The sequence below is a fragment of the Streptomyces sp. R-07 genome (assembly GCF_049913175.1).
Taxonomy (GTDB): domain Bacteria; phylum Actinomycetota; class Actinomycetes; order Streptomycetales; family Streptomycetaceae; genus Streptomyces.
The window spans coordinates 2,496,033-2,726,718 of the sequence record NZ_CP183978.1 but is presented as its reverse complement, the minus strand read 5'-3'; the positions used below and the strand labels follow the sequence as shown (position 1 = coordinate 2,726,718).

Sequence of the window (230,686 nt, the reverse complement as noted above, 5' to 3'; positions counted from 1 at the left end):
GCGTCCGCGCGCCGGCCGTCCGTGTACCGCGCCCGCTGTACGCGGACCGTACCGCGTACGACTCCAGGAGGTGCGGCAGTTCCGCCTCCGGGCAGCCGTGCCGCACAGCCTCGGGCCCCTAGGCTCGACCCATGCGACTCCGACTTCCCCGGTGGGCCGCGGTCACCGCCACGCTCGCCGTCCTCGCGGGTGCCGGCACGTGGACCGCCGTCGCCCAGGACGATCCACCGCCCGTGCACCGCGCGGACCGGATGCTCGACGTCGACGGGGTACGGCTCGACACCTCGTACTTCACGGGGGCGGGCGACGGCCGGCGGCCCGCCGTCCTCCTCGGCCACGGCTTCGGCGGCTCCAAGGACGACGTCCGCGCCCAGGCCGAGGGCCTCGCCCGCGACGGCTACGCGGTGCTCACCTGGTCCGCCCGCGGCTTCGGCGCCTCCACCGGCGAGATCGGCCTCAACGACCCCGGCCACGAGGTCAAGGACGTGCGGAAGCTGATCGACTGGCTCGCCGCCCGCCCCGAGGTCCTCCTCGACAAGCCCGGCGACCCGCGCGTCGGCGTCACCGGCGCCTCGTACGGCGGCGCGATCTCCCTGCTCGCCGCCGGCCACGACCCGCGCGTCGACGCGATCGCCCCCCAGATCACCTACTGGAACCTCGCCGACGCCCTCTTCCCGAACGGGGTCTTCAAGAAGCTCTGGGCCGGGATCTTCTTCTCGGCCGGCTCGCCGGCAACGGGCGGCTCCCCGGCCACGGGCGCCTCCCCGGCCACGGGTGACTCCTGCGGCCGGTTCACCGCCGAACTCTGCTCCCTCTACCAGCGCGTCGCCGTCGCCGGGAAGCCCGACGCCGCCGCCCGCGAGCTCCTCGAAGCCCGCAGCCCCTCCGCCGTCGGCGCCCGCGTCAAGGTGCCCGCGCTCCTCGTCCAGGGCCAGTCCGACTCGCTCTTCACCCTCGCCCAGTCCGACGCGATGGCCCGCACCCTCACGGCCAACGGCGCCCCCGTCGCCGTCGACTGGATCGCCGGCGGCCACGACGGCGGCGACCGCGAGACCGAGCGCGTCGAACGCCGCATCACCACCTGGTTCGACCGCTGGCTGAAGCGCGACACCTCCGTCGACACCGGTCCCGCCTTCCGCGTCAGCCGCACCGGCGGCGTCGACTCCACCGACGGGCAGGCCACCCTGCGCGCCGCGACCGCCGGCCGCTACCCGGGGCTCACCTCCGGCACCACGCGCATCGCCCTCGGCGGGGCGCCGCAGACCTTCACCAACCCCCCGGGCGCCGCACCGCCCGCCGTCTCGGCCGTCCCCGGCCTCGGCGGCGGACTCTCCGGACTCTCCTCCCTCGGCGTCGGCCTCTCCCTCGACTTCCCCGGCCAGCACGCCCGCTTCGACGCGAAGCCGCAGCCCGAGGCCCTGCGGATCACCGGCACGCCCACCGTCCGCGTCAAGGTCACCTCCACCGCCGCCGACGGCTCCGCCGTCCTCTTCGCCAAGGTGTACGACGTGGGGCCCGACGGACGGCAGCAGGTGCTGCCCGCCCAGCTCGTCACCCCCGTCCGCGTCGACGGCGCCAAGGCCGGGAAGAGCGTCACGCTGACCCTGCCCGCGATCGACCACGAGGTGGAGGCCGGGCACCGGCTGCGGCTCGTCGTCGCCGCCACCGACCTCGGCTACGCCTCCCCGGTGGTCCCCGCCGGCTACACCGTCGCCGTCGAGGGCCCGCTCACCGTCCCGACCGCGCCCGGACTCGCCACCCAGGCCGCCGCCCTGCCCTGGTGGGTGTGGGGCCTGCCGCTCCTCGGCCTCGCCGGCGCCGCCGCCCTGCTGCTCACCGCCCGCCGCAAGGTGACCGCCCCCGCGCCGGACCCGGAACTCGCCTCCGTACCCCTCCAGATCACCGGCCTGTCGAAGAAGTACAGGGGCGGCGACAGGTACAGCGTCCGGGACCTCTCCTTCCGCGTCGAACAGGGCCAGGTCCTCGGCCTCCTCGGGCCCAACGGCGCCGGCAAGACCACCACCCTGCGCATGCTGATGGGCCTCATCACCCCCGACGAGGGCGAGATCCGGGTCTTCGGCCAGGCCATCCGGCCCGGCGCCCCGGTGCTCTCCCGCGTCGGCGCCTTCGTCGAGGGCGCCGGCTTCCTGCCCCACCTGTCGGGCCGGGAGAACCTGGACCTGTACTGGAAGGCCACCGGCCGTCCCGCCGAGGACGCGCACGTCGACGAGGCCCTGCGGATCGCGAACCTGGGCGGCGCCCTCGAACGCGCCGTCCGCACCTACTCCCAGGGCATGCGGCAGCGCCTCGCCCTGGCCCAGGCCATGCTCGGCCTGCCCGACCTCCTCATCCTCGACGAACCCACCAACGGGCTCGACCCGCCGCAGATCCGCGAGATGCGCGAGGTGATGATCCGGTACGCGGCCGGGGGCCGGACCGTCATCGTCTCCAGCCACCTCCTCGCCGAGGTCGAACAGTCCTGCACCCATCTGGTCGTCATGGACCGGGGGCAGCTCGTGCAGGCCGGACCGGTCGCCGAGATCACCGGCTCCGGCGACACCCTGCTGGTGAGCCTGGCCGGGGACATCGACGACGCCCTCGTCGCGAAGATCGACGCCCTGTCCGGCATCGGCGCGGCGACCCGCGCCGACGGAGGGCTCCTGGTCCGCCTCGACGGCATCGACCCGACCGCCCTCATCGGCGAACTCGTCCGCCTGGACGTGCCCTTGACCGGCGTCGGCCCCCACCGGCGTCTGGAAGACGCGTTCCTGACCCTGATCGGAGGAGCCGCGTGACCACCACGGCCACCACGCCCACGAGCGCCCCCGGCTACCGGCCCGGACGCACCCTGCCCCTGCGCGTCGAGGCCCTCCGCCAGTGGAAGCGCCGCCGCACCCTGGTCATGGGCGGCATCCTCGTCGCCCTGCCCTTCGTCCTGATCGCGGCCTTCGCGATCGGCGGTTCCGGTGACGGCGGCCGCAACGGCCGCATCACCCTGATGGACACGGCGACGGCCTCCGGCGCCAACTTCGCGGCGACCTGCCTCTTCGTCTCGGCCGGCTTCCTCCTCGTCATCCCGGTGGCGCTGTTCTGCGGGGACACGGTCGCCTCCGAGGCGAGCTGGTCCTCGCTGCGCTACCTGCTCGCCGCGCCGGTCCCGCGCTCCCGGCTCCTCGCCTCCAAGCTGGCGGTGGCGCTCGGCTACAGCGCCGCCGCGATGGTCCTCCTCCCGCTCGTGGCCCTGGCGGCGGGCACGGTCGCCTACGGCTGGGGGCCGCTCCAGCTGCCCACCGGCGGCTCGGTGCCCGCCGGGGACGCCCTGCTCAGGATCGGGATCGCCGTCGCCTTCGTCTTCGCCTCCCAACTGGTCACCGCCGGACTCGCCTTCTGGCTGTCCACCCGCACCGACGCCCCGCTCGGCGCGGTGGGCGGCGCCGTCGGCCTGACCATCGTCGGCAACGTCCTGGACGCGGTCACGGCGCTCGGCGACTGGCGCGACTTCCTGCCGGCGCACTGGCAGTTCGCCTGGATCGACGCGCTCCAGCCCCAGCTGGAGTGGGGCGGCATGGTGAAGGGCACGGCGATCTCCCTGACGTACGCCCTGATCCTCTTCGCGCTCGCCTTCCGCGGCTTCGCCCGCAAGGACATCGTCTCGTAACAGGCCCTACAACCACCCCCTCCGAGCCGCTTCCGCGCCCGCGCGGAAGCGGCTCGTCGTGCCGAGGGCCGCCATCAGCTCGCCCACCCTGCGGCTGTACGTCCGCGCGGACATGCCGAGCCGGGCGGCCGCCGTCTCGTCCGTGACCCCCGACAGGAGGGCGTCGAGCACCGGGCGCAGCTGGGGCGGCAGATCGCGCGGCGGCGGTGGGGCCGGTGCCGCGTACGTCAGCTCCTCGGCCGCCGCCCAGCAGGCGTGATGGGCCCGGACGAGGGCCTGCACCACGACGGGGTCGCGGATCAGCAACAGGCCGTTGTACAGCAGCTCCAGGTCGAGCGGGACCGCGGCGACCATCCGGTCGACGATGATCATCTTGAACGGGATGGCGTCCGCGAGGCGGGCCCGGCCGGGGATCCGGAGCCCCCCTTCGAGCCGGGGCAGGGCGTGCCGCGGGACGATCCGTCTGACCTCCTCGGCCCGCTCCGCCGCGGCCCGCATGCACGCTCCCGCCAGCTCCAGGAACGGCTCGGGGATCGCGCAGCCCGCGGACGCGACCGGGTCGTCGAAGGTCAGCAGCTCGTGCCGGGTGGAGGCGGCCAGCCCGGCGAGTGCGGCACTGATCCGCCGCGCACCCCGGACCGGCCGCCCGGCGGGCCGCTGTCCCTCGGTCGCGGCCCGGTTCATCGCCGAACGGGCGACTATCACGGAGCCCGCGCTCTCTGCCACCGCTGACCACCCCGCCCGATCGATGTCCACTCCATGTACGCATGCGACTGCACACGGTGACAACCCCTGTTGAGAAGGATGGCGAATGCATGCCACCCCGCTTCACTCGTGTCGCCGTTGCCGCATCGAGATCCATCCGCAACTCCTTCGACTGCTCCCCGCGGGCCTCTCGTTCGTCACATTCACAAGTGCCCGACAAAGAGGGGGAGATGAGATGGAACGACAGGACAGCCCGCCGGCCCGGCTCCGCGGGGCCCGGTTCCCGGCCGTGGTCGCGGCCCTGCTCGCGGCCGGCCTTGCCGTCGGCGGCTGCGGCGCGGGCGGAAGCAACACCGACAGAACCAGCGCCCGGGACCTCAAGGGCGGCAGCGCGGCACCCGACGGCGGGCGCACCGCGACCGCCGCGCCCCAGGAGGGCGAGCAGCGCTCCCCGTCGCCCGCCCCCGACTACCTGTCCACCTTCGCGCTCGACGTGGACACCGCCTCGTACGGCTACGCCCGCCGCGCCCTCGCCGAGGGGAGGCTGCCCGACCCGGGGACCGTGCGCCCCGAGGAGTTCGTGAACAGCTTCCGACCCGACTACCCGCGCCCGAAGGACAACGGCTTCAGCGTGACCCTCGACGGGGCCCGCACCGGCGCCGACGGCTGGTCCCTGCTCCGGGTCGGGCTCGCCACCCGGGGCGCGGACCGGAACGCCGAACGTCCGCCCGCCGCCCTCACCTTCGTCGTCGACGTCTCCGGCTCGATGAAGGAGCCGGGCCGGCTCGACCTGGTCAAGGAGTCCCTCGGGCTGCTCGCCGGCGAGCTCCGCGACGACGACTCGGTCGCGCTCGTCACCTTCAGCGACGAGGCCGAGACCCGGCTGCCCATGACCCGCGTCGGGGGCGCCCGCGACCGGATCCGCGAGGCCGTCGGCGCCCTCGAGACGAGCTCGTCCACCAATGTGGAGGCGGGCGTCCGCACCGGCTACGACACGGCCGTCGCCGGCCATCGCAAGGGCGCCACCAACCGGGTGGTGCTGCTCTCCGACGCGCTCGCCAACACCGGCGACACCGAGGCCGAGTCGATCCTCGCGCGCATCGACGAGGAGCGCAGGGAGTACGGCATCACCCTCTTCGGCGTCGGCGTCGGCAGCGAGTACGGCGACGACTTCATGGAGCGGCTCGCCGACAAGGGCGACGGGCAGACCACGTACGTCTCGAACGCGGCGCAGGCCCGGAAGGTCTTCGTCGACCAGCTGCCCGCCAATGTCGAGCTGCGCGCCCGCGACGCCAGGGCGCAGGTCGCCTTCGACCGGCGGACCGTGGAGAAGTTCCGGCTGATCGGGTACGAGAACCGGGCGGTCGCCGACGAGGACTTCCGGAACGACCGGGTGGACGGCGGCGAGATCGGGGCCGGTCACACCGTCACCGCGCTCTACGCGGTCAAGACCCGTCCCGGGGCGGCCGGTCCGGTCGCCACCGCCACGGTCCGCTGGCTCGACCCGGCCACCCGCGCCCCGAGCGAGCGCTCGGGCTCGGTGGCGACGGGCTCCCTGTCCCTGGCCGGCGACATCTGGGGCGACGGCCACGACAGTCTGCAGCTGACCGCGATCGCCGCCTACTTCGCGGACGCCCTGCGCGGCGGCGACCTGCCGGGCGACCCGGGGCTCCGCGCGCTCGCCGAGCGCGCCGGGGCGATCGCCGACCGGTCGGGTTCGGCGGTGGTCCGCGAGCTGGCCGACGCCGTCCGGCAGGCCGAGGGGCTGCTCCCCGAGAAGGGTCAGAACCCGTCCCAGGAGGGCGAGTTGAAGTCGGGTGACCCGTACAGCTGACGTGTGCGAAGGGGCGGGCGGCGGGTCAGAATGGCCGCATGGCCACCCTGCTGCTCGCCCTCGCCGTCGGATGCACCGGGCTCTACGCCGGTTTCCTGCTGATCTTCCAGACCGGCATCATGCCCGCGCTCGCCCGCCTGACGGACCCTGAGTTCGTCACGGCGATGCGCCGGATCAACGAGTACGTGCCGAGGGCCGTGTTCCTCACGGTCTTCCTCGGCGTGGTCGCCTTCCCCGCCGCCGCGTTCCTCGTCCCCGCCGACGGGCGGACGGACACGCAGAAGTGGCTGGTCCTCGGGGGGCTCGTGGCCGCGGTCCTCAACCACGCGGTGACCATCGGCGGGAACGTCCCGCTCAACACCGCCCTCGCGGCGTCGGAGAAGGCCCCGGCGGGCGACCCGGCGGGCGACCCGGCCGCTGTCCGGGCGGCCTTCGAGAAGCGCTGGAACGGTTTCCACCGCGTGCGGACGGCCCTGATCACCCTCGCGTTCGGTCTGCTCACCGCCGCCGCCGTGCTCTAGCGACGCCCGACGGAACCGTACCTACGTGCCGGTTTCTGGCGTGATCTCGCGGGTGAAGGCCCTCCGTTCATCCGCAAGGACTCTGCGAAACCGTACCCCTGAGTCCGGAAACCATCTTTCGGCATGCACAAGATCTCCGCCAGTGACGAAATCTTGACCCGTAGAAATCCCGGCAAACGGGGTGAATCACCACGATATCCGGGAGCGTCATTCCGTACCCTCCGGTTTCTTATTGACATGCCTACGGGGGTCTTTTCTAATCATCTCGAGTCATCCCGCGCGCAGACACCGCACAGGCACTGAGGGGGCAAGGTGGACGTCCGGATCCTGGGGGGACTGTCGGTACGTGAGAACGGGGTGTCCATCACCCCGACGGCGGCCGCGCCCCGGCAGCTGCTCGCCCTGCTCACGGCCAGCGCCGACCAGGTCGTCCCCGTGACGGTCCTGACCGAGGAGCTGTGGCCGTCCGGCGCGCCGCACGGCGCCCGCGCCGTACTGCAGGCGCACATAGCGGAGCTGCGGACCCTCATCGCCGGCGCCCTGCGCGACAGCGACCCGGCGGAGCCGCGGCCCGGCTGGTCGGACCGGCGCACCGCCGACGCGATCCTCGTCTCCCAGCCCGGCGGCTACCGGCTCGACTCCGGCGGCGGCGCCAACGACGTCTGGCAGTTCGAGCGCGCGGCCGGCGCCGGGTACCGGGCCATGGAGGCCGGCGACCTGTCCCGGGCCGCGCTCCGCCTCGGCGAGGCGCTCGCCCTGTGGCGCGGCGAACCCTACGCGGGCGTGGCCGCGGGCCCCCGGCTCCGCCGGGAGATCGAGCGCCTCGAAACCTCCCGGCTCAGCGTCCTCGACCAGTGGCTGGAAGCGCAGCTGGGCCTCGGCCGGCACGCCGAACTCGTCTCCGAACTCACCGGACTCGTCGCCCGCTACCGCACCAACGAGCCCCTCCACGCCCACCTCATGGTCGCCCTGCTGCGCTGCGGACAGCACGACGAGGCCCTCATCGTGTACGAGCGGCTGCGCGTGGCCCTCAGGTCCGAGAGCGGCATGGAGCCCTCGGCGCGGCTCCGCCGGCTCCAGCGCTCGGTCCTCGCCGTCCGGGACACGGCGGGCCGGCGCGTGTACGGCCCCCGGATCCCCGCGCAGTACATGCCCACCCAGCACGTCCCGGGCCCCTACGCGCCCGACCGGTTCGCCGCGGCGCCGTACGCTCCCGGGCGCGCCCGGCTCGTCCCGGCGGGCTCCGTCGGCTGACCGACAGGCGGCCATCAGACGGACATGCGGCCCGTCACCGGGAATGAAGTGCGGCAACTCACCGTTGACCGACTCCCGAAGCCGAATTATTTTCGGCGAGCAGTACGGGTTTCCTCCCAGGTGCCCGATTTCGCTCGACCACGGGGGTAGGGGCCATGACCTTGCACGGCGCGGACGGGGCCGGTGGTGCCGACGCGCTGCTCACGGTCCTCGAACTGCTCGCCCGGCAGGCCCCGCCGGCCCGCTTCGACACCCTCCTCGACGAGGCCCGCGGCACCGGTCTGACCGGCGCGGAACTCCACCGCCTGGAGCGGGCCGTGGAACTGGCCGGCGAGGTCCACGCCGGGCGCGCCCACGACGCCCGCCGCGAGGCCGCGCTCGCCACCGTCACCGACACGGCCCGCGACCTCACCCTCTCCTACGACCTCGACAGCCTGCTGCGCGTCATCACCCGCCGCGCCCGCCGGCTCCTCGGCCTCGACCTCGCGTACGTGGCCCTGCGCGGCCCGCACGGCGCCTGCTACGTCCACACCAGCGAAGGCTCCCGCACCGCGAGCGGACCCGGCCCGCGCCTCGCCCCCGGACTCCGGATCGCCGAGGGGTACGGACTCGGCGGCGCCGTCCAGCTCCACGGCGAGCCCGTCTGGACCGCCGACTACCTCGCCGACGAGCGCTTCGCCCCCTCCGGCTCCCTCGACGCGGGTGTCCACGCCCCCGCCTTCGACGAGACCGCCGAAGCCGCCCTGCGCGCCGAGGGACTCCACGCGATCGTCGCCGCGCCGCTGCGCAGCGGAGACACCGTCATCGGCGCCCTCTACGGCGCGGACCGGCGCGTCCGCCACCACACCTCCGACGAGATCGGGCTCCTCGCCGCGCTCGCCGACCTCGCCGCCCTCGCCGTCGAGAAGGCCGGCCTCCTCGACCGCACCCGGGCCGAGGTCTCCGAACTGGAACGGGACAGCTCCCGGGTGCGCACCAGCCTCACCCGGATGCGGCACGTCAGCGAGGCACACGGCCGCATCATGAACCTCGTCCTCGCCGGCGGCGACCTGTGCAACGTGGCCAAGGCCGCCGCCGACGCGCTCGACGCGACCGTGCTGATCCGCGACCCCGGCGGCCGGCCCCTCGCCACCGCCGGAGACATCCCCGGCCTCGACGAGGAGGCCGTCGCCAAGGCCTCCCTCGACGCCCACGCCCGGCGCCGCCCGGTCCTCGCCGACGACGACACCTGGGTCGCGCCCGTCATCGCGGGCTCCGAGGACCTCGGCGGCCTCGTCATCCGCGCCGCCGGCGGGCTCACCGGCGAGGACGAACGCCTCCTCGAACTCGCCGCCCAGTCCGTCGCCTTCCTCCTCCTGATGCGCCGTTCCACCGCCGTCGCCGAAGGACCCGTCCGCGACGAACTCCTCGACGACCTCATCGCCGACCCGCCGCACGCCCCGCAGCAGATCGCCCAGCGGGCCCGCCGCCTCGGCGTCGACCTGCGCCGGCCGCACGTCCTCGTGCTCGCCCGGCCCGAGGGCGGCGAGCAGGGCCGGGCGGTGGTGTGGGCGTCCTCGTACGCGTACCGCCTCTGCGGCCTGAAGACCGTCCAGGGCGGTTGCATCGTCCTGCTGCTCCCCGGCATCGACGCCTCGGCCGCCGCCAAGGCCGTCGCCGCCGAACTGTCCCCGCTGCTCGGTCACCCCGTCTCCGTCGCCGCCGCCGGACCCGCCCAGAGCCCCGACGGGGTCGGGCGGATGCACCAGGAGGCCGGCCGCTGCCTGGACGCGATGAGCGCGCTCGGCGGCACCGGCTCGGCCGCGTCCGTGCAGGACCTCGGCTTCCTGGGGCTGCTGCTCTCCGACGACAACGACGTCGACGGCTTCGTCGAGGCGGCGATCGGACCCGTACTGGACTACGACGCCGAGCGGTTCACCGACCTCACGCACACCCTGGAGGCGTACTTCGCCTCGGGCGGCAGCCCCACCAACGCGGCCGAGGCGCTCCACGTCCACCCCAACACCGTCTCGCGCCGCCTGGAACGGATCGGCGAACTCCTCGGCCCCGAATGGCAGAAGCCCGGTCAGGTCCTGGAGGTCCAGCTGGCGCTGCGCCTCCAGCGGACCCGGGAGGTCCTGGCCCGCGGACGCGCCACGACGGACCCCGGCCGACAGCCGGGTCCGGCGGAACGCAGTACGTGAGCCCCGGGGCCCGGCGCCGGCAGCCGGGCCCGCCGACAGCCCCGTACGGATGCTCCGAGGGCCGGACCGTCAGCTCGCCGAGCGTCCCGAGCCGTAGCCCGTGTCGTACGCCGCGTCCCAGCCGCCGGCCAGGACCGTCGCCGCGTGCGCCGCCGAGGCCAGCGTGATGTGACGGTGCCAGCCGCGGAACGAGCGACCCACGAAGTCCCGCAGACCCGCCCCCTCGCCGACCTCCGCGAAGTCCCGCTCCACCCGGCGGGCGAGCTTGGTGAGCCGCAGCAGCGAACCGACCGGAGAGCCCGTCAGATCGCTGATCCACACCCGGGCCGGGGCCCGGCGCGGGTCGTCCCACTCGCCGAGCAGCACGAGCGGACGCATCCGCTCCCCGCCCGGCGCGGGCAGCGCGACCCGGACGGCGGTGGCCAGCGAGGTCCGCGAGGTCCGCGCCCCTGCGACCGTGTCCACCCAGCTCACCGGCCTGCGCAGGCCCTTGAGCGACTCCAGGATCTGCACGGCCGACAGCGGGCCCGCGCCGAAGCCCGGCAGCGAACGGTCGGCGATCGCGAGCCGCGAGCCCGGGTTGATCCGGGCCACCACCGGCACTCCCGCCCCGGCCAGCCGCGTCAGGGCGGCCCGCCCCGCACCGCCCCGGATGTCGAGCAGCACCGGCTTGCGGGTGACGTCGGACCAGCGGGCGGTGTCGAGCGCCGCCGCGACCGCGCACTCCTCCAGCGTCTCCTCGCCGGCCTCCTGGGGAACCTCCGCGCGGTCGCGCCGCGTCCGGTCGTTCACCCACGGGTCCGGCAGGAAGAGCCGCCAGTTGACCGGCACGCTCAGCTCGTCGCTCGCGAACCACACCCCGAACGCCTGCTGGCCGTGGAAGACCTGCCCGCGCTCCGGGTCGAACCGCCGGTCCACGCCCACCGAGTGCTCCCCGGCCTTCGGGATCGGCATCGGCCGGACCACCCACGCCTGCGGGCAGCTGTTCCGCTCCAGGTACCGGGCGAGCGCGGCCCGCATGGGCTGCCAGTCCCAGGTGGAGCTGGAGACGAAGTGGTGCAGACTCTGCTCGGCGGCGGGACCGCCTATCTGGGCGGCGATGTTCCGGATCGACTTCCGGCCCTGCGCCGTCAGCAGACCGTGCAGGTACTGCTCGGCCTTCAGACGCTGGTCGCGGCGCGGGAAGCCGGAGAACAGCGCGGCACACAGCTCGGCGTAGACGTCCTCGCGCGAATCGGCCGCGCCGCCGGAGGACCTGACGACGCCCAGAGGCACGGCCGGGGCGACGGCCCCGGTGGTGGCCCTGCGCTTGGTTGCGACGGATGTACTCACGACACTCCTGCCCGAAGGTTGCGCAGCTCCCTCCCGCTGCTCCCTCACCCTCGCCCGGCCCCGCCCACCGGGACGAGGTGTACCCGGCACCCGAAATGGATTCCGGATGGTGGCCGGACCACCTCCCCCCACGTCTCCACAGGTCAGAGCCCCCTCCACCACCCCGCCGCAGACCCCTGTCATGGCGCCGTGGAGTACCCCGCGGGGGGATCTGACAGACTCGCCGGCCCCGCTTTGACCCGTCGCACGGCGTGGCCGGACCATCGCAGAGCGAGGCTGCACGGGCCGGACCCCGGTTAATGCCCCAGGCCGGGGACCGTGCCTGTGCGCCTCGCCTCGACCCCGCCACCCTTGCCGCGTGCCCCGCCCCGCGGCCTCCCACGACGTCCGCTCTCGTAATCTTGGGCGCATGGGGCTGCGCGAGGATCTGCCGGTCGTCGCGGTGGTCGCCGCCGGCGGCGCCCTCGGCGCGGCCGCGCGCTACGGCGCCACCCTCGCGTGGCCGACCCCCGACGGTGCCTTCCCCTGGACGATCCTCACGGTCAACGTGGCCGGCTGCGCGCTGCTCGGCGCCCTCATCGTCCTCCTCACCGAGACCACGACCGCCCCGCACCCGCTGCTCCGGCCCTTCCTCGGCACCGGTCTCTGCGGCGGGTTCACCACCTTCTCGACGTACAGCCTCGACATCCAGCGCCTGCTGAGCGGGGGAGACCCGACCAGGGGCCTCCTCTACCTGGGCGGGACCCTGCTCAGCGCCCTCGCCGCCGTCTGGGCGGGCGTCACCGTCGCCCGGGCGGTCGTACGGAGCCGGGGGAGGCACGCGTGAACTGGCTGCTCGTCATGGCGGGCGCCGCCGTCGGGGCGCCCCTGCGCTATCTCACCGACCGCGCGGTCCAGGCCCGCCACGACTCGGTCTTCCCGTGGGGCACCTTCGTCGTCAACGTCGTGGGCTCGTTCGTCCTCGGGCTCCTGACCGGCGTCTCCTCGGCGCAGGCGCAGCTGCTGCTCGGCACCGGCCTGTGCGGGGCGCTGACGACGTACTCCACCTTCTCGTACGAGACGTTCAAGCTGTACGAGAACGGGGCGAAGGGCTACGCGGCGCTGAACGTGGCCGGGAGCCTGGCCGCCGGACTCGGAGCCGTATGGCTGGGAGTGGAGACGGCCAGGCCGTGGTGACCCGCCGGCTCAGGCGGTGATCCAGTCGCTGGTCGCGATCACCGGCTGGACGCCGTCACGGTGGATGGTGCCCTCGATCAGGCCGTACCGAAGACATGTGCGTTCCGAGTGGCTGGCAATGGGGGCGCGTCAGGAGGGCAGCACCCGGGTCTCGACCGTCGGCAGGCCCTTCACCCACCAGTGGTCGTACCGTCCGTACACCCGTGGATCGCGGTCGGCGAGCAGTGTCCCCAGCGACGCCGCCTCCGCCGCGAGCCCGTCCCAGTCCCCGGCCGTCAGCGGGTGGAAGGCCGAGGCCTCGATCCCGCCGTCGACGGGACGCCAGACCCCCGCCACGTACCCGTCGACGAGGAGCGTCGGAAGCGTGTCGCCGTTCACGCGGATCACGTGCTTGCGGTACGCGGGCGGGATGATCCGGCTGCGGTCCGCGTAGGCGAGCAGGACGCTGTCCCACATCGCCATCAGCCGGGGCGGCGCCGGGACGTCCTCGTCGGGCCGCGCCGCCCCCGGTACGTCGTACAGCACGGTGCCGTCGGCCCCCTCCAGGCGGTCCAGCCCGCCCTCCAGGGTCTTCACCGCCTCGCGCACCCGTCCTCGCGGGGCCGTCATGAACTGCGCCATGTCCGGTACGGAAGCGGGCCCGAAGCCCTCCAGATAGCGCCGGACCAGGACGGCCAGGCCGGCGGCGGACGCCTCCGGGTCGCCGAGCACGGGCAGTTCGCTCGCCGTGACGAAGGACTGCGCCGTCCCGAACGACCACGGCGGGCCCGTCGGCGCGTGCCACAGCGGCGCGTACTGCCGCACCATCCGCCAGACCACGGACTCCACCGGTCCGCCCCGGCCCTCTTCGATGTGCTGTTTCAGCTGGGCCCCGGTCCGCGCGCTCCCGGCGTACTCCAGGAGGCCGGGCAGCAGCGCGTCGGCGTCGGCGGCCGTGAACCCCGCCTTCGTGAACCGCGGATCGTGCAGCCGCGAACCGCGCAGCGTCGGCTCCATGCCCTCGCGGAAGGCCCGGTAGTCCTCGGCGTGCACGAGGTGCAGCGTGAGCCGCATCAGCGTCGACCTGACCAACTCGTATCCGCTCACGGCCGCGTCGAGGTGGCCCGGGTCGAAGGCCGCGACCCGGTTCCACAGCGCCACGTAGGGCGATCCGGGCTGCTGCGCCTGCAGGCACACCACCCGCCGTACCGCCTCCGTGACGCCGAGCGGCGCCCGCTCCAGGAGCAACTGCCGGTGCAGGGTGGAGCGGTTGAGGGCGCGCGCGGTGATCACCATGGCGTGATTCTCTCTCCCGGCACTGACAACGACGCAACGTAATGTCGTGGCCATGGGGAGCACAGTGACGCACGGGGTGATCAGTCCGCCGGGCCAGGACACCGGCCGTGTGCCGGGGCCGCGGTCGTCCGGGGAGGCGTCTCCTTCCGGACCGCGCGGTGCGGGGGACAGGGGCCGGGGCATCGTCCTCACCGCCCTCTGCTTCCTCGTCTGCGCGGGACTCGGGCTGCAGTCCTGGACGGCCCTGCGGGCCACCGGCTTCGACCTCGGCATCTTCGACCAGGCCGTGCGGGCCTACGCCCACCTCGAGCCGCCCAGGTCGCCGATCAAGAACGTCCACCACGAGTTCCCGCCCGGCTTCTCGCTCCTCGGCGACCACTTCACCCCCGCGCTCGCCCTCCTCGCGCCGCTCTACTGGCTGTGGGACGACCCGCGGACGCTGATCCTCGCGCAGGCCGCGCTGTTCGCGGCCGGCGTGCCGGTGGTCCGCCGCATCGCCCGGCACACCTTCCGGAACGCCGAACCCCTGGTCGTACGCCGGGCCGCCGACCTCGGCGGACTCGTGTACGCGCTGGGCTGGCCGCTCCTCAACTCCTCCTCCAACGGCTTCCACGAGGTCGCCTTCGCCGTCCCCCTCACCCTCCTCATGCTGGAGCGCGGACTCGCTCACCGCTACGGCGCCGCCGCCCTCTGGGCGCTCCTGCTGTGCACGGCCAAGGAGGACATGGGCCTCGTCGTCGGCGCGTACGGCATCCTCCTCGCGGTCCGCGCCCACCGGGCCGGCCACCGCGCGGGCCGCGCCACCGGCGCCGCGCTCGCCCTGGCCGGGCCGCTGGTGTCCGCCGTCGTCATCGCCTGGTTCCTGCCGGCGATGGGCGGACCCGAGGGCTACTACTGGTCGTACGGGCGCCTCGGCGCCGACCCGGGGGAGGCCCTGGCCCAGGTCCTCACCGCCCCCTGGATCCTGCTCCAGGTCGCCGTCACCCCCTTCGTGAAGGTCGCCATGGTGGCCTGGATCCTCGGCACCCTCGCCCTGCTCCCGCTCGGCTCCCCGACGGCCCTGCTCGCCGTCCCCCTCCTCGCGGAGCGCGTCCTCTCCGACAACCCCAACCACTGGCCGGTGATCAACCACTACGACGCCTTCCTGTGGCCGATCCTCCTGACGGCGTCCCTGGAGACCCTGGCCCGGCTGCACGAGCGGCGGCGATCCGCCCGGCGGTGGGCGGTCGCCGCGCTCGCCCTCTCCTCGGCGGCGGCCGTCGTCCTCGGTCTCGGCACGCTCGTCCGCCCGGAGTTCTGGCGGCCCTCCCCGGACAAACGCCCGCTCGCCACGGCCGCCGCGCTCATCCCGGACGGTGCGACGGTCGAGGCCGACAACACCGTCGCGCCCCGCCTGACCGCCCGTACGGACGTGGTCATCGCCGACGGGACCCCACGCGGCGCCGACTGGGTCCTCCTCCGGGTGGACGACCGGACCTTCCCCTTCGCGTCCGTCGAGGAACAGCGGCGGCGGGTCGAACTCCTCCTCGCCCACGGCTACACGGCGGTCCGGGAGGAGGACGGCACCGTCCTCCTCCACCGCACCACCATCGTCCCCGTCCCCGGCATGCGCCGCCCGGGCCCGGACAGCACCCCGGTCCGGGAGGCCGTCCCGGAGGACGTGGGCGCGAACCTGCTGCGGCGGTAGGCGTGCCGGGAGGGCCCGCGCCGGGCGGCCGGTCTTCGCGCGTACGCCCGTCGGGAGCTCGTCGGGAGCCCCCGTCCGCTTCCCGACGCCGCCGGTTCACCGGGGACACGTCCACGGGTCACGCGGTCCTCACCCGGGATCGTGAGCATCGGCGCATGACCTTCCTGCCTCGGGCCACGCGCCCGGCCGCCGTCGGCTCCACCGTCGCCCTCGCCGTCGCCGCCGCACTCCTCGCCCCGTCGCCCGCGTACGCCGCCGCCAACGCCGTCCCGACGTACGAGGTGAAGATCAACCTCACCACGGCGGCCCTCGACGCGAGCTTCGCGCCGAGCACGGCGGTCAAGTCGGCCTTCGGCATCACCGGTTCCGCCAAGGCCCGCTCGTACAGCTACTACGACACCGACGCGCTCGCGCTCGACGCCCAGGGCTGGAGCGTCCGCCTCCGCCACAAGAGCGGCTCGTCGTTCGAGGAGACGTACAAGAAGCGTTTCCCCGTCACGAACGGCGACATCGACGCCGCCCTCACCACGGCCAACGCCGCCGGCTTCGACAGCACCGACACCAACTACGACGCCGAGGTCGACTGGGGCTACGCCAAGCAGACCCTCAGCTTCTCCAACGAGAAGTCCCACAGCTCCAGCGGCTACTCGGGCACCGCGATGCCCACGAGCACGACCGGCCGCACCTGGCTCGTCAACGACATCCCCGGCAAGCTGCAGGACTGGAACAGCACCGGCTGGGGCAAGACCACGCTCCAGGCCTCCCGCGCCCACGGCCCGGTGAACTCCAAGGTGTACGGCGGCGCCTGGGGCCCCTCAGACGACGCCAGTATCGAGGTGCTGCCGGTGGTCGGCGCGAGCGGAACCGGCACCGAGTACGTCGTCGAGCTGTCGTTCAAGACCGACTCGTACGCCGACGCGGCCGACCTGCACGCGGACGCCATCGCCGTCGCCGAGGCCAACGGCTGGCTCTACCACGGGGACATCCTCAAGACGCAGCTCATCCTCGACCGCTACTAGGACGCACGACGTCGGGGCGCGTTCACCCAGGACTCGCCCCGACGTCGCGAACACGTCGCCCGGTGTTGCGCGAAGGACTGGACCATGAGGCCGCCCTCACCGGCGACTTTCCATGTCATCCAGGGAGTTCAGATGAATCCGCGCCTCCTGCGCCGGCCCGCCCTCGTGGTCCTGCCGCTGTCCGCCGCGCTCGCGTTCTCGGTGGTCGTGGGGACGGCCGACGCCACCCCGGCGCACCACGGCCCCGCCGCCCGGGTCGTCTCCACCTCGACCCTGCCCGACATCCCGCTCGCGCCCTTCAGCAACGGCCTGCTGCCGGGCAGCGTCGCCGACGACCGGGGCGTCGACCTCGGCGGCATCGGCAGCGACCTCTACCCGGCCGAGCGGCGCGGCGAGTACTGGACCGTCACCGACCGGGGCCCCAACGGCCAGATAGCCGTCGGCAAGGACAAGCGGCGCACCTTCCCCGTGCCCGGCTTCGACCCGGCCATCGTGAAGATCCGCACCGTCGGCGGCCGGATCCAGGTCCTGAAGTCCATTCCGCTGACCACCGCCTCCGGCGCCCCCGTGACCGGCCTGCCGAACCAGCCCGGCCGCGACGAGGCCCCGTACACGTACGACGCCTCCACCCCGCTCACGTACGACCCGAACGGCCTCGACACCGAGGGCCTCGTCCGCGACCGGGACGGCAGCTTCTGGCTGGTCGACGAGTACGGCCCCTCGCTCGTGCACGTCTCCGCGAAGGGCCGGGTCCTCGCCCGCCACGTCCCCCAGGGCCTCGGCCTGACCGGGACCGACTACCCGGTCGTCGAGTCGCTGCCGTCGATCTTCCTCCAGCGCAAGACCAACCGCGGCTTCGAGGGCCTCGCGCTGCTGCCCGACGGCGACCTCGTCCTCGGCCTGCAGAGCCCCCTGCTCAACCCCGACAAGGTCTCCGGCGAGAACTCCCGCACCACCCGGCTGCTGCGCTTCTCGCCCCGCGAGAACCGGGTCACCGCCGAATACGCCTACCGCTTCGACGCCGTCGACGTCGTCGAGCCGGGCCAGACCAAGACCTCCGAGCTGAAGCTCTCCGCGCTCGTCGCGCTCGGCGGCGACCGCCTCCTCGTCCAGGAGCGCACCGACAAGGCCGCCCGCCTCTACGAGGTCCGGCTCCGCCGCGGCTCCGACATCCTGGGCTCCTCGTGGGACACCGCCGCGGGCCCCACCCTGGAGCAGCTCGACGACGCGGCCGCGGCCCAGGTGCCGGTGCTCGACAAGCGGCTCGTCATCGACCTGAACACCGTCGAGGGCGTCCCCGGGAAGATCGAGGGCGTCGCCGTCGAAGGCTCCTCGACCCTCGTGCTGCTCAACGACAACGACTTCGGCATGACGGACGGCCCGGAGGCCTTCGACACGAACGGCCGCCTCGTCGACAGCGACGTGGAGACCACCCTCGTACGGGTCAGGCTGAACCGCCCCGTCCGCTGAGTCCCCGGTGAGTCCGCGGTGAGTCAGGTGGTCCCGCACAGGGGGTTGGCCATCGGTACGTAGCGGGCGTCGGCACCGTCGACGTCGAGCCACCGCAGCAGCAGGTTCGTCTTGGCGGGCACGTGCGGCGAGGCGAGGAGCGTGTGGACCTCCGCCGGACCGCCGTGCTCCGCCGCGTACCCGGCGAACACCGCCCGCGCCAGGGGCCACAGTTCGCCCGCGAGCTCCGGATGGCGGTCGGTGAGCGCGCCGGCGATCTCGGAGAGGTTGTTCGTCACCAGGCAGTACGCCAGCCGCTCCCAGCCGTGCGCCGCGTCAAGGGCCGGCGCCGGCCCCCGCGGCCCGTGCCGGTCCAGGAGCGCACGGTGCCGCTCGGCGACGATCCGTACCCCCTCGTGGTCGCGGAAGACCACCTGCGCCGGGAGACCCGTCGCGTCCACGCCGACGAGGACGTTCTGCAGATGGCACTCCAGGACCAGGCCGTGCCGCTGCCAGGCGTGCAGCACCGGCGGCACCAGCCGGTCGAGATAGCGCCGCCACCAGAAGAGCGCCCGCTCCGGGGTCAGCCCGTCGAGCGGATTGCCCGGGAAGCCCTCGCCGATGCCCGCCGCGAGCAGCGGCGTCACCCCGGGCAGCAGATGCGGCCGCAGCCCCTCGCGCGCGATCACCGCGAAGCCCTCGTAGGCGTGCTGCCCGCCCAGGTCGGCGGTGCGGTAGCCCCGGTCGGCGAGGAAGGACGCCGTCGGCAGGGAGTCGAAGACGGGCGCGAGGAGCTCGCCGATCGTCCGCAGCCACAGCAGGTCCCGCAGCTCCAGACGGCGGTTTCCGTTGGTGATCCGTACGTCCAGGCTCAGCTTGCAGAAGAGGTCGGCCGCCGGCAGGTACACCGTCCGCACCGAGGAGGTCGGCACGGCCGGCCCCGCCCCGGGCGCACTCGCGCCGAGCCGCAGCAGCCGCCCGTCACGGAACGCGGGCAGCTCACCGAGCAGATCCAGCTCCCAGGGGTGGACGGGCAGGAGGAGGTAGCCGTCGGGGGGAGCGGCACCGAGCGGGTCGAGCAGGGACAGGTCCCCGTCCTCCGCGACGACGTCCGCCCGGACGCCGAGCAGCTCCAGCGGGAAGCGGGTGTACGCCTCCGGGGCGTACGGCAGCCAGCTCTCCGGCGCGCCCGTCCCGCGCGCCTTCGGCGCCGGGTGGTAGCGGTGCCCGGCGAGCAGCGCCTGCTCCGAGCGCACGTACGGGTCCTGCGGCGGGTACGTGGACGCGCGCGCGTCCTGCAGCGCCGCGACGACGTCCCGGCTGTCGGTCATCTCGCCGACGACGGTCCGGTTGGTGACACCGGTGCGCCGGCCCAGCTCGTCGGCGGTCAGCGCCACGAGGGCCTCGAAGGTCAGGGGGAGCCAGCCGCCGTCGGTGCGGACACAGGGCTCGGTGGGCCGCCGCCCCGCCCGTACCCGCAGCAGCCGGCCGGTCGCCGGGAGCCGGTGCACGGCGTGGCCCGCGTCCGGGGCCGCCGCGGGCTCGGCGACCTCCCGGATCAGGCAGTTGAGGAGGGCGGTGGCCGACAGGGCGTCGGCCCGGCCCTTGGCTTCACTCACGACAGCGCCTTCCACCCGTGCCCGGCGGGTCGTCCACCGGTAGGAACATCCTGCGCCGGGTAGTGAGCCTTCATGCACTCCGCTCCGGATCACACCACGGGCGCGCACCAGGCGCTGCGCGCCCCTGAGACGGCGCGCGCTGATGGGCCGGCTCGCGCGGGGGAGAGGGCGTCTGGCGACGGGTCGGCTGGCGCGGGGGAGAGGGCGTCTGGCGACGGGCCGGCTCGCGCGAGGGGGATGGCCTCCGCGGCCGGGTCGGCTCGCGTCACGGAGGGGGCCGCCGCCGGGGCGGCTCGCCCGACGGGGCCGGCCTCCGCCTCCGGGACCGCTTCCCCTGTCGGGACCGCTTCCCCTGTCGGGACCGACTCCCCTGTCGGGACCGACTCCCCTGTCGGGCCCGACTCCGCGACCGGTCTCGGGGCGGAGAGGACCGCTTCCGCCCCCGCGACCGCTTCCGCCGCAGCGACCAACCCCGCCCCCGAGACCGCTCGCGCGCCGGAGCCGCTCTCCGCTGAGACCGCCCCCGCTTCCGCACCCGCTTCCGCACCCGCGGCCGAGACCGCTCGCGCGACGGAGCTGTCCTCCGCCACTGAGACCGCCCCCGCCCCCGTCCCCGACTCCGCGCTCGCGATCGAGGCGGCCTTCGTCGCCGATCTGGCGGACGTGGCCCCCGGGCTCCTCGCCGCCTATCGCCGGGAACTGCCGCCGGCGCGTGCGGCGGTCCTCGGGCGGCTGTGGCGCGCGCTGCTCCACGAGCCGCTGCCCGGGGTCGCGGCGCGCGACGCGCACGCCGGCCGGGTGCGGCTCGCCGACGGCCGCGTCCTGAGCGGGCCTCCCCGTCTCCCGTACGACCTCGTGGTCCCCGGCGAGGACGCGACCGTACGGCTCGACGGCCGCGCCCACGACCACCCGGCCGTCCTCCTCGCCGCGCTCCGCCTGCCGGGCGCCGACGCCCTCGTCGCCGAACTCGGCCACAGCGTCGCCTCCCTGGCGCTGTCCCGCGCGGGCGCGGCGGGCGCGGCGTCCGGACCGGGCGGCGACCGCTCGCTCGCGTACGTCGAGCAGAGCGTCGTCGACGGGCACCCGTACCACCCCTGCTGCCGCAGCCGCCCCGGCCTCTCGGTGGCCGAGCAGCTCGCGTACGCCCCCGAGCACCGTCCGGTCGTCGGCCTCGACCTGGTGGCGGTCCCCGCCGACCGGTGCCGCGTCGCGGGGGAGTGGCCGGACCGGCTGCGCGACGGCGACCGGCTGCTGCTTCCCGTGCACCCCTGGCAGAGCGAGCACGTCCTGCCGGGTCTCGGACACCGGCCGTTCGTGACCGGGGCGATCCCCGCCCGGCCGCTGATGAGCGTACGGACCCTCGCTCCGCTCGCCGGAGGGCCGCACCTCAAGACGGCGCTGACCACCCGGATGACCAGCGCGATCCGCGACATCTCGGCGAGCGGCGTCGAGAACAGCGCGCCGCTCTCGGCGCTGCTCGCGCGCGTCGTGGCCGGCCTGGACGGGCCCGGCGGCCCGGCCGCCACCCTGCGGATCACCCGCAACCTCGCCGGCGCCTCCGCGCTCGTACGCGGGGAACCCAGTGCCGACCTCGCCGTCCTGCTCCGCGAGTCACCGTCCTCGGCCGCGCGCCTGCGCCCGGGGGAGACGGTCGTGCCGGTGGCGGCGCTCACCGCCCGCCCGGCCGGCGACGGACCGCCCCTGATCCGCACGCTCCTGGCGTCCGCCGGCGCCCCGGACGCGTGCGAGGACTGGCTGACCGCCTTCGCCGACCTCGCGGTCCCCCCGCTGGTCCGCCTCCTGAGCCGGGGCGTCGCGCCCGCCGCCCACGGGCAGAACCTCCTGGTCGTGCTCGACGCGCACGCGCGGCCCCGCCGGCTCGTCTACCGCGACCTCGCCGACGTCCGGGTGAGCCCGTCCCGTCTCGCGCGGCACGGCTTCGACGCCGCTCCCGTCGGCGGGCGGGTGATCGACGACGACCCGGCCGTCCTCCGCACGATGCTCTTCGGCCACCTCTTCGGCACCACCTTCGGGACCCTGGTCTCCGCCCTGGCCGACCGCGACCGGACCACCGGGACCCGGCTCTGGTCGGCCGTGGCCGCCGCTGCCCGCCGCGCCTACGACGACCTCCCCGCGACCCCGGAGAACCGGGCCGACCGCGCGGCCCTCTTCGCCCCGGAGCTCCGGGTCAAGGCCCTCACGTCGATGCGTCTGCGCGGTGTGGACCGCGACGAGTGGATCCCCCTGCCCAGCCCGCTGGCCGGCACCTGCTGAGCTCCCTGCACGCCGTCGGGTGGGACCGGGACCACCTGCCTCGACGACGAGTACCGGCCCACGCCGCTCGGGGCCGAACTCGTCGAGACGCAGGCCCCGTCGGAGGCCTGGAGCGGGCGATGCGCGAGGAAGGCGGAGGAGGGGGAGGAGACGGATCGGCCTACGGACGGGAACCCGGGCGCGTGACCAGGACCCCGCCGCCGAGCCGTACCACCGGCCCGGACGCCCCGGTCAGGACCGTGGCGCTGATGGTGGCGGGGCTGCCGAGGGAGTCGCCCATGTCGACCGCGATGCGGTCGAGGCCGCGGCCGGCGAGGTGGGCGGCGAGACAGGCCGTGCTGTTGGCGTTGGCGATGTCCTCGGGGACGCCGATCGACGGGGCGAACATTCGGGCCGCGAGCCGCCCCGAGGGCGACGGCGCGGAGTACACGTAACAGCCCAGGAGCCCGAGGCGGTCGCAGGCGGTACGGAGCCGTTCCATGTCCGGGGCGAGCGCGGCGAGTACGGACCGAGAGGCCACCGGCACCAGCAGGCGCGGCCGACCGGTGGAGGCGACCCGTACCCCCGGCCCGAGCATGTCCGGGGCGATGCCCAACGCGGGCAGGACGAGCTCCGACTCGCCCCCGGCCGGCTCACGCAGCTCCACGGGCCCGGACTCGAAGCCGACCTCGGTGTGCGCGCCCTTCCGCACGGCCCAGCCGGCGAACGTACGGTCCGCGACGCGGAGGGACACCCGGTACCTGTCGGCGCCCACCCGCGCGGCGAGGTACCCCAGGGCGGCGACCGTCCCGTGCCCGCAGGAGGGCAACTCCCCCTCGGAGGTGAAGAATCGAAGAGACACCGCCGGGGTCCCGTCCCGCTCGCCGTCCGCCGAGACGAAGACGGCGTGCGACGCCCCCGCCGCCCCGGGAACCCGTCGCCGCTCGTCCTCGCTGAACGGCCCGTCGTCCAGGACGGCCGTGGGACTCCCGCCGAGACGGCTCCGGTCGTCCCGTACGCAGGCCCGGACGACGGTCACGGACGCTCCTCCTAAGAACACCACGCGCGTCGCATACCCCGCCCACCGCCTCCTCCAACCCGGGGCCCCGTGCTTGCATGGCCGGCATGAGCGACGAGTACGGGGCTCCGGCCCGCTTCAAGGACCTCGCGTTGGACGCCGTCGACCACCAGGCCATGGCCGACTGACTGGTGGTGCGCCGCCCTCGGCTACCAGCGGAAGCCGCTCGCCGACGGAGCCGAGCGCCCGGACCACTGGCCGGTCCCGCTCGTCGACCCGGCCGGCGCCGGCCCGCTGATCTGGATCAACCCGGTGTCCGAGCCGAAGAAGACGAAGAACCGCATGCACCTCGACGTGTGGGGTACCCCCGACCGGCTCGTGGCCCTGGGCGCGACCGTGCTCCGCGCGGCGGACGAGGAGATCGACTGGCACGTCCTGGCGGACCCGGAGGGCAACGAGTTCTGCGTGTTCACCCCGGCCGCCCCGGTGACCTGAGCTCGGCATGTTCGCGCCCGACGTCGTGTTCGCCGGGGGCGGCGGCGGCAAGGCCCGGGCCCTCGGGGAGCCCAGACCGTCCCGCACCGTGTCCCACCCCGACAAGCTCGGCCACCTCGGCCACCTCGGCCCGGTCTCGGACGTCGGCCGGCGTTCTGAGAGGCCGTAGGTCCTGAGAGGCCACAGGCTCTCTCGGGCCGTAGGTTCTCAGAGGCTGCGGGCGGTGATGTCGCCGTAGGAGGTGGTGGCGCGGATGCGGAGTCCGGCGCCGGCGCCCTCGGCGTTCCGGAGGGAGTTGTGGACCCGGCCGTAGGCGGTGCCGGCGTCGAGCGAGGCGGAGACGCCGCGGGCGGCGCCGACGGTGATCTCGCCGGCCTCGGTCCGCAGCACGACCGTGCCGCGCATGGCCTCGTCGATCCGGAGATCGCCCTTCTGGGTCCTGATCTCGGCGTCGCCGCCCAGCCGCCCGACGGTGATGTCGCCGGCCTGCACGGTGAGGCGGGCGCCCGCGGTCTCGTCGAGCTTGACGGTGGCCTGCGCGCTCTCGAAGGTGACGTCGCCGAGCCGCCCGACCCCGCGGAGCTCGGCCGCGGCCGCCTTCGCCTCGACCCGCGAGCCGGCGGGCAGCTGGACGGTCACCTCGACGGCCCCGGAGGGACCGAAGTACTGGTTCTTCGCGGCGGGGGCGTCGATCCGCAGCACCCCGTCCGCGAAGGAGACCCCGGTCCGCTCGGCCGCCTTCACGTCACGGCTCTTGGAGGGGTCGGCGGGCAGGATCTCGACCGCGGTGTCCGTCCGGTCGGCGGCGATGAACCGGATGCGCCCGGCGGGGATGTCGAGGACGGCGGAGATCGGGGCGGTGGTGTCGAACTTCTGCATGGTGCTTCTCCTTGGACTCGTCGTTTCCGATGAAGGAAAAGCTACGTTGCATTCACGAGTATGGCAACGCGATCGTTGCGCGAGATCGCTATCAATGCAGGTGAAGGCCGCAATTTCATTGCAATGAATCGGGACCTAACGCAACGCGCGAAGCCTGATCCGTTGCAATGAATTGAGAGTGAACGCTATGGGTCGAGGAATCCGCCGAGCGGTCCTCCGTGCGGGGGTGCGACGAGCTCGCGGGCGGCGTCCTCCCGGCGGAAGGGGCGTCCCTCGCTCGGGGTGTGGATCGTTTCTGCGTTGACGGTCCCGGTGAAGGCCACGGCATGATCACGGCGCCCTGCGTCCCCGCGGGGGAACTCCTCGTCCGTCCTCGGATGTGGCCGTCTGTGGTCCTCGTCCTCGTCGTCGCCGTACTGGTTCTGCTCGCGGGTTTCGCGGCGAACGGATTCCTGCGACCGAGACTGCTCAATGAGGGCGACGACACGGGGATGGCCGTCAAGGACCTCGTCGGCCCCCTCCTCACGCTGACCGTCCTGCTCCTGGCCTTCGTCCTGGTCACCGCGAACGGCTCGTACGGGAAGGCCGAGGTCGCCTCGCGCGGCGAGGCCCGCGCCCTGGACCAGCTCGTGGAGACCGCCGAGTACGCCCCCCGCGGCCCAGCGGGCGCGGATCCAGGCCGACGCCGTCTGCTGCGCCCGCGCCGTCCGCATCCATCTGCCTGCCGCGCAGGAACAACCGCGGCCAGCTGATCACGCTCACCGTGATCACCGCGCTCCTGACCGCGACGCTGGTCATCATCCGGGACGTGGACCGGTCGTTCGGCGGCATCATCGACGTGCAGCCGACGGCGATCAGCGAAGCGGAACGCCAGGCCGCCCGCGACTTCCTCGCACACCACCCGGCCACCGAACTGCCCTGCGACGCCGAGGACAACCGCCGCGCGGCCTGACGGGCCTGATGCCGCCCGGTGGCCCGGGTGGTGGCCCGGGCGGCGGGGCGTACGCGCTGACGCGAGCGGTCAGCCGCCGCAGCAACCGGACACTGCCGTGGTGTCGGTCTGAGCCACGGCGGCGGTCCCGCCGGTTCCGCAGCAGGAGGCCGGGGCCGTGGAGCCCTTCTCCAGGGTGTCGGCGTCGGCCTTGACGGCGTACACCTCCCAGGGCTCCTTGCCGGGGCCGGTGACCCAGACCTTGTCCTGGAGGGCGTAGCAGCAGGAGGTGTCGTTCTCCTCGAAGGTCGCCAGGCCGGCGTCCTTGAGGCGGCCGGTGGCGGCGGCGACGTCCTGGGTGGTGGCGACCTCGACGCCGAGGTGGTCGAGCCGGGTGTCGTCGCCGGGCTCGCCCTCGATGAGGACGAGCTTGAGCGGGGGTTCGGTGACGGCGAAGTTGGCGTAGCCGGGGCGGCGCTTGGCAGGTTCGGTGCCGAAGAGCTTGGAGTAGAAGGCGATGGAGCCTTCGAGGTCGGCGACGCGCAGGGCGAGCTGGACTCGGGACATGGCGGTCTCCCATCCGTACGTCCGGGTATCCGGAGGCGGCTTGTTTCGACGTCTGTCGATACAGCCGAGGTTGCCACCGGGATCGACGGCTGTCAATATTGAGGAATGTCGAAACAAGCTGGTCTGCTGCCGCTGGTCGGGCAGGACGACGACACGGTGGCGTGCTGCGCGCCGATGGTCCGCGAGCCGCTGGGCGAGGACGCCGCGGTGGAGCTGTCGCGGATGTTCAAGGCGCTGTCGGACCCGGTCCGGCTGCGGCTCCTGTCGCTGATCGCCTCGCACGAGGGCGGCGAGGCGTGCGTCTGTGACCTGACCGGCCCGTTCGACGTGTCGCAGCCGACGATCTCCCACCACCTCAAGGTGCTGCGCGAGGCCGGCCTCGTCGGCTCCGAGCGGCGCGGGACCTGGGTGTACTACTGGGTCCTGCCCGAGGCCCTGGCCCAGCTGTCCGCGCTGCTGCAGATCCCCGGCGCACCAGTGAAGGCCCAGGCATGAGCGGGGCGACCCCGCTGATACGGCGGGCGGCGGTCGAAGGGCTCGGTACGGCCGCGCTGGTCGCCGTGGTGGTCGGCTCCGGGATCCAGGCCACCGAACTCACCCAGGACGTCGGCCTCCAGCTCCTGGCCAACTGCCTGGCGACCGTCTTCGGCCTGGGCGTGCTGATCGCCCTGCTCGGCCCGGTGTCCGGCGCGCACTTCAACCCCGCCGTGACGCTCGCCGCCTGGTTCGACGGCGAGGGCTTCTCCCTCCGGGAGGCGGCTGCCTATGTCCCCGCCCAGATCGCCGGGGCGATCGGCGGCGCGGTCCTCGCGGACGCGATGTTCGGCCGGCCGCTGGTGGAGCTCTCGACGCACGACCGGTCCGCCGGCCACCTGTGGCTGGCCGAGGCCGTGGCCACGGCGGGCCTGGTCTGGCTGATCTTCGGCCTGACCCGCGCGGGCCGCGCCCACCTCGCCCCTGTGCTGGTCGCCGCGTACATCGGTGCGGCGTACTGGTTCACCTCCTCCACCAGCTTCGCCAACCCGGCCGTCACGATCGGCCGCGCCTTCACGGACACCTTCGCCGGCATCGCCCCGGCCTCCGTCGCCCCGTTCATCGGCGCGCAGCTCGTCGGGGCGGCCGCGGGCCTGGCACTGGTGGCGATCACGTTCGGCCGCCGCCCGACCCCCACCCGTACCGTCGCGGAAGCGGCAGAAAGCGTCCTGGCCTCATGAGCACCCCCAGCACCCCGTCCGTCCTGTTCGTCTGCGTGCACAACGCGGGCCGCTCCCAGATGGCCGCGGCCTTCCTCGCCCACCTGGGCGGCGACCGCGTACAGGTCCGCTCCGCGGGCTCCGCCCCGGCCGCCACCGTCAACCCGGCCGTGGTCGAGGCCATGCGGGAGGTCGGCATCGACATCGCCGCCGAGACCCCGAAGGTCCTCACGGTGGAGGCGGTCCAGGCGTCCGACGTCGTGATCACGATGGGCTGCGGCGACGCCTGCCCCGTCTTCCCCGGCAAGCGCTACCTCGACTGGCAGCTCGACGACCCCGCCGGACAGGGCGTCGAGGCCGTCCGCCCCATCCGCGACGAGATCGAGCGCCGAACCCGGAACCTGCTCGCGGAACTCGACGTCGAGACGCGTACCTGACCTGCGGGGCACATGGGGCGGGGGCACGCCGAGCAGGCCCTCGCCAGGGCAACGCCGAAGCTGCCCGCACCCGCCCTGGTAGCCGCCGACGACCAAGCACTCCTCCCCAGCAGGGCAGTTCACCAGCGCGCAACGCCGGCCTCGCCTGCCCGCAGGCGAAGGCGGAAGAAGACAAGCGGCTGGTGACGCACCTCGTCGGGCCATGCCGACAATGACGGGCGCGCCCGGCTCGACGCGCGGTATGTCCCCCGCGAACAAGGAGGACCATGGCCACGGAACGAAACATCCGGACGAACTTCGCCTTCTACCCTCCCGAGGGGGACGGCGGAGCCTGGCGCGCCACGCCGGCCACACTGGAGCGGGCGTTGCGAGAGGCATACCCCGATCCCGCCATCGGGCACCGGAGTTCCGGTCTCCGCGAGATGACGGTGCTGGACTTCGAGATCGAGCTGGCACCCGGCGTATGGGTGGATGGCACCGCGGCCATGGCCGAGCCCGACTACGCGTACATCACCCTCATCGACGTGACCGCGGACGAAGCCGGCGCCTTCGCCGTCTGGCTGCGGGACTCCTTCGCCCCGGCACCGAACCTCGTACGCTTCGCCAGCAGCCTCGCCATGGCGAACGGCGAGGACACCCCCTCGCCGCTGCCGACCGGATGGGCGCAGGCGGACATCAGCGACCTGCTGCGCCGACACCTCGACGCATTCGACTACGGGCCGGAGGCATAAAGCGGTCCGGGCTTGAACCGGCGCGTGATCGAGTGGCAGCCGCCGAGGACGACCTGAAGCAGCGGATCGAGCAGGCGGGGGAGCTCCCGGACCCGGCCGCGCCGAGAGGCTGAAAACCTTCCCGCGTATTCTCCGCAGCCACCCGCGGAAACCCGGGATCAGCCGGACATCGCCGGACGCGCCCGACCCCGCCAAGGGGTGCGTCCGGCACCTCCGCCGTCCACCGAACCCCGTCCTGACCAGCAAAAAGACCCTCCCGAAGGAGGGTCTTCGCCTATGCGCCCCCGGCAGGACTCGAACCTGCGGCCAAGTGCTTAGAAGGCACCTGCTCTATCCACTGAGCTACGGGGGCCGGGTGGTGGCCGTGTGGCCAGGAGCCCCTGGTGGGTGGGGTGTGGCCTTGCCGGGACAAGGATAGGGCTCCGATCGCCTTGGCCCGGTTGCTTCACCTGCGTGGCACGATGTGGAGGTTCGGTGAAGCGAACCGATAATCGCAGGCAGGTGCGATTCGCGCAGCGCTTTTCGCGCCGCTCGGGGCGGGTGTTGTGCACTCGTTATGCCCGACCTTCCGGTCACCACCCTTCTCTTCGGCGCGCAGGGTCGCAATAGGCTTCAAAAACACTCATAAATTGGGCATTCTTCGCATGTGGTGACCTTGGACGAACGGCCTCAGCTGATCGACGCACTCTCCGCCCTGCGCGACCGAGTCGCCGCCGTGCGTCTCCCACTGCCCCTCCCCGACACGCCCCGCGCCCGCCAGACCCGCGCCGAGTTGCTCGCTCAGCTCGACGACTACCTGGTGCCCCGGCTGAAGGACCCCGACGCCCCGCTCCTCGCCGTCGTCGGCGGATCCACCGGGGCCGGGAAGTCCACCCTCGTCAACTCCCTTGTCGGGCGCCGCGTCAGCGAGTCCGGCGTGCTCCGGCCGACGACCCGGACGCCCGTGCTCGTCTGCCACCCCGAGGACCACCACTGGTTCGCCGGGGTGCGGGTCCTCCCGCAGCTCACCCGCGTCTGGCTGCCCCAGTCCGACGAGGACCGCCCCGTCGACGAGCCCGCCCCCGAGGAGAACGCGCTGCGCGTCGAGACGGCCGCCTCGCTGCCCCGGGGGCTCGCCCTGCTCGACGCGCCCGACATCGACTCCCTCGTCGTCGAGAACCGGCTCCTCGCCGCCGAGTTGATCTGCGCCGCCGACATCTGGGTGATGGTCACCACCGCCTCGCGGTACGCCGACGCCGTGCCCTGGCACCTGCTCCGTACCGCGAAGGAGTACGACGCCACCCTCGTCACCGTCCTCGACCGCGTCCCCCACCAGGTCATCGGCGAGGTCTCCCGGCAGTACGAGGCGCTGCTCGACAAGGCCGGCCTCGGCGACGTACCCCGGTTCACCATCCCCGAGCTGCCCGAGTCCGCGGACGGCGGGAGCGGGCTGCTGCCCGACAGCGCCGTCGCCGCGCTCCGCGGCTGGCTCGCCCACCGCGCCCAGGACCCGGCCGCCCGGCAGCAGGCCGCCGACCGGACCGCCTCCGGGGTCATCGACTCCCTCGACGCCCGGCTGCCCGAGCTGGCCGGCGCGGTCGCCGCCCAGTACGCCGCGGCCGGCCGCCTCGGCGGAGTCGTCGAAGCCGCGTACGGGGAGCAGCGCAAGCGCGTCCGCAAGGAGCTCGGCCGCGGCGCCGTCCTCGCCGGGGACGCCCGCACCCGCTGGCGCGGCTACCCCCGCGACAGCACCACCGAGGAGCTCCTGGACGCCCTCGCCGAGTCCCTCGCCGCCCTCCTCCACTGCGCGGTCTCCGCGGCCGAGGAGCGCGTCCGGGACACCTGGCGCCGCGAACCCGCCTCCGAGGCCCTCGGCCCGCTGCGGACCGGCGGCGACCGGGAGGCGGCGGAGCGGATCGGCGTGGAGGTACGCCGCTGGCGCCGCGTCCTCGACGAGCTGGCCGAGGAGGAGGTGCGGAACGTGGAGCGCCCCTCCGGCTCCCGCAGCGCCGCGCCCGAGCCCGACACCGTCGCCGCCCTCCTCGCCGCCTCCCTCCTCGGCGGCCGCCGGGCCCGCGCCGCGGGCGAGCGGCTCGCCGAACTCCTCGGCGCCCAGGCCGCCCTGCGGCTGCGCGACAAGGGCGGCGACCTGGTCCTCTCGTACGTCGACCGCGTCCTGGACGCCGAGCGCGACCTGCGCCTCGCCCCCCTCGACGCGCTCGACGTGACCCCCGAGCCGCAGGCGGAGCTGATCGCCGCGCTCTCCGTACTGCAGAAGGAGAAGTGACGTGGTGGACGACGACCGGGAGCGCGGCCGCGAGCGCTGGGACGACGGCCTGATCGCGCGGCGCGCGGCCGAGAGGGCCGCCGCCGCGGAGGAGAAGGTGCCGGAGGCGCCGCAGGACGAGGACGACCTGCCACCCCTCGGCGGCAGCTACGGCGGCCCCCTCCGCAGCCGCCTCGACGCCCTCCACGAGCTCGTAGGGCTCTCCCGTACCCGCGTCGAGAGCGAGGCCCTCGCCGAGGCCGGACGCGTCCTCGACGAGGCCGCCGCCCGTCAGCGGCTCTCCTCCCGGCACACCGTGATCGCCCTCGCCGGGGCCACCGGAAGCGGGAAGTCCACCCTCTTCAACGCCCTCGCCGGCGTGCCCGTCTCCGAGACCGGCCTGCGCCGCCCCACCACCTCCGCGCCCATCGCGCTCAGCTGGTCCGAGGGCGCCGCCGGGCTGCTCGACCGGCTCGCCGTCCCCGGCAGGCTGCGCCGCCGCCCCCTCGCGGGCGGCGCGGGCGACACCGAACTCCAGGGGCTCGTCCTCGTCGACCTGCCCGACCACGACTCGGCGGTCACGGCCCATCGCGACCAGGTCGACCGGGTCCTCGGCCTCGTCGACGCCGTGATCTGGGTCGTCGACCCCGAGAAGTACGCGGACGCCGCCCTCCACGAGCGCTACCTGCGGCCGCTCGCCGGGCACGCCGAGGTCACCTTCGTCGTCCTCAACCAGATCGACCGGCTCGGCACCGAGGCCGCCGACCTCGTCCTCGACGACCTGCGGCGCCTCCTCGACGACGACGGCGTGGCGCTCGGCGAGCACGGCGAGCCCGGTGCGACCGTCCTCGCCGTCTCCGCGCTGACCGGCGACGGCATTCCCGAACTCCGCGAACTCATCGCCCGGTTCGTCCAGGAGCGCACCGCTCCCGAACGCCGCCTCGCCGCCGACGTCGACGCCGCGGCGACCCGGCTGCGCCAGGCGTACGTCGCCGACGGGCGACCCGGCCTCGACGAACGGGCCCGGGACGCCTTCACGGACCGGCTCGCCGCCGCCGTCGGCGCCCACGCCGCGGGCGAGGCCGCCGAACGGGTCTGGCGCCGGGGCGCCATCCGCGCCTGCGGCACGCCCTGGCTGCGGCTCTACCGCTGGTACGAGCGGCTGCGCGCGCACGGCTCCACCGACCCGCACCTCGAATCCCCCGTCGAGGACGAACTGACGGCACGCCAGCGCGTCGAGCAGGCCGTACGGATCGTCGCCGACGAGGCCTCGCGCGGGCTCCCGGCGCCCTGGGCGCAGGCGGTGCGCGAGGCGGCCGCGCGCGGGGCCGAGGGGCTGCCGGAGGCCCTGGACGAGCTGACGGTCTCCATGGGGGACCCGGCGGCCCGGCCGCCGCGGCCCTCCTGGTGGCCCGCGGCCGTCCTCGCCCAGGCGGTGATGACGCTCCTGCAGATCTTCGGCGCCCTGTGGCTGATCGGCCAGATCGTGGGTGTGGTGGAGCCGGGGCTGCTGCCGCCGGTCCTCGTGATGCTCGGCGGGATCATCGGCGGTCCGCTCGTCGAATGGGCCTGCGAGGGCGCCGTGAAGGGCCCGGCCAGGCGGTACGGGCAGGAGGCCGAGCGCCGCCTGCGGGAGGCGGCGGCGGCCTGCGGCCGGGCCCGGGTCCTCGACCCGGTGGCGGCGGAGCTGATGCGCTACCGGGAGGTGCGCGAGCAGTACGCGACGGTGGTGGGCGCGCGGCCCTCGGTGGCCGCCCGGGTCGTCGGCGGCGGCCGCTCCGGTACGACACGGCTGGGCGCCACGAGGGCGGGGGTGCGGGGGAGGTAGGACGCTCACCCGGACAGGGCTCGCCACCCTTCCGGGTGAGGGAGTTGTCCCCCGGCGCGCGGCTGTCCACAGGCCCGAGCGGGATCTTTCCGGCCGCCCCAGCATGGTTCTCACGGAGCAGTACGACGTGAGGGTGAGGGCGGAACCATGAACGACACGACCGTGACGCTCGTCGGCAACGTGGCGACGGCGGTGGAGTACCGGGACACGGTGGCCGGCGGGGTGGCCCGCTTCCGGTTCGCGGTGACCGCGCGCCGCTGGGACCGGGAGAAGGGACTCTGGTCCGACGGGAACACCAGCTTCTACACGGTGTCGGCCTGGCGCTCGCTCGGGGCCAACCTCGCCGCCTCGGTCTCCGTCGGGGAACCGCTCGTGGTGCACGGCCGCCTGAAGGTCCGTGAGGAGGAGCGCGACGGGCAGCGCAAGACGTTCGTGGACGTGGACGCGGTGGCCGTGGGGCACGACCTGAGCCGGGGGACGGCCGCCTTCCGGCGCGCGGCGCGGGCGGAGTCCAGGCCGGCCGAGCAGGACCCGTGGGCGGTGGCGGCGGAGGAGGGGGCGGCGGTGACTCCGCAGCTGGTAACCACGTCCTGACCTTGCGTGGTGGGGATTTGTCGACCAACTCGCTTGCGCGATAACAATTCCGAGTCGGAATGGTTATCTGACCGTATGACAGGGCACCGGGGGGTTCTGCGTCCCTAGGATTCCCGGATACTCATGTGGCACGTGAGCCCATTGAGTCTGTGAGTTCTGCTGGCGTGCGCTCCCCCCACGCGAATCGACCAAGTTCGCGGAGCGACTCGCCCGGAGGGGAATCCAATGTTTTCAGTTCGTGGGCGTGGTGTTGCCCGCCTGGCAGCCACGATCCTGGTCTCCGGCCTCGTCGCGACCGGTGCGATAGCGACCGCCGGTCCGGCGCTGGCCGATGAAGGCGCCCCGGGCACCGGCGGTGTCATGGCGAAGTTCCGCGGCATGACCGACGACGCCGGCGCTGTCGAGATCACCGAGAAGGACGGCACCAAGTGGCCGGTCAACGGTGGTCTGTTCAAGATGGAGGTCGAGGGCGGAGGCACCCTCTTCACCTACTGCATCGACCTCCGCACCGGGGCGAAGCGCGACTTCGACTACAAGGAAGTCGGCTGGGACGAGTCCTCCCTGCACAACAACGGCAACGCGGGCAAGATCCTCTGGATCCTGGAGAACGCCTACCCGAAGCTGTCCGCCGACACCCTCGGCGGCAAGGTGGGCGCCGACCTCTCCAAGCAGGAGGCCGCAGCCGGCACTCAGGCCGCGATCTGGACCCTCTCCGACGACGTCGTCGCGACGCCGAAGGACGAGGACGCCGAGAAGCTGAAGGAGTACCTGCTGGAGAAGGCGGTCGAGCTCGACGAGCCGACGGCCTCCCTGGGCCTCTCCCCGGCCACCGTGGCGGGCAAGGCCGGCGACAAGCTCGGCCCGATCACCGTCACCACCAACGCCGAGACCGCCAAGCTCGCGGCCGCCCCCGGCGCCCCCGCCGGCGTCAAGGTCGTCGACAAGGACGGCAAGGCGGTCACCGAGGCCAAGAACGGCGACCAGGTCTACTTCGACGTTCCGGCCGGCACCGCCGACGGCACCGCCGAGCTGACCGCCGAGGCCACCACCAAGGTCTCGCTCGGCCGCGCCTTCGTCTCCGTCGACGGCCCGTCGCAGACCCTGATCCTGGCCGGCTCCAGCGACTCCACGGTCACCGCCAAGGCCTCCGCCACGTGGGCCAAGAAGGGTGCCGTCCCGTCCGTCTCGGTCGCCAAGGACTGCGCCAAGGGCGGCCTGGAGGTCATCGCCTCCAACAAGGGCGACGAGGCCTGGACCTTCGACCTGAAGGGCACCTCGTACACGGTCGCCGCCGGTGAGACGAAGACCATCACGGTCCCGCTCGCCGAGGACGAGGCGTACAAGTTCACGATCACCGGCCCGAACGGCTTCGAGGAGACCTTCGAGGGCGTCCTGGACTGCAAGACGGCCACCCCCGGCCCGAAGCCGTCGGAGACCCCCTCCACCACCCCCTCGGCGACGCCGTCCACCCCGTCGACCACGGGCGGCACCACCGGTGACACCACGGGCGGCACCACCACCGGTGGCGGCGACCTCGCCGAGACCGGCAGCTCCAACGCCACCCCGATGATCGCCGGCATCGCCGCCGTGCTCGTCGTGGTCGGTGGTGGCGCGGTGTTCTTCCTCCGCAAGAAGAAGACCGCCGGCCAGTGAGCCAGGCACCGGGTGCCGGGCCCACGCCCGGCGCCCGGGCCGAAGCCCGGCCTCATGGAGTGAGCCGCTGACCCCGCGGAGTGATCCGCGTCACACGCGCCCCGCCCCGTGACCCCCGCACGACCCCGGACCGCACCCGCGCCCGGGGTCGTCGCACGTCCACGCCCCGAAACGGCTTCCTTCCGCCCTCGGGAGCCCCTCGCGGCCCCCTCCGCGGCCCCGCTTCCCGTCTTACCGGTTTCCGCCTGAGGGTGGCGGTCAGGCAAGATGGGGTGTATCTGCCCACTCACTCCTTGCCGGACGGTTTCTCTTGGCTGAGTACATCTACACGATGCGCAAGACGCGCAAGGCGCACGGCGACAAGGTCATCCTCGATGACGTGACGCTGAGCTTCCTGCCGGGCGCGAAGATCGGTGTGGTCGGCCCGAACGGTGCCGGTAAGTCCACCGTTCTGAAGATCATGGCGGGCCTGGAGCAGCCGTCCAACGGTGACGCGTTCCTGTCGCCCGGCTTCACCGTCGGCATGCTCCTGCAGGAGCCGCCGCTCGACGAGTCGAAGACCGTCCTGGAGAACGTGCAGGACGGCGCCGCCGAGATCATGGGGAAGCTGCAGCGCTTCAACGAGGTCGCCGAGCTCATGGCGACCGACTACTCGGACGCGCTCATGGACGAGATGGGCAAGCTCCAGGAGGACCTGGACCACGCCAACGCCTGGGACCTCGACGCCCAGCTGGAGCAGGCCATGGACGCCCTGGGCTGCCCGCCCAGCGACTGGCCGGTCACGAACCTCTCCGGTGGCGAGAAGCGCCGCGTCGCGCTCTGCAAGCTCCTCATCGAGGCGCCCGACCTGCTCCTCCTCGACGAGCCCACCAACCACCTTGACGCCGAGTCGGTGAACTGGCTGGAGCAGCACCTCGCCAAGTACCCCGGCACCGTCGTCGCCGTCACCCACGACCGGTACTTCCTCGACAACGTCGCCGAGTGGATCCTTGAGCTCGACCGCGGTCGCGCCCACCCGTACGAGGGCAACTACTCCACCTACCTCGAGAACAAGGCGACCCGCCTCAAGGTCGAGGGCCAGAAGGACGCCAAGCGTGCGAAGCGTCTGAAGGAAGAGCTGGAGTGGGTGCGGTCCAACGCCAAGGGGCGTCAGGCCAAGTCCAAGGCCCGTCTCGCCCGCTACGAGGAGATGGCGGCCGAGGCCGACAAGATGCGGAAGCTGGACTTCGAGGAGATCCAGATCCCGCCGGGCCCGCGTCTGGGCTCCATCGTCGTCGAGGTCGAGAACCTCTCCAAGGCCTTCGGCGACAAGGTCCTCATCGACGATCTCAGCTTCACCCTGCCGCGCAACGGCATCGTCGGTGTCATCGGCCCGAACGGCGCCGGCAAGACCACGCTCTTCAAGATGCTCCAGGGTCTGGAGACCCCGGACTCCGGCTCCGTCAAGGTCGGCGAGACCGTCAAGATCTCGTACGTCGACCAGAGCCGCGCCAACATCGACCCGAAGAAGACGCTGTGGGCGGTCGTCTCCGACGAGCTCGACTACATCAACGTCGGCCACGTCGAGATGCCCTCCCGCGCCTACGTCTCCGCGTTCGGCTTCAAGGGGCCGGACCAGCAGAAGCCGGCCGGTGTGCTCTCCGGTGGTGAGCGCAACCGCCTGAACCTCGCGCTCACCCTCAAGCAGGGCGGCAACCTGCTGCTCCTCGACGAGCCCACCAACGACCTCGACGTCGAGACCCTGGGGTCCCTGGAGAACGCCCTCCTCGAGTTCCCGGGTGCGGCCGTGGTCATCTCCCACGACCGCTGGTTCCTGGACCGGGTCGCCACCCACATCCTCGCGTACGAGGGTGACTCCAAGTGGTACTGGTTCGAGGGCAACTTCGAGTCGTACGAGAAGAACAAGGTCGAGCGGCTCGGCCCGGACGCGGCCCGCCCGCACCGCGCCACGTACAAGAAGCTGACCCGAGGCTGAGGTCAGTGACCAGGCACATCTACAGCTGTCCCCTTCGCTGGTCGGACATGGACGCCTTCGGGCACGTCAACAACGTCGTCTTCCTGCGGTACCTGGAAGAGGCGCGGATCGACTTCATGTTCCGGCTGGCGCCGGGGGACGGTTCCCCCTCGTTCTCCGGCGGGTCCGTCGTGGCCCGGCACGAGATCGACTACAAGCGGCCGCTGGTCCACCGGCACGAGCCGGTGACCATCGAGTCCTGGGTCACGAAGATAGGCGCGGCGTCGCTGACGATCGCGTACGAGGTCAAGGACGCGGACGTCGTGTACGTCCGGGCGTCCACGGTCGTCGTGCCCTTCGACCTGGAGGCGCAGCGGCCGCGCCGGATCACCTCCGAGGAGCGCGAGTTCCTCCAGGAGTACGTCGACGACGGGATGTCGTCCGCCGCATGACCGTGCTCGCTCCGCTGCACTTCGCCGACGCCAGGGAGGCCGCGGCCCTCGCCGCCTTCCTCACCCGGCTCGTCCACTACGACCGGGCCGCCGCCGTCCGCCTCCAGGCGGGCGGCGGGGCGCTTGCCGTCTTCGGGCGGCCTCCGTCGTTCGAGGTGCTCGCGATCCGCACGGCCCGCCTCGTCGACGCCGTGGACCTCGACGTCACCGTCTCCGCCGGCGAACTCCTCGACGGCATCGAGGAGTCGGCGGGCAAGGCGGTCGTCCCCGACTCCGTGACCGGCCCGCCGTGGACCGGCGTGCTCCCGCCGCGCGCCGGCTGGGAGCCGGTTCCCGGCCTTCCCGACGTCCCCGGGATGCGGGGCGCCGTCGCGGCCGCCGTCCGCGAGTTCCGCGCGCGGGACGAGGAGCTGCCGGAGGAGCAGCGCACCCGGACCGGGCGCGACGCCCTCGGCCGCGAGATCTGGTCCCGGACCCTCGGCGCCACCGGGCTGCCGCTGCGTGCCGTGCACGCCGCCCAGTCGCTCGGCTTCCTGCCGCCGGGGGAGGCGCCGGTGGCCCTGTTCGCCTCCGGACCGTGGCTGCGGCTGCGTACCCCGTACGGCTCGATCGCGCTGCGTACCGTACCGATCGCGATGGGTCTCACCCCTCGGTGATCGACTTCCGGGTCGACGGGCCGCTCACCGGGGACGAACTCAACACCCTCTTCCACGACGCCTGGCCCGGGCACCAGGACACCGACTTCGGTCCCGTCCTCGCCCGCAGCCTGCTCCGGGTCACCGCCCGCCGTGCCGGGCGGCTCGTCGGTTACGTGAACGTCGTCGGGGACGGCGGCGTCCACGCCTTCCTCCTCGACACCACCGTCCACCCCGACGAGCGCCGCCAGGGCCTCGGCGTCGCCCTCGTACGGGCCGCCGCCGAGGCCGTCCGCGAGCGCGGCGCGCACTGGCTGCACGTGGACTTCGAGCCGCACCTCACCGCCTTCCACGAGCGGTGCGGCTTCCGCCCGACGGCGGCCGGGCTCATGGACCTGACCGGCTGAGCCCCTCGTCGCGTCCCTCCCCGGCGATCGCGGCCACCGAGAGCGCCGCCGAGAGGACGAGCAGGGAGGCCGGGATCACGGGGGAGCCGTGGTCCTCGTTGTCGCGTGCGAGGACCGGGTCCATGCGGTGGGCCGGGTCGTAGGCGATCCGGACCGCCCCGCCCGTCGCGGCGATCCGCTCCTCGGCCGAGAACTCGGTGGGATAGCCGCCGACGCAGTCCAGCGTGTGGTGGTACAGCGTCTTGGCGGGGGGTGCGCCCTCGCCGAAGGTCGGGTGGTGGGTGACCCGGACCTCGCCCACCACGACGCAGTCGGCGACCGCGCCCCGGACCGCGGAGTCCCGCGCTTCCACCCAGACCGCCGTCAGGCCCGCCAGGATCAGGACGGCCGCGGCGATGCTGCCGCCCTCGCGGAAGAGCGCGTTGTGCGCCAGGAGCGCGGCGGCGGTCAGTGCGAGGCCGCCGCCCACCGCGAGGACCGTGGGGAGGCCGTGCGGGCTGCGGAGGTTCCAGCCCGCCCACTGCCACAGGAGCGCTCCGGCGACGGCGGGCACGAGCAGCGCCCCGGCGTACGGCACGGCCTTTCCCATGAGCACCCCCGTGAACGACTTCGGCAGTCGGCCGGATCCGTGGGTGGGGACGCCCTTTCCGCCGTGCACGGTTGCGCCGCTCCGGCCTCAGCCCTCCGCGTCGTCCGGCCACACCCCGATGTGGTCCTGCTCCAGCTCCAGCGCCACCCGGTGCTCCATGCCGAGGGCCTGGGTGTACTCCGCCGGGAGCTGGAGGCGGCCCGCGCGGTCGAGCATCGCGTACTCGCGCGCCACCATCGACTCCTGGCCCAGCTCGTCGACCTCCGTGCGGCGCAGCACCTCCGAGGAGGTGCGGCCGTCGCGGATGGCGACGGTGCGGCGCACCTCGGAGGCGACCGCCTGGTCGTGGGTGACGATCACGATCGTCGTGCCCAGCTCCTCGTTGGCGCGGCGGAAGGCCGCGAAGACCTGCTCGCCCGTGGCCGAGTCCAGCTCGCCCGTCGGCTCGTCGGCGAGGAGCACGGCCGGGTTGTTGGCCAGGGCGACCGCGATGGCCACCCGCTGCTGCTGGCCGCCGGAGAGCTGGTGCGGCCGCCGGTCCCGGATCTCCGCGATGCCCAGCATGGCGAGCAGCTCCTCGGCCCGCTCCGCCTTCTGCTTGGCGCGACCCCGCAACTGCATGGGCAGCGCCACGTTCTGGGCGGCCGTCAGATACGGGAGGAGGTTCCGGGCGGTCTGCTGCCAGACGAAGCCGACGACCTCGCGGCGGTAGCGCAGCCGCGCCTTGCCGTCCATCCCGAGCAGGTCGCAGCCGGCGACCCGGGCCGCGCCGGCGGTCGGCACGTCCAGTCCCGCCAGGATGTTCATCAGCGTCGACTTGCCGGAGCCCGAGGCGCCGACCAGGGCCATCAACTCGCCCTCCTTCACCAGGAGGTCGAGCCCCTGGAGCGCCTGTACCTCCACCCCGTCCGTGGTGAAGATGCGGACCAGGCGGTCGCAGGCGATGAGCGCGTCATGACCGTACGAGGGCCGGTCGCGGTGCGCGGTGGCCCGCCGCTCCAGCTCCTCAAGAGTCGTGTCGGACGGGGCCGTGTCGGTCTTCGTCATCGTGCGTCTCCTGCCCTGAGTTCCTTGATCGAGCTCCTGCGTCCCGCCCACCACGCCTGTCCGGCCGCCGCGAGCGCCGTCAGGACGACGACGGCGAGCGCGGGCAGCAGGAGCGACCACGGGTCCGCCCGCAGCGGGGCGCTGTCCAGCGGGGCGAAGCCCGGTGCCGTCGCGAGCGCCAGCCGGAACAGGTCGATGCCCGGGGCGAGCAGCGGCACCGTCGCCCAGCCGACGAGGATGCCGCCGAGCGCCGCGAGGACCGCCTGCGGCAGCGCCTCCAGGCCGAGCAGCCGCCGCGCCTGCTTCCGGGTGAGCCCCATGGTCCGCAGCCGGGCGAGGAGCGTGGTCCGCTCCGGCGCGCTCTGCAGCAGCGAGAGCAACACGGCCACGACGGCGAAGGCGGCGCCCGCGCCGATCGCGCCGAGGTAGATCTGCTCGGCACCGGACTGGAGCGGCGAGTCCACGTACGTGGCCCGCTCCTCGCTGCGCAGCTTCACGACGAGGGAGCTCGACTTCCCCCGAGCCGACTTCGCCTGAGCCGACTTCGCCTTCACGACGGCGCGCAGCGCGGCACCGTCCACCGGTCCCGTGACGAGCAGCGAGGTGTCCGCCCGGTGGGTGAGGTCGGCGCCGTTGACGAGGAGGAAGTCGGCGTCGTCCAGGGCCGGGGTGGTCGAGCGGACCGCGACCACCTTCACCCGGAAGACACCCGCCGCCGCGATGATGTCCATGGGGCCCTTGCCGAGCCGTTCGGCGACCGACGGCGAGGCGATCGCGGGCAGCACCCGCTCGGTGTCCGCCACGGCGTCCTCGCCGCCCCTGCCGGTCGAGGCGAGCAGCCCGGCGGGGAAGGGGCCGAAGCCGGTCCGCTGCGCGAGCCGGGTGTACGAGGCGGGCTCGACGCCCACGAGCGCCGCGCTCATCGGCTGGACGGCGGTCCCCTGGGTGGACGGCAGGGAGACCCCGTACTCGGACTGCACCGCGGCCACGTCCCGTACCCCCTTCAGACCGCGCACCGACTCGGTGAGTCCGGCGGGCAGCGGGGTCCACTCGATCGGGCTGCCGATCCGGGCGTCCGCGCCGGTCGCGAGCAGCGCGGCGCGGTCCCGGGCGTCGGCGACGCCCGCGAGGACCGAGCCGCCGAAGGCCGCCGTGGTCAGCGCGAGGACGAGGGCGAGCAGCGGGAGGGTGCCCGAGGACGGGGCGCGCCCGGCGCGGGCGAGGGCCAGCGGTCCGACGGCACCGCGCAGTCTGCGGGCCGGGCGGGCCAGCCACCGCAGGGGCAGCGGGTAGACCCGTACGAGGACCATGGCGGCGATCAGGCCGACGAGCACGGGGGCGGCGCTCACCAGGTGGTCCCCGGAGTCGCCGGTGCCGCGCAGCCGCAGCGAGACGACCGCGCCCACGGCGAGGACGAGCAGGGTGAGTTCGAGGACCGTGCGGCGCCGGGAGGGGCGCGCGGTGAGCAGGTCGTCGCGGCCGCCGTGAAGGCGCGGGCGCCGGTGCAGGACGACCGCCCGCACGGGGAGGACGAGCATCGCGAGCAGGGCGACGAGGGCGGCGGCGAGGACGGAGGGGCCGAGGGGGATCCCGCCGGACCCGCCGTCGGGTGGCCGGACGGTCGCCACCGCGAGGCCGAGGGCGAGCGCGGCGGCCGGTACGGCGACGGCCGAGGTCTCGCCGAGCAGCCGCAGGCCGATGCCGGTGAGGGAGGCGCCGCGGGAGCGGAGCAGCGAGAGTTCGCTGTCGCGGCGGGCGACGAAGAGGCCGCCGGTCATCGCGAGGACGACCGCGGCGACCGCGCCGATCCCGAAGACGGCGACGGCCACCACCGGGTCGATGGCCTCGCGCATCGAGCGGTAGGAGCCGACGATCTCGTCGAGCTGTGTGGCGAGGGCGGCGTTGGCCTTCACGGTCTTGCGCATCTTGACCAGGTCGGGTCCGCCGGTCGCCGAGTCGAGGGCGGCGTCGAGCCGGTCGATGTCCCGCCCGGTGAGGTGGCCGGCCTCCGGCATGTACCGGAAGAAGACCTCCGGGGCGCCCGTGGTGGACAGCACGGCGGGCGCGGAGGTGGGGGACAGGATCAGGGCGGCCTGCCAGTAGTACTTGATCTCGTCGCCGATCAGCGGGGTGAGCGCCGGGGTGTGCAGCAGCGGTTCGACCGCCCAGTAGGGGGACTCGGGGGCGCGGGGCTCCACGATCCCGGTGACCGTGACGGCGATCGGCACCACGCTGAGCTTGCTCGGCACGTGCACGACGGAGCCGGGCCTCAGGTGCAGTGACTCGGCGGTCTTCGCGGTCACCACGGCTTCCGGGGCGTCGGCCGTGCCCGCGGCCGGCCGGCCCTCCCGCAGCTTCGCGTTCTCGGTGAGGGCGGACGGCGCGGAGAGGAGGAACTCGGGGGGAACCCCGTCGGGCGCGGGCAGCCAGGGGTCGGTTCCCGTGAGCCGCTTGACCGTGCGGACGCCGTGGAAGCTGTGCTCCGGGTCGGTCAGGATCGGCGCGGGGAACAGGGCGCGCACCGCCTCGCGCTGTCCCTGGAGGAAGCCGGGGGCCAGACCGGGGCCGTGCTCGGACACGGGGATGGTGTAGGTCAGTTCGAGGACGGTGTTGCGGGGCGCGGCGGTCCGGACGCCGTCCCGGAGTCCCTCGGTCTCGTACCGGTCGACGGCACGGGGCAGCGCGGCCGCGAGGTACGCGGTGACGAGCACGAGCAGGGCGAGGGAGGCGGCGGCCCAGGGCGCGGTCCGCAGCCGGGTCCGCACCCAGGGCGCCACCGCGCGGGCGGGCTTGTCGGACCGGGGCATGTCGGGGGCCTTCCTGCGCGCGGCGGGCATGTCGGTGCCGTCGTCGTTGTCGCTGTACGGGGCGGTCGGCGGCATCAGTTGTCCCCCTGGTGGCGCAGGGTCACGGCCGGGTCGGTGCGGCGCAGGGCGATCCCGGCGACGATGGCGAGCGGCAGGGCGGCGACGCCGGCGAGGAGCAGGGCCACCTGGCCGAGGGGCAGTTCGACGAGGACCGGCGGGACGGGCCGGGTGGCCTGGCCGGTGAGGACGACGAGCGGGACGACGGCCCGGGCCAGGACGGTGCCGAGGCCGATGCCGACGAGCAGGCCGATGCCGATGAGCAGGCCCTGTTCGGCGGCGACCAGCCGGGCGAGCTTGCGGCGCGGTGCGCCGAGCGCCCGCAGCACGCCGAACTCGGCGGAGCGTTCCCGCATCGCGCCGGCCGAGCCGACCGCGAAGCCGACGGCGGCGAGCGCGGCGGCGGCCGCCGCGACCGCCATCAGGGCGGCGTTGGGGCCCGCGCCGAGCGGGTCGCCGAGGAGTTCGGCGGCGATCTCGTCGCGTACGAGGACCTGGGAGGGGTCCGTGTCGGCGCGGGCGCGCAGGGCCTTCGCGACCTCGTCGGTGCGGCCGGGGGCGGTGGTCAGCCACCACTCGCCGGGCGGCAGGGTCACCGTCCCGTCGGTGGCGGAGGAGAGGTACTGGTTGACCGCGGCCAGGTCGAGGAGGACCGCGCCGCCGTCCTCGGGGGTGGCGATGCCGCTCGCGGCGGAGTCGGTGCGGGCGCCGGGGCCGGTGGTCGGCAGCTCCTTGACCACCCGGTCGACGGTGGCGTCGACCTGGCGGCCGTCGATGTCGACCTCGATGAGGTCGCCGGGCTCGGCGCCGGTCGCGGTCATGAAGGTCTCGGTCGCCACGGCCGAGAGGCGTTTCGGGGCCTTGGGGGCGGGGGCGTCCAGCCGCAGGGCGAACTCCGAGGGCGCGAGCTTGCCGTCCCCGACGGGGATGCTGGTGAGGGCGAAGGAGACGGAGTACGGGGCGGGGCGACCGCCGGGCCCGGCGCTGCCGGTCCGTCCGTTCGCGGCGCCCTCGGTCGTCTCCCCGTTGAGGTAGGCCAGCTCGAAGGCGGAGGCCCAGGGGGTGAGGACCTGCGCGGGGTCGTGCGTCTTCGTGCCGCCGTCGGCCCCGGTGGTGGTGAAGCTCTCGACGTGCAGGGTCCGCGTGTGGTCCGGGCCGTCGGCGATCGGCCCGGCGAGCTCCAGGCCGATGAGGGCGAGGCGGCCGCCGGAGCCGTGGGCGTCGTCGGTGCCGGGCACGGCGGTGAGCGCGCCGAGGTCGAGGCTCAGCCGGTGCGTGCGGCCGTCGGACGGCAGCGATCCCACGGCCTGCCGGTACGGGATGCCGCTCGGGTCCGCCAGGACGGCCGTGACCCGGGCCTCGGGCGTGCCGGCGGGCGCGGAGGTCCGCAGGTCGAGGGCGAGCGTGCGGGTGCCGGCGGGCAGCGGGAGACCGGGGAGGCCGGTGGACTTCGGGGTCAGCGGGGCCAGCAGTGACGGGACGGGCACGCCGGAGAGGTCGGGGCGCAGCAGCAGCCCGCCGGCGTTGCGGGTGTCGACGGCCAGGACGGCGGCGTTCTTCCCGGACACGTCCATGCTGGAGCGGTGCACCGGGGCCACGGCCTCGACGCCCGGGACGGCGGCGAGGCGTTCGGTCTGCGTCGGCTCGCCGGGTCCCGCGCCCAGCACCCGGATGTCCGTACCGGTGCGGAAGTCGGCCTGGTCGCGCTGCGAGCGCTCCCACGAGCCGCTCTGCCCGATGGCCAGCATGCCCATCGCCACGGCGAGGACGAGGAGGAGGACGGGGCCCGCGCCGCGCAGCGGCCGGCGGCTGAACTGCCAGCCCGCGAGGGCGGCGGAGAGACCGCGTCCGCCGGCCGCGCGCCGCTCGGCCAGCTTGGCGGCGGGCGGCAGCAGACGCAGCGTCAGGACGGTGCCGGCGAGCAGGGCGAGGGCGGGCGCGGCGATGAGCACCGGGTCGACGGAGCCCCCGCCGGCCTCGTCCGCGCCGAGGGTGCCGCCCGCGGAGGCCGGCCGCTGGAGCTGCCAGTAGGCGACGGCGGCGATGGCGAGGAGGCCGATGTCGGCCCCGGCCCGTACCGGACCGGGGAGCGCCGCCGAGCGGGCCTTGCGGAGCGAGACGACGGAGCCGTCCCCGGCGGCGAGCGCGGGGGCCACGACGGCCGCCGCGCAGCACAGCGCGACCAGGGCGGCGACCAGCCACACCTGGGGTGAGGGGGAGGTGTCGAGGCGCACCCCGAGCGAGGAGAGCGCGGACCGCTCGGCGAAGAGCCGGGTCAGCGGGCCGGACAGGAGCGGGGCGGCGAGCGCGGCGGGCAGGGCGAGCAGCAGGGCCTCGGCGGCGGCGAGACCGGCGATGCGGCGCCGTGAACCGCCGCGGGCCCGCAGCAGGGCCGTCTCGCCGGAGCGCTCGGTGCTGAGCAGCCGGGCGACGAGCAGCAGGGCGTACGCGGCGAGCAGCACCAGCTGCACGGCGACGATCAGGAGGGTGGAGCGGGAGACGAGCAGCGCCCGCTGGGTCTGGTCCAGGACGGTGGGGAGCGCGGTCGACGCGGAGATCGTCGTGCCGAACTTGTCGGTGGCGTCCGCCAGCGCCTTCGGGCCTTCGGTCGCCGTGGTCCGCAGGGCGTCCATCCGGTCCGTGGTGAAGCCGGTGAAATCGGCGGAGCCGAGCCAGGACGTGTCGCCGGAGCTCAGCGCCCCGGAGCCGAGGACGGCCGGGTCGACGAGCAGCGGCCCGTACGTGGTGAACGCGACCGTGCGCACGCCGCGGCCGCCCGCCGGGTCGAGCTGCCAGTACAGGTCACGCGTGTCGACGGGCCGGTAGACGCCGGTGACCCGGGCCTTCACCTTCCGGTCCTTGAGCCGGTCGGTGAGGTCGAGCACCGTGCCGGGGCCGACCTTGAGCCGCCGGGCGGCCTCCTCGGGCAGCGCCGTCTCGACGACGCCGCCGGCCCGGGCGGGCGCGGGCCAGGAGCCCTTGACGAGCGAGAGCCGCGAGCGGTCGAGCGCGGCGAACTGTGTCAGGTCGGGGTCGCCCTGGCGGGCGGCGGGCGGCTGGAGACTCCGGGGCAGCGCGTACGGCCCCGAGAGCTCCAGCCGCCGTACGGTCACCGGCAGCCCGTCGAAGGTCTTCCGCATGCCGTCCGCGACGGCGGCGTCGGCACTGGCCCGTTTCCCGGCCGGCACCTGCCCCCGCACGAGCATCGAGGCGGCGGCCGCGGACCGGCCCCGCAGTCCGGCCTGGAGCGCCGCGTCCCCGATCGCGCCGGAGAAGGCGGCGAGGGTGGCGAGCACCGAGGTCGTCAGGAGCACGGCGAGCAGCGCCGCGGCGAGCAGCAGCCGGTGTGCCCTGACACGCAGAAATACGAACCCCGTCACCCATCCCCCTGGCCCCCGCTGAAGTTTCCTCGGATGCTTTCAGAGGGCACGCGTCGCTGGTAACCGCTTGCACACGGACCTTGATGGGATCGTGACCGTTAATCGGCGTTCCGTGTCCGGAACGTTTCAATCCGTGCTTCTGGCCGGGGGTCTGCTAGTTCGCGCTGTTCACCATCGAAGCCGCCGCGTACGTCAGGTACCGCCACAGCTCGCTCTCGTGCTCCGGCGCGAGGCCGAGGGAGTCGAGGGCGTCGCGCATGTGGCGGAGCCAGGCGTCGTGGGCCGCCCGGTCCACGGTGAACGGGGCGTGGCGCATCCGGAGCCGGGGGTGGCCGCGGTGGTCGCTGTAGGTGCGGGGGCCGCCCCAGTACTGCATCAGGAAGAGGGCGAGACGCTCCTCGGCCGGACCGAGGTCCTCCTCGGGGTACATCGGGCGCAGCAGCGGGTCCCCCGCGACCCCCTCGTAGAAACGGCGGACGAGACGGCGGAACGTCTCCTCGCCGCCGACCTGCTCGTAGAAGGTCTGCTCCTGCGTCGTTTCCCCGGGAATCTCGTTCACCGTTCCATCGTCTCAGATGACCCGGCCGAGGACCGGAGGCTTAGGACCGTCCCCGGACCGCCCGTACGGCCGCTCGCCCGGGGCCCCCGAGGGCGGGAGAGTGGACCCATGGACGAGTTCGCCGAGGCCGGCGCGAGGGAGCGGCGCGCGCTCGTGCGGGAGATCGAGGAGGACGGCCTGCTGACCGACCCCGCCTGGCGGGCGGCCTTCGCCGAGGTGCCGCGCCACCTCTTCGTCCCGTACTACTACGTCTCCGCGCCCGGCGGCTACGAGCGGCTCTGGTCCGGCGACCCCGAGCCGGAGCGGCGGGACCGCTGGCTGCGCGGGGCGTACGCGGACACGGCGATCGCCACCCGGGTACGGGACGGGGACCTGGTCTCGTCCGCGAGCCAGCCCTCCCTGATGGCGCTCATGCTCGACGCCCTGGACGTACGCGACGGGCACGACGTCCTGGAGATCGGCGCCGGCAGCGGCTACCACGCGGCCCTGCTCTGCCACCGTCTCGGCGAGGAGCACGTCACCACCGTCGACCTCGACGAGGAGATCGCCGAATCCGCCCGGACCCATCTCGCGGCCGCCGGGTACCGGCCCGCGGTGCTCGCCGCCGACGGCGCCCGCGGCTGCCCCGAGCGCGCCCCGTACGACCGGATCGTGGCGACCTGCGCGGTGCCCTCCGTCCCGTACCCCTGGCTCGCCCAGTGCCGGCCCGGGGCGCTCGTCCTCGCCCCGCTGTCCACCGGGCTGATCCTGCTGCGGGTGCGCGACGCCGGGCACGCGGAGGGACGGTTCCTCGCTACCTCGGCGTACTTCGTGGCGCTCCGGGGCGTCGGCGCCCGGGCGTCCCAGGGGCCGCGCCACGGGCCGGGCGCCGACGAGCGCTTCCTGTTCCTGTGGGGGCTGATCGGCGGGGCGGGGCCCGACAGGCGCGAAGCGCTCTCGCTCTGGCTGCGCGAGCGGCGGCCGGAGCGGGAGCGCTTCGGGGTGACGGTCAGCGGCGCCCGTCAGTGGGCCTGGCTGGACGACCCCGCGGGGCCGTACGCCTGGCCCCTGCCGGGGACCGTCTGACGGTCAGGCGAGACGGACCGTGATCGTGGTCCAGGCGCCGACGTGCACCCGGTCGCCGTCCTGGAGCTGGACGGGGACGTAGGGCTGGATCGGCTCCTCGCCGCCGTTGACCGTGGTGCCGTTGGTGGAGTTCTGGTCCACCACCGCCCACGAGCCGTCCGGCTGCTGCACGAGCACGGCGTGCTGGTGCGAGACGCCCGGGTCCTCCGGCGGCACCGACAGGTCGATGTCGGGGGACTCGCCGGTGGAGTGCCGGCGACGGCCGATGGAGACCTGGTTGCCCTGGAGCGGCAGGTGCTTGTCCGGCGAGTACGCGGGCAGGTTCAGGCCCGTGGCCTCCGGGCCGCTGCGCTGCATCATCGCCATGAAGTACTCGCGGTCGGGGCCGATGACCGCGGTCCAGCTCAGCGGCTGCTGCGGCCGCGGGGGCTGGAACTGCTGCGGAGGCTGCTGACCCTGGTGCTGCGGAGGACCCTGATGCGGCTCCTGGTGCTGCGGGGGCCCCTGGTGCTGCGGGGACCCCTGGTACGGCGGAGGCTGCGGCGCCTGGTGCTGCTGCGGAGGCGGCGGGGCCTGGTGGGGCGGCGCCTGCGGGGCCTGGTGCTGCGGCGGGGCCGGCGGGGTCTGCGGCGGCTGGTGCTGCGACGGCGGCGACAGGACCCAGTCGTCGTCCGCGCGCGGCTGCGGCGGCGCGGGCGGGGCAGGGGCCTGGGCCTGGAGGTACGCCGGCGGCGCAGGCGGCTGCTGCTGCGCCGGCGGGCGCTGCGGCGGGGCCTGATGGTGCGTGGGCTCGGCGCCCAGCGGCTCGGCCGGCCGGTTCACCTGCGAGGGCCGCGAGCCCTGGTAGCCGAACGGGTCCGGCTGCGGGGGCTGCTGCTGCGGAGGCGCGGGCGGCGGGGACTGGAAGCCCGGCGGCAGGTTCAGTCCGGGCGGCGGCCCGGGCTGCTGCGGCGGGGCGTTGTGCGGGGCCAGCGGCGTGTACGAGGTCGCCGTGTTCGTGAGGAAGTTCCAGCGGCACTCCTCGCAGAACGGCGCCATGTGCTCCCGCGGGGTACGGCACTGCGGGCACAGCTCGGCCTGGGCCGTCGCGTTCGGGTCGCCGGTGTGGCCGAAGCCGCCGGGAGCCGCGGGGGCGCCGGGGCCGTAGCCTCCCGGAGCACCGGGAGCACCCTGAGGAGCACCGGGACCACCCGGACCGCCGGGCGGCGGGCCCATCGGGGGCTGGCCTGCACCGGGCTGGGGGCCGGGGTATCCGTACGCGGGGGGCGGCGGCGGGGGAGGCGGCGGTACGGCACCCGTCGGCGCACCCGCCCCGGCCATGCGATGGCCGCAGACCTCGCACCAGTCGTCGGAGACCGACTGGTGTCCGTTCGGGCAGGTCGGCATGTCGGTGCTTCCCCCTCTCGTCGTCCGGCCCGGTGGCCGGGCTACCTCTTCACGCGAACGGTCTTGGTGGAGCGGGTCTCGAGTGTCATCTCGTCCGCTTCCGCGACCTTCGCCTTCAAACGCACAGTACCGGTCGCCGCGTCGACGACGTCGACCACCTTCGAAAGCAGTTTCGCCGTATCCGCGTTGCCGGAGGCCGCCGCGAGCTGCACGGCACGGCCCAGTTTGGCCGTCGCGCCGTCCCGATCGCCCGATTTGCGGGCATCGAGCCCCTGCTGGATGACGTCCGCCAGCTCGGCCTGGCCCGTGTAGTGCGCGACCTGCGGGTTGATCGACGTCGACATCGCGAGGTCGTCCGTCCACACCGCCCGTACCAGTCCCTGAGACAGCGGGCGCGGATCGCCGCCCGCCGGGTCCGGGGCGATCAGGGAGACCCGGGCGGCCAGCATCTCCTGGCCGACCGCCGCCTGCGGGACCCGCACGCTCACGTGGTAGTCGCGGGACTCGTCGCCCCACGAGCCCGTCGGGTAGTCCCCGGCGCGCGGCCCGGCCTCGGTGCGCCGCCCGGTCAGGTCCTCGACGGCCGGCGCCACCTGCTTCACGAACATGATCTCGACCCCGACCGGGGTCCACAGCCGGAGCGCGACGTCCGCGACGCCCTTGCCCATCGCGTGCTCCATCATCGCCGTGAAGTCGGCGGCGAGTCCGGCCGGGTCGGCGACGATGTCGGCGGTGCCGAGGAGCGCCGAGGCGATCCCGGTGACCTCCTTGACCTCCCAGTCCGTGCCGACCCCGCGCGCGTCACAGGTGAACCGGCCCGCGCAGGCGTCGAGCGCGGCCCGCAGCTCCTCCGGCGACTCGTGCTCGTTGCGGCCGTCGGTGAGCAGGATGCCGTGCCGGATGGTGAGTTCGGCGGAGGACAGCAGCCGGTCCGCGAGGCGCAGCCACGTGCCGATCGCCGTGCCGCCGCCCGCGGAGAGCCGGCGCAGCGCCTCCTTGGCCTCGGCGCGGGTCCGGGCGTCGGCGACGGCGAGGCCGCCGTTCGCCGGGTAGACCTCCTTCGCCACGTGCGTCCCCGCGACGACGGCGAAGTGGGTGCCGTCGCGCAGGGTGTCGACGGCGGCGGCGGTCGCCTCCCGCGCGCCGCGCATCTTGGTGGCGGGGTAGTCCATCGAGCCGGAGCAGTCGACCATGATCACGACGCCGGCGGGGCCGCTGCCCGCGAAGCCCCCGGTGGTGCCGCCGCCGGTCGAGGTGACCGTGACGATCGCGCTGACGTCCCGGCCGCCCTGTGGCAGGAACTCGTTCTGGTACACGTCCACGGAGAACCGCGGCGCGGTCGGCTTGGAGAAGTTCGCCATCTGTTTCGGCTCCTCGGGCACAACGATGAAGGGGACGGGGGATCGGCGACCGCTCAGGCGGATCCCGCCCCTTGGGGAGTGACGGTGAACGGGACGAGCGCGACCGTGATGTTGTCGTGGCCCCCGCCGTCCAGGGCGTGGCCGACCAGGACCTGGGCGCCGTGCAGCGGCCGGTCCGCCGCGTCCGCCGGGACGACCCGGGCCATGTCCTCCGCGGACTCCGCGTAGTTCCACAGGCCGTCCGTGCAGACCACCACCACGCCGGAACGATCCGGCTTGAACGCGGCCGTGTGCGGCTCCAGTTCGTACGAGTCGGCGCCGAGCCAGCCGGTGATCGCGTGGGCGCGCTCGTCCGCGTACGCCTCGGCCTCGTTCATCAGGCCGGCCGAGACCATCTGCGCGGCCCACGAGTCGTCCTCGGTGAGCCGGGCGGGCGGGGTGCTGCGGTCGTCCGGCACCCAGTAGACCCGGCTGTCGCCGACCCAGCCCACGACGAGCAGCCCGGCGGCGACGACGGACCCGACGATGGTGCAGGCCGGGGCGTTGCGGTGGCGGTGCGGATCGTGCTCCGCGCCGTCCTGGCCGGGCTCCTCCGCGAGCGAGTCGACGGCCTCGGCGGCGGCCACGATCGCCTCGTGCATCGCCTGCTGCGGGTGCGTGCCCCGGGGCAGCGCGGCGAGCAGCGAGGCACCGGCCGCCGCGGCCGCCGCGGCGGAGGCCTCGTCGGGGCGGGTCGCCGAGGAGACGCCGTCGCAGACGATCGCGAGGGTGGCGGGGGAGCCGTCGGGCAGGGTGGTCTCCGAGACGGCGAACGCGTCCTCGTTGCGGTGGTGGCGCAGCCCGCGGTCGCTGACGGCGGCGACGCCGGTGAGCTCCCGCTCCATGTGGTCGCGCTCGCGCGGCTGCGCGTGCCCGCAGTTCTCGCAGTACCCGTCGGTGTCCACCCGCCCGGCGCGGCAGGCCACGCAGAGGGCGGCGGCGGGGGCGGCCGCGGCCGGAACCGGGGCGGCGGGTGCCGACGGAGCCACCTGTACGGCGGCACGGGGGTCGGGCGCGGCCAGCTCGAAGTCCCCGTCGTCCGCGGGGGACGCGGGCGCGGGCGCGCCGCCGGGCGTTTGTGCCGCGCCCGGCACCGGGGTCGCGCCCGGTGCGGAGGTCTCGCCCGGCACCGGCGTCGCGCTCGGTGCCCAGGCCTCGCCCGCTACCGGTCCGTCCGTGCGGACCGGCATCGTCGGCAGGTCGTGGCCGCCGGAGTCGGTGCCCGGGAGGTCGCCCGGGTGCTGGGTCGCCGTGGAGAGCGAACCGGGTTCGCGGGGCGGGGCGTCCGGCCAGGTCACGGGCGTGCCGATCGCCACGGTCGGGCGGTCCGGCTCGGCCTCGGCGGCCGGCGCGGCCGACAGGTCGTAGCCGCACGCCCCGCAGAACCGGTCACCCGACTCCAGCGGCTCGGCGCAGCCCGGGCAGGCGGCGAGTCCGTGCGACGGCTTCGGCTTCTGGGACATCCTCACACCCACGTCCGGGGGCGGAAGCGGTTGGCCCGCTCCACCAGTTCGATCCTCTCCTCGCCCCGCTGGGCGAGCCGGGCAAGTACCCGGTACGAGCGTTCGAGGCCGAAGCGCAGTCCGCGCTCGTCCAGTTCACTCCCGAGCAGCAGCGCGCCGCCGCCCGGTGCCGCACCGGGACTCCCGGAGAGTACCCAGTCGAGGGCCGTCCCGAGGACCTCCGTCGACAAGCGCTCCCGGCGCACCGCGTCGAGACCGAAGCCCTGGAGCGCGGAGACCTGTGCCGCGGCCGCCGTCAGATCGGCGCCGAGCGGCTCGTGCGCCGGGCGCCGCCGGAGCCGGGCCCGCACGGCCGCGACCCGCGCCGCCGTGTAGTGGATCGACGCCTCCGGTACGGACTCCAGGGCCTGTACGGCTCCGGTGCGGTCGCCCGCGGCGAGCCGCACCCGGGCGAGCCCGAAGGCCGCGCTGACGAAGCTGGGGTCCGTGGCCCACACCAGGCGGTAGTACTCGGCGGCGTTGTCCAGCTGGCCGAGGACCTCGGCGCAGATCCCGAGGGCCAGCTTCGGCGCCGGCTCGCCGGGGAAGGCGTCGTACACCGCGTCGAAGGCGAGCGCCGCGTGCTCGTGGTCCCCGGTCACCAGGGAGGCGACGCCCTGGTACCAGACGACCCGCCAGTCGTCGGGGTCCCGCTCCTCCAGACCGGCGAGGGTCCGCGCGGCGGAGGGCAGGTCGCGCAGCTCCAGCTGGGCCCGCAGGGTGCGCAGCCGCAGCTCGGCGGAGGGCGCGGGCGCGCCCTGGAGCGCCCCGAGCAGTTCGCCGGGGGCGGCGGCCGCGAGCCCGGCGAGGAATCCGGCGTTGGGGTCGCTCGTGTCGACGCGCGGCACGGGCAGCGCGAGCGCGGTGGCGGGCGCGTCGAGCGGCGCGAGCTGCCCCCCGAGCCCGGGGCCGCCCGCGAGCTGAGCCTGGGCCTGCGCCTGAGCCGGGACCTCACCGGGTCCGACGGGCGAGGTCTGACTCGGAACCTCACCGGGTCCGACGGGCGAGGTCTGACTCGGGACCGCACCGGGTCCGACGGGCGACGCCTGACCCGGGACCGCACCGGGCGGCAGCGCGGCCCGCCTTCGCCCGCCCTTCCGCGCCCCGAGCTGCGACACGTCCTCCGTCAGTTCGGCGAACAGCGCGGTGTCCGTGACCCGCACCTCCGTGCCGAACAGCGTCGAGAGGGCCGGCCGCGGCCGCCCCGACTGGAGCGCCACGACCTCGCGCAGCACGCCCGTCAGCTGCTCCGCCATCTCCTGCGCGGAGGCGAACCGGCGGGCCGGGTCGGGGTCGGTGGCGCGGACCAGGAAGCGGTAGTACGACTCGTACGCCCGGAAGACCTCTATGTGCTCCGGGTCGGGCAGCGAGTCCACGAAGACGTTCGTGTAGCCCTGGAAGTCGAAGGTCATCACGGCCAGCGTGCGCGCCACCGTGTACAGGTCGCTCGCCACCGAGGGGCCGACCTCGGCCACCTCCGGCGCCTGGTAGCCGACCGTGCCGTAGATCGCGGACTCGTCGTCGTCCATCCGCCGGACCGCGCCCATGTCGATGAGCTTCAGCTGGTCCTCGGACTGGATGGCGTTGTCGACCTTGAAGTCGCAGTACAGCAGGTTCCTGCTGTGCAGGTGTCCGAGCGCCTCCAGGGCCTCGATGCCGTACGCGCAGGCCTGCTCCACCGGCAGCGGATCGCGCCGGCCGTCGGGGGTGCGCCGGTCGTTGGCGATCTCCTTGAGCGACTTGCCGCCGACGTACTCCATGACGATGTAGCCGTCCATGGAGCCGGTGCGCTGGTCGAGGTGCTCGACGAAGTTGTAGATGCGGACGATGTTGGAGTGCTCGATCTCGGCGAGGAAGCGCCGCTCGGAGATCGCCGCCTCCATGGCGTCCTGGTCGCCGGTGTCGAGCAGGCCCTTGAGGACCACCCACCGGTCGGAGACCGCCCGGTCGACGGCGAGGTAGATCCAGCCGAGCCCGCCGTGCGCGAGGCAGCCCGCGACCTCGTACTGGCCGTGCACGATGTCCCCGGCGCGCAGCTTGGGCACGAAGGAGTACGGGTGCCCGCACTTGGTGCAGAAGCCCTCCGTGCGGCCCGGCCGGTCGCCCCGCGAGCGGCCCACCGGAGCGCCGCAGTCCGACCGGGAGCAGAAACGCTTCCGCTCGGGAACCTCGGCGTTCTCCATCACCGCGGCCCGCGGGTCGGGCCGCGGCACCTCGGGGATCGTCACCAGGCCCGCGCCCAGCCGGTTCCGGGCGGACTGCCCGGTCGACGAGCCCGAGCTGCGCACCGACACCGAGCGGCCCGTGGAGGGACCGGAGGCCCCGGAGAGCGAGCGCGAGAGCCGGCCGGAGACCGACCGGCGGGAGGTCGAGGAGCGGGACGAGGCACGCGAGGAGGCGCGCGAACTGCTCCGCGAGGAGCTGGAGTCCGCACCTCCGACGCCGCCGTTCCCCCTGCCGGGGACGGCCATCCCGGTCGGCGTCGACCCGATCATCCCCCCGGGCGCGACGACCGGGGCGAGCCCGCAGGTGTCGCAGTACAGCTCGCCGCCTCCCATGTCCTCGTACGAACCCTCGCACGAAGGACGCTGACAGCTCCCCACGCCCGTCTCCCCGCTCACCACTGTCGTCCTCCCGCGTCTCCCGCGTCCCTCGCGTCCCTCGGTCCGGACAGGACGTCCGCCACCGCGTGCTGGTAACGCAGCACCGCCTGCTCCGCGACCCGCAGATCGCAGGGCGCGCTCCACAGCATCCGGCGCGCCGCGTCGTACCGCTCGACGAGCAGCGGGTCCTCCGCCGCGCCGAGCCGCGCCACCTTCGCCTTGTACGCGTCGAGCCGGCCGCGCAGCTCGGCCCGCACCGCGAGCGGCGCGGTGACCGCCGTCAACGACTCGCGGGCCCGCAGCAGTTCGTCCTCCGCCTCCCGCTCCAGGGACTCCAGGAGCGGGGAGAGCCGGTGCCACTGCGCGTGCCTGCGGTACTCCGCGGCGGCCGCGAGCCGCTCCTGCAGCACGATCGGCGGCCCGCTGACGGCCGGCACCTCGGAGGCGGCGATCTTCGCGAGGACCTCGCCGCGCGCCGACCGCGCCTCGGCGAGCGTCCGGTCCGCCCGCGAGAGCACGTCCCGCAGCCGCAGCAGCCGGTCCTCGGAGTCCTGCCGGACCGCGAGCACCGCCTCGATCTCCCGCCGGACGTCCTCCAGGGCCAGGGCCGCCCGGTCGTACCGCTCGGTGTCGGGCCGGCCCCCGCCGGGCGCCGAACTCCCCGCCGCCGGACGCCAGAACGCCACCGGGTCGGTCACGACCTGCGAGCGCAGCGCGGTCAGCTCGGCCGTGATCGCCTCCAGCTCGTCCCCCGCCGGGTGCTCCCCGGGGCGCACGCCGACCGAGTGCGCCAGCGAACGCGTCCGCCCCAGCTCGGCGGCGAGCAGGTCTATCCGGGCGGGCAGCGCCGACCAGACGGCGTCGGCGGTGACGACCAGGTCGAGCGAGGAGGCGTACAGCTCGTTCATCCGCCGGACGAGACCCTCCAGGCTGAACCGCTCGGTGAGCAGGGCGCCCTCGGCGGCCCCGCCCGGGACGAGCACGGTGTCGCCGCGCAGCCGGTCGGTCAGCTCCACGAGCTCCTCCCGGCCGGGCCAGCGCCGCCGCGCGCGCAGCTCACGGGCGTCCCGCAGAGCGCCGGTGTACAGGTCGAAGCAGGTCCAGAGCAGGGTGATGGTCCGCTCGGCGGCCGCCCAGCGGTCCCGGGTCGTGCCGGTCAGCTCGGCCCCTTCGAGCAGCCTGCGGCCCGCGTGGTCCTGGAGCGCGAGGAGCGAGTCCTCGACCGCCTTGTGCTCGGCGCCGAGGCGCGCCAGCGCACGGTCCACCTCGTCCCGGTCCATCACCGGCCCGGGGGGTCCCGTGACGCCCATCGGTCACCTCTTCCGCTTCGTGTACTGGGTTGCCCGTCGGGGCCGGTTACAGGGCCGTCATTTGTACAGGGGCGCGGGCGGCCCCGCTATCCCGGGCAGGTCCTTCGCCAGCCAGTCCTGGTACGCCTTCTGCCAGGGGCCCTGCCGGTAGCCCACCAGGACCTGGTTGACCCGGCGCACCAGGTCGTCGTTGCCCAGCTTGGCCGCCACCCCGTAGTACTCCTTGGTGAACGGCCGGCCCTTCAGCTCGACCGCCGGGTCCTGCGCGGCCTGGCCGGCCGCCAGCGCGTTGTCGGTGACGACGGCGTCGACCTCGCCCATCTGGAGCCGGGCCAGACAGTCCAGCTGGTTGGGGACGGTCAGGAGGTCCTTGTCGTCCTTCGTGCCGTCGCCCTCGTCCTTGTAGACCGCGCCGAAGGACTTCTCCTCCAGGGCGTCGTAGGCCGTGGAGCCCTCGGCGGTGCAGATCCGCTTGCCGCGCAGCGAGTCGTCGTAGCCGGTGATGCCCTTGTCGAGCTTGGGCGCCAGGACCTGCTGTCCGGCCTGGAAGTAGGCGGTGGAGAAGGCGACCTGCTCGATCCGCTTGCAGTTGATCGTCATGGTGCGCACGACGAGGTCGACCTTGCCGCTGTTCAGGGCGGCGATCCGCTGGTTGGTCGGGATCGTCCGGAAGATGACCGCGTCCGGGTCGCCGAGGACGTCCTTGGCGATGGCCCGGGCCAGGTCGATGTCGAAGCCCTCCAGGACGCCCTTCTCCGGGTTCCGGTAGCCCCAGCGGTAGCTGGACTGGTCGACGCCGACGATCAGCTTCCCGCGGTCCTTGATCGCCCGGATCGACGGGCCGTCCGCCGACGAGGGGGTGAGGGAGGCCTCGGGGTGCTCGCAGGTGTCGGCCTTGATCTGGACGCCGGTGCCCACGCCGGGGCCGGGCGTCCGGGTCGCGGCCGCCGCGTCGTCGCCGTCCTGCGCGAGGGGCAGCAGGGTGAGCGAGGCGGTGAGCCCGCAGGCCACGGCCATGGCGGCCACCCCGCCCCAGCCCCGCAGCCGCCTGGCCGTCCGCAGCAGGAGCGGGTCCGCGCCGCTCGCCGTCCGCCGCACCAGCGGGTCCGTGCCGCTCGCCGTCGTCCGCCGCGCCAGCGGGTCCGTGCCGTTCGGCATCCCGCCCCCTCTCACCGGTACTCCGACAGTCTGCGGTTGATGCCGAGCACGGCGCCCGCCGCGCCCAGGATCCCGAGGGCCGCCGCGCCCAGCGGCAGCGCGGTCAGCGCGTCCCTGGCGTCCCCGGCGGAGCGGGTGAACTCGGTCTGCTCGTGCGCGAGGGCCCGCTCCAGGGCCGCGTCGACCTGGTCGAAGGACTGGCCGGTGGAGTCCTTGGCGCCGACGACCCGGACGAGGGCGCCCTCGTAGTCGCCGGCCTCGTCCTTCGCGCGGGCTTCCTTGTGGCGCTCCCGCCAGTCGGCCGCGCGCGCGACGGAGTCGTCGACCGGGCCGCGCCCGGCGTCGTCGTCGGCGAGCTCGCGGGCCGCGGCGAGCGCCGTCGTCAGGGCGCTCATGCTCGCCGTGTAGTCCGCTTCGTACTTGTCGCTCTTGCCGTCCTCGGTGAGGACGGCGCCCCGGGCGACCAGGGTGAGGTTCTCGTTGGCGCGGGCGGTGAGGGAGCTGATCCGGGCCGTGTTGAGGACCTGGAGGGACTCCTGTCCGTGCGCCCGCGCGCTGTTCAGCTCGGTCCGGGTCACGGTGTGCGCGGCGAGGAGCCAGAGCAGGGCGACCACGGTGGCGGCGGTGGCGGCGAGCAGTCCGTGGTTGAAGACCCGGTTGGTCCGGGCATAGTTGCGGCGCTGGGCCCAGCCGAGGACGCCGAGGGCGAGCAGGCCGAGCGCGAGCGACAGGAACGGCCAGGCGCGGGCCGAGTCGTCGTCCCGGTGGAGCCGCTCGGTCTCCGCCGCGTACAGCCGCTCGGCGGCCGGCAGCAGGGAGCTGGACATCTGCTGGTTGGCGTACCGCAGATAGGCGCCGCCCAGCGGCAGGCCCTGGCGGTTGGCGGCCCGGGCGCGCTCGATCAGGCCCGTGTAGCGGGGGAGCTGTTCGTTGAGGGTGGCGATCTCGCGGGCCGACTCGGACGAACCGTCCGTGTTCGCCGCGGCCTTGACGAGGAGCCGGGAGGCGGTGGTGATGTCCCGGGTGTAGCGCGCGCGGGACTCCGCGGGCTCCAGGGTGCCCGCCAGGAATCCGCTGGCGGCGGTGGTGTCCGCGTCGGCGAGGGAGCGGTAGATGGCGGCGGCGTCGGCGCTCAGCGGCTGGCTGCGGCTGACGACGTCGTCGGCGGCGGACGCGCGGCCGGTGACCTCCAGGGCGGTGACGGCCCCGAACGCGACGACGAGCAGCGCCAGTACGGCCCCCAGGATCTGGAGCCGGCCGGGCTCGGTGGTCGCGGCCTCCCGCAGCCGCTCGCGTCCCACGGCCCAGGCGCCGCGCCCCGCGGGCGGGGCGGCGCCGGGCGCGGGCGACGGCTGCGCGGGCACCGTGCCCGGGCGTGCGGGCTCCGGCGCCGTGCCCCGCGCCGCCGCGGCGGCGGGCGCGTTCGGCGGGTGTGTCACTTGACCTCCCCCTCGGTCGCTGACGTCGGCCCGTCCGGCCGTGGTCCCGGTGAGGGACCCGTTCCGGTGGAGGACCACCCGGCCAGCAGTATGGCCTCAGGGGGCCGTCCGCACACCGGGATTGACTGGATCTTGTGCCTATCGTGCCCCATGCCTCCCAGGTGTCAGCAGGCGATCCCCCTCACTCTGAATACGTCGCCCGGCCGGAATCGGTTCCGTATCGGCCATCGCTCGAACAGGTGAACATGCGTGCGGGGCGCCCCGCCGCGTACGACGAGACGCCCCGCGACGGCGCGTTCAGACCACCTCGTACCGCTCCCGCAGCCGGGCCGCGGCCGCCGGACCCGCCGCCACCTCGTCCAGGGCCAGGAGCCCCGCCCCGAGGACCGGCGGCGCCGTCACGAAGCCGATCACGGCCTTCGGCATCCGCGCCGCGAGGAGTTCACGGATCCGCTCCTCCAGCTGCGGATGGCGCGCCGCGAGCACGCTGCCGCCCAGCATCACCGGGGCCTCCTCGCGGTGCAGCCCCAGCCGGCGGAGCGCGACCGCCGACATGGCGACGACCTCCTCGGCGAGCCGGTGCACGAGAGACAGCGCCACCGGATCGCCCGCGGCCGCGACCGCGAACAGCACCGGCGTCAGCTCGTGCCGCCGCGCCATCGGGACCCGGCCCAGGTGCAGCGCCTCGATCAGCGCGTACATCGACTCCAGGCCGAAGTGCGCGGGCAGCGCGTCGGCGAGGGCGGTGGGCAGGCCACGCCCGTCCTCGGCGCGCGCCGCGAACCACAGCGCCTCCTCGGCGAGCCCGCCGCCCCCGCCCCAGTCCCCGGAGATCTTCCCGATCGCCGGGAAGCGCGCGGTCCGCCCGTCCGGGGTCATCCCGACGCAGTTGATCCCGGCCCCGCACACCACCGCGACACCGCGCGGCTCGTCGAGCCCGGCCCGCAGGATGGCGAAGGTGTCGTTGTGCACCCGTACGGACCGGCTCAGGCCCCGGCCGAGCAGCTCGGCCTGGAGCGCGGCCTCCTCGACGGGCAGGTCGGCATTGGCGAGACAGGCCGTGACGTGCGCGAACTCCGCCGGGACACCGGCCTCGGCGCACGCCCGCCCGACGATCTCCACGAGCCCGTCGACCGAGGGCCCCACCCCCACCACGGGAGGCTGGAACCCGCCCCCGCGCGCCGACCCGAGCACGGTCCCGTCCTGGGAGAGGACCGCGACGTCGGTCTTGCTGTTCCCCGCGTCGATCGCGAGGAGCCCCCCACTCGGCTTCACACCCACGCGAGGTGCTCCCGGTTGTGCGCGATCAGCCGGTCGGTGAGCCCGTCGGCGTACGCGTACTGCCCGACCAGCGGGTGCGCGAGCAGCGCCTTGAACACCCGGTCGCGGCCGCCGTGCAGCGCCGCCTCCAGGGCCAGGTCCTCGTAGGCGGTGACGTTCGCGATCAGGCCGGCGAACAGCGGGTCCACCGGCGCGACCGGCAGCGGCGTGGCGCCGTGGGCGCCGACCGCCGCCTGCGTCTCGATGACGGCGTCGTCCGGCAGGAACGGCAGCGTGCCGTTGTTGTACGTGTTCACCACCTGGTACGGCGAGCCCCCGCCGCCCAGCAGGGACGCGGCCAGGTCCACGGCCGCCTCCGAGTAGAAGGCGCCGCCCCGCTTGGCGAGCAGGGCCGGCTTCTCGTCCAGCGCCGGGTCCCCGTACATCTCCAGGAGCTCCCGCTCCATCGCCGCGACCTCGGCGGCCCGCGAGGGCTTCGTGCCGAGCTCCCGCACCACCTCGTCGTGCGCGTAGAAGTACCGCAGGTAGTACGAGGGGACGACGCCGAGCCGGTCCAGGACCGGGCGCGGCAGGCGGAGGTCGGCGGCGACCGCGTCGCCGTGCTCGGCGAGCAGCCGGGGCAGTACGTCCTCGCCCTCGGGGCCCCCGATCCGTACCGCCCGCTCCCAGGTCAGGTGGTTGAGCCCGACGTGGTCGAGGTGGACCTCGGACGGGGTCACGCCCAGGAGCTTCGCGAACTTCCGCTGGAAGCCGATGGCCACGTTGCACAGACCGACGGCCTTGTGCCCGGCCTGGAGCAGCGCGCGCGTGACGATGCCCACGGGGTTGGTGAAGTCGATGATCCAGGCGTCCGGGTTGGTGCGCCGGACCCGCTCGGCGATGTCCAGGACGACCGGGACCGTGCGCAGCGCCTTGGCGAGTCCGCCGGCGCCGGTGGTCTCCTGGCCGACGCAGCCGCACTCCAGGGGCCAGGTCTCGTCCTGCTCGCGGGCGGCCTGTCCGCCGACCCGCAGCTGGAGCAGGACGGCGTCGGCGCCCGCGACCCCGGCGTCGAGGTCGGTGGTGGTGACGATCTTCCCGTCGTGGTCCTGCTTGGCGAAGATCCGCCGGGCGAGGCCGCCGACGAGCTCCAGGCGCTCGGCGGCGGGGTCGACGAGGACGAGTTCGGTGATGGGCAGGGTGTCGCGCAGGCGTGCGAATCCGTCGATCAGTTCGGGGGTGTAGGTGGAACCGCCCCCCACGACAGCGAGCTTCATGTGACTCAGCCCTTCACTCCGGTCAGGGTGACTCCCTCGACGAACGCCTTCTGTGCGAAGAAGAACACGAGGATCACGGGGGCCATGACCAGGACGGTCGCGGCCATGGTCAGGTTCCAGTCGGTGTGGTGCGCGCCCTTGAAGGACTCCAGGCCGTAACTGAGCGTCCAGGCGGCCGAGTTCTCGGAGGCGTAGATCTGCGGCCCGAAGTAGTCGTTCCAGCAGTAGAAGAACTGGAACAGGGCCACGGCGGCGATGCCGGGCTTCGCCATCGGGATCACGACCCGTATCAGGGTGCGGAATTCGCCGCACCCGTCGATCCGGGCGGCCTCGACGTACTCGTTCGGGATCGTCAGCAGGAACTGGCGCAGCAGGAAGATGGCGAAGGCGTCGCCGAAGGCCATCGGGACGATCAGCGGCCACAGCGTGCCGGAGAGGTCCATCTGCTTCGCCCAGAACAGGTACATCGGGATGATCACGACCTGCGGCGGCAGCATCATCATCGAGATGACGAGCAGCAGCGACAGGTGCCGGCCGCGGAAGCGGAACTTCGCGAGTGCGTACGCCACGGGGATCGAGGACACCACGACGAGGGCGGTGCCGAGACCCGCGTACAGCAGCGAGTTCTTCCACCAGGTCAGGAAGCCCTCCGTCTGGAAGACCCGGACGTAGTTGTCCCAGTGCCAGGAGTTCGGCGTCAGGTCCCGGGTGAGTGCCTGCTCGTCGCTCATCAGGGACGTCAGGAGGACGAAGACGAACGGGAGCACGAAGAACAGGGCGGCGGCGATGCCGAGCGAGTGCACGGCGATCCAGTGCAGCAGCGACCTGCGGCGGGCCTGCTTCTCGGCGGGGCTCGGCGCGGTCCGGACGGGTGCGGTTGCGGTCGTCATGGTTCAGTCACCCGAGCCGATCAGGCCGCCGCGCCGGCGCATCAGCAGCGCGGTGAAGGCCATGGAGAAGGCGAAGAGCACGAGCGCCACCACGCAGGCCGCGCCGTAGTTGAACTGGTTGAAACCGAGGCTGTAGACCAGCTGTGGGAGGGTCAGCGTGGAGTCGTCCGGGTAGCCGGGCTGGAAGGCGGCCCCGGATCCGCCCATCTTTCCCGAGGCGACCTTGGCGGCCACGATCGGCTGGGTGTAGTACTGCATCGCGCCGATGATCCCGGTGACGACCGCGAAGAGCACGATCGGCGAGATGTTCGGCAGCGTGATGTAGCGGAACCGCTGCCACGGGGACGCCCCGTCCAGCTCGGCCGCCTCGTACTGCTCCTTCGGCACGTCGAGGAGGGCGGCCATGAAGATGACCATGAGGTCGCCGACGCCCCACACGGCGAGGACCGTGAGGGCCGGCTTGGCCCAGTCCGCGTCGTTGAACCAGGAGGGGGCGGGGATGCCGACCGCCTCCAGGAACGAGTTGACCGGCCCGGTGCCGGGGTTGAGCAGGAAGACGAAGGCGAGCGTGGCGGCCACCGGCGGGGCCAGGTACGGCAGGTAGAAGAGGGTGCGGTAGATCCCGGCACCCCGCTTGATCTTGGTGATCAGCATGCCGATGCCGAGGCCGAAGACGACCCGGCAGGTCACCATCACGACCGCCAGCCAGAGGGTGTTCTGCATCGCCGGCCAGAACTTCGGCATGTCGGAGAAGACGTACGTCCAGTTGTCCAGGCCCCGCCAGGTCGGCGGGTTGAGGCCGTCGTACCGCATGAACGAGAAGTACAGCGTGGAGATCAGCGGATAGGCGAAGAAGAAGCCGAATCCGATCAGCCAGGGCGACATGAACAGTGCGGTGCGCAGCGCGTTGCGCCGGCGCTTCGACCGCAGGGTGTTCCGCGCCTCCGGGGAGGCGGCGGCCGGGGCGGCCGCCTCCTTCGGGGTCAGGGTGTCCGTGCTCATGAGGGGGGACCGGCCGTCACTTCGCCGCGGCGATGTCGCGGTCGATCTGGGCCGCGGCGTCCGCGAGGCCCTTCTTGAGGTCCGTGACCTGGCCGTTCTCGTACTTGTGGGCGAGGTCGGAGAGGGTCTCCTGGTAGGTGGGGCCGTTCACCGCGCCGTCCATGGTGGTGGACTCCGGGTGCCGGGCGATGTCGAGGAAGACCTTGAAGCGGTCGTCGAACTTCAGGTTCGGGGACTTCAGCGCCTCCAGGGTGGAGGGGACGTTCCCGATGTCGTTCGCGAAGCCCACCACGGCGTCGGTGTCCGTGGTCATGTACTTGACCAGTTCCCAGGCCGCGTTCTGCTTCTTGCTCTGCGGCGCGATGCCCATGATCGTGCCGGAGAGGTAGCCCTTGCCGTACTCGGCGATCTCGTCGTCGGCGACCGGCAGCGGCGCGATGCCGACCTCGAACGGCACCTTGGCGTCCTTGATGAAGTTCAGCCGCCACTCGCCGTCCATCTGCATGGCGACCTGTCCGGTCTGGAAGGGGTGCTTGGCGCCCCACTCGTCACCGAAGGTGGTGCGGTACTTGTCGAGCTTCTTGAATCCGCCGAGGGAGTCCACCAGGGACTTCTGGTACGTCATCATCTCGGCGAAGGCCGGGTCCTTGGCGACGTTCGACTTGCCGTTCTCGTCGAAGTACCGGTGGTCCCACTGCGACATGTAGTGCTCGACGACGGTCTCGTAGCCGAGGTAGTTCGGCATGAAGCCGAGCTGTTCGTACGAGTCGCCCTTGGGCTTCGTCAGCGCCTTCGCGACCTGGGCGAACTGGGACCAGGTCTTCGGCGGCGCCTCCGGGTCGAGGCCGGCCGCCCTGAAGGCGTCCTTGTTGTAGTAGAGCCCGTACGCGTCGGAGAGCAGCGGCAGGGAGCAGCGCCTGCCCTCGAACTGGGTGTACTCCTGGAGGACCTTGGGGAAGGTCTTGTCCAGGTCCAGCTTCGACTTCTCTATGAAGGGCTTGAGGTCGGCGAGCGCGCCCGAGGCGCAGAACTTGCCGACGTTGGAGGTGGTGAACGAGGAGACGACGTCAGGCCCGTTCGAACCGCCCGCGCGCAGCGCCTGGCCGAGCTTCTCGTCGTTGATGTCGCCGACGACCTTCACCTTGATGTTCGGGTGGGCCTTCTCGAAGCGGGCGACGTTGGCCTCGATCGCCTTCACCTCGGCGGGCGCCGACCAGCCGTGCCAGAAGGTGATCGTCGTCTGGGTGTTCGGGTCGTCGGAGGCCGCGTTGTCCACGGAGCCGGTACAGGCGGAGGCGAAGAGGGCGATCGAGGCGGTGGCGGCGAGCGCGGCGGCGGCTCTGCGCGGACGTACGGGCATGACGGTGTCTCCCTGGGGCGGAGGGGCTACGGGGCAGGAGGTGGTGGTCGGTGGGTCAGCGAGAGGTGTCGAAGACCTCGTCGCGCGTGGTCGCGAGGGCGCTTTCGAGGGCGCCGCGCAGCACCGGGCGACGGGGCACGGCGGCGAGGACGAGCCGCGGCCGGGAGGCGGCGAGATCGGCGAGTTCGGACTGGATCCGCGCGCGCAGGGGTTCGCCCCCGGCGACGAGGACGTCGCCGGAGAGCACGATCAGTTCGGGGTCGATGACGGCGACGAGGGAGGCGAGCCCGGTGGCGACGCGCTCGGCGTAGCGGTCGAGCAGCTCCGCGTACAGCGGGTCCTCGCCGTGCGCCTCGGCGGCGTGCGCGAGGAGGCCGCAGGCGACCTGCACGTACGGCTGCTCGGGGGTGTCGATGCCGACGGCGCGGGCGATCCGGGGCACGGCCTGGACGCCGGCGAGCTCCTGGTAGCCGCCGGAGTTGGCCTTGGTGACCTGCCGTACGAGCGGGGTGCCGGGCACGGGCAGGAAGCCGACCTCGCCGGCGCCGCCGGTGAAGCCGCGGTGCAGCCGCCCGCCGAGGACGAGGGCGGCGCCCATGCCCTCCTCGTTCCAGAGCAGGGCGAAGTCGTCGTGGCCCCGGGCGGCGCCCAGGCGCTGCTCGGCGACGGCGACGAGGTTGACGTCGTTCTCGTACTCGAACGGCATGGGCAGGACGGCGGCCAGCTCCTCCAGGAGGGTGGGGGAGTGCCAGCCGGGCAGGTGGGAGGCGTAGCGGAGGCGTCCGGTGGCCGGGTCGAAGGCGCCGGGGGTGCCGATGACCAGGCGCCGCACGTCCTCGCGGGTGATCCCGGCCGCCTCGACGGCCCCGTCGAGGGCCTCGGTGACCTGGCGGACGACCCCGGAGGCGGCGCGGCCTGGGGTCCGCAGCTCGAACTCTCCGACGATCGCGCCCGTGATGTCGGCGACGGCGGCGTGGATGCGGAACTGGTTGACGTCGAGCCCCGCGGCGTACGCGGCCCGCGCGTCGACCGCGTAGAGCTGGGCGTTCGGTCCGGGCCGGCCTTCGGTGGTGCCGGTGGCGACGACGAGCCCGGCCGCTTCGAGCCGGGCGAGGAGCTGGGAGGCGGTCGGCTTGGACAGGCCGGTGAGCTTGCCGATCCGTGTCCGGGAGAGGGGACCGTGCTCCAGGAGCAGGTCCAGCGCGGCACGATCGTTCATGGCCCGCAGCACGCGCGGGGTGCCGGGGGTTCCCGGTGGTGTACCGGCCATGGAACTGGCACCTGCCCTCGTACGGTGGCTTCAGTACCGCGAGCGGCACTGTTAGGAAAGTTTCCTATTCGGTTGGGAGGAAGGTAAGGCGGCCGTCACGGAGACGTCAATACCCGGGAACGCGACACGCCCCCGAAGGCAACGAAAGCGTTACCCGCGGGAGCGTGAAGCCGTGAGGAGTTACTTCGAGAGGTCCGGCCTCGGCAGTGGGGTCGCCGCCGTCGACTGCGGTGAGGTCGCCGAGGCGAAGACCGAGGGGGCCGCCATGCCGGCCGTCGGGTCGGCCGCCGACTCCTCGGCCTGCGCCGGAAGTCCGCCCACGATCCGGATGCCGGCCTCGTCCAGCCCCCGCTTGATGCGCCAGCGCAGCTCGCGCTCCACGCCCAGCGACTTCCCCGGCATCGTCTTCGCCGAGACCCGGACCGTCATCGAGTCGAGCAGCACCTCGCTCAGACCGAGCACCTCCACCGGACCCCACAGGCGCTCGTTCCACGGCTCCTCCTTCGCCATGGAGTCCGCCGCCTCGGTGATCACGGTCCGCACCCGCTCCAGGTCCTCCGTCGGCCGGACGGTGACGTCCACACCGGCGGTCGCCCAGCCCTGGCTGAGGTTCCCTATCCGCTTGATCTCGCCGTTGCGCACGTACCAGATCTCGCCGTCCACGCCGCGCAGCTTGGTCACCCGCAGACCCACCTCGACGACCTCGCCGGAGGCCACGCCCGCGTCGACCGAGTCACCGACGCCGTACTGGTCCTCCAGGATCATGAAGACACCGGAGAGGAAGTCCGTCACCAGGTTCCGCGCGCCGAAACCGATCGCCACACCGGCCACACCGGCCGAGGCGAGCAGCGGCGCCAGGTCGATCTTGAAGGCGCCGAGGATCATCAGCCCGGCCGTGCCCAGGATCAGGAAGGACGCCACCGAGCGGAGCACCGACCCGATCGCCTCCGAGCGCTGCCGCCGCCGCTCGGTGTTGACGAGGAGACCGCCGAGCGCCGTCCCCTCCACCGCCTGCGCCGAGCGGTTCATCCGCTCGATCAGCTTCGTCAGGGCCCGCCGGACGGCCATCCGGAGCAGCAGGGCGACGACCAGGATCAGCAGGATGCGCAGTCCGGTGTTCAGCCAGGTGGACCAGTTCTCCTCCACCCAGCTCGCCGCGTTCGTGGCCTTCTCCGCGGCCTCGTCCAAGGTCGCCGGCATCGGTTCGGGTTCGGTGGCAGCCGCCAGGGCGGACCAGGACACGGGACAACCTCCAGGCATCGCGTACGCAGGCCATCCACAGTAACGGGGCGCCAGGTGTGGTCCCGTAGCCGTGTTCGAGGGAGAGACCGAGCTCACCTGGGCACATATCAGGGAGAGATGCCGATGTGGTCGAGAACACCCCGGTGCCGTCACCCCGATCCCGGTACGTGGTGGCGCCGCGACCAGGCATGAGGAGAGACTGAGAGCAGTTCGTCCCGGCGCGAGCCACGCGCCGCCGGCGTCATAGGAGGCATCCGTGCCGCATGTCCTGGTCCTCAACGCGTCGTACGAGCCGCTCGGCGTCGTACCGCTCCGCCGCGCACTCGTCCTCGTACTGGAGAACAAGGCTCTCTGCCTCGAGGAATCCGGCGCCTTCCTGCACAGCGAGACCCAAGTCCTCCCCGCTCCCAGCGTGGTGCGACTGAAGCGCTTCGTGCGGGTCCCCTACCGGGGGCCCGTTCCCTTGACCCGCCGGGCGCTCTTCGCGCGCGACGGCGGGCGCTGCGCGTACTGCGGGGCCGTCGCGACCAGCGTCGACCACGTCATCCCGCGCAGCCGCGGGGGCACGCACGCCTGGGAGAACGTGGTGGCGGCCTGCCGCCGCTGCAACCACGTCAAGGCCGACAAGCACCTGCGGGAGATCGGCTGGCGGCTGCGCCACCAACCCGCCCCGCCGACCGGCCTGGCCTGGCGGATCATCGGGACCGGACACCGGGACCCCCGCTGGCTGCCGTACCTCGAGCCGTACGGCGCCGAGGACGTGATGGCCCGGATCGACTCCGTCGCAGAGACCCCCGTGCGGGCGCTGACGACGGGTTGAGCCGGGCCTTTCGCGTACGCGGGGGCTGACGGTCGCGGGAGCGGTTCCCCCTCAGGGGGCGGGCCGCTCCTCCGGCGTGTCCTCGGGCGTGGTCCCGGACGCCGTCCCCGGCTCCTTCACCGGATCCGGGGCCACCGCATACGTCTCCACCGACCAGAGCGAGTAGCCGAAGCGGGTCGCCCGCGTCTCCCCCTGCACCCGCAGGAACCGGGTGTCCGCCGCGTCCATCCGGACCGACTCCCGGCCGCCCCTGCCGTCCGCGACGCTCGCCGCCGTCCGCCAGACCCGCCCGTCGGCCGAGACCTGGACCCGGTAGCGGGAGGCGTACGCGTCCTGCCAGTGCAGCACCACCTGCCCTATCCGGGCCGGCTGGGGCAGCTCCAGCTGCCACCAGGCACCGTCCTGTGCCGGGGAGGACCAGCGGGTCGCCGGGTCGCCGTCCACCGCCGAGGCCGCCGGGAAGTCCGGGGTCTCGTCGCCCGAGGAGGAGGCCGTCGCCGCCCGCGCCAGGTCCGGGCCCGCCGTCCGGGGGAAGGCCCGCACCGTCAGGACCCGCTCCTCGCCCGCGAAGGACACCGGCACCCGGTACGACCCGGCCGGCACGCCCGCCGCCACCGACACCTCCAGGGGGACGCTCTTCCGCGCCCCGCGCTCCACCACGGCCCGCTCCGGCAGCCGCACCACGATCCCCTTCGGGGCCTTCGCCGTCAGCGCCCCGCGCACCTCGCCCGCGCGCCGGCCCGTCAGCTCCACGTCCACCCGCTGCGCAGGACCGCCGATCTCCGCGTCCGTCTCGGTCCGCGCGAGGTCGAGACCGGCACGCGGCCCGTCCGCGAACCACGGCACGAGCGAGCGCACCTCGGGCGCCGGACCGTCGCCGCTCCACACGACCCGCAGCGCGTCCGCCGTCAGCCCCTTCAGCTCGGTCTGCGTCCAGCCGGACGCCGACAGCGGGCCGAGCGGCCGCCAGCCCTCGCCGGGGACGTACGCCTCCACGCGCGCGTCCGCCCGCCCGGCGGCCCCGCCGGGCTCGGTCATGACCGTCAGGGCCTCCACGGGCCGCGCCCGGTCGAGCCGCACGGTGTACGAGCCGGGGGCGCGGTCCGCCCGTGCCGCCGGGGTCCGGTCGGCGCCGGTCCAGGCCGCCGACTCCGCCACCGCGCGCGTGAGGAACGGATCGAGGACCCCCGGGCCGACCGTCACCCGGCTCGCCTTCAGGGCCTTCCGCTGGGCCTCCAGGGCCAGCTGCGCCCGCCAGGCCGCCGCGCCGTCGCCGCGCGCCTGCGCGAGGAGCATGTCGACCGCCGTCTCGCCCGCCAGGCCGTACCGGGAGAGCTGCTCCAGCCACGGGCCCGTTTCGTCGTCGAGGGTGCCGCCGGCCGTGGCGGTGAGCCGCTCGGGGGCCCCGCGCATCACGGTGAACGCGGCCCGCAGCTCGCGCGCCGCCTTCTCCCGCGCGGCCGTGCCGGTGCTCGTGCGGGACGCCCAGAACGCCGCCAGGAGCGGCTTCAGATAGGCCGATTCGCCCGCCGGGTCGAGGATCGACGACGAGCCGTTCCCGGCGAGCGCGCGCAGCGCCTCCCGCGCGGCAGGGTCCGGTCCCGCGAGGTCGTCCACCGCCGCCTGCCAGGACTCGCGGGGGCGGTAGCCCCTGGGGTTCCAGGCGTAGTCGGCGGTGGTGAAGAGCGGCACGCGCGAGGCCGCCGGCTGTTCCATGGCGTGGGCGAGGTAGGCGGCGGAACCGGCGGCCACGGCGGGCTCCCGGCCCGTGGCCGCGCCGAGGAACAGCCGGTCCTGCGCGTAGTCGTTCACCGGGTAGTTGTCGATGGTGACCAGCGGGTGGCTGCCCAGGGCCCGGCGCGCCCCCGCCAGTTCGCCGCCGGTGATCGTGCGCGGGACGACGCCGACGCCCGTCCAGGCCACCCGCACGTCCGTGTCGAGCACCTCGGCGAGCTTCGTGCGGTACGCGGTCGCGCCGTCCTGGTAGTACTCCGTCGGCATCACCGTCAGCGGCTCGGCGTCCGGGTGCCGCTCGGCGAGGCGCCGGGCGACGGCGTTCGCCACGCGCGCGTGGGCGGTGGCCGCGGCCTCCGGTCCGCGCCCGAAGGCGTCGGCGTCCTCGTCGCAGTGCCACTCGTCGTAGGAGGCGTCCTGGAACTGGAGCTGGAAGGAGCGCACCCCGAGCTCCCACATCGCGTCCAGCTTCCGCGTCAGCGCCGCCACGTCGCCGGCCGAGGCCAGGCACATGGACTGGGCGGGCGCCACGGCCCAGCCGAGCGTCACGTGGTTGGCGCGGGCCCGCTCGGCGAGCGCGCGGAACTCCTCCTGCTGCCCCGCCGGGTAGGGCTCGCGCCACTGCGCCTGGCGGTACGGGTCGTCCCCGGGCGCGTACAGATAGCGGTTCTGCTTGGTCCGGCCCAGGAAGTCCAGCTGGGCGAGCCGCTGGTCCAGGGTCCAGGGGCGGCCGTAGAAGCCCTCGGTGATGCCGCGCTCGACCGTTCCGGGCCAGTCGCGGACGACGACCCCGGGGATCTCCCGGCCGGTGCCGACGAGCTGACGCAGCGTCTGGACGGCGTGGAACAGGCCGTCCTCGCCGACCCCGTCCAGGACGACGGTGTCCCGCCCCTGGAAGCGGCCCGTCGCGAGCCGGTAGCCGCCGCGCGGCAGATCGAGGCGCTCGGGCACGCGCAGCGCGGTCAGCGCCGCCTCCGCGCCCGCGCCGGAGGGCCCGGCGACCCGCAGGACGGGGCCCCGGCCCGGCAGGCCGGTGTGGACGGTCCGTACCCCGGCGGCCCGCAGCAGCTCGCGCAGGGCGGCCAGGGCGTACGGATCGGCGTCGTCGTCCGCGAGGAGCGTCACCTCGTCCCCGAGGCGCACGGAGGACCGGCTACCGGTCAGGGACTGCGGCCGGGGCCAGACGGCGGGCACGCGCGCGGTGGAGGGCCGCGCGTCGGAGGCGCTCCCCGAGGGCGGCGCAGGGGTGAGCGGGCTCGCGGGAGCCGCCGGGGCCAGGGGCGTCACGGGTGCCGCCGGCGCCGTCGGGGCCGCCTGCGCCGAGCCCGGCACCGCGCCGCCGAGGAGGCCGCCGATGACGGCGGCGGCGACGGCCGTCGCGGTGCGCTTCCTGCGCCCGAGGTGCACGTGGGTCTCCCTTCGGCCGGGCCAGGGCTGTCCTTCGGATCAGGCCCCGGCAGCTCCCCGGTTGGTCACGAGTGGGTCACGAGCCCACCACCCGTCGCACGGAGGTGTCAACGTGCGTGGCCGATGTGTCGGCTTTGCCCGGCGTGCCGTCGGCGAGGTGACATCACTTCGCCATGTTCCGCCGGTAAAACGAGGTGCGCTGGGTAGGGCTCTGTCATTGCCCAGGTCCCACCTGTCGAGACGAATCGGGAGACCCCCGTGACCACGACCGCCCACCACCTCGGACGGATACGGATTCCACAGCAGTCGGCGCCGGCCGGTGAACCGCTGACCAGCGAACCGCCCCTGCCCGACGCGTCGCCCCTCACCAGCGAGCCGCCCCTGACCGCGGCGGCCCCCCTGACCAGCGAACCCACCGCCCCCGGCAGCGCGGGCGGCCCGGAGTCCCCCGGAGTGTGAAGTGACCCTGGCCCGTCTCGCCGCCCGTCACGGCGTCGCCACCGCCCACAGCCCGTCAGAAGGCGTCACCGTGCCCGTGCCGGACGCCACCGTGGTGGCCGTCCTCGCCGCCCTGGGCGTCGACGCGGCCACCCCGGACGCGGTCGCCGCCGCCCTGGACGCGGCGGAACGGGCCGACCGGGAGCGCCTGCTGCCGCCGACCCTGGTCCTGTGGCGGGACGGGGAGCCCGCCCGGCCGCCGGCCGGACTGCCCTCCGGCACCCGCCTCCGGGTCACCACCGAGGACGGCGCGGTCGTCGCCGGCCAGGACTGGTCCGGGCTTCCGCTCGGCGTCCACACCGTCGAGGCGGAGGCCCCCGACGGGCGCGGGGCCACCGGCACCCTGATCGTGAGCCCCGCGCGCGTGCCCGGCCCCGGGCGGCGCGCGTACGGGCTGCTCGTCCAGCTGTACTCGCTGCTCTCCACCCGCTCCTGGGGCATGGGCGACCTCGGGGACCTGCGGGAGCTCGCCACCTGGGCGGGCCGCACCCACGGCGCCGGGTTCGTCCAGGTCAACCCGCTCCACGCGGGCGTGCCCGGGGCGCCCACCGACCCCTCCCCGTACCGCCCGTCCACGCGCCGCTTCCCCGACCCCGTCCACCTGCGGATCGAGGAGATCCCCGAGTACGCCCTGCTGGGACCCGAGCGCCGCGAGGAGCTCGACCGGATCCTCGCCGAGGCGGCCGAACTGCGCGAACGGGTCCTCGGCAAGGGCGCCCTGATCGACCGGGACGCCGTGTGGGAGGTCAAGCGGCGGGCCCTGGAGCTGGTGCTCGGGGCGGTGGAGCCCGGCCCCGGGCGCCGCGCCGACTTCCACGACTTCCTCGCCGAGCGGGGCCGCGCCCTGGAGGACCACGCCACCTACCAGGCCCTCGCCGAACGGCACGGCCACCACTGGCGGAGCTGGCCCGAGGAGCTGCGCACGCCGCGCACGGCGGAGACCGCCGTCCGCGCCGACCCCGTCCTGGCCGCCCGGGTCGACTTCCACTGCCGGCTCGCCTGGCTGACGGACCGGCAGCTCGCCGACGCCGCCGCGGCCGCCCGGGAGGCCGGCATGGCGGTCGGGATCGTCCACGACCTGGCGGTCGGCGTCCACCCGGAGGGCTCGGACGCCTGGGCGCAGCAGGAGGCCTTCGCGGCCGGCATGTCGGTCGGCGCCCCGCCCGACGCCTTCAACTCCCGGGGCCAGGACTGGGGCCTGCCGCCCTGGCGGCCCGACGCCCTCGCCGCCGCCGGCTACGCCCCGTACCGAGGACTCCTCGGAGAACTCCTCCGCCACGCGGGCGCGCTGCGCATCGACCACGTGATGGGCCTCTTCCGGCTCTGGTGGGTGCCGGAGGGCCGCGAGCCCACCGAGGGCACGTACGTCCGGTACGACGCCGAGGCGATGCTCGCGGTCCTCGTCCTGGAGGCCCACCGGGCCGGCGCCCTCGTCATCGGCGAGGACCTCGGCACGGTCGAGCCGGGCGTCCGCGAGGAACTGGCCCGGCGCGGGGTGTTCGGCACCTCCGTGCTCTGGTTCGAGCGGGACTGGGCGGGCACCGGCCGCCCGCTGCCCGCGGGGGAGTGGCGCGCGGACTGCGTCGCCACCGCCACCACCCACGACCTGCCCCCGACCGCCGCCCGGCTCTCCGGCGAGCACGTCGCCCTGCGGCACCGGCTCGGGCTGCTCCCCGGCGACCTGGAGCGCGAGCGGGCCGCGGACGCGGCGGAGACCGCCGAGTGGCTGGGCCTCTTCGAGCGGAAGGGGCTGCTCCCGGAGGGCCCGGGGGACGAGGAGGCCGAGATCAGGGCCGTCCACCGGTTCCTGCTCGCGACCCCGGCGCGAATGGTGGGCGTGTGGCTGCCGGACGCGGTGGGGGACCGCCGGCCGCAGAACCTGCCGGGCACCTGGGACGAGTACCCCAACTGGCGGTTGCCGCTCGCGGGTCCGGACGGCCAGCCGCTCACCCTGGAACGGCTCGCCGCCTCGCCCCGCGCGCACGCCCTGCTGAGCGAGCTGCACGCTCGGACGGAGGCGGCCGACGCCCGTACGGCACCCCCGGACGCGCGGCCCGTTTAGGTGTTCGCTACGTTTGCACCGTGGACAAGAAGAACGCTCTGCGCGCCGGCTCGCTCGCGGCCGGTACGACGCTGATGATGCTGCTCATGTCGTCCCCCGCGCTCGCGCTCACCCGCGACGACGGTGACGACCCGGCCCCCAAGCTGAGTGTCGTCGAGACCCTCGGCCTGTACGTGGCGCTGCCCATCGTGCTGTTCCTGGTGATCGCCGGCCTGGTGATGGTGCTCGACAAGTCCAAGAAGGCGTAACCGCCGCACAGATATCCGCCGAGGGCGCCGCACGGTACGAGCTACCGCGCGGCGCCCTCGCATGCGTTGAGGCCTCCGGGGCCCGTCTTCCGGATCAGGCCCTTCACACGGTCGTGGCGAGCAGCTTGCGCAGCAGGCCGGTCAGCTGGGCCGCCTCCTCCTCGGTGAGCGCGGACTCCAGGGCCGCCCGCTGCTCCCCGAGGCCGGCCTCGACGGCCTGGTCCACCAGTTCCCTGCCGCGCTCGCTGAGGGTGACCCGCAGCCCGCGCCGGTCGTTCGGGTCGGGGCTGCGGGTGAGCAGCCCGGCCTTCTCCAGCTTGTCCAGCCGGCCGGTCATGCCGCCGGTGGTGATCATCAGCGTGGCGGTCAGCTCACGCGGCGAGAGCGTGTACGGCTCTCCGGACCTGCGCAGCGTCGCGAGCACGTCGAACTCCCCGAGTGCCATGCCGTAGGGCGCGTACGCCTTGTCCACCTTGCCGCGCATGGCGTTGGACAGCCGGTAGATGCGCCCGAAGACGGCCATCGGCACCGTGTCCAGGTCGGGGCGGACGGCCGCCCACTGGTCGGCGATGGCGTCGACGGCGTCATGGGCGGGGCCGGGGTTCTTCGTCTCCATGGGGCCAGTCTCCTCTTCCGCATGACTCGATCGCAAGAAAGTCTCTTGCAAGTAAGTAGCTTAGTGGTAAGTTAATTACCGCCAAGCCAGTCCGGCACTCCGCAGCAGGGGGGAACCGTCATGTCCCGCAAGGCAGCAACCGTCGCTCTCACCGCCCTCGCCCCGATCTCCTGGGGCTCCACCTACTTCGTCACCACCGAGTTCCTGCCGCCCGACCGCCCGCTCTTCACCGGCCTCATGCGCGCCCTGCCCGCCGGCCTCGCGCTCCTCGCCCTCACCCGCAAGCTCCCGCAGGGCGCCTGGTGGTGGAAGTCCGCGGTCCTCGGGGCCCTCAACATCGGCGCCTTCTTCCCGCTGCTCTTCCTCGCCGCCTACCGGCTGCCCGGCGGAGTCGCCGCGGTCGTCGGCTCCGTCGGCCCGCTCTTCGTCGTCGGCCTCGCGGCCCTCTTCCTCGGCGAGAAGCCCACGGTGAAGACCCTGCTCACCGCCGTCACCGCCGCCTTCGGCGTCAGTCTCGTGGTCCTCAAGGCCGGAGCCGCGTTCGACCTGATCGGCGTGGGCGCCGGACTGCTCTCCTCCCTCTCGATGTCCGCCGGCATCGTCTTCACCAAGCGCTGGGGCCGCCCCGAGGGCGTCGGCGCCCTCGCGCTCACCGGCTGGCAGCTCACCGCGGGCGGCCTGGTCATCCTGCCCATCGCCTTCCTGATCGAGGGTGCCCCGCCGGCCCTGACCGGCACCAACCTGGCCGGCTACGCCTACCTCGCCTTCGGCAACACCGCGATCTCGTACTTCCTCTGGTTCCGCGGCATCGAGCGGTTGAGCGCCTCCTCGGCCACCCTCCTCGGCCCGCTCTCGCCGATCACCGCGGCCGTCATCGGCTGGGTGGCGCTCGGTCAGGCGCTCGGTCCGGTGCAGGTGCTCGGCATGGCGATCGCCTTCGGCGCCACCCTGGCCGGCCAGCTGAACCCCCGAGCCGCGAAGGCCCCCAAGGAATCTTTCAGCTCCCCTGAAAGGAACGGTCAGGAAGTTTCGATGGACCTGGAGGTTTCGGCGGTGCGACGGTAAGGGGCATGAGCCTCGACACCGCACGCAACCCGACCGCATCGACCGCCACCGACACCCCGACCGCCACCGACACCGCAGTCACCGAGAGGCCGGCACCCGCCAAGGGCGCCGGCCTCGGCGTTCTCCTCGCGCTCCTCGCCACCGTCGTCTGGTCCGGCAGCTTCGTCGTCGCCCGCGCCCTCCACGACACCGTCCCGCCGGTCCAGGCCGCCTTCTGGCGCTGGATCGTCGCCCTCGTCGCCGTCGCCCCGCTCGCCGCCCGCGAGACCTGGCGGCAGCGGCACCTGATCCGCCGCCACCTCCGCTTCCTCGCCCTCGCCTCCCTGCTGGGCATCACCGTCTACAACACCCTGGTCAACCAGGCCGGGACCGCCACCTCCGCCGGCAACATGGGCATGATCATGGCCGCGTCCCCGGTCCTCATGGCCCTCTTCGCCCGCCTCGGCGGCAACCGCCTCGGCCCGCGCCGCACCACCGGCATGCTCATCGCCTGCGCCGGCGTCCTGCTCCTCGTCAGCAAGGGCTCGCTCACCCCCGACTTCGCCACCGGCGACCTCTGGGTCATGGCCGCCGCCGTCTGCTTCGCCTCCTACAGCGCCCTCCTCAAGCGCCGCCCCGCCGAACTCGGCGGCCTGGTCTTCCTCTTCACCACCTTCCTGCTCGGCGCGCTGATGCTCGCCCCGGCGTTCGCCGTCAGCGTCGCCGTCCAGGGCGGCTTCGAGCCCACCACCGGCACCGTCGGCCCCCTCGTCTACGTCGGCGTGCTCTCCTCCGCCGTCGCCTTCTTCGCCTGGGACAAGGCCGTCACCCTGATCGGCGCGGCCCGCTCGGGGATCGTCTACTACCTCCAGCCCGTCTGCGTCGCCCTCCTCTCGTACGCCCTCCTCGGCGAACAACCGGGCCTCATCGGCGGCGCGAGCATGGTCCTCATCCTCGGCGGCGTGGCGCTGAGCTCCGCGCGGTAGCCGAGGCCCGGTGGAACGAGGCCCGATATGTTGCGCCCCATGACCGAGTGGGACATCAAGAAGCTCCAGATCCTCCGTACCCTCCGCGACCGCGGCACCGTCACCGCGACCGCGGAGGCGCTGCTCATGACCCCCTCGGCCGTCTCGCAGCAGCTCACCAACCTCGCCAAGCAGCTCGGGGTGCGGCTCCTGGAGGCCCAGGGGCGCCGGGTCCGGCTCACCGACGCAGCCCATCTGGTGCTGCGCCACGCGGAGGTGGTCTTCGCCCAGCTGGAACGCGCCGACGCCGAACTCGACGGGTATCTGCGGGGCGAGGCCGGACAGGTGCGGGTGGCGGCCTTCTCGACGTCCGTGCCCGGGCTCCTCGTGCCCGCCGTACGGCAGCTGCGGACCGCCCACCCCGGGCTCGACGTCCGGATCCGGGAGGCCGAGGCGGCGGAGGCGTACGAGCTGCTCACGGCCGGCGAGGTCGACCTCGCGCTCTCGCTCGCCGCCCACGCGCCCTCCGCGCGCGACCCCAAGTTCAGCCGGGTGCCGCTGCTCGCCGACCCCCTCGACGTCGCCCTGCCCGCCGGCCACCCGCTCGCCGACGCGCCCGGCCTGCGTCTCGCCGACCTCGCCGCCGAGCCCTGGATCTTCGGCGGCTCGGGACCCTGGTCCGAGATCACCATCGCCGCCTGCGAGGCCGCGGGCTTCGTGCCCGAGCAGGCCCACAGCGCCTCCGGCTGGACCGCGATCCTCGCCATGGTCGAGGCCGGGATGGGCATCGCGCTCGTCCCCCGGATGGCCTCCGCGGACCGGCGGGGCGGCACCGGGGTCGTCATGCGGGTCCTCTCCGCCGACCAGCCGCGCCGCCATGTCGTCGCGGCCGTACGGAGCGGGGCGGAGGAGGGCCCGGCGGTGGCCCGGGTGCTCGCCGCGCTCCGGCAGGCGGCGGCGGCCCGCGCGACCGCCCACGAAACCATTCAGTAGAACTGAACGGCATCGTCGAAAACATTCGATGGACCGGTCGGGTCCCCGGGGCGCACAGTCGAGGCATGACCTTCGAGACGAGCCAGGACCAGGACCCGCACGCCAACGACGCCGCGCCCTACGCCGGCGGGGACCCCTACGCCGACTACCGCACCGGTGACTTCCCCTTCACCGAGCTCGTCGACCTCGCCGACCGCCGTCTCGGCGCCGGGGTCGTCGCCGCCAACGACGAGTTCTTCGCCGAGCGCGAGAACCTCCTCGTCCGCGAGCGCGCCGTCTTCGACCCGGAGCACTTCGGTCACAAGGGCAAGATCATGGACGGCTGGGAGACCCGCCGCCGCCGCGGCGCCGACGCCGAGAACGTCTTCCCCGCCCCCGAGGACCACGACTGGGCGATCGTCCGCCTCGGCGCCCCCGGCGTGATCCGCGGCATCGTCGTCGACACCGCCCACTTCCGCGGCAACTACCCGCAGAAGGTGAGCATCCAGGCCACCGCCGTCGAGGGGTCGCCCAGCCCCGCCGAGCTGCTCGACGCGAAGTGGGAGGAGCTCGTCCCGCCGACCCCCGTCCGCGGTCACGCGGCCAACGGCTTCACCATCGACGCCGAGCGCCGCTTCACCCACGTACGGCTCTGCCAGCACCCCGACGGCGGCGTCGCCCGGCTCCGCGTCCACGGCGAGGTCGTGCCCGACCCCGAGTGGCTGGAGCTCCTCGGCACCCTCGACCTGATCGCCGTGCTCAACGGCGGCTCGTACGAGGACGCCTCGGACAAGTTCTACTCCTCGCCGACCCAGATCATCCTGCCCGGCACCTCCCGCAAGATGGACGACGGCTGGGAGAACCGCCGCCGCCGCGTCCGCGACACCAACGACTGGGTGCGCTTCCGGCTCGTCGCCCAGGGCGTCGTCCGCGCCGTCGAGATCGACACCGCGTACCTCAAGGGCAACTCCGCCGGCTGGATCGCGCTCCAGGGCCGCAACGGCGAGAACGGCGAGTGGTTCGAGATCATCCCGCGCACCCGCCTCCAGCCCGACACCCTGCACCGCTTCAAGCTGCCCGCGCAGGCCGTCGTCACCCACGTCCGGCTCGACGCCTTCCCCGACGGCGGCGTCGCCCGCATGCGGCTCCACGGCGCGCTGACGGAGCAGGGCGCGGCCGACCTCCGCGCCCGGTACGCCCGCCTGGGCGGCTGACACACGTCCGCCCGGCGGCGCGGCCGCGCGCCGACGCCCGCCCGCCGGGCGGATTCCAAGCACGGCCGGCCGGGCGGGTTCCAAGCACCGCCCGCCGGCCGGATTCCGAGCACCGCCCACCGGGCGGACTCCCGGCGCCGCCCACCGGGCGGACTCCAAGCACGGCGAAGGGGCGCCTCCACGGGGGAGGGCGCCCCTTCGTCGTACTGCCTACCGGCCTACTTCGCGGCCGCGTCCACCGCCTGCGCCTTCAGGGCGCGCTCGACGCCCGCCCGCGACTCCGTCACCATGCGCCGCAGCGCCGGCACCGGGGAGTTCGCGGCGATCCACGCGTCCGTCGCGTCCAGGGTCTCCTGCGAGACCTGGAGCGTCGGGTAGAGGCCGACCACGATCTGCTGGACGATCTCGTGGCTGCGGGTCTCCGAGACGCGCTTGATCGACGCGAAGTACTTCGCGGTGTACGGGGCGAGCAGCTCGCGCTGGTCGGCCTGGACGAAGCCGCCGATGACCGCCTCCTGCACGGCGTTCGCCAGCTTGTCGTCCTCGACGACCGAGGCCCAGGCCTCCGCCTTCGCCGCTTCCGTCGGACGGGCCGCGCGCGCGGTCGCCGCGTGCCGCTCGCCCGCCGCGGTGCGGTCGCGCTCCAGCTCGGCGGCGATCTCCGCCTCGTCGAAGCGGCCGGTGGCCGCGAGGCGCTGCACGAACGCCCAGCGCAGCTCGGTGTCGACGGCCAGGCCCTCGACGACCTCGGAGCCGGCGAGCAGCCCCGCGAGCACGTCGAGCTCCGCGTCCGTCCGGGCGGTCGCCGCGAACGCCCGCGCCCACGCCAGCTGGTGGTCGCTGCCGCCCTCGGCGGCGCGCAGCTGCTCCTGGGCGAAGGTGCCCCAGCGCGCCAGACCGGTCGCGCGCCACTCCGGCGCCGCGTACAGGTCGAGAGCGGCCTTCACCTGGCCCTGGAGCGACTGGACCACGCCGATGTCGGACTCCTTGGCGATGCCCGAGAGCACCAGGTCCAGGTAGTCGCGGGTGGCCAGCTCGCCGTCGCGGGTCATGTCCCAGGCCGAGGCCCAGCACAGGGCGCGCGGCAGGGACTCGGCGAAGTCGCCGAGGTGCGCGGTGACGTTCTGCAGGGACACCTCGTCGAGGCGGACCTTCGCGTACGACAGGTCGTCGTCGTTGAGGAGGACGACCGCCGGGCGGGCCTTGCCCACCAGCTGCTGCACGGCGGTCAGCTCGGCCGCCGCGATGTCCAGCTCCAGGCGGTCGGTGCGGACCAGCTTGCCGGCCGCGTCCAGGTCGTAGAAGCCGATCGCGATCCGGTGCGGGCGCAGCACGGCCTCGCCCTTGGCGCCGGCGGGCAGTGCCGGGGCCTCCTGGCGGACGGCGAAGGCGGTGATGGCGCCGTTCTCGTCGGTCTCGATCTCCGGGCGGAGGATGTTGATGCCGGCCGTCTCCAGCCACGCCTTCGACCAGGTCTTCAGGTCGCGTCCGGAGGTCTCCTCCAGGGCGCCGAGGAGGTCGGACAGGCGGGTGTTCCCGAAGGCGTGCGCCTGGAAGTACGCCTGGACGCCCTTGAAGAACTCGTCCTGGCCGACGTACGCCACGAGCTGCTTCAGGACCGAGGCGCCCTTGGCGTACGTGATGCCGTCGAAGTTGACGAGCACGTCCTCCAGGTCGTTGATCTCGGCCATGATCGGGTGCGTCGACGGCAGCTGGTCCTGGCGGTAGGCCCAGGTCTTCTCCGCGTTGGCGAAGGTCGTCCAGGCGTTGGGCCAGCGGGTGCCCGTCACCGAGGCCTGGCAGGCGACCGAGGTGTAGGTGGCGAACGACTCGTTCAGCCACAGGTCGTTCCACCACTCCATGGTGACGAGGTCGCCGAACCACATGTGGGCGAGCTCGTGGAGGATGGTCTCGGCGCGCCGCTCGTACGCCGCGTCCGTCACCTTCGAGCGGAAGACGTACTGGTCGCGGATGGTGACCGCGCCCGCGTTCTCCATCGCGCCCGCGTTGAACTCCGGCACGAACAGCTGGTCGTACTTGGCGAACGGGTAGTCGTACGCGAACTTCTCCTGGAACCAGTCGAAGCCCTGGCGGGTCACGTCGAAGATGTGGTCCGCGTCCAGGAACTCGGCCAGCGAGGGACGGCAGTAGATGCCCAGCGGGACGACCTGTCCGTCCTTCTCGTACGTCGAGTGCACCGAGTGGTACGGGCCGACGATGAGGGCCGTGATGTACGTGGAGATGCGCGGGGTCGGCTCGAAGACCCACACGTCGTTCTCGGGCTTGGGCGTCGGCGAGTTGGAGATCACCGACCAGCCGCTCGGCGCCTTCACGGTGAACTGGAAGGTCGCCTTCAGGTCGGGCTGCTCGAACGAGGCGAAGACCCGCCGCGCGTCCGGCACCTCGAACTGGGTGTACAGGTAGGCCTGGTCGTCGACCGGGTCGACGAAGCGGTGCAGGCCCTCACCCGTGTTGGTGTACGCGCAGTCGGCGACGACCTTCAGCTCGTTGCGGCCCGCGGCCAGGCGGTCGAGCGCGATCCGCGAGTCGCGGAAGACGGCGGCGACGTCGAGCGCGCGGCCGTTCAGGACGACCTCGTGGACGGCGGGGGCGACGAGGTCGATGAAGGTCTCGGCGCCGTCCTCGGCGGAATCGAAGCGGACGGTGGTGACGGACCGGTAGGTGCCGCCCTCCTGCGCACCGGTGAGGTCGAGTTCGACCTCGTACGCGTCCACGGTCAGCAGCGCCGCCCGCTGCTGAGCCTCTTCACGGGTCAGGTTTGTGCCAGGCACCCGGTCAACTCCTCGGTTTCGTGACGTTTGGGCCATCCTTCCACGGGCCGGCTCAGCGGCGCACGGAACATTTCCACGGTCCGTCACCACTGATCCGCAGCAGCCCGGGCCCGGACACCGGGGCGCTCGCCCGGACCTCCCCGATCTCGTTGACCAGCAGGTCCTGCTCCTCGTCGTCGTAGAGCGGGTCGAGCGGCGGGGTGTGCTGGTGGACCGTGAAGTTCGACTCCCCGTGGTGCGCGAAGTCGAGCACCCCGGCCGGCCCCTCGTAGATCACCAGATCGTGCGCGAGGCCCTCGACATGGCTGTCGAACCGGCGCGCGTGGGAGAGCGGCAGCACCCGCAGCGTCCAGGGCGTGTCCGCCTCCACCCGCAGGGTCAGCGGGCGGGCGCGGGGGACCAGGGCGACGGTACGCGCGCGTACGTCGTCCTCGTACGCCGTGAGCAGGTAGTCCTCGGCCCGCCCGTACGCGTCGCAGGCCTCGATCGTGGTGGACAGCGAGTGGTACGACTCGATCTCCAGGAGCACCCAGTGCCCCGCCGGCAGACCCGGCTCGCAGTGCACCGTCTCCTTGCCGCGCCCCTGGTACACGGAGGGCCGGAACTCGCCGCCGTACGGGTCGGCCACCGGCACGGGCGGGGCTGCGGGCGCCGGGGGCGGGGGCGGCGGGACGTAGCCGGGACCCGGGATCGGCGGCGGCGGGGACTCCACGACGATGCCGAACCCCGTCGCGAGCCCGGCGAGCCCCGAGGCGTACCCCTGGCCGGCGGCGCGGAACCGCCAGCCGCCGTCCCGCCGGTAGAACTCCCCGAGGACGAAGGCCGTCTCCGTCGTCGCGTCGCCGATCGCGCGGTACGCCACCGGGTTCCCGGCCCCGTCCGTGACCCGCACCTCAAGCCCCGGCACCTGCCCGAGGGCGCCCCCGTCGGCGGAGGCGGCGATCACCAGACGCCCCACGTCCGGCTCCGCGCGTGCGAGGTCCACCCACAGCCAGTCCGCGGCCGGACTGCCGGGCGCGCCCGGGGCCGACCTCCCCAGGTGCCGGACCGTCCCCGAGGGATGCTCGGCGTGGTTGTAGAACACCAGATCGGCGTCGCCCCGCACCCGCTCCCCGGCCCCGAGGAGCAGGGCCGACACGTCCACGTCGGGCACCCCGTGCCCGGTGCGCCAGCTGACCGCGACATGAAGGGCCTGCGAGGGCACCGGGACGTCGGCCCCCTTGGGTATCTGGGTCATGGGGGAACTCTGGCACGGGCGGGCACGCCGGAGGGGCGGCTCCCCGCAACGGGAAGCCGCCCCGCCGGTCGGGGGCCCGACCGGCGTCAGCCCTTGAGCTCGGCCGCGACGAGCTCCGCGATCTGGACGGCGTTCAGCGCCGCGCCCTTGCGCAGGTTGTCGTTGGAGAGGAACAGCGCGAGGCCGTTCTCGACGGTCTCGTCCACGCGGATGCGGCCCACGTACGAGGCGTCCTTGCCGGCCGCCTGGAGCGGGGTCGGGATCTCGGAGAGCTCGACGCCCTCGGCGTCCTTGAGGAGCTCGTAGGCGCGCTCGACGCTGATCGGACGCTCGAAGCGGACGTTGACCTGGAGCGAGTGGCCGGAGAAGACCGGGACGCGCACGCAGGTGCCGGAGACCTTGAGCTCCGGGATCTCCAGGATCTTGCGGGACTCGTTGCGGAGCTTCTGCTCCTCGTCGGTCTCGAAGGAGCCGTCGTCGACGATCGAACCGGCCAGCGGGACCACGTTGAAGGCGATCGGGCGCTTGTAGACGGCGGGCTCGGGGAACTCGACGGCTTCGCCGTCGAAGGCCAGCTGGTCGGCGGTCTCGGCCACGGCACACGCCTGCGTGCGCAGCTCCGCGACACCGGCCACGCCCGAGCCGGAGACGGCCTGGTAGGTGGTGGCGATCAGCGCGGTGAGTCCGGCCTCCTGGTGGAGCGGCTTGAGGACCGGCATGGCGGCCATCGTGGTGCAGTTCGGGTTGGCGATGATGCCCTTGGGGCGGTCCTTGATCGCGTGCGGGTTGACCTCGGAGACCACCAGCGGGACCTCGGGGTCGCGGCGCCAGGCGGAGGAGTTGTCGATCACGACGGCACCCTGGGAGGCGACCTTCTCGGCGAGGGCCTTGGAGGTGGCGCCGCCGGCGGAGAAGAGCACGATGTCCAGGCCGGTGTAGTCGGCGGTGGAGGCGTCCTCGACCGTGACGCCGTCGACGACGGTGCCGGCGGAACGGGCGGAGGCGAAGAGCCGCAGCTCGTCGACCGGGAAGTCGCGCTCCGCGAGGATCTTGCGCATGACCGTGCCGACCTGACCGGTGGCTCCGACGATTCCGACCTTCACGGGGACTCCTCCGTACGTATGTGCAGGGTGTTGCCGGTCCATGATGCGTATGTCCCGGGTCGCCTTGTCCAATCCATTGTCCACAGGTCGGGACGAGTGTCGGGACGCGAAAGGGGCGGGCGCCGGTTCCGGCACCCGCCCCTTCACGCACGTGGTGCTACGGGGTGACCGCGCCGATCAGGACGCTGCCGGTGCCCGCGACGGTGCCGCGCGCGTTGAGCAGCTGGACCTCGCCGAAGAACTGACGTCCCTCGGGAGCCGCGCCCGCGACGACGACCTCGGCCGCCACCGGGGCGGTGGCGCCGTTGGCCAGCGTGACCGGCTTCGACTCGTCGACCTTCACGGTGCCGAGCGTGGACGAGTAGTACACGTCCTTGTAGTCGTACGTGGTGCCGCCCGCGGCCTGGACCGAGTAGCCGTCGATGACGACGGTGTACGTGCCCGCGGCCGGCTTCAGGAGCGAGACGGACTCGTCCGAGTCGCCGTCCGCCGACTGGCCGACGGTCGCGCCGTTCAGCGTGACCGTGAGGTCGAGGTCGGCGGCCTTGTCGGAGGTGTTGCCGATGGCGATGTCGAGCCGCTCCACGCCCTCACCGATGGTGACGGTCTTCGTCTGCTGCTCGTGGTGCTGGATGGTCGGCGTCTCGCTCTTCTGCGAGCCGAGCGAGCCGCCCTTGAGGGTGCCCGCGATGCCCGCGAAGCGGTTGGTGACCTGCCACTGGACGGCGGCCGGGGTGCCGACCTTCGCCTCGGCGACCGTCTGGACGGCCGGGTCGAAGTCGGCGCCGAGGGCGGTGACGTTCAGGGTGTACGGGTTGTCCAGGTCCGGCGACGTGCGGCGGGACTCGACCTCGATCTCCCAGACGCCGGGCGTCGGGTTCGCGTAGGACCGCAGGTCCGGGCGGCAGGTGTTGGCCGGGTTGTAGTGCGGGTAGCACTGCGTGGTGGCGCTGTCCTCGATGCCCACGCCGTACGGGTGGATCGAGATGAAGCGGGTCTGGCTGTTCTCCTTCAGACCACCGAGCGCGACCTCCAGCGTCTTGGCGCCCTCGGGCACGGTGACGAAGTAGGACTTGCTGCTGTTGCGCTGCACCGAGCCGGTGGCGGAGAAGCCGTAGCCCGGGGCGACCAGGTCGTTCGCGACGATCGAGGTGGCGAGGATCTGCTTGTCGACGCCCTCGGTGAACAGGTCGTCGGCCTCCAGGATGACGCTGTGCGCACCGGCGGTGGCGGCGCGGGCCTGGAGCTTGACGGTGACCGGCTTGTTGAGCGGCAGCGCGACGAAGTCCTCGCCGAGGATGCGGAAGGTGCCGTCGTTGTACTTCAGGCTCAGCTCGTGCCAGACCGGCCGGTTCGGGCCGCTCGTGCGCGTGATGGTGACGTCGTAGACCTTCTTCTGGCCGACCTTGAGGCCGCCCTCGCGGTCGTACACACCGGTGCCGGTGTGCGGGGCCGGGAAGATCACGGTGTCGACCGGGGCCTCGACCTTGTAGTCGTGGGCGGTGGCACCGTCCTTGATCGACTCCCAGGCCTCCTCGATGTCCATGAGGCCAGAGCCCTGCTCGTGCGCGGCGACACCGGGGATGCGCTTCGCGGTCGAGGTCAGCGCGGTCCGCAGGGTGAGCGGGGAGAGCGCGATGCCCTTCTGCTTCGCGGCCGAGATCAGCAGCGCGCTCGCGCCCGTCGCCTGCGGCGAGGACATCGAGGTGCCGTTGAGCATGCCGTAGCCGGCGGGCAGGGTGTAGCCCGACTCGGCGACGCCGGCGCCCGGCAGCCAGGTCGGGATGGAGTTCACGGCCGAGCCGGGGGCGGTGATGGTCGGGGTGAAGCCGCCGTCCTCACGCGGGCCGCGCGAGGAGAAGGGGAACATGGCGTACTTCTTCTCGACGGCCGAGCCGTAGTTGGCGGCCCAGGTCGTCTGGGAGACGGCCGCGCCGACCGAGATGACCTTGTCGGCCAGGCCGGGGTCGCCGATCGTGTTGATGCCGGGGCCCTCGTTGCCGGCCGAGATGACCAGCTGGACGCCGTACTGGTCGATCAGGCGGGTGTAGAGGCGCGAGCGGACGTTGTCGCCGTCGTTCTGCTGCGGCAGGCCGCCGATCGACATGTTGACGATGTCGACGCCGCGGTTGACGACGAGGTCCGTCATGCCCTCGGTGAGGGCGGTGTTGGTGCAGCCGCCGGACCAGGTGCACGCGCGCGCGGAGACGATCTTCGCGCCGGGGGCGGCGCCGCTCATCTTCCCGCCGAAGAGGCCGTTGGCGGCGGTGATGCCGGCGACGTGGGTGCCGTGCGCGGACTCGACGAGACCGATGTTGACGAAGTCGGCCTTCTTGCCGACGTAGTCGTCGCCCCAGGCGTCGAGCGCGACGTCCTTGCGGATCTCGACGACGAACGGGGTGCGCTCGGCGACGTCGGTGGCCGGGTTGTCGGTACCGAAGTAGCCGACCTGGTTGCCGTCCTTGTACGGCTTCATCGGCGCGTTGTCCGTGAAGTCGTTGTTCTGGTCGGTGTCCACGCGGACGGTTCCGGCGGCCGGGTCGTACAGCATGCCGAAGATGTCGGTGGTGTCACCGTCCCGGTTGATGTCGCCCTTCGGGTCGCCGCCGGCGGTGAAGCGCTCCTGGAAGCGGCTGAACTGGTACGAGCCCTCCGGGGCCTTCCAGCTCTGCGCGGAGGCGGTGAAGACCGGGCCGGCGACCGGGGTGATCTGGGCGCGCCAGGTGTTGTCGCCCTCGGTGATCGGGTCGGTGGCGGTGACCCAGTCGACGATCTTGCGCTCGCCGGTGGTGGTCTTCTGCAGGGCCGGGTGGCCGAGGTCGACACCCGAGTCCAGGATGCCGATGGTCACGCCGCGGCCGTCGGCCTTCGGGTGCTCCTTGACGAAGTCGACCGCGCCCGTCTCGTACGAGGGGTTGTACGGGTTCTTCGCCGGGGTGTCCTTGCCCGGGGCCGGGTACGTCGTCGTGACGGTGGTGCCGGAGACGGCACCCGTCGCGGCGCCCGCGTCCGGCGTCGGGTCGTCCAGCGCGATCTCCGCCTGGAGGTCGACGGACTGGACGGAGGAGAGCTGGGTGGCGGCCTTGATGGCGGCCGCGGCCTTGGCGGTCGGCAGGGTCGCGCGGACGTAGCCGAGCGCGTCCTGCTGCTTGCCGACGGAGGCGCCGGCGACGGCGTCGAGCTGGTCCGCGACCTGCTCGGTGGCGCCGGGGGCGGTGGCGACGAGGACGGTGACGTTCTTCTCGCCGCTCGCCTGGGCCTCGGTGAGCCGCTGGGCGTCGATGGCGCCGAGCTTGTCGGCGGGGTTCGAGGACTTGACCGGGGGCGTGGTCGCCGGGGCTTCGGTGGCGAGCACGGGCGCGGCACCGGTCGCGACGAGCGCGGCGACGAGTCCGGCGGCGGCCGCGATGCGGGCCGCGCGTCTGTGCCCGTGCGTCGAGCTTCCGGGTATGGAGCTCAGAGTGTCGGGGGTGGTCATTTACATCCCTGTTTGTGAAAGGACGGTGTCCGGAATCTGATGCCGGATGACCGCTCAGCCTTTCGCAAGTGACAGGGGTTTGGGGAGAGTTGTCAGGGGCCGGATTGCCGCCGCGGCATAAACCCGCCAGCGCGATGGATGCGCCACGCGGGACGAACCCGACCGAACAAGGACGAGTTGCCGTGGTCTACGGCTCAACTCTCCTTCGTGCGGGCGTAGTGGCGGGAGGCCTTGGCCCGGTTGCCGCAGACGGCCATCGAGCACCAGCGGCGGGTGCCGTTCCGTGAGGTGTCGAAGAAGTGCAGGGTGCAGGCCTCGTGGGCGCAGGCCCGGATCCGGTCGGGTGCCGTGCGCAGCAGGTCGAGGTAGTCGCGGGCGGCCGTCCAGCCGGGGCCCTGGGCGGGATCCGTGAACTCGGCCTCCTCGCCGGGGCCTTCGGCGGTGAGCCTGGCCCGGATGCGGCCGTGGCCGAGGACGGCGTCGACGCGCGCGGTGGCGGCGGGATCACCGGGCCGGTCGACGAGCGCGCCGAGCGCGTCCCGGGCGGCGAGGGTGTGCCGCAGGGTGGTCGCGTCGGCGGCGAACCGCTGCTCCAGACCGTTGGCGGCGAGCCAGACGGCGAGACCGTCGACGTCCGTCAGCAGGTCCCGGCGGCCGCCCTCGTCGTTCCAGCGGGTGTTGAGCAGGTCCAGGGAGACGGGCTCGCCGGTGAGCGGCCGGGGGTCGATGACGGTCATGCGGGCGCCCTTCTCGATGAACTAACCCCTCAAGAGTACGTGAGTGGTTGACTCGCGCCGAGCTAACCCTTAAAGTCGTATTAGAAGGTTAGTCAGGGAGGGGTGTCCGCACCCGCCGACCCCGCACGCACGGAGGCCCCCGTGAACACCGCGTATCACCCCGGCTCCCTCGCCGTGCAGGAGCGCGAGGGCGTCCGGCAGCTCGCCGAACACGTCGGCCGCTCCATCACCGACGGCATCCGCCCCGTCGCCGCCGCCTTCCTGGAGGCCCAGCCCATGCTGATGATCGGCGCGGCGGATACCGGGGGCCGCGTCTGGGCCGAGCTGCTCACCGGCGCGCCCGGTTTCGTCCGGGCCACCGGCCCGCACACGATCTCCGTGGCCGCCGCCCTCCCCGAGGGCACGCCCGACGGCGCCCCCGTCGGCACCCTCGCCCTCGACCCCCGCACCCGCCGCCGCATGCGCCTCAACGGCACCGCCCGGACCAGCCGACGCGGCTTCACGATCGAGGCCGAACAGGTCTTCTCCAACTGCCCGAAGTACCTCCAGAGGCGGGACTGGTACGGCTCCGAGCCCGCCCGCCCCGGGGCCGGCGCCGCGCGGCACGGCGAGGCGCTCACCCCCGACCAGGTGCGCCGGATCCGGGCCGCCGACACCTTCTTCATCGCCACCTCCGCCCCCGACGGCGTCGACACCAGCCACCGCGGCGGCAACCCGGGCTTCGTCCGGGTCGACTCGCCCCGGGAGCTGAGCTGGCGCGACTACCCGGGCAACGCGATGTTCCTGACCCTGGGCAACCTGGAGTCCGACGGCCGCGCGGGACTGCTCTTCCTCGACTGGGAGACCGGGCTGACCCTCCGGCTCAGCGGCCTCGCGCACACCGAGTACGCCCCCGAGGGCCGCGTCACCCGCTTCCATGTCGAGCGCACGGTGGAGACCCCGTACGCCAGCCCCCTCCGCTGGTCACCCCCGGAATACTCCCCGTCCAACCCGTGACCGCACCCCCCGGTCTCCCCCGCCCCCCAAGGTCGTTTCTCGGCCTTCCCGCCCCCGCCTCGCCGCCGTCCGCCCCGCGACCGCACCCGTCCCGGGGCGGACGTATCCCGCGTCCTGGTTCTAACCTCTATCCATGCAGCAGGAGTTGAGGGTGGCGGCCTACGCCGTGTGCGTCCGGGATGACGAGATCCTCCTCGCCCGCTGGGTCGCCAAGGACGGCACCAAGCGGTGGACCCTGCCGGGCGGCGGCATGGACCACGGCGAGGATCCCGTACGGACCGTCGTCCGCGAGGTCGAGGAGGAGACCGGCTATCTGACCGCGCCCACCGCCCTCCTCGGCATCGACTCCATCCGGCGTTCCTGGCTCCGCCGGTTCGCCGGCCCCGGCGACTTCCAGGGCCTGCGGATCATCTACGAGGCCCAGGTCACCGGCGGTGCCCTGCGCAACGAGACCGGCGGCTCCACGGACCTCGCCGCCTGGCACCCCCTCGACGCCGTCCCCGGCCTGCCCCGCGTCGAACTCGTCGATGTCGGCCTCGACCTGTGGCGCGAACGCCCCCCGGTCGGCCGCTCCCGCCTCACCGACCCGGCGAACGGCTAGAAGCGGCCGAAAATCGCCCAACCACCAAGATCGCTCTCAACCCGCTCCCCGGATCCCGCGGTCCCCTCCCGTGACCGATCACGTCCGTACGTCAGGGGAGCCCCGCATGTCAGCCACACGCACCGCCCGTACCGTCCTCGCCGCCACCCTCGTCGCGGGCCTCGCCGCCACCGCCCTCGCCACCCCCGCCCTCGCGGCCTCCGCCGGGCCCGCGGCGCCCGTGAAGGCGGACCACGCGGCCACCCGGCAGGCGCTCCAGGCCGCCGTCGACGGCGGGGTCCCCGGCGCCGTCGCCCAGGCCCGCGACGGGCACGACCGCTGGACCGGCACCGCGGGCGAGCGCAAGGGCAACGACCGCTTCCGCGTCGGCTCCATCACCAAGACCTTCACCGCCACCGTCCTCCTCCAGCTCCAGTCGGAGGGCCGCATCGACCTCGACGACCCGGTCGAGAAGTGGCTCCCCGGCGTCGTCCGGGGCAACGGCCACGACGGCAGCGGGATCACCGTCCGTCAGCTGCTCAACCACACCAGCGGCATCTACAGCTACACCGAGGACCCCGCCTTCCAGGCCAAGGTCTTCGGCCCCGGCTTCCTGGAGCACCGCTACGACACCTGGACCCCTCAGCAGCTCGTCGACGTCGCCATGGCCCACGAGCCCGACTTCGCGCCCGGCACCTCCTGGAACTACTCCAACACCAACTTCGTCCTCGCCGGCATGGTGATAGAGAAGGTCACGGGGCGTCCGTACGGCAAGGCCGTCGAGAACCGGATCATCAAGCCGCTCAAGCTCCGCGCCACCACCGTCCCCGGGACCCGCTCGGCCATGCCGGAGCCCAGCAGCCCGGCGTACTCCAAGCTCTCCCGGGACGAGAACGCCCCCGTCCACGAGGTCTCCGACCTCAACCCGAGCATCGCGGGCGCGGCGGGCGAGATCATCTCCGACTCCCGCGACCTGCAGACCTTCTACTCGGCCCTGCTCAAGGGCCGGCTCCTCACGAAGGACGGTCTGAAGGAGATGACGACCACGGTCCAGATCTCCCCCGAGTACCCGAGCGTGGGCTATGGCCTCGGGCTCATGAAGCAGAAGCTGAGCTGTGGCGAGGAGATCTGGGGCCACGGAGGCGGCATCCACGGCTCCTCCTCCCTGGCCCAGGTGACCCGCGACGGCGAGCACTCCCTCGCCGGCAACTTCAACGCCGACTGGACGGGCGACAGCCAGAAGGTCATCGAGGCCGAGTTCTGCGGCACCGTCCCGAAGAAGTAGCTCCTCACCTCGGCAGGACGACGACGTACGCGGCGGGCTGCCGGTCCGGGGCGGCCATCAGGGCCGTACGGACCACGGTGGCCTGCTGGTCCATCGCCTCGCGCAGCTTGCGCGGGGTGAGGTGGACGACCGTGATGCCGAGCCGCTCCAGGTGCTCCCGCTTGCGGGTGTACTCGGTCCACAGCTCGTCGTCGTCCTGCCGGGGCGCCCGGGTGTCCAGCTCCACGGCGACCGCCTGGTCCGGCCAGTAGGCGTCCACCCCGCCCAGGTGCGGGCCGCCCGGCAGCCGCAGGTCCACGTTCCACAGCGGGTCCGGCAGCGCGAACTCCCGCACCATCTCGTAGAGCCGCTGCTCGGAGAGCGAGCGTCCCTCGGCGAGCAGCGAGTCCACCGCGTCCACCACGTGCGGCCGGGACAGCAGCCGGGCCCGGCTCAACTCCCGTACCACCGCGCCCGGTTCGCAGTGGCCGCCGCGCACGGCCTCGGTGAGCAGCCGGCGTACCGTCTCCGCGTCCGAGAGGCCCGACACCGCGTCGGCGACGGCGCGGGCGACCGGGGCGACGGGGACGCCCGTGAGCTCCAGCGGCTCCGGCGACTCGACGGCGCGCACCACCCGCACCCAGCCGGTCGAGCGCAGCCGCCGCGTGCGCGGCACCAGCAGGTCGATCCGGTCCAGGGCGGTGAGCGGGGGAGCGGAGGAGAAGCGGTGCAGGGTCAGAGCGGCGAGGCCGGTGATCATCGCCTCGGGCCCCTGCGGGGGCACGGCCCCGGTCCTGCGGGCGTAGAGCAGCGCGGCGTGCAGCCGGTCCTCGCTGGTGGGCGGCCCGGGCTGGAGCAGGAAGACGCCGGGCAGCAGCTGCTGCCAGCCGCCGGGCCGGCAGTGCGCGGCGACCTCGGCGGCCGGGATCCCCTGGGCCCTCAACTGGTCGGCGGACGCGAGGCGTTGCGCACGACCGGTGCGGGGGGAGAGGGGGAGGGGGCGGGGGGTGATGGGGGTGTTGTGGTTCATGTCGGGGGTCTTCCGCTCCCGAAGGCTGCCCTAACCTCTGTTACACGCTCGTCGACAATTGGGGACAAGCTCGCCCTAAAGTACGCACGTTCGAGTGCCGATGAGGGCGGACCCGTGGTGGGCATACGTTCCACAAGGGCGTGGGGTTCCCCCCGGACGGAGTCTGGGGGAGGGTGGGCCACACCACGACGGCGACTGCCGCTTCCTGCGCCCCGTCACCCAGAGGCCCTCGGGGAGCGGCGCCCCGTGAAGAGCACCGCCCCCAGGACCTACCGCCTACTGCGCCACGCGCGCGTCGCACGCCTGCGCGCGCAGTGCCCGCGCCAGGTCGTCCCGCGCCTCCAGGACGAGGCGCCGCAGCGCCGGCGCGGCCGACGCGTGCTCCGACAGCCAGGCGTCCGTCGAGGTCAGCGTCGCCTCGTCGTCCTGGAGCCCCGGGAACAGGCCCCGGACCACGTCGATGCCGATCTGGATCGACCGCTCGCCCCACAGCCGCTCGATCGCCGCGAAGTACTTCTCCGCGTACGGCGCGATCAGCTCGCGCTGCGAGGGCTGCACGAAGCCCGCGATGGTCGCCTCGACGAGCGCGTTCGACAGGGTGTCCGACTCGACGACCTGCGCCCAGGCCTGCGCCTTGACCGCCGCCGAGGGCCGCGAGGCAAGCAGGCGGGTCTGGTGGCGCTTGCCCGTCGCCGTGTCGTCCCGGGCGAGCTCCTCGTCGATCCGGGCCTCGTCCGCGCGGCCGTGCACGGCCAGCGGGGAGAGCAGCGCCCAGCGGAGCTCCTGGTCGACGTCGAGGCCGTCGATCTTCGCCGTGCCGTCGAGCAGCCCCTCCAGGAGCTGGAAGTCGGCGTCGGCGGAGGCGGTCGCCGCGAAGAACCGCGCCCAGGTCAGCTGGTGCTCGCTGCCCGGCTCGGCCACCCGCAGCTCACGCAGCCCGCCCTCGGCGAGCAGACGCCCGCCCTCCTCGCGCCACGCGGGCGACGCGTAGTGGGTGACGGCCGACTTCGTCCAGGCGTGCACCATCTGGAGGACGCCGATGTCGGTCTCGCGGCCCGCGAAGGCGAGCGCGACGGCGACGAAGTCCCGGGCGGGCATGAGCCCGTCGCGGGTCAGGTTCCACAGCGCCGACCAGCACAGGGCGCGGGCGAGCGGGTCGGTGATGTCGCCGAGGTGCGCCCGCAGGGTCGCGAGCGAGCCCTCGTCGAAGCGGATCTTGCAGTAGGTCAGGTCGTCGTCGTTGACGAGCACGAGGTCGGGCTTCTCCTCGCCCGTCAGCTCGGTGACGACGGTCCGGGCGCCGGTGATGTCGGCCTCGGCCCGCGCGTACCGCACGAGGTCCCCGCCGGAGATCCGGTAGAGGCCGACGGCCGCCCGGTGCGGACGGAGCTCGTCGCCCTCCTGGAGGACGGCGAGTTCGGTGATCCGGCCCTCGGCGTCGTAGGTGACGGCCGGGGTCAGGCTGTTCACGCCGGAGGTCTGCAGCCAGGACTTCGCCCAGGTCTTCATGTCACGCCCGGAGGTCTCCTCCAGGATCGCGAGGAGGTCGGCCAGGCGCGTGTTCCCGTAGGCGTGGCGCTTGAAGTAGCGGCGCGCGCCCTCCAGGAACGCGTCCCGGCCGGCGTACGCGACGAGCTGCTTCAGCACCGACGCGCCCTTGGCGTACGTGATGCCGTCGAAGTTGAGCTTGGCGTCCTCCAGGTCACGGATGTCGGCCGTGATCGGGTGCGTGGACGGCAGCTGGTCGGCGCGGTAGGCCCAGGACTTGCGGTTGTTGGCGAAGGTCACCCAGCTGTTGGTGAAGCGGGTGGCCTCGGCGTTCACGAAGGAGCCCATGAAGTCCGCGAAGGACTCCTTCAGCCACAGGTCGTCCCACCACACCATGGTGACCAGGTCGCCGAACCACATGTGCGCCATCTCGTGCAGGATGACGTTGGCGCGGCTCTCGTACGCGGCCTGGGTGACCTTGCCCCGGTAGATGTACTCCTCGCGGAAGGTCACCATGCCCGGGTTCTCCATCGCGCCGAGGTTGTACTCGGGGACGAAGGCCTGGTCGTACTTCCCGAAGGGGTACGGGTAGTCGAAGTTGTCGTGGAAGAAGTCGAAGCCCTGCTTGGTGATCAGGAAGACGTCGTCCGCGTCGAAGTGCTTCGCGAGCGACTTGCGGCACATCGCGCCGAGCGGGATCTCCAGGTCGCCACGCGCGTAGCTGTCGGTCACGTAGTGGTAGGGGCCCGCCACGACGCACGTGATGTACGTGGAGATCGGCGCCGTCTCGGCGAACCGCCACACGCCCTCGGCGTCCTGCTCCCCGGCGCCGTTCGACCAGACCGTCCAGCCCTCCGGCGCGGTCACCGCGAAGCGGTACGGGGCCTTGAGGTCGGGCTGCTCGAAGTTGGCGTAGACCCGGCGGGCGTCGGCCGGCTCGTACTGCGTGTAGAGGTAGACCTCGCCGTCCTCCGGGTCGACGAAGCGGTGCATGCCCTCGCCGGTCCGGCTGTAGGCGCACTGCGCGTCCACCACGAGCGTGTTCTCGTCGGCGAGGCCGTCGAGCGCGATCCGCGCGCCGTCGAAGACCACCGCCGGGTCGAGGGAGCGGCCGTTGAGCGTGACCGCGTTCACCGAGGGGGCGATCAGGTCGACGAACGTGCTCGTGCCCTCGCCGGTGCGACGGAACCGGATCGTCGTCTCCGAGCGGAAGGTGCGCACCGCCTCGGCGGACTCGCCGACCGCCGACCGCAGGTCGAGGACGACCTCGTACCCGTCGACGGACAGCAGCGCGGCCCGCTCATGGGCCTCGTCGCGGGACAGATTCTCACCGGGCACGGTCACTCCTTCGTGGCGCGTTCGAAACAGCACCGATCCTCCCACGCACTGCTGTCATGCGGCACACGGGAATGCCGACGCGCGGGAATGCGGCAGGGCGCCCGTGGTGTTCCCTCCTTTCGGCGCACCACCTACATCGCGGCCTTACCGAGGAGTGACATGTCCGAGACCAGGACCACCGCCGACTTCTACTTCGACCCGCTGTGCCCGTGGGCCTGGATGACCTCCCGCTGGATGCTGGAGGTGGAGCAGGTGCGCCCGGTCGACGTGCGCTGGAAGGTCATGAGCCTGGCCGTCCTCAACGAGGACAAGATCGACGAGGTCCCGGAGGAGTACCGGGAGATGCTGCGGACCACGGCGTGGGGCCCGGTGCGCGTGGTGACCGCCGCGAAGGAGCTGCACGGCGACGCGTACGTCGGCAAGCTCTACACGGCGCTCGGCACCCGCTTCCACAACAACGGCGAGGCCCCGACGAAGGAGGCGATCGCCGCCGCCCTGAAGGAGGTCGGTCTTCCCGAGGACCTCGTGGAGTACGCCGACAAGGACACGTACGACACCGAGCTGCGCGCCTCCCACACGGAGGGCATCGGGAAGGTCGGCCAGGACGTCGGCACCCCGGTCATCGCGGTGCCGGGCCCGACGGGCGATGAGGTCGCCTTCTTCGGCCCGGTCGTCACGCCGACCCCGCGCGGTGACGACGCGGCCCGGCTGTGGGACGGCACGCTGCTCGTGGCGTCGACGCCGGGCTTCTACGAGATCAAGCGCACCCGGACGGCGGCGCCCAGCTTCGAGTAGACATCACGGCAGACGGCCCCCGCGATCCATGTCATCGCGGGGGCCGTCCTCTTTTCCGCCTGCCCGGTGAAGGTTGAGAAGACGATCACGAGCAGGAGCCGGGGGTCAGAAGGAGATCAGCGGTACGGAGGCCTTGGCCGACCGGTAGCGCTTCTGCACGTCCTGCCAGTTGACGACCTGCCACATGGCCTCGATGAAGTCGACCTTCTGGTTCTTGTACTGCAGGTAGAAGGCGTGCTCCCAGGCGTCGAAGACCAGGATCGGGACCGAGCCCTGGCCGACGTTGCCCTGGTGGTCGTAGACCTGCTCGACGATGAGCCGGCCGCTGACCGGCTCGTACGCGAGGACGCCCCAGCCGGAACCCTGGGTGGTCGCGGAGGCCTTGGTCAGCTGGGCCCTGAACTTGGCGAAGGAGCCGAAGGACTCGGTGATCGCGTCCGCGAGCTCACCGACGCCGTCGGCGGCCAGCGGCTCGCCGCCGCCCCCGTCCTTCGGGCTGTTCATGTTGTTCCAGTAGATGGAGTGGAGGATGTGGCCGGAGAGGTGGAACGCGAGGTTCTTCTCCAGGCCGTTGACCGCGCCCCACTGGTCCTTGTCGCGTGCCTCCTCCAGCTGCTCCAGGGTGTCGTTCGCACCCTTGACGTACGCGGCGTGGTGCTTGTCGTGGTGCAGCTCGATGATCTGCGGATTGATCACCGGCTCCAGCGCCGCGTAGTCGTACGGCAGCTCCGGAAGTGTGTAGATCGCCATGTGCCCGAGCCCTTCGACGGCTTATTGCAACCTCTATGCAAGTGCAGGCTAACAGCAGATGCGGGAGAAGTTGATCAGCCCTTCGTCCTAGGTCCCGCGCCCCGCGCCCGCCCCCGGGCACGACGAAGCCCCCGGACCGAGCGGTGGTCCGGGGGCTGTCGTACGGGGAGGGCCCGGGAGGCCCGGCCCGGCGGAGGGCTCAGGAAGCCCGGCCGGCCGCCGCCTTCTGGCGTACGAAGCCGACGACGGCGAGCAGCAGGGTCAGCCCGCCCGTCCAGTACAGCTGCACGCGGGTGCCCTCCTCACGGGCCATCAGGAAGAAGATCGCCGCCATCCCTGCCAGCGCCACCCAGGTCAGCACCGGGAAGGCCCACATCCGCACGACGAGCTTCTCGGGCGCCTCGCGCTCCGTGCGGCGGCGCAGCACCAGCTGGGAGGCGGCGATGAAGAACCAGACGACCAGGATGATCGCGCCGATGGTGTTGAGCAGCCAGATGAAGATGTCGTCCGGCCGCCAGTAGCTCAGCAGCACGCAGCCGAAGCCGAAGACGGAGGAGACCAGCACGGCCGGGCGCGGCACGCCGCCGAAGAGACGGCCGAGCGCCTTCGGGCCCTGGCCGCGCGCGACCAGCGAGCCGGCCATCCGGGAGGCGCCGTAGATGTTGGCGTTCATCGCCGAGAGCAGGGCGACGAGCACGACCACGTTCATGATCTGGCCGGCCCCCGGGATGCCCAGGTGGTCGAGGGTGGCGACGTACGGACCCTTCTCGACGACCGCCTTGTCGCCCCACGGGACGAGGGTGACGATGACCGCCATGGAGCCGATGTAGAAGAGCGCGATCCGCCACATCGCCGTACGCACGGCCTTGGCGACGCCCTGCACCGGGTGCTCCGACTCGGCCGCCGCGATGGTGACCGTCTCCAGACCGCCGTACGCGAAGACGGAGGCGAGCAGGCCCACGATGAGGCCCTCGGAGCCGTGCGGGAAGAAGCCCCCGTCGCCGCTCAGGTTCGTGGTGCCGGGGGAGTCCGTGCCCGGCAGGACGCCGACGATCGCGAGGACGCCGATGCCGAGGAAGAGGACGATCGCGCCGACCTTGAGCGCCGCGAACCAGAACTCGAACTCGCCGAAGTTCTTCACCGCCGCCAGGTTGGTGACGCAGAAGACCACCATGAAGAGCGCCACCCAGGCCCACTCGGGGCTGCCGGGGAACCAGCCGGTCATGATCTTCGCGGCGCCGATGCCCTCCAGGCCGACGGCGACACAGAGCAGGAACCAGAAGGCCCAGCCCGAGGTGAAGCCCGCCCAGGAGCCGAATGCGCGCTCGGCGTGGACGGAGAAGGAGCCGGAGGCCGGGTTCGCTGCCGACATCTCGCCGAGCATCCGCATCACGAGCATCACGAGGATGCCGGATATCGCGTAGGCGATCACGATCGAGGGCCCGGCGGCGGCGATGCCCGCGCCGGAGCCGACGAAGAGCCCGGCGCCGATGACACCGCCGAGGGCGATCATCGACAGATGGCGCTGCTTGAGGCCGTGCGTGAGGCCCTCGGCAGGTGCGGTCGCGTCGTCCTTGCGGTCGGCCGACGCGGGCGCGGTTGTCCGAGACATGGGCGAGCCCTGTTCACTAGCTGAGACGGGGAGGAAGCCCACAGTCTGGGTGGGGGCACCGCTCAGAGGGAACCGGAGTCCGCTATACGGTCACGACCTTCACACAAGGTGAAGAATCAGTTCCGGTTCGTGCGCAGTTCCCGCACCCACGCCACGAGCAGGACGGCCCCGGTCGCCCCCGCCGACCACAGCACCTGCGGCCGCGCCCCGTCGTCGCACAGCATCAGGACGAGCACCGCGCCCATCGCGGCGAGCGCCACCCACGTCAGCCACGGGAAGGCCCACATCCGCAAGCTCAGCGTCTCGGGTGCCTCGCGCTCGATCCGGCGCCGCAGCCGCAGCTGCGAGACCGCGATCAGCGCCCAGACGAAGAGCAGCACCGCTCCGACCGCGTTCAGCATGTACAGGAAGACGGAATCCGGCCATTTCAGATTGAGAAGTACGGAGACGAAGCCGAAGGCCACCGAGGCGAGCACCGCCCGGCGCGGGACGCCCCCGCCCGCCGCCCCGTCGCCCGAGACCTTGAGCAGCCCCTTCGGAGCCTCCCCGCGCTCCGCGAGCGAGAACACCATCCGGGACGACCCGTACAGGTTCGCGTTGAGCGCCGAGAGCAGCGCCACGAACACCACCACGTTCATGATCTGCCCCGCCCCCGGCACCCCGATCGCGTCCAGGACCGCCACGTACGGAGACTCGCCCGGCTTCATGGAGGTCCACGGCAGCAGCGTCACGATGACCAGCATCGAGCCCACATAGAAGAGGAGGATCCGCCAGACCGCGCTGCGCACCGCCCGCGCCACGTTGCGCGCCGGGTCGTCCGACTCGGCCGCCGCGATCGTGACGACCTCCAGACCGCCGAAGGCGAAGACGACGGCGAGCACCCCCGAGACCACCCCCGACCAGCCGTTCGGCAGGAAGCCGCCCTGCCCGGTCAGGTTCGTGAGCCCCACCGGGTCGGTGTCGGGCAGCCAGCCCACGATCGCGAGCACGCCGAGCACCAGGAAGAGCACGATCGCGCCGACCTTGAGTGCCGCGAACCAGAACTCGAACTCGCCGAAGTTCTTCACCGCCGCCAGGTTGGCGAGGGTGAACACGACCATGAAGACCAGCACCCAGCCCCACTGCGGCACCCCCGGCGCCCAGCCGTGCGCGATCCGCGCCGCGCCCGTCGCCTCCACGGCGAGGACCACGACCAGCAGGAACCAGTACAGCCAGCCCACTGAGAACCCCGCCCAGCGGCCGAGCGCCCGCTCGGCGTGGACCGAGAACGCCCCCGAGGCGGGCATCGCCGCCGACATCTCGCCCAGCATCCGCATGACGAGCATCGCGAGCGCGCCGGCGATCAGATACGAGACCACGATGCCGGGCCCGGCGACGGCGATGCCGGCGCCCGAGCCGACGAAAAGACCGGCGCCGATGACCCCGCCGAGCCCCAGCATCGTCAGATGACGCTGCTTCAGACCGTGGGAGAGGGGCTCCGGTTCGGGGGTGAGGGGGTCGTGCATGTGGAGGCTCGCACTCTCTGACGGTTTATGGAGACTCCACAGTCTCTCCAGTGAACGTCCCTTGGCGCAAAAGGGACCTCCACGCACGAGTTCCCAGTGACAAGCGTCACGTGGCGCCTTGCATGATCGGAGGCCTTTGTTCGATCTCCACTAAACGCTCGACCGCCGCTTTGTCGGCGGCTGACGGTGATCGGCCGTTCACTCCTGGCATACCGTCAACCTGTCCCCTCCCCGTCACCCTCACCCCGCGGAGTACACCGATGAGCACCGCCGCCGCCCCCGCCCGCTCCCTCCGGGCGGGCACCGTCCTCGCCGACCTCATCCCGGCGAGCCGCGCCCGCGACATCGCCCTGGTCGTCGGCGGCGCCGCCCTCACCGGTCTCGCCGCGCAGATCTCGGTCCCGGTCCCCGGCTCCCCGGTCCCGGTCTCCGGCCAGACCTTCGCCGCGCTGCTCGTCGGCACCGCGTTCGGCGCGCGCCGCGGCTTCCTCGCCCTCGCCCTGTACGCGGTGGCGGGCATGGCGGGCATGCCGTGGTTCGCGGAGGGCTCCTCCGGCTACGGCATGCCGTCCTTCGGGTACATCCTCGGCATGCTCCTCGCCTCGACCGTGGTCGGCGCCCTCGCCCGCCGCGGCGCCGACCGCTCCGTGCTCCGCACCGCCGGCGCCATGGTGCTCGGCTCCGCGATCATCTACGCGGTGGGCGTGCCGTACCTGGCCCTCGCCACCGGCATGACCCTCGGCCAGGCCGTCGCCGCCGGCCTCACCCCGTTCCTCATCGGCGACGCCCTCAAGGCCGCGCTCGCCATGGGCGCCCTGCCGGCCGCCTGGAAGCTCGTCGGCCGCAAGGGCTGATCCCGCACGCGTACGCGAAGGGCCCTGCCGCTCGGGGGAGCGGCAGGGCCCTTTCGTGTGCCCGATGTGCGTGGACGAGCGAGCTACACGCGCTCGAGCTCCTCGGCGCCGGCGTTCTTGCCGAGCCGCTGGCGGACCACCGCGATCGCCATCACGAGCGCGGCCACGAGCAGGGACAGCACGACCTGCTCACGGTTGCTGCCGCCGTCGTAGACCATGTAGCCGAGCACGGCGACGATCATGACGATGGTCGCCCAGGTCAGGTACGGGAAGAGCCACATCTTCACGACCAGCTTCTCCGGCGTCTCCCGCAGGATGATGCCGCGCATCCGCAGCTGGGTCACGCAGATGACCAGCCAGACGAAGAGCGCGACGGCGCCGGAGGAGTTCAGCAGGAAGGCGAAGACGGTGTCCGGCCACTTGTAGTTGAAGAAGACCGCGACGAAGCCGAAGACGACCGAGCCGAGGATCGCGGCCGTCGGCACGCCCCGCTTGTTGACCTTGGCGAAGGCCTTCGGCGCGTCACCGCGCTGACCGAGCGAGAAGGCCATGCGGGAGGCCGTGTACAGGCCCGAGTTCAGGCAGGACAGGACAGCCGTCAGGACGATCACGTTCATGATCTGGCCGGCGTGCCCGATGCCGATGGAGTCGAGGGCGGCGACGTACGAGCCCTTCTCGACGATCGACTTGTCGTTCCACGGCAGCAGTGTCAGGACGATGAAGATCGAGCCCAGGTAGAAGACGCCGATCCGCCAGATGACGCTGTTGGTCGCCTTGGTGACCGCCTTCTGCGGGTCCTCGGACTCGCCGGCGGCCAGGGTGACGATCTCGCTGCCCATGAACGAGAAGACGACCATCAGCACACCGGTGAGGACCGCGCCCGCGCCCATCGGGAAGAAGCCCCCGCTGTCGGTGAGGTGCGCGAACCCGGCGCCCGGGTTGTCCGAGCCGGGCAGCACGCCGAAGACGGCGAGCATGCCGATGACCACGAAGGCGCCGATGGCGACGACCTTGATGCCGGCGAACCAGAACTCGAACTCGCCGTACGAGGCGACGGAGCCGAGGTTGGTGATCGTGAGCACCACCATCACGATGAGCGCCCAGCCCCACTGCGGCACGGACGGGACCCAGCTCTCCAGGATCTTGGCGCCCGCGGTCGCCTCGACGGCGAGGACGACGACCCAGAAGAACCAGTACAGCCAGCCGATCGTGAAACCTGCCCAACGGCCGAGCGCCCGGTCCGCGTAGGCCGAGAAGGAGCCGGAGGACGGCCTGGCGGCGGCCATCTCGCCCAGCATCCGCATCACGAAGACGACCATGGCGCCGACGAGTGCGTAGGAGAGGAGGATCGCGGGGCCGGCCGCGGCGATGCCGGAGCCGGAGCCGACGAAGAGACCGGCGCCGATGACGCCGCCGATCGCGATCATCGACAGGTGGCGGTTCTTGAGCCCGGCCTTGAGGCCGTCGGAGGAGTGCGAAGCCCCGGTGGTGCCGGTCTCCTCGCCGTTCTTCGTCAGGGTCGGTTGCGTGTTCACAGACGCTTCCTCGTGTGTGGGGGGTGCTCGGGTCGCGAGCCCGAGCATTGAACCCCGTCAGCAGGGATGATCGGAAGACCTCATTCCGGATCGTTGTACGGGCGACCTCGCGAGAGTCGAAGGTCCGTACCAGGTCGGGTGAAGGTCCCGACCCCGATGCCTGCTACCCGGGCCCTGACGTGCCACACTCGGCATCATGCGCGTCTATATCGGTTCCGACCACGCCGGCTTTGAACTAAAGAACCACCTCGTCGAGTGGCTCACGGCACACGGCCACGAGCCCGTCGACTGCGGTCCCCACATCTACGACGCCCTCGACGACTATCCGCCGTTCTGCCTGCGTGCCGCCGAGAAGACGGCCGCGGACCCGGACAGCCTCGGCGTCGTCATCGGCGGATCCGGCAACGGCGAGCAGATCGCCGCGAACAAGGTGAAGGGGGTCCGCGCCGCCCTCGCCTGGAGCGAGCAGACCGCCGCCCTCGGTCGCGAGCACAACAACGCCAACGTGATCTCCGTCGGCGGCCGGATGCACACGCAGGAAGAGGCGACCAAGTTCGTCGAGATCTTCCTGAGCACCCCGTACTCCGGTGACGAGCGTCACACCCGCCGGATCGACATGCTCACCGCGTACGAGACCACCGGCGAGCTCCCCCCGATCCCCGCGCACCACCCGCAGGAGCCGACCGCCTGATGCCCGAAGGGCACACCATCCACCGGCTGGCCGCCGACCACCGCGAGCGGTTCGGCGGCCGGCCCGTGCGCGTCTCCAGCCCCCAGGGCAAGTTCGCCGACTCGGCGGCCCTGCTCGACGGCGCGACCCTGGAGACGACGGAGGCCCACGGCAAGCACCTCTTCCTGGGCTTCCCCGGCGAGGAATGGATCCACATCCACCTGGGCCTCTTCGGCAAGGTCGACTTCGGCGACGCCCCGGCACCGCCGCCCACGGACACGGTCCGCCTGCGCCTCGCGAACCCCGACTCGTACGTCGACCTGCGCGGCCCCACCACCTGCGCCCTGATCACGGACGCCGAGAAGCAGGCGATACATGCCCGCCTCGGCCCGGACCCGCTCCGCGAGGACGACGACCGGGCGCGCGCCTGGCACCGGATCTCGAAGTCCCGTACGACCATCGCCGCCCTCCTCATGGACCAGAAGGTCATCGCGGGCGTCGGCAACGTCTACCGCGCCGAGGTCCTCTTCCGGCACGGCATCGACCCGTACCGCCCGGGCAAGGACCTCACGGCGGGGGAGTGGACCGCGATCTGGGAGGACCTGGCGGTCCTCATGCGCGAGGGCGTCCGCCTGAACCGCATCGACACGGTCCGCCCCGAGCACACCCCCGAGGCCATGGGCCGCCCGCCCCGCGTGGACGACCACGGCGGCGAGGTCTACGTCTACCGCCGCGCGAACCAGGCGTGCCACATCTGCGAGGGCGAGATCCGCACGGCCGACCTGGCAGCCCGCAACCTCTTCTGGTGCCCGAGCTGCCAGACCCGCTAGCTGTCCCCTAGAACCCGTGCGGCAGCCACGGCGCGACAGGCGATCCGAAGGCCACCGACGCCTCGACCAGCGCCCCCTCCCGCAGCTCCCGCACCCGCCCGGCCGACGCCAGCGAAACCAGCGAGGTCCCGCCCAGGTACGCCGCGCCCAACTCCCGCACGGACAACGCGAGATCCGCGGGATCGGACGTCCGCACACAGGTCGCCCCCTTCGCGTCCCCGGTCAGCCGCCACCGGCCCTCGTTCCAGGGACAGAACGCGTCCGCGACCTCGAACACCACGTCCACCGGCGCCTGATACGTCCGCGCCTCCAGCGCCGCGCCCACCTCCACGAGCCGCACGAACAACACCTCCCGCAGCGTCGGCTCGCAGCGCCGGACCTCCGTCACCAGGTGCTGCCAGGCGTCGTCCACCGGGCGGCTGTGGATCTTCACCTTCGTGGTCAGGTCCACCGAACACAGGAAGCGCCACAGCGCCGCCTCCGCAACCGGGTCGAGACCGGCCAGCTGGTGCACCGAGACCGAACCGTCGGCCCCCGCGAAGGACCAGTTCGGCTTGATCGCGTAGTGCGCGTACCCGACGACCTCGCCGCTCCGCTCGGCGAGCACGCACAGCCGCGGCGAGGCGCCCGCCCGGTCACCCGGCGGGTCGAGCAGCGCCTGCCGCTCCCAGCCGGGCCGGCGCGCCAGCATCCCGGGCCGGCCGGCGACCAGCTTCGCGTACACCGCCTCGGTCGCCTCCAACGCCTCCGCCGGGGTCGTCACCCGCAGCGTCACGTCGTCCGCGCCCTCCGGCACGGTCAGCCGCACGCGGGTCCTGTCGATGGTCGCGAGCGCCGCGTACGTCGCCGCCCCGTAGCCGAACCGCCCGTAGATCTCCGGCTCCGAGGCCGTCAACACCGCCAGCGGCTCGCCCCAGCTCCGTACGTCGTCCAGCTGCCGCCGCATCATCGAGGTCAGGATCCCGCGCCGCCGGTGCGTCCCCGCCACGCTCACCATCGTCACCCCGCCCGCCGGGACCGACGCCCCGCCCGGCACCGTGAGCCGGAACGTGAACGCCCCCGCCGTACCCACGCACAGGTCGCCGTCCCAGGCGCCCAGGAAACGGTCGAACTCGGTCAGATCGCGCCACAGCTGCTGTTCCTCCGGCGCCTCCGGCACCCCACCGAACGCAAGCTCCAGCACCCCGTACCAGCGGTCCCACTCCGACGGGTCGAGAACCCGCAGTTCAGTCGTCATATGCCATCGATATCAGCGGCGCGCGTCCGGGGCGACCCGATTTCACGCACATTGTCACGGGGGTACCCCTGCACGATGTCCGACGGGATGGATAGGGTCCAGGCCAATGGGACAGCGCGCCGGAGTGAACACGTACGCGGCCCGGACACGCAGGCGCGTGCGCCGGGCCCGCGTCGCGCTGCGCAGGTCCGCCGTCGACTACTTCCGCGGCGACGGCGCGGACTGGCTCGCCTTCGCGGGACTCCTTCTGATGATTCCCGCCATCGCGTGCGGGACCCTCCTCGACCCCGTCTGGTGCGCGCCCGCCGCGCTCGTCCTGCCGATCGTCGCCGGCGGCCTGCTGCTGCGCCCCGCCAGCCTCCTCGCCCTGTACGCGGCGGCCGCGGGTGCCCTCATCGTCGAGTCCGTCGTCCTCGGCCCGTACACCCAGGGCCCGGCCCGGGTCACCCCCGGCACCGTCCTGGTCGTCGCCGCCTGCGGACTCTTCGGGCTGCTCATCGCCCAGTTCCGGGCCCGGGTCGGCGTGCCCTGGCGGCGCGGCGGCACCATGCTCTTCGACCTGCGCGAACGCATCCGCGTCCAGAGCGCCCTGCCCCGGCTCCCCAAGGGCTGGCACCGCGAGATGGCGCTGCGCCCGGCCGGCGGCCAGTCCTTCTCGGGCGACTTCGTCGTCGCCGCCCGCACCCACGGCGGACGCACCCTGGAGGTCGTCCTCACCGACGTCTCCGGCAAGGGCATGGACGCGGCCTCCCGCTCCCTGCTGCTCTCCGGCGCCTTCGGCGGACTCCTCGGCTCGCTCCCGCCGCACGGCTTCCTCCCCGCGGCCAACGGCTATCTCCTCCGGCAGAACTGGGACGAGGGCTTCGCCACCTCGATCCATCTCGTCCTCGACCTGGAGTCCGGCGACTACGAACTGTTCTCGGCCGGCCACCTGCCCGCCCTCCAGCTCCACGCGGGCAGCGGGCGCTGGGAGGAGAAGGCCGCCGACGGCCCCCTCCTCGGCGTCTACGACGGGGCCGAGTTCCACCCGGTCAAGGGCTCGCTCCGCCCCGGCGACGTCCTCATGCTCTTCACCGACGGCCTGGTCGAGGCCGCCGACCGGGACATCGCCGAGGGCATCGACCGTCTCACCGGCGAGGCCGACCGCTGTGTCGCCGAAGGCTTCGAGGGCGTCGCCTGGCACCTGATCGAGGCCGTCGCCAAGGACGTCAACGACGACCGCGCGCTGCTGCTCCTCTCCCGCCCCGTCTGACGTGATCTTCTGCACGACGATTCGTCACCCGGCAGCGAGGGCAGGGGGGTTGGTGGCACGATGGAGACAGCGGGGGGTGTTCCGAGACAGGGGCTCCCTGGTGGGCAAGGTGGGACCGACCGAGGGTGTGATCAGTTGTGGCCATTTCACTGTCTGTGGTGTTGCTGTTGGCAATCATCCTGGTGGTGCTGATCCGAGGGGGGAACCTCAAGGGCGGGCCAGCCGTGGTCGCGGTCCTCTTCGGCTTCTTCCTCGCCTCCACCGGCATGGCCGACGACATCCAGCGCTTCCTGGACTCGATAACGCAGACGGTGGCGTCCATCAAGTTCTGACCGACACCCGCCCGCGCTGCTCAGGACGACTTCGACGCGGCCTGCTTCGCCTTGCCGCCGTCCCCGGCGGCCGACGAGGGCTTGGCGGACGGCCGCTCGGCCGTCGGTGACTTACCACCGGCCGCCGCCTGGCCCACGGACGCGGGCTTCGAAGCCTTCGCGGCCTTGGCCGACTTCGCGGGCTTCGTGGACTTCGCCGTCTTCGCCGTCTTCGCCGACGGGGCGGGCTTAGCCGGCTTGGCGGCCTTGGCGGGCTTGGCGGGCTTCGCCGTCTTCGCGGGCTTCGTGGACGCCGGTTCGGCGGGCGGCGCGCTCTTCCGGGGCCGGCCCGTCGGCCAGGTGAACTCGACCTCCAGCTCGACCTCCCCGTCGCCCACCTCGAACTCCACCTCGCAGCGCATCTCGTCGGGGATCCGCAGGCTCAGTGTCGTCCCCGACCCCAGGCTCAGCTCGGCCTCCCCGCCCTCTCTCAGGGCGGCGGCGAGCGCCACCAGCTGATCGGCCGCCTCAGCGCGGGACAGCGAGCGCTTCTGCTCGAACTTCAGGTCCTTCATGGTTGCCTCCGACGCGGGGGACCGGGCTCAGCCCAGTCTGCACGCGCCCGCCGGACCCGGCATCTCGCGGCATCCGGAAACGCCTCAGGGCCGGTCCGGAGAAGACTTCTCCGGACCGGCCCTGAGCTCGTGGAGCGGGTGACGGGAATCGAACCCGCGTAGCTAGTTTGGAAGACTAGTGCTCTACCATTGAGCTACACCCGCACAGCATCGCGCCGCAGGTCACGAGGACCGCGGCACGAGGAGCATGGTAGCCGGTCGGGGGCCCTTCGCGCACACCCCGAAAACAGGGGGCGCCGCACAGTCCCCGTCCATGTACCCTACGTGTCGCACCGACGGGGTGTGGCGCAGCTTGGTAGCGCGTCCGCTTTGGGAGCGGAAGGCCGTGGGTTCAAATCCCGCCACCCCGACCATGACGATCACGCGCCGAGTTCGCGCGTTACTTGATCACGTTGTGGGCGTCATCCCGCTTGCGGTTACTATGCAAGCTGCGTGCCCGTGTGTCTTTCTGACCGGGCCGACCCGCCGGAACCGCCACACGCGGCCCCGGTGGATTCCAGGAATCAGCCACAAGGAGACCTAACCGTGAAGAGCGCCGTGGAGACCCTGAACCCGACCCGGGTTCGGCTCACTGTCGAGGTGCCCTTCGAGGAGCTCAAGGACAGCCTCGACGCGGCGTACAAGAAGATCAACCAGCAGGTCACGGTCAAGGGCTTCCGTAAGGGCAAGATCCCGGCTCGCGTGATCGACCAGCGGTTCGGCCGCGGCGCCGTGCTGGAAGAGGCCGTCAACGACGCGCTCCCGAAGTTCTACACCGAGGCCGTCAACGAGGCCGAGGTCAACCCGCTCGGCCAGCCCGAGGTCGACATCACCGAGCTGAAGGACGGCGAGCTGCTGTCCTTCACCGCCGAGGTCGACATCCGCCCGACGATCGAGATCCCGGACTACTCCGGCATCGAGGTCACCGTCGACGCGGTCGAGGTCACCGACGAGGACGTCGAGAAGTCCGTGGAGCAGCTCCGCGAGCGCTTCGCCTCGACCTCCCCGGTCGAGCGCGCCGCCCAGGACGGCGACGTCGTCACGATCGACCTCGAGGCCAAGGTCGAGGGCGAGGTCCTCCCCGACGGTGTCGCCGACGGTGTCTCGTACACCATCGGTTCGGGCGAGCTGCTCGACGGCATCGACGAGGCCGTCAAGGGCCTGGAGGCCGGTGGCGAGGCCACCTTCACCTCGCAGCTGAAGGGCGGCTCCGCCGAGGGCAAGGACGCGGAGGTCACCGTCAAGGTCACCACCGTCGCCGCCCGTGAGCTCCCCGAGCTCGACGACGAGTTCGCGCAGATGGCGTCGGAGTTCGACACCCTCGACGAGCTCAAGGCCGACAGCCGCAAGCGCCTCGAGAACATGAAGCAGTTCGACCAGGCCACCCAGGCCCAGGAGCGCGTCCTCGACGAGCTCCTCAAGCTGGTCGAGGTCCCGATGCCCGAGAAGCTTCTCGAGGACGAGATCAACACCCGCAAGCACAACCTGGAGCACCACCAGCTCGGCCAGATGGGCCTCGACCTCGCGAAGTACCTGGAGATCCAGGGCAAGACCGAGGAAGAGTTCCTGGCCGAGACCAAGGAGCAGGCCGAGAAGGGCATCAAGACGCAGTTCATCCTCGATGAGCTCGTCAACAAGGAGAAGCTCGACGTCTCCCGCGAGGAGCTCACCGAGCACCTGTTCCGCCGTGCCGCCTCCTCCGGCATGAGCCCCGACCAGTTCGCCCAGGCCGTGGCCCAGCAGGGCCAGGTGCCGATGCTCGTCGGCGAGGTCGCCCGCGGCAAGGCCCTCGCGGTCGTCGTCGAGGCCGCCAAGGTCGTCGACACCAACGGTGAGGTCGTCGACCTCTCCGACGACGAGGACGAGCTCGAGACGGCCGCCGAGGCCGTCGAGGCCGTCACCGGCGAGGCCGAGGTCTCCGAGGACAAGTAAGGGCCCCCGCCCCTGGCGGACCCTGCTCCACGGGCCCGTACGCACAGCTGTGCGTACGGGCCCGTGGACGTACACGGACCCGCTTACGCGCCCCCAACTACCTTGCGCTCCCAGCGAACAGTTCGGGAACCGGGATGGCGTTGTCCTACCTGCGCGTTAGGGTCCATGAATACGAGGGCAGTGCCCTCTGAACGAGACGCTGAGACGGCCCGGGGCCGTCGGAGACGAGCAGGTGGATACGTGACGAATCTGAAGCCTTACGCCGCGGGTGAGCCGTCCATCGGTGGCGGCCTCGGCGACCATGTCTACAACCGGCTGCTCGGCGAGCGCATCATCTTCCTCGGCCAGCAGGTCGACGACGAGATCGCCAACAAGATCACCGCCCAGATGCTCCTCCTGGCCGCCGAGCCGGAGAAGGACATCTTCCTGTACATCAACAGCCCCGGCGGCTCGGTGACGGCCGGCATGGCGGTCTACGACACCATGCAGTTCATCCCGAACGACGTCGTCACCATCGGTATGGGCATGGCGGCCTCCATGGGCCAGTTCCTGCTCACCGCCGGCGCCCCCGGCAAGCGCTTCGCGCTGCCGAACACCGACATCCTGATGCACCAGGGCTCCGCCGGCATCGGCGGCACGGCCTCCGACATCAAGATCCAGGCCGAGTACCTCCTGCGTACGAAGAAGCGCATGGCCGAGATCACCGCGCAGCACTCCGGCCAGACTGTCGAGGCGATCATCCGCGACGGCGACCGTGACCGCTGGTTCACCGCGGAGGAGGCCAAGAACTACGGCCTCATCGACGACATCATCACGCACGCCGCGGGTGTTCCGGGCGGCGGCGGCACGGGCGCCTGAGCGCCGGCAGCCAGCCCCAGAGCCCCAGCCCCCCGCCGAACGCCACCAGGACGGTGAACACCCAGATGCAGAACAACCTCTCCCCGAGCGGCCTCTACACCGGCGCGCCGATGGACAACCGCTACGTCGTTCCGCGCTTCGTCGAGCGCACCTCGCAGGGCGTCCGCGAGTACGACCCGTACGCGAAGCTCTTCGAGGAGCGCGTGATCTTCCTCGGCGTGCAGATCGACGACGCCTCCGCCAACGACGTCATGGCGCAGCTGCTGTGCCTGGAGTCGATGGACCCGGACCGCGACATCTCGATCTACATCAACAGCCCGGGCGGCTCCTTCACCGCCCTCACGGCCATCTACGACACGATGCAGTTCGTGAAGCCGGACATCCAGACGGTCTGCATGGGCCAGGCGGCCTCCGCCGCGGCCGTGCTGCTCGCCGCCGGCACCCCCGGCAAGCGGATGGCCCTGCCGAACGCCCGCGTGCTGATCCACCAGCCGTCCGGCGGCACCGGCCGTGAGCAGCTCTCCGACCTGGAGATCGCGGCCAACGAGATCCTGCGGATGCGCAACCAGCTGGAGGAGATGCTGGCCAAGCACTCCTCGACGCCGATCGAGAAGATCCGCGACGACATCGAGCGCGACAAGATCCTGACCGCCGAGGACGCCCTCGCGTACGGCCTGATCGACCAGATCGTCTCGACCCGCAAGAGCACGGCCTCCGCGGAGCGCTGACGCCCGACCTTCCCTCGGCGTGGTTCGCAGGGTCCGCGTGGCTCGCGTGGCCGAATCGCGACCATGTGAACCGTGCCAAGGGGGGCCCGAACGGGGGGCCCGGCAAGGTACCGTCGAATATGAGGCACCAGGAGTCGCTGAACCAAGCACTCCCAGGCGAAGGGGAAGCACCTCGTGGCACGCATCGGTGATGGCGGCGATCTGCTCAAGTGCTCGTTCTGCGGAAAGAGCCAGAAGCAGGTGAAGAAGCTCATCGCGGGACCCGGTGTGTACATCTGCGACGAGTGCATCGACCTCTGCAACGAGATCATCGAGGAAGAACTCGCGGAGACGAGCGAGGTGCGGTGGGAGGAACTCCCCAAGCCCCGCGAGATCTACGAGTTCCTCGAGGGGTACGTCGTCGGGCAGGAGCCCGCGAAGAAGGCCCTCTCGGTCGCGGTGTACAACCACTACAAGCGCGTCCAGGCCGGCGAGAACGGCGGCGCGCAGGGCCGGGACGACGCCATCGAACTGGCGAAGTCCAACATTCTGCTGCTCGGCCCCACGGGCTCCGGGAAGACACTGCTCGCGCAGACCCTGGCCCGCATGCTCAACGTCCCGTTCGCCATCGCCGACGCGACGGCGCTGACGGAGGCCGGCTATGTCGGTGAGGACGTCGAGAACATCCTGCTGAAGCTGATCCAGGCGGCCGACTACGACGTCAAGAAGGCCGAGACCGGGATCATCTACATCGACGAGATCGACAAGGTCGCCCGTAAGAGCGAAAACCCGTCGATCACGCGTGACGTGAGCGGTGAGGGCGTCCAGCAGGCCCTCCTGAAGATCCTGGAAGGCACGACGGCCTCAGTTCCGCCGCAGGGCGGCCGGAAGCACCCGCACCAGGAGTTCATCCAGATCGACACGACGAACGTGCTCTTCATCGTGGGCGGCGCCTTCGCCGGCCTGGAGAAGATCATCGAGTCGAGGGCGGGCGCCAAGGGCATCGGTTTCGGGGCGACCATCCGCTCCAAGCGCGAGATCGAGGCGAGCGACCAGTTCCAGGAGGTCATGCCGGAGGACCTGGTGAAGTTCGGGATGATCCCCGAGTTCATCGGCCGTCTCCCCGTCCTCACCTCCGTCCACAACCTGGACCGCGAGGCGCTCCTCCAGATCCTGGTCGAGCCGCGCAACGCGCTGGTGAAGCAGTACCAGCGCCTCTTCGAACTCGACGGCGTGGAACTGGACTTCGACCGCCCGGCCCTGGAGGCCATCGCCGACCAGGCGATCCTCCGCGGCACCGGCGCGCGCGGCCTGCGCGCCATCATGGAGGAAGTCCTCCAGTCGGTCATGTACGAGGTCCCGTCCCGCAAGGACGTGGCCCGCGTGGTCATCACGGCCGACGTCGTCCGCAACAACGTCAACCCGACGCTGGTCCCGCGGATCGTGAAGAACGACGGCAGGCACGAGAAGTCGGCCTGAGCCGTACGGACATGAAAGGGGCGCCCCGCCGACCGGCGGGGCGCCCCTTCTCCGTGTACGGGCCGCCGATCAGGCCTTGACGCGGACTTCCTTGCGGAGCTTGGCGGCGATGGACGCGGAGTCCTCCGCCGATCCGGCCTTGCCCGCGAGCAGCGAGGCCACGTCGATCGGAACGACGAAGCCCACCGTGCTGTGGTCGGCCCAGACGCACATGGTCATGGTCATCGCGGGGGTTCCCGCGCTCGCGTCGGCCTCCGTCTTGGCCTGCTGGCACTTGAGGACAGCGCCGTCGGCCTCCGCCGGGGTGTACGCCTGGGGGCTGCCGACCAGCTGCGGCTCGTCGCCCTTGCCCTTGTCCTTGTCGGCATCCGCCTTGATCGCGGCGAAGATGCCGTCGACGACCTTCTCGGGGTCGTCGATCTCGCCGTAAAGGCCGCTGAAGGAGAGCGCCTTGGCCCCCATGGGGTTGGCCTTGTTCTCCACCTTGTAGCTGGCGTCGACCTGGGTGGCGTTCTTGACGCCCGTCTTCTCCGCCTCTTCCAGGAACTTCTTCCCGTCCGAGTCCTTCTCGTTCGGCGCCTTCTTGTACTCGCCCAGCACCGTCTCCGGCGTGATCAGCTTGTGCGGGCCGTCGTCCGCGACCGAGGCGCCGCCCCCGCCCAGCACGAAGTACGCGCCCACGCCGATCGCCGCGACCACCGCGACCGCGCCGATGATCCAGCCCGCCTTGGACTTCTTCGGGGCCGGGGGGTGGGGCATGTAGCCGCCGGGGCCCTGGGGGGCGCCGTACTGGGGCTGCTGGCCGTAGGGGCCGGGCTGCTGGGGCTGCTGCGGGTAGCCGTACGGCGGCTGCTGCGGCGGGACGCCCTGCGGGGCCTGCTGGGGGTATCCGTAACCCGGCTGCGGAGCCTGCGGCTGGCCGTAAGGGCCCGGCTGCTGCGGCTGCTGGCCGTAAGGGCCCGGCTGGCCGTAAGGACCGGGCTGCTGGCCGCCGTACGGGCCCGGCTGGTTGTAGCTCATCGACAGGTTCCCCTCACAGGATGTTTATGCGTAACGAACATCCTGTCGGAACCGAGGAGCCGCAGGTGCGGCGGGGGCCACACCGTTACCGAACCAAAGCGTTTCAGGACAGCACCGCGACACCCCTAAACTGGCCCCGTGACCGAGAACACTCAGCAGCAGACAGCGCCCACCACCGAACTGCCGACCACGTACGCGCCGGCCGAGGTAGAGGGGCCGCTGTACGAGCGCTGGGTAGAGCGTGGGTACTTCGAGGCGGACGCGAAGAGCGAGAAGCCGGCGTACACCATCGTCATCCCGCCGCCGAACGTCACGGGCGCCCTCCACCTGGGCCACGCCTTCCAGGTGACGCTCATGGACGCGCTGACCCGCCGCAAGCGCATGCAGGGCTTCGAGACGCTCTGGCTGCCGGGCATGGACCACGCCGGCATCGCGACCCAGAACAAGGTCGAGCAGCAGCTCGCCGAGGAGGGCAAGTCCCGCCATGACCTGGGCCGTGACGAGTTCGTCGAGCGCGTCTGGCAGTGGAAGGACGAGTACGGCGGCCGGATCCTCGGCCAGCTGCGCCGCCTCGGCGCCGGTCTCGACTGGTCGCGCGAGCGCTTCACCATGGACGAGGGCCTCTCCAAGGCCGTCCAGAAGATCTTCAAGGACCTCTACGAGGACGGCCTGATCTACCGCGCCGAGCGCATCATCAACTGGTGCCCGCGCTGTCTGACCGCCATCTCCGACATCGAGGTCGAGTACCAGGACGACGCCGGCGAGCTCGTCTCCATCCGGTACGGCGAGGGCGACGACTCGCTGGTCGTCGCCACCACCCGCGCCGAGACGATGCTCGGTGACACGGCCGTCGCCGTCCACCCCGACGACGAGCGCTACAAGCACCTGGTCGGCAAGCACATCAAGCTGCCGCTGACCGACCGTACGATCCCGGTCGTCGCCGACACCCACGTCGACCCGGAGTTCGGTACCGGCGCCGTCAAGGTGACCCCGGCGCACGACCCGAACGACTTCGAGATCGGCCGCCGCCACGAGCTGCCCTCGCTCACCGTCATGGACGAGCACGGCATCATCACCGTCCACGGCCCCTTCCTCGGCCTGGACCGCTTCGAGGCCCGCTCGGCGATCGTCGGCGCGCTCAAGGAGCAGGGCCGGATCGTCGCCGAGAAGCGTCCGTACATGCACTCGGTGGGTCACTGCTCGCGCTGCAAGACGACCGTCGAGCCGCGCCTGTCGATGCAGTGGTGGGTCAAGGTCGGCCCGCTGGCGCAGGCCGCCGGCGACGCCGTCCGCGACGGCTCCGTCGAGATCCACCCGAAGGAGCTCTCCCGGCGCTACTTCGACTGGGTCGACAACATGCACGACTGGTGCATCTCGCGCCAGCTGTGGTGGGGCCACCGCATCCCGATCTGGTACGGCCCCGAGGGCCAGGTCGTCTGCGTCGGACCCGACGAGGACGCGCCCGGCACCGAGGCCGAGGGCTGGACCCAGGACCCCGACGTCCTCGACACCTGGTTCTCCTCCGGCCTGTGGCCGTTCTCCACGCTCGGCTGGCCGGAGAAGACCCCGGACCTGGCGAAGTTCTATTCGACCGACGTCCTGCTCACCGGCCACGACATCATCTTCTTCTGGGTCGCCCGGATGATGATGTTCGGCCTGTACGCGATGGACGGCGAGGTTCCCTTCAAGACCGTCGCCCTGACCGGTCTCGTCCGCGACGAGTTCGGCAAGAAGATGTCGAAGTCCAACCCGAACGCGGTCGACCCGCTGGACTGGATGGACGCCTACGGCTCCGACGCCGTCCGCTTCACCCTGGCCAACGGCGCCAACCCCGGCGCGGACGTCCCGATCGGCGAGGACTGGGTCAAGGCCTCCCGGAACTTCGCCAACAAGATCTGGAACGCGACCCGCTTCGCGCTGATGAACGGCGCCACGATCGAGGGCCCGCTGCCGGACGCCTCCGAGATGTCGGCGACCGACCGTTGGATCCTGTCGCGCCTCAACGAGACGGTCGCTCAGGTCGACGCGTACTACGAGGACTTCCAGTTCGCCAAGCTGAGCGAGTCGCTCTACCACTTCGCGTGGGACGAGGTCTTCGCCTGGTACGTCGAGCTGTCGAAGACCACGTTCTTCGCGGGCGGCGAGGGCGCCAAGGTCTCCGGCCGCGTCCTCGGCGAGGTCCTGGACGTCATGCTGCGCCTGCTGCACCCGATCGTCCCGTTCGTCACCGACACCCTGTGGACCACGCTCACCGGCGGCGAGTCCCTCGTCGTCGCCGACTGGCCGAAGGACAGTGGCTTCCGCGACAAGGCCGCGGAGGAGGAGATCGAGCTCGTCCAGCGGGTCGTCACCGAGGTCCGCCGCTTCCGCAAGGAGCAGGGTCTCCAGGACGCCCAGAAGGTGCCGGCCCGCCTCACCGTCGAGGGCACCCCGCTCGTCGCGCACGAGGCCGCGATCCGTCAGATCCTGCGCCTCCAGCCGGAGGGCGAGGGCTTCTCCGCCACCGCCTCCCTGCCGGTCGCCGGCGCCACCGTCGCGCTCGACCTCTCGGGCACCATCGACGTCGCCGCCGAGCGCAAGCGCCTCGCGAAGGACCTCGCGGCGGCCGAGAAGGAGAAGGCCCAGGCGGAGGGCAAGCTCGGCAACGAGGCCTTCCTCGCCAAGGCCCCGGACAACGTGGTCGACAAGATCCGCACCCGCCTCGCCAAGGCGGACGAGGACATCGCCCGCATCCAGGCCCAGCTGGCGACCCTGCCGCAGGCCTAGTAACGCGACGGAGGGGCCCGGAACCGTTTCACACGGTTCCGGGCCCCTTCCGCATGTCCACCGCAGAATTCGGACGAAGTGCCCGATCTCACATCAGACGGGACTTCAGGTCCACGGCGCCGGGACGAAAGACCCTGGATGATGGAGGGCATGCTCCGCCTCCCCACCGTCCCCGCGCTCCGCCGTCGCGTGGACCGGTGGGCGGTCTCGCCCCGCGCCCTCGACATCGTCGCCGCGCTCTTCGCCTTCGGCCTGATGGTCCTGGACGTGCCGGGGCTCGCCCGCGCCGACAACTCCCTCACCGGGGTCACCGCGACCCTGGTCCTCGCGGGCGGCGCGGCCACGCTGGTGCTCAGGAGGCGGCTGCCGTGGCTCCCGTACGTCGTCGCGCTCGGCCTGATGGGCTGGCTGCACGAACTGACCATGATCCAGTTCGCGCTGTACTCGATCGGCCGCTACCGGGGCCGGCGCGCCGCGATCGCCGCGACCCTGCTGTACGTCGCCGTCGCCTACGGCCTCTTCCTGACGCCCGGCTGGCCCGCAGAGCACGGCGAGACCCTCAGCGACTTCCTCAGCCTGGTCGTCCCGATCGGCGTCCTCGCGGCGGGCGTCGGCATCGCCGCGTACCGGCAGGACCTCGTCCGCGCCCTGGAGGTCCAGCGCCGCGATGCCGCCGCCCGGCAGGCCGTGCAGGAGGAGCGGATCTCCGTCGGCCGGGACGTCCACGACCTGGTCGGCCGCGAGCTCACCGTCCTCGCGGTGCGGGCCGAGGTCCTCGCCGTACGGGCCAGGGGCGAGGCCCATCAGCAGGACTTCGAGGAGCTCGCGGACACCGCCCGGCGCGCCCACCTCATGCTCAACGAGACGATCGTGCGCCGCGCCGACCGGGACGCCGCCACCCCCGGTCTCGAAGGGCTCGCCGCGCTCGCCGGGGAGAGCGAACGGATGGGCAGCCCCGTCGAGCTGACGGTCGCCGAGGAGGCCAAGGCCTTGTCCCCGCTCCGGCAGGCCGCCGTCCACCGGGTCGTCCAGGAGTGCCTGACGAACGCCGCCAAGCACGCCCCCGGCCTGCCGGTGACCGTCGCGATCACGGTGGAGGGCCCCGACCTGCGGATCGAGGTGCGCAACCCGCTGCCGAAGAGCCCGCCGGACCCGGCGCCCGTCTCGACCGGCACCGGCCTGTTCTCCATGGAGGAGCGGGTCACCAGCATGGGCGGCACGCTGAACGCCCGCCGGGAAGGCCACGCGTACGCGGTGACGGCTCTGCTCCCGACGGGCCTGCAGCGCTAGCTCAGCGGACCGTCTCCGCCTTCCCCAGGACCCGCTGCAGCCCGTCGAAGTCCTCCACGCACCGCCCCGAGCCCAGCGCCACGCAGTCCAGCGGCTCGTCCGCGACGAAGACCGGGATGCCGGTCGCCGAGGCCATCCGCAGGTCCAGGCCCGGCAGCAGCGCCCCGCCGCCGGTCAGGACGATGCCGTGCTCCCTCACGTCGCCGGACAGCTCCGGCGGGCACTCCTCGAGGGTCGCCCGTACCGCCGCGATGATCGCCTCCACCGGCTCGTCGAGCGCCGCCCGCACCTCCGGCACCGTCAGCTCCACCGTCCTCGGCAGACCGCTGACCTTCTCCCGCCCCCGGACGGTGAACGTCCGCCGCTCCCGCTCCTCGTCGCCCGGCACCGGCCAGGCCGTGCCGATCGCCACCTTCACGTCCTCGGCCGTCCGCTCGCCGATGAGGAGCGCGTGCTCCTTGCGGACGAAGTCCGTGACGGCCGCGTCGAGACGGTCGCCGCCCACCCGCAGCGACTGGGCCGTGACGATCCCGCCGAGGGAGATCACCGCCACCTCGGTCGTACCGCCGCCGATGTCGACGACCATCGAGCCGCGCGGGGAGGAGACGGGGAGCCGGCGCCGATCGCCGCCGCCATCGGCTCCTCGATCAGATGGACCGCGCGGGCGCCCGCGGAGAGGCGTGCACGATGGCCCGCCGCTCGACCTGGGTCACCCCGCTGGGCACGCACACCACCATCCGGGTGCGGGGCCGGCGGCGGCCCGGGACGTCCCCCTAGGCCCTGGGGGCCTGGGGGGACCCCCAGCGGACGAGGTGCCGGATCATCTCCTCGGCCGCCTCGTAGTCGCTGATCACGCCGTCCCGCAGCGGGCGGATCGCGGTGATCGAACCGGGCGTACGGCCGATGGTCTCCTTCGCCTCCGCACCGACCGCGAGCGCGTGCCGCGAGCCCTCCTGGACCGCCACCACGGCCGGTTCGTCGAGCACGATGCCCTGGCCGGGGGCGTAGAGGAGCGTGTCGGCCGTGCCGAGGTCGATCCCCATGTCCATGATCGCCGAGTTTGCCGGGCGGGTCCGGCGGACGGGGGACCGAAAGTCCCGAAAGGGGTGGGTCCAATGTCCTGTCGGTACCGCTCCGTAGACTGGGCCCGTGAGCGAGCCGAGCGACCCGAATGACCAGTTCGACGACATCGTCGACACCGAGACAGACCGCGACCCCGACCTGGCGGTGATCGAGGCCGGCAGCCGCACCCTGCGCACCCAGGGCGGCCCGCCCCCGGGCGACCCCGTGCCCGGCCGTCCCGAGGACCCCGAGCTGGACAAGGCGTTGCGCGAGGTCGAGACCGAGCTGTCCACCCGCTGGGGCGAGACCAAGCTGGAGCCGTCCGTCACGCGGATCGCGGCCCTGATGGACGTCCTCGGCGAGCCGCAGCGCGCGTACCCCTCGATCCACATCACCGGCACCAACGGCAAGACGTCGACGGCCCGCATGATCGAGGCCCTGCTCGGCGCCTTCGAGCTGCGCACCGGGCGCTACACCTCGCCGCACGTGCAGACCATCACCGAGCGGATCAGCCTGGACGGCGCCCCGATCTCCGCCGAGCGGTTCATCGAGACGTACCAGGACGTCAAGCCGTACGTGGAGCTGGTCGACGCCCGCGAGGAGTACCGGCTCTCCTTCTTCGAGGTCCTCACCGGAATGGCGTACGCGGCCTTCGCGGACGCCCCGGTCGACGCGGCCGTCGTCGAGGTCGGCATGGGCGGCACCTGGGACGCGACGAACGTCATCGACGCCTCCGTCGCCGTCGTCACCCCCATCGACCTCGACCACACCGACCGGCTCGGCGGGACGACCGCCGAGATCGCGGCCGAGAAGTCCGGGATCATCAAGCAGGGCGCGACCGTCATCCTGGCCCAGCAGCCGGTGGACGCGGCCCAGGTCCTGCTGAAGAAGGCCGTCGAGGCCGACGCGACCGTGGCCCGCGAGGGCATGGAGTTCGGCATCGCCTCCCGCGAGATCGCGGTCGGCGGCCAGCTCCTCACCCTGCGCGGCCTCGGCGGCGAGTACGACAACGTCTTCCTGCCGCTGCACGGCGCCTACCAGGCGCACAACGCCGCGGTGGCGCTCGCGGCCGTCGAGGCCTTCTTCGGGATCGGCGCCGAGCACGCCAGGACCCTGGACCTCGACACCGTCCGCAGGGCCTTCGCCCAGGTGGCCTCGCCGGGCCGCCTGGAGATCGTCCGCTCCTCGCCGACCGTCGTCCTGGACGCCGCGCACAACCCGCACGGCGCGCGGGCGACGGCGGAGGGCATCAGCGAGGCCTTCGGCTTCTCCCGGCTCATCGGTGTGGTCTCCACGAGCGGGGACAAGGACGCCAAGGGTCTCCTGGAGGCCTTCGAGCCGATCTTCGCGGAGGTCGTGATCACGGCCAACTCCAACCCGCGGGCCACCGACGTGGACGCGCTCGCCGCGATCGCGGTCGAGGTCTTCGGTGAGGACCGGGTCGTCGTCGAGCCGCGGCTGCCCGACGCCATCGAGGCGGCCATCACCCTCGCGGAGGAAGAGGCCGAGTACGGCGGCGCGGGTGTCCTCGTGACCGGTTCGATCTTCACGGTCGGCGACGCCCGGCTGCTGCTGCGGAGGGGCTGAATCCGATGCGTGTGCTCTGTTCCTCGACGCTCATCGGCGAGTTCTTCGTGATCGGCTTCGCCGGTCTCGTCGCCATGAAGGACGACGGCCTCTCCAGCTCCACCGTGTGGTGGGTCTGCGGCGTGGCCATGGTCTTCTCGGTGCTGCTGTGCGGGATGATCACCCGCCCCGGCGGGGTGCAGCTCGGCTGGGCCCTGCAGGTCGGGCTGATCCTCAGCGGCTTCGTCGTCCCCACCATGTTCTTCCTCGGCGCGGTCTTCGCCGGCCTGTGGTGGGCCTCGGTGCACTACGGGCGGCGGATCGACGAGGTCAAGGCCCGCTGGGCCGCACAGGCCTCGGCAGGGCCTGACGCTGCGTAATCGTGGGGCGGCCGGGCCCTGTAGCCTCGGAGGTCCCGCACACCGCTTTTCCGAAGGAGTTCCCCCGTGAGCCAGCGATCGCTCGTCCTGCTCAAGCCCGACGCCGTCCGCCGTGGCCTGATCGGCGAGATCATCGGCCGCATCGAGCGCAAGGCCGGATGGACCCTCACGGCCCTGGAGCTGCGCGAGCTGGACCAGGACACGCTGGAGCAGCACTACGGCGAGCACAAGGGCAAGCCCTTCTACGAGCCGCTGATGGGGTTCATGCAGTCCGGTCCGGTCGTCGCGCTCGTCGTCGAGGGTGAGCGGGTCATCGAGGGTCTGCGCACGCTCGCCGGCCCGACCGACCCGATCGCCGCCGCTCCGGGCTCGATCCGCGGCGACTTCGGCACCATCGTCCGGGAGAACCTGATCCACGCCTCGGACTCCGAGGAGTCGGCGGCCCGCGAGCTGAAGATCTTCTTCCCGGGTCTCGTCTGATCTGACCAGGGGTCAGCCAAACGAAGCACCCTGTGGGGCGACCGAAGGAATTTCGGTCGCCCCCCGGCATATGAACGCCAATCCCGGGAACGGATCGCCGCGTCCTGCCGTCACCTGTACAGAGGTGGACCACCGCGCGCCATCCGTGCGGGCGGCACTACGATGGAAAACTCCACGCCGCACCACTCTCAGCCATGGGAAATCAAGGGGAACACAATGTCGTTCATCGGCCGTGACATGGCTGTCGACCTCGGGACCGCCAACACGCTGGTGTACGTCAGAGGTCGAGGCATCGTTCTGAACGAGCCGTCAGTCGTCGCCATCAACACCAACACCGGAGGCATCCTCGCGGTCGGCGCCGAGGCGAAGAAGATGATCGGCCGGACCCCCGGCAACATCGTCGCCGTGCGCCCGCTCAAGGACGGCGTGATCGCCGACTTCGAGATCACCGAGCGGATGCTCCGCTACTTCATCCTCAAGATCCACAAGCGCCGCTACCTGGCGCGCCCCCGCGTCGTGGTCTGCGTGCCCTCCGGCATCACCGGAGTGGAGCGCCGCGCCGTGATCGAGGCGTCGACCCAGGCCGGCGCCCGCCAGGTGCACATCATCGAGGAGCCCATGGCGGCGGCCATCGGCTCGGGCCTCCCCGTCCACGAGGCCACCGGCAACATGGTCGTCGACATCGGCGGCGGCACCACCGAGGTCGCCGTCATCTCCCTCGGCGGAATCGTCACGGCACAGTCCATCCGGGTCGCCGGCGACGAGCTGGACAACGCGATCATCCAGCACATCAAGAAGGAGTACTCGCTCCTCCTCGGTGAGCGCACGGCCGAGCAGATCAAGATCACCATTGGCTCCGCGTACGACCTCGACAAGGACGAGCACACCGAGATCCGCGGCCGCGACCTCGTCTCCGGTCTGCCCAAGACCGTGGTCATCTCCGCCGCCGAGGTCCGCAAGGCCATCGAGGAGCCGGTCAACGCGATCGTCGACGCCGTGAAGACCACCCTCGACAAGTGCCCGCCGGAGCTCTCCGGTGACGTCATGGACCGCGGCATCGTTCTCACCGGTGGCGGCGCTCTGCTCCGCGGCCTCGACGAGCGCCTCCGGCGCGAGACCGGCATGCCGATCCACATCGCCGAGGACCCGCTGGACTCGGTGGCGCTCGGTTCCGGCAAGTGCGTGGAGGAGTTCGAGGCCCTCCAGCAGGTGCTGGACGCCCAGCCCCGCCGCTAGCGGCACCGCTTCACCCGTACGGCTCCACCCGTACAGCTTCACCCGCACAGCCGAACAACCGAACCACGAGGAAAGGCACGGCCGCCGCACGTGAGGGACACACGAGAGAGCCGGCTGCTCCTGGTGCTGCTGATCGCCATCGCGTTCGCACTGATCACGGTGGACATCCGCGGCGGTCAGGAGTCACCCGTCGACGGTGCCCGGCAGGCCGCAGCAGCGGTCTTCGGGCCCGTCGAGAACGGTGTGGCGGCCGCCGTCGATCCCGTCGGCAACGCCATAGGCGCGGTACGGGACTCCGGCGAGCGGCACACCCGGATCGCCGCTCTGGAGAAGGAGAACGCCGAGCTCAAGGCGAAGCTCGGCAGCGACGACCGCAACCGCAACCGGCTGCACGAGCTCGACACCATGCTCAAGACCGCCGGCGCCGGGCAGTACGGCATCAAGGGCGCCCAGGTCATCGCCATAGGAGCGGCCCAGGGCTTCTCCTGGACCGTCACCATCGACGTCGGCGCCCGCGACGGCATCAAGCGGGACATGACCGTGCTCAACGGCTCCGGGCTCGTCGGCCGCGTCACCACCGTCGGCCCCTCCACCGCCACGGTCCTCCTCGCCAACGACCCCGACTTCACCGTCGGCACCCGCATGGAGAAGAGCGACGAACTCGGCTTCGCCACCGGGCAGGGCGACAGCCCCCTCCTCGTCCAGCTCCTCAACGGCAAGGCCAAGGTCAAGCCCGGCGACCGGCTCGTCACCTTCGGCTCGCGCGCCGACAAGCCCTTCGTGCCCGGCGTCCCGGTCGGCGAGGTCGTCCGCGTCGACCCGGCGGGCGGCGGCCTGACCCGCAACGTCTACGTCCGCCCGTACGTCGGCTTCACCAAGCTCGACATCGTCGGCGTCGTCGTCCAGGCCCCGCGCTCCGACCCCCGCGACATGGTCCTGCCGCAGAAGCCCAAGCCCGCGCCGACCGTCACGGTCACCGTCACACCGCCACCACCGGACGGACAACAGGCCGCCGACGGCACCCAGCAGGGACAGAAGCCGGACCAGAACCAGCAGGCGCAGCAGGACCAGGGGGGCGTGACACCGTGAAGTTCAACCGGATCCTCCTCTCCGCCACCCTGATCGTGGTGGCCCTGGTCGTCCAGGTCTCCGTCCTCGCCCGCCTCCAGCTCCCCGGCGCCGTCCCCGACCTCGTCCTCCTCACCGTCGTCGGCCTCGCCCTCGTCTACGGACCGGTCAGCGGCTCGCTCATCGGCTTCACCGCCGGCCTCCTCGCCGACCTCGCCCCGCCCGCCGACCACGCCGCCGGCCGCTACGCCCTCGTGCTCTGCGTCATCGGCTACCTCGTCGGCCTCGCGAAGCCCGAGAACGGCCGGCTGACCTCCGCGACCGGCCCCATGGCCGTCGTCGTCGCCGCGGCCGTCGGCTCCACGCTCCTCTACGCGGGCGTGGGCGCCCTCGTCGGCGACACCGCCGCCCGCCATGTCGGCCTCGGATTCCTGCTGTTCACCGCGGCCGTGTACGACCTGCTCCTCGCGCCCTTCACGGTGCCGCTCATCATGGCCCTGGCCCGCCGGGCCGAGAACGACCCGCTCGCCGACGCCGGCGGCGGCAACGGCGCCGACGTCGCCTCCGGCTGGCTCTCCTCCGGCACCGGCCTCAGGATCGGCACCCAGCGCGGCGGCCTGCGCGTGAAGGCCGCACGGAGCCGCGCCTCACGCGCCGGACGCATCAAGGGAGTCAAGCGACTGTGACCGAGGGGGCACCGGCAGCATGAGCAACATCCCCGAGACAGGACGGACCCCCCGGGTCCAGATCCGGCTCGTCGTCATCCAGATCCTCGTCTTCTCCCTGCTCCTCACCCTGGGCGGCCGGCTCTGGTACCTCCAGATCCGCAACGGCAAGGAGTACACGGACGAGGCGAAGAACAACCACGTCCAGCAGGTCGTCCAGCCCGCCGTCCGCGGCTCGCTCCTCGACGCCCGCGGCGTCCCGCTCGCCGACAACGAGACCCGGCTCGTGGTCTCCGCGTCCCGCACCGAGCTGATGAAGATGAAGGACCGGGGCAAAGCCGTCCTGACCCGGCTCTCCGACGTCCTCGACATGAAGCCCGACGACGTCATCAACAAGATCCGGCTCTGCGACTCCAAGACCCCCAAGCCCTGCTGGAACGGTTCGCCCTACCAGCCGATCCCGGTCACCGACGAGGCGACCACCCAGCAGGCCCTCCAGATCCGCGAGCGCGCCGAGGACTTCCCCGGCATCACCGCCGAACCCACCGCCGTCCGCCGCTACCCGGCCCCCGGCAAGTCCCGCACCTCCCAGGTCCTCGGCTACCTCTCGCCCGTCACCGACGCCGAGATCGAGAAGGCCAAGGACACCGACTCGCCGTTCCTCCGCTCCGACCAGGTCGGCCGCTCCGGCCTGGAGCGCACGTACGACAAGGAACTGCGCGGCAAGGCCGGCGTCACCCGCTACGAGGTCGACAACCTCGGCCGGGTCATCGGCCAGGCCAAGAGCGACCCCGCCGTGCCCGGCTCCAACGTCGTCACCTCCATCGACGCCCGCGTGCAGGCGGTCGCCGAATGGGAGCTGCACAACGCGATGGTGGAGGCCCGCAAGACGTTCGACAAGAACACCAACGAGAACTACAAGGCCGACGCCGGCGCCGTCCTCGTCATGGAGACCAGGACCGGCCGGATCGTGGCCATGGCCTCGCAGCCCGACTACGACCCCAACGCCTGGGTCGGCGGCATCTCCGCCAAGGACTACGCGGCCCTCACCGGCAAGGACTCCAACTTCCCGCTCCTCAACCGGGCCATCCAGGGCCAGGCCGCCCCCGGCTCCATCTTCAAGGTCATGTCGACCACCGCCGCCGTCAACGCCGGATACGAGTTCAACGGCCACTACCCGTGCCCCTCCTCGTACTCCATCGGCGGCCAGGTCTTCAAGAACTTCGAGTCCCAGGGCCACGGCTCCATCACCCTCGGCCAGGCCCTCGAGGTCTCCTGCGACACCGTCTTCTACGCCCTCTCCCACCAGCAGTGGCTCAACGACGGCGGCATGAAGCCGAAGAAGGACGCCAAGGACTGGTTCTACAAGACGGCCCATCAGTTCGGCCTCGGTGCCGAGACCGGCATCGACCTCCCCAACGAGGTCACCGGCCGCGTCCCCGACCGGAAGTGGAAGCAGGACTTCTGGGCGGCCAACAAGGACTACTGGTGCAAGATCGGCAAGCGCGGCGGCACCTACGTCCAGCAGCTCTCCTACGAGAACTGCCTCGAAGGCAACCTCATGCGCGCCGGTGACTCCGTCAACTACTCCATCGGCCAGGGCGACACCCTCGTCACGCCCATCCAGATGGCCACCATCTACGCGGCCATCGCCAACGGCGGCACCCTCTGGAACCCCACCGTCGGCAAGGCCGTCATCAGCCCCGACGGCAAGAAGGTCACCGAGATCAAGCCCAAGTCCCACGGCAAGCTCCCGATGACGGAGGAGACCCGCGGCTTGATAGAGGAAGCCCTCGCGGGAGTCGCCACCCGCGGTACCGCCGCCTGGCGATTCGGCGGCTGGCCGCAGGACAAGATCCCGATGCACGCCAAGACGGGTACCGCCGAGGTCTACGGCAAGCAGACGACCTCCTGGTTCGCCACGTACACCAAGGACTACGCGATCGTCATGACGATCTCCCAGGGTGGTACCGGCTCCGGCGCCTCCGGCCCCGCCGTGCGCAACATCTACGACGCGCTCTACGGACTCGACGACGCCGGCAACCAGGACCTCAAGCGGGCCCTGCTGCCGCAGCCGCAGAAGGCCCTCCCGAAGATCGAGGCCGACGGCTCCATCGACGCGCCGAAGATCAAGCCGTACGACCCCGAGGTCGGGAAGATCGACCCGAACGCGCCCCCGAAGACACCCGACGACACGCCTACACCGGACCCCACCAAGAAGCCGGACGACGACCAGACCCTCGCGGGCCCGCCCGCGGGCCGGCACCGGGACTGAGGAGAACCCATGACCCACGGCTTCTCCGTCTCCCGGTACGCCCCCGAGCGCGGCACCCTCGCCAAGCTGACCGCCCGCGACTCGGTGCTCCGCCGGCTCGACTGGCCCATCCTGCTGTCGGCGCTCGCCCTCTCCGGCATCGGCTCGCTGCTCGTCTGGTCCGCCACCCGCGGCCGCACCGAGCTCAACAACGGCGACCCGTACTACTTCCTCTTCCGGCACCTGCTCAACACCGGCATCGGCCTCGCCCTGATGATCGGCACGATCTGGCTCGGCCACCGCACCCTGCGCGGCGCGGTGCCGATCCTCTACGGCCTCTCGATCGTGCTGATCCTCGCCGTCCTCACCCCGCTCGGCGCCACCATCAACGGCGCCCACGCGTGGATCGTCGTCGGCGGCGGCTTCTCCCTCCAGCCCAGCGAGTTCGTGAAGATCACGATCATCCTGGTCATGGCGATGCTGCTGGCCGCCAAGGTCGACGCCGGGGACCAGTTCCACCCCGACCACCGCACCGTCGCCAAGGCCCTCGGCCTGGCCGCCCTCCCCATGGGCATCGTCATGTTGATGCCCGACCTCGGCTCGGTGATGGTCATGGCCGTCATCGTCCTCGGCGTGCTGCTCGCCTCCGGCGCCTCCAACCGCTGGGTCCTCGGCCTCATCGGCGCGGGCGTCCTCGGCGCGTTCCTCGTCACCGCGCTCGGCATGCTCGACGAGTACCAGATCAACCGCTTCGCGGCCTTCGCCAACCCCGACCTCGACCCGGCCGGCGTCGGCTACAACACCAACCAGGCCCGCATCGCCATCGGCTCCGGCGGCCTCCTCGGCGCGGGCCTCTTCAAGGGCTCCCAGACGACCGGCCAGTTCGTCCCCGAACAGCAGACCGACTTCGTCTTCACGGTGGCCGGCGAGGAACTGGGCTTCGTCGGCGCCGGCCTGATCCTCGTCCTCCTCGGCGTCATCCTCTGGCGCTCCTGCCGGATCGCCCGCGAGACCACCGAGCTCTACGGCACGATCGTCGCCGCCGGCATCATCGCCTGGTTCGCCTTCCAGGCCTTCGAGAACATCGGCATGACGCTCGGCATCATGCCCGTCGCCGGCCTGCCGCTGCCGTTCGTCTCGTACGGCGGCTCGTCGATGTTCGCGGTATGGGTGGCGATCGGACTGCTCCAGTCGATTCGCGTACAACGCCCGATGACGGCGTGACCGCGGTTAGATTCGAGGTATGGCCGAGACGAAGCGCGAGATCGAGCGGAAGTACGAAGCCACCGGGGACACTCCGCTCCCGGACCTCACCCGCGTCTCCGGAGTCTCGGAGGTCGTGGACCGGGGCGTCATGGAGCTGGACGCCGTCTACTACGACACCCCCGACCTCCGCCTGGCGGCCGACGCCCTCACCCTGCGCCGCCGCACCGGCGGGAGCGACGCCGGCTGGCACGTGAAGTTCCCCGTCGCCGCCGGAGTGCGCGACGAGATCAGGGCCCCGCTGAGCGACACCCTCCCGGGTGAGTTCGCGGGGCTCCTGCGTTCCCGGGTGCGGCACCGCGAGGTCGTCCCCGTCGTCCGCCTCCGCTCCGCGCGAGACGTCCGCCACCTGCTCGCCGCCGACGGCACGCTCCTCGCCGAACTCTCCGTCGACACCGTCCACGCCGAACGCCTGCCCTCGGGCGAGGTGGCCGGCTGGACCGAGATCGAGGTCGAACTCGCCGACGACATCGACCCGCCCCTCCTCGACGCCGTCGAAAAGCGCCTCCGCAAGGCCGGCATCCGCCCCTCCGCGGCCCCGTCCAAGCTCGCCCGGGCCCTCGCGGAGACGGGCCCGGAGCCCGAACCGGCCCCCAGGCCGGGGAAACCCGCGAAACCCGGCAGCGCCGGCGCCGCCGTCCTCGCCTACGTACGGGAACAGGCCGACGCGATCGTCACGCTCGACCCCGCCGTACGCCGCGACCTGCCCGACGCCGTCCACCAGCTGCGGGTCGCCTGCCGCCGGATGCGCAGCGCCTTCAAGACCTACCGCAAGGTCCTCGACCGGGACGTCACCGACCCCGTCGGCGAGGAGCTGAAATGGCTCGCCGGGGAGCTCGGCGTCGCCCGCGACCAGGAGGTCCTCGACGCCCGCCTGCGCGCCCGCGTCGCCGACCTGCCCCGCACCCTCGTCCTCGGCCCCGTCAAGGCCCGGCTGCGGCGCCGCGACGCCGCCCTCGCCAGGAGCGCCCGGCACCAGGCCCTCGCCGCCCTCGACTCCGCCCGCTACCTCGCGCTCCTCGACACCCTCGACGCGCTCCTCGCCGACCCGCCGCTGCGCAAGGGTGCCCGCCGCGACGCCCACGCGGTCCTCGCCCGCGCCGTGCACAAGGACCACGACCGCCTCGGCGGCCGGATCGAGCACGCCCTCTCCCTCGACCCCGGTCACGAGCGCGACCTCGCCCTCCACGAGGCCCGCAAGGCCGCCAAACGCGCCCGCTACGCCGCCGACGCGGCCCGCCCCACCCTCGGCAAGCCCGCCAAACGGCTCGCGAAACGCGTCAAGGCCGTCCAGTCCCTCCTCGGCGAACACCAGGACGCCGTCGTCGCCCGCGCCGCCCTCAGGGAGTTCGGGATCAAGGCCCACGGCGTCGGCGAATCGGCCTTCACCTGGGGACTTCTCTACGGCCGGGAGGAGGCCGCGGCCGCCGCGGCGGAGCGGGAGCTGCCCGAGGTCTGGGCCCGCGCCTCGGCCCCGGAACTCACGGCGGCTCTGAGCCGCTGAGCACCGGGGTACGCTTGAGAGTCGCCCCCCTGCCAGCTCACGAAGGTTCGAGATGTCTGCTGCCGAGTCTGTCTTCCCGCAGCTCGAAGCTCTGCTCCCGCACGTGCAGAAGCCGATTCAGTACGTCGGTGGAGAGCTGAACTCCACGGTCAAGCCGTGGGAGTCCGCCGACGTCCGCTGGGCGCTGATGTACCCGGACGCGTACGAGGTCGGTCTGCCCAACCAGGGCGTCATGATCCTCTACGAGGTGCTGAACGAGCGCGAGGGCGTCCTCGCCGAGCGCACGTACAGCGTGTGGCCGGACCTCGAAGAGCTGATGCGCGAGCACCAGGTGCCCCAGTTCACCGTGGACAGCCACCGTCCCGTCGGCGCGTTCGACGTCTTCGGCCTGAGCTTCTCCACGGAGCTCGGCTACACGAACATGCTCACGGCCCTGGACCTGGCGGGCATCCCGCTGGAGTCGAAGGACCGCACCGTCGACCACCCGATCGTGCTCGCCGGTGGCCACGCCGCGTTCAACCCCGAGCCGATCGCGGACTTCATCGACGCGGCGATCATCGGCGACGGCGAGCAGGCCGTCCTCGACATGACCGAGGTCATCCGGCAGTGGAAGGCCGAGGGCAGGCCGGGAGGCCGCGAGGAGGTCCTCCTCCGCCTCGCGAAGACGGGCGGCGTCTACATCCCGGCGTTCTACGACGTCGAGTACCTCCCGGACGGCCGCATCGGCCGTGTCGTGCCGAACCGCTCCGGCGTGCCGTGGCGTGTCTCCAAGCACACCGTCATGGACCTCGACGAGTGGCCCTACCCCAAGCAGCCCCTCGTCCCGCTCGCGGAGACCGTCCACGAGCGCATGTCCGTCGAGATCTTCCGCGGCTGCACCCGAGGCTGCCGCTTCTGCCAGGCCGGCATGATCACGCGCCCCGTGCGGGAGCGAAGCATCACCGGCATCGGCGAGATGGTCGAGAAGGGCCTCAAGGCCACGGGCTTCGAGGAGGTCGGCCTCCTCTCCCTGTCCTCCGCGGACCACACCGAGATCGGCGAGATCGCGAAGGGCCTCGCGGACCGCTACACGGACGACAAGGTCGGCCTGTCCCTCCCCTCGACCCGCGTCGACGCGTTCAACGTCGACCTGGCGAACGAGCTCACGAGGAACGGCCGCCGCTCCGGCCTCACCTTCGCCCCCGAGGGCGGCTCCGAGCGCATGCGCAAGGTCATCAACAAGATGGTCTCGGAAGAGGACCTCATCCGTACGGTCTCGACGGCCTACGGCAACGGCTGGCGCCAGGTGAAGCTGTACTTCATGTGCGGCCTGCCGACGGAGACCGACGAGGACGTCCTGCAGATCGCCGACATGGCGATGAACGTGATCGCCGAGGGCCGCAAGGTCTCCGGCCAGAACGACATCCGCTGCACCGTCTCCATCGGCGGCTTCGTCCCCAAGCCGCACACCCCCTTCCAGTGGGCCCCGCAGCTGTCGGCCGAGGAGACGGACGAGCGCCTGCGCAAGCTCCGCGACAAGATCCGCGGCGACAAGAAGTACGGCCGCTCGATCGGCTTCCGCTACCACGACGGCAAGCCCGGCATCGTCGAGGGCCTCCTCTCCCGCGGCGACCGCCGCCTCGGCGCGGTCATCCGCGCGGTGTACGAGGACGGCGGCCGCTTCGACGGCTGGCGCGAGCACTTCTCGTACGACCGCTGGATGGCCTGCGCCGAGAAGACGCTGCCCGGGACCGGCGTGGACGTCGCCTGGTACACCACCCGCGAGCGCACCTACGAGGAGGTCCTTCCCTGGGACCACCTGGACTCGGGCCTCGACAAGGACTGGCTCTGGGAGGACTGGCAGGACTCCCTCGACGAGACCGAGGTCGAGGACTGCCGCTGGACCCCGTGCTTCGACTGCGGCGTCTGCCCGCAGATGGACACGCAGATCCAGATCGGCCCCACCGGCAAGAAGCTGCTGCCGCTGACGGTGGTCAAGTAGTAACGCTTGAGTGACGGCCCGGCGAAAGGGAAACCCTTCGCCGGGCCGTCGCGTCATTTCCGGCATGAACACGGAGAACGCCAGGTCGCAGCCCCCGAACGAGCCCGCGGGCTGCCTCACCGGGGTGGCGCGAGCGGTCGCCCTCGTGGTGGTCCTGCCCGTCCGGCTGGTCTGGGACGCCCTCGCCTACTGTCTGGGACTCCTGTGGCGCTGGGTCCTCGCCCCGGTCGGGCGGGCCCTCGGATGGCTGATCCACCACCTCCTCGTCATCCCGCTGCGGTTCCTGTGGGAGTGGGTGCTCACCCCGGTCGGCCGGGCGCTCTGGTGGGTGATCGACCTGCTGATCGTCACGCCCCTGAAGTGGCTCGGGCGCTGGGTCCTCCTCCCCGTCGCCAAGGCCGTCTGGTGGGTCGTCGACCTTCTCCTCGTGACCCCGCTGACCTGGCTGTGGCGGTACGTGCTCGCCCCCGTCGGCCGGGCGATCGGCGCCGCGACCGCCTGGGCCTGGCGGGTCGGGGGCCAGATCTCCCGGGCCGTCGGGCGCGCCGTCGGCTGGGTGCTGTGGAACGCGATCGGGCGCCCCCTCGCCTGGGCGTACCGGGTGATCCTCACGCCCGTCGGCCACTGGCTGCGCACCTGGGTGTGGGCGCCCGTCGCCTCCGTCGCGCGGGCCGTCCGCACCGCCGCCCGGGAGGTGCGCGTCGCCCTCTTCGGCGGGCCCCGCTGACCCGGGGCCCGTCCGACGCTCTCCGGCCCGGGGAACCGGAGGTGGCCCGGGCGCGTACTCTGGGTAGTACAACGATCGTCCCCGGCGCGGCGCCCGCCCCCGAGATCTCCCCGCGGAAGCGGGGGTGAACCGGGCGGGACCCCCAGGGCAACCCGTACATCTCGTGGACGGCGCGCACCCGCGCCGCCCCGCACCGAGGAGAAGAACCACTGGGCAAGCGACAGCCCGAAGGCCCGCCGCCCGCACCGGCGGTGCAGCGCATCCGACTGCGCTACACCAAGCGCGGCCGCCTCCGGTTCACCAGCCACCGTGACTTCCAGCGCGCCTTCGAGCGTGCGCTGCGCCGTGCCGAGGTGCCCATGGCGTACTCGGCCGGCTTCACCCCGCACCCCAAGGTGTCGTACGCCAACGCCGCCCCGACGGGTACGGGCTCCGAGGCCGAGTACCTGGAGATCGCGCTCACCGCGACGCGCGACCCGGAGACCCTGCGGGTCCTGCTCGACGAGTCCCTCCCGGCCGGCCTCGACATCACCGACGCCGTCGAGGCCCGGACCTCCGGGCTCGCCGACCGGCTCACCGCCTCCGTGTGGGAGCTCCGGCTCGAAGGCGTGACGGTCGAGGACGCGGGGAAGGCCGTCGAGGCGTTTCTCGCGGCCGACACGGTGGAAGTACAGCGCAAGACCAAGAACGGAGTCCGCACCTTCGACGCCCGTTCCGCGGTCACCGAGCTGACGGCCACCCGTCCCCAGGGCGATCCCCAGGGTGATAGGCCGCTGGACAGCGCCTGTGCGATACTGCGGCTGGTTGTTCGGCACGTGACACCTGCCGTGCGACCCGACGACGTCCTGTCCGGTCTCCGAGCTGTGGCCGACCTGGCGCCGCCGGTCCCCGCTGCGGTGACCAGGCTGGCGCAGGGGCTCTTCGACGAGGAGTCCGGCACGGTGACCGACCCGCTCGCGCCCGACCGCGAGGCAGTCACGGCCGCTTCACCCACGGCCGCCGGGACCGCCTCAGCGACGGCGCCGGGTGCCGGTACCGCGTAGGGAGCGGTCGTTGTAGCGCCGCCCTGGTACTCGGGAGCCACCTGGGTCGGGCAGCGCACTGACCAGGAGACTTTCGCCAGGCCGTCCGCACAGGGCGTACGGAACCGGCGAGCCAGACATAGAGCTCCCGTGCGGCGCCCGCGCCCCGGACGGCGGCACCGCGCCACAGGCGCGACCGTGCCGCCGGACCGGAACCAGGCGCGGCGCCCGGGAGCGTGACGGGAGAACCCCGCATGCTCGAGTCCAACGAAGACACCAACGCCCCCGGTGACAAGCTGCCGCCGCGCCGCAGGCGCCGCGCCGCTTCCCGCCCCGCCGGTCCGCCGGTGACGGGCACCACCGCCGAGACCACGGTGGCCGCCGAGGCCCCCGCCGTGGAGGCCGCCCCGGCCGAGGCCGAGGCCGCCCCCGCGCCGCGCACCCGGCGCCGCGCCACCCGCAAGGCCACCGCGCCCGCCGCGGAGACCGTGGTGGAGACGGCCGTGGAGCCGGTCGTGGAGACCGCCGCCGCCGAGGCCGTCGAGGAGGCCCCCGAGGCCGCCCCGGCCCGCCCGCGCCGCCGCGCCACCCGTAAGGCCACCTCGCCGGTGACCGCCCCGGCCGCCGCCGAGGAGGCCGCGGAGGCCCCGGCCGCCGAGGCCGTCGCGCCCGTCGTGGAGGAGGCCGCCGAGGCCGCCCCGCCGGCCCGTACCCGCCGCCGTGCCACCCGTAAGGCCACCGCCCCGGCCGGCGCTCCGGCCGCCGCCGAGGAGACCGTGGTCGCGGCCCCCGTCGCCGAGGCCGTGGAAGAGCCCGCCGCCGAGGCCGTCGAAGAAGCGCCCGCGCCGCGCACCCGCCGCCGCGCCACCCGCAAGGTCACCTCGCCCGAGCCGGCCGCCGAGGCCGCCGCCGGCGAGTCGCTGCCCGCCGCCACCGTCGCGCAGATCGCGGCCGACGAGGCCGAGGTCGCCGCCGCCGAGACCGCCGCCACCCGTGGCCGCGGCCGCCGCCGCGCCACCTCGCCGCAGTTCACCTCCGAGCCGGCCCCGGTCAAGGAGACGCGCCGCGCCGCGCGCCCGGCCGTCGCCGTCTTCCAGGCCCCGGTCTTCGCGGAGCCCATGTTCCAGACCCCGGAGACCGCCGCCGCGGCCGCCGCCGTCGTCACGGAGCCGGAGGACGAGGAGGAGACGGTCGAGGAGATCGAGGCCGTCGAGACCGAGGTCGTGGAGACCCCCGAGCCCGCCGAGCGCGCCGAGTCCGGCTCCCGCCGTCGCCGTCGCCGCCGTGGCGAGCCCGTCGCCGTCGAGCCCGTCCCGGCCACCGTCGCCGACGAGCCCGAGGTCGAGGCCGTCGCCGACGAGATCGACGAGGCCGAGGAGGAGGCCGAGGAGACGGACGAGTACGAGGACCGTCCCTCCCGCCGTCGCCGCCGTGGCGGCCGCCGTCGCCGTCGTGGCGAGCTCACCGAGGTCGAGGAGACCGAGGAGGGCGAGGAGCCGCACGCCGAGGACGAGACCGACGAGACCGAGGACGAGGAGGAGCAGGACGAGGCCTACGCCGGCGGCTCCAGCAGCTCCCGTCGCCGTCGCCGTCGCCGCCGTCGCAGCGGGGACGCCTCCGCCGACGCCGAGGCGGGCGACGAGGACGGCGTCCGTACGGTCGTCAAGGTCCGCGAGCCCCGCCCGGCCCGTGAGAAGGCCGAGCCCGGCACCGGCGCCGACGAGGTCCAGTCCATCAAGGGCTCGACCCGCCTGGAGGCCAAGAAGCAGCGCCGCCGCGAAGGCCGCGAGCAGGGCCGCCGCCGCGTCCCGATCATCACGGAGGCCGAGTTCCTCGCCCGCCGCGAGGCCGTCGAGCGCGTCATGGTCGTCCGCCAGAACGGCGAGCGCACCCAGATCGGCGTCCTGGAAGACAACGTGCTCGTCGAGCACTACGTCAACAAGGAGCAGGCCACCTCGTACGTCGGCAACGTCTACCTGGGCAAGGTCCAGAACGTGCTGCCGTCCATGGAGGCCGCCTTCGTCGACATCGGCAAGGGCCGCAACGCCGTCCTGTACGCCGGTGAGGTCAACTTCGAGGCGCTCGGCATGGGCCACGGCCCGCGCCGCATCGAGTCCGCCCTCAAGTCCGGCCAGTCGGTCCTCGTGCAGGTCACGAAGGACCCGATCGGCCACAAGGGCGCGCGTCTGACCAGCCAGGTCTCCCTGCCCGGCCGCTACCTCGTGTACGTCCCCGAGGGCTCGATGACCGGCATCAGCCGCAAGCTCCCGGACACCGAGCGCGCCCGCCTGAAGACCATCCTCAAGAAGATCGTCCCCGAGGACGCGGGCGTCATCGTGCGCACCGCCGCCGAGGGCGCGAGCGAGGACGAGCTGCGCCGTGACGTCGAGCGGCTGCAGGCGCAGTGGGAGGACATCCAGAAGAAGGCGAAGAGCGGCAACGCCCCGACCCTGCTGTACGGCGAGCCGGACATGACCGTCCGTGTCGTCCGCGACATCTTCAACGAGGACTTCTCCAAGGTCATCGTCAGCGGCGACGACGCGTGGGAGACCATCCACGGGTACGTCGGCCACGTCGCGCCCGACCTGGTCGACCGGCTGTCGAAGTGGACCAGCGAGGTCGACGTCTTCGCCACGTACCGGATCGACGAGCAGCTCATGAAGGCGCTCGACCGCAAGGTCTGGCTGCCCTCCGGCGGCTCGCTGGTGATCGACAAGACCGAGGCGATGATCGTCGTCGACGTCAACACCGGCAAGTTCACCGGCCAGGGCGGCAACCTCGAGGAGACCGTCACCAGGAACAACCTGGAGGCGGCCGAGGAGATCGTGCGCCAGCTGCGCCTGCGTGACCTGGGCGGCATCGTCGTCATCGACTTCATCGACATGGTCCTGGAGTCCAACCGCGACCTGGTGCTGCGCCGCCTCCTGGAGTGCCTGGGCCGGGACCGGACCAAGCACCAGGTGGCCGAGGTCACCTCGCTCGGCCTGGTCCAGATGACCCGCAAGCGGGTCGGCCAGGGCCTCCTGGAGTCCTTCTCCGAGACCTGCGTCCACTGCAACGGCCGCGGTGTCATCGTGCACATGGAGCAGCCGACCACCGCCGGTGGCGGTGGCGGCGGCAAGCGCGCCAAGAAGCGTGGCCGCGGCGGCGAGCACGCCCACGAGCACGAGCACGTCGAGGCCGTGGAGGCGGAGACCGCCGAGGCGGAGACCGAGGCCGAGGTCGCGGCGGAGCTGGCCGCCCCGGTGGCCCTGCCGGAGCCGATCGCCCCGGACGAGGAGCTGTACGGCTCCGTCGCCGAGGCGGAGGCCGCCGCCACGCGCGGTCGTGGCCGCCGTCGCGCCACCCGCCGGGTGTCCGCGCCCGCCACCACGCGGCCGGTCGTGGAGACCGAGGCCGTGGTGTTCGAGCCGGCGCCCGTCGCCGCGCCCGAGCCGGTCGTGGCGCCGGTCGCCGAGCCGGTGGCGGAGGCCGTCACCGAGCCCGTCGCCGAGCCGGTGGTCGAGCCGGTGGTCGAGGAGACCGCCGCCCCGGCCCCGCGCGGCCGTCGCCGTGCCACCCGCCGGGTGACGTCCCCGGTCGTCTCGACCACGGAGGCTGCCCCGGAGACCGTCACGGAGCCGGTCGTCGCCGAGCCGGTCGTCGAGGCCGAGCCCGTCGTCGCGCCGGAGCCGGTGGCCGAGCCCGCCGCCGAGGCCGTCGCCGAGCCCGTCGTCGAGGAGGCCCCCGTGGCCGCCCCGCCGCGCGCCCGTCGCCGGGTGGTCCGCAAGGCCACCGCTCCCGCCGGTTCGCCCTCGGGCGCCGAGGAGGCGGCCGTCCTCGTGGTGGCCACGGCCCCGGCCGAGGTCCCCGCGGAGGCCGAGGCCGAGCCCGCCCCCGTCAAGAAGACGGCGGCGCGCAAGACCGCGGCGAAGAAGACCACGGCCAAGAAGGCCGCCACCAAGAAGACGGCGGCGACCAAGAAGACGGCGGCGAAGAAGACCACCGCCAAGAAGGCCACGGCCAAGAAGGCGGCCGAGAAGACCGCCGCCCCGGCCCAGGACTGACCGGCCGGTGCGGGCCGCCTCCTCCGGACGGAGGGGGCGGCCCGCACCGCACGGGCGAATTTGACCCTCCGAGGCAGCCGCCCGTAACCTAGACCGTCGGCGTGTCTATCGATACGCCGCGCCTCTGAGCACCTCCCTCCCGTTCGCCGGGAGAGGCCGCTCGTCCGATTCCGGAACGCCGCGGGCCCTCGGGTCCGTGTGAGTGGCTGGCTTCAGAGGTTTCGATCCCGAGAGAGAGAGAGATCCGCGTGTACGCCATCGTGCGCAGCGGTGGTCGCCAGCACAAGGTTGCTGTCGGCGACATCGTTGAGGTTGACAAGATTTCCACTGCCAAGGTTGGCGACACGGTCGAGCTCTCGACCCTGCTCGTTGTCGACGGCGACGCCGTGACCAGCGACCCGTGGGTCCTGGCCGGCATCAAGGTCACGGCCGAGGTCGTGGACCACCACAAGGGCGCCAAGATCGACATCCTGCGCTACAAGAACAAGACCGGCTACCGCCGTCGCCAGGGTCACCGCCAGCAGTACACGGCGATCAAGGTCACCGGTATCCCCGCGGCTGCGAAGTAAGAGGGACTGAGACATGGCACACAAGAAGGGCGCATCGTCCACCCGGAACGGGCGCGACTCCAATGCCCAGCGGCTCGGCGTGAAGCGCTTCGGCGGTCAGGTCGTCAACGCGGGTGAGATCCTGGTCCGCCAGCGTGGCACGCACTTCCACCCGGGCGCGGGCGTCGGCCGTGGCGGCGACGACACGCTGTTCGCCCTGCAGGCCGGTTCGGTGCAGTTCGGCACCCACCGTGGCCGCAAGGTCGTGAACATCGTTCCGGTCGCCTGATCGGAACTCTTTGCGGAGGCGGACCTCACTTCCCGTACGGGAAGCGGGTCCGCCTTTCGCGTGTTACTAGATAGACATTCCGCACGTAACTCTCTGGAGGCACAACCATGACCACCTTCGTGGACCGCGTCGAGCTGCACGTCGCCGCGGGTAACGGAGGCCACGGCTGCGCCTCCGTCCACCGGGAGAAGTTCAAGCCCCTCGGTGGACCCGACGGCGGCAACGGCGGTCGTGGCGGCGACGTGATCCTGGTCGTCGACCAGGCGATCACCACGCTCCTCGAATACCACCACTCGCCGCACCGCAAGGCCACCAACGGCCAGCCCGGCGCCGGCGACAACCGCTCCGGCAAGGACGGCCAGGACCTCGTCCTGCCCGTGCCCGACGGCACCGTCGTCCTCGACAAGCAGGGGAACGTCCTCGCCGACCTGGTCGGACAGGGCACCACCTTCGTCGCGGGCCAGGGCGGCCGCGGCGGCCTCGGCAACGCCGCGCTCTCCTCGGCCCGCCGCAAGGCTCCCGGCTTCGCGCTCCTCGGCGAGCCCGGCGAGGCGGGGGACGTCGTCCTGGAGCTCAAGACGGTCGCCGACGTGGCGCTCGTCGGCTACCCGAGCGCGGGCAAGTCCTCGCTCATCTCCGTGCTCTCGGCCGCCAAGCCGAAGATCGCCGACTACCCCTTCACGACGCTCGTCCCGAACCTGGGCGTGGTCACCGCCGGCTCGACCGTGTACACGATCGCCGACGTCCCCGGCCTCATCCCCGGCGCGAGCCAGGGCCGCGGCCTGGGCCTGGAGTTCCTCCGTCACGTGGAGCGCTGCTCGGTCCTCGTGCACGTCCTGGACACGGCGACGCTGGAGTCCGACCGCGACCCGGTCTCCGACCTCGACATCATCGAGGAGGAGCTGAAGCAGTACGGCGGCCTCGAGGACCGTCCCCGGATCGTCGTCCTCAACAAGATCGACATCCCGGACGGCCAGGACCTCGCGGACATGATCCGCCCGGAGCTCGAAGAGCGCGGCTACCAGGTGTTCGAGGTCTCCGCCGTCGCCCGTACGGGTCTGAAGGAGCTCTCCTACGCGCTCGCCGGCATCGTCGGCGAGGCCCGCGCGGCCAAGCCCGTGGAGGAGGCGACCCGTATCGTCATCCGTCCGAAGGCCGTCGACGACGCGGGCTTCACGGTCACGTACGACGAGGCCGAGGACGTGTACCGGGTGCGCGGCGAGAAGCCGGAGCGCTGGGTCCGCCAGACCGACTTCAACAACGACGAGGCCGTCGGCTACCTCGCCGACCGCCTCAACCGCCTCGGCGTCGAGGACCGGCTGCTGAAGGCCGGCGCCCGCGCCGGCGACGGTGTCGCCATCGGCGCCGAGGACAACGCGGTCGTCTTCGACTGGGAGCCCAGCATGATGGCCGGCGCCGAGATGCTCGGCCGCCGCGGTGAGGACCACCGTCTGGAGGCCCCGCGTCCGGCGGCGCAGCGCCGCCGTGACCGGGACGCGGCGCGCGACGACGTGCAGCGCGAGTACGACGAGTTCGACCCCTTCTAGCAGGCGCGGCCGGGGCGGTCCTCCGCCTCGGCGCGTCTCCCGCGGACGACGACCGGCCGTCCGCCGGCGTTCACCGGCCGGGCCCCCTGGGCGTCCGGCCGGTTTCCGTACGGGGCTCCGGTCGCCCGGGGGCCGTTCGGGGGACACGTAGGATTCACGGGTGAGTGAGACCCCCCGGCCGCAGGCCGCCGCGCGTGTCAGTGTCGTCGTCATCGCGTACAACGACGCGGCACACGTCGGCGACGCCGTCCGTTCCGCGCTCGCCCAGGGCGAGGAGGTCGGCGAGGTCGTCGTCGTCGACGACGCCTCCGGGGACACCACGCCCGAGGTCCTCGCCGGCTTCGCCGGCGAACCGCGGGTGCGCCCGCTGATCCGGCGGGAGAACAGCGGCGGCTGCGGCACCCCCCGCAACGACGGCATCGACGCCGCCGTCCATCCGTACGTCCTGTTCCTCGACAGCGACGACCTGCTGCTGCCCGGTGCCGTCGACGGACTGCTCGCCGTCGCCTCCGAGCAGGACGCCGACGTCGTCGCCGGGATCTGTGTGCGGCGCGAGCTCCCCGAGGGCCGCGAGACCGTCTGGGCGCCCGCGCTGTACGACGTGTCCCAGGGCGCCACGCTCCCCGGCACCGTCCTCGACGGCGTCGAGAAGCACCCGGAGTTCGTCCTCGACACCCTCTCGGTCAACAAGCTCTACCGCCGGGACTTCCTCGACCGGCACGCCATCCGCTTCCCCGACGGCGCCTTCCACTACGAGGACTTCGTCTTCAGCGCCCGGGTGCAGGCCGCCACCCCCCGGCTCGCCGTCACCGACGTGCCCGTGTACGTGTGGCACGTGCGGCGGCAGGCCGCGACCCTGTCGATCTCGCTGCGCCGCGCCTCCCTGGCCAACTGGGAGCACCGGATCGCCGCGCACGCCGCCGTCGTCGACGTCTTCCGTACGGCGGGACGGCCCGCGCTCGCCCGCGCCGCGCAGACGAAGTTCCTCGACTACGACCTCCCCATGTACCTGCGCGAGCTGCCGCAGCGGACCGCCGCCTACCGGGCCGACTGGTGGACGGTCACCCGCGCGCACCTGGCCGGCTTCGAGGCCGCCGCGGTGGCCGGCGCCCAGGCTCCGTCCCGCTGGCTGCACGCCGGGCTCACGGCCCTCCCCGCCGTGCCCGAGGGCCGGGAGCTGAGCCGGTTCGTCGAGCTGGCCGCGCCCCTGCCCCGGCTCGTGCCGCCGTACCCGCGCGCCGAGGACGGCGGGCCGGTGCTGTCCGCCGCGCCCGCCGACGTACCCCTGGAGGGTCTCGCGGACCTCGCGCCCGCGGAGCTGCCCGTCGCCGTGGACGGTTCCGTGACCGTCGGCGCGTCGACCCGGCTCACCCTGACCGTCCACGATCTCTACGGGCGTGTCGCCGCACTGCGCCCCACCACGGTCCGCGTGGCCTTCACGGAGCGGGTCTCGGCGGCCGAGGTGTCGGTCGACGCGCCGCTGCTCCCCGCGGACGAGGGCTGGACGGCCACCGTCTCGCTGCCGACCTCGAAGCTGCTCCGCGCGGGCCGGCTCGCCGCCTGGTCGCTCACCGCCGAGCTGCGGTACGCGGACGGATCGAACGGACATGCCGAGGTCAGAGCCCCGCAGGGGTTCGCGGGCCGGCGCGGGATGGTCCTCGGGCGACTGGGCCGGGTGCTGCTCGTCCAGGTCGTGGCATCGGCGCGGCGCGGGCTCGTCCTGCGCTTCGCGGGCGGCGCCGTCGGCGCACGGCAGGTGGTCTCGGGCCGCTTCAAGCGGCTGTTTGCGATGCGGTGAACATCACCGAAGGTCCGGGAGAGCAGGTATGGAACAATTCCTCCTGCCGGGTAGTCTTTCCGGTCGCCGGGTGGCGCTCGTCGAACATGTGAGGGCGGCACCCTTCACCACTGAAGGCAGTAGTGCGCCATTGACCATGGCGCAGGCAGCGCCGCGCCTGGCCGGAACGCGTGCCAGATGTTGCCGCCCGCACCTGTGAGAGGACTTGGATGCCGACTAGCGACGTCCCTGATGTGAGCGTCGTCATCATCGTTTACAACGATGAGGAACGGCTCCCGCGAGCGGTCCGGTCTGTTCTCGACCAGACCCTGAACAACCTCGAAGTGATCATCGCCGACGACTGTTCGACCGATGGCACCGAGCGTGTCGCGCGTTCTCTGGAAGCTTCCGACCCGCGTGTGCGCTACGTGCGGCTCGAACAGAACAGCGGCGGCTGCAGCGCGCCCCGCAACCGCGGCATCGCGGTCGCCCGCGCGCCGCACATCATGTTCCTGGACAGCGACGACGAGCTGCCCCGTCACGCCTGCAAGAGCCTGGTCCTCGTCGCCGAGGAGACCGGGGTCGACTTCGTCACCGGTGAGGTGACCCGCCTCTTCGAGGAGTCGAACACCACCGGCCTCTGGTACCCGCACCTCTTCACCGAGAAGCGGGTCGTCAACGGCATCGCCGAGGCCCCGGAGTACTTCTTCGACCACCTGTCGACGAACAAGCTCTACCGGACCGCGTTCATCCGGGACAACGCCCTCACCTTCCCCGAGGGCATCCACTACGAGGACCAGCTGTTCTCCGCGCAGGCCTTCTCGCTCGCGGAGTCCTTCGCCGTCGTCCCGTGGTCGGTCTACACCTGGCGCCTCGCGCCGGAGAGCGTCTCCATCTCCTCCAGCCGGCACAAGATCCAGAACGTCGCGGACCGCATCGGCGTGGCCCGGCTCATCGACACCTGGTTCGAGGAGAACGGCCGCGGGGAGCTGCGCGCGGAGAAGGACTACAAGTTCCTCCGCCACGACTTCCGTCTGTACCTGGGCGACCTGCCGTTCCGTGACCTCGAATGGATCGCCGAGTTCGCCGACGTGGTGAACCCGTACCTGGACGAGATCTCCGACGAGACCTACGCCCGGCTCTCCCGCGAGGAGCGCATCTGCATCCACCTGCTGCGCACCGGCCGCCTGGAGGAGCTCCAGGTCGCCGCCCGCCAGCTGGGCCGGCCGCAGCTCGCCCCGCGCTTCATGACGGAGGAGGGCGAGGCCACCTACTGGGGCGCCGTCGCCCCCGCCGACGACGCGAGCCGCAGCGCGCTGGACATCGGCGAGTGGTACATGCGCGAGCAGGTGCTCGCCACCGGCCGCATCCGGCACGAGCTGACCTCCGTGTCGATGCGGGGCCCGGTCCTGCACCTGGAGATCCGCACGTACGACCCGGCCGGCCTCATCACCGAGGGCACCCGGGCCTCGGTGAAGCTGGCCGCCCACAAGACGCCGCTCACGGTGCCGCTGACCCTCCAGCCGCAGGGCGAGGGACAGTACGTCTCCAAGGCCGAGCTCGACTTCCGCAAGGTGCCCGTCGGCAAGGTCGGCGTGGCGACCCGCCGCCACCCGGTGGTCGCCCTGGAGCGCGACGGAGCCCGCCGCACGGACGTCCTGCTGGCCGAGCACGACCAGCCGGACTTCCGCGCCACCGTCACGTACAACAAGTTCGGCATCCACCACCTCCGCATCAAGGCGGAGCAGAAGGGTGCCGGACGCCTCGAGGTGACCTGGCAGCGGTCCGGTGTCCTGAAGTCCCTCGAACCGCTCGGCCCCTACGCCCGCAAGGCCAAGGGCAAGGTCGGCAAGGTCAGGAAGATCCTCGTCGGCAACGAGGGCAAGGCCACCGCTTACGACGCCGTGTCCAAGCTCCCGCGGCGCAAGCGCGGCCTCGCCGTGTTCGAGGCCCTCGAGGGCCGCGGCTACGCCGACAGCCCGCGCTACATCTACGAGGAGCTCAAGCGCCGCAACCTCCCGATCGACGTGGTCTGGTCGTACTCCGGCGACCGCTCGTCCTTCCCGGAGGACGTCACCCTCGTCAAGCGCGGAAGCTTCGCGTACGGACGTGCGCTGGCCCGCGCCACCTACTGGGTCGACTCGCACAACCTGCCGTACCTGTACCCGAAGCCGAAGGGCACCCGGTACCTCCAGACCTGGCACGGCCAGACGTTCAAGGCGATGGGCTTCGACGTGCCCTCGCTGCGTGGCGCGTCGGACATCGAGAAGGGCCGCTTCCGCGCCGCCGTCGGCCGCTGGGACGCCCTCGTCTGCCCCAGCGCCGAGTTCGAGCGGACCTTCGTCCCGGCCTTCGAGGTCTCGGCCGACCTGATCCGCTCCGGCTACCCGCGCAACGACGTGCTGGTGCGCTGGGCCGAGCCCGAGCAGCAGGCCAGGGCCGCCGCCGTCCGCGAGGCGCTGAACATCCCGGCCGACAAGAAGGTCCTGCTCTACGCCCCGACGTTCCGTGACGCGGCCCGCCGCACCGGACAGTCGGTGCGGGTGGACCTGGAAGCGCTGGCCCCGCACCTCTCCGACGAGTGGATCATCGTCGTACGGACCCACCCGTACGACCGGTTCAAGATCGCTCCGGAGCTCGGCCACTTCCTGCGCGACGGCTCCTCCTACGCCGACATCAACGATGTGATGCTGGCCTCGGACGCGGTCCTCACGGACTACTCCTCGCTGATGTTCGACTACGCCAACACCGGACGTCCGATACTGCTCTACACGGACGACTACGAGGCGTACAAGGGCGGCGACCGCGGCACGTACTACGACCTCGAAGAGATCGCGCCGGGTCCGATGGTGACGACCACCGAGGACCTCGCCGCCGCCGTGCGGGACCTGGAGGGCACCCAGGAGCGCCACGCCCAGCGGTACGCGCGCTTCCAGGAAATGTTCTGCTCGTACGAGACCGGCCACGCCAGCAAGATGGTGGTCGATGCTTTTTTCGAAGGCGGCACCCATGACTGAGGCCTCCCCTGTCCGCAACGTGTTCTTCGTCGGCATCGACGTCGACTCGATGGGTGGATCCCAGCGGGTGCTGCACACCCTTGCCCAGGGCATGGGGGAGCGCGGTCACCGCGTCGAGCTGATCGGCATCCGGCCGAGCCCCGAGCCGTTCCCGTACAACGCCACGCGCTCGTACCGGCACACGACGCTGTACCCGGCCCCCTCCGAGCCCAAGCCGCCCGTGCGCACGGTCGGCGACCGGATCAGCCTGGCGCGGCGCTCCGACGCCCGCCGCGCCCGCTCCGACCGCGACAACGCGCGCGCGGAGTTCGAGCGGAAGCTGGCCGAGGTCGAGGACGGCTACATCGTCTTCGGCTCGCCGTGGGCGGTCGACTGGGTCATGCCGCTGAAGTGGCGGCACCTCAAGGGCATCGGGCAGTACCACGAGTCCTTCGCGCAGGCGAAGCGGAGCGCCAACCTCGGCCTGATCCGGCGTCACTACCCGGATCTGGAGCAGACCCTGGTGCTCTCCGAGGGCGACGCGGTCGAGTTCGTCAACCAGCGCGTGCCGAACGTGCGCGTCATGCCGAACCCGCTGCCGTTCTTCCCGGACGAGCTGGCCCCGCTCGACACCCGCAAGATCGGCGCGGTCGGCCGGCTCGACCCGATCAAGCGGTACGACCGCATGATCGAGGCCTTCGCGGAGGCCCACAAGGGCCGTGACGGCTGGGAGCTGCACCTCTTCGGCGAGGGCCCGCTGGAGGGCGAGCTCCGGATGCGCGCCGAGGACCTCGGCGTCGCCGACCAGGTCGTCTTCCGGGGCACGGCGCAGGACATGGCCGCCGCCTACCGCGAGCTGTCCGTCGTCGCGATCAGCAGTGAGCGCGAGGGCCGCCCGATGGCGCTGGCCGAGGCCGCCGCCTGCGGCGTGCCGTGCGTGAGCTTCGACGTCTCCGGCGGTGTCCGTGAGCTCGTCGCGGACGGCGTCTCCGGCACCCTGGTGCCGCCGGCCGACGTGCCGGCGCTCGCCGCCGCGCTCGGCGAGCTGATGGACGACGACGCGATGCGCCTGCGATACGGCAGGGCCGGCCGCGAGCACGTCGCGCACCTGGCGCTGCCGCACGTCCTCGACCAGTGGGAGGCTGCGTTCGAGGAGATCGAACGCTAGACCCGAAGGCATCCGAAGCCCCGTCCGGCCACGTGTCCGGGCGGGGCTTCGGCGTGTCCCGGGCCACTCCAGGAGCCGCCGGGAGGCCAGGAGGCTGTGGCTACACTGTCGGAATGACCTGGCTCATCACCGGCGGCGCCGGTTACATCGGTTCCCACGTCGTCAAAGCAATGACCGAGGGCGGCGAGCACGTCGTCGTGGTCGACGACCTCAGCACCGGCAACCCCGCGCGCGTCCCCGAGGGCATCGTCCTGGAGCAGGGCACGGTCCTCGACCGCGAGTTCCTCGACCGGGTGCTGCGCGAGCACCAGATCAAGGGCATCGTCCACCTGGCCGGCAAGAAGCAGGTCGGCGAGTCCGTCGAGAAGCCGCTGTACTACTACCGCGAGAACGTGACGGGTCTGCAGACGATCCTCGACGCGGCGGCCTCGGCCGGCGTGAAGAGCTTCCTCTTCTCCTCCTCCGCCTCCGTCTACGGCATGCCCGACGTGGACCTCGTCACCGAGGACACCGAGTGCCTGCCGCTCAGCCCGTACGGCGAGACGAAGCTCGTCGGCGAGTGGATGGCCCGCGCCGTCGGCCAGGCCCACGGCCTGTCCACGGCCTGCCTGCGCTACTTCAACGTGGCGGGCGCGGCTGCCCCGGAGCTTGCCGACACCGGTGTCTTCAACCTCGTGCCGATGGTCTTCGAGCGCCTCGACGCCGGAGAGTCCCCGCGCATCTTCGGTGACGACTACCCGACGCCGGACGGCACCTGCATCCGCGACTACATCCACGTCGCCGACATCGCGGACGCGCACCTGGCCGCGGCCCGCGCGCTCGCGGCGGCGGGCGAGGCCGGCGAGACGGCCACGCTGACCCTGAACATCGGGCGCGGCGAGGGCGTGTCGGTGCGCGAGATGGTGAACCTCATCAACGAGATCACCGGTCACAGCGTCGAGCCCGTCGTCACCCCGCGCCGACCGGGCGACCCGGCCCGCGTGGTGGCCTCGGCCGAGCACATCGAGGCGGAGCTGGGCTGGAAGGCGCAGCACGACGTCCGCTCCATGATCAGCTCCGCCTGGGAGGGCTGGGGCGCCCACCGCGCGGTCCGCGCGGCCGTCTGACACGGACGTTCTGACACCGACGTCTGACGCGGACGTCTGACGAGGACGTCTGACACCGACGTCTGACGCGGACGTCTCGCGCAGGGCGGGGTGCCCCCGGGCCGGGGGCACCCCGCTTTCGCGTGCCCGGGTTTCGCGCGGATCCGCAGGGGCGCCGGGCCTCAGGGCCGGTGGATGCGGTTCACGCGGTAGTACGTGGCCGTGCACTGCGCCGCCCAGTCCCGCTCGTACGAGGACGCGAAGAGGGGCTCGGAGAGGCCGCCGATGAGCAGCGGTCGGTACGCGACGTCCCGGGCGCCCCCCGCCACCTGCTCCCGGATACGGGCGTTCTGGCGGTCCCAGGCGACGGAGCGCACCACCGTGCTCGTGGTCAGCGCGTGCACCGGCTGCACCAGGGCGGCCGCGCTGCCGACGGCGACGGCGCCGACCGCCACGAGGACGGCGGCGCGCCGGGCGGGACGCGCGGGCTCCGACAGGCGCCGCCCCAGCAGATGGCCGCCCCACGCCCCGTACGCGCAGAGGGTGATCAACAGCGGGAGCAGGAAGCTCGTCCAGGTGCGGCCGTAGGTCCAGCCGACGTCCCCGTAGCCGCTGCGCAGCCCGAAGACGACGGCCAGCCCGGCGAGGCCGATCAGCGGCAGCGGCAGGAGCACCACCACGCGGAACAGGGTGCGCGGGGGGAGACCCGGAGCCGCCTGGCGGTCCGGGGCGACCCGGCGGCCGCCGCCGCCCTCCTGGCGGGGTCCGGCGGCGGCGAGCGCCAGGCCGAGCAGCGCGCCGACGGCGAGCGCCCCCAGGTAGGCCCATTGGCCGCCGATCGTCTGCCAGAGGCGCCACCAGTCGTGGAAGGTCTCTCCGATGCTCGCGGCCGTCAGCGGCTCCTGGGGGTTCTGGGCCCGCCGCCAGCGCGCTCCGGGGGAGGTGTAGAGCAGGGCGAGGCCGGTCACGAGCCCGAGGCAGGCCGCCGCGCACCAGGAGGACACGTACCGGTCCCGGGTCCAGCCGAACCGGGGCAGACAGAGGACACCCACGGTGGCCGCGAACAACCCGGCCACCAGGGTGAAGGGTTCGCTCAGCATCCCGAGCGCCACCCCGACCAGGAGCGCCGACGCCACCGCCGCGGTCCTGGCCCACCGCACGCCGCTGCGCGCGGCGCGGACCGCGCACAGCACGGTCCAGATGCCGATCACGCTCGGCAGGGTGTGGGAGATCGTCGCCGGGGCCCAGAGGAGTACCTGGTACGAGCGGGTGCCGGCGAAGAACAGCAGCGCGGTGATGAGCGCCGCGGCGGCCACGAGCAGCACGGCGGGCGGGTCGGCGGGCTGCTCGCCGGGCTGGGCGGCGGGCTGTTCGGTGGGAGGGGCGGCGGGCTGTTCGGCGGGCGGCGCGGTGGGAGGGGCGGCGGGCTGTTCGGCGGGCTGTTCGGTGGGAGGGGCGGCGGGCTGTTCGGCGGGCTGTTCGGTGGGTGGCGCGGTGGGCGGCGTGGTGGTCGGACCGCCGGGCTCGTCGCCCGCGCGTGCGGCCCGGCGCAGCGAGCGCAGGGCGGTGCGGCCGAGGAGGAACAGGCCGGTGCCGAGCGTGAGGACGAGGAAGGCGGGCAGCAGCTTCGGTCCCCGCATGCCGTCGGAGTAGAGGAGGCCGGTGAGGAAGGCATTGGTGACGCGCCCGTTCTGGGTGCGGTAGAAGTCCGAGGTGATCCCCAGGACCCCCATGTCGCGGGCCTTCCAGAGCGCACACCAGTCGTCCGACGTGGGGCGTACGTAGACCCCGAGGAAGGCGCCGACCGAGAGCAGGGCCCCGGCACCGGCGGCGACGACCAGTGCGATCCAGGGCAGTACCCGCCGGAGGCCGTCCTGAGGCCCGGCTGCGTCTCCGGTCACCTCGGCACCCCCGCTGCCGCCCGTGCCGTCTGCGTGCTGCTCGTCCTGCCCGCCCTTCCGCATGCCTGCGTCCCCGTGCTCCGAGATGGTCGTCCTGCTCAACGGTCATCGCTCCAGCTGGCCAAGGTCCGTGGCGTGTCACCCCAATGGGTGACAGATGGGTCAAAATGCCACGTATATCAATATCTTCCCCACATGCTTTGCTCCATGGACGACATGCCGACCAGGAGCGGTCACTCGGACGACGCCGGGCGGCCACCGCCGCGCCGTACCGTGGCCGCGCTGCTCGAAGGAGAGTCCGGTGGCGGTCCATCCAGTCCTTCAGGACGTCCTCTCGCCCATCCCTCTGGAGTGACCGTTCCATGACCAGGCTTTCCGTCGTCGTCCCCTGCTTCAACGAGGAGGACGTCATCGAGCGGTTCGATGCGCGGATGCGACAGGTGCTCGACGCACTCCCGGTCGGATACGAGATCTGCTACGTCGACGACGGAAGCTCCGACGGAACGCTGGGCAAGCTCCGCGAGATCGCCGCCCGGCACCCGCAGCGCACCCAGTACGCCTCCTTCAGCCGCAACTTCGGCAAGGAGGCCGCCATGCTCGCCGGCCTGCGCAAATCCACCGGCGACGCCGTCGTCATCATGGACGCCGACCTCCAGCACCCGCCCGAGCTGCTCGCGCGCATGCTCGACCTCTACCACCAGGGCCACGACCAGGTGATGGCGCGGCGCACCCGCGAGGGCGACAAGAAGGTCCGTACGGCACTCAGCCGCGTGTACTACCGGGCCGTCAACCGCTGGGTCGACGTCGAACTCACGGACGGCGTGGGCGACTTCCGGCTGCTCTCCCGCCCCGCCGTCGACGCCCTGCTGTCGCTGCCCGAGTACAACCGCTTCTCCAAGGGCCTCTTCTCCTGGATCGGCTTCGACACCGTCACCTTCGACTACCAGAACGCCGCGCGCGAGGGCGGTGAGACGAAGTGGAAGTTCAGCTCCCTGCTCAACTACGGCATGGACGGGCTGATCTCCTTCAACAACCGTCCGCTGCGCATCGCCCTCTGGCTCGGCATGATGCTCACCGGCCTCGCCGCCCTCTACGCGGTCTGGGTGACCGTCGCGGCGATCACGCAGGGCGTCACCGCGCCCGGTTACGTCACGCTGGTCGCGATCATCGTGGGGCTCGGGGGAGTCCAGATGGTGATGCTGGGACTGATCGGCGAGTACATCGGCCGCATCTACTACGAGACGAAGCGCCGGCCGCACTTCCTCGTGAAGGAGACCCACCGCTCCTTCGGCCGCGCGGCCGCCGAGCGCGCCACCGCCGAACGGATCCGCGTCGTGACCACCGAGCGGGAGCGCTGATGGAGCCGGTCCGGGGGAGCGGCGCCGAGGGCGGGTCCGGGAACGGGTCCGGGGCCGAGGGCGAGGCCGGGAGCAGGTCCGGTGGCGGGGTCGAGGGTGGGGCCGGGAGCAGGTCCGGTGGCGGGGTCGAGGGTGGGGCCGGTGACGGGTCCGGCGGGCGGCGGGCGCGGCTCGCGGAGATCTTCCGCTTCGCCCTGGTCGGCGGCGTCAACACCGGGACGTTCTTCGGCTGTTACCTGCTCCTGCACCCGTGGATGCCGTACTTCGCCGCGTACTCCCTCGCCTTCCTCCTCAGCATGATCGGCTCCTTCTTCCTCAACACCTACTTCACCTACCGCACCCGGCCGACGTGGAAGAAGTTCGCCCTCTTCCCGCTCACCAACGTCACCAACTACCTGGTGCAGAGCGTCGGTCTCTACGCGCTCGTCACCTGGGCCGGAATGGACGACAGAATCGCGCCACTCGTCGCGGCCGTCGTCGCGATCCCCTTCACCTACCTGATCTCCCAGCGGATCCTGGTGCCCCGCGGCAGCGGCGAGCCGCCCGCCGACTCGGGTCCAGGGAGCGAAACGGACGAGCGGCAGCCCTCCCGGCTCGCGTAGATTGCCTGGCAGCCGCGGCGGGGAGCGCGCGGCGCGTGGGACAGCCGAGTGAGGACGACGCAGGTGACGACGCAGGTGACGGGACAGACGGACGTGGCAAGGCAGTACGTGACGGAGGCCCGCAGGATCGTCGTCAAGGTCGGCTCCTCCTCGCTCACCACCGCCTCCGGAGGCCTCGACGCCGACCGCGTCGACGCCCTCGTCGACGTGCTCGCCAAGGTCCGCAGCGGTGGCGAGAAGGAGATCGTCCTCGTCTCCTCAGGCGCCATCGCCGCGGGACTCGCACCGCTCGGCCTCACCCGCCGCCCCAAGGACCTCGCCCGCCAGCAGGCCGCCGCCAGCGTCGGCCAGGGCCTCCTCGTCGCCCGCTACACCGCCTCCTTCGCCCGCTACGGCGTCCGCGTCGGCCAGGTCCTCCTCACCACCGACGACACCAGCCGGCGCGCCCACTACCGCAACGCGTACCGGACCCTGGACCAGCTCCTCGCCATGGGCGCGCTGCCCGTCGTGAACGAGAACGACACCGTCGCCACGGACGAGATCCGCTTCGGCGACAACGACCGGCTCGCCGCCCTCGTCGCCCACCTCGTCCGCGCCGACCTGCTCGTGCTGCTCTCCGACGTCGACGGGCTGTACGACGGAGACCCGTCCAAGCCCGGCACGTCGAGGATCGCGCAGGTCACCGGCCCTTCGGACATCGCCCACGTCGAGATCGGCTCGGCCGGCAAGGCGGGCGTCGGCACCGGCGGCATGGTCACCAAGGTCGAGGCGGCCCGGATCGCCGCCGCCGCGGGCACCCCCGTCGTCCTCACCTCCGCGAGCCGCGCCGCCGACGCCCTCGCGGGCCGGGACACCGGCACCTACTTCGAGCGCACCGGCCGCCGCTCAGCCGACCGGCTGCTCTGGCTCGCCCACGCCTCCACCCCGCAGGGCTCCCTCAGCCTCGACGACGGAGCCGTACGGGCCGTCGTCGAGGGCAAGAAGTCCCTGCTCGCGGCCGGTGTCGCAGCCGTCGAGGGCGACTTCGTGGCCGGCGACCCCGTCGAGCTCCGCGACGCCTCCGGCCGGGCCGTCGCCCGCGGCCTCGTCAACTTCGACGCCAAGGAGCTGCCGCGGATGCTCGGCCGCTCCACGCGCGAGCTCGCCAAGGACCTCGGGCCCGAGTACGAGCGCGAGGTCGTCCACCGCGACGACCTGGTCGTCATCCGCTGAGGCGGCGACGCCGAAACGGCTGAAAGTCTGGCCATCCGGAAGGGACGTTTACCAAAACCGCCCCATGTGCCGCCTCGGACTGGTCAACTTTGTCTCGGGGGTAAGACAAGGCGGGGTACAGCACCACACGCATCACACAGGAGGCCGCCGGTGAGACGAGCGCGCCCTGGGGCACCGCCCCGCGGGACTGCCGAACGCGCCCTGACCAGTGTCGAGGCCGGAGCCGACTTCGACGAGGCACGGGACAGGTCCACGGACAGGAAGACCGAGACCACCACCGAGACACGTGAGGAACGGCCGGTGTCCAAGCTCTGGCACATCACTCTCAGTGTGTCGGGCGTGGAGTCACCGCTGAAGGAGGTGCGACGCGGGCTCGAACAGCTGGCCCACGACCACCCCTTCCTGCTGACCAGCCGCTACGCCAACGACCACGCCGAGATCCGGTACTGGGAAGAGGCCCGCGACCTGCACGACGCGGCGGCCGTCGCCCTGCGCCTGTGGGGCGAGCACCGGCAGACCGCCAAGCTGCCGCCCTGGGAGATCGTGGGCCTCGAGGTCATCGACCGCGAGACCTACCACCAGCGCATCGCGGAGGGCTACGGCCCACCACCCGCCGCCCCGGTCGGCGTCCACCCCTACTGACGGGCGGGACGCCCCGGCGCCGGGGTAAGCATCCGCGTCGGTCGCCGCGCGGGGGTCCGCATCCGCGTCGGTCGCCGCGCGGGGGTACGTCTCGGAGTGCGGGATACGTGAGGGATGTCCGCAGTGGTGCCAGTACCCTGCGGACATGACCTCGCTCACGCCCCTCGACAACCTCTCCCCGGTCACCCGGGCCGCCTACCGGGCCCGTGGCGCCGCCGCCGAAATCGCGCCACTCCCGCGCGCGGCCAAGGACGACGCGCTCCTCGCGATCGCGGACGCCCTCGAAGTCCGCACCGCCGAGATCGTCGAAGCCAACGCCGTGGACATCGCCAAGGCCCGCGAAGCCGGGACCAGCGAGGCCATCATCGACCGTCTGACCCTCACCCCGGACCGCGTCCGGGCCATCGCCGCCGACGTCCGTGACGTCGCCGCGCTGCCCGACCCCGTCGGCGAGGTCGTCCGCGGCTCGACCCTCCCCAACGGCATCGACCTGCGCCAGGTCCGCGTCCCGCTCGGCGTCGTCGGCATCATCTACGAGGCCCGCCCCAACGTCACGGTCGACGCCGCCGCCCTCTGCCTCAAGTCCGGCAACGCCGTCCTCCTCCGCGGCTCGTCCTCCGCGTACGCCTCCAACACCGCCCTGGTGACCGTCCTGCGCGACGCCGTCGGCGGTGCCGGACTGCCGGCCGACGCGATCCAGCTCGTCCCCGGCGAGTCCCGCGAATCGGTCCGCGAGCTGATGCGCGCCCGCGGCCTCGTCGACGTCCTCATCCCGCGCGGCGGAGCCTCCCTCATCCGCACCGTCGTCGAGGAGTCCACCGTCCCGGTCATCGAGACCGGCACCGGCAACTGCCACGTCTACGTCGACGCCCAGACCGACCTCGACATGGCCGTCGACATCCTGATCAACTCCAAGGCCCATCGGGTCAGCGTCTGCAACGCCGCCGAGACCCTCCTCGTCCACCAGGACGTCGCCGAGGCCTTCCTGCCCAAGGCCCTCGCCGCCCTCGCCGAGGCCGGCGTCACCGTCCACGCCGACGAGCGGGTCCTCGCCCTCGCCGAGGGCTCCAAGGCCACCGTCGTCCCGGCCACGCCCGAGGACTGGGAGACGGAGTACCTCTCGTACGACATCGCCGCCGCCGTCGTCGACTCCCTCGACAAGGCCGTCGAGCACATCCGGATGTGGTCCTCCGGTCACACCGAGGCGATCGTCACCACCTCGCAGGCCGCGGCCCGCCGTTTCACCCAGCTGGTCGACTCCACCACGGTCACCGTGAACGCCTCCACCCGGTTCACGGACGGCGGCCAGTTCGGCTTCGGCGCGGAGATCGGCATCTCCACCCAGAAGCTCCACGCCCGGGGCCCGATGGGCCTTCCCGAGCTGACCTCGACCAAGTACATCGTCACCGGTGACGGTCACGTGCGGTAACACCTCCTTTCGGTACGGGCGGGGAGGGTTCGCACTCTCCCTGCCCAAAAGCACCTTCCGGGTCTACTCTGAATCCGTGCCGGACGACGTGGGGGGCAGGCCGTTCCAGGACGGCGGGGACCCCGAGGACTCTGTCGACCGCGGAGGCGCCGACGAGGTCCACGCCGACGTGGTCTTCGACGAGGACTTCGTCAGGGCCGCCACCATCCACGAGCCCACCGCGGTCGAGCGGCTCCTCGCCGCCGCCCAGGCCCGTGCCGAGGCCGAGGCGGCCCGCGCCCGCGCCGGCGGCGGATCCGTCGAGGACGACCCCTACGGGGACGGGCACGACCCCCTGGGCCTCACCTACGAGCCGGACGACGTCGGTGACGACGCCAGCCCCTACGGCCGCCACGGCGGGGCCCTGCGCCCCTACCGCGGCCGGGCCCGCTGGCTCCGGCCCGTCGCCTGGGTCCTCGCCCTCGTCATGGGCATCGGCATGGTCGCCCTCGCCTTCAGCGCCGTCTACCGGGGCGCGGCCGCCAGCCATGACGACCAGGTCCCGCCGCCGGCCACGACCGGCGTCGACACGCCGAACCCCAACCCGGCCCCACCGGCAGCCCAGGCCCCCGCTCCCGCCCCCGTCGCCCGGACGGCGTCACCCGGTTAGGCGCCCCGCGCCCCTCGCGTTCTGGGCGCCCCGCGGCCCCGGGCACACTCTGACGGCGGAATTCTTCCGAACTGGTCTCTGAGCGTTTACCGAAGCCCGTACGGACCTACCCTGAAGGTATGGCAGGGCGTGGCGACCCGCCTGAGGGGACACCCGAGGGGTTCCCCGGCGGTGGTGAGGACGAGTACCGATCCGTCGTCTTCGACGAGGCGTTCATCCGCGCTGCCCACCTCCAGGAGTTCTCGGCGCAGGAGCGGATGGGCGAGCACGCCCGGGCCGTCCGCAGCCGGTCGTCGTGGAGCGAGGGCCGGACCGGCTCCCGCCAGGCGATCATGCTCGTGCTGCTGATCCTTCTCGCCTTCGGCACCGCCATCTACCTGGGTGTCCGCAACCCGTACCAGCCCCCCGTGGACCAGCGGGCCGAGCCCCTGCGGACCACCGTGGTCCCGCTCGCCCCCCAGGGCCCCGTCCCGGGCGGCGCTCCCGCCCAGCTCTTCGCCCACAGCCCCGCCGCCGAGTTCCGCACCGGGGCCGCCGGCATCAACCTGCCCGTCGCCGGGCGCACCTCCCACTTCGCCGAGAGCCAGGTCGTCACCGGCCTCAGCATCGCCAAGGACTACCTGGTGGCCTCCGCCCTGGAGCCCGACGTCCTGTCCGGGGCGACCGTCCGGCCCGCGCGCCTGCTCCTCGACCCGGACCAGCTGGAACAGTTCGACCGGAGCGTCGAATCCCCCGCCGACGACGGCCGGCACGCCCTCGCGGGCTGGCTCGTCCGCTTCGACCCCCGGAAGGTGGCCCTCGCGGAGCCCGCCGCCCGCGTGCAGGGCACCCTCCGCTTCGAGGAGACGGGCCCCGACACGCTGGACGTCACCGCGGACCACACGTACACCTACGCCCTCCGCCCGGCCGTCCAGGGCGCGGGGCCGGTCGCCGCGGCCTCCCTCTTCACGGTCCACCGCGTGGTGCACTTCCGCTTCGACCGCGAGGACCTGCGCATGCACCGCGCCGAGCTGCTGACCAGCACCGTGGAGGCCGGGCCGCAGGCGTGCGGCGCCGACACCACGGGCTCCCTGAAGCCGCTCCTGGCGGGAGCGCGGGCCTCCGACGCGGGCAGTGGCCCGGCGGTCACCGACCCGTACGCCACCGCCCGGCCCGCCGCCCCCGCGCTGTGCGGGGCGCTGGCACCGGGCGCTCAGCCCTCGCTCTGACCCTTCGCGCCGTTCCCGGGCGTGTCGTCCCCGGTCCCGGAGTCCGTCCCGGTCCCGTCCCCGGCCGCGCCGCCGTCCGCCTTCTGGCCGCCCTGACCGCCCCCGAACCGGTTGCGGAGCCGTCCGCCCAGGTCGCCCGCCAGGTCACCGGCGCCCCCGGCTATGTCCCCGACCAGCTTCATCAGGGGATCCTTGCTGGTCCGCACCGTGTCGGCGTAGTGCCCGGCCGACTCGCGGAAGGAGTCCGTGACCGAGGTGTCCTTGTCCTCCGAGCGCTTCGGGTAGTGCCCGTCCATGATCCGCTGGAAGTCGCGGCTCTCGGACCACTTCTTCAGCTCCGCCGCCCGGACGGCGGTGAACGGGTGCGAGCGCGGCAGTACGTTGAGGATCTTCAGGACCGAGTCCCTCAGGTCCCCGGCCTTCTCGTACTCGTCGGCCTGGGCGAGGAACGCGTCCACGTTCATCTCGTGCAGGTGGTTGCCGCCGGCGATCTTCATCAGGCCGCGCATCGAGGCCCGCACGTCCTGGCCGACGAGGAGTCCGGCCCGGTCGGCGGAGAGCTCCGACTTGCGGAACCACTCGCGCAGCGCGGTCACGATGGCCGTGATCGCGACCGTCCCCAGCGGGATCCAGGCGATCTTGAGCGCGAGGTTGGTGAGGAACAGCAGGACCGTGCGGTACACGGCGTGTCCGGAGAGCGCGTGTCCGACCTCGTGGCCGACGACCGCCCGCATCTCCTCCTCGTCGAGGAGCTCCACCAGACCGGTGGTGAGAACGATGATCGGCTCGTCCAGGCCGATGCACATCGCGTTGGGCTTCGGGTCCTGCGTGACGTACATCGGCGGGACCTTCTCCAGGTCCAGGACGTAACAGGCGTCCCTCAGCATGTCGTTGAGGTGGATGAACTGCGCGTCGCTCACCCGGACGGAGTCCGAGAGGTAGAGGAGCCGCAGACTGCGCTCCGGCAGCAGCCCGCTGAGCGCCTTGAAGGCCGTGTCGAAGCCGCTGAGCTTCCGCAGGGCCACGAGGGCCGAGCGGTCGGCCGGATGCTCGTAGGCCCGCGAGGAGATGCCGGGGAACCGCTTCCGCTGCCTGCTCGGCACGTTCCCCTGGTCGTTCTCGGTCATGGATGCCCCCTGTTCGTACGAGTCGGTGCTCGTCCCCCTGACTGAACCCAGCGTAGGCGGTGGCGCTACCGTGTGGCGGAGCCTGTGGATAACTAGGGCACCGAGGACGACCGAAGGGCACGACCGACATGCCGGACACCGCCGACGCCGCAGCCGCCCTGCTCGCGGCCGCCGCCCAGCAGGGGCCGGGCGACACGCTCCGGATCGTGCTGCTCGTCTCGATCGTGGGCGGGGCCTTCCTCGCCTGGTTCCTGCTGCGCGGGTACCGCTCCGAGGACACCGGCGAGGACAACGCGGACGACAGCGCGAACGACAGCGCGAACGGCAGGGCGAACGACTCGGCCGTCGGCGGCACCGACCGTGACGCCAACGCCTGAGTCGGCGTGAGCGCGCCGCGACCGCCCGCATACGATGTGCGCGAAGTCTCCGCTCCCATCCCCGATCGATAGGTCTGCCGAAGATGAGCCTCCACAGCACCGCCGCCCACCTCGTCACGCTCGCCGAGGGCGCCGAGCACGGCGGCAACCACGAAAGCCTCAGCCCCTACCTCACCGGCTTCGGTGCCTTCGGCACCCTGCTTCTGCTGCTGTGGATCACCACCCGCTTCAACCGCGACCGCTGAACCGGAGACCGCTGATCCGGCGTCCGCCGCCGTGCCAGTAGGCTCTGCACGCATGGGAGAGCAGGAAGTGCCTACTGGCGGGCGCGGGAAGCGCCGACTCGGCGTGATGGGCGGAACCTTCGACCCGATCCACCACGGACACCTGGTGGCGGCCAGCGAGGTCGCCGCCCTGTTCCACCTGGACGAGGTGGTGTTCGTACCGACCGGCGAGCCGTGGCAGAAGAACCACAAGGTCGTCTCGGCGGCCGAGGACCGCTATCTGATGACGGTCATCGCCACGGCGTCCAACCCGCAGTTCTCCGTGAGCCGGATCGACATCGACCGCGGCGGCGCGACGTACACCATCGACACCCTGCGGGACCTGCGGTCTCTCAACAGTGACTCGGACCTGTTCTTCATCACCGGGGCCGACGCGCTGTCGCAGATCCTCACCTGGCGCGACGCCGAGGAGCTCTTCTCGCTCGCCCACTTCATCGGCGTCACCCGGCCGGGTCACGACCTCACCGACGACGGCCTGCCCAAGGGCGGGGTCTCGCTCGTCGAGATCCCCGCGCTCGCCATCTCCTCCACCGACTGCAGGGTGAGGGTCGCGCAGGGCGATCCCGTCTGGTACCTGGTCCCGGACGGCGTGGTGCGCTACATCGACAAGCGCCAGCTGTACCGCGGCGAGTGAGCTTCGGGGAGGGGCACCGGTGAACGATCAGCAGCACCCGTACGACCCGTACTATCCGCAGCCGCAGATCATCGGCTATGACCAGTACGGGCAGCCGGTGTACCAGCAGCCGCAGGCACAGCAGCAGGCACAGCAGCAGGCGCCCGCGCAGCACTACGACCCGTACGGCCAGCAGCAGCCGCAGCAGCAGGCGTACGGCTACGACCCCTACGCCCAGCAGCCGCAGGCCCAGGAACCGGTCCAGGCCCCGCAGTACGACCCGTACGGGCAGCAGGGCTACGCCTACCCCTCCTACGACACCGGGCAGCAGTGGGCCGCCCAGGCCGAGCCCGCACCCGTCCACGCCCCCGTCCAGGCCACGCCGGCCGCCCCCGCGGCGCCGGCCGCCCCGGTCGCGGCGCCGGCCGGAGTCCCCGGACAGCGCCCCGCCTCCGGGCGGTCCGCCCCGCCCCGGCAGGGCCAGGACGACCGCGCGTACCGCACCGAGCAGTTCTCGTTCATCGAGGAGCCCGACGAGGACTCCGAGGACGTCATCGACTGGCTCAAGTTCACCGAGAGCCGTTCGGAGCGGCGCGAGGAGGCCAGGCGGCGCGGCCGCAACCGGGTCATCGCGCTCGTCGTCGTCCTCGTGCTCGCCGTCGCCGGCGGCGTCGGCTACCTGTGGTCCGCGGGCCTGCTCCCCGGTTCGTCGGACCCGGAGACGAAGGCCGGGAACACCGCGACCGGCCCGCAGCAGCGCGACACGATCGTCGTCCACCTCCACGACCTGAAGAACGGCGGCACCTCCACCGCCCTGCTCGTGGACAACACGACGACCCGTCAGGGCACCACGATCCTCCTCCCCAACTCCGTCGTCGTCTCCGACGGAGAGGGCTCCGGGACCACCCTCGGCAAGTCCGTCGAGGACGACGGCTCCAGCGGCACCCGCGAGGCGATCGGCAACCTGCTCGGGGCGGAGATCACCGGCACCTGGCGGCTGGACACCCCGTACCTGGAGAACCTCGTCGAGTCCGTCAGCGGCATCGAGATCGACACCGACACGGCCCTGCCCGACACCAAGAAGGGCGCCGAGCCGCTCGTCCGGAAGGGCGAGAAGCAGACGCTGAACGGCCGCGCCGCCGTCGCCTACGCCACCTACCGGGCGCCCGGCGAGGCCGAGGCCAAGCAGCTCCAGCGCTTCGGCCAGGTCATGTACGGGGTGCTGCGCAAGTTCTCCAGCGACCCCCAGGCGGCCACGGTCACCATCGAGACCCTCCAGCAGATCCTCGACCCCTCGCTCCCGGAGAAGGACCTCGGCGCCTCCCTGGCCAAGCTCGCCGAGCACGCCAAGATCGGCGACTACAAGACGGCCCTGCTCCCGGTGGGGCAGGACGGCGCGCTGACCGAGGGCGCGAGCGACAGTGTGGTGAAGGACATCCTGGGCGGCAAGGTCACCGCCCCCGAGGCGGGCGAGGTGCCCCGGGTCTCGGTGCGGGACGGTTCCGGCAAGAAGGCGGCGGAGGCGGCCCGGGTCGTCCTGATCAACGGCGGCTACGCCGTCGCGGGCGGCACCGACGCGTCGGTCCAGGAGAAATCGCAGGTCTTCTACGGCGACGACGCCCAGAAGGCGACGGCGGTCGAGGTGGCCAAGACGCTGGGGCTGCCCGACGGCTCGGTCGAGAAGGGCAAGCCCTCGGGAACGATCGCGGTCACCGTGATCCTCGGCCAGGACTTCAAGGCCCCCGGGGCCCGGTAAGGGGCGCCCCGGAAAACGCCGACGGGGCCGTCGGCGGTCCGTGAGACCCTGGAGGGGTACTGGACCGCCGACGAAAGCCTGCCTGTGACCGCCACGGACCGTTCCATCGAGCTTGTCAAGACCGCCGCTCAGGCGGCCGCCGACCGGCTCGCGCACGACATCATCGCGTACGACGTCAGCGACGTGCTGTCGATCACCGACGCCTTCCTGCTCGCCTCCGCGCCCAACGACCGCCAGGTCAAGTCGATCGTCGACGAGATCGAGGAGCGGCTGCTCAAGGAGCTCGGCGCCAAGCCGGTCCGCCGTGAGGGCGACCGCGACGCACGCTGGATCCTGCTGGACTACGTCGACATCGTCGTCCACGTCCAGCACAGCGAGGAGCGGGTCTTCTACGCCCTCGAGCGGCTGTGGAAGGACTGCCCCGAGCTCGACCTGCCCGAGGACGCCCTGAAGACCCGCGGCAAGGCGGCCGAGCACGCCGCCCTGACCGGCGCCGACATCGAGGCCGGCTCCGGCCTTCCCGAAGGACCGGACGGTGAGCTGAGCTGAGCACCACCAAGGGCGGCATCGGCCGCCGCATCGTCCTCTGGCGGCACGGCCAGACCTCGTGGAACCTGGAGCGCCGCTTCCAGGGCTCGACGGACATCGAGCTGACGGAGACCGGCGTCGCCCAGGCGCGCCGGGCCGCACGGTTGCTCGCCGCGCTCAAGCCGGACGCCATCGTGGCCTCCGACCTGAAGCGGGCGGCGGCCACCGCCGCCGAGCTCGCCGCGCTCACCGGCCACGCCGTCGCCCACGACTCCGCCCTGCGCGAGACGTACGCGGGGGAGTGGCAGGGGCTGACCCACGACGAGATCGTCGCGCGGTACGGCGAGCAGTACGCCGCCTGGAAGCGCGGCGAGCCCGTGCGCCGGGGCGGCGGCGAGCTCGAGACCGAGGTGGCCGACCGGGCCGCCCCGGTGGTCCTGGGGCACGCCGACAAGCTCCCCGAGGACGGCACGCTCGTCGTGGTCAGTCACGGCGGCACCATCCGCACCACCATCGGCCGGCTCCTGGGCCTGGAGGCCCAGCACTGGGAGAGCCTGGGCGGGCTCTCCAACTGCTGCTGGTCGGTACTCGGCGAGGGTGCCCGCGGCTGGCGCCTGATGGAGCACAACGCCGGCACGCTGCCCGAGCCGGTCCTCGGCGACGACGACTGAGCCCCACGACCGGCCTGCCGGACCCGGATTTCACTTTCCGGCAGGTCACAGGCTAGAGTTCTTCTTGTTCGGAGCGCACAGCGCGAAGAACAACGAAGAACACAAGGGGCTATAGCTCAGTTGGTAGAGCGCCTGCATGGCATGCAGGAGGTCAGGAGTTCAATTCTCCTTAGCTCCACAGTCACCGGATCCCGTCCCCCAGCAGGGGGGCGGGATTCGTCGTTCCGTCACATGGTCCGCAGGGTCTCGATCCCCCGGCGACTCTCCTCGTCGCTCGGCGTGTACGTCACGATCCGGCACTCCGGCAGCCCGTTGACGGAGAGGGAGACCGAGGTCAGCCGGACCTCACCCACCAGCTCGTGCCGGAAGGTCTTCACCCTCGTGCCCGGGGGGAGCACGTCACCGCTGCGCCAGAGGCGGGCGAACTCCGGGCTGGTCTCCGCGAGACGCCGTACGAACTCCTCCCAGTCGGGCTCGCCCACATGGCGGCCGTACGCGCCCCGAAGCTGGGCCACCATCAGCGGCAGCTCCCTCTTCCGGTCGACCACCGGGCACTTGGGCCCCGGCACGCTGAAGAGCGCCCAGAGCACGTTGCGTATGCCGAACGGGCCGGTGTCCAGGCCCTGTCCGTCCTGCATCAGGAGCCGCTCGTACAGGATGTTGGTCGCGAGCACGTCGTACCGCGCGTTGTAGAGGACCGCCGGGAGCGGGTCCAGGGCGTCGAGGATCCCCTGGATCTCCGGGCTGACCACCGCGACGTCCGCGGCGGACCGGTCGGGGGCGTACGGCACTTCGGCGAGGTGGTAGAGGTGCTCGCGCTCCGGCCGGTCGAGCCGGAGGGTGCGGGCCACCGCGTCGAGGACCTGCGCGGAGGCGTTGATCGGCCGGCCCTGCTCCAGCCAGGTGTACCAGGTGACCCCGACGCCGGAGAGGTGTGCGACCTCCTCACGGCGCAGCCCGGGCGTGCGCCGGCGGAAGCCCGGCGGCATGCCCACGTCCTCCGGTGTCACCCTGGCCCGGCGGCTGCGCAGGAACGCGGCCAGTTCCGGCCGTCGCCGCCGCTGCGTCGGTAGTGCTGCCACAAACGTCACACCCCCATGGTCGAGTCCCCGTGCCGCCGCTGCCAGGTGGTGTCAGTACCAGCATCGGCGGGCTCTCGTTACCCGTATCCGAACGCGGTCACGCTCGTCGCATGACCTCGACCGCAACACGTCCCGTACTCAGTAAAGACGGTGCCACCGACAACCGCCCCGGACTGCTGCTCGGAGTGGTCCTCGCCGCCCAGTTCATGGCACTCCTCGACGTCTTCATCGTCAACGTCGCCGCCCCCACCATCCGCACCGAACTCTCCGCCTCCGGAGGCGCGCTCCAGCTCGTCATCGCCGGATACACCATCGCCTACGCGGTGTTGCTGATCACCGGAGCCCGTCTGGGCGACCTGCTCGGACACCGCCGGGCGTACCTCGGCGGCCTCGCCCTGTTCACCGCGGCCTCCCTCGCCTGCGGACTCGCCGCGGGGACCAGCCAGTTGATCGCCTTCCGGCTGGTGCAGGGCGCCGGCTCGGCCCTGATGATCCCCCAGGTGCTGAGCCTCATCCAGCGCAACTTCACGGGCGACCGCCGGGTGCGGGCCCTCAGCGCCTACGCCGCGGTCCTGGCCACCGGCGCCGCCGCCGGGCAGGTCGTCGGCGGCGTCCTCGTGAGCGCCGACCTCTTCGGCACCGGCTGGCGGCCGGTCTTCCTGGTCAACGTCCCCATCGGGATCGTCCTGCTCGTCCTCGGCGCCCGGGTGCTCCCCCGTGACGCCCACGCCGGGCCCGCGCGCGCGCGTGCCCTCGACCTGCCGGGTCTGCTGCTGCTCGCCGCCGCCGTGTCCCTGCTGACCGTCCCGCTGGTCCTGGGCCAGGAGCAGGACTGGCCGCTGTGGTCCTGGCTCTGCCTCGGCGGCTCGCTGGTGCTCGCCGCGGTCTTCGGCGCGTACGAGTCCCGGCTCGCCCGGAGCGGCGGCGCACCGCTGATCGCCCCGCGCGTGCTGCGCATCCCGGGAATGGGCCGGGCCGTCCTCTCGATCTCCGTGGCGATGGGCGTCAACGCCGGCTTCCTCTTCACCCTGACCCTGCACCTGCAGGGCGGGCTCGGCGACAGCGCCCTGCGCGCCGGACTCACCTTCGGCCCCGCCGCCGTCGTCTTCGGTGCCGTCGGCCTGACCTGGCGGCGCTGGCCGGCCCGGCTGCACCGTGCGCTTGTTCCGGCAGGATTCCTGCTCGCGGCCGCGGCGTCCCTCACCCTCGGAGTGCTGCTCGCGGACGGCGGCACCGGCGGCTGGGGGCTCTACCCGGCCCTGGGCGCGTTCGGCGCGGGGATCTCGCTGGCCTTCAGCCCGGCCCTGACCGGGGCGCTGGCGACCGTACGCCCCGAGGACGCGGCCGACGCCAGCGGACTGCTCGCCACCGTCACACAGCTCGGCCAGCTCATCGGCGTCGCCACCTTCGGCACCCTCTTCCTCAGCCGATACGCCGGTACCGGAGCTCAGGACTCCGCAGACGCGCTGTGGGCGACCGCCCTGGCCCTGGCCGCGGCCTCCCTCGTGGGCGCCGTGGTGGGACTGCCCCGACGATCACGCTGACCCTCTTGCGGGGCCATGGCAGAATCGGACGGCCGGAGGGGGACGAGGATCCGGACGGGAGGGTGACCCAAGTGCTCGGCGACAACGGCAGGGTGTCCTATGGGTGCACGGCCTGCGGCCACAGCTGGAGCTGATTCATGGGTGCACACAGGCGGAAGTGCGACTGGTGCGGCAGCGGCACGCCCATCGTGCGCGACATGGATCCCGTCAACACCGGGTTCCAGTACTGGTGCGAGGAGTGCGCGCGGGCGCTGATCATAAAAGGCGACCCGATCGAGACCTACCGCGAGCTGGAGGGGGAGCCGATCTACGGCCGGCTCCTCGACGAGCACTGCACCCTCAAGCGGTTCTACTCCTTCGCCACGGCCTGACGTCCTTCTCCGCGGCCTGACGCCCGCAGCGTCAGCGCGTATCCCACGAGCAGCGCCGTCGCCGTCAGGGGGTAGACGGCCGACAGCAGCATCTGACCCGCGTTCTGGTCCAGTTCGGGGCGGCCCGGGTCGTGCGGGACCCACCACAGCGCGAACGACGCGAAGACCAGTGCCACCGTCCCCGTCACCGGCCACGCGCGCGTGGCGCGGTCCGCGAGCAGGATCAGCAGCGGCACGCACCAGACCCAGTGGTGGGACCACGAGATCGGGCTGATCATCAGCGCCGTGAACGCGCAGACGACCACGGCCACCGCCTTGTCGCCGCGCACCGCCGCCCGTACCGCGAGCACCATCGCCGCGCCGCCCAGCACGGCCGCGGTCACCGCCCACCACATGCCCGGGTCGTCCGTGTGCATCAGCCGGGCCAGGACCCCGCGGATCGACTGGTTGGCGGTCTCCTCGGCGAAGCCGACCCGGCCGGTCTCGAACAGGGTCTCCGTCCAGAACCGCTTCGAGTCCGCGGGCAGGACGAGCGCCACGGCCAGCGTCGTCCCGAGGAACACCCCGGTCGCCGTCAGCGCCGTGCGCAGCCACTGGTTCATGCCCCGGTCCCGGCGCCACAGCAGCAGGCCCGCGGCCAGCAGCAGGACCACGAAGAGTCCCGGTGTGAGCTTCACCGCGGTCGCCAGGCCGATGCCCAGACCGGCCCAGCGGCTGCCCTCGCGACGGGTGAGGTCCCAGAGCACCGCCACCGCTATGAGCAGGTTGATCTGGCCGTACCGCAGGGTCGTCCACACCGGCTCGCACCAGACCACGGCGGCGGCGACCCACAGCGTCGTGCGCCACAGGTCCGTACGCGACAGCGAGGGGCGGACCAGCTGGAGCGACAGCTGCACCAGGGCGACCACCAGGAGTAGGTTCCCCGCCGTGGTGAGCGTCCGCATCAGCGGGACCCCCACCAGGGTCAGCGGGACGAACAGCAGGGCCGCGAAGGGCGGGTAGGTCATGCCGAGGTTCGCCGAGGTCGCGCGCATCGCGTACAGGTCGCCGCCGGCCCGGACCGTCTCGCCCTCGGCCCGGTAGACCATCACGTCGAGCATGTTCACGTGGGCGAGGCGTTGCGCCACCCAGAAAGCCGTGAACGAGAGCAGACAGACCGCCGCGGCGGTGGCCAGGGGCCACGGCCGGGCGCGGGTTTTGGAGAGCACGGAGACGGACACAGTCGGCGACCCTACCCGGCAGGTCAGAGGGGCTCCGAGAATCGATTTGGAGATCTGCCGGGGAGCCGGTTAGTGTTCTGTCTGTCGCCGCGAGGGAAACCGAGACGGAGACGGAAAACAGCAAGGGGCTATAGCTCAGTTGGTAGAGCGCCTGCATGGCATGCAGGAGGTCAGGAGTTCAATTCTCCTTAGCTCCACAGAAGAGAAGCGGGCCACCCGGATCGGGTGGCCCGCTTCTTCGTGTGCGGCCCGTTCCTTTCTCTCCGGCCGCCTCTCCCGCGCCGCCCGCTCCGTGAACGCCGGTGCGGCCCGCTCGGGCCCTGCGGTACCCTGGCGCCATGCGTGCCGTACGCCTCCTGCTTACCGAGCCGCGCTGACCAGTCCCGACGGGTGACAGACATCCCGTCGGAGTCGGCGCGGCATCCCCTCCTGTGCGAGGGGATTTTTCATTTCGGGCAGTCAGTGGCAGTGGGCAGAGACGATCGATGGAGCATCAAGGACCATGACCGAGATCACGACGGCCGCCGAGATGGCGGCCCCTCATCGCTACACGGCGGCCATGGCCGCCGACATCGAGGCACGCTGGCAGGACTTCTGGGACGCCGAGGGCACCTACGAGGCGCCGAACCCCACCGGTGACCTGGCGGGCGACCCCGCGGTCGCCGCCCTGCCCAAGAAGTTCATCATGGACATGTTCCCGTACCCCTCGGGTGCGGGTCTGCACGTCGGCCACCCGCTGGGCTACATCGCCACGGACGTCTTCGCCCGCCACGCGCGCATGACCGGCCACAACGTGCTGCACACCCTGGGCTTCGACGCCTTCGGCCTGCCGGCCGAGCAGTACGCCGTGCAGACGGGCACGCACCCGCGCGTGTCCACCGAGGCCAACATGGAGAACATGAAGGTCCAGCTGCGCCGGCTGGGCCTGGGCCACGACAAGCGCCGGTCGTTCGCCACGATCGACCCGGAGTACTACAAGTGGACCCAGTGGATCTTCCTGCAGATCTTCAACTCCTGGTACGACGACGAGGCCCGCAAGGCCCGGCCGATCGCCGAGCTGATCGAGCAGTTCGAGAACGGCACGCGTGAGGTCCCCGGCACGCGCGCGTGGAGCGAGCTGAGCGCCGCCGAGCGCTCCGACGTCCTGGGCGAGTACCGCCTGGCGTACGCCTCCGACGCGCCCGTCAACTGGTGCCCCGGCCTGGGCACCGTCCTGGCCAACGAGGAGGTCACCGCCGACGGACGCTCCGAGCGCGGCAACTTCCCCGTCTTCAAGGCCAAGCTGCGCCAGTGGAACATGCGGATCACCGCCTACGCGGACCGCCTGCTGGACGACCTGGACGCGCTGGACTGGCCCGAGGCCATCAAGCTGCAGCAGCGGAACTGGATCGGCCGCTCCGAGGGCGCCCGCGTCGACTTCCAGGTCGGCGACACCGGCGCCATCACCGTCTTCACCACCCGCCAGGACACCCTGTTCGGCGCCACCTACATGGTCCTGGCGCCCGAGCACGACCTGGTCGAGAAGATCGTGCCGGCCGTCTGGCCCGAGGGCACCCACGACGTGTGGACCGGCGGTCACGCCACCCCGTCCGAGGCCGTCGACGCCTACCGCAAGCAGGCCGTCTCCAAGTCCGACGTCGAGCGCCAGGCCGAGGCGAAGGACAAGACCGGCGTCTTCACCGGCGCGTACGCGACCAACCCGGTCAGCGGCGAGCAGATCCCCGTCTTCATCGCCGACTACGTCCTGATGGGCTACGGCACCGGCGCGATCATGGCCGTCCCGGCGCACGACAGCCGCGACTTCGCCTTCGCGCGCGCCTTCGAGCTGCCGATGCACTGCGTCGTGGAGCCGAGCGACGATCGCGGCACCGACCCGTCGACCTGGGACGAGGCCTTCTCCTCGTACGAGGCGAAGCTGGTCAACTCGGCCAACGACGAGGTCTCCCTGGACGGCCTGGGCGTCGCCGACGCCAAGGCGACGATCACCGCCTGGCTGGCCGACCGCGGCATCGGCGAGGGCACCGTCAACTTCCGCCTGCGCGACTGGCTGTTCAGCCGCCAGCGGTACTGGGGCGAGCCCTTCCCGATCGTCTACGACGAGGACGGCGTCGCCCACTCGCTGCCCGAGTCGATGCTGCCCCTGGAGCTGCCGGAGGTCGAGGACTACTCGCCGCGCACCTTCGACCCGGACGACGCGGACACCGAGCCGGAGACCCCGCTGTCCCGCAACGAGGACTGGGTCAACGTCACCCTGGACCTGGGCGACGGCTCCGGTCCGCGCCGCTACCGGCGCGAGACCAACACCATGCCCAACTGGGCTGGCTCCTGCTGGTACGAGCTGCGCTACCTGGACCCGCACAACTCCGAGAAGCTGGTCGACCCCGCCGTCGAGCAGTACTGGATGGGCCCCCGCGAGGGCATGCCGACCGGTGGCGTCGACCTGTACGTCGGTGGCGCCGAGCACGCCGTGCTGCACCTGCTGTACGCGCGCTTCTGGTCCAAGATGCTGTTCGACCTGGGCCACGTCTCCTCGGCCGAGCCGTTCCACAAGCTGTACAACCAGGGCATGATCCAGGCCTTCGTCTACCGGGACGCGCGCGGGATCGCCGTGCCGGCGGCCGAGGTCGAGGAGCGGGACGGCGCCTTCTGGTACGCGGGCGAGAAGGTCAGCCGCGTCCTGGGCAAGATGGGCAAGTCCCTGAAGAACGCCGTGACGCCGGACGAGATCTGCTCCGAGTACGGCGCCGACACCCTGCGCCTGTACGAGATGGCGATGGGCCCGCTGGACGTGTCGCGCCCCTGGGACACGCGCGCGGTGGTCGGCCAGTACCGCCTGCTGCAGCGGCTGTGGCGCAACATCGTCGACGAGGCGACCGGTGAGGTCACGGTCGTCGACACCGCGCCCGACGAGGACACGCTGCGTGCCCTGCACAAGGCGATCGACGGTGTCGCGCAGGACATGGCCGCGATGCGCTTCAACACCGCCATCGCCAAGATCACCGAGCTGAACAACCACCTGACCAAGTCCGGTGGCGCGATCTCCCGGCCGGTCGCCGAGCAGCTGGTACTGCTGGTCGCCCCGCTGGCCCCGCACATCGCCGAGGAGCTGTGGCGCAAGCTGGGCCACACCGAGTCGGTCGTCCACCAGGACTTCCCGGTCGCCGACCCGGCGTACGTCGTCGACGAGACCGTGACCTGCGTCGTGCAGATCAAGGGCAAGGTCAGGGCCCGCCTGGAGGTCTCGCCCTCCATCACGGACGCGGAGCTGGAGACGCTGGCGCTGGCCGACCCGCACGTGGTCGCGGCGCTGGGCGGAGCACAGATCCGCAAGGTCATCGTGCGCGCGCCGAAGCTGGTCAACATCGTCGCCGGCTGACGACACATGGGGGGTTTCCCCTACGGGCAGGTTGGGGGTTCCGATGGAACCCCTGGCCTGCCCGTTCCGTTTACGGTGGAGGAACCACAGCCGTGGGGATTCGACGGACGCCGGAGGGGCGCACATGGAAGCCACGATTATCACGATCATGGCGCTGCTCTTCTTGTCCTTCGTGGCACTCGGGGTGTACGTCACCGTGAAGGTCGCGAAGGCCGCCAAGCGAGGGGTCGACCGCACCATCGACCAGGCCCGGCGCACGGTCGAGGACACGACGCTGCGAGCCAAGAGCTTCGGCCAGGCCGGGACCGCGAGTGAGCTGGCCCGGCTGAGGCTCTCGCTGCGCACCTCGATGCGCGCCACACAGGAAGCGCTGCAGGCGGGGGTCGGCGAGGACGCCTCGCTCAAGGAGTCGCTCGACCTGTTCCACCGGCTCAGCGCGCACGGGCTCGAACTGGACGCGGACCTCAAGCGCCTGGAGCGGGAGCCCGACCGGGCCTGGGTGGCCGGCCGGCTGCCCGAACTCGCCGCGCGGACCAAGCGGATCACGGGCTCGGCCGACGCGCTGCGCCGCGCCGCCAGGGACCGGGCCGTGAGGTTCGCGGAGGACGACCTGTCGTCGCTCAGCGCGCAGATCGACGTCGAGGCGGGCGCCCTGCGCCACTGGACAGGCCCGGAGACGACGCCGGGCACGGCCAGGGCGGGCGGTCCCGGGACGGGAACGGGAGCGCCGGAAGCGGCGACGGCCGACGGGTGGGGAAAGCCCGCCCAGGCTCCCGGTCAGGCCGCTCCGGGGGCCGCCGGAGAGCAGTCCGCGATCACGGCACCCGATCCCCGGCAGACCCCCTACCCCTGGGAGAAGTCGGCCCGTCCGGAGACCACCACCTGACGGAGCACCCCTGTGCGAAGCCGTGACGGGGCACCGGCGGGCGTCCGGTGGGGGGCCGGGCTGCCGAGCGACAGCCTCGGCGGGTAACCTCCCGCTCATGTCCCGGCATGTCGCGATCGTCACCGATTCCACGGCCTACCTGCCACGCCAGACGAGGGAGCGGCACGCCATCACCACGGTCCCGCTGACCGTCGTCATCGGCGACCGCGCCCTCGAGGAGGGCACGGAGATCTCGGCGAAGGCCCTTGCCGAGGCCCTGCAGAAGCGCCGGCCCGTCACCACCTCGCGGCCGAGCCCCGAGGTCTTCGCCGAGGCCTACCGCGAGGCCGCCGCGGCGGGAGCGAAGGGCGTCGTCTCGCTCCATCTGTCCGCAGAGGTCTCCGGGACCTATGACGCCGCCGTGCTCGCGGCCAAGGACGCTCCCGTGCCCGTACGGGTGGTGGACACCCGAATGATGGGCATGGCGCTGGGCTTCTGCGCCCTCGCGGCGGCGCAGGTCGCCGAGGCCGGTGGATCCCTCGACGAGGCGGTCGCGGCGGCCGAGAAGCGTGCCGAGGGAACCTCCGCCTACTTCTACGTCGACACCCTGGACTACCTGCGCAGGGGCGGGCGCATCGGGGCCGCGCAGGCGCTGCTCGGCTCCGCGCTCGCGGTGAAGCCGCTCCTCGAACTCGACGGCGGGCGGATCGAGCTGAGGGAGAAGGTGCGGACGGCCTCGAAGGCCATCGCGCGCCTGGAGGAGATCGCCGTGGACCGGGCCGGCTCCGGCCCCGTCGACATCGCCGTGCACCACCTCTCCGCACCGGAGCGCGCCGCCGTGCTCGCGGACCGGCTCAGGGAGCGTGTGCCGGGAATCGAGGAACTCCATGTCAGCGAGGTGGGCGCGGTCATCGGCGCCCACACGGGCCCCGGTCTCCTCGCGGTCGTCGTCTCGCCGCGCTGAGACCGCCCGTCTCGGCAGCCGGGTCCGGGCTGTGCCCCGCGTTCCGGCTGTCTGTCCCTCGCAGGAGTGAGGGAGTTTTCCACAGCGGAGCGTCTGTCCACGGAAGACGGCTGAGCTCCGCACGGGCCCGCCGTGATCCCTACCGTCACGGACATGACTCTTCGTACGCGTATCGCATCGACCACCTCCAGGACCCCGGGCATGGCGGGTGCTCCGACGAGCGGGCCCGGACGGGCGCCCGGTTCGGACGGGCGCGGACGACCCGGAGGACGCGGCTCGCCTCCCGGGCGGGCCCGGAGGCGCACCCGGGTCGGCCGGGCCGCCGCGGTGCCGGGGGGTGCCGTACGGCGGCGGGGGGACGCCCTGTTCCCGACGGTGGCACCGCCGGCGCCCGTGGCAGCACCGCCTCCGGTGTGCGCGCCGGACGTGCCGGAGGCGCCAGAGGTCCGGGAGGCGTCGGAGCGGGGTTCCCCGCCGGGGGTACGGGAGCGGCTGGCCGGGGTGCTCCGTGACCGGATGCCGCTGTGGGTGCAGACCAGGTGTGGGCTCGAACCGAGGGCGCTGGCCGCGCTGACGGTGGTCCTGCTCGTGGCCGCGGGTCTCGCGGGCGGGTATTTCTGGACCGGTCGGCCGGAGCCGGTGCGCGCTCCCGAACTGGTCCGCGCCGCAGCCCCGATGGCGTCCGCGCCCGCGCCGAGGGCCGGTCCGGGGGCGATGGCGGGGACAGGGGCGGAGGCGGGGTCTGGGCTGGGGCCGGGGCTGGGGTCTGGGCTGGGGCCGGGCTCTTCGGGGCCGGGGGCGGTTTCCGGGGCGCGGGTCGTCGTCGATGTCGGCGGCAAGGTGCGCAGGCCCGGGGTGCTGACCCTGCCGGCCGGCTCGCGTGTGGCGGATGCCCTGCGGGCGGCGGGTGGCGCCGAGCCCGGCGCGGATCTGACCGGGGTCAACCGGGCCCGTGTTCTCTTCGACGGCGAGCAGGTCCTGGTCGGTGTGCCAGGGGTGCCGGCGGGCGGCTCCGGTCCGGGCGGTGGAGGCGGTGGAGGCGCGCCGGGGGTGCCGCTGAGCCTCAACACGGCCACGGCTGACCAGCTCGACGCCCTCCCCGGCGTGGGACCCGTCCTCGCCCAGCACATCGTCGACCACCGGACGGAACACGGCGGCTTCCGGTCGGTCGCGGAACTGCGGGAGGTCAACGGCATCGGCGAGCGACGGTTCGCCGACCTCGAACCGCTGGTCCGGCCATGAAGCGGGCCGACGTGACGGGCCACGGCGTGACGAGCGGCGACGCGGCCGTCGGCGGCGCGGCCACCGGCGGCGCGGCCACCGGCGGCGCGGCCGTCGGCGACGGTGTGGTCGGTGGGGAGCGCGGTGGGCGGGAGGCGTCGTGGCGGGAGGGGCCGGCCGACCTCCGGCTCGTTCCCCTCGCGGGGGCGGCCTGGGCGGCGGCAGCCGTTGCCGTGGGCACGACCGGGTGGTGGACCGTGGCCGGCGTCACGGTCAGCCTGGTGGGGGCCCTGATCCTGCTGGTACGAGGGAGGGCCCGGCGGCGGGGAGGCCCGGGCCGCGATCGTGGAGCCGGTGTACCAGGGACCACGCCCGGGTGGCGGTTGCGGGCGACCGCGTGGGCCGGGGTCCTGCTCTGCGCGGCCGCCGGAGCCACCTCGGCGGGGCTGCACGCGGCGGACCTCCGACGGGGGCCCGTGCCGGAGCTGGCGCGGGAGTACGCGCGGGCGCGGTTGGAGTTGGCGGTGACCTCCGATCCACGGCTCACCCGGCCCAAGGTCCGGGGCAACGCGATGGCGCCGGTCTCGATCGTCCTGGACGGCGAGGTGACCCGGGTCGAGCGGTCGGACGGATCGGTCCACCGGACCCGGGCACCGGTCCTGCTGATCGTGCCGTCGGGAGAGGGCCGCGAGGAGTGGCTGCGGCTCCTTCCCAGCACCCGGCTGAGGGTCGACGGGCGGCTCGCGCCGCCGCTGCGCCCAGGCGAGCCCTTCGCGGCGGTGCTCAAGGCCGACGGGGCCGGACCGCCGCGGATCGTCGGCCCGCCGAGCGCGCTGCAACGGACGGCGGGGGACCTGCGTGCCGGGCTGAGGAGGGCGACCGAGAGGCTCGATCCCGACGCGAGGGCCCTGCTGCCCGGACTGGTCGTCGGGGACACCTCCAGGATCGGCCCCGAGCTGCGGGACGCGTTCGAGGCGACCGATCTCACCCACCTCCTGGCGGTTTCCGGGAGCAACCTCACGGTCGTGCTGCTCCTGCTCATCGGGCGGCCCGGGCGGGCGCACCAGGCGGAGCGGGGCGGGCTCGCGCCGCGGATCGGGTTGTCGCTGCGGGTCACGGCGGTGGCCGGGGGAGGGCTGACGCTCGCCTTCGTGATCGTCTGCCGGCCCGATCCGAGCGTGCTGCGTGCCGCGGCCTGCGGGCTCGTCGCGTTGCTCGCGATCGGGACCGGACGCCGGAGATCGCTGATTCCCGCGCTGGCCGCCGCCGTCCTCCTTCTGGTGCTCTACGACCCCTGGCTCGCGCGGAGTTACGGATTCCTGCTCTCGGTCCTGGCCACCGGGGCGCTGCTGACGATCGCCCCGCGATGGAGCGAGGCGCTGCGTCGGCGCCGGGTGCCCGGACGGCTGGCGGAGGCGCTGGGCGCGGCCCTGGCGGCGCAGGCGGTGTGCGCTCCGGTGGTGGTGGTGTTCGCCGCGCGGATGAGTCTGGTCGCCGTCCCGGCGAACCTCTTCGCCGAACTCGCGGTGGCGCCGGCGACGGTGTGCGGGTTCGCCACGCTCGCCCTGGCGGCGGTCTGGATGCCGGCCGCGGAGGGACTGGCGTGGGTGGCGGGGTGGCCGGCCGGCTGGATCGCGCGGGTGGCCCGTGCGGGCGCCGCGCTGCCGGGGGCCGAGCTGGCCTGGCCCGGCGGGTGGTGGGGCGGCCTCGCCCTGGCGCTGCTCACGGCGCTGGTGGTCCTCGGGGTGCGCAGGCTGCAGTACCGGGGTGCGGTCGGCGTGATCGTCGCCGCGCTGTTCCTGCTCGTGGTGGTGCGGCCGGTGCCGGTGGCCCGGTGGGTCACGGGGTGGCCACCGCCGGGCTGGGTGTTCGCGATGTGCCAGGTGGGGCAGGGGGACGCGACGGTGCTGGCGGCGGGCGGGGACTCCGCCGTCGTGGTGGACGCGGGCCCCGACCCCGTACCGGTGGACCGCTGTCTGCGTGAACTCGGGGTGCGACGGGTGCCGTTGGTGGTGCTCACCCATTTCCACGCCGACCATGTGGCCGGACTTCCCGGCGTGCTGCGGGGGAGGGCGGTGGGTGCGATCCAGACCACGGGGCTCGAAGAGCCGCCCGCCCAGGCCGCGTTCGTGCGGCGGACGGCGGCGGCAGCAGGGGTGACGCTGATCCGGGCGGGCCCGGGCGAGCGGCGGAGGGTCGGGGGGTTGGAGTGGCGGGTGCTCTGGCCGTGGGCCGGTCCCGATGGGTCCACGGCCTCCGGGGCGTCCGTGGGCGGGCCCAACGACGCCAGTGTCACGCTGCTCGTCCGTACCGCCGGAGGGCTGAGCCTGCTGCTGCTCGGGGACCTCGAACCGCCGGCCCAGCGGGCGCTGTCGCGGGCCCATCCCGAGCTGGGGCCGGTGGACGTGCTCAAGGTGGCCCATCACGGTTCCGCGCACCAGGACCCGGGCCTGATACGGGTGGTGCGGCCGAGGCTCGCGCTCGTGTCGGCGGGGCGCGACAACCCGTACGGGCATCCCTCGCCACGGACGCTGGAGGCGCTGCGGGCGGGCGGCGCGCGGGTGCTGCGGACCGACCGCGACGGCGCCGTCGCGGTGGTGGGGTCGGGGGAGGGGCTTGTCGCGGGTGGCTTCAGTCCGCGCTTGTAAAGAAACCCTTGTAAAGAAATCTTTCTAAAGATATCTTTTCATCATGCCGGAGATCAGCGATCCGCAATCCGGGGGCGAGCAGCCCCGCAGTATCCGACTCACCGACCCGCGAGCCCTGCGGGCCTACGCCCATCCACTGCGGATGTCCCTCGTGGGGCTACTGCGCACCAGCGGTCCCTTCACCGCCACCCGGGCCGCCGAGCTGACCGGCGAATCCGTGGCCAGCTGCTCCTACCACCTGCGGATACTCGCCAAGTACGGACTGGTGGAGGAGGCGCCCGGCGGGCGGGGGCGGGAGAAGCCCTGGCGGGCGACGGCCCGGTACACGGAGTGGCCGGAGCACAGTGAGGACGCCACGGTCGCCGAGGCGGCCGACGCGCTGAGCACCGCCGTCGCCGAGCGCTACTTCGAGCGGGTCACCCGGGCCATGGAGAAGCGGCACCGGCTGCCGAGGGAGTGGCGGGAGGCCGAGCAGTTCGGCGACTCCGTCCTCCATCTCACCCCCGAGGAGCTGGCCGGCCTCGGAGAGCGGATCGACGAGCTGCTGCGGCCCTACGAGGCGCGTACGGCCGACCCGTCCCTCAGGCCCGAGGGCGCCCGGCCCGTCAGCGTCCTGCGGATCGCCTACCTGGACCAGGACATCCCCGACAGCGAAGAGGAGTGACGAGATGACCCTCGTGGAACGCGTACCGGCGCTGCTGCGCGAGCGGACCTTCCGCCGCTACTGGACCGGGCAGACCGTCTCCCTCGTCGGGGACCAGATCTCACTCATCGCGATCCCCCTCGCGGCCGTTCTGATCCTCGGCGCCGACGCCACGGCGATGGGCCTCCTCAAGACCGCCGAACTCCTGCCCGCCCTCCTGCTCAACCTGCCGCTGGGCGCCTGGGCCGACCGGCAGACCTCCCGCAGACGCGCCATGATCGTGGCGGACATCGGGCGGGCCGCGCTGATGCTGACCCTTCCCGTCGCCTACGCGCTGGACGCGCTGACGCTGGGCCAGCTGTACGCGGTGGCCTTCGGGATCGGCGCGCTCACCGTGCTCTTCGAGGTCTGCAACGTCACGCTGTTCGTCGCCCTCGTCCCCACGGAGCGGTACGTCCAGGCGAACTCGCTGGTCAACGGCAGCCGTTCGATGGCCTGGCTCGCCGGGCCCGGGGTCGGAGGCCTGCTCGTGCAGTTCCTCACCGCGCCCTTCGCCCTGGTCGCGGACGCCCTCACCTATCTGGCCTCCGCCGGGTACCTGGCCCGGATCAAGCCGGTCGAACCCGCGCCGGCGCCGGTGGCCAAGGGGCACTTCACCGAGGGGCTGCGCTGGGTGGTGCGGGAGCGCTCGATGCGCGCGCTGTTCGCTGCCTCCGGAACGATCCAGTTCTTCAACTACATGTTCTCCACCCTCTTCGTGCTCTACGCGACCACCGAACTCGGCATCGGCGCGGGCCTGCTCGGCCTCGTGCTCGCGGCCGGAGCCGTGGGCGGCCTCGTCGGGGCGGTGTGGACCGGAGCGGTCGCGCGGCGGATCGGCCTCGGCGCGTCGCTCGTCGCGGGGTTCCTCGGATTCACCCTGCCCCTGCTCCTGGTGCCCCTGGTCGACGGGCCGCTTCCGCTGGTGGCGGGCGTGCTGTTCGTCGCGGAGTTCCTCTCCTGCCTCGGGGTGATGCTCGCGGACATCAGCGCGGGATCGTTCCAGATGGCGCTGATACCCGACGCCGTACGGGCCAGGGTCATGGGCGCGTACCGGACGCTCAACCACGGCTTCCGCCCGCTCGGCGCGCTCGTCGGCGGCCTGCTCGGCAGCGCGATCGGGCTGCGGCCGACGCTCTGGATCGCCACCGTCGGCGCCGTACTCGCCGTGCTGTGGCTGCTGCCCTCGCCGCTGCCGCGGATGCGGGAACTTCCCGCACGGGAAGGCGAGTCGGTACCCGTCGGATGAGTCGCTGCTCGACACCCGGGCGGGGTCTTCCGGATCAGGGAGGGAACGCCTACCGGGAGCTGTTCGGTGTCGAGCTCGATGTGCTGTCGGTCGTACGAAGCGGAATCCTCAATTCGGACCCTCGGTAACACTTGCCTCCACTCGGCCCGTTTGCCTCGAACGCCCCAATGGTGATCGAATGCAACTTCGTTGCATAGTGAACGAGTCGCACGGGGGTGCGTGAAGAATGTTCGATCGTCTCTTCGGGAAGCGTGCGGCGGGAGCCGCACGCGGCGGTCCGCTCGCCGGCCTCACCGTCCCCTCCTCGGCGGGCGTGCTCAGCTGCCGGGTGCTCGACCCCGTGCACGAGCCCGTCCGGCAGGCCGAGTTCGTCGTCAGCGACGCGGCGGGCCGCAAGGTCCTGGGCGGCGAGACCGACCCGTACGGCACCGTCCTCGCGACCGTGCCGGCCGGTGAGTACCGAGTCGCCGTCACGTCCGAGGGCTACACGCCGTACCACGGCAGCACCGTCGTCGCCCAGGGCGAACACCAGGGCCTCGGCGACGTCCTGCTCCAGGTCGCGCCCCAGACGCCGCTCCCGGAGCCGGGCGACTGGGAGATCGACCCCGCGCACTCGCAGATCGGCTTCACGGCGCGCCACATCGGCCTCGCACGGATCCACGGACGGTTCAACAGCTTCGCGGGCGCGGTGCGGATCGCCGACCGCATGGAGCACTCCGCGATGCACGTCGTCATCGACGCCGCCTCCATCGACACCGGGGTGCAGATGCGCGACGACCACCTGCGTTCCGGCGACTTCCTCGACGTCGGCGCCTACCCGACGCTGGAGTTCTTCAGCGAGCGCTTCGTCCACCGGGGCGGCAGCCGCTGGGCCGTCACCGGGGCGCTCACCCTCCACGGGGTGAGCCGCACGGTGACTCTCGACACCCAGTACCTGGGCCTCGGGAACGGCCTGGAGGGCGAGACCCGGGGCGCCTGCCGGGCCACCACCGAGCTGCACCGGGAGGACTTCACCCTCACCTGGCAGACTCTGCTCGCGCGGGGGATCGCGGCCGTCGGGTCCAGCATCAGCATCGACCTCGACGTTCAGATCGTGCCCAAGAAGGGCTGACCTCGCGGGTGCTCCGGGTGCTCCGGGTGCTCCGGGTGCTCCGGGCCTCGGGGTCGCGGGCGCTCCGGGCCCAGGGGCGCCCCCGGGCCCTACGGGGCTTCCAGCCAGCCCTCGTACTCGGCGGCCAGCGCGTCGAGCGCAGCCGGGTCGAGGCGGGCGTCCGGGTCCTCGACGACCACCAGCCACTGTGCGTCCTCGGCGTCGTCCTCCCCGGCCAGGGCGTCCCGCACCAGCTGCGGTTCCTCGGCCACGCCGAAACGGTCGGGGAGCTCCCCCGCGAGCTCCTCGGCGGCGTCGCGGTCGGGGAGTACCAGTACGTGTCGTTCACTCACCCCGCCATTCTCGTCCCCTTACCGGGCGGCGGTGTCAGTGGCCCGTGGGATGCTGGATCGCGATGGCCACCAGAAAGACTTCCCCCGACGATCTCCTCGGCCCCGTGACGCTCGCCGTGGGGCAGGAGGACCTGCTCCTCGACCGCGTCGTCCAGGAGGTGGTGGCGGCCGCCCGGGCCGCCGACGCCGACACGGACGTGCGCGACCTCGCCCCCGAGCAGCTCCAGCCCGGGTCGCTGGTCGAGCTCACCAGCCCCTCGCTCTTCGCCGAGCGCAAGGTGCTGGTCGTGCGGAACGCGCACGACCTCTCCGCCGACACGATCAAGGACGTCAAGGCGTACCTCGACGACCCGATCGAGGACATCTCGCTCGTCCTGCTCCACGCCGGCGGCGCCAAGGGCAAGGGGCTGCTCGACGCGGCACGCAAGGCGGGGGCCCGGGAGGTCGCCTGCCCGAAGACGACGAAGCCGGCGGAGCGGCTGACGTTCGTACGGCAGGAGTTCCGGGCCCTCGGGCGGTCGGCCACGCCCGAGGCCTGCCAGGCGCTCGTCGACTCGATCGGCAGCGATCTGCGCGAGCTCGCGTCCGCGGTCTCGCAGCTTGTGTCCGACGTGGACGGGACGATCGACGAGGCCGTCGTCGGGCGCTACTACACGGGCCGTGCCGAGGCCTCCTCCTTCAACGTCGCCGACCGTGCCGTCGAGGGGCGGGCGGCCGAGGCCCTGGAGGCCCTGCGCTGGTCGCTCTCCACCGGGGTCGCGCCCGTGCTCATCACCAGCGCCCTCGCCCAGGGCGTACGGGCGATCGGCAAGCTCTCCTCGGCGCGGGGCGGCCGGCCCGCCGACCTGGCGCGGGAGCTGGGCATGCCGCCCTGGAAGATCGACCGCGTGCGGCAGCAGATGCGGGGCTGGACCCCGGACGGGGTGTCGCTTGCCCTGCGGGCGATCGCGGAGGCGGACGCGGGGGTGAAGGGCGGGGGCGACGACCCGGAGTACGCCCTGGAGAAGGCGGTGGTCGCGGTGGCGCGGGCGGCGAGGTTGCGGCGGTGAGCCGTGGGGTGTGGGGGTGGGCTGTGGCTTGTGCGGGGCTGCGCCGGGCGGGTCGGTCTGTGGCTGGGGCCTGATTTCCCCCCACCCCGCCCCTTCCCGAAACCCTGCCCGGGGCTGGTGGGGGTGAGGGACGGTGTTCTCTCCGGGGGCTCCGCCCCCGGACCCCCGGACCCCCGGACCCCCGGACCCCTGGACCCCGGCGCCGGCCTCGCGCCGCCCGCCCCGGACCCCCACGGCTCGGCGGCAGCTTCGCGCCGCCTGCACGGGCCCGGTGGGCCGGCGCCGGGATCGCGCCGCGCGCCTGCGGGTGGCTTCGCGCCGCTTCACGCCGGACCCTTGTGGCTGGGCGGCGGCTTCGCGCCGCCAGTGCCGGGCTTTGTGTTGGGCGTCCGGCTCTGCACCGTCCGCCTCCGGACCTCCCCGCGGCCCGGCGTCAGCTTCGCCCCGCCCGCACGGGCCGGTGGGCCGGCGTCGGCTTCGCGCCGCGCGCCTTCGGGGTGGCTTCGCGCCGCTTCACGCCGGACCCTTGTGGCTGGGCGGCGGCTCTGTACCGGTCGCCTCGGGGCCTCCCCGCGGCCCTGCGGCGGCTTCGCCTCGCCCTTGCCGGACTCCCGGGGCCGGCGTCAGCTTCGCGCCGCCCAGCCCGGACCTCCACGGCTCGGCGGCGACTTCACGGCGTCGATTCCGGGTTTTGTGTTCGGCGCCGGCTCTGGAGCGTTCGCCTCCGGGCCTCTCCGCGGCCCTGCGGCGGCTTCGTTTCGTTCGTGCCCGGTCCCCATGGCTCCGCAGCAGCCTCGTGGCGCCCGCCGCGGTATCGCGACCCCTGTCGTTCCCTGCCGGGTACGGCGAAGGCCCCGGGCCTCCTGGGGAAGGAGGGCACGGGGCCTTCGGCGTTGAGCTGGTGGGCTCGCACCCGCGTGGCGAACGCGTCCGCGTGCGAGTCCTGGGTGGCCGGGCGGGAGCGGGAGAGAGGGCCCGCTGGGTCCCGTACGGCCGATCACATCAGAGCTCAGCCCTGGAGGGAGGCAACCTTGATCGCCAGCGCCGACTTCTTGTTGGCGGCGGCGTTCTTGTGGATGACACCCTTCGAGACAGCCTTGTCGAGCTGACGCGAGGCGGCGCGAGTGGCAACGGTGGCCTTCTCGAGGTCGCCGGCGGCGACAGCCTCACGGGCCTTGCGGATCGCGGTCTTGAGCGAGGACTTGACGGCCTTGTTGCGCAGGCGCGCCTTCTCGTTCGTCTTGTTCCGCTTGATCTGGGACTTGATGTTCGCCACGAAAAGAGCCTTTACAGGTTCGATGTTCCTTCTGGATGCGCCTCGCAGCTGAGAGGGCATACGAGACACAGCTGTCCACAGTATCAGCCGCCCTCGTGCCCGCCCAAACCGGGCGCCGGGCGCCAGGCATGGGACGATGGTGGCTACGTATCCGTTCTGAACATCGCCCGAGACGAGAACCCTGCGTGCCCGCGACTCCTACCAACGTGCCCGAGCCGAGCCGTACCGACCCGGCTCTGATCCGCAACTTCTGCATCATCGCGCACATCGACCACGGCAAGTCCACGCTCGCCGACCGGATGCTCCAGCTGACCGGTGTGGTCGACCAGCGGCAGATGCGTGCCCAGTATCTCGACCGGATGGACATCGAGCGGGAGCGCGGCATCACGATCAAGTCCCAGGCGGTCCGGCTGCCCTGGGCGCCCACCGACGGGCAGGGTGAGGGCAGGACGCACATCCTGAACATGATCGACACTCCCGGGCACGTCGACTTCACGTACGAGGTCTCGCGGTCCCTCGCGGCCTGTGAGGGCACGGTCCTCCTGGTCGACGCGGCCCAGGGCATCGAGGCGCAGACCCTCGCCAACCTCTACCTGGCGATGGAGAACGACCTCACCATCGTTCCGGTCCTCAACAAGATCGACCTTCCGGCCGCCCAGCCGGAGAAGTTCTCCGAGGAGCTGGCGAACCTCATCGGCTGCCAGCCGGAGGACGTCCTCAAGGTCTCCGCGAAGACCGGCATGGGCGTCGAGGCGCTGCTCGACCGCGTCGTCCGGGACGTCCCGGCCCCGGTCGGTGTCGCCGACGCCCCCGCCCGCGCGATGATCTTCGACTCCGTGTACGACTCGTACCGGGGCGTCGTCACGTACGTCCGTGTCGTCGACGGGCAGCTCAACAAGCGCGAGCGCATCCGGATGATGTCGACCGGCGCCACCCACGAGCTCCTCGAGATCGGTGTCTCGTCGCCGGAGATGACCTCCTCCGACGGTCTCGGTGTCGGTGAGGTCGGCTACATCATCACCGGTGTGAAGGACGTCCGTCAGTCCAAGGTCGGTGACACGATCACCTCCCTGAACCAGGGCGCCACCGAGCCGCTCGGCGGCTACAAGGACCCGAAGCCGATGGTCTTCTCGGGCCTCTACCCGCTGGACGGCTCGGAGTACCCGGACCTCCGCGAGGCCCTCGACAAGCTCCAGCTCAACGACGCCGCGCTGGTCTACGAGCCGGAGACCTCCGCCGCGCTCGGCTTCGGCTTCCGCGTCGGCTTCCTCGGTCTCCTCCACCTCGACGTGATCCGTGAGCGTCTGGAGCGCGAGTTCGGGCTCGACCTGATCGCCACCGCCCCCAACGTGGTCTACCGCGTGGTCATGGAGGACGGCAGCGAGCACACGGTCACGAACCCGAGCGAGTTCCCCGAGGGCAAGATCAACGACGTGTACGAGCCCGTCGTACGCGCCACGATCCTCGCCCCCAGCGAGTTCATCGGCGCGATCATGGAGCTCTGCCAGACCCGTCGCGGCACGCTCATCGGCATGGACTACCTCTCCGAGGACCGGGTCGAGATCCGCTACACCCTGCCCCTCGCCGAGATCGTCTTCGACTTCTTCGACCAGCTGAAGTCCAAGACGCGCGGTTACGCCTCCCTCGACTACGAGCCCACCGGCGAGCAGGCCTCCAGCCTGGTCAAGGTCGACATCCTGCTGCACGGCGACAAGGTGGACGCCTTCTCGGCCGTCACCCACAAGGACGCCGCGTACGCCTACGGTGTCCGGCTCGTCGCCAAGCTGCGCGAGCTCATCCCGCGGCAGGCCTTCGAGGTGCCGATCCAGGCCGCCATCGGCTCCCGGGTCATCGCCCGCGAGACCATTCGCGCCATCCGGAAGGACGTCCTCGCCAAGTGCTACGGCGGTGACATCTCCCGTAAGCGGAAGCTGCTGGAGAAGCAGAAGGAAGGCAAGAAGCGCATGAAGATGGTCGGCTCGGTGGAGGTGCCGCAGGAGGCCTTCATCGCCGTCCTGTCGAGCGACGAGTCCTCCGGCAAGAAGAAGTAACCCAGGACGAGCGAAGTAGCTGTCCTGTGCAACCAACGGGTCCACGCGCCAGGTGCGCGTGGGCCCGTTCGTTATGAAGCGACCGCCTGTAGGGCCTTACGCGCCGGTCCTCGGCCCTTTACTCTGATCCCGGCTCGAAGGTTACTCGCCAGTTAGTTACGAACCACCAGAAGGCACCGCCGCCGCCCGGAGGACGTCGTGAGCGACACACAGACCCAGATCGAGAACCGGCCGCCCTCCGTGGCGTCCCTCTTCCTTGAGCGCGTCGAGCGGACCCCGGATGCGGAGGCCTACCGCTACCCGGTGCCCGCCGCCACCGGCGCCGGCCCGGACGACTGGAAGTCGCTCAGCTGGGGACAGGCCGCCGAGCGGGTCTACGCGATCGCCGCCGGTCTCATCGACCTCGGCGTCCAGGCCGAGGAGCGCGTCGCCCTGGCGTCCTCCACCCGGGTCGAGTGGATCCTCTCCGACCTCGGCGTGATGTGCGCGGGCGCCGCGACCACCACGGTCTACCCGCAGACCAACGCGGAGGAGTCGGCGTTCATCCTCTCCGACTCCGAGTCGAAGGTCCTCATCGCCGAGGACGCGGCCCAGCTGGCCAAGGCCGTCGAGCGCCGCGCCGACCTGCCGAACCTCCACCACGTGGTCGTCCTCGACGCCACCGGCGTCGAGAGCGACGGCGAGTTCGTCCTCTCCCTCGCCGAGCTCGAGGCGCGCGGCAAGGCCTACCTGGAGAAGCACCCCGAGGCGGTCAAGGAGCGGGTCGCCGCGATCACCTCCACGCAGCTCGCCACCCTCATCTACACCTCGGGCACCACCGGCCGCCCCAAGGGCGTCCGCCTCCCGCACGACAACTGGTCGTACATGGCCAAGGCCATCGCCGCCACCGGTCTCGTCACCCAGGACGACGTCCAGTACCTCTGGCTGCCGCTCGCCCACGTCTTCGGCAAGGTCCTCACCTCCGGCCAGATCGAGGTCGGTCACGTCACCGCCGTGGACGGCCGGGTCGACAAGATCATCGAGAACCTGCCGGTGGTCCAGCCGACCTACATGGCGGCCGTGCCCCGCATCTTCGAGAAGGTCTACAACGGGGTCGCCGCCAAGGCCCGCGCCGGCGGCGGCGCCAAGTACAAGATCTTCCAGTGGGCGGCCGAGGTCGCCCGCGCGTACGCCAAGGCCACCCAGGACAACTTCCGCCGCACCGGCACCGCCGCCGCGCCCTTCGGCCTCACGGCGAAGCACAAGGTCGCCGACGCCCTCGTCTACGGCAAGATCCGCGAGGCCTTCGGCGGCAACCTGCGCGCCTGCATCTCCGGATCCGCCGCCCTCGCCCCCGAGATCGGCTACTTCTTCGCCGGCGCCGGCATCCACATCCTGGAGGGGTACGGCCTCACCGAGTCCTCCGCCGCCTCCTTCGTCAACCCGGGCGAGGCCTACCGCACCGGCACCGTCGGCAAGCCGCTCCCCGGCACCGAGGTCCGGATCGCCGACGACGGCGAGATCCTGCTGCGCGGCCCCGGCATCATGGAGGGCTACCACGGCCTCCCGGAGAAGACCTCCGAGGTCCTGGAGTCCGACGGCTGGTTCCACACCGGCGACATCGGCGAGCTGTCCGCCGACGGCTACCTCAGGATCACCGACCGCAAGAAGGACCTGATCAAGACGTCCGGCGGCAAGTACATCGCGCCGGCCGAGGTCGAGGGCCAGTTCAAGGCCGTCTGCCCGTTCGTCTCGAACATCCTCGTCCACGGCGCCGACCGGAACTTCTGCACCGCCCTCATCGCCCTCGACGAGCCCGCCATCCTCGGCTGGGCAGCCGAGCACGACCTGGGCGGCAAGCCGTACGCCGAGGTCGTCGCCGACCCGCGGACCCAGAAGCTGATCCAGGGCTACGTCGACCGCCTCAACGAAGGCCTCCAGCGCTGGCAGACGATCAAGAAGTTCCGCCTGCTGCCGCGCGACCTCGACATCGAGCACGGCGAGCTCACGCCGTCGCTGAAGCTGAAGCGGCCGGTCGTCGAGCGGGAGTACAAGGAGCTCATCGAGGAGATGTACGCGGGGTCGCGGGAGTCCTGACGTCTGGTGCGGGCCGTCACCTCGGGCAGTACGGGACAATGGGGCTCATGCCTTCCGTACTGCCCGATGGTGAGACCGTTCCCGACGACGGGGCGCTGCCCCCGCACGCCCTCGAAGGGGCGGGGGAGCGGCCGCTCGGGTTCTACCTGCACGTGCCGTACTGCGCGACCCGCTGCGGCTACTGCGACTTCAACACGTACACCGCGAGCGAGCTGCGCGGTACGGGCGGTGTCCTCGCCTCCCGCGACAACTACGCCGAGCAGGTCGTCGAGGAGATCCGGCTCGCCCGCAAGGTCCTCGGGGACGACCCGCGGCCCGTGCGGACCGTCTTCGTCGGCGGCGGCACGCCCACGCTCCTCGCCGCCGGGGACCTCGTACGGATGCTGGGGGCCGTACGGGACGAGTTCGGGCTCGCCGACGACGCCGAGGTGACGACGGAGGCCAATCCGGAGTCCGTCGACCCGGCCTACCTCGCCGAGCTGCGCGCCGGCGGATTCAACCGGATCTCCTTCGGGATGCAGAGCGCCCGGCAGCACGTACTGAAGATCCTCGACCGCACGCACACGCCGGGCCGTCCCGAGGCGTGCGTCGGCGAGGCGCGCGCCGCCGGGTTCGAGCACGTCAACCTCGACCTGATCTACGGCACCCCTGGTGAGTCCGACGACGACTGGCGGGCCTCCCTGGAGGCGGCGATCGGCGCCGGACCGGATCACGTCAGCGCGTACGCCCTGATCGTCGAGGAGGGGACGCAGCTCGCGCGGCGGATCCGGCGCGGTGAGGTGCCGATGACCGACGACGACGTGCACGCCGACCGCTACCTGATCGCGGACTCCGTCCTCGCCGAGGCCGGATTCGAGTGGTACGAGGTGTCCAACTGGGCCACCTCGGAGGCCGGGCGCTGCCTCCACAACGAGCTGTACTGGCGTGGCGCGGACTGGTGGGGGGCCGGGCCCGGGGCCCACTCGCACGTCGGGGGCGTCCGCTGGTGGAACGTGAAGCACCCGGGGACGTACGCGGCCGCCCTCGCCGCCGGGAAGACGCCGGGGGCCGGGCGGGAGCTGCTCTCCGACGAGGACCGCCGGGTGGAGCGCATCCTCCTCGAACTGCGGCTCCGCGAGGGCGTCGAGCTGTCGCTCCTCAGGCCGGCGGGGCTCGCCGCGTCCCGGAAGGCCCTGGAGGACGGTCTCCTCGACGCGGAGCCGTACGCGGCGGGGCGGGCCGTCCTGACCCTGCGCGGCCGCCTGCTCGCCGACGCGGTGGTGCGGGACCTGGTGGACTAGCCCGCCGCGCGCGTTGACCGGCCGTTCCGCCGGGCCGTCACCCCCGCCGCCCCCGTTGTGGGCAGCCGCCGCGCTGGGCCGCCCCCCGTTGTGGGCGCGTCCGCCGAGCCGGCACCCCGCCCACCCCCGTTGTGGGCATACGTTCCGCCGGGGCGGAACGGGTGGGCACACCGGACGGCGCCCCGTGCCGGGCCTAGGCTTTCGCGTCCTGGCCCGCACCCCTTGGTGCGCCGCGTTCGTGGTGCGGGTCCAGGCGCGGAAGGCGGAGGCGCCCGCCGAGGGCGCCGTCCCGTGTGCCCAGCCCTGCGGGACGATTGCCCACACGGCGGGGGCGGAGGCGGGCGCATGCCCGCGCGGGGGTCCCGTTACGGGGCCGTCACGTGGTCGATCAGGTGTTCCACGGCGCCCAGGAGCTCCGGTTCCAGGTCCTTGTAGGAGTGGACGCGCTTGAGGATCGCCTGCCAGACCGCGCCCGTGTTGTCCGAGGGCCAGCCCAGGGCCTGGCAGACGCCTGTCTTCCAGTCCTGGCCCCGGGGGACCCGCGGCCAGGCGCGGATGCCCAGGGCGGACGGCTTCACCGCTTCCCAGACGTCGATGTACGGGTGGCCGACGACCAGGACGTCCGGGGACGTCACCTGGGCGGCGATCCTCGACTCCTTCGAGCCCGGGACCAGGTGGTCCACCAGGACGCCGAGCCGGGCGTCCGGTGCCGGGCCGAACTCCGCGACGATCGCCGGCAGGTCGTCGACGCCCTCCAGGTACTCCACGACCACGCCCTCGATCCGCAGGTCGTCGCCCCAGACCCGCTCCACGAGCTCCGCGTCGTGGCGGCCCTCGACGTAGATCCGGCCCGCCCTCGCCACACGCGCGCGTGCGCCCGGGACCGCGACCGAGCCGGAGGCCGTACGGGTGGGGCGTACCGGCGACGACGCGGCCGGGCGGACCAGGGTCACGACCCGGCCCTCCAGGAGGAAGCCGCGCGGTTCCAGCGGGAAGACCCGGTGCTTGCCGAAGCGGTCCTCCAGGGTCACCGTGCCCGCCTCGCAGCGGATCACCGCCCCGCAGAAGCCCGTGCCGACCTCCTCGACGACCAGGTCGAGGTCCGCCGGGACCTCCGGGACGGGGGCCGACTTCTTCCAAGGGGGCGTCAAGTCCGGGTTGTAGCTGCGCATTCGGGCGACGTTATGACACCTCGAAGCGGCGTGCCAGTTCACCGCGCTGGGCCCGTACGAACGTGGCGTCCACCACCGCGCCGTGCCCCGGCACGTACGCCGCCTCCTCGCCGCCCAGGGCCAGCAGGCGGTCCAGGGCGTCCGGCCAGCGGGACGGGATCGCGTCCGGGCCCGCCTGCGGCTCGCCCGACTCCTCCACCAGGTCGCCGCAGAAGACGACCTCGCGCGGCCCCGGAACGCAGAGCGCCAGGTCGTGGCCCGTGTGGCCGGGGCCCACGTTCGCCAGGAGGACCTGGCGGTCGCCCAGGTCGAGCGTCCACTCGCCCGAGACCACGTGCCGCGGGGCCACCAGGACGTCCGCCGCCTCCGCGGCCGCCGTCGCGTCCAGTCCCTGCCGCACCCCGTCCAGGCGCAGTTCCTCCCGCTCCCGCGCACTGGCGAGGAGATCGTCCGAACCCACCGCGCCGAAGACCTCCGCGCCCGCGAACGCCGCCGTGCCGAAGACGTGGTCGAAGTGGGGGTGGCTGAGTGCGATGTGCGTCACCTTCCGGCCGCCCGTGAGTCCCGTCACCTGGGCCCGCAGCTCGGCGCCCTCCGCGAGCGAGGACCCCGTGTCGTACAGCAGCAGCGCCCGGGAGCCCACGACCAGGCCCACCGTGGCGTCCCAGCCGGGCAGTCGGCGCCTGCCGACGCCGTCCGCCAGCCGCTCCCAGCCGTACGCTTCCCAATCGATGTCCATGGGGCGACGCTAACCGGTGCGGGCGCCGCCTCCTTGCCAGGAGCGATGCCCGCCGCCGTACACTGGCCGGGGGATCGCTGGCACTCGGACAGGGCGAGTGCCAAAAGCGGAGCAACCGGAACGACGACGACAGCTGGAGGTGCGCACGATGCTCAGCGAACGCAGACTCGAGGTCCTGCGCGCCATCGTCCAGGACTACGTCGGGACGGAGGAGCCCGTCGGCTCCAAGGCGCTCACCGAGCGCCACAAGCTCGGCGTGTCGCCCGCCACCGTGCGCAACGACATGGCCGTCCTGGAGGAGGAGGGCTTCATCGCCCAGCCTCACACCAGTGCCGGCCGCATCCCGACCGACAAGGGCTACCGGCTCTTCGTCGACCGGCTCGCCGGCGTCAAGCCGCTGTCGACGCCCGAGCGGCGCGCGATCCACAACTTCCTCGACGGAGCCGTCGACCTCGACGACGTCGTCGGGCGTACCGTACGGCTGCTCGCCCAGCTGACCCGCCAGGTCGCCGTCGTGCAGTACCCCTCGCTGACCCGCTCGACCGTCCGGCACGTGGAACTGCTCTCGCTGGCCCCCGCCCGCCTGATGCTCGTCCTCATCACGGACACCGGCCGGGTCGAGCAGCGCCTCGTCGACTGCCCCGCCCCCTTCGGCGAGACCTCGCTCGCCGATCTCCGGGCCCGGCTCAACAGCCGGGTCGTCGGCCGCCGGTTCGCCGACGTGCCGCAGCTGGTGCAGGACCTCCCCGAGTCCTTCGAGGAGGTCGAGGACCGCGCCACGGTCTCGACCGTGCTCGCGACCCTCCTCGAATCGCTCGTCGAGGAGCACGAGGAGCGGCTGATGATCGGCGGAACCGCCAATCTCACCCGCTTCGGACACGACTTCCCCCTGATGATCAGGCCCGTCCTGGAAGCCCTGGAGGAGCAGGTCGTGCTCCTCAAGCTGCTCGGCGAGGCCAAGGAATCGGGCATGACCGTACGCATCGGGCACGAGAACGCCCACGAGGGGCTGAGCTCCACGTCCGTCGTCTCGGTCGGCTACGGTTCGGGCGGCGAGGCAGTCGCCAAACTCGGCGTGGTCGGACCGACCCGCATGGACTACCCCGGAACGATGGGAGCGGTACGCGCAGTGGCACGTTACGTCGGACAGATCCTGGCGGAGTCGTAAGTGGCCACGGACTACTACGCCGTACTCGGCGTGCGCCGCGACGCTTCCCAGGACGAGATCAAGAAGGCGTTCCGGAGGCTCGCGCGCGAGCTGCACCCGGACGTCAATCCCGATCCGAAGACGCAGGAACGCTTCAAGGAGATCAACGCCGCCTACGAGGTCCTCTCGGACCCGCAGAAGAAGCAGGTCTACGACCTGGGCGGCGACCCGCTGTCGGCCTCCGGCGGAGGCGGCGCGGGCGGCTTCGGGGCCGGTGGCTTCGGCAACTTCTCCGACATCATGGACGCCTTCTTCGGCACGGCCTCGCAGCGCGGCCCGCGCTCGCGCACCCGCCGCGGCCAGGACGCCATGATCCGTCTGGAGATCGACCTCAACGAGGCGGCCTTCGGCACGACCAAGGACATCCAGGTCGACACGGCGGTCGTCTGCACCACCTGTTCGGGTGAGGGTGCCGCGCCCGGCACCACCGCGCAGACCTGTGACATGTGCCGCGGCCGCGGCGAGGTCTCCCAGGTCACCCGGTCCTTCCTCGGCCAGGTCATGACCTCCCGGCCCTGCCCGCAGTGCCAGGGCTTCGGCACCGTCGTCCCGACCCCGTGCCCCGAGTGCGCGGGCGACGGCCGGGTCCGTTCCCGCCGCACCCTCACGGTCAAGATCCCGGCCGGCGTCGACAACGGCACCCGCATCCAGCTCGCGGGCGAGGGTGAGGTCGGCCCCGGCGGCGGCCCCGCCGGCGACCTGTACGTCGAGATCCACGAGACGCCGCACGAGACGTTCCAGCGGCGTGGCGACGACCTGCACTGCACCGTCACCATCCCGATGACGGCGGGCGCGCTCGGCACCAAGGTGCCGCTGCAGACCCTCGACGGCGTCGAGGAGATCGACATCCGGCCGGGCACGCAGTCCGGCCAGTCGATCCCGCTGCACGGCCGCGGCGTCACGCACCTGCGGGGCAACGGCCGGGGCGACCTGATCGTGCACGTCGAGGTGACGACCCCGGGCAAGCTGGACGCGGAGCAGGAGCGGCTCCTGCGCGAACTGGCCAAGCTGCGCGGCGAGGAACGGCCCACGGGGCAGTTCCAGCCGGGGCAGCAGGGGCTGTTCTCGCGCCTGAAGGACGCGTTCAACGGGCGGTAGGCCTGTATGTACGGAAAGGGGCGGTATCCATGAATGGATACCGCCCCTTTCCGTATCGCTTCCCACGGCATGAAACGATGCCCATATGTCCACCACCGCACTGAACGATCTCTCTCGGTTTCCGATCGTGCAGGCCCCCATGGCGGGTGGCGCCTCCTGTCCCGAGCTCGTCGGAGCGGTCTGCGAGGCCGGGGCGCTCGGCTTCCTCGCCGGCGGCTACAAGACGGCCGGAGGCCTCTACCAGGAGATCAAGCAGGTCCGCGGGCTCACCGCGCGGCCCTTCGGCGTCAACCTCTTCATGCCGCAGGACGGCCGGCCCGCCGACCCCGCCGCCGTCGAGGTCTACCGCCACCAGCTCGCCGGCGAGGCCACCTGGTACGAGACCCCGCTCGGCGAGACCGACGACTCCCGCGACGACGCCTACGACGCCAAGCTGGCCATCCTCCTGGAGGACCCGGTCCCCGTCGTCTCCTTCACCTTCGGCTGCCCCGCGAAGGAGACGTTCCACGCCTTCGACCGCGTCGGCACGTACACGATCGTCACCGTCACCTCCGCGGAGGAGGCCCTCGCCGCGGAGCGGGCCGGCGCCGACGCCGTCTGCGTCCAGGGCGTCGAGGCCGGCGGGCACCAGGGCACCTTCCGCGACGACCCGGCCGACGAAGGCGCTCCCGGCACCGGGCTCCTCACCCTCGTCACCCAGGTCCGCGAGGCCGTCGCGCTGCCGATGGTCGCCGCCGGAGGGATCATGCGCGGCGCGCAGATCGCCGCCGTCCTCGCCGCCGGTGCCGACGCCGCCCAGCTCGGCACCGCCTTCCTCTGCTGCCCCGAGTCGGGCGCCCACCCGCTGCACAAGCGGGCCCTGACCGACCCGCTGTTCACCCGGACCGCCCTCACCCGGGCCTTCTCCGGGCGCCCGGCGCGCGGTCTCGTCAACCGCTTCATGCGCGAGCACGGGCCGTACGCCCCCGCCGCCTACCCCGAGATCCACCACCTCACCGCCCCGCTCCGCAAGGCCGCCGCCACCGCCGGAGACGCCCAGGGCATGGCCCTGTGGGCCGGCCAGGGACACCGCCTCGCCCGCGCACTCCCCGCCGGGCAGCTGGTCGAGGTGCTGGCCGCCGAACTCGACACCGCCCTCTCCGGGCCGCCCCACAGGAGCGCCTCATGACCGCACCCGTCTTCGTCGTCGACACCGTCCCCGGTGCCGGGAGTTTCCTCCTGGACGGGCCCGAGGGGCGGCACGCCGTCTCCGTGAAGCGGCTGCGGGCCGGGGAGGAGCTCGTGCTCGCCGACGGGCGGGGCCGCTGGGCCGAGTGCGTGGTGGTCTCCGCCGAGGGCAAGGACGAGCTCACCGTGCGGGTCGACGAGGTCCACGAGGACCCCGAGGAGGAGCCGCGGATCACCGTCGTCCAGGCGCTCCCCAAGGGCGACCGGGGCGAGCTCGCCGTCGAGACCATGACGGAGACCGGGGTGGACGCGATCGTGCCCTGGGCCGCCTCCCGCTGCATCACCCAGTGGAAGGGCGACCGGGGCCTCAAGGCGCTCGCCAAGTGGCGGTCCACCGCGCGCGAGGCCGGCAAGCAGTCGCGCCGCACCCGCTTCCCCGAGGTCGCCGACCTCATGACGACCAAGCAGCTCGCCGCCCTCCTCGCGGACGCCGACTTCGCGGCCGTCCTGCACGAGGACCGCGACCACCCCAGCGGGGCGCTTGCCACCGCCGAACTCCCGGCCAAGGGCTCGATCGTGCTGATCGTCGGCCCCGAGGGCGGGGTCTCCCCGGACGAGCTCGCCGCCTTCGAGGCCGCGGGGGCGAAGCCGTACCGCCTCGGCCGCAGCGTCCTGCGCACCTCGACGGCGGGTACGGCGGCCACGGCCCTGGTCCTGGGGCGCACGGGCCGCTGGAGCTAACCCTCCCCGGGCGCCGTGAGCGTGTCGTAGAGCGGCCAGGCGTTCTCCTCGCGGACGCCGTGGGCGGTGGGGAGGAGCCCGCGGGCCGCGGCCTCCTCCAGGAACCGGCTTACGACTCCGGGCTTGTTCAGGTTCAGGACGTCGCCGCCGGTCGAGGCCACGTCGCCCAGGCCGAAGGGGTATCCGGCCACGATGCGGCCCGGGCCGTCCCGGAAGACCAGCCGGAGCTGCGCGTGGCGGTGCTCCGCGCGGCGCAGGGAGAGCACGGTCCGGCAGTCGGGGTGCCGGTGCCGGACGTTCCAGAGCCACACCGTGCCGTCCACCGTCAGCCTGCGCGGCGCGCCTTCCCGTCTCATGCCGCGCACCCTACGCCCCGCGCCCTGCCGAACCCGGTGGACGGCGACCCCCGGACGCTCCTTAGGCTGACCCGCATGGCCGACGAGTCCCCCCTCATCCGCAGTCTGCGCGCCGCCGTGGCCGCCGCCCCCGGTGACGTACCCCTGCGCCTCCACTTCGCCGAACTCCTCCTTGCGGAGGGGCGGAACGACGAGGCCGTCGCGGAGGCGGCCGTCGCGCTCCAGCACGCGCCCGGTGACGCGGACGCGCGTGCGCTGATGGTGCGGGCCATGGGGATGCCCGCCGTGCAGCCCCGGAAGCCCGCACCCGCGCCGGTTCCTGAGGAGGCCGAGTCCGCGGCCGCGCCGGTTCCCGAGGAGCCCGACGAGCCCGCACCGGTTTCTGGAGCGCCCGCGCCCTCCTTCGACTGGGACGCCGCCGAGCAGCAGGTCCAGGACCTCGTCGGGCCCCGGTTCCTGGACGCCCCGCAGGCGGACGGCGGCGAGGGGACCGCCGGGGACGCCGCCGCCTGGGACGTCGACGCCCCCGGCGCCGTACGCCTCGCCGACGTCGGCGGCATGGACGAGGTCAAGGAGCGCCTGGAGGCCGCCTTCCTCGCGCCCATGCGCAACCCCGAACTGCGCAGGCTGTACGGCAAGTCGCTCCGCGGCGGCCTGCTCCTCTACGGGCCTCCCGGCTGCGGCAAGACCTTCATCGCGCGGGCCGTCGCCGGCGAGCTCGGCGCCAACTTCCTCACCGTCTCGCTCTCCGACGTCCTCGACATGTGGATCGGGGCCTCCGAGAAGAACATCCACGACATCTTCGAGACCGCCCGCCGCCAGGCGCCCTGCGTCGTCTTCCTCGACGAGCTGGACGCCCTCGGCGCCAAGCGCTCGCGCACGCACCACAGCGGCCTGCGCAACGTCGTCAACCAGCTCCTCACCGAGCTCGACGGCATCGCGAGCGGCGCCGGCAACGAAGGCGTCTTCGTGCTCGCCGCGACCAACGTGCCCTGGGACGTGGACATCGCGCTGCGCCGCCCGGGCCGCCTCGACCGCACCCTGCTCGTGCTGCCGCCCGACGCCGCCGCCCGCGAGTCGATCCTCCGCTACCACCTGCGGGAGCGCCCGATCGAGGCCGTCGACCTCGGCAAGCTCGTCAAGGCCACCGAGGACTTCTCCGGCGCGGACCTCGCCCACGTCTGCGAGACGGCCGCCGAGGCCGCGCTCCTCGACTCCGCCCGCTCCGGCTCCGTACGCCTGATCACCACCAAGGACCTGCTGGGCGCGGCCAAGCAGATCAAGCCGTCCACGGAGCCGTGGTTCGCCGCCGCCCGGAACGTCGCCATGTTCGCCAACGAGGGCGGGCTCTACGACGACCTCCTCGCCCACCTCAAGCGGAAGCGCAAGCTGTGACCGCCTCCACCGCACTCGCCCGCGCCGAGGCGCTCTACGAGACCGGGCGCTACGCGCAGGCCGGTGAACTCGTCGCCCAGCACCTGGCGACCGACCCGGAGGACGCCGAGGCGCTCGTCCTGCTCGCCCGCTGCCACCACCGGGCCGGCGCCCGGGCCGCCGCCCTGACCGCCGTCGACCAGGCGCTGCGCGCCGAACCCGAGCTGCTCGGGGGCTGGCTGATGCGCGTCCACATCCTCCTCGGCGACCGGCGGTTCCAGGAGGCCGAGTCCACCGCCCGGCGCGCCGTCGAACTCGCCCCGCAGTACTGGGGCACCCACTACGCGCTCGGCACCGCCCTCGCCGAGCACGGCGAACACGCCCGCACGCCCGCGCGTACCGTCGAGGCGTACGAGGCGGCGCGGGCCGCCGTCAGCCTCGCACCCGAGGAGGACGCGGCGCACTTCCTGGTCGGCCTCACCGCCCAGCGGCGCGGCGACCACGCCACCGCCCAGCGGGCGTACGAGACGACGCTGCGCCTCAACCCGCAGAGCAGCGAGGCCCACAACAACCTCTCGCTGCTGCGGCTGCGCCGCCGCTGGTTCCGGCGCGGTGCCTGGACCCAGGCCGCCGAGGGCTTCGTCGCCTCCGCCGCGCTCGACCTCCAGGACCGCAAGGCCCGCTACAACCTGGAGGCGATGGCCTGGAACACCGCCGCGGGCGCCCGCTGGGTCGCCCTCCTCGGCTTCGTGGCCTCCGCCGTCGCCATCTCCGCGATCCCCGGCCGCGCGACCTGGGCCGACGCGGCCGTCCCGCTCCTGGCCGGCACGGTCGTGCTCGTCGGAGCCTGGACCGGGTGGGCCGTGTGGATGGCCCGCCGGGTGCCGCCCCGGCTGCGCCGCCCCCTGCTCCTCGTGGCGCAGAGCTGCCGGCCCGTGCTGTTCATGGCCGGGGCCGTCGGACTCCTCGGCCTCTACTCGCTCGTCTCCCTCGCCCTGTGGTCCTTCGACTCCGGCGTGGTGAGCGGATTCGGCACGCCCCTGTTCTGGGGCGTGATCATCACGTACTGGGTGAGCCGCTCGGCGCTCAACCGCCGTGCGCCGAAGGACTGAGGCTTCTCCGTCGGCTGTCGGAGGCGGCGGATAGCATGACCGGGTAGTGATCGTCGGCAATCGTCATCAGATCGCCATCAGACCGAGGAGGTCCGGGACATGGCCGGAGAGCCGCAGAGCGACTGCCTGTTCTGCAAGATCGCGGAAGGGGAGGTGCCGGCGACGATCGTGCGCGAGACGGAGACGACCGTCGCGTTCCGCGACATCAACCCGCAGGCGCCCACGCACATCCTCGTGATCCCGCGCGTCCACTACCCCGACGCCGCCTCGCTGGCCGCCGCCGCGCCGTCCGTCGCCGCCGACATACTGCGCGAGGCGGGCACGATCGCCGAGCAGGAGAAGATCGACGGCAGCGGCTTCCGGATCGTCTTCAACACCGGCGCCGGCGCCGGCCAGACCGTCTTCCACGCCCACGCGCACGTGCTGGGCGGCCGCGGTCTCAACTGGCCCCCCGGATAGCCCGTGTCCGTACGCGAACTGGTGGTCCTCGGGACCGCGAGCCAGGTCCCGACCCGGCACCGCAACCACAACGGCTACGTGCTGCGCTGGGACGGCCGGGGCATCCTCTTCGACCCCGGCGAGGGCACCCAGCGGCAGATGGTGCGGGCCGGGGTCGCCGCGCACGACCTCGACCGGATCTGCGTCACGCACTTCCACGGCGACCACTCGCTCGGCCTGGCCGGGGTGATCCAGCGGATCAACCTCGATCAGGTCCCGCACCCGGTCACCGCCCACTACCCGGCGAGCGGGCAGCGCTTCTTCGAGCGGCTGCGGTACGCCACGGCCTACCGCGAGACGGTGAAGCTGACGGAGGCACCGGTGGCCGCCGACGGGCCGCTCGCCGTCACCGAGGACTTCACGCTGGATGCCCGCCGGCTCTCCCATCCCGTGGAGTCGTACGGCTACCGGATCACCGAGCCCGACGGGCGCCGCATCCTGCCCGAGAAGCTCGCCGCGCACGGCATCAAGGGCCCCGACGTCGGCCGGATCCAGCGTGACGGCAGCCTGAACGGCGTCACCCTCGACGAGGTCAGCGAGGTCCGGCGCGGGCAGCGCTTCGCCTTCGTCATGGACACCCGGCTCTGCGACGGGGTCCACGCCCTCGCCGAAGGCGCCGACATGCTCGTCATCGAGTCGACCTTCCTCGACGAGGACGCCCGGCTCGCCACCGACCACGGCCATCTGACGGCCGGACAGGCCGCCGCCGTCGCACGGGACGCGGGTGTCCGGCATCTCGTCCTGACCCACTTCTCGCAGCGCTACTCCGAGCCCGCCGAGTTCGAACGCCAGGCGCGGGCGGCCGGGTTCGACGGCGAACTGAGCATCGCCCAGGACCTCATGAGGGTCCCCGTACCGAAACGAACGTGAACATGCCCGTACCCAAGGCCGAACTGCACCTCCACATCGAAGGCACCCTCGAACCCGAGCTGGCCTTCGCGCTCGCCGCCCGCAACGGCGTCACCCTGCCGTACAAGGACACCGCAGCCCTCCGCGAGGCCTACCGCTTCAGCGACCTCCAGTCCTTCCTGGACCTCTACTACGGCCTGATGGCGGTCCTGCGCACCGCCGAGGACTTCACCGAGCTCGCCGACGCCTACCTGGAGCGGGCCGCCGCCCAGGGCGTCCGGCACGCCGAGATCTTCTTCGACCCGCAGGCGCACACCGCCCGGGGCGTTTCCCTCGGGACGGTGGTGGAGGGACTCGGCGCCTCCCTCGACCGCGCCGAGGAGCGGTACGGGATCTCCACCCGGCTCATCCTGTGCTTCCTGCGCGACGAGTCGGCCGAGTCGGCGCTCGCGACGCTGGAGGCCGCGAAGCCGTACCTGCACCGGATCACCGGCGTCGGCCTGGACTCGGCGGAGGTCGGCCACCCGCCGGCCAAGTTCCGCGAGGTGTACGAGGAGGCCGCCCGGCTCGGCCTCCGGCGCGTCGCCCACGCGGGCGAGGAGGGCCCCGCCGCCTATGTCCGCGAGGCCCTGGACGTCCTCGGCGTGGAGCGGATCGACCACGGCCTGCGCTGCATGGAGGACCCGGAGCTGGTCGAGCGGCTGGCCCGCGAGCGGGTGCCGCTCACGCTCTGCCCCCTGTCGAACGTCCGGCTCCGCGTCGTCGACACCCTCGCCGACCATCCGCTCCGCACGATGATGTCGGCGGGGCTGCTCGTCACCGTCAACTCCGACGACCCGGCGTACTTCGGGGGGTATGCGGGGGACAACTTCGACGGGGTGCGGGAGGCGCTGGGCCTCTCGGAGGACCAGCTCCGCGAGCTGGCCCGGAACTCGTTCGAGGCGTCGTTCCTGGAGGACGACGAGGAGCGGCGCGCGCGCTACCTGGCCGAGGTGGAGGCGTACGAGTTCGAAGGCCGGTGACGGGAGAAGCCGGGGCCGGTGTTCTGGCGGTTCGGGCAGGGGTGACCCCCCTCAGCCCCGGTCCGAAGGGCGGGCCAGCCGGAACGCCGACTTCGCGGCCCGGCGGCGGCCCGTGGCGACCGGGATCGGGGTGACCTCCTGCTCGGGGGCTCCCATCTGGGGGACCAGGGCCGTCCCCGAACCCCGGCCCGCGAGGACCGCCGCAGGCGCGCCGCCCCTGCGGTGGATCGAGCCCGGGACCAGCGGGCGGCCGGAGGCGTGGCGGGCGACCGCCGTCATCGGGACCGCGATCAGCAGGAGCAGGGTGCAGAGGGTCAGGCCCATGCCCGGGTAGCCCGCCTGCTCCGACAGGAGGCTGCCGGTCACCGGGCCGCAGGCCACGCCCAGCGAGGACGCCGAGCCGACCATGACGGCCCAGCGGCCGCGCGGGTCGAGGGAGGCGGCCAGGCCCAGGAGGTAGGAGAGGACGACCGGGTAGAGGGCGTTCCACAGGATCTCGCCCGTCGCGAACGAGGCCAGGCTTCCCGCCGACGAGCTCAGCAGGACGCATCCCGCGATCAGTACCGTGCCCGCGCCGATCGGGACCGCCCGGCCCAGGCGCGAGCCGAGCGCGCCCGCCGCCGTCACCCCCGCGAGGCCCGCGCCGAGCGCCGCCGCGAAGACCGCTCCGACGGTGACCTCGGAGAGACCGGCCTGGGTGAGCCCGATGCGGCCGCTCACGCCCCAGAGGGCGTTCTGCGCGAGGGACCAGCACAGGATGCCCCCGGCGAGTACGACACCGGCCCGGCGGTACGGCAGGGGGCCGGAGGCCGTCGTGGTCTCCCGTACCGCGCGCGTGGCGCCCGGCAGCCGGCCCGTCACCGGCCACACCAGGGCCGCCGCGCAGGCGATCGCGAGGAGCGGGGGAGCGTGGCCGGCGCCCAGGTGCGGGAGGGTCAGGTAGAGGGCGCCCGCCGTCGCCGAGACGGAGAGCAGACCGAGGGTCGAGGCCCGGTGCGGGTCACGCTGTCCGGCGATCCCGGCCACGGCCACCGCGGTCGCCGTGCCGGAGCCGAGGCCGCCGAGGACCGCGCCCGCGATCACCAGCGGGACGAGGCCGGTCGCGGCGGCGGAGCCGTATCCGACGGCCATCGCGAGGAGGCCCGCGCGGGCCGCCCGGCGCGGGCCGATCCGCTCCCCGCGCGCGGCGAGCGTGAAGCCGGCGGTCGAGGAGCCGAGGAGCAGGACGGAGCCGACCAGACCCGCCTGGGCGGGGGTGAGGCCGAGTCCGGCGGAGAGGCGGCCGACGACGGTCGGCAGCAGGTACGGGGCGAGGTAGCCGGCCGTGAAGAGGGCGACGAGGGCGACGAGGGCCCCCGCGCCGCGAGTCCGCGAGGACATGGGCGTTCCAGGAACAGAAGGGGAGGGGTTGGAGCGCCCGGTGGTGTGCGCGGGGCACGGGGTCGCGGGACCATGTGTATCAAGCGGGTGAGCGGCGGGAGAAGGTGGTTTCCGCCGGTTCGGTATGTGATCTGGGTCACTGTTGGTTTGATGTCCGGGTTCGGGGGTATGGGAGCGGTCTTCCTGTGCGTCCCACCCGCCACCCCACCCCCATCGGGCACACTGATCTGATCCGCACCACGACCGGGGAGCCTGCCGTGACCACAGCAAGGGGAGAGCAGCCGCAACACGACGCCGGGGTCGACCCGTTGGTGTGCCTGCGCGAGCCCACCGACCCCGCCTGCGACGTCTTCCTGACGGGCACCGTCTTCCTCGACATCATCTTCACCGGGCTCGATTCCGCCCCTGTGCGCGGCACCGAGTCCTGGGCCCGCGGCATGGGGTCGAGCCCCGGCGGCGTCGCCAACATGGCCACCGCCCTCGCCCGGCTCGGGCTGCGCACCTCGCTCGCCGCCGCGTTCGGCGACGACCACTACGGCGAGTACTGCTGGGACGCCCTGGAGCAGGGCGAGGGCATCGACCTGTCGCTCTCCCGGACCGTCCCCGGCTGGCACTCCCCGGTCACCGTCTCCATGGCCTACGAGGGCGAGCGCACGATGGTCTCCCACGGCCACGAGGCCCCGCCCCTCGACGGCGCCCTGCCCGCCTACCCGCCGCACGCGCGCGCGGCCGTCGCCTCCCTCGTGCCCGGCCGCTCCGAGGACTGGGTCGCCCAGGCCGCACGCGGCGGAGCCAAGGTCTTCGCCGACGTCGGCTGGGACGACACCGGCCACTGGGACCTGGCAGGCCTCACCGACCTCCAGCACTGCGAGGCCTTCCTGCCCAACGCCGCCGAGGCGATGCGCTACACCCGCACCGACTGCCCCCGGGCCGCCGCCCGCGCCCTCGCCGACAAGGTCCGCTACGCCGTGGTCACCCTCGGCTCCGAGGGCGCCTACGCCGTCGACGGCGCCACCGGCGAGACCGCCGAGGTCCCCGCGATCCAGGTCTCCGCCCTCGACCCGACCGGCGCCGGGGACGTCTTCGTCGCCGGTTTCGTCACCGGCACCCTCGCCGACTGGCCGCTCGCCGACCGGCTCGCCTTCGCCGGTCTGACCGCCGCCCTGTCCGTGCAGGAGTTCGGGGGCTCGCTGTCCGCCCCGACCTGGGGCGAGATCGCCGCCTGGTGGCAGCACGTCCAGGGCCATGCCCGACAGGACCCCGAGGCGCTGCGCGGCCGCTACGCCTTCCTGGAGCGGCTCCTGCCCGCCCCCGCACGCGCGTGGCCGCTGCGCAGGGCGGTGCCGACGATCGGGTTCCGGGCGGCCCACTCATAAACCGCTACGGGCTTGTCGCACCCGAGTCGTAGGCTTGGTAACCCAGAGGCAGTCGAGCGGCGACAGCCCTGCAACGGGAGGTGTGTGCAGGCCACAGTGCCGGCCCATGACTCAGACACCCACATCCCAGAACGGCGCGCCCGGCGAAGTCCGCGCACACTTCACCGTCCCCGCCAAGCACCCGATGGTGACCATCCTCGGATCCGGTGACTCACTGCTCCGCGTGATCGAGCGGGCGTTCCCCCAGGCCGACATCCACGTCCGGGGCAACCAGGTCAGCGCGGTCGGCGACGCGGCGGAAGTCGCTCTCATCCAGCGCCTGTTCGACGAGATGATGCTGGTGCTCCGCACCGGTCAGCCGATGACGGAGGACGCAGTGGAACGCTCGATCGCCATGCTCCGCGAGGAGACCGGCGACGCGGCCGTCGAGACGCCCTCCGAGGTGCTCACGCAGAACATCCTCTCCAGCCGCGGCCGGACGATCCGTCCCAAGACGCTCAACCAGAAGCGGTACGTCGACGCGATCGACAAGCACACGATCGTCTTCGGCATCGGCCCCGCCGGCACCGGCAAGACCTATCTCGCGATGGCGAAGGCGGTCCAGGCCCTGCAGTCCAAGCAGGTCAACCGGATCATCCTGACCCGCCCCGCCGTCGAGGCGGGCGAGCGCCTCGGCTTCCTGCCCGGCACGCTCTACGAGAAGATCGACCCGTACCTGCGGCCGCTCTACGACGCCCTGCACGACATGCTCGACCCGGACTCGATCCCCAAGCTCATGGCGAGCGGGACGATCGAGGTCGCGCCGCTGGCGTACATGAGAGGTCGCAGCCAGCCTGTCTTCACGAACGTGCTGACGCCGGACGGCTGGCGGCCGATCGGCTCCCTTGAGGTCGGTGACCTCGTCATCGGTTCCAACGGTGAGCCCACGCCGGTCCTCGGTGTCTACCCGCAGGGCGAGCGGGACATCTACCGGGTCTCCGCCCAGGACGGCTCCTGGACCCTCTGCTGCGGCGAGCACCTGTGGACCGTCCGTACGGCCTCCGACAAGCGGCGAGACAAGCCGTGGCGGGTCCTGGAGACCCAGGACATGATCGGCAACCTGCGGGCCGACCATGCCCGCCGGTACGAGCTGCCGATGCTCACCGCGCCGGTGGCGATGCCCGAGCGTGAGGTCCCGATGGACCCGTACGCGCTGGGCCTCTTGCTCGGGGACGGATGCCTGACCGGCTCCACCACCCCGTCGTTCTCCACCGAGGACCACGAGCTCGCTGAGGCGCTGGAAGCGGCGCTGCCCGGGGTCACCGTACGGGCGAAGGGCGGTCCGGATCACGTCCTGAACCGCGTCAAGGCCCCCGGGGACGTCGTTACTCTCGAGAACCCCGTCACGGGCATGCTCAGGCAGCTCGACCTCGTCGGCACCCGGTCCCACTCCAAGTTCGTCCCGGACGACTACCTGTACAACTCCGCCGAGGTCCGGCTCGCGGTCCTTCAGGGTCTCCTGGACTCCGACGGTGGCCCGGTCACCCAGACCGACCGCACCTGCCGGATCCAGTACTCGACCGCCTCGATCGTGCTCCGCGACGATGTGATCGCGCTGGTCCAGTCGCTCGGTGGCGTGGCCTACACCCGGCGCCGACCGGCCGAGGAGCGTCCCCAGGGCAATGCCCTGGGGAAGCACCGCCACGACGCCCACGTCGTCGACATCCGCCTCCCCGAGGGCATCGAGCCCTTCCGGCTCGCCCGCAAGCGGGACGCGTACCACGCGGCCGGAGGCGGCGGTCGGCCGATGCGGTTCATCGACTCCATCGAGCCCGCCGGGCGTGAGGAGACGGTCTGCATCCAGGTCGCGGCCGAGGACTCGCTGTACGTCACGCAGGACTACCTGCTGACGCACAACACGCTCAACGACGCGTTCATCATCCTCGACGAGGCGCAGAACACGAACCCCGAGCAGATGAAGATGTTCCTCACCCGCCTCGGCTTCGACTCGAAGATCGTCATCACCGGTGACGTCACCCAGGTCGACCTGCCGGGTGGGACGAAGAGCGGTCTGCGCCAGGTCCGGGACATCCTCGACGGCGTCCCGGACGTCCACTTCTCGATGCTCACGTCGCAGGATGTCGTCCGGCACAAGCTCGTCGGCCGTATCGTCGACGCGTACGAGCTGTACGACAGCCGCAACGGCCGCAACGGGAAGTAGCAACAAGCACCATGTCGATCGACGTCAACAACGAGTCCGGTACCGAGGTCGACGAGCAGGCGATCCTCGACATCGCCCGCTACGCGCTCGCGCGCATGCGCATCCACCCGCTCTCCGAGCTCTCGGTGATCGTCGTGGACGCGGAGGCCATGGAGCAGCTCCACATCCAGTGGATGGACCTCCCCGGACCGACGGACGTCATGTCCTTCCCGATGGACGAGCTGCGCCCGCCGTCCAAGGACGACGAGGAGCCCCCGCAGGGGCTCCTCGGCGACATCGTGCTCTGCCCCGAGGTCGCCACCCAGCAGGGCAAGGACGCGCCGACGGAGCACTCCATGGACGAGGAGCTCCAGCTCCTCACCGTCCACGGGGTGCTGCACCTGCTCGGGTACGACCACGAGGAGCCGGACGAGAAGGCCGAGATGTTCGGCCTCCAGGCGGCGATCGTCGACGGCTGGCGCGCGGAGAAGGGCCTCACCGGCCCGTCCCCGGCGCCGACCGTCTCCTGACCCGATGGACTTCTCGCTGATCTTCGGCGCGGTCGCGCTGGTCGTCGTCGCCTGGCTCGCCGCCTGCGCCGAGGCCGGTCTCGCCCGCGTCTCCAGCTTCCGCGCCGCCGAGGCCGTACGGTCCGGGCGGCGCGGGGCCGAGAAGCTCGCCCAGGTCGCCTCCGACCCGACCCGCTATCTCAACGTGGCGCTGCTCGTCCGCGTCGCCTGCGAGATGGCGGCCGGCGTCCTCGTCACGTACGTCTGCATCGAGGCCTTCCCGGAGACCTGGGAAGCGCTGCTCGTCGCGATCGCCGTCATGGTCCTCGTCTCGTACGTGGCCGTCGGCGTCTCGCCGCGCACCATCGGCCGCCAGCACCCGCTGAACACGGCGACCGCCGCCGCGTACGTCCTCCTTCCGCTCGCCCGGATCATGGGCCCCATCCCGCAGCTGCTGATCCTCATCGGCAACGCGCTGACCCCGGGCAAGGGCTTCCGCAAGGGCCCCTTCGCCTCCGAGGCCGAGCTGCGGGCCATGGTCGACCTCGCCGAGCAGGAGTCCCTGATCGAGGACGAGGAGCGCCGGATGGTGCACTCGGTCTTCGAGCTGGGCGACACCCTCGTCCGCGAGGTGATGGTGCCCCGGACCGATCTGATCTGCATCGAGCGGTACAAGACGATCCGTCAGGCCCTCACCCTCGCGCTGCGCTCCGGGTTCTCCCGGATACCGGTCACCGGGGAGAACGAGGACGACATCGTCGGCATCGTCTACCTGAAGGACCTGGTCCGCAGGACCCACATCAACCGGGACTCCGAGTCCGACCTGGTGTCCACCGCGATGCGGCCCGCCGCCTTCGTGCCCGACACCAAGAACGCCGGTGACCTGCTGCGCGAGATGCAGCAGGAGCGCAACCACGTCGCCGTCGTCATCGACGAGTACGGCGGCACGGCCGGCATCGTCACCATCGAGGACATCCTGGAGGAGATCGTCGGTGAGATCACCGACGAGTACGACCGGGAGCTGCCGCCCGTCGAGGAGCTCGGCGAGGACCGCTACCGGGTCACCGCCCGCCTCGACATCGGCGACCTCGGCGAACTGTACGGCTTCGGCCCCGACGAGTACGACGACGAGGACGTGGAGACCGTCGGCGGCCTGCTCGCCAAGGCGCTCGGCCGCGTCCCGATCTCGGGCGCGAGGGCGGTCGTGGAGCTGCCGGACGGGCGCTCGCTGCGACTGACGGCAGAGTCTCCCGCCGGCCGGCGGAACAAGATCGTCACGGTGCTCGTGGAACCGCTGGAACCGGAGGAGGAGCCGGCATGACCCCCGAAGAGCTGCGCGCCTTCTGCCTGGACTTCAACGACGCGGCGGAGGAGTTCCCGTTCAGTCCGGACGTCTCCGTCTTCAAGGTCGCCGGGAAGGTGTTCGCGCTCTCGTGGCTCGACGCCGAGCCGCTGCGGGTCAACCTCAAGTGCGATCCGGACGAGGCGGTACGGCTCCGCGAGGAGCACCCGGCGATCGCTCCCGGCTACCACATGAACAAGCGGCACTGGAACACCGTGACCGTCGGAGAGCTCCCGGACCGGATGGTCCGGGAGCTCGTCGAGGACTCGTACGACCTGGTGGTCGCGGGTCTGCCGAAGGCCGTACGGCTCCGCCTCGACAGGCCGTAGTCGGGGCCGTACGGTTCCGGCCCCGACAGGCGGTGGTTCAGGACCGGCGCCGCAGGCCGAGGGCGAGCAGGACCGCCGCGCCGACCACGATCGCCGCGTCGACGGCGATCACCGTGCGGACACCGGCGAAGAGGTCCGTGCCGGTGGTGGCGAGCACTCCGAGCAGCGGGACACCGACGGTGAGACCGACCTGCTGGGTGGTGGTGACCAGACCCGTCGCGAGGCCCTGCTCCTCGTCGCGGACGCCGGAGGTGACGGTCACGCCGTACGAGATGATCGCGCCGAGGTGCAGCATCGAGGCCAGGGAGACGGCCACGGTCGCCAGGATCGCGCCCGACTCCCGGCCGACGCCGAGCAGCCCGGCGGTGAGCAGGCCCTGGCCGGCGAGCGAGACCACCAGCGTGCGGTGGGCTCCGAACCGGCCGATCACCTTCGGGGTGATCATGCCGGCGAGGACCGAGAACGCGCCCTGGACGCCGAAGACGATGCCGGTCGCGAAGGCCGAGAGGCCGAGGGTCTCCTGGAGGTACAGGGTCAGGGCGAAGACGATCGTCGACATCATCGAGAAGGTGACCAGACCGCCCACGTTGCCGAAGGCGACGGTACGGCGGCGCAGCACCGGCAGCGAGACCAGCGGGGCCGGGTGCCGGGACTCGATCACGGCGAAGGCGACGAGCAGCAGCACGCCGAGAGCGAGGGTGACGGGGACGTCCACGCCGCCGAAGCCGCGCTCGGCCGCCGTCGTCAGGGCGTAGATCAGGGAGAGCAGACCGCCGGTGACGGTCAGCGCGCCGGGCACGTCCAGGCGGGGCCGCTCGGGGGTGCGGGACTCGGGCAGCAGGCCCGGGGCGAGCGGCAGCACGATCAGGGTGAAGACGGCGAGCAGGGCCATCGTGGAGCGCCAGCCGAGGGTGTCGGTCATGACACCGCCGAGCACCATGCCGATGGTGAAGCCGAGGGACATCAGGGTGCCGGAGATGCCGAGCGCCCTGGCCCGCAGCGGGCCCTCGGGGAAGGCGGTGGTGAGGAGCGCCATGCCGGTCGGCACGATGGCCGCCGCGCCGAGGCCCTGGAGGGCGCGGCCGGCGAGGAAGGCGCCGGGGCTCCAGGCGAGGGTGGCGAGCAGGGAGGCCGCGCCGAAGAGCACGAGGCCGGAGAGGAAGAGCTTCTTGCGGCCGAAGAGGTCGCCGATCCGGCCGAAGAGGAGCAGGAAGCCGCCGGAGGGGAGGGCGAAGGCGGTGACGGCCCACTGGAGGGCGGACGGGTCGAAGCGGAGGTCGGCGCCGAGGACCGGCAGGGCGACGTTCAGGACGGAGAAGTCGAGCGCCACCATGAACTGGGCGGCGCACAGGACGAAGAGGACGAGCCGGTCGCGGCCGGTGAGGGCCGGGGGAGCGGCGGGGGCGGTGGAAGCGCTGGGGGCGGTGGGGGACTCGGGCGGGGTGGTCGTCGTTGCCATGCCCCCACCTTCGGCGTACGGGAACAACGGTGGGGAGCGGGAACTTATCCTGTTGGTCGCACCACCAGGCACCGCAAGGCACCACCAGGCATCCACCATGCGTCCAGGGGGAGGAAGCACACGTGGCCACCGCTCTCGAGAGCACCAGCGCGAAGCAGCACCGACTCGGCGAACTGCGCGAGTTCCTGATGAGCCGCCGGGCCCGGGTCAGTCCGGCCGAGGCGGGGCTCCCGGACGGCGGCGCGCGCCGTCGCACCCCGGGCCTGCGCCGTGAGGAGGTCGCGGTCCTCGCGGGCGTCGGCGTCTCCTGGTACCAGTGGCTGGAGCAGGGCCGGGACATCACGGTCTCCCCGCAGGTCCTCGACTCGGTGGCCCGGGTGCTGCGGCTGAGCCCCGCCGAGAAGCGCCATCTGTACGTCCTGGCGGCGCTGAACCCGCCGCCGCTGGAGGCGGCCCCGGAGGACCGGGACATGTGCCACGGCCTGCGGCGGCTCATCGACGCGTGGATGCCGTTCCCGGCGCACATCATGGACCAGTACTGGAACACCGTGATGTACAACGACGCGGCGGCGATCGTGATGGGGATGCGGCCGGAGATCGTGCAGAACTGCCTGATCGCGTTCTTCACGGACCCCCTGTACCGCGCGCGGTCGACGCGTTGGGAGGAGCTGGCGCCGAAGGTCGTCGCGCAGTTCCGCTCGGCGTGCTCGGAGTGCCCGGACGACGAGGGCTTCCGGGCGGTCGTCGAGGAGGCCAAGGAGCTGAGCCCGGAGTTCGCGGAGCTGTGGGAGCAGCGGGACATCCTGCCGGGCGGCCAGAACCGCAAGGAGATGGAGCACCCGCTCGTCGGCACGCTGGTCGTCGAGGCCACCCAGCTCAGGGTCCCGGCCCGCCCGGACCTGGTCATCGTGATGCACACCCCGCTCCGGGAGGCGAACACGGCCGAGAAGCTGGAGTGGCTGGTGTCGCCGGAGGGGCGCCGCGGGGCGATGTACCCGGTCGCGGGCTGAGACCGGGACCGGCCGAGGGCTGAGACGCGGTCCGGGTGCGCCCGGGCCCCGACCTATGCTCGGTCCATGACACTCAGCAGCGAGCACGGCGACCTCGGCGCCGAGGACCTCAAGATCATCACCCTTGCGCGGAGCGCCCGAGCCCGGAACGGCGTGCCCGAGGGGGCGGCCGTACGCGACGAGACGGGCCGCACCTATGTGGCCGGCACCGTGGAGCTGGAGTCGCTCAAGCTGAGCGCGCTGCGGACCGCGGTCGCCATGGCCGTGGCGAGCGGCGCCCAGTCCCTTGAGGCGGCGGCCGTGGTGTCGAGCGCCGACGCCGCCTCGGACGAGGACCGCGCGGCGGTACGGGACCTGGGCGGGCCGGAGACCCCGGTGCTGCTCGCGGGCCCCGACGGACAGCTGCGCACGGCGGTCACCGCCGGCTGAACCGAGCGGCGAGAACAGGACGGTGAGGGCCCGGCGGCACGCCGGGCCCTCACCTCTTTGTGTGTTTGTGAAGGATCACCGCATCTTCTCTTGCCTTCCCCGGCGGTCTGCGCGTCAATGACAGCGGTTCGTCCGACGGACCGTCAGATCTCCACCATCCACGCAGTGTCCGCACCCCTGCGTTCGTCATCGGAAGGGGTTCGAACTCGCCATGAGAAGCAGAAGCACCTTAGGGACCGTCGCGGTACTCACCGGGGCGCTCGCCGCCGCCGGACTCGCCTTCGCCCCCACGGCCGGCGCCGTCGCGCCGGGCTCGGCCACGGCGACGTACGACTGCGGCAGCTGGGGCGGTGGCACCGCCACCCTCACGGCCACGCAGAGCGGCACCGCCGCGACCATCACCGTCTCCTCGGCCGTCACGACGCCGATCGGGGTCGGCGCCGACTCGATCAGCTCCACCCTGACGATGGCCAAGGGCGGCGGCGGCACCCGGGTCTTCACCGGGAAGAAGAACCCGGCGCTCAGTGCCGGCCAGTCCGTCGTCATGGGCCCGTTGAGCGGGACCGTGGCCTCGGGCGACAGTCTCAACTCGTACTTCGCGGGGGTCGCCCTCAAGATGGTGATCTTCGGGGTCACGGTGAACTGTGACGCGGTGACCTCGCAGTCGCCGGGCCCGTTCGTCTTCAGCTGAGCCCCCGTCCCCACCCGGACCGGTGTCGCCATGGGCGGCACCGGTCTCCGTCGTGACCTGCGCAAACGTCGGAAATGCGCCGATCTTGACAGTATCTGATGGGTCATCAGTCGGTGGAACTCGATGTCATTGACTTCTCCGTGCCCGCGGCCGTCAATGGCGCCCACTCATCCCTAGGAGGGGGCACACCCATGGCACTCAATCGATCCCGGGCGGCGGCCCGAAGACGGCGCTGGACCGCCGTCCTCGGCGCCACCGCCCTCGCGGTCGGCGGCGGCGCGCTCGCCGCCCCGGCGGGCGCGGCCACCACCTCGCAGTCGGTGGAATTCCAGACCCGCTGCGTCCCGCCGCCGATCGCCAACATCCCGCCGATCGAGGGCACCACCACCGCCGAGATCACGGTCGACAAGCCCAGCCCCAAGGTCGGCGAGACGGTGACCGTGACCTACACGATCACCAAGCCCGCCGCGTCCAACCCCGTCGACCTCGCGCTGCCGGCCGACATCATGACGCCCACCGGCAAGGTCGTCCTCGGCGGCGCCCAGACCGGTCAGGTCACCGTCACCGGCCCCAAGAAGAACCCGCCGGTCCCCGGCAAGGGCTCCTTCCCGGCCTTCTCCATGACGGGCACCTTCACCGCCACCGAGGCCGGGTCGATCACCCTCTCGCCCGGCGACTACAACATCCACACCAGCTACCTCATGGAGCTGGACACCCCCTGTACGGTGCTCAACCCGCCCGCCCCGGTCTCCGAGACGGTCGTCGCGAGCCCCGCGACCAACCCCAACACCCGCGCGCTCCAGCTCGACAGCGCCTCCGGTGACCCCGGCGTCCGGGTGACCGTCACCGGGAGCAGGTTCACCCCGCTCACCGAGGTCACCGTCGTCGGCCGGGCCGGCGCGGCCGAGACCGCCGACAAGATGACGGTCACGACCGACAGCGAGGGCGGCTTCGCCGCGCGCCTCAAGGTCAACGACCCGGCGACCACCGGGATCGTGGCGTACGAGGGCACGGCCTGGGACGCCGACAAGGGCGCGGGACCCGCCGCGTACAAGGTCGTCGTGCCGGCACCGCCGAACAGCCAGACGATCACCGCGGCCGTCACGGCGGGCGAGCTGTCCATGACCCAGGCCGGGGACGCCGTCCAGCTGTCCTCCGTCGACTTCGGCGCGGGCGGCGCGGCCACCGGCGCCCTGCAGACGGTGACCGTCAAGGACTTCCGCGGCGGCCCCGCCGGCTGGTCCCTGACCGGCAAGGTCACCGACTTCACCGGTCCCGGCGGCGCCATCGGCGCCGGGAACCTCAGCTGGACCCCGGCCTGCACCGCCAAGGCCGGCAGCCCCAGCACCTGCGCGGCCGGCTCCGCCGGACCCGTCGGCAGCGGCGGCGCCACCCTCGCCTCCACCCCGAACGGCACCCTCACGGGCGGCGAGTTCACCGTCGACGCGGGCCTCTCCCTCGACATCCCGGCGTTCACCGCGCCCGGGGCGTACGCGGGCGTGCTCACGCTGACCCTGTCCTGACCGCCCCGCGGGCCGGGCGCGCACCCGGCCGGCCCGCTCCCCTCCGCACCCTTCACCGATCCGCACCCTTCTCCGATCCGCACCCCGGGGGGTCCGCACCCGTGCGCACGAAGCCGTACGTCCTCCTCCTGAGCACCCTCCTCGTGCTGCTCGGCCTCGCGCCGGGCGCCCAGGCCGCCGAGAACGGCGAGTGGGCCGTCTATCCGGCCGCCTCCCGACTCGGCGGCCGCCCGTACTTCTACCTGTCCGCCGACCCCGGCAGCACGCTCACCGACCGCGTCACCGTCGCCAACAAGACGGCCGCCCCGCTCACCTTCCGGCTGTACGGCGCCGACGCCTACAACACCGACCGGGACGGCGGCTTCGCCGTCCGCACCCAGCGGGAGAAGCAGACCGGCGCCGGCGCCTGGATCAAGCCCGCGCGGACCCGGATCACCGTCCCGCCGCACTCCGCCGTGACCGTCCCGTACACCCTGACCGTCCCCGCCGACGCCGATCCCGGCGACCACCCCGGCGCGCTCGTGGCCCTCGACGAGCGGATCGCCCCGGGCGGGAAGGGCTCCGTCGCGGTCGGCGTCCAGCGCGCGGTCGGCGCCCGCGTCTACCTCCGGGTCCACGGGCCGACCGTCCCCGCCCTCGCCGTCGAGGACGTCACCCTCGACCAGGACCGGCCGCTGGTCCCCGGCACCCGCACGAGCAGCGCCCTCGTCTCGTACACCCTGCACAACCGGGGCAACGTCACCCTCAACCCCAAGGTCGTCCTGAAGGCCCAGGGCCTCTTCGGCCGCACCCTCCTCGACCGCGACCTCGGGGGAGTCCCGTCCGAGCTGCTGCCCCGCCAGAAGATCCGGCTCACCGAGCGCTGGACCGGATCCCCGCAGCTCGACTGGGGCGACGTCACGCTCACCGCCACCGCGAAGGACGTGAAGGAGACCGGCGCCGTGTCGTTCCTGGCCCTGCCCTGGCTCGCCGCCGCGGTCCTCGTCGTGGGCGGCGCGGCCGGGCTCTACGGCCTGCGGATACGCCGCCGCCGGGCACTGAGTGCGTGAGGCGCGCGCTCATCGGGGACAATGGCCCCCATGAGCGCTCGCAACCAAGAAACCGAAGCCGTCCACCGGGCCGGCTTCGCCTGCTTCGTCGGCCGCCCCAACGCGGGCAAGTCCACCCTCACGAACGCTCTGGTCGGCCAGAAGGTGGCCATCACCTCGAACCGGCCCCAGACCACCCGGCACACCGTCCGCGGCATCGTGCACCGCCCGGAGGCGCAGCTGATCCTGGTGGACACGCCGGGCCTCCACAAGCCGCGCACCCTCCTCGGCGAGCGGCTCAACGACGTGGTCCGCACCACCTGGGCCGAGGTCGACGTGATCGGCTTCTGCCTGCCCGCCGACCAGAAGCTCGGCCCCGGTGACAAGTTCATCGCCAAGGAGCTCGCCGGGATCAAGAAGACCCCGAAGGTCGCGATCATCACCAAGACCGACCTGGTCGACTCCAAGACGCTCGCCGAGCAGCTCATCGCGATCGACCAGCTCGGCAAGGAGCTGGGCTTCGAGTGGGCGCAGATCGTCCCGGTCTCCGCCGTCGGCAACAAGCAGGTCCAGCTCGTCGCCGACCTGCTCATCCCGCTCCTGCCGGAGTCCCCGCCGCTCTACCCGGAGGGCGACCTCACGGACGAGCCGGAGCAGGTCATGGTCGCCGAGCTGATCCGCGAGGCCGCGCTCGAAGGCGTACGGGACGAGCTGCCGCACTCGATCGCGGTGGTCGTCGAGGAGATGATCCCGCGCGAGAACCGCCCGGCGGACCGGCCGCTGCTCGACATCCACGCCAACGTGTACATCGAGCGCCCCAGCCAGAAGGGCATCATCATCGGCCCGAAGGGCAGCCGCCTCAAGGAGGTCGGCATGAAGTCCCGCAAGCACATCGAGGCGCTGCTCGGCACCCCGGTCTTCCTCGACCTCCACGTGAAGGTCGCGAAGGACTGGCAGCGCGACCCCAAGCAGCTCCGCAAGCTCGGGTTCTAGGGATCCCACCACCGTCCGGCCGGAGGCCGGCGCAGCCGCCCGAAGCCCGCGAGGCCGCTGGGCCTCGCGGTGCGAGGACGGCAGAAAGAGGGGGTCCCCGAGCAGTTCCGCAGGCTCGGGTTCTAGAGCGGACCCGCTACGCGCCTTCCTTGAGGACCCTCGTGATGAGGGTCCTCTGCGCGTCCGTGAGGCGGGGGTCGCAGCAGTGGACCGTGCGGCCGTCGACGGTGATCTCGTACGAGAAGCCGTCCGGCACGCCCCGGACGTCGCCGTCGCCCGCCGCGAGGACGGTGGCGGCCAGGGACTCCCACTCGGGGTCCGAGACCTCCACCTCCGCCGACCGCTCGATGCCCGCGAAACCGCCCGTGCGCCGCACTCGAATCCGCATGGCCCCTGTCTACCAGCCGGTCACTCGGTGGGCACCCCCACCGCCGTCCACGCCTTCAGGACGGCCTGGATCTCCTCCCCGTCGCCGTACCGCGCCTTCGCCGCCGCCACCGTGGCCCGCGCGAACTCGGAGAAGCGGGTCTCCGGGGTGAGGGTGCCGCCGGTCATCACGTCGTACCAGATCTGCCCGGCCCGCTCCCAGGCGTTGCCGCCGAGCTCGGTCGCGGCCAGGTAGAAGGCGTGGTTGGGGATGCCGGAGTTGATGTGCACCCCGCCGTTGTCGCGGCCCGTGCGGACGTACTGGTCCATGTGGGCGGGCTGCGGGTCCTTGCCGAGGACGTCGTCGTCGTACGCGGTGCCCGGGGCCTTCATGGACCGCAGCGCCGTCCCCTGCACGCTCGGGTGGAAGAGGCCCTCGCCGATGAGCCAGTCGGCCTGGTCGGCGCTCTGGCCCAGCGCGTACTGCTTCACGAGCGAGCCGAAGACGTCGGAGACCGACTCGTTGAGCGCGCCGGACTGGCTGAAGTACTCCAGGGCCGCCGTGTACTGCGTGAAGCCGTGGGCGAGCTCGTGGCCGATGACGTCCACGGGCAGGGTGAAGTCGAGGAAGATCTCGTCGTCGCCGTCGCCGAACACCATCTGCTCGCCGTTCCAGAAGGCGTTGCCGTAGTTCCGGTCGTAGTGGACGGAGGCGATCAGCGGCAGTCCCGAGCCGTCGATCGAGTCGCGCCCGAAGGCGTTCAGGAAGAGGTCGAAGGTGGCGCCGAGGCCCGCGTAGGCCCGGTTGACGGTGGCGTCGGCGACCGCCTCCTCGCCCTCGCCGCGGACTCGCTCGCCCGGCAGGTCGGTGCCGTGCCCGCAGTCGTGGACGGTGCGGTGCGGCTTGCCGGCGTCGGCGGGGGCGGGCGTCGGCGCGGCGCCGGGCAGCGGCAGGACCCGGAAGGTGCGGGCTGAGGCGTCCGCGATCAGGGTGCGGCGGGCGGCGGCGGCGACGGCCGGGTTCGAGGAGCGCGCGAGGTGCTCCAGGAGGTGGGGCGGCACGATCGAGCAGAAGACGGGCGTGTGGGCAGTCATCCCTGAAATGTGGCACTCCGTGACGCCGCTGTCACGAGGGGAGACGAGGATTGGCGAAATGGAGTGATGAGTCACCTTTCGGCCTTGACGCGGACGCCGTCCCGCATACTGAAACAGGACGTCCGCCTTTCGCGGACCTGGGCTAGGGTGACGCACATCATGCGTTTCGGGCTGCTTCTCCTTAGCTGCCGCGGCGAGGGCCTGTAGTCGTAGGCCGACCCCCTCCCCGCGGGACCTGGTGTTGCGTTCGACAGTCGGCCGTCCCTCCCGCAGGACCCGAGGAGCCCTACGCAATGTCTCAGTCGCCTTTCGTCAGCCGTCCGACGCCCATCACCAACGCGACCCACACGCAGCAGCCGTCCGGGATGCCGATCCACAAGTACGGCCGGTACGAGGCCGTGGTCATCCCCGACCGGACCTGGCCCGAGAAGCGCATCACCAAGGCGCCCCGCTGGCTGTCCACCGACCTGCGTGACGGCAACCAGGCCCTGATCGACCCGATGTCCCCGGCCCGCAAGCGCGAGATGTTCGACCTGCTCGTACGCATGGGCTACAAGGAGATCGAGGTCGGCTTCCCGTCCTCCGGCGACACCGACTTCGCGTTCGTGCGCTCCATCATCGAAGAGGGCGCGATCCCGGACGACGTCACCATCTCCGTGCTGACCCAGGCCCGCGAGGACCTGATCGAGCGGACCGTGGAGTCCCTGGTCGGCGCCAAGCGCGCCACCGTCCACCTGTACAACGCCACCGCGCCCACCTTCCGCCGGGTCGTCTTCCGCGGCTCGAAGGAGCAGATCAAGCAGATCGCCGTGGACGGCACGCGGCTGGTGATGGAGTACGCGGAGAAGCTGCTGGGCCCGGAGACGGCCTTCGGCTACCAGTACAGCCCCGAGATCTTCACCGACACCGAGCTGGACTTCGCCCTGGAGGTCTGCGAGGCGGTCTGTGACGTCTGGCAGCCCGGCCCGGGCCGCGAGATCATCCTCAACCTGCCCGCCACCGTGGAGCGTTCGACGCCGTCCACGCACGCGGACCGGTTCGAGTGGATGTCCCGGAACCTGACCCGCCGCGAGCACATCTGCATCTCCGTCCACCCGCACAACGACCGCGGCACCGCGGTGGCGGCGGCCGAGCTGGCCGTCATGGCGGGCGCGGACCGCGTCGAGGGCTGCCTGTTCGGCCAGGGCGAGCGGACCGGCAACGTCGACCTGGTGACGCTGGGCATGAACCTGTTCTCGCAGGGCGTCGACCCGCAGATCGACTTCTCCCAGATCGACGAGATCCGCCGTACCTCCGAGTACTGCAACCAGATGGAGGTCCACCCGCGCCACCCCTACGCGGGCGACCTGGTCTACACCGCCTTCTCCGGCTCCCACCAGGACGCCATCAAGAAGGGCTTCGACGCCATGGAGGCCGACGCGGCCGCCGTCGGCAAGACCGTCGACGAGATCGAGTGGGCGGTGCCGTACCTGCCGATCGACCCGAAGGACGTCGGCCGCTCCTACGAGGCCGTCATCCGGGTCAACTCGCAGTCCGGCAAGGGCGGTATCGCGTACGTCCTGAAGAACGACCACAAGCTGGACCTGCCCCGCCGGATGCAGATCGAGTTCTCGAAGATCATCCAGCAGAAGACCGACAGCGAGGGCGGCGAGGTCACGCCGGCCGCGATCTGGGCCGTCTTCCAGGACGAGTACCTGCCCAACCCGGACAACGCCTGGGGCCGCATCCAGCTGCGCTCCGGCCAGACCACCTCCGACACCGACGGCACGGACACCCTGACCGTCGAGGCGGTCGTGGACGGCGCCGACACCGTCCTGACGGGCTCCGGCAACGGTCCGATCTCCGCGTTCTTCGCCGCGCTGCAGTCCATCGGCGTCGACGCCCGCCTGCTGGACTACCAGGAGCACACGATGAGCGAGGGCGCCTCCGCGCAGGCCGCCTCGTACATCGAGTGCGCCATCGACGGCAAGGTCCTGTGGGGCATCGGCATCGACGCCAACACGACCCGCGCCTCCCTGAAGGCGGTCATCTCGGCGGTCAACCGCTCCGCCCGCTGACCCCGGCACCCCTCGTCCGCTGCCCCGCACCCTTCCTCCCGGAGGGTGCGGGGCAGCGGCATGTGTGAGACGCGTCACGGTTTCATGTTCCCTTAAGGAAGATCGCCCAGGCATGTCGGAATCGGCGTCATATCAGGTGAGTTGACGGCACATCGGAGAATGGCGGAAGGTCGGCTCGTCCACTCGGACACACCCCCACGCGCCCTCTCCGTACCTCCCTGACCTGGAGTTCCGCATGCGCACGACCGCTGCCGTGGCCGCCGTCCTCGCGGTGACCGGTGCCGCCCTCACCTGGGCCCCCGTCGCCTCCGCCACCACCACCGAGTGCGCCTCGCAGCCGCTCGGCACGGCCGGTCTGTACGCCGAGTTCGTCGAGAAGGACTCCGTCCGCCACTCGGACTCCGAGGGCGCGGTCGCGGTCGGCGGCGACGCCACCTTCGGCGCCCCGGGCCTGTCCGGCTTCTCCGTCGGCTCCGGCCTCTCCGGCGCCGACCTCGCGAAGCTGCCCGGCGGGCACAGCCTCGTCGTCGGCGGCACCCTCAAGGCCAACGGCGTGGTCCTGGTGAAGGGGTCCGGCATCGCGGGCAAGGTCGTGGACGCCTCGAAGGGCGACGGCTTCGGCGTCGACCAGGACAAGGTCGCGGAGGGCGCCTCCCCGATCGACTTCGGCAAGGAGTTCGCGAAGCTCCGCACCCTCTCCACCGGCTGGGCCGGCGAGAAGCCCAACGGCGAGGTGGCCGGCGGCGAGGACGGACGGAGCCTCTACCTCACCGGCGCCGACGCGCGGCTGAACGTCTTCGCGGTGAGCGGCGCCGACCTGGAGAAGGCCGGCGAGATCTACCTCAAGGTCCCGGCCGGCTCCTCCACCCTGGTCAACGTCATCGGCACGTCGTACGACATGCAGGCGAAGCCCACCTCCGGGGTGTGGATCTGGGACGGCGCCGCGTACGTCCAGGACGACTACGACCAGCACACCGCCGGCCACAAGAGCATCCGCTCCCGGCTGCTGTGGAACTTCCCGCAGGCCGAGACCGTCAGGAAGAACCACGCCGCCTGGCCGGGAACGATCCTCGCGCCGAACGCCGCCGTCACCATGGGCAGCGAGGGCGCGTACGGCCCCGGGCACATCAACGGCTCCGTGATCGCCGAGTCGCTGGACACCGTCCCCGGCGCCGAGACCCACCAGATGAACTTCACCGGCTGCCTTCCCCGGGTGACCACCCCCGGTCCGGTCGTCACCCCCGAGACGCCCAAGCCGACCGACACCCCCGCGCCCTCCCCGTCGGGCACCACCACCCAGGGCACCCCCGAGGACTCCGGGACCCCCTCGGGCTCCGCGTCCCCGTCGACCCCGGCCGCCCCGGGTGCGCCGGGTGAGACCACCACCCCTGCCACGACGCCGACCCCGGCGCCGTCCGCCACCCCGGAGGGTGATCTCGCGACGACCGGTTCGGCCATCGGCCCCGGTGCGATCGCCGCCGCCGTGGCCGCCGTCGCCGTCGGCGGAGGCTTCCTGGCCTTTGCGAAGCGCCGTCGCCGCGCCTCCTGAGGCCTCCCGGAGGGGTGACGTGTCTCGGCCAAGTCCACGGTGAACTCCTGACGGGGTGCTGACGCCACATCAAGGATGTGGCTAACATCACGCCAACGCCGGCAGTGCAGCCGGGCCGTTGAGGAGGTGCGTGTGCGGTCTGCCCGGAATTCACGTGGTGGGAAGGTGACCGTCTGCGGAATCCGCACCTCCTGGAACACCGTCGGAGACGGCGAGTTCTTCTGCGAGGAGTGCGGGGGCGACCGCAACTACCGGCGGCGCACCGGCCGCCGCAGGTTCGCCGTCCTGGGCGTCCCCGTCCTGCCCCGCGGCTGTACCGGCCCCGTCGTCGAGTGCGCCGCCTGCCACACGCACTTCGGTACGGAGGTGCTCGACCACCCGACGACGAGCCGTTTCTCGGCGATGCTGCGGGACGCCGTGCACACCGTCGCCCTGGCCGTGCTCGCGGCCGGCGGCACCGAATCCCGCGAGGTCCTGGACCGGGCCGTCACCGCGGTCCGGTCCGCCGGCTTCGCCGAGTGCACGGCCGTCCAGCTCGTCGACCTCGTCGAGGCCCTGGAGGCCGACACCGGGCGCTTCATGCCCGAGGTGAACCCCGAGGGCACACTCCTCGCGATCGAGCTCCACGAGGCCCTGGAGCCGCTCACCCCGCACCTGGCGCCCGCCGGGCGGGAGTCGATCCTGCTCCAGGCCGCCCGGATCGCCCTCGCGGACGGCGCCTACAGCCCGGTCGAGACGGAGGTCCTCGGAACCGTCGGGAACGCGCTCGCGCTCGCCCCCGAGGACACCGTCCGCCTGCTGGCCTCGGCCCGTACCGTCCCCTAGGTCTCAGGGGACGATGTTCTGGTTCAGCCGGAACACGTTGTCGGGGTCGTACCGGCGCTTCACCGCGCGCAGCCGGGCGTAGTTCCGGCGGTAGTCGACCCGCCCGCACGCGCCGTACGGCCCGCGCGTGCCGGGCGCTGCCCCGCCCCCGCCCCGTGTGGGCAACCGTCCCGCTGGGGCGGGACGGGTGGGCACACGGGACGGCGCCCTTGCGGGCGCCTCCGCCTTCCGTGCCTGGACCCGCACCCCAGCGTGCCGCACGACGTGGTGCGGTCAGGGCGCGGGAGCCTAGGCCCGGCAAGGGCGCCGTCCGTTGTGCCCACCCGTTCCGCCCTGGCGGAACGTATGCCCACAACGGGGTGGGCGGGGGTGCCGGTCCAGCGGGGTGGTTGTCCGCAGGGGCGATGGGTGCCGGCTCGGCGGGCGCAGCGGACAGGGAGCGTCAGAGCAGGTTGTGGGCGTACGCGTAGGCCGTCGCTGATGCTCGTGAGGTCACGCCCAGCTTCGCGAAGATCTTGTTCAGGTGCCGCGCCACCGTGTGCTCGCTGATCACCAGCGCCCGCGCGACGTCCTTGTTCGTTCCGCCCGACGCGACGAGGCCCAGCACCTCCGCCTCCCGGGCCGTCAGGCCGCCCGGCAACCGTCGACGCGTCAGCAGCGCCGCCGCCCGCCGCGCGTCCGGCACCGCCCCGAGACGTTCGAACACCATCCGCGCCGCGCCCAGCTCCAGGCGCGCCGCCTCCTCGTCGCCCACCGTCCGGTCGACCGCCGCCAGCAGCATCCGCACCTGCGCCGCCTCGTACGGCACCCGCAGCTCCAGCCACCCCGCGAGCGCCCGGCGCAGCAGTCGCAGCGCGGGCTCCGGACGGGCCTCCGCCAGGGCGACCGCGCCCCGCGCCGTGTCGGCCATCGCCCGGAGCAGCGGTACGTCCCCGGCCAGCGCCGCCAGCTCCGTCGACGCGCCCGCCGCCCCGCGTACGTCACGGACGGCGAGGGCCACCTCCGTACGGGCGGCGAGCAGCCGGGCCCGGCCGAGGACGTCGTGGCGGGGGTCGCTCTGGCACGCGAGCGCCAGGCCGACGCCCGCCACCGCCGCCTCGGCCCGGCCCTGCGCGAGGCGCAGCAGCGCGAGGCCCGGCTGCGGGATCCGGCCCAGCTCGTGGGCGTGGGCGTACGAGACGGCGGCCTCGTCCAGGCGGCCCTGGCGCCGCTGCACGTCCCCGGCGGCGTAGTACGCGGCGGCGGCCGACTCCAGGCAGTCCACCGGCACCTCCCGGCACGCCTGCCGCGCCTCCGCCTCCGCGAGCCCCCACGCTCCGAGGAGGTCGAGCACCTCGACCCGGTGCGCCCGGCACACGCCCCGGAAGGGGTTCTCGCCGGAGGGCACGGCCATGGGGAGGGCGGTGGCGGCGGGGGCCTCCGGCGGGGCGGGGACCGCATCCGCGTCCGTCGGCCGGCCCGTCCACGGCGGCGCGCACCATTCCATCGCCGCGTTCGTCCACTCCACCGCCCGGCCGAAGTCCGCCGCCTCCATGCACCGGGTCAGGACCAGGCAGTACAGCCAGCCCGTGAACATGCCGGTCAGTTCGCCCGCCGACACCGCGCACATCGCGTCGTCGAGGAGCGCCATGGCCTCGGTGCGCCGGCCGTCGGCGAGGAGGACCGAGGCCTCGGCCTGGCGGCTCAGGGCGAGGAGGTCCGGGCTGCCGGAGCGGACGGCGAGCCGGGTCATGCGCCGGGTGGCGGCGAGGGCGGCCGCGCGGTCGCCGCGCCCCGCCGCCTCCTCCGCGTCGGTCCAGGCGAGGAAGCACTGCTCGGGGCAGGGCGGCTCGTCGTCCAGGTGGTGGTGGGACCGGTGCAGCCAGCCGGACGCCGCCGCGGGCCGTCCCAGGCCCTCGTACTCGTACGACAGCCACCAGGAGGCGAGCCCGGCGCCCCGGTGGTCGCCGCCCGCCACGTACGCCGCGTGCGCGCGCAGCCGGGCCGTCACGGACTCGTCCACGCGGCCCGACCACCAGGCCGCGTCGGCCAGGGTCATCAGGTCGTCGGCGGTCAGCGCGCGCGAGGGGTGGGCGTCCTGGGCGTGCAGCAGCCCGTACGCCTCGGCCCAGGACTCCCGGGCCGCCGCGGTCCTCGCCTGCGCGATCCCGTCGATCGTGGGTGCGGACATGGCCCTCACCTCTTCCGGGTCCTTCCAGCGTAGGACCGGGCAGAGGGGAGGGCCCCCGGGGTTACTTGATCGCGCCGCTCGCGCGCAGCATGTCCTCGCGCTCGACGATCTTCACGCGCTCGCGGCCCTGCGGCTCGCCGAGCGCCTTCTCGGCGGCGTCGAGGGCGTGCCAGCCCTCCCACGTCGTGTACGTGATGCCCTTGCCCTCCAGGAAGGACACGACCGCGTCCGTCTCCGGGGCGTCGGGCGTGAGCAGGCGCCCGTTCGCGAAGTCGTCCAGGAGGTTCGCGACGGTCTCGTTGGCGTCGCCCTTGGTGTGGCCGATGAGGCCGACGGGGCCGCGCCGGATCCAGCCGGTGCAGTAGGTGGAGGCCATGTGCTCGCCGGTCTCCTCGATGACACGGCCGCCCTGGTCGGGGACGGTGCCGGAGACGGTGTCCCAGGGGAGCTTGGGCAGCTCGTCGGAGAGGTAGCCGACGGCGCGGTAGACGGCCTGGACGTCCCAGTCGGTCGTCTGGCCGGTGCCCTTCACGTTGCCCGTGCCGTCGAGCTCGGTGCGCTCGGTGCGCAGGCCGACGACCTGGCCGTCCTCGCCGAGGATCTCGACGGGGGACTCGAAGAAGTGCAGGAAGAGCTTGTGCGGGCGGTCGCCGATGTCGCGGATCGCCCAGTTCTCCAGGGTCTTGGCGACCATGTCGGTCTGCTTGTTCTTGCGGCGCTCGGCGATCGAGCCCTCGTCGTAGTCGATGTCCTCGGGGTTGACGATGACCTCGATGTTCGGCGAGTGGTCGAGCTCGCGCAGCTCCATGGGGCTGAACTTGGCCTGGGCCGGGCCGCGGCGGCCGAAGACGTGGATCTCGACGGCCTTGTTGGCCTTGAGGCCCTCGTAGACGTTCGCCGGGATCTCGGTCGGAAGCAGCTCGTCCGCCGTCTTGGCGAGGATGCGGGCGATGTCGAGGGCCACGTTGCCGACGCCGAGGACGGCGACCTTCTCGGCCGAGAGCTCCCAGGTGCGCGGGACGTCCGGGTGGCCGTCGTACCAGGAGGCGAAGTCGGCGGCGCCGAGCGAGCCTTCGAGCTCCACGCCGGGGATCCTCAGCTCGCGGTCGGCCATGGCGCCGGTCGAGAAGATCACCGCGTCGTAGAAGGCACGCAGGTCGTCGAGGTGCACGTCGGTGCCGTAGTCGACGTTGCCGAAGAGGCGGACCTGCGGCTTGTCGAGGACCTGGTGGAGGGCGGTGATGATGCCCTTGATGCGGGGGTGGTCGGGGGCGACGCCGTAGCGGATGAGGCCGAAGGGGGCGGGCATCCGCTCGAAGAGGTCGATCGACACGCCCGGCTCGGCGGCGGCCTCGGACTTCAGCAGCGCATCGGCGGCGTAGATTCCGGCGGGGCCGGCGCCGACGATCGCGACCCGGAGGGGGCGGGGCATGTCTGGGTTTCCCTTCGCAAGCGACGTGGCGACGAGGCCGCCGACACTTAGGCCACCCTAAATAACTGATTGCGCGGAGTGGTACCCGCCCCCGGTCTATGGCCTCATAAGCCGAACTTATGACTTCCCAAAGGGTGGCTAGGACCCGAGGGCGTCGACCACGACGGCCACCAGCGCCGCCACCCCGCCGAGCCCGCGGACGAGGAGGAATTCCACCACGCCTTCACGAACAACCTCGGCGCGGAGGCAACGACAACATCCTGCAGCCCTCCGTGCAGCACGAGAACCACGAGAAGAACGCCAAGCGCTCGAAGGGGATCACCGCGTACAGGCTGTTCGACGGCCGCGGCCACTACACCTGCGGCGAGGCCGGCGAGGTCGTCGCCGACCTGGCCATCGACTGGGCCCTCGCGCCCACGCCGGGAGACCTCGCGGCCTCCTGACTACGCCGCGACGCCGGCGACGAACGCCGCCCAGGCTGCCGCCGGCACGACCAGGACGGGCCCGTCGGTGACCTTGCTGTCCCGGACCGGGACGACCCCGGGGACGTCGTCGAGGACCTCGACGCAGCTGCCGCCCTCGCCATTGCTGTAGCTGCTCTTGCGCCAGGCGGCGCCCGTGAAGTCGTACGCGACCTCGACGCAGTCGCCGCCGGAAGCGTTGCTGTAGGAGCTCTTGAACCAGTGGGCGTTGCTCAGGTCGTACGCGCGCATCGTCTGTAGTCCTCCGCCGCCGACTCGATCAGGGCCAGGGACGCCTCAGGCGACAAGGTGGCGACCCTGAGCAGATCGTAGGTGCGCTGTGCCTGCTTCACCACAGCCGGATCGTCGAGGAGCGTCCCCGAAAACTCCGTCTCTGTGTAGGCCGTTGGCGGCTGGTCCTCGAACTCCATGAGCTTGAGCGTTCCGGTCATGTGCGCATGAGCGCCGACGGAGCGGGGCAGGACGCTCAGCAGTACCCACCGCTGCCGCGTGAGGGTCGCGATGCGATCCAGCGTCATCGCCATGACCGCAGGCCCACCCACGGGGGTCAGCAGCACGTTCTCGTGCAGGACGACCCAATACTCGGGCCTTGTAGCGTCCGCGAGGATCCTTGCTCGGTCGAGCCGTGCGGTGAGCTTCTCCTCGATGTACTCCTCCGTGGCGAACGGGTACATCGCCAGCGTCTGAGCTCGCATGTACTCCGCGGTCTGCATCAGACCCGGCACCACCGTCGGCGCGAACTCGCAGATCCTCGTCGCCACCGCCTCCAGCTCCGCCACCGCGCTGAAATAGGACGCGTACGGCGACTTGTCGATGAGCTTGCGCCACGTGCGTTCGAAAATACCGCCGGTTTGTAGGACCTCGTCGATTCGTACCGCCACATCCAGCTGCGGCTTTCGAATTCCCTGCTCGAACAGGCCGATGTACGCCCCGGATACGAACACCCGTCTGCCCAGTTCGCCCTGAGAGAGGCTCGCCGCCTCCCGGCGTTCCTTCAGGAGCTCGCCGAAGAACTCCCACGCGTCCTGCTGCTTGCTTCTGGCCATGGATTAACTCCCCAACCCTACGCCGCAGTTGTACGGCCTGCGCGTCTGCCGATTCTACGGATCCGACCCCACCCTGGTGAGGCGAAGCGTGAAATAGATTCAGAAAGGCATATGTTGGTGAAGGAAGACATCTTGAAGACGCCCTCGGGGGTCATCGAAGCCGCACAAGAGGCAGTGACGGAATTGCGCGAGGCACTCGCAAGGGCAGGAGTCGTACTCCCCTCGCTCGGCCTCGACGTCGTCACCCTCGCCGCCGATCCTCCGAGGCCGCTCGTCGAATTGGGATGCTGCACGGTGGAAACGGCCCGGCTCCTCGCCGCCGCCGTACTGCCGAGGGAGGAGAGTCGCTCATGACGCTGCCCATCGGGTCGTACGTCGTCGAGATCCGTACCGGACGGGTCGGGAGGCTCATGGGGCGCGAGGGCCCTTATGTCCAGATCCGTCCGCTGGGCGGCGGGCGGGAGTGGGACGTGGAGCCGGAGGGGGTGCGGGAGGCCACCTCGGCGGAGCGGCTGAGCGCGGCCACGGCGCACGTCAACGCCCGCAGCCGCGGCGAGGTGCCCTGACCCCCCTCTGGTCGGGTGAAACGCGGTTTGGGCGGCCTTTTGGTCCATCCGCCGCGCCCGCGCTGCACACGCCTCGTCGCACCGGTTACGTGGTTGCCGCGAACCAGTTCGTGTTCGTCGACCACGAAGGGAGATGAGGTGTTCGGCATGGTGGGACGAGGGACGGTCGCGAGACCGGCGTACCGGCTGGCGGCGGTGTCCGTGGCGGCAGGAGCGTTGCTCGCGGGGGGACTTACGGGCGCGAAGGCCGCCGAGCCGGAGGGGCGGTACGTGATCGTCCTGAAGGACTCGGCGCGGGGCCGGCTCGACACGGTCGTGCGGGGGCACGGGCGGGACCACGGGGTGCGCGTGGGCTTCCGGTACAGCCATGCGCTGGTCGGGTACTCGGCGGTGGTGCCGGAGTCCCAGGTGGCCGCGCTGCGGGCGGACCCGAACGTGAAGGCGGTGGCCCCGGACCTGCCCGTCCACGCCACCCAGCAGGTGCTCCCGACGGGAGTGGACCGGATCCAGGCCGATGTGAGCAGTACGGCCTCCGGGAACGGGACGGGGGCCGTCGACACGGCGGTGGCCATCCTCGACACCGGGATCGACACCGGGCACCGTGATCTCAACGTGGCCGGCGGGTTCAACTGCATGAATCCCTCGCGGCCCGAGGCCTACCGGGACAACAACGGCCACGGCACCCACGTGGCCGGTACCGTCGCCGCCCGGGACAACGGCGACGACGTCGTCGGGGTCGTGCCGGGCGCCCGGCTGTACGCGGTGAAGGTGCTCGGCGCCAGTGGCAGCGGATCCACCTCCAACATCGTCTGCGGGCTCGACTGGCTCGCGCAGAACGCCGCCGCGCTCGGCATCAAGACCGCGAACATGAGCCTCGGCGGCGACGGAGCCGACGACGGCAACTGCGGCTTCTCCAACGATGACCCCGAGCACCAGGCGATCTGCCACGTGGTCGACGACACCGGCGTCACCATGGTGGTCGCGGCCGGCAACAGCAGCGACGACCTGGCGAACCACACCCCCGCCGCCTTCGACGAGGTCCTCTCCGTGACCGCCGTGGCCGACTTCGACGGGCAGCCCGGAGGCGGCGCCACCGCGACCTGCCGGACGTCCAACGCGGACGACACCGCGGCCGGCTTCTCCAGCTTCGCCGTCAGTGCCGCGGACGCCGCCCACACCATCGCCGGTCCGGGCGTGTGCATCGAGTCCACCCGCAACCGTGGCCGCACGATCGTCTTCTCCGGCACCTCCATGGCCTCGCCGCACGTGACCGGCACCGCCGCGCTGTGCCTCACCGGGCCCTGCGCGGGCATGACCCCCGCCCAGGTGATCGGCAAGCTCCGCGGCGACGCGGCCGCCCAGCCCGCCTCGTACGGCTTCGCGGGCGACCCGAACGCGCCCGTCACCGGGCGCTACTACGGGCACCTCGTCCACGCCGGCGGCTACTGAGCCACCCCTCGCCCACGACGGAGCCCCGGGTACCGGCCCGGGGCTCCGTCGGCGTACGCGAGAATGGGGGCATGAGTCTGTTCCGCGACGACGGCATCGTGCTGCGCACCCAGAAGCTGGGTGAAGCGGACCGCATCATCACGATCCTCACGCGCGGTCACGGCCGCGTACGCGCCGTCGCGCGCGGGGTGCGCCGTACGAAGTCGAAGTTCGGGGCGCGGCTCGAACCCTTCTCGCACGTGGACGTGCAGTTCTTCGCCCGGGGGAGTGAGCTGGTCGGGCGCGGGCTGCCGCTGTGCACCCAGAGCGAGACCATCGCCGCGTACGGCAGCGGGATCGTCACCGACTACGCCCGGTACACGGCCGGCACGGCCATGCTGGAGACGGCGGAACGGTTCACCGACCACGAGGGGGAGCCCGCCGTCCAGCAGTACCTGCTGCTCGTGGGGGGCCTGCGGACGCTCTCCCGGGGCGAGCACGCGCCGCACCTCATCCTGGACGCCTTCCTCCTCCGCTCCCTCGCCGTGAACGGCTACGCGCCCAGCTTCGACGACTGCGCGAAATGCGGACTCCACGGCCCGAACCGGTTCTTTTCGGTCGCGGCGGGCGGGGTCATATGCGGCGACTGCCGGGTGCCCGGAAGCGTCGTACCCTCTGCGGAGGCCATCGGCCTGCTCAGCGCGCTGCTCACCGGCGACTGGGCGACGGCGGACGCGTGCGAGCCGCGTCACGTCAGGGAGGGCAGCGGGCTCGTGTCCGCCTATCTGCACTGGCACCTGGAGCGCGGCCTGCGCTCCCTGCGGTACGTAGAGAAAAGCTAGGAGAGACCACTCATGGCCATCGCACGACTCCTCGGGCGCCAGCGTCGGGAGTACAGGACACCCGAGCCGCACCCGTCCGGTGCCCGCCCGCCGAAGCTCCAGACCGAGCTCGTGCCGGAGCACGTCGCGATCGTCATGGACGGCAACGGCCGCTGGGCCAAGGAGCGCGGGCTGCCGCGCACCGAGGGGCACAAGGTCGGCGCCGAGCAGGTGCTCGACGTCCTCCAGGGCGCGATCGAGATGGGCGTGGGGGCGATCTCGCTGTACGCCTTCTCCACCGAGAACTGGAAGCGCTCGCCCGAGGAGGTGCGCTTCCTGATGAACTTCAACCGCGACTTCATCCGCAAGACGCGCGACCAGCTCGACGAGCTCGGCATCCGCGTGCGCTGGGTCGGCCGGATGCCCAAGCTGTGGAAGTCGGTGGCCAAGGAGCTCCAGGTCGCGCAGGAGCAGACCAAGGACAACACCAAGCTCACGCTCTACTTCTGCATGAACTACGGCGGTCGCGCGGAGCTCACCGACGCGGCGCAGGCGATGGCCGAGGACGTGAAGGCGGGCCGGCTCGAACCGTCGAAGATCACCGAGAAGACCATCCAGAAGTACCTCTACTACCCGGACATGCCGGACGTGGACCTCTTCCTGCGGCCCAGCGGCGAGCAGCGCACCTCCAACTACCTGATCTGGCAGAGCGCGTACGCCGAGATGGTCTTCCAGGACGTGCTGTGGCCCGACTTCGACCGCCGCGACCTGTGGCGGGCGTGCATCGAGTACGCGCAGCGCGACCGCCGCTTCGGCGGCGTCGACCCGGCCGACCTCGCCGTCCTCGACAAGGCGTAGCGTCTCCGGCGGGAACGAGGGGGGAACGATGGAGCTGGTCTACACACCGACGCGCGCCGACGTGGCCGATGCCGTCCGCGTGCGGATGAAGCACAGCTGGTTCCGGTGGCTCCTGCGGGTGCTGCGGCTCGTCGCGGTCCTGGCGGCCCTGGTGCTGGTCCTGGAACTGTTCGGGCCCGGTGACCCCAAGCCGGCGGGCGCCGTGCGCATGGCGGGGTTCGTCCTGCTGCTCCTGGTCCTCGGGCCGCTCGCGCGGTGGGTCACCTCCCGGCAGATGTACGCGCTGATCGGGAGTCAGGGCGAGCACCGGGCCCGCGTGGACGAGGACGGTGTGCGCTGGACGACCCGCGACAGCGAGGTCGTCCACCGCTGGCAGCTCCTTGCCCGGTACGTCGAGACGCCCACGCAGTTCGTGCTGCTCTCCGCCGACAAGGGCGGTGTCGGCGTGGCCGCTCTGCCCAAGCGGGGCTTCGCCGACCCCGCCGAGGTCGACCGGCTTCGGCAGGTCCTGGACCGGAACATCACCCGCCTGTGACGGATGTGCGAAGGGCCCGCACCGAATGATTCGGTGCGGGCCCTTCGTATGTCAGGTCACTTCTCCGCGCACTCCGCGCACGTGCCGAAGATCTCGACCGTGTGCGCCACGTTCACGAAGCCGTGCTCCGACGCGATCGTCTCGGCCCACTGCTCCACCATCGGGCCCTCCACCTCCACGGCCTTGCCGCAGACACGGCAGACCAGATGGTGGTGGTGGTCGCCGGTCGAGCAGCGGCGGTACACCGTCTCGCCCTCGCTGGTGCGCAGCGCGTCCACCTCGCCCGCGTCCGCGAGGGACTGGAGCGTGCGGTAGACGGTCGTGAGGCCGACGGAGTCGCCGCGGTGCTTGAGCATGTCGTGCAGCTCCTGGGCGCTGCGGAACTCGTCCACCTCGCTCAGTGCCGCCGACACGGCGGCCCGCTGCTTGGTCGAGCGGCCGCGTACGGGGGGTCCTGCCGTCGCCACGGGGGCCTCCTTGGATGCTTGTCCTGCCCCCGCCATTCTGCCAGCCCCCCGCGCCCCCGGGATCAGTCGCGGATCAGACCTTCACGTCGTCCGTCGGCCGCCGGGTGGCCGGAACCTGCGCGTCGCAGTCGCGGGTGGCCGCTTCCGCCGCCCGGGCCCGCCGCTTGGCGAGCGGCGTGGCGAGGAGGGTCAGGACGATGAAGATCCCGATCGCGTACAGGACGATCGTCGCGCCGGGCGGCACGTCCTGGTAGTACGAGGTGACCGTGCCCGCCAGGGTGACCGTGATGCCGGTCGCCACCGCGAGGACGAAGGTCGCGCGGAAGGACTTCGACAGCTGCTGGGCCGCCGCCACGGGCACCACCATGAGCGCGCTGACGAGCAGCAGGCCCACGACCCGCATGGCGACCGTGACGGTCACCGCGGCGGTGACCGCGATCAGCAGGTTCAGGGCGCGCACCGGCAGGCCGGTGACCCGGGCGAACTCCTCGTCCTGGCTGACGGCGAAGAGCTGCTTGCGCAGGCCGACGGTGACCAGGACCACGAAGGCGGCGAGGATGCTGATCGCCGTGACGTCCTCCGGGGACACGGTGGAGAGCGATCCGAAGAGGTACGTGGTCAGATTGGCGTTGGAGCCGGTCTTCGAGAGGCTGGTCAGCATGACGCCGCCTGCCATGCCTCCGTAGAAGAGCAGCGCGAGTGCGAGGTCGCCGCGGGTCTTCCCGTACGCCCGGATCAGCTCCATCGCGATCGAGCCGACAACGGCGACGAGGGTCGCCATCCAGATCGGGTTGGCGTTCAGCAGGAAGCCGAGGCCGACACCGGTCATGGCGACGTGGCCGATGCCGTCGCCCATGAGGGCCTGGCGGCGCTGGACGAGGTAGATGCCGACGGCGGGGGCGGTGATGCCGACGAGGACGGCGGCGAGGAGCGACCGCTGCATGAAGGCGTCGTTGAGGAATTCCATGTCAGGTCAGCAGTCCCGTACGGAGCGGCTCGCCGGCCGCGTGCGGATGAACGTGGTCGTGGCCCGGCAGCGCGTGCTGGCCGAGGGCCTCGGGCGGCGGGCCGTCGTGGACGACGCAGCCGTCGCGCAGGACGACCGCGCGGTCGATGAGCGGCTCCAGGGGGCCCAGCTCGTGCAGGACGAGGAGGACGGAGGTGCCGTCGGCGACCTGCTCGCGCAGGGTCGAGGCGAGGATCTCCTGGCTGGCGAGGTCCACGCCGGCCATCGGCTCGTCCATGATCAGGAGTTCGGGCCGGGAGGCGAGCGCGCGGGCGATCAGGACCCGCTGGTGCTGGCCGCCGGAGAGCGCGGAGACGGAGTCCTTGGCGCGGTCGGCGAGGCCGACGAGCTCGATGGCCCGCTCGACGGCGGCCCGGTCTTCCTTCGTCGTCCAGCCGAACCTGCGGCGGGAGAGCCGGCCCGAGGAGACGACCTCGCGGATGGTGGCGGGGACGCCGGCGGCGGCGGTGGTGCGCTGCGGGACGTAGCCGACGCGCGCCCACTCGCGGAACCGCTTCCGCTCGGTGCCGAACAGCTCGATCGTGCCGCCGGTCAGCGGCACCTGGCCGATGATCGCGCGGACGGCGGTGGACTTGCCGGAGCCGTTGGCGCCGAGCAGGGCGACGACCTCGCCGCGGCGGACGGTGAGGTCGACGCCCCGGAGGACGGGGCGGGCGCCGAGGGCCGCCGTGGCTCCGCGGACGGAAATGACGGGCTCGTCGTTCAAGGCTGTCTCCTACTTGGCGCCGAGCGCGGTCTTCAGTGCGGCGAGGTTGGACTGCATGACCTCGATGTAGTCATCGCCCTTGGACTTGTCCGTGATTCCCTCGAGGGGGTCGAGGACGTCCGTCTTCAGGCCGGTGTCGCCGGCGAGGGTCTTCGCGGTCTTGTCGCTCGCGAGGGTCTCGAAGAAGACGGTGGAGACCTTGTCCTTCGCCGCGATGTCCTGGAGTTCCTTGATGCGGGCGGGGCTCGGCTCGGACTCGGGGTCGATGCCGGTGATGCCCTCCTGCTCCAGGCCGTACCGCTCGGCGAGGTAGCCGAAGGCGGAGTGGGTGGTGATGAAGGTCTTCGTGGCGGTGTTCTTCAGGCCCGTCTCGAACGCGGTGTTCAGGTCGCCGAGCTTCTTCACCAGGGCTTCGGTGTTCTTCTTGTAGTCGGCGGCGTGGTCCGGGTCCGCCTTCTCCAGGGCGCTGCCGACGCCCTTGGCGACCTCGGCGTACTTCACGGGGTCGAGCCAGATGTGCGGGTCGGCGCCGGCCTCGGACCCGTGCGCGTGCTCCTCGCCGTGCCCGTGGTCGTGGCCGACCTCGGTGCCGTGTTCCTCGAGCTTCGTCAGCGTGGCGGCGTCGACGGTGTTCTTCACGCCGGCCTGGGCGATGGCGTCGTCGACGGCGGGCTGGATGCCCTTGAGGTAGAGGATGACGTCGGCCTCGCCGAGCTCGCCGATCTGCTTCGGCTTGAGCTCCAGGTCGTGCGGCTCGACGCCCGGCTTGGTGAGCGTGTTGACGGCGACGTGGCCGCCGCCTATCTGCTCGGCCAGGTACTGCATGGGGTAGAACGACGCCACCACGTCCAGCTTGCCGTCGCTTCCCTTGCCCGCGGCGTCGGACGATCCCGCGCAGGCGGAGAGGGAGACGATGCCGAGTGCGACGGCTCCGGCGAGGGTGGTGGCGGGTATGAGGCGACGTACGTTCATGACACTCATTTTCAACAAAACTGGAAACGGTTGTCAATTGCCCTCCGTGTGGTCCCGCCCACGGGGTCCCTCGGGAGCCTTCGCGGGCCCCCGCCGCCGAACCGATTTGATACAGGGGGCGTGCGCGCCGGTAACCTGAGGCATTCGCACTTCGTCGTCGTAATGAAGAGAGCACCGTGGCCGCCGACAAGATCGACACCATCGTCAGCCTGAGCAAGCGCCGTGGCTTCGTCTACCCGTGCAGTGAGATCTACGGCGGCCAGAAGGCCGCCTGGGACTACGGACCGCTGGGTGTCGAGCTGAAGGAGAACCTGAAGCGCCAGTGGTGGCGTTACATGGTCACCTCGCGCGAGGACGTCGTCGGCATCGACTCGTCGGTCATCCTGGCCACCGAGGTCTGGGAGGCCTCCGGTCACGTCGCCACCTTCACCGACCCGCTGACCGAGTGCACCTCCTGCCACAAGCGCTACCGCGCCGACCACCTGGAGGAGGCGTACGAGGAGAAGCACGGCCGTCTCCCCGAGAGCCTCACCGACCTCAACTGCCCCAACTGCGGCAACAAGGGCACCTTCACCGAGCCCAAGCAGTTCTCCGGCCTGCTCTCCACGCACCTCGGCCCGACCCAGGACACCGGCTCCGTCGCGTACCTGCGTCCCGAGACCGCCCAGGGCATCTTCACCAACTACGCCCAGGTGCAGACCACCTCGCGCAAGAAGCCCCCGTTCGGCATCGCGCAGATGGGCAAGTCCTTCCGGAACGAGATCACTCCGGGCAACTTCATCTTCCGCACGCGCGAGTTCGAGCAGATGGAGATGGAGTTCTTCGTCAAGCCGGGCGAGGACGAGCAGTGGCAGGAGTACTGGATGGAGCAGCGCTGGAACTGGTACACCGGCCTGGGTCTCCGTGAGGAGAACATGCGCTGGTTCGAGCACCCGCAGGAGAAGCTCTCCCACTACTCGAAGCGCACCGCCGACATCGAGTACCGCTTCTCCTTCGGCGGCAGCGAGTGGGGCGAGCTCGAGGGCGTCGCCAACCGCACCGACTACGACCTGACGGCCCACTCCAAGGCCTCCGGCGCCAACCTGACGTTCATGGAGCAGAGCGGCGAGCGCTACACGCCGTACGTCATCGAGCCCGCGGCCGGTGTCGGCCGCGCGATGCTGGCCTTCCTGCTCGACGCGTACGTCGAGGACGAGGCCCCGAACGCCAAGGGCGTCATGGAGAAGCGCACGGTGCTGCGCCTGGACCACCGCCTGGCCCCGGTCAAGGTCGCCGTCCTGCCGCTCTCGCGCAACGAGCAGCTCTCCCCGAAGGCCAAGGGCCTCGCGGCGGACCTGCGCCAGAACTGGAACATCGAGTTCGACGACGCCGGAGCCATCGGCCGCCGCTACCGCCGTCAGGACGAGATCGGCACGCCGTACTGCGTCACCGTCGACTTCGACACCCTCGACGACAACGCGGTGACCGTGCGCGAGCGCGACACCATGAAGCAGGAGCGCGTCTCCCTCGACCAGATCCAGGGCTACCTGGGCAGCCGTCTGCTCGGCTGCTGAATCTGATCAGATCTGATCTGCTCTGATCGCAGACACGGGAAAGCCCCCGGTTCCGTCTCGGAACCGGGGGCTTTCCCGCGTCTCCTACGTCAGGCGGTCGCGGCCGCGGCGGCCGCGGCCTCCGCCTCGGCCTGGCGCCGGGCCCCCTCGGCCGCGCGGCGCTTCCCGAACCAGGCCGTCCACACGCCGAGGGCGCCGAGGACTCCGTAGATCATGATCGGGCTGAGCGTGACCATGGTCTTGGTCGGCAGCACGTACGCCAGGGCGATGCGGACCAGCGCCTCGGCCACGTACGCCACGCCCCACACCAGCGTCATCGTGCGCATGGTGGAGCGGAAGCCCTCGAACTCCCACATGCCGTTCCACCAGGCCGTGCTCGCCGGGGTGCCGTCGGTCGCGAACTTGCGGCCGAAGTAGAACATCAGCGGGCGCGGGGCGAGCAGCGTCACGAGGCAGAGCAGGCCGAACAGGCCCGTCACCGACGAGTCCTTGATCAGGAGCGCGCGGGCGGTGTGCGCGCCGACGAGCGAGACCACGGCCGTGATCACCAGGAAGACCAGGGTGACCATGGCGAACTCGTCGATCTTGCGGCGCCAGGCCGCCATGATCGCGGTGTCGAGGACCGGCCAGGCGCTGCTGAGGAGCAGCGCGGAGAACTCGGACCAGCCGTGGTCCTCCGTCAGTGTGTTGTACGTGAGGATCGGCGCGACGACGTTGAGGCCGATGGTGAGGACCCAGCCGATCGCGGCAGCGCCGCCTGAGCGTTTTGTGGGCTTGGCGGGTGCGGACATGGTTCCCCCTGGGTGTTCTTACGGTCGCGGTGCGGGAGCAGGCTAGTCATGCACCGGACAGGGAAGGGGAAATTCCAAGCCAAATGATCTTCAAAAAGGTTGCGCTTCCCGGGCCCGCGGATCCTTGCGCCCGTCGCTTCTCAGGCCCGCAGTGCTCGCTGCACCAGGGAGACGACCGCCGTGAAGGCGTCCTCGACGTCCGGGGCCGACCACTCCGCGGCGTGCGCGGGATTGTGGAAGCGGTCCGTGGCGTCGAAGACCGCGCGGGCCGTCGCCGCGAAGTCCCGCTCAGGTGCCGCGAACAGACCCTCGCGGTGACCGTCCTCCAGGATGCGGGCGATCTGCTCGACGAGGTGCTCCTCGTGTCGGTCGACCACCGCGCTGTTCTCGCCGATCAGCACCTGGAAGGTGGCCATCAGCTCCGGATCGCCGCCCGCCTTCCTGCGCTTCAGGGCGAACAGGGCCGTCAGCCAGCCGGTCAGCCGCTCGTCCGCGGGATCGCCGGCCTCGACGTACGGCCCGAGCGCCACGATCGTCCGCTCCAGCCACCGCTCGGTGACCGCCTCGCGCAGCTCCGCCTTCGTGCGGAAGTGGCGGTAGACGCTGCCGTGGCTGACGCCGAGGACCCGGGCCACGTCGACGACGGTCGCCTTGGCCGGGCCGAAGCGTCGCAGCACCTCCTCGGTGGCTTCGAGGATGCGCTCTGCGGTCA

The 230,686-nt window shown here is 72.4% G+C and carries 194 protein-coding genes, 5 tRNA genes and 2 pseudogenes (1 of these 201 running past the window's edge); 132 read left to right on the top strand and 69 right to left on the bottom strand.

Annotated elements, in window-relative coordinates; all coding sequences use genetic code 11:
* Positions 1–131 precede the first annotated feature (131 nt).
* Positions 132–2,795, top strand: a complete 2,664-nt coding sequence (locus ACN9M0_RS12270; protein ID WP_399699068.1) for a CocE/NonD family hydrolase — start codon at positions 132–134, stop codon at positions 2,793–2,795.
* Positions 2,792–3,658 (top strand): ABC transporter permease, encoded by an 867-nt coding sequence (locus tag ACN9M0_RS12265; RefSeq protein ID WP_399699066.1) that lies wholly within the window; start codon positions 2,792–2,794, stop codon positions 3,656–3,658. Before ACN9M0_RS12270 ends, ACN9M0_RS12265 begins: the two co-directional genes overlap by 4 nt.
* A gap of 6 nt (positions 3,659–3,664) precedes the next feature.
* Here the strand turns inward: ACN9M0_RS12265 and ACN9M0_RS12260 are convergent, their stop codons facing one another.
* Positions 3,665–4,363, bottom strand: coding sequence for a DNA-binding response regulator (locus ACN9M0_RS12260; protein ID WP_399699064.1), 699 nt, complete (start codon positions 4,361–4,363; stop codon positions 3,665–3,667).
* Between the two features lie 235 nt (positions 4,364–4,598).
* Between ACN9M0_RS12260 and ACN9M0_RS12255 the strand changes: the two genes are divergently transcribed.
* From ACN9M0_RS12255 to ACN9M0_RS12240, 4 genes are all read left to right on the top strand, one after another.
* Positions 4,599–6,197, top strand: a complete 1,599-nt coding sequence (locus ACN9M0_RS12255) for a YfbK domain-containing protein (protein WP_426403589.1) — start codon at positions 4,599–4,601, stop codon at positions 6,195–6,197.
* A gap of 38 nt (positions 6,198–6,235) precedes the next feature.
* A complete protein-coding gene (locus tag ACN9M0_RS12250; RefSeq protein WP_366035686.1) occupies positions 6,236–6,718 on the top strand; it encodes a DUF1772 domain-containing protein in 483 nt (160 codons plus the stop codon).
* 312 nt (positions 6,719–7,030) lie between these two features.
* Entirely contained in the window at positions 7,031–7,972 is a 942-nt protein-coding gene (locus ACN9M0_RS12245) for an AfsR/SARP family transcriptional regulator (RefSeq protein WP_366035687.1), read from the top strand.
* A gap of 155 nt (positions 7,973–8,127) precedes the next feature.
* Positions 8,128–10,155, top strand: a complete 2,028-nt coding sequence (locus ACN9M0_RS12240) for a helix-turn-helix domain-containing protein (protein ID WP_366035688.1) — start codon at positions 8,128–8,130, stop codon at positions 10,153–10,155.
* A gap of 69 nt (positions 10,156–10,224) precedes the next feature.
* Here ACN9M0_RS12240 and ACN9M0_RS12235 read toward each other — a convergent pair whose 3' ends face one another.
* Entirely contained in the window at positions 10,225–11,487 is a 1,263-nt protein-coding gene (locus tag ACN9M0_RS12235; protein ID WP_366035689.1) for an IS701 family transposase, read from the bottom strand.
* 409 nt (positions 11,488–11,896) lie between these two features.
* Here ACN9M0_RS12235 and ACN9M0_RS12230 point away from each other — a divergent pair, with 409 nt between their 5' ends.
* The gene (locus ACN9M0_RS12230; RefSeq protein WP_366035690.1) at positions 11,897–12,313 is read left to right on the top strand and encodes a fluoride efflux transporter FluC; all 417 of its coding nucleotides are present in this window, start codon (positions 11,897–11,899) and stop codon (positions 12,311–12,313) included.
* Positions 12,310–12,663: a fluoride efflux transporter CrcB gene (gene crcB, locus ACN9M0_RS12225; RefSeq protein WP_366035691.1), complete on the top strand. Its 354-nt coding sequence runs from the start codon at positions 12,310–12,312 to the stop codon at positions 12,661–12,663. Before ACN9M0_RS12230 ends, crcB begins: the two co-directional genes overlap by 4 nt.
* A gap of 129 nt (positions 12,664–12,792) precedes the next feature.
* Here crcB and ACN9M0_RS12220 read toward each other — a convergent pair whose 3' ends face one another.
* Positions 12,793–13,938 carry a winged helix DNA-binding domain-containing protein gene (locus ACN9M0_RS12220; protein WP_426403588.1) on the bottom strand — a complete coding sequence of 382 codons (1,146 nt, stop codon included), beginning with the start codon at positions 13,936–13,938 and terminating at the stop codon, positions 12,793–12,795.
* Between the two features lie 52 nt (positions 13,939–13,990).
* Here ACN9M0_RS12220 and ACN9M0_RS12215 point away from each other — a divergent pair, with 52 nt between their 5' ends.
* From ACN9M0_RS12215 to ACN9M0_RS12205, 3 genes are all read left to right on the top strand, one after another.
* Positions 13,991–15,625: a DUF2079 domain-containing protein gene (locus tag ACN9M0_RS12215; protein WP_366035693.1), complete on the top strand. Its 1,635-nt coding sequence runs from the start codon at positions 13,991–13,993 to the stop codon at positions 15,623–15,625.
* A 155-nt stretch (positions 15,626–15,780) separates the two neighbouring features.
* A complete protein-coding gene (locus tag ACN9M0_RS12210; RefSeq protein WP_426403587.1) occupies positions 15,781–16,644 on the top strand; it encodes a hypothetical protein in 864 nt (287 codons plus the stop codon).
* A 132-nt stretch (positions 16,645–16,776) separates the two neighbouring features.
* Positions 16,777–18,114 (top strand): esterase-like activity of phytase family protein, encoded by a 1,338-nt coding sequence (locus ACN9M0_RS12205; protein WP_426403586.1) that lies wholly within the window; start codon positions 16,777–16,779, stop codon positions 18,112–18,114.
* 23 nt (positions 18,115–18,137) lie between these two features.
* On the opposite strand, the gene ACN9M0_RS12200 is transcribed toward ACN9M0_RS12205, so the two are convergent.
* Positions 18,138–19,712 carry an IucA/IucC family protein gene (locus ACN9M0_RS12200; RefSeq protein ID WP_426403585.1) on the bottom strand — a complete coding sequence of 525 codons (1,575 nt, stop codon included), beginning with the start codon at positions 19,710–19,712 and terminating at the stop codon, positions 18,138–18,140.
* A gap of 663 nt (positions 19,713–20,375) precedes the next feature.
* On the opposite strand from ACN9M0_RS12200, the gene ACN9M0_RS12195 reads away from it, so the two are divergent.
* Entirely contained in the window at positions 20,376–21,986 is a 1,611-nt protein-coding gene (locus ACN9M0_RS12195) for an IucA/IucC family protein (protein WP_426403584.1), read from the top strand.
* A gap of 160 nt (positions 21,987–22,146) precedes the next feature.
* Here ACN9M0_RS12195 and ACN9M0_RS12190 read toward each other — a convergent pair whose 3' ends face one another.
* Entirely contained in the window at positions 22,147–23,004 is an 858-nt protein-coding gene (locus tag ACN9M0_RS12190; RefSeq protein ID WP_426403583.1) for a PhzF family phenazine biosynthesis protein, read from the bottom strand.
* A 222-nt stretch (positions 23,005–23,226) separates the two neighbouring features.
* Between ACN9M0_RS12190 and ACN9M0_RS12185 the strand changes: the two are divergent.
* Positions 23,227–23,478, top strand: a pseudogene (locus tag ACN9M0_RS12185) (VOC family protein); the annotation flags it as partial.
* Between the two features lie 7 nt (positions 23,479–23,485).
* Positions 23,486–23,647, top strand: coding sequence for a hypothetical protein (locus ACN9M0_RS12180; RefSeq protein WP_366035700.1), 162 nt, complete (start codon positions 23,486–23,488; stop codon positions 23,645–23,647).
* A gap of 38 nt (positions 23,648–23,685) precedes the next feature.
* Here the strand turns inward: ACN9M0_RS12180 and ACN9M0_RS12175 are convergent, their stop codons facing one another.
* Entirely contained in the window at positions 23,686–24,357 is a 672-nt protein-coding gene (locus ACN9M0_RS12175; RefSeq protein WP_426403582.1) for a DUF4097 family beta strand repeat-containing protein, read from the bottom strand.
* A gap of 326 nt (positions 24,358–24,683) precedes the next feature.
* On the opposite strand from ACN9M0_RS12175, the gene ACN9M0_RS12170 reads away from it, so the two are divergent.
* Positions 24,684–25,109 (top strand): hypothetical protein, encoded by a 426-nt coding sequence (locus tag ACN9M0_RS12170; RefSeq protein ID WP_426403581.1) that lies wholly within the window; start codon positions 24,684–24,686, stop codon positions 25,107–25,109.
* Positions 25,110–25,120: 11 nt separating this feature from the next.
* Entirely contained in the window at positions 25,121–25,309 is a 189-nt protein-coding gene (locus tag ACN9M0_RS12165; RefSeq protein ID WP_426403580.1) for a hypothetical protein, read from the top strand.
* 69 nt (positions 25,310–25,378) lie between these two features.
* On the opposite strand, the gene ACN9M0_RS12160 is transcribed toward ACN9M0_RS12165, so the two are convergent.
* On the bottom strand, positions 25,379–25,855 hold the full coding sequence (locus tag ACN9M0_RS12160; protein WP_366035704.1) for an ArsI/CadI family heavy metal resistance metalloenzyme: 477 nt from the start codon (positions 25,853–25,855) through the stop codon (positions 25,379–25,381).
* Between the two features lie 105 nt (positions 25,856–25,960).
* Here ACN9M0_RS12160 and ACN9M0_RS12155 point away from each other — a divergent pair, with 105 nt between their 5' ends.
* From ACN9M0_RS12155 to ACN9M0_RS12140, 4 genes are all read left to right on the top strand, one after another.
* Positions 25,961–26,350, top strand: coding sequence for an ArsR/SmtB family transcription factor (locus ACN9M0_RS12155; protein ID WP_366035705.1), 390 nt, complete (start codon positions 25,961–25,963; stop codon positions 26,348–26,350).
* Positions 26,347–27,069, top strand: coding sequence for an aquaporin (locus tag ACN9M0_RS12150; protein WP_426403579.1), 723 nt, complete (start codon positions 26,347–26,349; stop codon positions 27,067–27,069). The genes ACN9M0_RS12155 and ACN9M0_RS12150 overlap by 4 nt, the downstream gene beginning before the upstream one ends.
* Positions 27,066–27,485, top strand: a complete 420-nt coding sequence (locus ACN9M0_RS12145; RefSeq protein ID WP_366035707.1) for an arsenate reductase ArsC — start codon at positions 27,066–27,068, stop codon at positions 27,483–27,485. The genes ACN9M0_RS12150 and ACN9M0_RS12145 overlap by 4 nt, the downstream gene beginning before the upstream one ends.
* A gap of 266 nt (positions 27,486–27,751) precedes the next feature.
* Positions 27,752–28,216 (top strand): hypothetical protein, encoded by a 465-nt coding sequence (locus ACN9M0_RS12140; RefSeq protein ID WP_426403578.1) that lies wholly within the window; start codon positions 27,752–27,754, stop codon positions 28,214–28,216.
* Positions 28,217–28,495: 279 nt separating this feature from the next.
* Here ACN9M0_RS12140 and ACN9M0_RS12135 read toward each other — a convergent pair.
* Positions 28,496–28,568, bottom strand: a tRNA-Arg gene (locus tag ACN9M0_RS12135).
* A 294-nt stretch (positions 28,569–28,862) separates the two neighbouring features.
* On the opposite strand from ACN9M0_RS12135, the gene ACN9M0_RS12130 reads away from it, so the two are divergent.
* From ACN9M0_RS12130 to ACN9M0_RS12095, 8 genes are all read left to right on the top strand, one after another.
* Positions 28,863–30,482 carry a dynamin family protein gene (locus ACN9M0_RS12130; protein WP_399698087.1) on the top strand — a complete coding sequence of 540 codons (1,620 nt, stop codon included), beginning with the start codon at positions 28,863–28,865 and terminating at the stop codon, positions 30,480–30,482.
* Between the two features lies 1 nt (position 30,483).
* A complete protein-coding gene (locus ACN9M0_RS12125; protein WP_426403577.1) occupies positions 30,484–32,289 on the top strand; it encodes a GTPase in 1,806 nt (601 codons plus the stop codon).
* Positions 32,290–32,436: 147 nt separating this feature from the next.
* Entirely contained in the window at positions 32,437–32,883 is a 447-nt protein-coding gene (locus ACN9M0_RS12120) for a single-stranded DNA-binding protein (RefSeq protein WP_426403576.1), read from the top strand.
* Positions 32,884–33,108: 225 nt separating this feature from the next.
* On the top strand, positions 33,109–34,536 hold the full coding sequence (locus ACN9M0_RS12115; protein ID WP_426403575.1) for an LAETG motif-containing sortase-dependent surface protein: 1,428 nt from the start codon (positions 33,109–33,111) through the stop codon (positions 34,534–34,536).
* 310 nt (positions 34,537–34,846) lie between these two features.
* The gene (gene ettA / locus ACN9M0_RS12110; RefSeq protein ID WP_366035713.1) at positions 34,847–36,511 is read left to right on the top strand and encodes an energy-dependent translational throttle protein EttA; all 1,665 of its coding nucleotides are present in this window, start codon (positions 34,847–34,849) and stop codon (positions 36,509–36,511) included.
* A gap of 5 nt (positions 36,512–36,516) precedes the next feature.
* Positions 36,517–36,942: an acyl-CoA thioesterase gene (locus tag ACN9M0_RS12105; RefSeq protein ID WP_366035714.1), complete on the top strand. Its 426-nt coding sequence runs from the start codon at positions 36,517–36,519 to the stop codon at positions 36,940–36,942.
* Positions 36,939–37,598: a hypothetical protein gene (locus tag ACN9M0_RS12100; protein ID WP_366035715.1), complete on the top strand. Its 660-nt coding sequence runs from the start codon at positions 36,939–36,941 to the stop codon at positions 37,596–37,598. Before ACN9M0_RS12105 ends, ACN9M0_RS12100 begins: the two co-directional genes overlap by 4 nt.
* Complete coding sequence (locus ACN9M0_RS12095; protein WP_399698096.1) at positions 37,595–37,984, top strand: GNAT family N-acetyltransferase; 390 nt, start codon at positions 37,595–37,597, stop codon at positions 37,982–37,984. Before ACN9M0_RS12100 ends, ACN9M0_RS12095 begins: the two co-directional genes overlap by 4 nt.
* On the opposite strand, the gene ACN9M0_RS12090 is transcribed toward ACN9M0_RS12095, so the two are convergent.
* The 5 genes from ACN9M0_RS12090 to ACN9M0_RS12070 all read right to left on the bottom strand — a co-directional run bounded on the left by ACN9M0_RS12090 (position 37,965) and on the right by ACN9M0_RS12070 (position 46,423).
* On the bottom strand, positions 37,965–38,642 hold the full coding sequence (locus ACN9M0_RS12090; protein ID WP_399698099.1) for a hypothetical protein: 678 nt from the start codon (positions 38,640–38,642) through the stop codon (positions 37,965–37,967). The genes ACN9M0_RS12095 and ACN9M0_RS12090 overlap by 20 nt on opposite strands.
* Positions 38,643–38,660: 18 nt before the next feature.
* The gene (locus ACN9M0_RS12085; protein WP_366035718.1) at positions 38,661–39,620 is read right to left on the bottom strand and encodes an ABC transporter ATP-binding protein; all 960 of its coding nucleotides are present in this window, start codon (positions 39,618–39,620) and stop codon (positions 38,661–38,663) included.
* Positions 39,617–42,457, bottom strand: coding sequence for an ABC transporter permease (locus tag ACN9M0_RS12080; protein ID WP_426405296.1), 2,841 nt, complete (start codon positions 42,455–42,457; stop codon positions 39,617–39,619). The genes ACN9M0_RS12085 and ACN9M0_RS12080 overlap by 4 nt, the downstream gene beginning before the upstream one ends.
* 44 nt (positions 42,458–42,501) lie before the next feature.
* Positions 42,502–45,864 (bottom strand): FtsX-like permease family protein, encoded by a 3,363-nt coding sequence (locus tag ACN9M0_RS12075; protein WP_426403574.1) that lies wholly within the window; start codon positions 45,862–45,864, stop codon positions 42,502–42,504.
* Positions 45,865–46,018: 154 nt separating this feature from the next.
* Complete coding sequence (locus ACN9M0_RS12070; protein WP_366035720.1) at positions 46,019–46,423, bottom strand: globin; 405 nt, start codon at positions 46,421–46,423, stop codon at positions 46,019–46,021.
* Positions 46,424–46,531: 108 nt separating this feature from the next.
* Here ACN9M0_RS12070 and ACN9M0_RS12065 point away from each other — a divergent pair, with 108 nt between their 5' ends.
* Positions 46,532–47,488 (top strand): methyltransferase domain-containing protein, encoded by a 957-nt coding sequence (locus ACN9M0_RS12065; protein ID WP_399698107.1) that lies wholly within the window; start codon positions 46,532–46,534, stop codon positions 47,486–47,488.
* A gap of 3 nt (positions 47,489–47,491) precedes the next feature.
* Here ACN9M0_RS12065 and ACN9M0_RS12060 read toward each other — a convergent pair whose 3' ends face one another.
* From ACN9M0_RS12060 to ACN9M0_RS11995, 14 genes are all read right to left on the bottom strand, one after another.
* The gene (locus tag ACN9M0_RS12060; RefSeq protein ID WP_426403573.1) at positions 47,492–48,874 is read right to left on the bottom strand and encodes an FHA domain-containing protein; all 1,383 of its coding nucleotides are present in this window, start codon (positions 48,872–48,874) and stop codon (positions 47,492–47,494) included.
* Positions 48,875–48,915: 41 nt separating this feature from the next.
* Positions 48,916–50,235, bottom strand: a complete 1,320-nt coding sequence (locus ACN9M0_RS12055) for a vWA domain-containing protein (protein WP_366035723.1) — start codon at positions 50,233–50,235, stop codon at positions 48,916–48,918.
* Between the two features lie 53 nt (positions 50,236–50,288).
* Positions 50,289–51,737, bottom strand: coding sequence for a PP2C family serine/threonine-protein phosphatase (locus ACN9M0_RS12050; protein WP_366035724.1), 1,449 nt, complete (start codon positions 51,735–51,737; stop codon positions 50,289–50,291).
* A gap of 2 nt (positions 51,738–51,739) precedes the next feature.
* Positions 51,740–54,334: a tetratricopeptide repeat protein gene (locus tag ACN9M0_RS12045; protein ID WP_426403572.1), complete on the bottom strand. Its 2,595-nt coding sequence runs from the start codon at positions 54,332–54,334 to the stop codon at positions 51,740–51,742.
* Between the two features lie 59 nt (positions 54,335–54,393).
* Positions 54,394–55,689, bottom strand: coding sequence for a hypothetical protein (locus ACN9M0_RS12040; protein ID WP_366035726.1), 1,296 nt, complete (start codon positions 55,687–55,689; stop codon positions 54,394–54,396).
* A 57-nt stretch (positions 55,690–55,746) separates the two neighbouring features.
* On the bottom strand, positions 55,747–56,847 hold the full coding sequence (locus ACN9M0_RS12035; protein WP_426403571.1) for a glutamate ABC transporter substrate-binding protein: 1,101 nt from the start codon (positions 56,845–56,847) through the stop codon (positions 55,747–55,749).
* A gap of 11 nt (positions 56,848–56,858) precedes the next feature.
* Positions 56,859–58,286, bottom strand: coding sequence for a hypothetical protein (locus tag ACN9M0_RS12030; RefSeq protein ID WP_366035727.1), 1,428 nt, complete (start codon positions 58,284–58,286; stop codon positions 56,859–56,861).
* Between the two features lie 297 nt (positions 58,287–58,583).
* Complete coding sequence (locus ACN9M0_RS12025) at positions 58,584–59,567, bottom strand: N-acetylglucosamine kinase (protein WP_366035728.1); 984 nt, start codon at positions 59,565–59,567, stop codon at positions 58,584–58,586.
* On the bottom strand, positions 59,558–60,823 hold the full coding sequence (locus ACN9M0_RS12020; RefSeq protein ID WP_426403570.1) for a 6-phospho-beta-glucosidase: 1,266 nt from the start codon (positions 60,821–60,823) through the stop codon (positions 59,558–59,560). Before ACN9M0_RS12020 ends, ACN9M0_RS12025 begins: the two co-directional genes overlap by 10 nt.
* A 5-nt stretch (positions 60,824–60,828) precedes the next feature.
* Entirely contained in the window at positions 60,829–61,713 is an 885-nt protein-coding gene (locus ACN9M0_RS12015; RefSeq protein ID WP_426403569.1) for a carbohydrate ABC transporter permease, read from the bottom strand.
* 3 nt (positions 61,714–61,716) lie between these two features.
* Complete coding sequence (locus ACN9M0_RS12010; protein WP_366035731.1) at positions 61,717–62,715, bottom strand: carbohydrate ABC transporter permease; 999 nt, start codon at positions 62,713–62,715, stop codon at positions 61,717–61,719.
* A gap of 16 nt (positions 62,716–62,731) precedes the next feature.
* Positions 62,732–64,075, bottom strand: a complete 1,344-nt coding sequence (locus ACN9M0_RS12005) for an ABC transporter substrate-binding protein (protein WP_366035732.1) — start codon at positions 64,073–64,075, stop codon at positions 62,732–62,734.
* Between the two features lie 55 nt (positions 64,076–64,130).
* Positions 64,131–65,345, bottom strand: a complete 1,215-nt coding sequence (locus ACN9M0_RS12000; RefSeq protein ID WP_366035733.1) for an ROK family transcriptional regulator — start codon at positions 65,343–65,345, stop codon at positions 64,131–64,133.
* Between the two features lie 180 nt (positions 65,346–65,525).
* Positions 65,526–66,545 carry a mechanosensitive ion channel family protein gene (locus tag ACN9M0_RS11995; RefSeq protein WP_399698452.1) on the bottom strand — a complete coding sequence of 340 codons (1,020 nt, stop codon included), beginning with the start codon at positions 66,543–66,545 and terminating at the stop codon, positions 65,526–65,528.
* Positions 66,546–66,843: 298 nt separating this feature from the next.
* Between ACN9M0_RS11995 and ACN9M0_RS11990 the strand changes: the two genes are divergently transcribed.
* The gene (locus ACN9M0_RS11990) at positions 66,844–67,407 is read left to right on the top strand and encodes an HNH endonuclease (RefSeq protein ID WP_366035734.1); all 564 of its coding nucleotides are present in this window, start codon (positions 66,844–66,846) and stop codon (positions 67,405–67,407) included.
* Positions 67,408–67,458: 51 nt separating this feature from the next.
* On the opposite strand, the gene ACN9M0_RS11985 is transcribed toward ACN9M0_RS11990, so the two are convergent.
* Positions 67,459–70,548: a beta-N-acetylglucosaminidase domain-containing protein gene (locus ACN9M0_RS11985; RefSeq protein WP_366035735.1), complete on the bottom strand. Its 3,090-nt coding sequence runs from the start codon at positions 70,546–70,548 to the stop codon at positions 67,459–67,461.
* A 258-nt stretch (positions 70,549–70,806) separates the two neighbouring features.
* Here ACN9M0_RS11985 and ACN9M0_RS11980 point away from each other — a divergent pair, with 258 nt between their 5' ends.
* Genes ACN9M0_RS11980 through ACN9M0_RS11970 form a run of 3 tightly spaced genes read left to right on the top strand, consistent with a single transcriptional unit; the run spans position 70,807 to position 73,356 of the window.
* Positions 70,807–71,007 (top strand): hypothetical protein, encoded by a 201-nt coding sequence (locus ACN9M0_RS11980; RefSeq protein WP_366035736.1) that lies wholly within the window; start codon positions 70,807–70,809, stop codon positions 71,005–71,007.
* Position 71,008: 1 nt separating this feature from the next.
* Complete coding sequence (gene malQ, locus ACN9M0_RS11975; protein WP_426403568.1) at positions 71,009–73,108, top strand: 4-alpha-glucanotransferase; 2,100 nt, start codon at positions 71,009–71,011, stop codon at positions 73,106–73,108.
* Positions 73,109–73,128: 20 nt separating this feature from the next.
* A complete protein-coding gene (locus tag ACN9M0_RS11970) occupies positions 73,129–73,356 on the top strand; it encodes a hypothetical protein (RefSeq protein WP_366035738.1) in 228 nt (75 codons plus the stop codon).
* Between the two features lie 103 nt (positions 73,357–73,459).
* Here ACN9M0_RS11970 and ACN9M0_RS11965 read toward each other — a convergent pair whose 3' ends face one another.
* On the bottom strand, positions 73,460–73,972 hold the full coding sequence (locus ACN9M0_RS11965) for a MarR family winged helix-turn-helix transcriptional regulator (RefSeq protein ID WP_366035739.1): 513 nt from the start codon (positions 73,970–73,972) through the stop codon (positions 73,460–73,462).
* A 120-nt stretch (positions 73,973–74,092) separates the two neighbouring features.
* Between ACN9M0_RS11965 and ACN9M0_RS11960 the strand changes: the two genes are divergently transcribed.
* The 4 genes from ACN9M0_RS11960 to alc all read left to right on the top strand — a co-directional run bounded on the left by ACN9M0_RS11960 (position 74,093) and on the right by alc (position 78,167).
* Positions 74,093–75,037 carry an EamA family transporter gene (locus ACN9M0_RS11960; RefSeq protein WP_366035740.1) on the top strand — a complete coding sequence of 315 codons (945 nt, stop codon included), beginning with the start codon at positions 74,093–74,095 and terminating at the stop codon, positions 75,035–75,037.
* 5 nt (positions 75,038–75,042) lie between these two features.
* Entirely contained in the window at positions 75,043–76,002 is a 960-nt protein-coding gene (locus tag ACN9M0_RS11955) for a DMT family transporter (protein ID WP_426403567.1), read from the top strand.
* 39 nt (positions 76,003–76,041) lie between these two features.
* The gene (locus ACN9M0_RS11950; protein WP_366035742.1) at positions 76,042–76,974 is read left to right on the top strand and encodes a LysR family transcriptional regulator; all 933 of its coding nucleotides are present in this window, start codon (positions 76,042–76,044) and stop codon (positions 76,972–76,974) included.
* A 65-nt stretch (positions 76,975–77,039) separates the two neighbouring features.
* Complete coding sequence (gene alc / locus ACN9M0_RS11945; protein ID WP_366035743.1) at positions 77,040–78,167, top strand: allantoicase; 1,128 nt, start codon at positions 77,040–77,042, stop codon at positions 78,165–78,167.
* A gap of 218 nt (positions 78,168–78,385) precedes the next feature.
* Here alc and pepN (ACN9M0_RS11940) read toward each other — a convergent pair whose 3' ends face one another.
* The 5 genes from pepN (ACN9M0_RS11940) to ACN9M0_RS11920 form a co-directional block, all read right to left on the bottom strand.
* Positions 78,386–80,959, bottom strand: coding sequence for an aminopeptidase N (gene pepN / locus ACN9M0_RS11940; RefSeq protein WP_366035744.1), 2,574 nt, complete (start codon positions 80,957–80,959; stop codon positions 78,386–78,388).
* Positions 80,960–81,011: 52 nt separating this feature from the next.
* Positions 81,012–82,196, bottom strand: a complete 1,185-nt coding sequence (locus tag ACN9M0_RS11935; protein ID WP_366035745.1) for a TerD family protein — start codon at positions 82,194–82,196, stop codon at positions 81,012–81,014.
* Between the two features lie 86 nt (positions 82,197–82,282).
* Positions 82,283–83,299, bottom strand: coding sequence for an aspartate-semialdehyde dehydrogenase (locus ACN9M0_RS11930; RefSeq protein WP_366035746.1), 1,017 nt, complete (start codon positions 83,297–83,299; stop codon positions 82,283–82,285).
* Positions 83,300–83,456: 157 nt separating this feature from the next.
* Positions 83,457–86,777 carry a S8 family serine peptidase gene (locus ACN9M0_RS11925; RefSeq protein ID WP_426403566.1) on the bottom strand — a complete coding sequence of 1,107 codons (3,321 nt, stop codon included), beginning with the start codon at positions 86,775–86,777 and terminating at the stop codon, positions 83,457–83,459.
* A 194-nt stretch (positions 86,778–86,971) separates the two neighbouring features.
* Positions 86,972–87,514, bottom strand: coding sequence for a CGNR zinc finger domain-containing protein (locus ACN9M0_RS11920; protein ID WP_366035748.1), 543 nt, complete (start codon positions 87,512–87,514; stop codon positions 86,972–86,974).
* A gap of 141 nt (positions 87,515–87,655) precedes the next feature.
* Between ACN9M0_RS11920 and ACN9M0_RS11915 the strand changes: the two genes are divergently transcribed.
* The 3 genes from ACN9M0_RS11915 to ACN9M0_RS11905 all read left to right on the top strand — a co-directional run bounded on the left by ACN9M0_RS11915 (position 87,656) and on the right by ACN9M0_RS11905 (position 90,375).
* Positions 87,656–88,510 (top strand): pyridoxamine 5'-phosphate oxidase family protein, encoded by an 855-nt coding sequence (locus tag ACN9M0_RS11915; RefSeq protein ID WP_426403565.1) that lies wholly within the window; start codon positions 87,656–87,658, stop codon positions 88,508–88,510.
* 133 nt (positions 88,511–88,643) lie between these two features.
* The gene (locus ACN9M0_RS11910; RefSeq protein WP_426403564.1) at positions 88,644–89,111 is read left to right on the top strand and encodes an NUDIX hydrolase; all 468 of its coding nucleotides are present in this window, start codon (positions 88,644–88,646) and stop codon (positions 89,109–89,111) included.
* Positions 89,112–89,217: 106 nt separating this feature from the next.
* Positions 89,218–90,375: a serine hydrolase domain-containing protein gene (locus ACN9M0_RS11905; RefSeq protein ID WP_366035751.1), complete on the top strand. Its 1,158-nt coding sequence runs from the start codon at positions 89,218–89,220 to the stop codon at positions 90,373–90,375.
* A 4-nt stretch (positions 90,376–90,379) separates the two neighbouring features.
* Here ACN9M0_RS11905 and ACN9M0_RS11900 read toward each other — a convergent pair whose 3' ends face one another.
* Both ACN9M0_RS11900 and pepN (ACN9M0_RS11895) read right to left on the bottom strand, forming a co-directional pair.
* Positions 90,380–91,384 (bottom strand): hypothetical protein, encoded by a 1,005-nt coding sequence (locus ACN9M0_RS11900; protein WP_366035752.1) that lies wholly within the window; start codon positions 91,382–91,384, stop codon positions 90,380–90,382.
* 276 nt (positions 91,385–91,660) lie between these two features.
* Positions 91,661–94,210, bottom strand: coding sequence for an aminopeptidase N (gene pepN, locus ACN9M0_RS11895; protein WP_366035753.1), 2,550 nt, complete (start codon positions 94,208–94,210; stop codon positions 91,661–91,663).
* Positions 94,211–94,369: 159 nt separating this feature from the next.
* On the opposite strand from pepN (ACN9M0_RS11895), the gene ACN9M0_RS11890 reads away from it, so the two are divergent.
* Complete coding sequence (locus tag ACN9M0_RS11890; RefSeq protein WP_426403563.1) at positions 94,370–95,005, top strand: DsbA family protein; 636 nt, start codon at positions 94,370–94,372, stop codon at positions 95,003–95,005.
* 105 nt (positions 95,006–95,110) lie between these two features.
* Here ACN9M0_RS11890 and ACN9M0_RS11885 read toward each other — a convergent pair whose 3' ends face one another.
* From ACN9M0_RS11885 to ACN9M0_RS11875, 3 genes are all read right to left on the bottom strand, one after another.
* Positions 95,111–95,755: a superoxide dismutase gene (locus tag ACN9M0_RS11885; protein ID WP_366035755.1), complete on the bottom strand. Its 645-nt coding sequence runs from the start codon at positions 95,753–95,755 to the stop codon at positions 95,111–95,113.
* Positions 95,756–95,954: 199 nt separating this feature from the next.
* Positions 95,955–97,367, bottom strand: coding sequence for an amino acid permease (locus ACN9M0_RS11880; RefSeq protein WP_366035756.1), 1,413 nt, complete (start codon positions 97,365–97,367; stop codon positions 95,955–95,957).
* A 116-nt stretch (positions 97,368–97,483) separates the two neighbouring features.
* Positions 97,484–98,872 (bottom strand): amino acid permease, encoded by a 1,389-nt coding sequence (locus ACN9M0_RS11875; RefSeq protein WP_426403562.1) that lies wholly within the window; start codon positions 98,870–98,872, stop codon positions 97,484–97,486.
* Between the two features lie 260 nt (positions 98,873–99,132).
* Here ACN9M0_RS11875 and ACN9M0_RS11870 point away from each other — a divergent pair, with 260 nt between their 5' ends.
* Positions 99,133–99,726, top strand: a complete 594-nt coding sequence (locus ACN9M0_RS11870; protein ID WP_366035758.1) for a biotin transporter BioY — start codon at positions 99,133–99,135, stop codon at positions 99,724–99,726.
* Between the two features lie 83 nt (positions 99,727–99,809).
* On the opposite strand, the gene ACN9M0_RS11865 is transcribed toward ACN9M0_RS11870, so the two are convergent.
* Positions 99,810–101,261, bottom strand: a complete 1,452-nt coding sequence (locus ACN9M0_RS11865) for an amino acid permease (RefSeq protein ID WP_366035759.1) — start codon at positions 101,259–101,261, stop codon at positions 99,810–99,812.
* Between the two features lie 196 nt (positions 101,262–101,457).
* Here ACN9M0_RS11865 and ACN9M0_RS11860 point away from each other — a divergent pair, with 196 nt between their 5' ends.
* Complete coding sequence (locus ACN9M0_RS11860) at positions 101,458–101,952, top strand: ribose-5-phosphate isomerase (protein ID WP_366035760.1); 495 nt, start codon at positions 101,458–101,460, stop codon at positions 101,950–101,952.
* Positions 101,952–102,761, top strand: a complete 810-nt coding sequence (locus tag ACN9M0_RS11855; RefSeq protein WP_366035761.1) for an Fpg/Nei family DNA glycosylase — start codon at positions 101,952–101,954, stop codon at positions 102,759–102,761. The genes ACN9M0_RS11860 and ACN9M0_RS11855 overlap by 1 nt, the downstream gene beginning before the upstream one ends.
* Before the next feature lie 7 nt (positions 102,762–102,768).
* Here ACN9M0_RS11855 and ACN9M0_RS11850 read toward each other — a convergent pair whose 3' ends face one another.
* On the bottom strand, positions 102,769–103,998 hold the full coding sequence (locus ACN9M0_RS11850) for a GNAT family N-acetyltransferase (RefSeq protein WP_366035762.1): 1,230 nt from the start codon (positions 103,996–103,998) through the stop codon (positions 102,769–102,771).
* Between the two features lie 106 nt (positions 103,999–104,104).
* On the opposite strand from ACN9M0_RS11850, the gene ACN9M0_RS11845 reads away from it, so the two are divergent.
* Both ACN9M0_RS11845 and ACN9M0_RS11840 read left to right on the top strand, forming a co-directional pair.
* Positions 104,105–105,250: a PP2C family protein-serine/threonine phosphatase gene (locus ACN9M0_RS11845; protein ID WP_366035763.1), complete on the top strand. Its 1,146-nt coding sequence runs from the start codon at positions 104,105–104,107 to the stop codon at positions 105,248–105,250.
* Between the two features lie 137 nt (positions 105,251–105,387).
* A complete protein-coding gene (locus ACN9M0_RS11840) occupies positions 105,388–105,582 on the top strand; it encodes a hypothetical protein (protein WP_015033610.1) in 195 nt (64 codons plus the stop codon).
* 20 nt (positions 105,583–105,602) lie between these two features.
* On the opposite strand, the gene ACN9M0_RS11835 is transcribed toward ACN9M0_RS11840, so the two are convergent.
* On the bottom strand, positions 105,603–106,136 hold the full coding sequence (locus tag ACN9M0_RS11835; RefSeq protein WP_426403561.1) for an amphi-Trp domain-containing protein: 534 nt from the start codon (positions 106,134–106,136) through the stop codon (positions 105,603–105,605).
* Between the two features lie 130 nt (positions 106,137–106,266).
* A tRNA-Gly gene (locus ACN9M0_RS11830) sits at positions 106,267–106,340 on the bottom strand.
* 132 nt (positions 106,341–106,472) lie between these two features.
* Here ACN9M0_RS11830 and ACN9M0_RS11825 point away from each other — a divergent pair.
* From ACN9M0_RS11825 to clpX, 5 genes are all read left to right on the top strand, one after another.
* Positions 106,473–106,549 (top strand) — tRNA-Pro (locus tag ACN9M0_RS11825).
* Positions 106,550–106,721: 172 nt separating this feature from the next.
* A complete protein-coding gene (tig, locus tag ACN9M0_RS11820) occupies positions 106,722–108,107 on the top strand; it encodes a trigger factor (RefSeq protein ID WP_366035765.1) in 1,386 nt (461 codons plus the stop codon).
* 240 nt (positions 108,108–108,347) lie between these two features.
* The gene (locus tag ACN9M0_RS11815) at positions 108,348–108,965 is read left to right on the top strand and encodes an ATP-dependent Clp protease proteolytic subunit (protein WP_366035766.1); all 618 of its coding nucleotides are present in this window, start codon (positions 108,348–108,350) and stop codon (positions 108,963–108,965) included.
* A gap of 65 nt (positions 108,966–109,030) precedes the next feature.
* On the top strand, positions 109,031–109,693 hold the full coding sequence (locus ACN9M0_RS11810; protein ID WP_366035908.1) for an ATP-dependent Clp protease proteolytic subunit: 663 nt from the start codon (positions 109,031–109,033) through the stop codon (positions 109,691–109,693).
* Positions 109,694–109,867: 174 nt separating this feature from the next.
* Positions 109,868–111,151 carry an ATP-dependent Clp protease ATP-binding subunit ClpX gene (gene clpX, locus ACN9M0_RS11805; RefSeq protein WP_015033605.1) on the top strand — a complete coding sequence of 428 codons (1,284 nt, stop codon included), beginning with the start codon at positions 109,868–109,870 and terminating at the stop codon, positions 111,149–111,151.
* 69 nt (positions 111,152–111,220) lie between these two features.
* On the opposite strand, the gene ACN9M0_RS11800 is transcribed toward clpX, so the two are convergent.
* Positions 111,221–112,171 (bottom strand): hypothetical protein, encoded by a 951-nt coding sequence (locus ACN9M0_RS11800; protein ID WP_399698167.1) that lies wholly within the window; start codon positions 112,169–112,171, stop codon positions 111,221–111,223.
* A gap of 138 nt (positions 112,172–112,309) precedes the next feature.
* Between ACN9M0_RS11800 and ACN9M0_RS11795 the strand changes: the two genes are divergently transcribed.
* Positions 112,310–114,937, top strand: coding sequence for a valine--tRNA ligase (locus ACN9M0_RS11795; RefSeq protein ID WP_426403560.1), 2,628 nt, complete (start codon positions 112,310–112,312; stop codon positions 114,935–114,937).
* Positions 114,938–115,087: 150 nt separating this feature from the next.
* Positions 115,088–116,227, top strand: a complete 1,140-nt coding sequence (locus ACN9M0_RS11790; RefSeq protein ID WP_366035769.1) for a sensor histidine kinase — start codon at positions 115,088–115,090, stop codon at positions 116,225–116,227.
* A gap of 1 nt (position 116,228) precedes the next feature.
* Here ACN9M0_RS11790 and ACN9M0_RS11785 read toward each other — a convergent pair.
* Positions 116,229–117,276, bottom strand: a pseudogene (locus ACN9M0_RS11785) (rod shape-determining protein).
* A 100-nt stretch (positions 117,277–117,376) separates the two neighbouring features.
* Between ACN9M0_RS11785 and folC the strand changes: the two are divergent.
* The 20 genes from folC to galE all read left to right on the top strand — a co-directional run bounded on the left by folC (position 117,377) and on the right by galE (position 144,912).
* Positions 117,377–118,876: a bifunctional tetrahydrofolate synthase/dihydrofolate synthase gene (folC, locus tag ACN9M0_RS11780; protein ID WP_366035770.1), complete on the top strand. Its 1,500-nt coding sequence runs from the start codon at positions 117,377–117,379 to the stop codon at positions 118,874–118,876.
* A 5-nt stretch (positions 118,877–118,881) separates the two neighbouring features.
* The gene (locus ACN9M0_RS11775; protein WP_366035771.1) at positions 118,882–119,235 is read left to right on the top strand and encodes a DUF4233 domain-containing protein; all 354 of its coding nucleotides are present in this window, start codon (positions 118,882–118,884) and stop codon (positions 119,233–119,235) included.
* A 66-nt stretch (positions 119,236–119,301) separates the two neighbouring features.
* Positions 119,302–119,715: a nucleoside-diphosphate kinase gene (ndk, locus tag ACN9M0_RS11770; RefSeq protein ID WP_366035772.1), complete on the top strand. Its 414-nt coding sequence runs from the start codon at positions 119,302–119,304 to the stop codon at positions 119,713–119,715.
* Positions 119,716–119,931: 216 nt separating this feature from the next.
* Positions 119,932–120,951: a rod shape-determining protein gene (locus ACN9M0_RS11765; protein WP_017239313.1), complete on the top strand. Its 1,020-nt coding sequence runs from the start codon at positions 119,932–119,934 to the stop codon at positions 120,949–120,951.
* Between the two features lie 90 nt (positions 120,952–121,041).
* Positions 121,042–122,040 (top strand): rod shape-determining protein MreC, encoded by a 999-nt coding sequence (mreC, locus tag ACN9M0_RS11760; RefSeq protein ID WP_366035773.1) that lies wholly within the window; start codon positions 121,042–121,044, stop codon positions 122,038–122,040.
* A complete protein-coding gene (mreD, locus tag ACN9M0_RS11755; RefSeq protein ID WP_366035774.1) occupies positions 122,037–122,705 on the top strand; it encodes a rod shape-determining protein MreD in 669 nt (222 codons plus the stop codon). Before mreC ends, mreD begins: the two co-directional genes overlap by 4 nt.
* A 19-nt stretch (positions 122,706–122,724) precedes the next feature.
* A complete protein-coding gene (mrdA, locus tag ACN9M0_RS11750; RefSeq protein WP_426403559.1) occupies positions 122,725–124,959 on the top strand; it encodes a penicillin-binding protein 2 in 2,235 nt (744 codons plus the stop codon).
* A 9-nt stretch (positions 124,960–124,968) separates the two neighbouring features.
* The gene (gene rodA, locus ACN9M0_RS11745; protein ID WP_366035776.1) at positions 124,969–126,162 is read left to right on the top strand and encodes a rod shape-determining protein RodA; all 1,194 of its coding nucleotides are present in this window, start codon (positions 124,969–124,971) and stop codon (positions 126,160–126,162) included.
* Between the two features lie 19 nt (positions 126,163–126,181).
* Positions 126,182–127,705 (top strand): CHAD domain-containing protein, encoded by a 1,524-nt coding sequence (locus ACN9M0_RS11740; protein ID WP_426403558.1) that lies wholly within the window; start codon positions 126,182–126,184, stop codon positions 127,703–127,705.
* Positions 127,706–127,757: 52 nt separating this feature from the next.
* Positions 127,758–129,686 carry a TIGR03960 family B12-binding radical SAM protein gene (locus tag ACN9M0_RS11735; protein WP_366035778.1) on the top strand — a complete coding sequence of 643 codons (1,929 nt, stop codon included), beginning with the start codon at positions 127,758–127,760 and terminating at the stop codon, positions 129,684–129,686.
* A 64-nt stretch (positions 129,687–129,750) separates the two neighbouring features.
* Positions 129,751–130,413, top strand: a complete 663-nt coding sequence (locus tag ACN9M0_RS11730; RefSeq protein WP_426403557.1) for a hypothetical protein — start codon at positions 129,751–129,753, stop codon at positions 130,411–130,413.
* Between the two features lie 251 nt (positions 130,414–130,664).
* Positions 130,665–131,456 (top strand): TIGR03936 family radical SAM-associated protein, encoded by a 792-nt coding sequence (locus tag ACN9M0_RS11725; RefSeq protein ID WP_366035780.1) that lies wholly within the window; start codon positions 130,665–130,667, stop codon positions 131,454–131,456.
* A gap of 233 nt (positions 131,457–131,689) precedes the next feature.
* Complete coding sequence (locus tag ACN9M0_RS11720; protein WP_426403556.1) at positions 131,690–135,481, top strand: Rne/Rng family ribonuclease; 3,792 nt, start codon at positions 131,690–131,692, stop codon at positions 135,479–135,481.
* A 248-nt stretch (positions 135,482–135,729) separates the two neighbouring features.
* Positions 135,730–136,050, top strand: a complete 321-nt coding sequence (gene rplU, locus ACN9M0_RS11715) for a 50S ribosomal protein L21 (protein WP_015033583.1) — start codon at positions 135,730–135,732, stop codon at positions 136,048–136,050.
* 13 nt (positions 136,051–136,063) lie between these two features.
* Positions 136,064–136,318 (top strand): 50S ribosomal protein L27, encoded by a 255-nt coding sequence (gene rpmA, locus ACN9M0_RS11710; RefSeq protein ID WP_010041940.1) that lies wholly within the window; start codon positions 136,064–136,066, stop codon positions 136,316–136,318.
* A 107-nt stretch (positions 136,319–136,425) separates the two neighbouring features.
* The gene (gene obgE / locus ACN9M0_RS11705) at positions 136,426–137,865 is read left to right on the top strand and encodes a GTPase ObgE (RefSeq protein WP_366035782.1); all 1,440 of its coding nucleotides are present in this window, start codon (positions 136,426–136,428) and stop codon (positions 137,863–137,865) included.
* A 160-nt stretch (positions 137,866–138,025) separates the two neighbouring features.
* A complete protein-coding gene (locus tag ACN9M0_RS11700) occupies positions 138,026–139,663 on the top strand; it encodes a glycosyltransferase (protein WP_426403555.1) in 1,638 nt (545 codons plus the stop codon).
* Between the two features lie 233 nt (positions 139,664–139,896).
* Positions 139,897–142,659 (top strand): bifunctional glycosyltransferase/CDP-glycerol:glycerophosphate glycerophosphotransferase, encoded by a 2,763-nt coding sequence (locus tag ACN9M0_RS11695; RefSeq protein WP_426403554.1) that lies wholly within the window; start codon positions 139,897–139,899, stop codon positions 142,657–142,659.
* A complete protein-coding gene (locus ACN9M0_RS11690; protein ID WP_366035785.1) occupies positions 142,652–143,806 on the top strand; it encodes a glycosyltransferase in 1,155 nt (384 codons plus the stop codon). The genes ACN9M0_RS11695 and ACN9M0_RS11690 overlap by 8 nt, the downstream gene beginning before the upstream one ends.
* A 113-nt stretch (positions 143,807–143,919) precedes the next feature.
* On the top strand, positions 143,920–144,912 hold the full coding sequence (galE, locus tag ACN9M0_RS11685) for a UDP-glucose 4-epimerase GalE (RefSeq protein ID WP_366035786.1): 993 nt from the start codon (positions 143,920–143,922) through the stop codon (positions 144,910–144,912).
* A gap of 161 nt (positions 144,913–145,073) precedes the next feature.
* Here galE and ACN9M0_RS11680 read toward each other — a convergent pair whose 3' ends face one another.
* Positions 145,074–146,894: a DUF6056 family protein gene (locus ACN9M0_RS11680; protein WP_426403553.1), complete on the bottom strand. Its 1,821-nt coding sequence runs from the start codon at positions 146,892–146,894 to the stop codon at positions 145,074–145,076.
* A gap of 260 nt (positions 146,895–147,154) precedes the next feature.
* Between ACN9M0_RS11680 and ACN9M0_RS11675 the strand changes: the two genes are divergently transcribed.
* From ACN9M0_RS11675 to ACN9M0_RS11645, 7 genes are all read left to right on the top strand, one after another.
* Positions 147,155–148,150, top strand: coding sequence for a glycosyltransferase family 2 protein (locus tag ACN9M0_RS11675; RefSeq protein ID WP_366035788.1), 996 nt, complete (start codon positions 147,155–147,157; stop codon positions 148,148–148,150).
* A gap of 179 nt (positions 148,151–148,329) precedes the next feature.
* Complete coding sequence (locus ACN9M0_RS11670) at positions 148,330–148,752, top strand: GtrA family protein (protein ID WP_366035909.1); 423 nt, start codon at positions 148,330–148,332, stop codon at positions 148,750–148,752.
* A gap of 108 nt (positions 148,753–148,860) precedes the next feature.
* Positions 148,861–149,964, top strand: coding sequence for a glutamate 5-kinase (gene proB / locus ACN9M0_RS11665; protein WP_366035910.1), 1,104 nt, complete (start codon positions 148,861–148,863; stop codon positions 149,962–149,964).
* Positions 149,965–150,114: 150 nt separating this feature from the next.
* Positions 150,115–150,606, top strand: coding sequence for a hypothetical protein (locus ACN9M0_RS11660; RefSeq protein WP_225799839.1), 492 nt, complete (start codon positions 150,115–150,117; stop codon positions 150,604–150,606).
* A 145-nt stretch (positions 150,607–150,751) separates the two neighbouring features.
* The gene (locus tag ACN9M0_RS11655) at positions 150,752–152,035 is read left to right on the top strand and encodes a glutamate-5-semialdehyde dehydrogenase (RefSeq protein ID WP_366035789.1); all 1,284 of its coding nucleotides are present in this window, start codon (positions 150,752–150,754) and stop codon (positions 152,033–152,035) included.
* A gap of 76 nt (positions 152,036–152,111) precedes the next feature.
* A complete protein-coding gene (locus ACN9M0_RS11650) occupies positions 152,112–152,684 on the top strand; it encodes a hypothetical protein (protein ID WP_366035790.1) in 573 nt (190 codons plus the stop codon).
* 119 nt (positions 152,685–152,803) lie between these two features.
* A complete protein-coding gene (locus ACN9M0_RS11645; protein ID WP_366035791.1) occupies positions 152,804–153,892 on the top strand; it encodes a hypothetical protein in 1,089 nt (362 codons plus the stop codon).
* On the opposite strand, the gene ACN9M0_RS11640 is transcribed toward ACN9M0_RS11645, so the two are convergent.
* Entirely contained in the window at positions 153,877–155,019 is a 1,143-nt protein-coding gene (locus tag ACN9M0_RS11640) for a M48 family metallopeptidase (RefSeq protein WP_366035792.1), read from the bottom strand. The genes ACN9M0_RS11645 and ACN9M0_RS11640 overlap by 16 nt on opposite strands.
* 128 nt (positions 155,020–155,147) lie before the next feature.
* Here ACN9M0_RS11640 and ACN9M0_RS11635 point away from each other — a divergent pair, with 128 nt between their 5' ends.
* The 7 genes from ACN9M0_RS11635 to ACN9M0_RS11605 all read left to right on the top strand — a co-directional run bounded on the left by ACN9M0_RS11635 (position 155,148) and on the right by ACN9M0_RS11605 (position 159,426).
* Positions 155,148–155,396 (top strand): hypothetical protein, encoded by a 249-nt coding sequence (locus ACN9M0_RS11635; RefSeq protein WP_426405405.1) that lies wholly within the window; start codon positions 155,148–155,150, stop codon positions 155,394–155,396.
* Positions 155,397–155,479: 83 nt separating this feature from the next.
* Entirely contained in the window at positions 155,480–155,641 is a 162-nt protein-coding gene (locus ACN9M0_RS11630; RefSeq protein WP_030684916.1) for a hypothetical protein, read from the top strand.
* Between the two features lie 52 nt (positions 155,642–155,693).
* Positions 155,694–156,314 carry a nicotinate-nucleotide adenylyltransferase gene (gene nadD / locus ACN9M0_RS11625; protein ID WP_366035793.1) on the top strand — a complete coding sequence of 207 codons (621 nt, stop codon included), beginning with the start codon at positions 155,694–155,696 and terminating at the stop codon, positions 156,312–156,314.
* A gap of 19 nt (positions 156,315–156,333) precedes the next feature.
* Entirely contained in the window at positions 156,334–158,049 is a 1,716-nt protein-coding gene (locus ACN9M0_RS11620; protein WP_426403552.1) for an LCP family protein, read from the top strand.
* Between the two features lie 84 nt (positions 158,050–158,133).
* Entirely contained in the window at positions 158,134–158,598 is a 465-nt protein-coding gene (gene rsfS / locus ACN9M0_RS11615) for a ribosome silencing factor (protein WP_366035795.1), read from the top strand.
* Positions 158,595–159,248 carry a histidine phosphatase family protein gene (locus tag ACN9M0_RS11610; protein ID WP_366035911.1) on the top strand — a complete coding sequence of 218 codons (654 nt, stop codon included), beginning with the start codon at positions 158,595–158,597 and terminating at the stop codon, positions 159,246–159,248. The genes rsfS and ACN9M0_RS11610 overlap by 4 nt, the downstream gene beginning before the upstream one ends.
* A 105-nt stretch (positions 159,249–159,353) precedes the next feature.
* A tRNA-Ala gene (locus ACN9M0_RS11605) sits at positions 159,354–159,426 on the top strand.
* Between the two features lie 49 nt (positions 159,427–159,475).
* On the opposite strand, the gene ACN9M0_RS11600 is transcribed toward ACN9M0_RS11605, so the two are convergent.
* On the bottom strand, positions 159,476–160,339 hold the full coding sequence (locus ACN9M0_RS11600; RefSeq protein WP_399698201.1) for a helix-turn-helix transcriptional regulator: 864 nt from the start codon (positions 160,337–160,339) through the stop codon (positions 159,476–159,478).
* Between the two features lie 101 nt (positions 160,340–160,440).
* On the opposite strand from ACN9M0_RS11600, the gene ACN9M0_RS11595 reads away from it, so the two are divergent.
* Together ACN9M0_RS11595 and ACN9M0_RS11590 are read left to right on the top strand one after the other, a co-directional pair.
* Positions 160,441–161,874: an MFS transporter gene (locus ACN9M0_RS11595; RefSeq protein WP_426403551.1), complete on the top strand. Its 1,434-nt coding sequence runs from the start codon at positions 160,441–160,443 to the stop codon at positions 161,872–161,874.
* Positions 161,875–162,011: 137 nt separating this feature from the next.
* Complete coding sequence (locus tag ACN9M0_RS11590; protein WP_017239283.1) at positions 162,012–162,245, top strand: hypothetical protein; 234 nt, start codon at positions 162,012–162,014, stop codon at positions 162,243–162,245.
* Here ACN9M0_RS11590 and ACN9M0_RS11585 read toward each other — a convergent pair.
* On the bottom strand, positions 162,224–163,465 hold the full coding sequence (locus ACN9M0_RS11585; RefSeq protein WP_366035798.1) for a glycosyltransferase 87 family protein: 1,242 nt from the start codon (positions 163,463–163,465) through the stop codon (positions 162,224–162,226). The two genes, ACN9M0_RS11590 and ACN9M0_RS11585, sit on opposite strands and share 22 nt — an antisense overlap.
* Before the next feature lie 124 nt (positions 163,466–163,589).
* Here ACN9M0_RS11585 and ACN9M0_RS11580 point away from each other — a divergent pair.
* The 9 genes from ACN9M0_RS11580 to ACN9M0_RS11540 all read left to right on the top strand — a co-directional run bounded on the left by ACN9M0_RS11580 (position 163,590) and on the right by ACN9M0_RS11540 (position 175,581).
* A tRNA-Ala gene (locus tag ACN9M0_RS11580) sits at positions 163,590–163,662 on the top strand.
* A gap of 305 nt (positions 163,663–163,967) precedes the next feature.
* Positions 163,968–166,841, top strand: a complete 2,874-nt coding sequence (leuS, locus tag ACN9M0_RS11575; protein ID WP_366035799.1) for a leucine--tRNA ligase — start codon at positions 163,968–163,970, stop codon at positions 166,839–166,841.
* Between the two features lie 124 nt (positions 166,842–166,965).
* A complete protein-coding gene (locus tag ACN9M0_RS11570) occupies positions 166,966–167,727 on the top strand; it encodes a hypothetical protein (protein WP_366035800.1) in 762 nt (253 codons plus the stop codon).
* Positions 167,728–167,824: 97 nt separating this feature from the next.
* Entirely contained in the window at positions 167,825–168,670 is an 846-nt protein-coding gene (locus ACN9M0_RS11565) for a DegV family protein (RefSeq protein WP_366035801.1), read from the top strand.
* Between the two features lie 393 nt (positions 168,671–169,063).
* Positions 169,064–169,912 (top strand): helix-hairpin-helix domain-containing protein, encoded by an 849-nt coding sequence (locus tag ACN9M0_RS11560; RefSeq protein WP_426403550.1) that lies wholly within the window; start codon positions 169,064–169,066, stop codon positions 169,910–169,912.
* A complete protein-coding gene (locus ACN9M0_RS11555) occupies positions 169,909–172,539 on the top strand; it encodes a ComEC/Rec2 family competence protein (RefSeq protein ID WP_426403549.1) in 2,631 nt (876 codons plus the stop codon). Before ACN9M0_RS11560 ends, ACN9M0_RS11555 begins: the two co-directional genes overlap by 4 nt.
* Positions 172,540–172,582: 43 nt before the next feature.
* Positions 172,583–173,203 (top strand): winged helix-turn-helix domain-containing protein, encoded by a 621-nt coding sequence (locus ACN9M0_RS11550; RefSeq protein ID WP_366035804.1) that lies wholly within the window; start codon positions 172,583–172,585, stop codon positions 173,201–173,203.
* Between the two features lie 4 nt (positions 173,204–173,207).
* The gene (locus ACN9M0_RS11545) at positions 173,208–174,470 is read left to right on the top strand and encodes an MFS transporter (protein WP_399698215.1); all 1,263 of its coding nucleotides are present in this window, start codon (positions 173,208–173,210) and stop codon (positions 174,468–174,470) included.
* Positions 174,471–174,696: 226 nt separating this feature from the next.
* On the top strand, positions 174,697–175,581 hold the full coding sequence (locus ACN9M0_RS11540) for a YceI family protein (RefSeq protein WP_366035806.1): 885 nt from the start codon (positions 174,697–174,699) through the stop codon (positions 175,579–175,581).
* Positions 175,582–175,670: 89 nt separating this feature from the next.
* On the opposite strand, the gene ACN9M0_RS11535 is transcribed toward ACN9M0_RS11540, so the two are convergent.
* Positions 175,671–175,913, bottom strand: coding sequence for a hypothetical protein (locus tag ACN9M0_RS11535; protein WP_351183055.1), 243 nt, complete (start codon positions 175,911–175,913; stop codon positions 175,671–175,673).
* A 62-nt stretch (positions 175,914–175,975) separates the two neighbouring features.
* Here ACN9M0_RS11535 and holA point away from each other — a divergent pair, with 62 nt between their 5' ends.
* Positions 175,976–176,962 (top strand): DNA polymerase III subunit delta, encoded by a 987-nt coding sequence (holA, locus tag ACN9M0_RS11530; RefSeq protein WP_399698219.1) that lies wholly within the window; start codon positions 175,976–175,978, stop codon positions 176,960–176,962.
* A 1,009-nt stretch (positions 176,963–177,971) separates the two neighbouring features.
* Here the strand turns inward: holA and rpsT are convergent.
* Complete coding sequence (rpsT, locus tag ACN9M0_RS11525) at positions 177,972–178,238, bottom strand: 30S ribosomal protein S20 (protein ID WP_093876150.1); 267 nt, start codon at positions 178,236–178,238, stop codon at positions 177,972–177,974.
* Positions 178,239–178,423: 185 nt separating this feature from the next.
* On the opposite strand from rpsT, the gene lepA reads away from it, so the two are divergent.
* The 3 genes from lepA (at position 178,424) to hemW (ending at position 183,645) form a co-directional block, all read left to right on the top strand.
* Positions 178,424–180,289, top strand: a complete 1,866-nt coding sequence (gene lepA, locus ACN9M0_RS11520) for a translation elongation factor 4 (RefSeq protein WP_366035808.1) — start codon at positions 178,424–178,426, stop codon at positions 180,287–180,289.
* 198 nt (positions 180,290–180,487) lie between these two features.
* Positions 180,488–182,365, top strand: coding sequence for an AMP-dependent synthetase/ligase (locus ACN9M0_RS11515; protein ID WP_366035809.1), 1,878 nt, complete (start codon positions 180,488–180,490; stop codon positions 182,363–182,365).
* Between the two features lie 38 nt (positions 182,366–182,403).
* Entirely contained in the window at positions 182,404–183,645 is a 1,242-nt protein-coding gene (gene hemW, locus ACN9M0_RS11510; protein WP_366035810.1) for a radical SAM family heme chaperone HemW, read from the top strand.
* A gap of 365 nt (positions 183,646–184,010) precedes the next feature.
* On the opposite strand, the gene ACN9M0_RS11505 is transcribed toward hemW, so the two are convergent.
* Both ACN9M0_RS11505 and ACN9M0_RS11500 read right to left on the bottom strand, forming a co-directional pair.
* Positions 184,011–184,817: a DUF3097 domain-containing protein gene (locus ACN9M0_RS11505; protein WP_366035811.1), complete on the bottom strand. Its 807-nt coding sequence runs from the start codon at positions 184,815–184,817 to the stop codon at positions 184,011–184,013.
* Positions 184,818–184,827: 10 nt separating this feature from the next.
* Positions 184,828–185,556 carry an MBL fold metallo-hydrolase gene (locus ACN9M0_RS11500; protein ID WP_366035812.1) on the bottom strand — a complete coding sequence of 243 codons (729 nt, stop codon included), beginning with the start codon at positions 185,554–185,556 and terminating at the stop codon, positions 184,828–184,830.
* Positions 185,557–185,704: 148 nt separating this feature from the next.
* On the opposite strand from ACN9M0_RS11500, the gene hrcA reads away from it, so the two are divergent.
* The 4 genes from hrcA to ACN9M0_RS11480 all read left to right on the top strand — a co-directional run bounded on the left by hrcA (position 185,705) and on the right by ACN9M0_RS11480 (position 189,769).
* Positions 185,705–186,724 carry a heat-inducible transcriptional repressor HrcA gene (gene hrcA / locus ACN9M0_RS11495; protein WP_189829570.1) on the top strand — a complete coding sequence of 340 codons (1,020 nt, stop codon included), beginning with the start codon at positions 185,705–185,707 and terminating at the stop codon, positions 186,722–186,724.
* On the top strand, positions 186,725–187,861 hold the full coding sequence (gene dnaJ, locus ACN9M0_RS11490; protein ID WP_366035813.1) for a molecular chaperone DnaJ: 1,137 nt from the start codon (positions 186,725–186,727) through the stop codon (positions 187,859–187,861).
* Between the two features lie 85 nt (positions 187,862–187,946).
* Complete coding sequence (locus ACN9M0_RS11485) at positions 187,947–189,029, top strand: nitronate monooxygenase (RefSeq protein ID WP_366035814.1); 1,083 nt, start codon at positions 187,947–187,949, stop codon at positions 189,027–189,029.
* Positions 189,026–189,769, top strand: coding sequence for a 16S rRNA (uracil(1498)-N(3))-methyltransferase (locus ACN9M0_RS11480; protein ID WP_366035815.1), 744 nt, complete (start codon positions 189,026–189,028; stop codon positions 189,767–189,769). Before ACN9M0_RS11485 ends, ACN9M0_RS11480 begins: the two co-directional genes overlap by 4 nt.
* On the opposite strand, the gene ACN9M0_RS11475 is transcribed toward ACN9M0_RS11480, so the two are convergent.
* The gene (locus ACN9M0_RS11475; protein ID WP_426403548.1) at positions 189,766–190,125 is read right to left on the bottom strand and encodes a hypothetical protein; all 360 of its coding nucleotides are present in this window, start codon (positions 190,123–190,125) and stop codon (positions 189,766–189,768) included. The genes ACN9M0_RS11480 and ACN9M0_RS11475 overlap by 4 nt on opposite strands.
* A 75-nt stretch (positions 190,126–190,200) precedes the next feature.
* Between ACN9M0_RS11475 and ACN9M0_RS11470 the strand changes: the two genes are divergently transcribed.
* From ACN9M0_RS11470 to ACN9M0_RS11450, 5 genes are all read left to right on the top strand, one after another.
* A complete protein-coding gene (locus ACN9M0_RS11470) occupies positions 190,201–191,520 on the top strand; it encodes an AAA family ATPase (RefSeq protein WP_366035817.1) in 1,320 nt (439 codons plus the stop codon).
* The gene (locus ACN9M0_RS11465; RefSeq protein ID WP_366035818.1) at positions 191,517–192,611 is read left to right on the top strand and encodes a tetratricopeptide repeat protein; all 1,095 of its coding nucleotides are present in this window, start codon (positions 191,517–191,519) and stop codon (positions 192,609–192,611) included. Before ACN9M0_RS11470 ends, ACN9M0_RS11465 begins: the two co-directional genes overlap by 4 nt.
* A 99-nt stretch (positions 192,612–192,710) precedes the next feature.
* A complete protein-coding gene (locus ACN9M0_RS11460; protein WP_366035819.1) occupies positions 192,711–193,070 on the top strand; it encodes a histidine triad nucleotide-binding protein in 360 nt (119 codons plus the stop codon).
* A 3-nt stretch (positions 193,071–193,073) separates the two neighbouring features.
* Entirely contained in the window at positions 193,074–193,979 is a 906-nt protein-coding gene (locus ACN9M0_RS11455; RefSeq protein WP_366035820.1) for a ribonuclease Z, read from the top strand.
* Between the two features lie 2 nt (positions 193,980–193,981).
* A complete protein-coding gene (locus ACN9M0_RS11450; RefSeq protein WP_366035821.1) occupies positions 193,982–194,980 on the top strand; it encodes an adenosine deaminase in 999 nt (332 codons plus the stop codon).
* Between the two features lie 51 nt (positions 194,981–195,031).
* On the opposite strand, the gene ACN9M0_RS11445 is transcribed toward ACN9M0_RS11450, so the two are convergent.
* Positions 195,032–196,360 (bottom strand): MFS transporter, encoded by a 1,329-nt coding sequence (locus ACN9M0_RS11445; RefSeq protein ID WP_399698241.1) that lies wholly within the window; start codon positions 196,358–196,360, stop codon positions 195,032–195,034.
* A gap of 257 nt (positions 196,361–196,617) precedes the next feature.
* Between ACN9M0_RS11445 and ACN9M0_RS11440 the strand changes: the two genes are divergently transcribed.
* The 5 genes from ACN9M0_RS11440 to ACN9M0_RS11420 all read left to right on the top strand — a co-directional run bounded on the left by ACN9M0_RS11440 (position 196,618) and on the right by ACN9M0_RS11420 (position 202,095).
* The gene (locus ACN9M0_RS11440; RefSeq protein WP_366035823.1) at positions 196,618–197,736 is read left to right on the top strand and encodes a carbohydrate kinase family protein; all 1,119 of its coding nucleotides are present in this window, start codon (positions 196,618–196,620) and stop codon (positions 197,734–197,736) included.
* Between the two features lie 106 nt (positions 197,737–197,842).
* The gene (locus ACN9M0_RS11435) at positions 197,843–199,936 is read left to right on the top strand and encodes a PhoH family protein (protein WP_426403547.1); all 2,094 of its coding nucleotides are present in this window, start codon (positions 197,843–197,845) and stop codon (positions 199,934–199,936) included.
* Positions 199,937–199,947: 11 nt separating this feature from the next.
* Positions 199,948–200,445, top strand: a complete 498-nt coding sequence (ybeY, locus tag ACN9M0_RS11430) for an rRNA maturation RNase YbeY (protein ID WP_017239253.1) — start codon at positions 199,948–199,950, stop codon at positions 200,443–200,445.
* Positions 200,446–200,449: 4 nt separating this feature from the next.
* Positions 200,450–201,745, top strand: coding sequence for a hemolysin family protein (locus tag ACN9M0_RS11425; protein ID WP_426403546.1), 1,296 nt, complete (start codon positions 200,450–200,452; stop codon positions 201,743–201,745).
* The gene (locus ACN9M0_RS11420; RefSeq protein WP_366035826.1) at positions 201,742–202,095 is read left to right on the top strand and encodes an MmcQ/YjbR family DNA-binding protein; all 354 of its coding nucleotides are present in this window, start codon (positions 201,742–201,744) and stop codon (positions 202,093–202,095) included. Before ACN9M0_RS11425 ends, ACN9M0_RS11420 begins: the two co-directional genes overlap by 4 nt.
* A gap of 37 nt (positions 202,096–202,132) precedes the next feature.
* On the opposite strand, the gene ACN9M0_RS11415 is transcribed toward ACN9M0_RS11420, so the two are convergent.
* The gene (locus ACN9M0_RS11415; protein WP_366035827.1) at positions 202,133–203,554 is read right to left on the bottom strand and encodes an MFS transporter; all 1,422 of its coding nucleotides are present in this window, start codon (positions 203,552–203,554) and stop codon (positions 202,133–202,135) included.
* 188 nt (positions 203,555–203,742) lie between these two features.
* On the opposite strand from ACN9M0_RS11415, the gene ACN9M0_RS11410 reads away from it, so the two are divergent.
* The 6 genes from ACN9M0_RS11410 to era all read left to right on the top strand — a co-directional run bounded on the left by ACN9M0_RS11410 (position 203,743) and on the right by era (position 209,228).
* A complete protein-coding gene (locus ACN9M0_RS11410; protein ID WP_399698455.1) occupies positions 203,743–204,564 on the top strand; it encodes a helix-turn-helix transcriptional regulator in 822 nt (273 codons plus the stop codon).
* A gap of 66 nt (positions 204,565–204,630) precedes the next feature.
* Entirely contained in the window at positions 204,631–204,993 is a 363-nt protein-coding gene (locus tag ACN9M0_RS11405; protein ID WP_366035829.1) for a cytidine deaminase, read from the top strand.
* Positions 204,994–205,204: 211 nt separating this feature from the next.
* A complete protein-coding gene (locus tag ACN9M0_RS11400) occupies positions 205,205–205,684 on the top strand; it encodes a hypothetical protein (protein ID WP_426403545.1) in 480 nt (159 codons plus the stop codon).
* Positions 205,685–205,875: 191 nt separating this feature from the next.
* Positions 205,876–207,207 (top strand): beta-xylosidase, encoded by a 1,332-nt coding sequence (locus ACN9M0_RS11395; RefSeq protein WP_366035831.1) that lies wholly within the window; start codon positions 205,876–205,878, stop codon positions 207,205–207,207.
* 101 nt (positions 207,208–207,308) lie between these two features.
* Positions 207,309–208,256 (top strand): WxL protein peptidoglycan domain-containing protein, encoded by a 948-nt coding sequence (locus ACN9M0_RS11390; RefSeq protein ID WP_399698249.1) that lies wholly within the window; start codon positions 207,309–207,311, stop codon positions 208,254–208,256.
* A gap of 21 nt (positions 208,257–208,277) precedes the next feature.
* The gene (gene era / locus ACN9M0_RS11385) at positions 208,278–209,228 is read left to right on the top strand and encodes a GTPase Era (protein WP_373313716.1); all 951 of its coding nucleotides are present in this window, start codon (positions 208,278–208,280) and stop codon (positions 209,226–209,228) included.
* A 136-nt stretch (positions 209,229–209,364) separates the two neighbouring features.
* On the opposite strand, the gene ACN9M0_RS11380 is transcribed toward era, so the two are convergent.
* Both ACN9M0_RS11380 and ACN9M0_RS11375 read right to left on the bottom strand, forming a co-directional pair.
* Positions 209,365–209,616 carry a protealysin inhibitor emfourin gene (locus ACN9M0_RS11380; protein ID WP_366035833.1) on the bottom strand — a complete coding sequence of 84 codons (252 nt, stop codon included), beginning with the start codon at positions 209,614–209,616 and terminating at the stop codon, positions 209,365–209,367.
* A gap of 20 nt (positions 209,617–209,636) precedes the next feature.
* The gene (locus tag ACN9M0_RS11375) at positions 209,637–210,689 is read right to left on the bottom strand and encodes a M4 family metallopeptidase (protein ID WP_366035834.1); all 1,053 of its coding nucleotides are present in this window, start codon (positions 210,687–210,689) and stop codon (positions 209,637–209,639) included.
* 293 nt (positions 210,690–210,982) lie between these two features.
* Between ACN9M0_RS11375 and leuA the strand changes: the two genes are divergently transcribed.
* The 3 genes from leuA to ACN9M0_RS11360 all read left to right on the top strand — a co-directional run bounded on the left by leuA (position 210,983) and on the right by ACN9M0_RS11360 (position 215,120).
* On the top strand, positions 210,983–212,746 hold the full coding sequence (gene leuA / locus ACN9M0_RS11370) for a 2-isopropylmalate synthase (RefSeq protein WP_366035835.1): 1,764 nt from the start codon (positions 210,983–210,985) through the stop codon (positions 212,744–212,746).
* A 235-nt stretch (positions 212,747–212,981) separates the two neighbouring features.
* The gene (locus ACN9M0_RS11365; RefSeq protein WP_426403544.1) at positions 212,982–214,295 is read left to right on the top strand and encodes a choice-of-anchor A family protein; all 1,314 of its coding nucleotides are present in this window, start codon (positions 212,982–212,984) and stop codon (positions 214,293–214,295) included.
* Between the two features lie 132 nt (positions 214,296–214,427).
* Positions 214,428–215,120: a TerB family tellurite resistance protein gene (locus ACN9M0_RS11360; RefSeq protein ID WP_366035837.1), complete on the top strand. Its 693-nt coding sequence runs from the start codon at positions 214,428–214,430 to the stop codon at positions 215,118–215,120.
* A 3-nt stretch (positions 215,121–215,123) separates the two neighbouring features.
* Here ACN9M0_RS11360 and ACN9M0_RS11355 read toward each other — a convergent pair whose 3' ends face one another.
* The 3 genes from ACN9M0_RS11355 to ACN9M0_RS11345 form a co-directional block, all read right to left on the bottom strand.
* Positions 215,124–215,285, bottom strand: coding sequence for a BBE domain-containing protein (locus ACN9M0_RS11355; protein ID WP_399698260.1), 162 nt, complete (start codon positions 215,283–215,285; stop codon positions 215,124–215,126).
* A 277-nt stretch (positions 215,286–215,562) separates the two neighbouring features.
* Entirely contained in the window at positions 215,563–217,290 is a 1,728-nt protein-coding gene (locus ACN9M0_RS11350) for a LuxR C-terminal-related transcriptional regulator (protein ID WP_426403543.1), read from the bottom strand.
* 61 nt (positions 217,291–217,351) lie between these two features.
* Positions 217,352–218,722 carry an FAD-dependent oxidoreductase gene (locus ACN9M0_RS11345; RefSeq protein ID WP_366035839.1) on the bottom strand — a complete coding sequence of 457 codons (1,371 nt, stop codon included), beginning with the start codon at positions 218,720–218,722 and terminating at the stop codon, positions 217,352–217,354.
* 272 nt (positions 218,723–218,994) lie between these two features.
* Between ACN9M0_RS11345 and ACN9M0_RS11340 the strand changes: the two genes are divergently transcribed.
* Entirely contained in the window at positions 218,995–219,165 is a 171-nt protein-coding gene (locus tag ACN9M0_RS11340) for a hypothetical protein (RefSeq protein WP_366035841.1), read from the top strand.
* On the opposite strand, the gene ACN9M0_RS11335 is transcribed toward ACN9M0_RS11340, so the two are convergent.
* On the bottom strand, positions 219,166–219,435 hold the full coding sequence (locus ACN9M0_RS11335) for a DUF397 domain-containing protein (RefSeq protein ID WP_366035842.1): 270 nt from the start codon (positions 219,433–219,435) through the stop codon (positions 219,166–219,168). It abuts the gene before it with no gap.
* Positions 219,417–220,250 (bottom strand): helix-turn-helix domain-containing protein, encoded by an 834-nt coding sequence (locus ACN9M0_RS11330; protein WP_399698267.1) that lies wholly within the window; start codon positions 220,248–220,250, stop codon positions 219,417–219,419. The genes ACN9M0_RS11335 and ACN9M0_RS11330 overlap by 19 nt, the downstream gene beginning before the upstream one ends.
* Positions 220,251–220,600: 350 nt before the next feature.
* Between ACN9M0_RS11330 and ACN9M0_RS11325 the strand changes: the two genes are divergently transcribed.
* From ACN9M0_RS11325 to ACN9M0_RS11305, 5 genes are all read left to right on the top strand, one after another.
* Complete coding sequence (locus ACN9M0_RS11325; RefSeq protein ID WP_093876188.1) at positions 220,601–220,816, top strand: hypothetical protein; 216 nt, start codon at positions 220,601–220,603, stop codon at positions 220,814–220,816.
* Between the two features lie 147 nt (positions 220,817–220,963).
* Positions 220,964–222,265, top strand: coding sequence for a S8 family serine peptidase (locus ACN9M0_RS11320; protein ID WP_366035845.1), 1,302 nt, complete (start codon positions 220,964–220,966; stop codon positions 222,263–222,265).
* A gap of 71 nt (positions 222,266–222,336) precedes the next feature.
* On the top strand, positions 222,337–223,086 hold the full coding sequence (gene recO / locus ACN9M0_RS11315) for a DNA repair protein RecO (protein WP_366035846.1): 750 nt from the start codon (positions 222,337–222,339) through the stop codon (positions 223,084–223,086).
* Between the two features lie 12 nt (positions 223,087–223,098).
* Positions 223,099–223,923: an isoprenyl transferase gene (locus tag ACN9M0_RS11310; protein ID WP_366035847.1), complete on the top strand. Its 825-nt coding sequence runs from the start codon at positions 223,099–223,101 to the stop codon at positions 223,921–223,923.
* A 28-nt stretch (positions 223,924–223,951) separates the two neighbouring features.
* On the top strand, positions 223,952–224,458 hold the full coding sequence (locus ACN9M0_RS11305; RefSeq protein WP_426403542.1) for a YcxB family protein: 507 nt from the start codon (positions 223,952–223,954) through the stop codon (positions 224,456–224,458).
* Between the two features lie 56 nt (positions 224,459–224,514).
* On the opposite strand, the gene ACN9M0_RS11300 is transcribed toward ACN9M0_RS11305, so the two are convergent.
* From ACN9M0_RS11300 to ACN9M0_RS11285, 4 genes are all read right to left on the bottom strand, one after another.
* A complete protein-coding gene (locus tag ACN9M0_RS11300) occupies positions 224,515–224,925 on the bottom strand; it encodes a Fur family transcriptional regulator (protein ID WP_366035849.1) in 411 nt (136 codons plus the stop codon).
* Positions 224,926–224,998: 73 nt separating this feature from the next.
* The gene (locus tag ACN9M0_RS11295) at positions 224,999–225,892 is read right to left on the bottom strand and encodes a metal ABC transporter permease (protein ID WP_426403541.1); all 894 of its coding nucleotides are present in this window, start codon (positions 225,890–225,892) and stop codon (positions 224,999–225,001) included.
* 1 nt (position 225,893) lies between these two features.
* A complete protein-coding gene (locus ACN9M0_RS11290) occupies positions 225,894–226,658 on the bottom strand; it encodes a metal ABC transporter ATP-binding protein (RefSeq protein ID WP_366035851.1) in 765 nt (254 codons plus the stop codon).
* A gap of 9 nt (positions 226,659–226,667) precedes the next feature.
* Entirely contained in the window at positions 226,668–227,630 is a 963-nt protein-coding gene (locus ACN9M0_RS11285) for a metal ABC transporter substrate-binding protein (RefSeq protein ID WP_366035852.1), read from the bottom strand.
* A gap of 176 nt (positions 227,631–227,806) precedes the next feature.
* Here ACN9M0_RS11285 and ACN9M0_RS11280 point away from each other — a divergent pair, with 176 nt between their 5' ends.
* On the top strand, positions 227,807–229,183 hold the full coding sequence (locus tag ACN9M0_RS11280) for a glycine--tRNA ligase (RefSeq protein WP_366035853.1): 1,377 nt from the start codon (positions 227,807–227,809) through the stop codon (positions 229,181–229,183).
* Positions 229,184–229,272: 89 nt separating this feature from the next.
* Here the strand turns inward: ACN9M0_RS11280 and ACN9M0_RS11275 are convergent, their stop codons facing one another.
* Both ACN9M0_RS11275 and ACN9M0_RS11270 read right to left on the bottom strand, forming a co-directional pair.
* The gene (locus tag ACN9M0_RS11275; protein WP_399698285.1) at positions 229,273–229,974 is read right to left on the bottom strand and encodes a VC0807 family protein; all 702 of its coding nucleotides are present in this window, start codon (positions 229,972–229,974) and stop codon (positions 229,273–229,275) included.
* 140 nt (positions 229,975–230,114) lie between these two features.
* Positions 230,115–230,686, bottom strand: the 3' portion of a protein-coding gene (locus ACN9M0_RS11270) for a TetR family transcriptional regulator (protein ID WP_399698287.1). Its footprint extends 19 nt past the window's final position; only the last 572 of its 591 coding nucleotides appear in the window; its start codon lies beyond the right edge, outside the window — the gene reads right to left on this strand; the stop codon is at positions 230,115–230,117.

Bases quoted from the DNA above. Each gene is read 5' to 3' on its own strand.
- ACN9M0_RS12045 (WP_426403572.1), bottom strand. From the start codon at position 54,334: ATGGGAGGCGGCGAGCTGTACTGCGACACCTGCGGGCTCGCCCCGGTC.
- ACN9M0_RS11345 (WP_366035839.1), bottom strand. From the start codon at position 218,722: ATGCCCCGCCCCCTCCGGGTCGCGATCGTCGGCGCCGGCCCCGCCGGA.
- ACN9M0_RS12270 (WP_399699068.1), top strand. From the start codon at position 132: ATGCGACTCCGACTTCCCCGGTGGGCCGCGGTCACCGCCACGCTCGCC.
- ACN9M0_RS11910 (WP_426403564.1), top strand. From the start codon at position 88,644: ATGCAGCAGGAGTTGAGGGTGGCGGCCTACGCCGTGTGCGTCCGGGAT.
- ACN9M0_RS11380 (WP_366035833.1), bottom strand. From the start codon at position 209,616: ATGCGGATTCGAGTGCGGCGCACGGGCGGTTTCGCGGGCATCGAGCGG.
- ACN9M0_RS11875 (WP_426403562.1), bottom strand. From the start codon at position 98,872: ATGCACGACCCCCTCACCCCCGAACCGGAGCCCCTCTCCCACGGTCTG.
- ACN9M0_RS12180 (WP_366035700.1), top strand. From the start codon at position 23,486: ATGTTCGCGCCCGACGTCGTGTTCGCCGGGGGCGGCGGCGGCAAGGCC.
- ACN9M0_RS11485 (WP_366035814.1), top strand. From the start codon at position 187,947: ATGTCCACCACCGCACTGAACGATCTCTCTCGGTTTCCGATCGTGCAG.
- rpmA (WP_010041940.1), top strand. From the start codon at position 136,064: ATGGCACACAAGAAGGGCGCATCGTCCACCCGGAACGGGCGCGACTCC.
- ACN9M0_RS11765 (WP_017239313.1), top strand. From the start codon at position 119,932: ATGTCGTTCATCGGCCGTGACATGGCTGTCGACCTCGGGACCGCCAAC.
- ACN9M0_RS12020 (WP_426403570.1), bottom strand. From the start codon at position 60,823: ATGAAGCTCGCTGTCGTGGGGGGCGGTTCCACCTACACCCCCGAACTG.
- ACN9M0_RS11735 (WP_366035778.1), top strand. From the start codon at position 127,758: ATGTCTGCTGCCGAGTCTGTCTTCCCGCAGCTCGAAGCTCTGCTCCCG.
- recO (WP_366035846.1), top strand. From the start codon at position 222,337: ATGAGTCTGTTCCGCGACGACGGCATCGTGCTGCGCACCCAGAAGCTG.
- obgE (WP_366035782.1), top strand. From the start codon at position 136,426: ATGACCACCTTCGTGGACCGCGTCGAGCTGCACGTCGCCGCGGGTAAC.
- ACN9M0_RS11960 (WP_366035740.1), top strand. From the start codon at position 74,093: ATGTCCCGCAAGGCAGCAACCGTCGCTCTCACCGCCCTCGCCCCGATC.
- ACN9M0_RS12150 (WP_426403579.1), top strand. From the start codon at position 26,347: ATGAGCGGGGCGACCCCGCTGATACGGCGGGCGGCGGTCGAAGGGCTC.
- ACN9M0_RS11375 (WP_366035834.1), bottom strand. From the start codon at position 210,689: ATGACTGCCCACACGCCCGTCTTCTGCTCGATCGTGCCGCCCCACCTC.
- ACN9M0_RS11900 (WP_366035752.1), bottom strand. From the start codon at position 91,384: ATGAACCACAACACCCCCATCACCCCCCGCCCCCTCCCCCTCTCCCCC.
- mrdA (WP_426403559.1), top strand. From the start codon at position 122,725: ATGAGCAACATCCCCGAGACAGGACGGACCCCCCGGGTCCAGATCCGG.
- ACN9M0_RS12230 (WP_366035690.1), top strand. From the start codon at position 11,897: ATGGGGCTGCGCGAGGATCTGCCGGTCGTCGCGGTGGTCGCCGCCGGC.
- ACN9M0_RS11690 (WP_366035785.1), top strand. From the start codon at position 142,652: ATGACTGAGGCCTCCCCTGTCCGCAACGTGTTCTTCGTCGGCATCGAC.
- ACN9M0_RS11740 (WP_426403558.1), top strand. From the start codon at position 126,182: ATGGCCGAGACGAAGCGCGAGATCGAGCGGAAGTACGAAGCCACCGGG.
- ACN9M0_RS12055 (WP_366035723.1), bottom strand. From the start codon at position 50,235: ATGGCGAACTTCTCCAAGCCGACCGCGCCGCGGTTCTCCGTGGACGTG.
- ACN9M0_RS12000 (WP_366035733.1), bottom strand. From the start codon at position 65,345: ATGGCCGGTACACCACCGGGAACCCCCGGCACCCCGCGCGTGCTGCGG.
- ACN9M0_RS12015 (WP_426403569.1), bottom strand. From the start codon at position 61,713: ATGACGACCGCAACCGCACCCGTCCGGACCGCGCCGAGCCCCGCCGAG.
- ACN9M0_RS12240 (WP_366035688.1), top strand. From the start codon at position 8,128: ATGACCTTGCACGGCGCGGACGGGGCCGGTGGTGCCGACGCGCTGCTC.
- ACN9M0_RS12250 (WP_366035686.1), top strand. From the start codon at position 6,236: ATGGCCACCCTGCTGCTCGCCCTCGCCGTCGGATGCACCGGGCTCTAC.
- ACN9M0_RS11790 (WP_366035769.1), top strand. From the start codon at position 115,088: ATGCTCCGCCTCCCCACCGTCCCCGCGCTCCGCCGTCGCGTGGACCGG.
- galE (WP_366035786.1), top strand. From the start codon at position 143,920: ATGACCTGGCTCATCACCGGCGGCGCCGGTTACATCGGTTCCCACGTC.
- leuA (WP_366035835.1), top strand. From the start codon at position 210,983: ATGTCTCAGTCGCCTTTCGTCAGCCGTCCGACGCCCATCACCAACGCG.
- ACN9M0_RS11365 (WP_426403544.1), top strand. From the start codon at position 212,982: ATGCGCACGACCGCTGCCGTGGCCGCCGTCCTCGCGGTGACCGGTGCC.
- ACN9M0_RS12205 (WP_426403586.1), top strand. From the start codon at position 16,777: ATGAATCCGCGCCTCCTGCGCCGGCCCGCCCTCGTGGTCCTGCCGCTG.
- ACN9M0_RS11965 (WP_366035739.1), bottom strand. From the start codon at position 73,972: ATGGAGACGAAGAACCCCGGCCCCGCCCATGACGCCGTCGACGCCATC.
- holA (WP_399698219.1), top strand. From the start codon at position 175,976: ATGGCCACCAGAAAGACTTCCCCCGACGATCTCCTCGGCCCCGTGACG.
- ACN9M0_RS11410 (WP_399698455.1), top strand. From the start codon at position 203,743: ATGAGCCGCCGGGCCCGGGTCAGTCCGGCCGAGGCGGGGCTCCCGGAC.
- ACN9M0_RS11295 (WP_426403541.1), bottom strand. From the start codon at position 225,892: ATGGAATTCCTCAACGACGCCTTCATGCAGCGGTCGCTCCTCGCCGCC.
- ACN9M0_RS12145 (WP_366035707.1), top strand. From the start codon at position 27,066: ATGAGCACCCCCAGCACCCCGTCCGTCCTGTTCGTCTGCGTGCACAAC.
- ACN9M0_RS11540 (WP_366035806.1), top strand. From the start codon at position 174,697: ATGTTCGATCGTCTCTTCGGGAAGCGTGCGGCGGGAGCCGCACGCGGC.
- ACN9M0_RS11400 (WP_426403545.1), top strand. From the start codon at position 205,205: ATGAGAAGCAGAAGCACCTTAGGGACCGTCGCGGTACTCACCGGGGCG.
- hemW (WP_366035810.1), top strand. From the start codon at position 182,404: ATGGGGCTCATGCCTTCCGTACTGCCCGATGGTGAGACCGTTCCCGAC.
- ACN9M0_RS12100 (WP_366035715.1), top strand. From the start codon at position 36,939: ATGACCGTGCTCGCTCCGCTGCACTTCGCCGACGCCAGGGAGGCCGCG.
- ACN9M0_RS11810 (WP_366035908.1), top strand. From the start codon at position 109,031: ATGCAGAACAACCTCTCCCCGAGCGGCCTCTACACCGGCGCGCCGATG.
- ACN9M0_RS12115 (WP_426403575.1), top strand. From the start codon at position 33,109: ATGTTTTCAGTTCGTGGGCGTGGTGTTGCCCGCCTGGCAGCCACGATC.
- ACN9M0_RS11565 (WP_366035801.1), top strand. From the start codon at position 167,825: ATGTCCCGGCATGTCGCGATCGTCACCGATTCCACGGCCTACCTGCCA.
- ACN9M0_RS11395 (WP_366035831.1), top strand. From the start codon at position 205,876: ATGGCACTCAATCGATCCCGGGCGGCGGCCCGAAGACGGCGCTGGACC.
- ACN9M0_RS11730 (WP_426403557.1), top strand. From the start codon at position 129,751: ATGAACACGGAGAACGCCAGGTCGCAGCCCCCGAACGAGCCCGCGGGC.
- ACN9M0_RS11635 (WP_426405405.1), top strand. From the start codon at position 155,148: ATGCCGGACACCGCCGACGCCGCAGCCGCCCTGCTCGCGGCCGCCGCC.
- ACN9M0_RS12005 (WP_366035732.1), bottom strand. From the start codon at position 64,075: ATGCCCGTACGTCCGCGCAGAGCCGCCGCCGCGCTCGCCGCCACCGCC.
- ACN9M0_RS11860 (WP_366035760.1), top strand. From the start codon at position 101,458: ATGCGCGTCTATATCGGTTCCGACCACGCCGGCTTTGAACTAAAGAAC.
- ACN9M0_RS12175 (WP_426403582.1), bottom strand. From the start codon at position 24,357: ATGCAGAAGTTCGACACCACCGCCCCGATCTCCGCCGTCCTCGACATC.
- ACN9M0_RS11285 (WP_366035852.1), bottom strand. From the start codon at position 227,630: ATGAACGTACGTCGCCTCATACCCGCCACCACCCTCGCCGGAGCCGTC.
- ACN9M0_RS11325 (WP_093876188.1), top strand. From the start codon at position 220,601: ATGACGCTGCCCATCGGGTCGTACGTCGTCGAGATCCGTACCGGACGG.
- ACN9M0_RS11920 (WP_366035748.1), bottom strand. From the start codon at position 87,514: ATGACCGTCATCGACCCCCGGCCGCTCACCGGCGAGCCCGTCTCCCTG.
- ACN9M0_RS11955 (WP_426403567.1), top strand. From the start codon at position 75,043: ATGAGCCTCGACACCGCACGCAACCCGACCGCATCGACCGCCACCGAC.
- ACN9M0_RS12210 (WP_426403587.1), top strand. From the start codon at position 15,781: ATGACCTTCCTGCCTCGGGCCACGCGCCCGGCCGCCGTCGGCTCCACC.
- ACN9M0_RS12010 (WP_366035731.1), bottom strand. From the start codon at position 62,715: ATGAGCACGGACACCCTGACCCCGAAGGAGGCGGCCGCCCCGGCCGCC.
- ACN9M0_RS11720 (WP_426403556.1), top strand. From the start codon at position 131,690: ATGCTCGAGTCCAACGAAGACACCAACGCCCCCGGTGACAAGCTGCCG.
- ACN9M0_RS11850 (WP_366035762.1), bottom strand. From the start codon at position 103,998: ATGACGACTGAACTGCGGGTTCTCGACCCGTCGGAGTGGGACCGCTGG.
- ACN9M0_RS11885 (WP_366035755.1), bottom strand. From the start codon at position 95,755: ATGGCGATCTACACACTTCCGGAGCTGCCGTACGACTACGCGGCGCTG.
- ACN9M0_RS11425 (WP_426403546.1), top strand. From the start codon at position 200,450: ATGGACTTCTCGCTGATCTTCGGCGCGGTCGCGCTGGTCGTCGTCGCC.
- nadD (WP_366035793.1), top strand. From the start codon at position 155,694: ATGGGAGAGCAGGAAGTGCCTACTGGCGGGCGCGGGAAGCGCCGACTC.
- ACN9M0_RS11675 (WP_366035788.1), top strand. From the start codon at position 147,155: ATGACCAGGCTTTCCGTCGTCGTCCCCTGCTTCAACGAGGAGGACGTC.
- ACN9M0_RS11550 (WP_366035804.1), top strand. From the start codon at position 172,583: ATGCCGGAGATCAGCGATCCGCAATCCGGGGGCGAGCAGCCCCGCAGT.
- alc (WP_366035743.1), top strand. From the start codon at position 77,040: ATGACCTTCGAGACGAGCCAGGACCAGGACCCGCACGCCAACGACGCC.
- ACN9M0_RS12255 (WP_426403589.1), top strand. From the start codon at position 4,599: ATGGAACGACAGGACAGCCCGCCGGCCCGGCTCCGCGGGGCCCGGTTC.
- ACN9M0_RS12050 (WP_366035724.1), bottom strand. From the start codon at position 51,737: ATGTCCCAGAAGCCGAAGCCGTCGCACGGACTCGCCGCCTGCCCGGGC.
- ACN9M0_RS11305 (WP_426403542.1), top strand. From the start codon at position 223,952: ATGGAGCTGGTCTACACACCGACGCGCGCCGACGTGGCCGATGCCGTC.
- ACN9M0_RS11545 (WP_399698215.1), top strand. From the start codon at position 173,208: ATGACCCTCGTGGAACGCGTACCGGCGCTGCTGCGCGAGCGGACCTTC.
- ACN9M0_RS11925 (WP_426403566.1), bottom strand. From the start codon at position 86,777: ATGACCACCCCCGACACTCTGAGCTCCATACCCGGAAGCTCGACGCAC.
- ACN9M0_RS11855 (WP_366035761.1), top strand. From the start codon at position 101,952: ATGCCCGAAGGGCACACCATCCACCGGCTGGCCGCCGACCACCGCGAG.
- ACN9M0_RS11890 (WP_426403563.1), top strand. From the start codon at position 94,370: ATGTCCGAGACCAGGACCACCGCCGACTTCTACTTCGACCCGCTGTGC.
- ACN9M0_RS11570 (WP_366035800.1), top strand. From the start codon at position 166,966: ATGGAAGCCACGATTATCACGATCATGGCGCTGCTCTTCTTGTCCTTC.
- ACN9M0_RS11405 (WP_366035829.1), top strand. From the start codon at position 204,631: ATGACACTCAGCAGCGAGCACGGCGACCTCGGCGCCGAGGACCTCAAG.
- ACN9M0_RS11845 (WP_366035763.1), top strand. From the start codon at position 104,105: ATGGGACAGCGCGCCGGAGTGAACACGTACGCGGCCCGGACACGCAGG.
- ACN9M0_RS11640 (WP_366035792.1), bottom strand. From the start codon at position 155,019: ATGACCGAGAACGACCAGGGGAACGTGCCGAGCAGGCAGCGGAAGCGG.
- ACN9M0_RS11350 (WP_426403543.1), bottom strand. From the start codon at position 217,290: ATGTCCGCACCCACGATCGACGGGATCGCGCAGGCGAGGACCGCGGCG.
- ACN9M0_RS11935 (WP_366035745.1), bottom strand. From the start codon at position 82,196: ATGACCCAGATACCCAAGGGGGCCGACGTCCCGGTGCCCTCGCAGGCC.
- ACN9M0_RS11335 (WP_366035842.1), bottom strand. From the start codon at position 219,435: ATGCGCGCGTACGACCTGAGCAACGCCCACTGGTTCAAGAGCTCCTAC.
- ACN9M0_RS11655 (WP_366035789.1), top strand. From the start codon at position 150,752: ATGACCTCGCTCACGCCCCTCGACAACCTCTCCCCGGTCACCCGGGCC.
- ACN9M0_RS11630 (WP_030684916.1), top strand. From the start codon at position 155,480: ATGAGCCTCCACAGCACCGCCGCCCACCTCGTCACGCTCGCCGAGGGC.
- ACN9M0_RS11320 (WP_366035845.1), top strand. From the start codon at position 220,964: ATGGTGGGACGAGGGACGGTCGCGAGACCGGCGTACCGGCTGGCGGCG.
- ACN9M0_RS11445 (WP_399698241.1), bottom strand. From the start codon at position 196,360: ATGTCCTCGCGGACTCGCGGCGCGGGGGCCCTCGTCGCCCTCGTCGCC.
- ACN9M0_RS12080 (WP_426405296.1), bottom strand. From the start codon at position 42,457: ATGCCCGCCGCGCGCAGGAAGGCCCCCGACATGCCCCGGTCCGACAAG.
- ACN9M0_RS11595 (WP_426403551.1), top strand. From the start codon at position 160,441: ATGACCTCGACCGCAACACGTCCCGTACTCAGTAAAGACGGTGCCACC.
- ACN9M0_RS11590 (WP_017239283.1), top strand. From the start codon at position 162,012: ATGGGTGCACACAGGCGGAAGTGCGACTGGTGCGGCAGCGGCACGCCC.
- ACN9M0_RS12155 (WP_366035705.1), top strand. From the start codon at position 25,961: ATGTCGAAACAAGCTGGTCTGCTGCCGCTGGTCGGGCAGGACGACGAC.
- ACN9M0_RS12065 (WP_399698107.1), top strand. From the start codon at position 46,532: ATGGACGAGTTCGCCGAGGCCGGCGCGAGGGAGCGGCGCGCGCTCGTG.
- ACN9M0_RS12040 (WP_366035726.1), bottom strand. From the start codon at position 55,689: ATGGGCGTCACGGGACCCCCCGGGCCGGTGATGGACCGGGACGAGGTG.
- ACN9M0_RS11555 (WP_426403549.1), top strand. From the start codon at position 169,909: ATGAAGCGGGCCGACGTGACGGGCCACGGCGTGACGAGCGGCGACGCG.
- rodA (WP_366035776.1), top strand. From the start codon at position 124,969: ATGACCCACGGCTTCTCCGTCTCCCGGTACGCCCCCGAGCGCGGCACC.
- ACN9M0_RS11415 (WP_366035827.1), bottom strand. From the start codon at position 203,554: ATGGCAACGACGACCACCCCGCCCGAGTCCCCCACCGCCCCCAGCGCT.
- ACN9M0_RS12060 (WP_426403573.1), bottom strand. From the start codon at position 48,874: ATGCCGACCTGCCCGAACGGACACCAGTCGGTCTCCGACGACTGGTGC.
- ACN9M0_RS12035 (WP_426403571.1), bottom strand. From the start codon at position 56,847: ATGCCGAACGGCACGGACCCGCTGGCGCGGCGGACGACGGCGAGCGGC.
- ACN9M0_RS11475 (WP_426403548.1), bottom strand. From the start codon at position 190,125: ATGAGACGGGAAGGCGCGCCGCGCAGGCTGACGGTGGACGGCACGGTG.
- ACN9M0_RS11480 (WP_366035815.1), top strand. From the start codon at position 189,026: ATGACCGCACCCGTCTTCGTCGTCGACACCGTCCCCGGTGCCGGGAGT.
- ACN9M0_RS11835 (WP_426403561.1), bottom strand. From the start codon at position 106,136: ATGAAGGACCTGAAGTTCGAGCAGAAGCGCTCGCTGTCCCGCGCTGAG.
- ybeY (WP_017239253.1), top strand. From the start codon at position 199,948: ATGTCGATCGACGTCAACAACGAGTCCGGTACCGAGGTCGACGAGCAG.
- ACN9M0_RS11435 (WP_426403547.1), top strand. From the start codon at position 197,843: ATGACTCAGACACCCACATCCCAGAACGGCGCGCCCGGCGAAGTCCGC.
- ACN9M0_RS11275 (WP_399698285.1), bottom strand. From the start codon at position 229,974: ATGTCCGCACCCGCCAAGCCCACAAAACGCTCAGGCGGCGCTGCCGCG.
- ACN9M0_RS11775 (WP_366035771.1), top strand. From the start codon at position 118,882: ATGCGTGTGCTCTGTTCCTCGACGCTCATCGGCGAGTTCTTCGTGATC.
- ACN9M0_RS11460 (WP_366035819.1), top strand. From the start codon at position 192,711: ATGGCCGGAGAGCCGCAGAGCGACTGCCTGTTCTGCAAGATCGCGGAA.
- ACN9M0_RS11330 (WP_399698267.1), bottom strand. From the start codon at position 220,250: ATGGCCAGAAGCAAGCAGCAGGACGCGTGGGAGTTCTTCGGCGAGCTC.
- ACN9M0_RS11500 (WP_366035812.1), bottom strand. From the start codon at position 185,556: ATGGACATCGATTGGGAAGCGTACGGCTGGGAGCGGCTGGCGGACGGC.
- ACN9M0_RS12120 (WP_426403576.1), top strand. From the start codon at position 32,437: ATGAACGACACGACCGTGACGCTCGTCGGCAACGTGGCGACGGCGGTG.
- ACN9M0_RS11870 (WP_366035758.1), top strand. From the start codon at position 99,133: ATGAGCACCGCCGCCGCCCCCGCCCGCTCCCTCCGGGCGGGCACCGTC.
- ACN9M0_RS11880 (WP_366035756.1), bottom strand. From the start codon at position 97,367: ATGTCTCGGACAACCGCGCCCGCGTCGGCCGACCGCAAGGACGACGCG.
- era (WP_373313716.1), top strand. From the start codon at position 208,278: ATGGCCCCCATGAGCGCTCGCAACCAAGAAACCGAAGCCGTCCACCGG.
- ACN9M0_RS11450 (WP_366035821.1), top strand. From the start codon at position 193,982: ATGCCCGTACCCAAGGCCGAACTGCACCTCCACATCGAAGGCACCCTC.
- ACN9M0_RS11995 (WP_399698452.1), bottom strand. From the start codon at position 66,545: ATGCCGGCGACCTTGGACGAGGCCGCGGAGAAGGCCACGAACGCGGCG.
- ACN9M0_RS11470 (WP_366035817.1), top strand. From the start codon at position 190,201: ATGGCCGACGAGTCCCCCCTCATCCGCAGTCTGCGCGCCGCCGTGGCC.
- ACN9M0_RS12170 (WP_426403581.1), top strand. From the start codon at position 24,684: ATGATCACGGCGCCCTGCGTCCCCGCGGGGGAACTCCTCGTCCGTCCT.
- ACN9M0_RS12215 (WP_366035693.1), top strand. From the start codon at position 13,991: ATGGGGAGCACAGTGACGCACGGGGTGATCAGTCCGCCGGGCCAGGAC.
- ACN9M0_RS11950 (WP_366035742.1), top strand. From the start codon at position 76,042: ATGACCGAGTGGGACATCAAGAAGCTCCAGATCCTCCGTACCCTCCGC.
- ACN9M0_RS11505 (WP_366035811.1), bottom strand. From the start codon at position 184,817: ATGCGCAGCTACAACCCGGACTTGACGCCCCCTTGGAAGAAGTCGGCC.
- leuS (WP_366035799.1), top strand. From the start codon at position 163,968: ATGACCGAGATCACGACGGCCGCCGAGATGGCGGCCCCTCATCGCTAC.
- ACN9M0_RS11420 (WP_366035826.1), top strand. From the start codon at position 201,742: ATGACCCCCGAAGAGCTGCGCGCCTTCTGCCTGGACTTCAACGACGCG.
- ACN9M0_RS12085 (WP_366035718.1), bottom strand. From the start codon at position 39,620: ATGACGAAGACCGACACGGCCCCGTCCGACACGACTCTTGAGGAGCTG.
- ACN9M0_RS11800 (WP_399698167.1), bottom strand. From the start codon at position 112,171: ATGAGCTACAACCAGCCGGGCCCGTACGGCGGCCAGCAGCCCGGTCCT.
- ACN9M0_RS12140 (WP_426403578.1), top strand. From the start codon at position 27,752: ATGGCCACGGAACGAAACATCCGGACGAACTTCGCCTTCTACCCTCCC.
- ACN9M0_RS12220 (WP_426403588.1), bottom strand. From the start codon at position 13,938: ATGGTGATCACCGCGCGCGCCCTCAACCGCTCCACCCTGCACCGGCAG.
- ACN9M0_RS11905 (WP_366035751.1), top strand. From the start codon at position 89,218: ATGTCAGCCACACGCACCGCCCGTACCGTCCTCGCCGCCACCCTCGTC.
- hrcA (WP_189829570.1), top strand. From the start codon at position 185,705: ATGCTCAGCGAACGCAGACTCGAGGTCCTGCGCGCCATCGTCCAGGAC.
- ACN9M0_RS11310 (WP_366035847.1), top strand. From the start codon at position 223,099: ATGGCCATCGCACGACTCCTCGGGCGCCAGCGTCGGGAGTACAGGACA.
- ACN9M0_RS12160 (WP_366035704.1), bottom strand. From the start codon at position 25,855: ATGTCCCGAGTCCAGCTCGCCCTGCGCGTCGCCGACCTCGAAGGCTCC.
- ACN9M0_RS11645 (WP_366035791.1), top strand. From the start codon at position 152,804: ATGGCAGGGCGTGGCGACCCGCCTGAGGGGACACCCGAGGGGTTCCCC.